Genomic DNA, 230,686 nt, shown 5'->3' with positions numbered 1-230,686 from the left:
CGGTCTGGTGATTCTGGTCAGCGTGTTATCCGATATTCTGGGTGCGGCGCTTAACCCGCTGAAACATAAGGAATGGTATGCCCTTAGATAATGTCTACGACGAGAAGCGGCTGCCCAGCACGCTGCGTCGCAGCTGGCAGCGCTTGTATCGCGATACCAGCGGCATGGTCGGCTTATACGGCTTTGGCCTGCTGCTGTTCCTGTGCCTGTTTGGCGGCCTGCTGGCGCCGTATGGCATCGATCAGCAATTCCTGGGTTATCAGCTGCTGCCGCCATCGTGGTCGCGCTACGGCGATGTCTCCTTCTTCCTCGGCACCGACGATTTAGGCCGTGATGTGCTGAGCCGCCTGCTGAGCGGCGTAGCGCCGACCGTGGGATCGGCGATTTTGGTGACGGTGCTGGCGGCAATTTGTGCGCTGGTGCTTGGCGTGTTTGCCGGTATCACGCACGGCATGCGCTCGGCGGTGATGAATCACGTGCTGGATACCTTACTGTCGATTCCCTCGCTGCTGCTGGCGATTATCGTGGTGGCATTTCTCGGCCCGCGCCTGGAACACGCGATGCTGGCGGTGTTTCTCGCGCTGATCCCACGTCTGGTGCGCGAGATCTATACTGCTGTGCATGATGAGATGGAAAAAGAGTATGTGGTGGCGCTGCGTCTTGATGGTGCGCGCAACCTGAATATCTTGTGGAATGCGGTGCTGCCTAACGTGCTGCCGCTGCTGGTGAGCGAATTTACCCGCTCGCTGTCGATGGCGATTCTGGACATCGCCGCACTCGGTTTCCTCGATCTTGGCGCGCAGCTGCCCTCACCCGAATGGGGTGCGATGCTGGGTGACGCGCTGGAGCTGATCTACGTTGCGCCGTGGACGGTCATGCTGCCGGGCGTGGCGCTGATGGTCAGCGTGTTGATCGTTAACCTGCTGGGCGACGGCATTCGTCGCGCTGTAGAAGCGGGAGTTGAATAATGCCGCTACTGGATATCCGTAACCTGACCATCGAATTTATGACCGCTGACGGTCCGGTCAAAGCGGTTGATCGCATCAACCTGACGCTAAGCGAAGGCGAAATCCGCGGTTTGGTGGGTGAATCGGGTTCAGGCAAAAGTCTGATCGCCAAAGCAATTTGCGGCGTCACCAAAGATAACTGGCGCGTCACCGCCGATCGCATGGTGTTTGATGATATTGATCTGCTGCGCCTGTCACCGCGCGAACGCCGTCGGATCGTCGGCCATAACGTGTCGATGATTTTTCAGGAGCCGCAATCCTGTCTTGATCCGTCAGAAAGTATTGGTCGCCAGCTGATGCAGGCGATTCCGCGTTGGACGCACAAAGGCCGCTGGTATAAACGGCTGTGGTTCTGGCGCAAAGTGCGCGCCATTGAGCTGCTGCATCGCGTCGGCATCAAAGATCATAAAGACATCATGCGCAGTTTCCCGTATGAACTCACCGACGGCGAATGCCAAAAGGTAATGATCGCCATCGCGCTGGCCAATCAGCCGCGTTTACTGATCGCCGATGAACCAACCAATGCGATGGAGCCGACCACGCAGGCGCAAATTTTCCGCCTGCTGAGCCGCCTCAATCAGAATAATAACACCACTATTTTGCTGATCAGCCACGATCTGCGCACCATGAGCCACTGGGCCGACCGCATTAATGTGATGTATTGCGGCCAGACGGTGGAGATCGCGCAAAGCGAAGAGTTAATGGAGTCACCGCATCATCCTTACACGCAGGCGCTGATCCGGGCGATGCCCGATTTCGGTAGCGCGCTGCCGCACAAAAGCCGCCTCAACACGCTTTCTGGCGCGATTCCTTCACTGGAACATCTGCCGATTGGCTGTCGTCTGGGGCCGCGCTGCCCGTATGCGCAGCGTAAGTGCATCGAAACACCGCGCCTGACCGGCAATAAAGCGCATCTCTTTGCTTGTCACTTCCCGCTGAATATGGAGAGCCAGTAAACATGGAAACGCTGCTGGAAGTGCGCAACCTGAGTAAAACCTACCGCTATCGCACCGGTTTGTTCCGTCGTCAGCACGTTGAGGCGGTGAAAGGCGTCAGTTTTACCCTGCGTGAAAAACAGACGCTGGCGGTGATTGGTGAAAACGGTTCGGGAAAATCGACGCTGGCAAAAATGCTCAGCGGCATGATCGAGCCGAGCGAGGGCGAGATGCTGATTGACGATCATCCGCTGGAGTACGGTGATTATGGTTATCGCAGCCAGCGCATTCGCATGATTTTTCAGGATCCCTCAACCTCGCTGAATCCGCGCCAGCGCATCAGCCAGATACTCGATTTCCCGCTGCGCCTGAATACCGAGCTGGATGATGACGCGCGTGAAAAACGCATTATCGCCACGCTGCGTCAGGTCGGTTTGCTGCGCGACCACGCCGGATACTATCCGCACATGCTGGCGCCGGGCCAGAAGCAGCGTCTGGCGCTGGCGCGAGCGCTGATTCTGCAGCCAAAAGTGATCGTCGCCGATGAAGCCCTCGCCTCGCTGGATATGACCATGCGTTCACAGCTGGTAAACCTGATGCTGGAACTGCAGGAGAAGCACGGCATCGCCTATATTTATGTCACGCAGCATCTCGGCATGATGAAGCACATCAGCGATCAGGTGCTGGTGATGCATCAGGGCGAAGTGGTCGAGCGCGGCGGCACCGCCGATGTATTGGCCTCGCCGCTGCACGATCTCACCAAACGCCTGATCACCAGCCACTTTGGTGAAGCCTTAACCGCTGAAGCCTGGCGCCGCGAGCGTTAAGGCGCCGAAAACGCGGTGCGATTTACCGCATTTATAGAGACGTGCTAGACTTCGCACGAGATTAACGTCGGTCGCCTGTTTTTCAACCATCGCGACCGCCAACAACAATGACCAAAAGGATTACAGCTATGGGTTTTCTTTCCGGTAAGCGCATTCTGATTACTGGCGTTGCCAGTAAACTCTCAATCGCCTACGGTATTGCGCAGGCGATGCACAAACAGGGCGCAGAACTGGCTTTCACCTACCAGAACGACAAACTGAAAAGTCGTGTGGAAGAGTTTGCTAAAGATCTGGGTTCAGACATTGTTCTGCCATGCGATGTGGCTGAAGACGAGAGCATCACTGCGCTGTTCACCGAACTGGCAAAAACCTGGCCGAAATTTGACGGTTTCGTTCACTCCATCGGTTTCGCACCTGGCGATCAGCTGGATGGCGACTACGTGAATGCTGTTACCCGTGAAGGCTTCAAGATCGCTCACGACATCAGCGCGTACAGCTTTGTTGCGATGGCGAAAGAGTGCCGTGCGATGCTGAACCCGAATTCCGCCCTGCTGACCCTGTCTTACCTGGGTGCAGAGCGCGCCATCCCGAACTACAACGTGATGGGTCTGGCGAAAGCGTCTCTGGAAGCTAACGTACGCTACATGGCGAACGCAATGGGTCCAGAAGGCACACGTGTTAACGCCGTTTCTGCCGGTCCAATCCGTACGCTGGCTGCATCAGGCATCAAAGATTTCCGTAAAATGCTGGCGCACTGCGAAGCGGTTACCCCGATTCGTCGTACCGTTACTATTGAAGACGTGGGTAACTCAGCTGCATTCCTGTGCTCTGATTTGGCGGGTGGTATCACCGGCGAAGTGGTACACGTTGATGGCGGCTTCAGCATTGCCGCAATGAACGAGCTGGAACTGAAATAAGATTTACCTAAGGTCGCCTTTCATGGCGACCTCCTCTTCAAATAACGCCCTCCTTATACTCGTAAGCTATTAATTATTCCCCAACATTCTTTTGCCGTGGACAGCCGTTCAGCGACGATAAGCTAGCCCTTTGTTGCATGCCTGCTTTTCAGATTCGCACGCTGTGCAGCAAGTCCGTTTTTAGCGCAAGGAATGACCATGGAACAACGCCGTTCTCCCGGCCATGACCACTGGTTTTATGAAAGCCAGACTCGCCCGAATAGCACCGCCACTGCGCCGCTGGTGCCCGAAGCCGCCTATATCGACGATCGTTTCTTACTCGGTTTGCAACAGGAAGCGACCGCGCTACAGCCGCTGCTGTCGCGTTTTCAGCCTGCGTTATTGGCCGCGCGCGATCTCAGCCAGATTCTGTTTCCCGATACGCTTGCCACCAGTTTGACCCACACCTTAACGCTGTACGATCGCCTCAGCACCGCGCTAACGGTGGCGCAGGTCGCCGGCGTGCAGCGCCTGTGCAATCACTACTCAGCCCGGCTCAATCCGTTGCCGGGTCCGGACTCATCACGTGAAAGCAATAATCGCCTGACGCAAATCACCCAATATGCGCGTCAGCTGGCGATGCAGCCGGAACTGATCACCGCCAACAGCATCAGCGCGCTGGACGCGGTGGGCTTAACCGAGCCCGATATCGTCACGCTGAATCAACTGGTGGGATATGTCAGCTATCAGTCACGCGTGGTGGCATCGCTGCAGGCGATGATGGGCTTGCCGGTGCGCTGGATTCCGGGCGTAACACCGCCGCCGGACGCCAGCGCAGCGCTGTTTACCGGCAACGACGGCTGGCAGCACGCGTTGAAACCGGTTGAACTGCGCTATGCCAGCGCCGATCAACTGGCGGCGGTTACTTTCTGTCAGGGTATTGAGGGATTGGATGATGCCATTTGGCTGCTGGTGCACGATGCGCAAGCGCTGTATGGCTTCGCCACGCTAAAACAGCGGCTGAGTGAACATTTTGCCGGGGATGAAGCGCTGGCGCAGGCGGTTAGCGCACGCGTGCTGGGTTGTCGACGTCAGTTTGATTTTGTTACCGATGAATGGCGTGACGCACTGCTGCAGGATGTCGAAAGCGCTGGCGCAGCATCGCCAGTGATTTCACTCAGCGCCCAGCTCACTCGCCTGCCCGACCGCTTCAGTGCTGCGCATTTGCAGCCGCTGCTGAACACGGGCTGGGGCAGCGAACGCATCTTCACGCTGTTGCAAGCGGTGGCTTTCGCCAGCTGGCAGGATCGCCTGCTGATGGCGCTCGGCGAACCCCGTTAATCGGGCAGATGTCGCCGCGCTTCATCAAAGAAATGCTGAGCCAGCGGCGATGCTCTGCCCGGCTCGGCAATCACTAATGCCGCCTGCCGGCCCATCGGCGCCATCTCAATCGGCCGCCGCGCCAGATTCTGCATCAGCTCCGGCAACAGATGCCCGCGTGGCGACACCATCACGCCCAAACCAACCTGCGCACTTTGCAGCAGTTGCATAATCGACGCGCTCTCAACGATCACACGTGGGATCAAGCCGGTTTCCCGCAGCTGCCCATCAAGATAGCGTCGAAAATAGCGCGTAGGTTCCGCCAGACAAAGCGGCTGGCAGGCAAGCGTGGCGAGCGAGATGTTCTCTTGCTCGAGCAGCGCCGGAAAGTGCGCCGGATTGAACAGCGCCTCGACACCCGGATCTTTCAACAGCGCAGTTTGAAAATGCAGCTCGCGCAGTGACGTCAGTTCAAAAAAGCCGATACCGCCATCCACGGTGTGGCTGTTGAGCGCTTCCAGCAGCTGATCGGCGCTCATCGCGGCCACGCGATAATCCAGCTGTGGATAACGCGCTTCAACCGCTTTCAACAACGCTGGCAGCGCCACGCTGCACTGCGGCATCACGCCAAGCCGCAAGGTGCCGTTGACGCCATGCTTGAGCGACTCCACTTCCAGCTTCAATCCCTGATACACCGAAACAATTTCCCGCGCCCAGGTCAGTACGCGCTCGCCTTCTGGCGTAAAGCCATCGAAATTATTACTGCGATTGATCAGCGACAGCCCTAATTCGCGTTCGAGGTTTTTCAGGCGCATCGATAGCGTCGGCTGGCTGACAAAGCTGACCTCTGCCGCGCGGCCAAAGTGGCGTTCGCGTTCAAGATTCGTCAGATAGATTAATTGTTTGATGTCCATGGAAAGCAGAATTGGCTGGAAAACAGCAGTGTATCATGGCGGTTGCCGCTGCGCTGCGCCCACGCGCAGCGGCTATTGTGTTACGCCACACCCAAGGCACTTTTTACGTCGTTGGCGATCTTCTCGACCTGCGGGCCATAAATCACCTGGATATCGTGTTCGCTGACGCGATTGATGCCGTTCGCGCCGGTGGTCAGTAACGTTTGATCCACCACCTCATTCATCTGTTTGACCCGCACGCGCAGCCGGGTGAAGCAGCAATCGACGTCCTCTATATTGGCTTCGCCACCCAGCCCGCTGATGATCACTTTGGTGCGCTCATCCGCCGCCACCTGTTCGGGTTTGTGCTCCTCATCGGATTCCCGTCCCGGCGTTTCAACCCGCATCCGCGTGATGACAAAACGGAAGCCGTAGTAGTAAATCGGCACATAAATTACGCCGAGCACAATCGTCCACCACCAATGCGTTTTGCTGCCACCGAGAATGCCGAACACCACCAGATCGATGGCGCCGCCCTGCACGTTGCCAATCATCAAATGCAGCATCGACATCAACATAAATGACAGGCCGGTTAATAGCGCATGCAGGATATAGAGCACCGGCGACACGAAGATGAAACAGAACTCCAGCGGCTCGGTGATGCCGGTGGTAAAGGAAGTCAGTGCACCGGCCAGCACCAGCGCTTTAACGCGCTGCTTATGCTCAGGGCGCGCAGTGTGGTAGATCGCCAGCGCGGCGGCTGGTAAGCCAAACATCATTACCGGAATTTTGCCCTGCGCGAGGAACTGCGTCGCGCCGCGCACCGTGTCGTCCGGGATGGCGCCGGGATGCGTTAGCGAGGTGTTGAAGATGTTCAGCGCGCCGACGATGCTTTGTCCATCAACCGTTGCCATGCCGCCAATCGGTGTGAAGCGCACGGTTTCGTTGAGGATATGGTGCAAACCGGTGGGAATCAGTAAGCGTTCGCTGGTGCCAAGCAGGAAGGCGCCGTATTGCCCGCTTTTACCAATCATCAAACCCACCCACGCGATGCCTTCGCCGATGGTCGGCCAAATCAACGCCAGCAGCACGCCCACCAGCGGCAGCACCACCACGGTCACGATCGGCACAAAGCGGCGTCCACCAAAGAAGCTGATCGCCGTCGGCAGTTGCTGAGTGTAAAAACGGTTATGCAGCAGCACGGTAATCAATCCAGCAATCACGCCGCCCAGCACGCTCATGTTGTAAGTAAAGATGCCGAGCATGTCGATGTATTCGGCCGACGTCATCATCGCTGCGGTTTGATCCATACCCGCTTTCTGCAGCGCTTCTGGCGTGGTGGTAGCGGCTGTCAAACCTTTCGACGCCAGCGTGGAGCTGATACCAACATTCATGGCGATATAGCCAATTACGGCGGCAAAGGCGGCGGTCGGTTTCTCCGCTTTCGCCAGCCCGATGGCGCTGGCCACCGCAAAGAACAGCGGCAAATTGGCGAACAGCGCGCCCGCCACCTTGCGGATAAACCCGATAATCAGCTGTGGCACCTGCAGACTGGCGAAGGCATCGCCGGTGATGGCCGGATTTTGCATTGCGGCGGCCAGGCCAAGAAAGATCCCTGCGGCAGCAATCACCGAGATGGGCATCATTAAGGCTTTACCGAAGGCGTGAATTTGGCTTGCCAGATTCTTCATGCTGCGTGCCCTTTTCAGAATGGAAAGAGCAATTATTAGTCAGTTATCTCAGCAGCACGTAACTGCCGCCCCTTAACAGCCGGGGAAGTTTGACTTAGGTCACGCTTTGCGTGCGTTTCACGATAAACGCCACCTATCGCACCATTAAACCAATCAATTAGACAACTTTTAAGGAGAGTCGCACACTTCCCGCTAACAGAAGACATATTCTGATAACAACTCATAAACAAATAAGCCTGCAACTATGAAATTTAAACGTAAGATTCAACCCTATCGCGCTGCTGCGGGCGGCTGGGGTTCATTGGAAGCCACCACCCGTTTCGTCCTTGATAGTAAAGCTGCCCTGAAGAACATGCGAAACCTGATGCGCATGAATAAAGCGCGCGGTTTCGACTGCCCAGGTTGCGCATGGGGCGATGACAACAAAAGCACCTTCAGCTTCTGTGAAAACGGGGCAAAAGCGGTGACGTGGGAAGCCACGCGTCGTGTGGTTGCGCCGGAATTTTTTGCCCAGCACAGCGTCAGCACTCTTTATCAGCAGAGCGATTACTTCCTTGAGTACCAGGGACGCTTAACCCATCCGATGCGCTACAACAGCGCGACCGACCACTACGAACCTATCAGTTGGGACGATGCGTTAGCCTTGATTGCTCGCCATTTGAAGGCGATGGATCATCCAAATCAAATGGAGCTTTACACCTCCGGCCGCGCCAGCAACGAAGCGTCCTGGCTCTATCAGCTGTTTGGCCGTGTGATGGGCACCAACAACTTCCCCGACTGCTCGAACATGTGCCACGAAGCCAGCGGCACCGGCCTGAAACGCAGCATCGGCGTGGGTAAAGGCACCATTCGTCTGGACGATTTTGATCATGCCGACGCGATTTTCGTGTTGGGTCAGAATCCGGGCACCAACCATCCGCGCATGCTGCACAGCCTGCGGCACGCGGCCGATCACGGCGCGAAAATTGTCACCTTTAACACGCTGCGCGAGCGCGGCCTCGAGCGTTTTGCCGATCCGCAAAAGCCGCTCGAGATTGTCACGTCGATGGCGGGCACCATCAGTTCCGCCTATTACCAACCTAATCTGGGCGGCGATATGGCAGCGGTGCGCGGCATGGTGAAAGCCCTGCTTGAGCTACAGCGTGCACGTTTAGCTGCCGGTGAAGAAGGCATTTTCGATCAGGCGTTTATCGATGCCAACACTCATGGCATTGACGCGTATCTTGCCGCCGTTGATAACACCCGCTGGGACGATATCGTGCGCCAATCCGGTCTGAGCGAAGTGCAGATTCGTGAAGCGGCGGCGATCTATCAAAGTGCTGAACGCGTGATTGTCACCTGGGCGATGGGCATTACTCAGCATAAACACTCGGTGGATACCGTTCGCGAGATCACCAACCTGCAGCTGCTGTTTGGTCAGTTGGGCAAGAAAGGCGCAGGCCTGTGTCCGGTGCGCGGCCACAGTAATGTGCAGGGCAACCGCACCATGGGCATCGATGAGAAGCCGGGCAAGCCGTTCCTCGATGCACTCGGCGCGCACTTTGATTTCGAACCCCCGCGCGAGCATGGTCACAACACCGTTGAAGCGCTGAACGCGATGCTGCGTGACGAAGTGAAAGTGCTGATTGCGCTGGGCGGCAACCTCGCGGCGGCCGCACCGGATTCACCGGTCACCGAAGAAGCGTTGCAGCATTGCGGTTTGACCGTGCACATCAGCACCAAACTCAATCGCAGCCATTTGGTGCCGGGCCACGAAGGGCTGATTCTGCCAACGCTGGGCCGTACCGAACGCGATCGTCAGGCAAGCGGTAATCAGTACATCACCGTGGAAGACTCGTTCAGCATGGTGCACGCCTCAGAAGGCGTCGGCATTCCCCTGGCAGAGACGCAGCGTTCTGAAACCGCGATTGTGGCTGGCATCGCCCATGCGACATTAGGCAGCGATAAAATCGACTGGCTGGCGATGGCAGGCAATTACGATCTGATTCGCGATCACATCGCCGCCACCATTCCCGGCTTTGCTGATTTCAATAACAAGTGCGACATTCCGGGCGGTTTCTACCTGGGTAGCGCTGCCGCCGAGCTGCGCTTCAATACGCCAAGCAAACGTGCTGAGTTCAGCGCCGCCGACCTGCCAACGTCGCTGTTCCCGCAGTTGGGCGATGTCGCGGTGCCGTTCACGCTGCAAACGCTGCGTTCACACGATCAGTACAACACCACGATTTACGGCCTCGATGACCGTTATCGTGGCGTGTACGGTCAGCGCGAAGTGGTGTTTATCCATCCGGATGATATGACGTCGTTGGGCTTCACTGAAGGCCAGTTGGTGGATATCGAGACGCTGTGGAATGACGGTTTAACCCGTCGCGTCAGCGGTTTCAAGCTGGTGCCCTATAACATTCCGCGCGGTAACCTCGCGGCGTATTATCCGGAAACCAACCCGCTGGTGCCGCTCTCGAGTTTTGGCGACGGCAGCGGTACGCCGACCTCAAAATCGGTGCCGGTGAAGCTGGCATTAAGCGCCGCCACACCGTCACAACGTATCGCCTGACCAAAGCGTTATCAGAAGGTAAAAAGCCGCGTAAAGCGGCTTTTTAGCCTGTTTTGGCCTTGCCGCGCGGACCCGATTCGCGTAAAACTGTCAGCCGCTCTTAGGCCACGAAACTATATAAATTATGTTCCAGGATAATCCGCTGCTCGCGCAGCTTAAAGAGAAGCTTCACGCGCAGACTCCGCGCGTCGAAGGTGTTGTTAAAGGTACGGAAAAAGGCTTTGGTTTCCTCGAAGTTGATGCCCAGAAAAGCTACTTCATTCCGCCACCGCAGATGAAGAAAGTGATGCACGGCGACCGTATTTCAGCCGTGATCCACACCGATAAAGACCGCGAGAGTGCCGAGCCGGAAACCCTGGTTGAGCCGTTCCTGACCCGCTTTGTCGGCCGCGTGCAGAAGAAAGACGATCGCCTGTCAATTGTGCCGGATCATCCGCTGCTGAAAGAGGCGATTCAGTGCCGCGCCGAACGTGGCGTGACCCACGATTTCCAGAACGGCGATTGGGCGGTAGCAGAGATGCGTCGTCACCCACTGAAAGGCGATCGCGGTTTCTATGCTGAACTGACCGAATTCATTGTCACTGCGGACGATCACCTCGCGCCGTGGTGGGTAACGTTGTCGCGCCATAACCTCGAACGTCAGGCTCCGGACGTCGGTTTTGGTGAGATGCTCGACGAAAATTTGCAGCGTGAAGATTTGACCGCACTGAACTTCGTCACCATCGACAGCGCCAGCACCCAGGATATGGATGATGCGCTGTACGTGGAAGAGGCTGCCGACGGCAATCTGATCCTGACCATCGCTATCGCCGATCCAACCGCTTACGTGGCAGAAGGCAGCGAGCTGGATAAGCTGGCGTCGAAACGCGCGTTCACCAACTATCTGCCGGGCTTCAACATTCCGATGCTGCCGCGCGAACTCTCTGACGACGTCTGTTCCCTGCGTCCGAACGAGCGTCGTCCCGCGCTGGCTTGTCGCGTTACCGTGCTGAAAGATGGCAGCCTGGCTGATGACGTGCATTTCTTTGCTGCGTGGGTCGAGTCGAAAGCCAAGCTGGTTTATGACGAAGTTTCCGATTGGCTGGAAAACAGCGGCAGCTGGCAGCCTGAAAACGACGCCATTGCTCAGCAGATTCGCCTACTGCATCAGGTTTGCCTGGCGCGCAGCGAATGGCGTCAAACCCACGCGCTGGTGTTTAAAGATCGTCCAGACTACCGCTTTGTGTTGGGCGAGAAAGGCGAAGTACTGGATATCATCTCTGAGCCACGTCGCATCGCGAACCGCATCGTGGAAGAGTCAATGATTCTGGCTAACGTCTGTGCCGCGAAAGTGCTGCAGGAGAAACTGGGCTTCGGTATCTATAACCTGCACACCGGTTTCGATCTGGCCAATGCTGAGCAGGCCGCTGGCGTGCTGGCGGGGCATGGCATCACCGTGGATCCGCAGGCGATTACCACGCTGGAAGGCTTCCGCCAGCTGCGTCGTCAACTCGATGCGCAGCCAACCCAGTATCTGGATAGCCGCATTCGTCGCTTCCAGTCGTTTGCAGAAGTCGGCACCGAGCCGGGCCCGCACTTTGGTCTTGGCCTCGAAGCCTACGCGACCTGGACTTCGCCGATTCGTAAGTTCGGCGACATGATCAACCATCGCTTGCTGAAGGCGATCGTGCGCGGTGAAAGCACTGGCCGTCCGCAGGATGAGCTGACCACCATCATGAGCGAACGTCGTCGCCTGAACCGCATGGCCGAGCGCGATGTTGGGGACTGGTTGTATGCCCGCTTCCTTGCACCGTTTGCCGCTACCGATCGCAAGTTCAGCGCCGAGATCATCGACGTGTCTCGCGGCGGCATGCGCGTTCGTCTGCTGGAGAATGGCGCGGTAGCCTTCATTCCTGCGCCGTTCATCCACGCGGTGCGTGATGAGCTGGTGTGCTCGCAGGAAAGCGGCACCGTGCAGATAAAAGGTGAAGTCGCTTACCGTGTCACTGACATCATCGACGTGACCATCGCCGAAGTGCGTATGGAAACCCGCAGCGTGGTCGCGCGTCCGGCCGCCTGAGCATGAAAACTCGCGGGATAACAGCCGTTATCCCGCATTTCTCTCCGCCCGCTTTAGCAAATTTTAAATTTGCTTTCCGCTTCACATTTCTAATGCCTTTGTCTGTCGTTAACAATTCATTACATTACTTTTAACTTGTTGTATTCGATCGTCTCTTTTCCCGGTCCCTACAAGGAGTTAACTCATGAACAACGTCAAAACCAGTCTCATCTGGTTAGCGGTGGCGTTAATTGGCGCGGGCGCATTTGCCATGCTGGCCCTCAGCCGTGGCGAACACGTCAACGCGGTGTGGCTGGTGATTGCCTCCGTCGCCTGCTACAGCATTGCCTATCGCTTTTACAGCCTGTTTATCGCTAAGCGTATTTTCGAACTGGACGATCGCCGTCGCACGCCGGCGGAGCGCTTAAGTGACGGCCTCGATTATGTGCCGACCAATAAATGGGTGCTGTTCGGCCACCATTTTGCGGCGATTGCCGGTGCGGGCCCGCTGGTTGGTCCGATCCTCGCGGCGCAGATGGGCTTCCTGCCGGGCACCATCTGGATTCTGGTTGGCGTAATGTTTGCCGGTGCGGTGCAGGATTTCCTGATCCTGTTTATCTCAACGCGTCGTGATGGCCGCTCATTGGGTGAGATGGCGCGTCAGGAGCTCGGCTCATTCGCTGGCGTGGTCACCATGCTCGGCGCGCTGGGTGTGATGATCATCATCCTCTCCGCGCTGGCGCTGGTGGTGGTGAAGGCGCTGGCCAACAGTCCATGGGGTTTGTTCACCATTGCCGCAACCATTCCGATTGCGCTGTTTATGGGCGTGTATATGCGCTTCCTGCGTCCGGGAAAAATCGCGGAAGTGTCGATCATTGGCTTCGTGCTGATGATGGCGGCGATTATTTACGGCGGCAATGTAGCAGCCGATCCCTATTGGGGCCCGCTGTTCACGCTGAAAGGCACGGAGCTGACGTGGGTGCTGGTGATCTACGGTTTTGTCGCCTCTTCGCTGCCGGTGTGGCTGCTGCTGGCACCACGCGATTATCTCTCCACCTTCCTGAAAATTGGCGTGATCATCGGTCTGGCCATCGGCATCGTGTTTGCCATGCCCGAGATGAAGATGCCCGCAGTGACCAAATTTATTGATGGCACCGGGCCGGTCTTCTCCGGTGCGCTGTTCCCGTTCCTGTTTATCACCATCGCCTGTGGCGCCATTTCAGGTTTCCATGCGCTGGTTTCGAGCGGCACCACGCCGAAATTGGTGGAGCGCGAAAGTCATATCCGCTTTATCGGCTACGGCGCGATGCTGATGGAATCCTTTGTGGCGATCATGGCGCTGATTTGCGCATCGGTGCTTGATCCGGGCGTCTACTTTGCCATGAACTCCCCTGCCGCGCTGATTGGCACCACGGTGGAAAATGCGTCGCAGGTGATTAATGGCTGGGGGTTCGTGGTGACGCCCGAGATGCTGAGCGGCATTGCGCGCGACGTCGGCGAAAGCACCATTCTTTCGCGTGCTGGTGGTGCACCAACCTTTGCGGTCGGCATGGCGCATATCATCACCGAAGTGTTTAACAGCCGCGCCATGATGGCGTTCTGGTATCACTTCGCCATCTTGTTTGAAGCGCTGTTTATCCTGACCGCTGTGGATGCCGGCACCCGCGCCTGTCGCTTTATGGTGCAGGATCTGGTGGGCACCGTGGTACCGTCGATGGCGAATAACCGTTCATGGTTGGGCAACATGGCGGGAACCACCGTCGCGGTGGCGGGCTGGGGCTTCTTTGTGTATCAGGGCGTGGTCGATCCGCTCGGCGGCATCAATACGCTGTGGCCGCTGTTTGGTATCGGCAACCAGATGCTGGCGTCAATGGCGTTGATTCTCGGCACCGTGGTGCTGTTCAAAATGAAGAAGCAGCGTTATGCGTGGGTGACGATTGTTCCAACCGCCTGGCTGTTCATTACCTCGATGACCGCAGGCTGGCAGAAGATTTTCCACGAAAAATCTTCGATTGGTTTCCTGGCGCAGGCCAACAAGTTCCGCAAAGGCATTGATGACGGCATCGTCATCGCCCCGGCGAAGAGTGTGGCTGACATGCAAACCATCGTCTTCAGCAATCAAATTAACGCGGCCCTGTGCGCCTTCTTCATGCTGGTGGCGGTGACCATGCTGGTGGCGGCCTTCTTCGTGATTCGTCGGGCGCTCAACAGCACGGTGCCAACCACCCATGAATCCGAGATCTCACTGCGTAAAGAGGTGCGAAATGTCTGAGTCCATTTATCACTGGAGAAAACCCAACGGGCCGTGGCACATTCAGCAGTGCTTACCAATCGCCCCCGCCACGGCTGGGCAAAATCTTACGCGCTGGCAGCGCATCTGGCAGGGATTGCAGCAAAGTTTTCGTTTAATGGTCGGCGTTCATGACTATCAAACTTATCTGAAGCATATGCGCGAACATCATCCAACGATCGCCCCCATGGATGAGCGCGCTTTTCACCGTCACTGCCTCGATGCCCGCTTTCCCAGCCAGGCCGGAAAACTCGGTAAGTGCCCTTGCTAACAGAGATTAGCCCCGCTTGTCGGGGCTTTTTCGTGCCATTCTTTAATAAAAACAAAAATATATTTGGATTGCATCTTGTGCTGACGCAGGAGGTTGAATACTGTTGCTAAAATAATGAGATACCGCCCGCTGAGCATTCCCCCGGAGGAAGTTTCCATGACCGATGAACAAGGGCAAACATTGCTATATACCTTGTTTGGCACCACCAGCCCTCATTGGCGTTTAACTTCAGATAGTGATGCTCTGCATTTTGCCGAAGATGAGAACGCAAACACCAATATGGCGGTGCCGCTGACTCCAGCACAAGCCAGTTTATTACGTGCGATGACGGTCATTACCTCAAGTATTAACCTCACGCTGTCGCTGCATGGCGAACCTGTTCCGATGCATTTTGTCGGCCGTAAAGTCAATCAATCTACCTGGGCAGGCACCTCGTCAGCCTGGGGCGATACGTCGTCTGTCGCGCGTGATTTGACGCTGGGTTTATCCTTCGCCGAGCAAGTGGTTTCTGAGGCGAATTCCGTCATCGTGATCCTCGATCAACGCGGCAATATCCAGCGTTTCAACCGTTTGAGTGAAGAGTACACCGGGCTGAAAGAGCAGGAAGTGATTGGCCGCAACGTATTCCAGCTGTTTATGACCAAGCAGGAAGCGCAGGCATCACGCCGTAATATCGCCGGTTTCTTCCGTGAAGGCAGTTCTTACGAAGTTGAACGCTGGATAAAAACCCGTAAAGGTCAGCGACTGTTTCTGTTTCGTAATAAGTTCGTTCACAGCGGTAGCGGAAAAAATGAAATTTTCCTCATCTGTTCCGGAACCGACATAACCGAAGAGCGCCGCGCTCAGGAACGTCTGCGCGTGCTGGCCAATACCGATACCGTCACCGGCTTGCCCAATCGCAACGCGATTCATCAGCAGATTAGTCTGGCACTGGAGCTGGCGAATGGCAGTCAAACCGGTGTGGTGTACCTCGATTTAGACAATTTTAAGAAGGTGAACGACGCTTACGGCCATATGTTTGGCGATCAGCTGCTGCAAGCCGTGTCGCTGGCCATTCTCAGCTGTCTTGGCAAAGACCAGACGCTGGCGCGCCTTGGCGGCGATGAGTTCGTGGTGCTGGCGGAACACACCAGCCAGGCAGCGCTGGAAGCGATGGCGTCGCGTATTCTTGAGCGGCTGCGTCAGCCATTCCGCATTGGCCTGATTGAGGTTTACAGCGGCTGCTCGCTGGGTATCGCCCTCGCCCCGCTGCATGGTGAAGATCGTGAAAGCCTGATTCGTAACGCCGATACCGCGATGTATCACGCCAAAGAAAACGGCCGCGGCAAATTTTGCGTGTTCGCTAATGAGATGAATCAGCGCGTGTTTGAGTATCTGTGGCTCGATACCAACCTGCGCAAAGCGCTCGAGCTGGATCATCTGGTGGTGCATTACCAGCCAAAACTCAATGCCGAAGGCGAAGTGCTGAGCGCCGAAGCGCTGGTGCGCTGGAATTCTCCAGAGCGTGGTCTGGTGCCGCCGGGCGATTTTATCTCCTACGCCGAAGAGTCCGGTTTGATTGTGCCATTGGGCCGCTGGGTGATGCTCAACGTGCTGCAGCAGATCATTAAGTGGCGCAGCGAAGGCATCTTTCTGCGCGTCGCGGTTAACGTCTCGGCTAAGCAGCTGATCGACCAGAGCATTTACACCGATCTGAAACAGGCATTGAATGAAGCCGGTTTGACCGATTGTCCGATTGATATCGAACTGACGGAAAGCTGTCTGATTGAGAATGAAGCCGGTGCGCTGATGCTGATGAAACAGTTCCAGGAGCTGGGTGCGCAAGTGCATCTCGATGACTTTGGTACCGGTTACTCCTCACTTTCTCAGTTGGCACGCGTCCCGATTGATGCCATTAAGCTGGATCAGAGCTTTGTACGTAATATCAACAAACAACCCGTGGCGCAGTCGCTGGTGCGTGCGATTGTCGCGGTGGCCAAAGCCCTGAAGCTGCAGGTGATTGCCGAGGGCATTGAAACCAAAGCCGAAGAGAAGTTTGTTATGGCCAACGGTGTTGATGGGCGTCAAGGTTATTATTATGCAAAACCAATGCCCGCAGAACAGCTCGGGCATTGGCTGGCTAAGCATCCTGCCCGCGTTTAACGCTGGTCTGCGAGATTAGCCGGCTTTGCGCAAGGATGCGCTATGACGGTTCTGCAGTTGTACCAGTCGTTCCATGTAAGCAATGTCTTTAGGTTCCAGTGTGAAGGCATAATCGACCCAGTCCTCCGTGATATCCATTAGCTCAGCGCGTGATAACTGCAATACGCGTTGACGCGCTTTCAGCATTGCCCGCACGCCGTTCAGTTTTGGACGTAACGTATCGATGAAGGTGCGTGTGGTGCGATAACCATCGCCCGGCTGGAACACCTTGTCGACCAGACCACGCGTTTCATACCATTCCGCGCTGTGTGACTCACCTTCCATAATCAGCTCTTCGGCCAGCTTCATGCCAGACCGACGCGCCACTAACGAGTAGCCGCCCATGCCGGGGAACAGGTTGAATGCGATCTCCGGGAAACCCATGCGCGCGCTGTTCTGCGCCAGAATGAAGTGATGTGCCAGCGCCGCTTCAAAGCCGCCGCCGAGCGCACTGCCCTCAATCATTGCCAGCGTAACCGCACCGGTATCGAAACCCCGCGCTGCGGAGTGGATGCAGTCGACACAGGCACGCGCATAAGCGCGCAGTGCTTCACGACGGTTGTTGCGAATGCATTCCACAAAGAAACGCAAATCGCCTCCGGCGTTAAACATCTGTGGCACTAACGAACCCGTCACCCAGAAATCAATCGGCAAACCGGAACGTTGAGCGGAATAGCTCAGGTTCATGATCTCCTCAATTAATTCGTGGTTAAAACTCGGACGGGGTTGCGCACGCAGCATCATCCACATGGTGCGGCGACCCTCTTCATAGTAGGCCGCGAGCTGTGTGGTTTGTCCAACTTCGGTGAACAGTCTGCATGTTGGTTGGTTAATTACTGTCATTGTCTCATCCTCTGTTTATGTTTATGTAGTGCGTTAAACGCCACATCAGCGTAATCCAGAGTGAGGCCAGACCAAATGAGAGATTGATTTATAAAGCAAAATCCAGAGATATCCCCGACCAGCGGCCGGGGAAGCATTAGCGGGCTTACTTGATGGCAGCGCGTTGCCCCACAGCAATATGAGAACGCTTAACGCGTCGTGAATAAACCGCGGTGATGATGGGGACAATGACGGAGGTGACAATGACCGAAGTAGCAACTAATGCCGTTGCGGCGGGTGCGACCGGTTTAAACTGTGGCAGCATCTCGGCGATCAACACTGGCGTGGCTACGGCAGCGCCTGCGGTGCTGGATGCCGCAATCCCCGCTGTCCCATCGCCACCGCCAATCAGTCGATCGGCAATAATCAGCGGAATGCCGGTGACAATGATCACTGCGACACCCAGCATAATGCCCAGCAGGCCAGTTTGCGCGATGACGGTCAAATCAATGGTATTACCCAACGCGAAAGCAAAGAACGGAATCAGCGTGTGTACCGCTTTGCCAAAGAACTCGCGCAGTTCGGGATCGAGATTACCCAACGCGAACCCGACGATAAACGGCAGTACTGCGCCAACGAAGACATGTGGCTCAAACGATGCGATGCCTGCGGTGCCGAGAATCACCATCGTCATCAGCGGCCCGGACTCCAGCGACATCAAGACAAACGCACCAGCCTCTTCTTTCGAACCGTATTGCTGCATGATGGATGCGTATAAACCGCCATTGGTCATATCCATCGCCGCCACTAACGCCAGCGTCGAGAGACCGGCAAACATACCCACTTCCACGCCATTTTCCGGCATCACACGTGAAGCAATCGCCGCGACCACCCACGCCACCGCAATCTTGGTGAGCACTAGCGTGCCCGATTTACGCAGTACTGTGCCGGTGGCGCTGAGTTTGATGGATGCGCCCATGCAGAAGAACCACACCGCAAGAATCGGCACGGTGCCGGTCATCAACCCATTGGTGAACGAACCAAAGTATTTACCTGCGCCCGGAGAGAACGTATGGCACAGCGCGCCCAAAAACAGCGGAATCAGCATCATGCCGCCAGGAATTTTATCGATTGCACGTTTGATATGCATAAAGGTGTCACCTTAACTGAGCCAGAGGGAGGTGTTTTTATGAATTGCCAGATGGCATGGCGAGCAAGATAACGATTGGCAGAAAGGAAAAAAGTGATCGCAAATGCATTTATGAAACGCTGTTTTATTTTTATTGATTGATCATTTTGTATTTATGACGTGAATCGCCATACCAGATGATTGGAAGTTAAAAGAGAGGAGCCGGGAGGCGTTTTTGCTCAAAAGATGGATTATCTTTGCGGGCGCTGACACATCTGCCCTTTTCAACAACTCGCACTGAAGCTTGTGAGCAGGCCGGTGACACTTTTGGGCCGGCAATCCGCAGCGCTGAACGAAGCAAGAAGGCCAGGAGAGCCCGCAGGACGCAGGCGAAAGGCGGAGCCGGGACAAGGATGTCCCGTCTCCGTCGGTCCGTCAGGCAGACGAGCGAAGTGAAGGTACCGCGCTAGCGGCGCGAGGACCGCCGGACCAAAAGTGCTCCCGGCCTGCGCGCTCACCATTAGCTTAATTAACTGGCATTACGCCAGCAGGCGTATATGTTTCAGAATTGACTTTAATTCTGCCCATACCAGGCATTTTTACCGTGCTTACGCAGGTAGTGCAGATCAAGCAAAGTTTGCGAAATCGGCGGTAACTCAGTGCGCAGCTGCTCGGTATGCAATGCCATATAGGCCACCTCTTCTAATACCACCGCGCTGTGTACTGCAGCATGCGCGTCTTTACCCCAGGCAAACGGGCCGTGGGAGTTCACCAGCACGGCGGGGATTGCCGTTGGTTCAATTCCGCGCTGCGCAAAAGTTTCAATGATCACCTGGCCGGTATTCCACTCGTATTCCTGCTCAATCTCTTCGCGGTTCATCTGCCGCGTGCAGGGAATGGTGCCGTAAAAATCATCGGCGTGCGTGGTGCCTAACGCGATGATTTCACGTCCAGCCTGAGCCCAAATGGTGGCATGGCGCGAGTGCGTATGCACGATGCCGCCGATCTCTGGCCAGGCGAGATAGAGCGCGCGGTGGGTGGCGGTATCCGAGGATGGGCGCATTTTCCCTTCTATCACCTCGCCGCTGGCGAGATCGACGACCACCATATCGTCGCGCTGCATCTGCTCGTACTTCACACCCGACGGCTTGATCACCAGTAAACCCCGATCGCGGTCCACCGCACTGACGTTGCCCCAGGTAAAGGTGACCAGGTTGTAACGGGGTAAATCGAGATTGGCTTCCAGCACCTGCTGCTTTAACGCTTCCAGCATCTTTTTTCTCCTGCGAACTGTGATAGCTGAATTGTGCGGAGCAGGGAGAAAAAGCGTTATGGATGGAACGGCTGTAAAAGCTGCGGAAAGTGGCTAAGGCGTTAAATGTGTGGCGCGGGTTGGTTTTGATGATTAAACAAGAAGTGGCTTGCAAACTCGCATTTTAGGACCGTTTTACCCTGCCGAGTGCGGTGTAACATCTATACTTATATGGTTACCACGGTGTTAACAATCAAGGAGAAGTTAATGACTACAACAATGAAACGTCTTACTGCTGCCGTATTGGCAACAACACTAGTTGTCGCGCTGAGCGGCTGTTCTAATTGGTCTAAACGCGACCGTAATACTGCAATCGGTGCGGGTGCAGGTGCCATTGGTGGTTCAGTGCTGACCAACGGTAGCGGACTTGGTACCGTTGGTGGCGCAGCTGTCGGCGGCATCATCGGCCACCAGATCAGCAAATAAATTATAATTATCAGGCTACGCAGCGCATCTACTTAACAACGGGCCACCTAAAAGTGGCCCGAACTGCTTCAACCGCCCGCCAGTTTGACTTTCATGCCTTTGGCTTCCAGCAGCGTTTTTATCAAATCGCGTTTATCGCCCTGAATCTCAATCACGCCCTCTTTCACTGCCCCACCGCAACCACACTTTTTCTTCAGTTCAGCAGCCAGTTTTTCGAGAGCGCTATCATCCAGATCGACACCGGTAATCAGACACACGCCCTTACCTTTACGTCCGCTGGTTTGGCGTTGAATACGCACGATGCCATCGCCTTTAGGTCGTGGCGCTTTCTCTTCTTCATGGATGATACGACCGCTATCGGTCGAATACACCAATCGATTGTCCTGAGCCATTAAGCCTCCTGTAAACTTTGCAGGATTTGCTGCAGCGTGGCGGCCGGATCGGCGGATTGGGTGATCGGACGCCCGATGACCATATAATCCACGCCCGCGAGTTTTGCCTGCTGCGGCGTCATGATACGGCGCTGATCGCCCGCATCGCTGCCAGCCGGACGAATGCCTGGCGTAACCAGCGCGAAATCCTGACCAATCACCTGCTTAAAATGCGCGGCTTCCTGCGCCGAACAAACCACGCCGTGCAGGCCGCAATCACGAGTCAAACGTGCCAGCCGCTCAGCCTGCGCGGCTGGAGATAAGGTGATGCCTAAACCTTTGAGGTCGTCTTCATCCATGCTGGTCAATACGGTGACAGCAATCAGCAGCGGCGCATCGTTGCCGAATGGCACCAGCGCTTCACGAGCCGCGTTCATCATGCGAGCGCCACCGCTGGCGTGCACGTTCACCATCCACACGCCAAGATCCGCCGCTGCCGCGACTGCATGTGCGGTGGTGTTTGGGATGTCATGAAACTTGAGATCGAGGAACACTTCAAAACCCCGTTCCTGCAGCGTTTTCACCAGCGATGGACCAAACAGTGTGAACATCTCTTTGCCCACTTTCAGGCGACACTGGCCTGGATCGATGCGGTCTACAAACTGCAGCGCACTGTTGAGATCATGATAGTCGAGTGCCACCAGAATAGGTGAAGTGGTTACAGGCATAACGTTTCCTCAGTAACTGGCACCCGCAGGCGCGATGGACAAACGGCAAGCATTCTACCTGCGCAGGCCGGTGCCGACAATCACGCTACCGCCAGAACTTGCCTGTTTAACTGCTAGCTGCACGATGCCAAGGCAGTTTCTTAATTAAACTCACAAGTATGTTGTAACTAAATAGATGTAACCAGACGCGTGATGCGGCCATTTATTGGCCGTCGAGTCCACGGATGGGTTTAATTGAAGACCAGGCGCGACAAGATGGGCAATGCCAGTACAAAGCATGGGCAGTGAAGCCACATTTCTGGCAGCGATATCGCGGCTTAGTGCGGATCTGCTCGCCGACCATATCGCGCAGCACCATCAAGCTCTCTTTCGCACGTCCGTCTTCCGCTTCGTGTAAGTGGAAATCCATCAAACGATGAAACACACGCATCGTCGGATGACGCTGAAGCTGACGATTGATATACAGCTGTGCCGCTTCCGGTCCCTGCTGTTGCTCAAGAATATCAGAGAGATAAAGCTCTGCTGCGGCGCCGGTATTCTCGTCGACACAACGCTGTAAAAATTGCGCCCAGTTTTCGGGTTGGTTCAGGCGCTGGTAGCAGGTTTCCAGCATGGGTAACGTTTCACTCACCAGCTCTTTGTCCTGCTCCAGCACGCGCTGCAGTCGGCTGGCGGCTTTAGCGTACTCGCCCTGCTCCATCAAAATGCGGCCCATCATGATTGAGACGCGCGCACTTTGATGATCGGCTGACTCGCCCTTCTTCAGCAAGCTCATCGCCCGATCAAGGTCGTCACTGCTTAATGCCTGCAACGCCAGCTCACAGTAGAAATGGGCAATTTCCCCTTTCTGCTTGTCTTTGCCGAGCTTAACCAGCTTTTCCGCCACGTCGATGGCTTTTTGCCAGTCGCTGGTTGCCTGATGAATCAACAACAATTGCTGCAACGCGCCAATACGGAAATCGGTCTCTTCCACCAGTTGCCCAAACATATCTTCGGCACGATCGTACAATCCGGCTGCCATGTAATCGCGGCCGAGTTGCTGGATCGCCAGTAAGCGCTGCTCGTAGCTGAGCGACGCACTTTCCATTAGGGATTGGTGAATGCGAATGGCGCGATCAACTTCACCACGCGAACGGAACAGATTGCCAAGCGTCAGATGCGCCTCAACCGTGCCGCTGTCCTCTTTCAACATGTCGAGAAAGAGATCAACCGCTTTATCCTGTTGATTGGAGAGCAGGAAGTTTACACCGGTCACATAATCGCGCGACAGGCGGTTCGCTTCCTGTTGCTTATCCTGGTGGGCACTGCGGCGGCCCATATACCAGCCATACGCCGCAGCAACAGGAAGAAGCAGAAACAGCAATTCAAGCATCGAAAATTAATCCCGACGACTGGCAGTTGGTGATGGGATCACTGCAGTTGATTGTTCATTCTGTGCCTGCATACGTTTAAGTTTACGCTGCGCATTTGCCAGAGAAACACGTAAGCGTAACCAGAACAGGCCGCAAATCGCCCATCCCAGCAGGAATCCAGCGCCAAACAAGCTGGCGAGCAGTGTTGAAATGCGGAATTCGCCCTGCGCTAGCAGATAGTTAAAGGTGATGATTTGGTCGTTATGCGCTCCGAGCGTGACGGAGATAATGAAAATGACCAATACCACGAGAAAAATAAGCAAATATTTCACAATGCGTCCTGTCGAGAGGTTATCCAATAGAAGTATGCCAAAAAACCGCCGTCGATGCTGCTTATCCCCACATCAGTTAGCGCTTTTTTCTGCAAGCACAATCAATCATATGGGGATGAATAGGCTGATTACAATCCATCATCACGTTGCGCGATCTCACGATGTTCCTCTGGTGGAATGGTGAGCGGGCCGCAGAAACGCTGGGCCAGCAGCGTAGCTACGGTCACCAATAACCAGGATATCAGCGTTGCCATCACTAAATCACGCGGCCAGTGCATACCCAGCACTAAACGGCTGCCCATCACCGCGGTCGCCCAAACGAATAATACGGCAACGGTGGCAAAATGACGGCGCGGCCATAACAGGCCGATGGCTAAAAGCGCCCAGCTGGCGGCAAACATGGTATGCCCGGAAGGAAACGCATAACCGGTTTCAAATGCCCAATGATTCTTCAGCCATTGCGGCAGCTGAGTGTCATTGGCCAGCAAAGTTGAGACCATTTCGCCGCGCTGCTGGCGATGAAGCTGATAAAACTCATCACCGTTAATGCCATGACTTTTTTCCAGCCAGATGACGTAGGGGCGCGGTTCCTGCACATGCTCTTTGATTGAGGATTTGGTGTACTGACCAGCAAGAATCGCACCATTCATGATGAGAATGAGCAGAATCGCGGGTTTGAGCCGAAAGCGTAAACACCACAACACCCAGGCGCTGAGGATAATACTGGTGAGGATACCCCACGGACTGGTAACGGTTTCCGTCATCCAAAACAGCACGCGAAGTAGATTGCCGCTTTCCCCGGGTTGCCATTGCCAGTTAGATATCCATACGCCCAACGGCATCAACAACAATAAAAACGCCCCTAAGGTGGTGCGCTGAATGATTTTTAACATTCGCTTCCTTTTAGATCCGGATTAACAGGTGCGTTAAGCATAACTTTAGCTGAAAAAAGAATAACATACCCATTGCGGCTTGGATAATTGTGCTTTATCACTACAATCACTCTGACCGATTAACGGCAGCCGTTCGGGTTGTGGCACAATAGCGTAAGTTTCATCGGGCCACATGGCCCGTGCGTTATCATGATGATAGCGCATCCTCTGAAGGTTCTGGAGAGTCACATGCAGCTTAAACGGGTAGCAGAAGCCAAACTGCCCACGCCATGGGGAGATTTCCTGATGGTTGGTTTTGAAGAACTGGCAACCGGCCACGACCATGTCGCGCTGGTTTATGGTGATATTAGCGATCACAATCCGGTGCTGGCGCGCGTCCATTCCGAATGTCTTACCGGCGATGCCCTGTTCAGCTTACGCTGTGACTGCGGTTTCCAGTTGGAAGCGGCGTTAACGGCGATTGCGGAAGAAGGTCGAGGCATTCTTATGTATCACCGTCAGGAAGGTCGTAACATCGGTTTGCTGAATAAAATTCGTGCTTATGCATTGCAGGATAAAGGCTACGACACGGTCGAAGCCAACCATCAGCTCGGTTTCGCCGCTGATGAGCGTGACTTCACGCTATGTGCAGATATGTTCAAACTGTTGGGCGTCAATGAAGTGCGCTTGCTGACAAACAATCCGCGCAAGGTTGAAATCCTGAGTGAAGCCGGTATCAATATCGTCGAACGCGTGCCGTTGGTTGTCGGGCGTAACCCGAAAAACGCGCACTATCTCGATACGAAAGCCGAAAAAATGGGTCATCTGTTGCCAAAGTCGTAAGCGGTCTTTGTAGCAGATAAAAAAAGCCGGGAAATCCCGGCTTTTTCTTTTAGTTCAGCATATTGCGTATCACATAATGCAAAATGCCGTCGTTCTGGTAATAGGTTAGCTCGTTACCCGTATCGATACGGCAGCGCGTTTCCAGCGTCTCCTGGCTGCCATCCGCGCGCGTCAGAATTACGGTTACCGTGCCACCCGGCTTAAGCTGCGACAGGTTTGCCACATCTATAAACTCTTCACCCGTAAGCTGCAGCGTTTTACGCGTCACGCCAGCCGGAAACTCGAGCGGCAGAATCCCCATACCAATCAGGTTAGAGCGGTGAATTCGCTCGAAGGATTCGGAGATAACCACGCGCACGCCCTGTAAGCGCGGCCCTTTTGCTGCCCAGTCACGACTTGAGCCTGAACCGTACTCTTTACCAGCAATCACCGCTAACGGCACACCTTCCTGCTGATACTTCATCGCCGCATCGTAAATCGCCAACTGCTCGTTAGTCGGGAAGTGTTTGGTATAACCGCCCTCTACACCCGGCACCATTTCGTTACGAATACGGATATTAGCGAAAGTGCCGCGCATCATCACTTCGTGGTTACCACGACGCGAACCGTAAGAGTTGAAATCGGTGCGCTCAACGCCATGCGACAGCAAATAGCGTCCGGCTGGACTTTCGGCTTTGATGCTTCCCGCAGGAGAAATGTGGTCGGTGGTGACGGAGTCACCCAGCATCGCCAGAATGCGCGCGCCTTTGATATCCTGCACCGGCTTCGGCGTTTTCTCCATGTCGTCAAAGAAGGGCGACAGACGAATGTAAGTAGAATCACCATCCCAATCGTAGGTTGCCGCTTCGCTGACTTTGATCTGCTGCCACTCTGGCGTGCCGTTAAACACCTCGGCATACTCTTTGTGGAACATATCGCTGGTGACTTTTTGCACCGCTTCCGCAATCTCTTCCGGCGAAGGCCAGATATCCTTGAGGAAAACATCGTTGCCCTGGCGATCCTGGCCGAGCGGATCGGATTGCAGATTGAGCTTCATATTACCCGCTAAGGCATAAGCAACCACCAGCGGCGGCGAAGCCAGCCAGTTGGTTTTAATTAACGGATGAATACGGCCTTCGAAGTTACGGTTACCCGAAAGCACCGCGGCAACCGTGAGATCACCCTCTTTAATCGCGCTTTCTATCGCGTCCGGTAACGGGCCGGAATTACCGATACAAGTAGTACAACCGTAACCGACCAGATTGAATCCTAATTCGTCCAGATATGGCGTAAGCTGGGCCACAGCAAGGTAGTCAGAAACCACTTTGGAACCGGGTGCCAGTGAGGCCTTAACCCAGGGCTTGCGCATCAGACCGCGTTCAACGGCTTTCTTCGCCAGTAAACCGGCAGCCATCAGCACGCTAGGGTTTGAGGTATTAGTACAAGAGGTAATCGCCGAGATCACGACCGCACCATCATCCAGCTGATAGCTTTCTCCAGTTTCGCTATCGCGGTAGCTCACGGTTTTATGCGGTTTTTGCGCCTGATTAACTTCCAGTTCGTTGCTGGCATCAAAGGCAGTAGGAACATCACCGAGTGATACGCGATCCTGCGGACGTTTTGGACCGGCCAGGCTGGACTCGACGTCGCCCATATCCAGTGCTAGAGAGCTGGTGAACACCGGCTCATCACCCGCGTTACGCCACATACCTTGTTGCTTAGCATAAGCCTCAACCAGTTCAACCTGCTCCGCATCGCGGCCGGTGAGCGTCATATAACTCAGGGTGACATCATCGACGGGGAAAAAGCCGCAGGTCGCACCATACTCAGGCGCCATGTTGGCGATGGTGGCGCGATCGGCAAGCGGCAGGTCGGCTAAGCCGTCGCCGTAAAATTCTACGAATTTACCCACAACACCATGTTTGCGCAGCATTTGCGTAACGGTTAACACCAGATCCGTTGCGGTGATGCCCGGACGCAATTTACCAGTGAGTTTGAAACCGACTACGTCAGGAATCAGCATTGAGACCGGCTGGCCAAGCATCGCCGCTTCAGCCTCAATCCCGCCAACGCCCCAACCCAATACGCCGAGCGCATTGATCATGGTGGTATGCGAATCGGTGCCCACCAGCGTATCGGGATAGGCGATCTCTTGCCCATTCAGCGTCTCATGCCAGACAGATTTACCGAGGTATTCCAGATTGACCTGGTGACAAATCCCGGTGCCTGGCGGAACTACGCGGAATCGATTGAAGGCTTTTTGCCCCCAGCGTAGGAAAACGTAGCGCTCGTGGTTGCGCTCCATTTCCAGGTGCACATTTTCATCAAAGGCTTTGTCATCACCGAAATGGTCCACGGTGACAGAGTGGTCGATAACCAAATCTACCGGGGATAAGGGATTGACTTTGGCGACGTCGCCGCCAAGGCGTTTCACCGCTTCGCGCATGGCAGCCAAATCTACCACCGCCGGTACACCGGTAAAATCTTGCATTAATACACGCGCGGGACGATAGGCAATCTCACGATCGGCGTGAGCATCTTTTTGCCAGGCGACCAGCGCTTCAATATCTTCAAGCGTGACAGAATCACCATCCTGCCAGCGTAAAAGGTTTTCCAGCAGGACTTTCATCGACTTGGGCAAGCGATCGATATTGCCCAGTTGCTGAGCTGCTTTGGGCAAGCTGTAGTAATGATATTTTTTTGCCCGAACATCCAGCGTGTCCTGACTCTGCTCGCGTAACGTTAACGACATAGCGCCTCCATGTAAGTGAATCTTTTTTAAACCTCAGTGACTGCAAGGTTTAACTTAAAGATAGACTACATTGCCGTTAACGTTTTGATAACAACACGAATAGACACATTAAAACACAATGAAAAATGCCCCGACGTTTGTCAGGGCATTTATAAAATTCAGTATAATTTGAGTTAGGGCTTAAATCATCGCCCAAAAGGCGGCGGCCCAAAAAGCCAGGGAAAAGGTATAAACGCTCACCCAGGATAATGTCGTTGTATTGATGTTCATCATTCACTCCCTCCCGGATTCCGGGCAAAAAAAGTCCACCGTCTTCAGCGTTGTACTGATGACACCGTTTTTTTAATGCTGAGTGTTAAAGGACGGGCTTTTAACTTGCCCACCGGATAATCCGGCAAAAAGAGGGACTAAACGACTAAATATAGTACGGAACGCATGCTGCGTTATTTCGACTTCATGTCCATGAAGGATTCAATAAAGTTGCGCTGATTCTCGCTGAGTTCCCACGAAGTCGGAATGGTGACCTGAGGTTCAGTGGATACAACGTCTTTAACTTTGCACGCAGGCGTTTGCGGCTGACGTGCAGAAACCGGATGCTTACGACTGAGTGTATTTGCCCACATGGCTTAACCCCACATACGCCAAATCATTAACGCCACCACTACCCAGAACAGTGCTGAAGCAGCGAAGACAGTCATCCAAGCTTTGCGACGGGTATTACCAGTACGCTCAACTTTGGTGCTTTTAGTCCGGAAGCCCGGCTGTACAGTTATTCTCGTGTTCATAGTTTTTGATAATCACTCTCAATAAAACGATTGATGACAACGATTAAGATTTAGGACGAATCCTAAACTTGTTAAGACCGAAAATCCAGTTATTTTTATTGAGCACAACGATTAACGCTATTTATCAAAACGCCAAAAATTGATGAGATAAATTTAATTACCAACACAACTATTAATTAAATCGTTACATTGTAAATTTGGGTTAACAGCAAATTAGATCCAATCTAAATTTGAGTTTAATTTACCAAGCCAGTTAAAAAGCCCTTCTTCATCAACTCTTAACTAGAGTATGGGAATATTCCTGGCGAGCTGCAAAGCAGCATCGTAAAAATTGTGTACTGATTCGCATTTAATAGATAACAATGAAAAAACATGTGACCTATGTTTCATTTACAAAAAAATAATGATTTTTTTTGAAGTACTCGTGGCGCTAAGCGCTAAGGGATTCCGAAGGTGCCCACTGGACACCTTGGCAAAAGAATGAGTTAGGAATTTACTTGAAGGGTAACTTGATGTCGCGGAACATAGCTTCGATGTCTTCATTGGAGCGCAATGCGACCGCCGCATCCACCACATCACGCGTCAGGTGTGGTGCGAAACGTTGAATGAAATCATACATATAGCTGCGGAGGAAGGTGCTACGTCTAAAGCCAATTTTGGTCGTACTATTCGTAAAGATTTCTGAAGCTTCAATACGCACCAAATCGGGGTCTGCAACCGGATCAACCGCCATACTGGCAATTACGCCAACGCCCAGGCCTAAACGCACGTACGTCTTGATGACGTCAGCATCCGTCGCGGTGAAGACGATGCGTGGCGTTAATCCGGCGCGATTAAACGCGGTGTCCAATTCTGAACGGCCTGTAAAGCCAAATGTGTAAGTCACTAACGGGAAATCCGCCAGCTCTTCTATCGTCACATTTGATTTACCCGCCAACGGATGATCTGGCGTTACCACAATGGCGCGGTTCCAGTGATAGCACGGCAGCATAATCAAATCGTCATACAGATGCAGCGCTTCTGTGGCAATGGCAAAGTCTGCATTGCCCTTTGAAACCGCCTCAGCTATTTGCGTCGGCGATCCCTGATGCATATGCAAAGAGACGCGAGGATAGCGCTCAATAAAGCCTTTAATCACGCCTGGCAGCGCATAACGTGCCTGCGTATGGGTAGTTGCTACATACAGCGAGCCTTTATCTGGCCAGGTGTGTTCACCAGCAACAGATTTAATCGCGTCAACTTTGGACAGCACTTCGCGCGCAATCCGGATAATCTCTTCACCTGCAGGCGTTACTTGCGTCAGATGCTTACCACTGCGCGCAAATATCTGCACGCCCAGCTCATCTTCTAACATACGGACTTGCTTACTGATGCCTGGCTGCGAGGTATATAAGCCTTCGGCGGTCGATGAGACATTAAGATTGTGATTAACCACTTCGACGATGTAACGCAACTGCTGCAATTTCATAGTTATATCTTCCTGGTAGCGACAGAGGTGCATTCCCGGCAGGCGTGTTTCCGCTTTAATTGCGGTGAGGGAGGGAAAGCGAGTCAGCGAAACGAAAAGAGTTCTATAACTACTATATCAGTTAAAGGAAGAATGTAGAACGATTAGCTATAAGGATAAGAGAAAGGCCAGCGAATGCTGGCCTTGCGGGGAATTACTTTTTCGCTTCCTGCCATTTGCCGTCAACATAGAACATTGACCAGCCAGTGGCTTTGCCATCCTTTTCGGAAGAGACGTATTGCTGTTTGGTCTTGCGACTGAAACGTACCATCGTCTTATTCCCTTCCGGATCGGCGGCTGGCGCTTCTGACAGATATTTCAGCTTTTCTGGCAGGCGGTCGGCAAAGCGTTGCAGCTCTTCCACCAGCGGCGCGCGCGTTTCACGTGATTTCGGGAAGGTATTAGCGGCAAGGAACACGCCCGCTGCACCATCACGCAACACAAAGTAAGCATCCGACTTTTCACACTGCAATTCTGGCAGCGGCACCGGATCTTCTTTTGGCGGCGCGACATCACCGTTACGCAGAATCTTACGGGTGTTTTTGCACTCGTCGTTGGTACACGCCATGTACTTACCGAAACGACCCATTTTCAGATGCATTTCAGAACCACACTTCTCGCACTCAACAATCGGACCGTCGTAGCCCTTGATGCGGAATTCGCCCTGCTCAATCTCGTAGCCGTCGCACTCTGGGTTATTACCGCAGACGTGTAACTTGCGCTGGTTATCGATCAGATAGCTGTCCATCGCGGTGCCACACTTCTGGCAACGACGACGAGCGCGCAGCGCATTGGTTTCAGCATCATCGCCTTCCAGCACGTTGAGCACTTCATTTTCCGGGATCAAGTTGATGGTCTGCTTGCAGCGCTCTTTTGGCGGCAAAGCATAACCCGAGCAACCCAGGAACACGCCGGTACTGGCGGTGCGAATCCCCATCGGGCGGCTACAGGTTGGACAATCAATTGACGTCAACACCATCTGGTTCGGCTGCATGCCGCCCTCTTCCGGATCTTTCTCAGCATCATCTAACTGTTGGCTGAAATCACTGAAGAAGGAGTCGAGTACCGCTTTCCATTCGGCTTCATTATTCGCCACCTGATCGAGGCTATTTTCCATGCGCGCGGTGAAGTCATAGTTCATCAGCTCGCGGAAATTAGACTCCAGACGGTCGGTAACAATTTCACCCATTTTTTCGGCGTAGAAACGGCGGTTCTCAACACGCACGTAACCACGGTCCTGAATGGTGGAGATAATCGAGGCGTACGTTGATGGACGACCAATGCCACGTTTTTCCAGCTCACGCACCAGCGATGCTTCACTGAAACGCGCCGGCGGTTTGGTGAAGTGCTGGCTTGGCATCAACTCTTTAAGATCCAGCATATCGCCAACATCTACCGGCGGCAGCGTCAGATCTTCATCATTTTTACGCAGCGCAGGCATCACGCGCGTCCAGCCATCGAAACGCAGCGTGCGGCCTTTGGCTTTCAATTTGAATTCAGCCGCGCCCACGGTCAGCGTGGTGGAGTCGTACTGAGCCGGAACCATCTGGCAGGCAACAAACTGGCGCCAAATCAGCTGATAGAGTTTCTGCGCATCAGCTTCCATATCTTTCAGCTGCTCAGCCACGATATTCACATCAGAAGGACGAATTGCTTCGTGCGCTTCCTGTGAGTTCTCTTTGCTGGCATAGGTATTCGGCGCTTCTGGCAGATACTTTTTACCGAAACTGCTCTCAACATAACCGCGTGCCATCGCCACGGCATCCTGGCTTAGGTTGGTGGAGTCGGTACGCATATAGGTGATGTGGCCCGCTTCATACAAACGCTGCGCCATCATCATGGTCTTCTTCACGCCGAAGCCCAAACGCGTACTCGCCGCCTGTTGCAGCGTTGAGGTAATAAAAGGTGCAGAAGGCTTGCTGCTGGTCGGCTTGTCTTCACGATCCAGCACTTCGTAACGCGCTTTCTGCAAAATCGCTACCGCCGCGTGAGTTTGCTCACGATTAACCGGACGGAACGCTTTGTCATTCTGATGCGTCACCTGCATGGCCAGATCGGCGCCTTTCGGCGTGGCGAAATCAGCATCGATTTCCCAATACTCTTCTGGCACGAAGGCTTTGATTTCGTGCTCGCGCTCAACAACCAGACGCACCGCAACCGACTGAACGCGACCGGCTGACAGGCCGCGGGCAATTTTCTTCCACAGCAGGGGCGACACCATGTAACCCACCACGCGATCCATAAAGCGGCGCGCTTGCTGTGCGTTGACACGTTCAATATTAAGCTCGCCAGGCTTGTCAAACGCCTGACGAATCGCATTCTTGGTAATTTCGTTAAATACTACGCGGCTAAAGCGCTTATCGTCCCCACCGATCACTTCCCGCAGGTGCCAGGCAATGGCTTCCCCTTCGCGGTCAAGGTCGGTTGCGAGATAGATGTGGTCTGCATCGGCAGCCAGGTTTTTCAGCTCAGCGACAACTTTTTCTTTGCCCGGCAGAATTTGATAATCCGCTTCCCAACCATGCCAGGGATCCACACCCATGCGGTTTACGAGTGCGGCTTTCTCATCCTTTTTAACCTTTTTTCCAGGTTTCGCTTTTTCCCCGTCGGCACTTTTACGGGCAGTTGAACCGCTGGTCGGCAAATCACGGATATGACCGACACTGGATTTCACCACGTAGTCATTACCGAGGTATTTATTGATTGTTTTGGCCTTTGCCGGGGACTCAACGATTACGAGTGATTTACCCATATGTACCTTTACCTAAATGAAACGTCCTGATAAACGGGAGAGAATTGGAGGTCCCAAAACCCAATGGGTTCAATATTGCTGCCGGCATTTCGCATTTCAAGGCAGCAGGGATAATCTCAGGTCAGATTGCGTCGACTTCTGCAACTTTATGATTAGGAGCGAGTTTTCCATCTGACAGAACCACACATCCGGGTGTGATCTCCCTGAAAGCTGAATCGCCCACACTCTACCTGATAAAATCCGTTACGCAACTTAATTAGCATTCTGCCTAATTTTGCGTCAGTTTTACGACGCCATGCTGATTTGCTGAACGCGATAGCTCGCAAGTAATATAGAAGGAGAAAAATGGCTGTCAAAAAAGAGGTGAAAAATGTCAGTGCCAACGGAAGCTATTTCACGCCACGCGTTACTGGAAATAGCCAATCAGATAATCACGCAGCACGACGATTATTTTGTCGGATTAGAAGCCAATGATGTGATTCAGCAAGGTGATGTTTTGGTGTTTCGCGGTCCCTATTTTCTCGATGATGAAGGCTTGCCCACCGCCAAAACCACCACGGTATTTAACGTGTTTAAACACCTCGCGGTCGAACTCTCCTCTCAATATCATCTGGCATAAAAAAGCCCGGCAATTGCCGGGCTCGGTTACAACAGCGGCTTCTCACCGCGCTGCCATATTTTCAGAATCAACTGCTCTGCCGCCAGACTGGCGCTGTTGGTGAAGAGATCTATCATTTTACGCTTACGTGCGTAATGGACGCCCAGCACGGTGAAGCGATCCATATGCTTGATAATCAACGCATCGCTGGTGCCGATTTCATCAATCAAACCCAAATCCAGCGCCTGACGGCCATACCAATGCTCGCCGGTCGCCACTTTGTTCAGATCAAGCGACGGACGCATCTGCTGTACAAAATCTTTAAACAGCTGATGCGTTTCATTGAGATCTTCCTGGAATTTCTCGCGCCCTTCTTCCGTATTTTCACCAAATAGCGTCAAAGTCCGTTTGTACTGACCGGCGGTATGCAGCTCGACGTCAATATCGTTACGCTTTAACAGGCGGTTGAAGTTGGGAATCTGCGCGACCACGCCAATTGAACCAATAATAGAAAACGGTGCGGCCACAATGCGATCCGCCACGCAAGCCATCATGTAACCGCCGCTGGCAGCGACTTTATCCACCACCGCCGTCAATTGCAGACCGGCATCGCGCAGGCGTTGCAGCTGCGAAGCCGCCAAACCGTAGCCGTGTACTACGCCGCCGGGGCTTTCCAGGCGCAGTAGCACTTCATCGCCCGGCACCGCAACTGCCAGCACCGCGGAGATCTCTTCACGCAATGAGGTGACTTCACTCGCGTCCATGCTGCCTTTGAACTCCAGCACATACAGCGTGGGCTTCAGCGTCTCGCTCACGCCGGCTTTAGCATTGCGTTTATCAGCTTTCGCCTTTTGCTTCTCTTCTTTCTTATGCTGCTTGAGCCACACTTTTTGCGCCTGTGGCTTCATTTTGGCGAGCTGCAGATCTTCCTTCATCTCACGATAATCATCATCGAGATGCGTCAAACGCAGCTGACCGCTGCTGTGACGTTTACGCAGCGCGGCATTTAGCACAATCAGAACAATAGCTGCGATCGCCACCACCACGGTGACGGCCTTAGCCAGAAATAATCCATAACTGGAGAAAAAATCCATTCTGCCGCCTTATTAAACAGTAAATTACAACAGCTGTAAGTTTACCCGCTTTACGCGCTGTCGTCGCCTGAAATGCCCGCAGGCGGCACAGAATGCGAGGCTCAAGCGTTGCACCGCGCGGCAAATTCAGGCATAAAGCCAAAAACCTTCTGACCCGAGCAAAGGACATCGCTGTGCATTATCAACCGAAAAGCGATCTGCTGGAAAATCGCATCATCCTCGTCACCGGCGCTTCCGATGGCATCGGCCGTGAAGCGGCGCTGACCTATGCGCGCTACGGCGCGCGCGTCATCCTGTTGGGCCGCAACGCCGACACCCTTCAGAAAACGGAGCAGGCCATTAACCAGTTAAATAAGCAGCCAGCCGCTTCTTTATTACTGGATCTGGCCAAAGCTACGCCAGAAAGCTGCCAGCAGTTAGCCGACCAGGTTACTGCGCTGGTGCCGCGTCTGGATGGCGTGCTGCACAACGCTGGCATTCTGGGCGAAATCGTACCGTTGGAGGAGCTCGATCCGCAGATCTGGCGTGACGTGATGCAGATTAACCTTGATGCCACCTTCTATTTAACTCAAGCATTACTGCCGCTGCTGCTGAAATCAGATGCCGGATCGCTGGTGTTTACCACGTCCAGCGTGGGCCGCACCGGCCGTGCAGGCTGGGGCGCGTATGCGGTTTCGAAGTTTGCCACCGAAGGTATGATGCAGGTGCTGGCCGACGAGTATAAAAACCGTCACTTGCGGGTGAACTGCATCAATCCTGGCGGTACGCGCACCAAAATGCGCGCCAGCGCTTTCCCGGATGAGGATGCCAATTTACTCAAAACCCCCGCGGATTTGATGCCGCTCTACCTCTATTTGATGGGTGATGACAGCCGACGTAAAACCGGCACCAGCTTTGATGCGCAGCCGGGACGCAAAGCGGGGCCGGCAACCGCATGAATGATCGCCATCAGCAACGCCAGCAGCGACTAAAAGAGCAGGTTGATGCCCGAATCGCCGCCGCCACCGAGACGCGCGGCATTTTGATGGTGTTCACCGGTAACGGCAAAGGGAAAACCACCGCGGCTTTTGGCACCGCGTTGCGCGCCTGCGGACACGGTAAAAAAGTGGCGGCGGTACAGTTCATTAAAGGCGAATGGCCCAACGGTGAACGTAACTTGCTGGAACAGCACGGCGTCGAATTTCAGGTGATGTCCACCGGTTTTACCTGGGATACGCAGAACCGCGAGACCGACACTGCCGCCTGTCAGTTGGTGTGGCAGCAGGCGCGTCGTATGTTGGCCGATAGCCGCGTCGATCTGGTGATCCTGGATGAAATCACGTACATGGTGAGCATGGATTATCTGGATTTAGCGGAGCTGGTCGATGTGCTGCAACAGCGCCCTGCTCAGCAAAGCGTAATCATTACCGGTCGAGGCTGTCATCGCACGTTGCTGGATTTGGCTGATACCGTAACGGAAATGCGTCCGGTGAAACATGCGTTTGATGCGGGAATTCAGGCACAGCAAGGAATAGATTGGTAACACGCTGACGCCGCAGAGCGCGGCGTCAGGCTTAGGATCAGGAACCGCGTTTGGTGTTATTCCGACGCGGATTGTTGCTCACCACACCGTGACGTTTTACCGCACGACGAATTTGGTTAGCTTTGGTGCGACGACGATCCTTTTCAACGGCCACTTTCGTTACCGTCTCTTCCGGCATACTGACTAACGTACGCAGATAGTTGACTGCCGGTAATTCCATCTCGATCCAGCCGCCGCGTGGCAAGCCTTTTGGCAACTGGATATCACCGTAACGCACACGCATCAGTCGGCTAACCTGCACGCCAACCGCTTCCCACAGACGGCGCACTTCGCGGTTACGACCTTCGGTCAGCGTCACGTTGTACCATTGGTTAATGCCTTCGCCGCCGGCAAACTTAATGGTTTTGAACGATGCCGGGCCATCTTCCAGCTGCACGCCTTTGCTCAGCTGACGGATTTTATCGTCATCCACTTCGCCAAACACGCGAACCGCATATTCACGCTCCACTTCACGGCTTGGGTGCATCAAACGGTTAGCCAGTTCACCATCGGTGGTGAACAGCATCAAACCGCAGGTATTCACATCCAGACGACCGACGGCAATCCAGCGTGAACCACGCAGACGCGGCAGACGATCAAATACGGTTGGACGCCCTTCCGGATCGTTACGCGTGCAGAGTTCACCTTCTGGTTTGTAGTACGCCAATACGCGACACACTTCGGTCGCCGACTCAGCGATGGAAACCAGATGGCCATCGATACGAATTTTCAGGGATTTATCACTTTCGATGCGATCGCCAAGCGTCGCCAGTTTGCCGTCAACGCTGACGCGTCCGGCTGAAATCATGGTTTCGATTTCGCGACGCGAACCGTGACCGGCGCGCGCTAATACTTTCTGTAATTTTTCGCTCATGGAGCCTCGTTGTCGCCTTCCCAGGCGTCGTGGTAAGAAGAGGTGCGATACAGGGATTACCAATTCCCATATCAGAATCTGTTACCGCTCTGCATCGCTGCTGCAATCTCAGACGGCCCGCGATTTTACACTAACGCAAGTTTCGTTAACACCTTTTCCTTTGCTGCCGATAACAGAGGGTCTGGTAAAAACATGGCCATTAAGACCATGACGATAAACATTCAGCTGGCTGATAGATCGATCTTATTTGCATCCGCAGCATCCACGCCAAGTGACTGAATTATTATTACTTGTCCCTAACCTTTCCCGCCTGAGCCTATTATCAACTTAAGACAACTGATACATTAGCACTTTGCAAGACTGCTTAACCGCTATTGCTCGCCACGCTTAAGGATAATCACAAACTTTAAATCTAAGTAAAAACAATAAAACAGCATAAAAAACTATTTAATAGCATTAAATAAGGTCTGTTACAGTAATAAATGCAAACTGATAGTTTATTGGCACTACAGGTTGGATTAAGTCTGTATTTTTGTATTATTTGATTAATATTAAATTTGATGAATTGTTCTGCAGAAAAAACTGTGTAAAATTTAAGCCTGAAATCTAGTGCGTCGTCATAATAACATAGCTTTCATTTACTATTTATATTCGTTCAACTTACAAATCATTAACGAACCACTGTGCAATTTCACTGATATTACAAACCGGCGCGCGCGGGACTAGACGCGTTTATTCATTTACGGAATGAATTTAATTTGCATGTCGAAAGTCTTCACCAGGGATTTTACGGACATGCTTTAAAGAAGATCACAGCCATGAAAACCTCTCTGCTTTGGCCTGCGCTCGCTGCGCTGGCTCTGAGCGGTTGTTCCGTGGGCCACACTGAGTACAGTCGTACTGCGATGCAACACGTTGATATGAGCGTGACAGGCATTCCGACCGTGCTGGGTTTGGGCATTCTCGGTACAACCATTCCTTTGACGCCAGAATACAGCCTGACGGCGGCGCACGTGGCAAAAACGGCCGTGCAGCGTGTCAAGGCCTATCATCCTTATTGCGACGTCGCGATTATTTATCACAAAAACAGTCCAGAAACGCTGGCGAAATTCCGCAACGGTGCTATTGGCGAACCGATTAAAATGTACGGTTACAGCTTTATTTCCGCTATGCCGGTGGAATCGAGCGGCGTTAATTTAGCGCGTACCGCCATTACCAATAATTGGAATAAAAAGCCCTGTATGGCGATGGCATCAAATGCTGGCGTGGTGCAAGGGATGTCGGGTGGCGCGGTATATAATGCGGACCAAACTATTGGCGGGGTGATTGTCGGTTACAGCCATGAAATATCTAACGTTCGCAGCAAGAAAATCATCTTAAAAGATGTCTCGCTGTATATTCCGTACGGGGATTTCAAAACCTGGCTGGAATCCAATATTGGTCAGACGCAGAAAGCCACGCCTGACCATGCATGATTACTGGAACGGGCTCGTGTCACCGACACCTTCGCGCACCACCACCGGCGCATCGCTGGTGAGATCGATCACCGTGGTCGGCTGCTGTCCCAGCGTGCCGCCATCGATGATCAGATCCACCAGCTTGCCAATGCTGTACTGAATCTCTTCCGGATCGGACTCGGTGAAATCATTGCCGGACAGCATCAGCGAAGTCGACATCATCGGCTCGTTGAGGCGCTCCAATAGCGCCAGCGCCACCGGGTTGGACGGCACGCGTAGCCCGATGGTTTTACGTTTGTCATTCATCAGACGACGCGGCACTTCTTTCGTCGCCTTCAAAATGAAGGTGTAGTTGCCCGGCGTGTTGTTTTTCAGGAGGCGAAACGCGGAGTTATCCACCTGCGCGTACGTCGACAGCTCCGACAGATCGCGGCACATCAGCGTAAAGTTGTGATTGCCATCCAACTGGCGAATGCGACAAATGCGTTCCATGGCATTTTTCTCTTCCAGACGACACCCCAGCGCATAGCCAGAGTCGGTTGGATAAACAATCACGCTGCCTTTATTGAGATAATCAACGGCCTGATTTACCAGGCGCGGCTGCGGATTGTCGGGATGAATGTGAAAATATTGACTCATAAAAACCTCATATCACCTGTCTGTAATAGCACTGCTGGGCGCCAATGCGGGGAAGCGTTCCCAAACCGGCTCCACGCCGCCCGGTAGCCATAACTTGCGTCCCAGTTCTATCCACGGACAAGGTTGGTGGAAATCTGATCCCTGCGACCCGGCTAACTGATGGTCATGCGCATAGGTTGCCAGCTGCGTGCGCTCGTTGGGCGCTTGCTGGCACTGCGCGACCTCCATGGCATCGCCACCCACGTCGGCAAAATGCGCAATCAGCCGCTTTAACCATTTAGCCGACAAACCATAACGACCGGGATGCGCCAAAACGGCATAGCCGCCAGAATGATGAATAGCATCAATGGCTTGTTTAATTGTACACCATTGCGGCGGCACGTAGCCGGTTTTCCCGCGCGCCAGATAATTCTTGAATACCTGCGCCATATTGTCGGCTTTGCCAATCTCCACCAGATAACGCGCAAAGTGGCCACGCGTGATCAAGCCGCCCTGCGCCAGTCGCTGCGCACCGGCTAGCGCATCAGGAATGCGAGCGCGCTCGAGGCGTTCGGCAATCTGCTGCGCACGATCAAGGCGTGTCTGATACTGCTGCGCAAGGAATTCAGTCAGCGCGGGATGCTGGCAATCGACATTCAGCCCCACAATGTGGATTTCGTGATTTTCCCATAAGGTTGATGCTTCTAAACCGGCTAGCACGCGGATCGGTAGATCCTGTTGCATCACTGCCGCCTGCGCTTCTGCCACGCCCGCCACCGTGTCGTGATCGGTAATCGCCAGCACACCGACTTTCATCTCAACCGCGCGCTGCACCAGCGCGGTCGGCGTCAATAAGCCGTCAGAAGCCAGCGTATGGCTGTGTAAATCGTAAAGGGGAAAACGAGCGATGTCCGACAAAATAACTCCAGCAACTGCATAAACCGGCAGGCATGATAACGATTTTGCCCCTGGCTGAAAAAGGGTATTGACATTTTTCGCCCGAACCAGTTAACTAGTACACAAGTTCACACGTAACGGGTATTTAATCATGACTATTTTTGGTACGCATCTAAATGGTTGGTGGCGCGAAGATCCCTTTATCGGGCGACGTCGTCGTGCACAATTTGCGTAACCGCAGTGCAGATTGATACCTAAGCCCGCCACCGAGCGGGCTTTTTTTTGAGCGAAATTCAGAGAATCCATTATGGCTATTGCGAAACCTACATTGAAGTTGATAACCGGTACCGCGCCCTACCGCGAAGATCCGGCCGCAGTGTTTCATCAGTTATGCGGCGCACGTCCAGCAACTCTGCTGCTTGAATCCGCAGATATCGACAGCAAACAAAACCTGAAAAGCCTGTTAATCGTGGATAGCGCGCTGCGCGTCAGTGCGCTGGGCAACATCGTCACCATCAAAGCGCTGTCGGAAAATGGTCGCGCCATCTTGCCGCTGCTGGACGAGGCGCTGCCCTCTGAGGTGCGTATCGAGGTGCGCCCTGATGGCCGCGAGCTGCATTTCACCCAGCCGCAAGGCATGCAGGACGAAGATTCCCGCCTGAAGGCCCTTTCCGTATTTGATGCGCTGCGCCTGATCCCGCAACTGGTGAACAGCCCGGAAGAGGAGCGTGAAGCGATGCTACTTGGCGGCTTGTTCGCTTATGACTTAGTGGCCGGTTTCGAAGATCTGCCGCAACTGCGCAACGAACAGCGTTGCCCGGATTACTGCTTCTATCTGGCCGAAACCTTACTGGTGATCGACCATCAGCAGCGCACTGCTCGCCTGCAGGCCAGCTTATTCAGCCCATCGACCAGCGAGTTCCAGCGTCTGCAAGGCCGCATCGAACAACTGCGCGGCCAGATGACGCAAGCAGCGCCCGCATTGCCGGTCCAGCGCGTCGAGCACATGACGCTGAGCACCAGTCAGAGCGATGAAGAGTACTGCAACGTGGTGCGTGAGATGCAGGAAGCGATTCGCATTGGCGAAATCTTCCAGGTTGTCCCTTCACGTCGCTTCTCGCTGCCGTGCCCTTCTCCACTGGCCGCTTACGACACGTTGAAAAACAGCAATCCAAGTCCTTACATGTTCTTTATGCAGGATCAGGATTTCGCGCTGTTTGGTGCCTCGCCAGAAAGCTCACTGAAATATGACGCGACGTCGCGTCAGATTGAGATCTACCCGATTGCCGGTACGCGTCCACGCGGCCGCCATGCCGATGGCTCGCTGGATCGCGATCTCGACAGCCGCATCGAACTGGAAATGCGCACCGACCATAAAGAGATGGCTGAGCACCTGATGCTGGTGGATTTAGCACGTAACGATTTGGCGCGTATCTGTGTGCCGGGCAGCCGTTACGTGGCAGACCTGACTAAAGTTGACCGCTACTCATTCGTGATGCATCTGGTGTCACGCGTGGTCGGCACGCTGCGCGCAGATCTCGACGTGCTGCACGCCTACCGCGCCTGCATGAACATGGGCACGCTGAGCGGCGCACCGAAAGTGCGTGCGATGCAACTGATTGCCGGGAAAGAAGGCACACGTCGCGGCAGCTACGGCGGCGCAGTCGGCTATTTCACCGCTAACGGCGACCTTGATACCTGCATCGTTATCCGTTCCGCGTGGGTTGAAGACGGTGTAGCCACCGTACAAGCCGGCGCCGGTGTGGTGCTGGATTCCCAGCCCCAGGCAGAAGCGGACGAGAGCCGCAATAAAGCGCGCGCGGTATTGCGTGCCATCGCAACAGCCCATCACTGCAAGGAGATTTTCTGATGGCCGATATCCTGCTGCTCGATAACATCGACTCCTTTACTTACAACCTCGTTGATCAGCTGCGTACCTTTGGCCATAACGTGGTGATTTACCGCAACAACGTGCCCGCTGAGGTGCTGATTGAACGCCTGCAGCAGATGGAAAACCCAATTCTGATGCTGTCGCCGGGTCCGGGCGCGCCGAAAGATGCCGGATGCATGCCAGATTTGCTGCAAGCGCTGCGCGGTCGTCTGCCGATTATCGGCATCTGTCTCGGTCATCAGGCGATTGTTGAAGCTTACGGCGGCCATGTCGGTCAGGCCGGCGAGATCCTGCACGGCAAAGCCTCTTCTATTACCCACGATGGCGAAGGCATGTTCGCTGGCCTGAGCAATCCGCTGCCGGTGGCGCGCTATCACTCGCTGGTCGGTAGCAATACGCCAGCCGAATTGACCGTTAACGCCAGCTACAACGGCATGGTGATGGCCGTGCGCCACGATGCCGACCGCGTCTGTGGCTTCCAGTTCCACCCCGAATCCATTCTCACCACTCAGGGCGCGCGCTTATTAGAACAGACGTTGGCCTGGGCGCTGGCGAAGTAATAGGGAGATTATGATGCAAACTATTCTGGAAAAACTTTATCAGTCTGAGACGCTGAGCCAGGGCGAAAGCCACCAGCTATTTAGCGCTATCATTACCGGTCAGCTGGAGCCGACGCAGTTAGCCGCCGCGCTGATTGCCATGAAAGTCCGTGGCGAGCGTCCGGAAGAGATCGCCGGTGCCGCTTCCGCGCTGCTGGCCGATGCAAAACCGTTCCCGCGCCCGGATTACACCTTTGCCGATATCGTCGGTACCGGCGGTGACGGCAGCAACAGCATCAATATCTCCACCGCCAGCGCCTTTGTTGCGGCAACCTGCGGCCTGAAAGTGGCAAAGCACGGTAATCGCAGCGTCTCCAGCAAATCGGGTTCTTCCGATCTGCTGGCGGCATTTGGCATCAATCTGGATATGCCTGCGGAACAAGCACGTGAGGCGCTGGACGATCTCAACGTCTGCTTCCTGTTTGCTCCGCAGTACCACAGCGGTTTTCGTCACGCGATGCCGGTACGTCAGCAGTTGAAAACCCGTACCATCTTTAACGTGTTGGGTCCGCTGATTAACCCTGCGCGTCCACCGCTAGCGGTGATTGGCGTGTATAGCCCGGAGCTGGTACTGCCAATCGCCCAAACGCTAAAAGTGCTCGGCTATCAACGTGCGGCTGTGGTTCACGGCGGCGGCATGGATGAAGTGGCGCTGCACAGCCCAACGCAGGTCGCCGAGCTGCGTGATGGCGAAATCACTGGCTATCAGCTGACGCCAGAAGACTTCGGTTTTGGCTTCCATGATAAAGACGCGTTGGCAGGCGGCACGCCGGAAGAAAACCGTGACATTCTGACCCGTTTACTCCAGGGTAAAGGCCAGCCCGCCCATGAGCAGGCGGTGGCGGTGAACGTCGCAATGTTACTGAAAGTGTTCGGAAATGAAGATTTGCGCGACAACGCACAGCGCGCCATCGCTGCCATTCGCAGCGGACAGGCCTACAAGCGCGTTGTCGCTCTGGCAGCGAGAGGATGAGATGAGTATTAAGGGCACTGTTTTAGAGAAAATCGTACAAGATAAAGCCGTCTGGGTTGAAGCGCGCAAAGCACAGCAGCCGCTGGCCACCTTCCAGAACGATTTGCAGCCTGCGGAACGTCATTTTTACGATGCACTGCGTGGCTCACGCACCGTATTCATCCTGGAATGCAAAAAAGCATCGCCCTCCAAAGGGCTGATTCGCGAGGATTTCGATCCCGCCACCATCGCTGGCGTATATCGTCATTACGCTTCAGCGGTGTCGGTGTTAACCGATGAAAAATACTTCCAGGGCGATTTTGCGTTCCTGCCGATTGTTAGCGCCGCCATCACGCAACCGGTGTTGTGCAAAGACTTCATCATCGATCCGTATCAAATCTATCTGGCACGTCATTATCAGGCCGACGCCATTCTGCTGATGTTGTCGGTGCTCGATGATGAGCAATATCGTCAGCTCGCCGCCGTGGCGCACAGCCTGAAAATGGGCGTGCTGACCGAAGTCAGTAATGAAGAAGAGATGGAACGCGCGATTGCGCTGGAAGCCAAAGTCGTCGGCATTAATAACCGCGACCTGCGCGACCTGTCCATCGACCTGAATCGCACGCGTCAGTTAGCGCCGCGCCTCGGACATGGCGTCACCGTCATCAGCGAATCTGGCATTCACAATTATGCGCAGGTTCGTGAGCTGAGCCACTTCGCTAACGGCTTCCTGATTGGCTCCGCGCTGATGGAAGAAGCCGATCTCACCGCTGGCGTGCGACGCGTATTGCTCGGTGATAATAAAGTCTGCGGCCTGACCCGCGCCGAAGATGCACGTGGAGCGCAGGAAGCCGGCGCCATTTACGGTGGCTTGATCTTCGCTGAAGGCTCACCGCGTAAAATCAGCCGCGAGCAGGCGCAGATTGTGCAGGCGGCTGCCCCGCTGAAGTATGTTGGCGTATTCCGCAACAATGCGGCAAGTGACATTGTCACGCTAGCGGAAAGTTTAAAACTTTATGCGGTGCAGCTGCACGGCGATGAAGATCAGGCGTTCGTCGCAGAATTGCGTCAGGCGCTGCCAGCAGACACCAAAATCTGGAAAGCGCTGAGCATTAAAGAGCAGTTACCTGCGCGCGACTGGCCGCACGTCGATCGTTACGTGTTTGATAATGGCCAGGGCGGCACCGGCCAGCGTTTCGATTGGTCACTGCTGCAAGGCCAGGATCTCAGCAATGTGCTGCTGGCCGGTGGCCTAAGCGCGGACAACTGCGTAGAGGCCGCGCAGCTGGGCTGTGCCGGCCTCGATTTCAACTCCGGCGTAGAATCTGCGCCAGGCATTAAAGATGCCAGCAAAGTCGCGGCGGTATTCCGCACGCTGCGCGCCTATTAATTTCGCTTGCCCGCCATGGCGCGGGCCGAATAAGGAAGATGAAAAAATGACCACGTTATTGAATCCCTATTTTGGCGAGTTTGGCGGCCAGTACGTACCACAAATCCTGATGCCAGCCTTGCGCCAGTTGGAAAATGCGTTTGTTGAAGCGCAGCGCGATCCCGAGTTTCAGGCCGAGTTTACTGACCTGCTGAAAAACTACGCTGGACGCCCAACGGCTTTGACGCTGTGCAGCAACCTGACTAAAGGCAGCAAAACCCGCCTTTATCTTAAGCGTGAAGATTTGCTGCACGGTGGTGCGCATAAAACTAACCAGGTGCTGGGTCAGGCGCTGCTGGCCAAGCGTATGGGCAAAAACGAGATTATCGCGGAAACCGGCGCCGGTCAGCACGGTGTCGCGTCAGCGTTAGCCTGTGCCCTGCTGGGTATGAAGTGCCGCATTTATATGGGTGCCAAGGATGTTGAGCGTCAGTCGCCAAACGTATTCCGTATGCGTCTGATGGGCGCGGAAGTGATTCCGGTGCATAGCGGCTCAGCCACGCTGAAAGATGCCTGTAACGAGGCGCTGCGCGACTGGTCTGGCAGCTATGAAACCGCGCACTACATGCTCGGCACCGCCGCTGGCCCGCATCCGTTCCCGACTATCGTGCGTGAATTCCAGCGCATGATTGGTGAAGAGACCAAAGCCCAGATTCTGGAGCGCGAAGGTCGCCTGCCGGATGCGGTGTTAGCCTGCGTGGGCGGTGGTTCGAACGCTATCGGCATGTTCGCTGATTTTATCGAAGAAGAAAGTGTTGGCCTGATCGGCGTAGAGCCGGCCGGTCACGGGATCGAAACCGGAGAACACGGTGCGCCGCTCAAGCACGGTCGCGTGGGTATCTATTTCGGTATGAAAGCGCCGATGATGCAGACCGAAGAGGGGCAGATTGAAGAATCCTACTCAATCTCTGCAGGTCTGGACTTCCCGTCAGTGGGTCCTCAGCATGCGCATCTGAACAGTATCGGCCGCGCGGAATATGTTTCGATCACCGATGACGAAGCGCTCAGCGCCTTTAAAGAGCTGTGCCGTGCTGAAGGGATTATTCCTGCGCTCGAATCCTCACACGCGCTGGCACATGCACTGAAAATGATCCGCGAAAATCCGGAAAAAGAGCAGCTGCTGGTGGTTAACCTTTCTGGTCGCGGCGATAAAGACATCTTCACCGTTCACGATATTTTGAAAGCCAAGGGAGAGATCTGATGGAACGTTACAATCAGCTGTTTCAACGTCTGTCGGCGCAGCAAGAAGGCGCGTTTGTCCCCTTCGTTACTCTCGGCGATCCGTCACCTGAACTGTCGCTAAAAATTATCGATACCCTGGTGGAAGGCGGTGCGGATGCGCTAGAGCTCGGTATTCCGTTCTCGGATCCGCTGGCCGACGGCCCAACCATACAGGGCGCGACGCTGCGTGCCTTTGCTTCCGGCACCACCGTGGCGCAGTGCTTTGAAATTCTGGCGACCGTGCGCCAGAAATATCCCGAGCTGCCGATTGGCTTGCTGATGTACGCCAATCTGGTGTTCAGCAAAGGTATCGATAACTTTTATGCACAGTGTGAAGCGGTGGGCGTCGATTCCGTGCTGGTTGCGGATGTGCCGCTGGAAGAGTCTGCGCCCTTCCGTCAGGCTGCGCTGCGCCACAATGTGGCACCGATCTTTATCTGTCCACCAAATGCTGACGATGAACTGCTGCGTGAGATCGCTGCGCACGGTCGCGGTTATACCTATTTGCTGTCACGCGCAGGCGTCACCGGTTCGGAAAATCGTGCCAGCCTGCCGCTGCATCACCTGATCGAAAAGCTGCGTGAGTTTAACGCTGCGCCGCCGCTGCAGGGCTTTGGTATCTCTGAACCCGGCCAGGTGAAAGAAGCCATCGCCGCCGGTGCGGCGGGTGCCATTTCCGGGTCGGCAATTGTGAAAATTATTGAGCGTAACCAGAACGATCCGGCAACGCTGCTCAGCGAACTGAAAGCCTTTGTGAGCAGTCTGAAAGCAGCCACCCGCTAAAATCTTCAGGGCCTCATTCGCTGGTGCGGATAAGGCCTTTTTATTGCCACAATTATCCCCAAACTCAAATTCCCGTCTACTCTCAGATTTTCTCGCCCAGCTAAAACTGCGATTGGATCATTAAGTGGTAAAAACGCCCTTTTTCTGACTTTTTCGCGCGCGCCGATTTGCTGATTTCGCATCTCCAGACCACAATTAACTGCGCCGCCCCATTGCGGCGAAACATCATCTAAGACAGGGAGATAACCAATGAAATTTTTCAAAGTCGTTGCAGGATTTATGATGGCTGCGGTAATGGCGCTGGCACTTAGCGCGTGTGCACCCACAGCAACCAAAGAAGGCACTGGCGGTTACATCGACGATACCGTGGTAACCACCAAAGTTAAGGCTCAGCTATTGAATGACGAGTCGCTGAAATCGACCGAAATTAACGTTGAAACCTTCAAGGGTAAAGTTCAGCTGAGCGGTTTTGTCAGCTCCCCGCAGATGGCAAATCGCGCGGTGGCCGTAACGCGTAGCGTGGCGGGTGTGAAATCTGTGGTTAACAATATGCAGATCAAATAATACAACGGGCGACCTTCTGGTCGCCCGCTTCATTTCTGGTTGCCGATTAGAATCGATATCCCGCACCAAAGAAGAACACCCACGGATCGATACGCGTGTTGATGTTTTGCTGCTCACCGCCAGCTTTAAATTTCACTTCGGTATCAATATCCATGTACCACAGCGATGCGTTCAGCATCCAGTCGCGGTTGATTTGATAATCCAGACCAACCTGGCCCGCCATGCCCCACGAGTCTTTGACGCTCAGGTCGCTTAAACCGGCATCCTCACCCGTTTGGTTGAATTTGGCATCGTAAAAGGTGGTGTAGTTGATACCGACGCCAACGTACGGGCGGACTTTACTTTTGCTATCAAAGAAATAGTACTGCGCCATTAAGGTTGGCGGCAGCTGACGAACGGTGGCCAGATTACCGGTGGCGCCCAGTCCAACCTTATGACGGAACGGGGTTGCAGCCAGCAGCTCAACGCCGATGTTATCCGTTGCCATATAGGTGAAGGTCAAGCCCAGCTGCGTATCGTTGCTAACGTTAAAGCCGCCCATACCCAGCACATTGTCAGAGCCTTCGGTCGGACGAACGGTGGCGCTACCTGCACGCATAAAGAAATCACCGGCTTCATGAGCCAGAGCCAGTTGCGGAATTGCCAGCGCCATCAGCAGTGCGCATTTTGCCAGTTTCATAATCACTCCTTTGCCAAATAAAGATGGGTCACAATGTTGAATGCGGCACAACATTTACCCCTTTTTTGGTAAAAGATCATCTGCATCAATCTAAATTAATCACTTAAAAAACAATGAATTGATTCAGATCAATTTTGGCTTTACAGCGCGTAATAAAAGTCCGCTTGCGAAAATTTTTCGCCGTGACTATTTTAACTTTCCCCTGTGTGATTTTGGTTCGATACCTTAAAGGTGGCGGGCGATCAGATGAGCGATTCACTAAATCCTTGCGTGACCTGTGGCGCATGCTGCGCGCACTTCCGTGTCTCTTTTTACTGGGCCGAAGCCGATGATGGCGCCGGTGCTGTTCCCGTTGAATTAACCGAACCGTTAACCCCGTTTATGCGCAATATGCGCGGCACCAACCAACGCCAGCCGCGCTGTATTGCGCTGCAGGGCGACGTCGGCGGCTGCGTATCCTGCGGCATTTATCAGCAGCGTCCTTCGCCCTGTCGGGAGTTTTCGATGTCCGGCGAGAACGGTGAACAGAACGAAGCCTGCGATCGCGCCCGTGCTCGCTACGGTCTTCCTGCGCTTTTTCACCCTTCTTTACCTGTTATGACAGAAAGTTATCCCAATGCGGGTGCCAGCACGCCAGTAGAACATGTACAATCGCCGGGTTAATTAATCCGGTTCTTTCAAGGAGTTTACATGTCTATCACGGCAAGCTCGTTATACCGTGACACAGGAAATTTTTTGCGCCATCAGCTGGTTACTATTTTACTGCTGGCGCTGCTGACCTCGTTCATTACTGTGATCGTCGGCCACGCGTTAACGCCAGGTGAAGACCAGCTCTCGTTGTTGAGCCAGTCCGATGACAGCGCATCGTCGCTGTTTGAGCTGGTACAAAATATGTCTCCGGATCAGCAGCGCATTTTGCTGCGCGCTTCCGCTGCAGGCACGTTCGCTGCGTTGATTGGCAACACGCTGCTGCTGGGTGGCATGCTGCTTCTGATCCCTATGGTATCGGGCGGACAACGCGTCAGCGCGCTGCGCGCTATTGGTGCATCTGCGCCCATCCTGCCAAAGCTGCTGCTGCAGACCTTCCTGATTACCCTGCTGGTTCAATTGGGCTTTATGGTGCTGATGGTACCGGGCGTGATTCTGGCGATCCTGTTTTCACTGGCACCGGTGATTCTCGCCAATGAGAAGCTCGGCGTGATTGGCGCGATGCGTGCCAGCATGCGTCTCGCCTGGAAGAATATTAAGGTTATCGCACCGGCTATTGTGCTGTGGCTGCTGGCCAAAATTGTGCTGATGTTCTTCTTCTCATCGCTGACCGTGCTGCCCGCCAATATCGCCTCCGTGGTGTTGAACGCGCTGGGTAACCTGGTCTCCGCAGTGCTGATTATCTACCTGTACCGGCTGTATATGCTGTTACGTTAATCGTTATGGCGCTCACCCGGGCGCCATAACTGTACGCTCCTGCCTACTTGGAAACGCTATGAAGCAGTTACTCGATTTTCTTCCCCTGGTGGTTTTCTTCATCTTCTACAAGCTGTACGACATCTTTGTTGCTTCTGGCGCACTGATCGTTGCCACCGGTCTGGCGCTGGTCGTCAGTTGGGTGCTCTACCGCAAGCTGGAAAAGATGACCATTTTTACCTTTGTGCTGGTCGCGGTATTCGGCACGCTGACGCTGGTATTCCATAACGATGAATTCATCAAATGGAAAGTCACGGTGATCTATTCGCTGTTTGCCGTCGCGCTGCTCTACAGCCAGTGGTTTATGAAGCAACCGCTGATCCAAACCATGCTGGGTAAAGAGTTACAACTGCCTTCAGGCGTGTGGCGCAATCTCAACATTGCCTGGGCAATCTTCTTCCTCGCCTGCGGCTTAGCGAATATTTATGTTGCGTTTTGGTTATCGCAGGAATTTTGGGTTAACTTTAAGGTGTTCGGTCTGACCGGCCTGACCCTACTCTTTACCCTGTTAAGCGGCGTGTATATCTGGCGACAGATGCCGCAACAAGAACAAAAATAATGCCACTCCGCCCGACAGCGTCGGGCTTCTCTTCACCTGCAGAAGAACTGAGCAATGGACGAAAAACATAAGTCGCCGCAAGGCGAGATGGTGTTGCGTACCCTGGCCATGCCAGCGGATACCAATGCTAACGGAGATATCTTTGGTGGCTGGTTGATGTCGCAGATGGATATGGGCGGCGCAATTAAGGCGAAAGAGATTGCCGAAGGACGTGTCGTCACCGTGCGCGTGGACGGAATGACGTTCCTTAAACCGGTGGCGGTTGGCGATGTGGTGAGCTGCTACGCACGCTGCATCCGCACCGGCAACAGTTCCATGACCATAAACGTCGAAGTGTGGATAAAGAAAGTGTCGTCCGAACCGATTGGACAGACCTACTGCGCAACCGAAGCGGTGTTTGTCTACGTCGCTGTCGACAATACCGGTCAATCTCGCCCGTTGCCGCCCGGCAGAAGCAATTTAAGCGATCTGTAACATTAAAAAAGCGGTCATCTGACCGCTTTTTTATTGCCTCTCAGCCACGAGTGCTTATTCGATATTGGCGCCACCATTGATGCGGAATACGATGTTCATGGTGAGATTCTTGCCCGGACGACCTGGCTGATAACGCCACTTCTTCATCGCCTGCTTCACTTCGCGCTCGAACATGTTGCGCGGTTCTGCCGACAAAATCTGGACGTTATCCACACGACCGTCGCTATCAACGTCAAACTGCACCCGCACACGTCCCTCAACACGCAGCGCGAACGCACGTGCCGGATAGGCAGGCTTGCTGACGCTCATCGCTTTCGGACCATCTGAAATGCTCGGCGTTGCGGTCGGATTGGCTTTCGGCGCGGTTGTTGGACGCGTCTGCGTGGTTGGCGCTTCCTGCTTAAACGGATTTTCCTGCGGCTTCACTTGCTGACGCGGTTTCGGCTCAACCTTCTTTTCAACCTTTGGCTTCGGTTTAGGTTTTGGCTTCGGCTTAGGTTCCGGTTTAGGAATCGGTACCGGCTCAACCTTCGGCGGCTCTGGCGCCACTTCAGGCTCCGGCTCAGGTTCAGGTGGCGGCGGCGTGACCTGAGCAGGCGCAGGTTCGGGTTGCACTTCCGGAGCCACCAGCGAAACGCTGATAGGCTGGGACGCTTTTGGAACTTCAATCACCTGATGAAAAGATGCATAGAGAATGCCAGCGATCAACGAACCGTGAAGTACCACGGATAAAATTACAGCAATGGGGGTACGTGAAGGTAAAGGCGTAGTCAACGTGGTCATATCATTCATGTTCATTGAGTGAAGCGCAGATTTTAAATGCAAATAGCAATCAGTTTCAATAAGCGATGTGCAAGCGCCCCGCAGAAAGGTCTTTTTTAACCCTGATTGCGCTGAATGACAGCGTATTTATCTTTCGTTTGCACTCTGATTAACGATCACTTAACGTGTCACGCAATTTCGGCAAGTCTAACGGGAGTATCCCATCGTGCTTTACGTCATTTATGCGGAAGATACCGCTGATTCACTGGAAAAACGCAACTCGGTACGTCCCGCGCATCTTGCTCGTTTGAAGCTGTTGCAAGATGAAGGTCGACTGATTGCTGCGGGTCCGCTACCAGCAGTTGACAGCAACGATCCAGGCCCGGCCGGTTTCAGCGGTTCCGTGATCATCGCCGAATTCTCTTCGCTGGAAGTCGCGGAATCATGGGCCAAGGATGATCCCTACATTGCCGCAGGCGTGTATGAGAAAGTCGCGGTCAAACCGTTCAAACGCGTTTTCTAATCTATGTGGTTGTCAGTTTTACTGCTGGTGATAGCATTCGCTCTCATCGGCAGAGCACTTTGGCTATGGCGTCAGCAAGGCTGGCGCAACGCTCGTCAGCACGTTGTAATGTTAATTGTGCTGGCAGCGGCAGTAGAGATGGTCAATGTCATCCGGGTGCTACGCGGCGCATGATGGCCGCGTAAACCCATCAGTCCATTTGCGAGATAAACAGGATGGAGCGGCGATGTTGCTGCGCCACCTGATGACGAATGGTATGGATGCGCTTATAACGACGCGACTGCCCTTCCAGCCAGCGAGAACGACGACGGTGTACCTGACGTAACATTCTCCAGCGCGCCACTTCATTTTTGCTGCGTCTCATAACATCCTCTCAGACAGGCTAAACTCGGCAGGCATTATAAAGATCTGCCAGGAAATGCCAAATCGAAAGCTTCATCGAAACGTCATTCACGATTAAAGGTTTCACTCCCTGTGATCAGCACGTAAACTTTGCACAACAAAGCGCGAACAGGACGTCCACTTAATGACCACATTTTATACCCTAATCAGTTGGTTGCTGCTGTTTGGTTACTGGCTGCTGATTGCGGGTGTCACGCTACGTATTCTGATGAAACGCCGCGCAGTCACCTCAGCAATGGCCTGGCTGCTGATCATCTACATTCTACCGCTGGTGGGTATAATCGCTTATCTCTCTTTTGGTGAGCTGCATTTAGGTAAAAGGCGTGCTGAACGCGCGCGCACCATGTGGCCCTCCACCGCCAAATGGCTCAACGATCTCAAACAGTGCCGGCATATCTTCGCCACTGAACACAGCGACGTGGCGCGGTCCCTGTTTGATTTGTGCCGCCATCGTCAGGGCATCGCCGGCGTGAAAGGTAATCAGCTGCAGTTGCTGACCAACTCCGATGACGTGATGCACGCACTGATCCGTGATATCCAGCTGGCACGGCATAATATCGAGATGGTGTTCTATATCTGGCATCCCGGCGGGCTGGCCGATGAAGTGGCGGAATCGCTGATGGCTGCATCGCGTCGCGGTGTACATTGCCGTTTGATGCTGGATTCAGCGGGCAGCGTCACCTTCTTCCGCAGTCCGTGGGTCAATATGATGCGCAATGCCGGCATCGACGTGGTTGAAGCATTGCAGGTAAGCCTGCTGCGCGTGTTCCTGCGCCGCATGGACCTACGTCAGCATCGCAAAGTGGTGCTGATCGATAACTACATCGCTTATACCGGCAGCATGAATCTGGTCGATCCACGCTTCTTTAAGCAGGAAGCCGGCGTGGGCCAATGGATTGACCTGATGGCGCGCATGGAAGGCCCGGTGGCCACCACCATGGGCATTGTGTATGCCTGCGACTGGGAGATTGAAACCGGTAAACGCATTCTGCCGCCCGCGCCGGATGGCAACGTGATGCCCTTCGAACAGGAGAGCGGGCATACCATTCAGGTGATCGCTTCTGGGCCCGGCTTTCCGGAAGATATGATCCACCAGGCGTTACTCACAGCGGTCTACTCCGCGCGTCAGCAGCTGATTATGACCACGCCCTACTTTGTGCCGAGCGATGACCTGCTGCACGCCATCTGTACCGCAGCGTTACGCGGTGTGGAAGTGAGCATCATTGTGCCGCGCCATAATGATTCGCTGCTGGTAGGCTGGGCGAGTCGTGCCTTCTTCACCGAACTGCTGGAAGCCGGCGTGAAGATTTACCAGTTTGAAGATGGCCTGTTGCATACCAAAAGTGTGCTGGTTGACGGGCAGCTGAGTCTGGTCGGCACGGTAAATCTGGATATGCGCAGCCTGTGGCTCAACTTTGAGATCACTCTGGTGGTTGATGATGACGGCTTTGGCAGCGATCTCGCTACCGTGCAGGATGATTACATCGCCCGCTCACGCTTACTGGATGGTGCTCGCTGGGCTAAACGTGCCTGGTGGCAACGCATCGTTGAACGACTGTTTTACTTCTTTAGTCCTTTACTGTAAAACGAGCGAAAATATTACCGCCTCAGGGCAAGCAGGAATGACCATGGATTTAAATAATCGCCTTACTGAAGATGAAACGCTGGAGCAGGCTTACGATATTTTTCTTGAGCTGGCTGGCGACAATCTCGATCCCGCTGACATTATTCTGTTCAATCTGCAGTTTGAAGAGCGCGGTGGCGCGGAACTGTTCGATCCTGCGGAAGACTGGCAGGAACATGTTGATTTCGATCTCAACCCAGACTTCTTCGCAGAAGTGGTGATTGGATTAGGTGAAGCCGACGGAGAGCCGATCACTGATGTGTTCGCACGCGTCCTGCTTTGCCGCGAGAAAGATAACAAACTCTGCCACATCCTGTGGCGCGAGTAAGCGACAGACAAAAAAACGCCGGGCAATCGCCCGGCGTTTTCATTTACAGCGGATCGACTTTTAAACAAGAGACCGCATGACGGAAGCTGCCTTCCAGCAGCGGCCGGGTTTTCGCGCACTCTGGTCCGGCAATCGGGCAACGGGTGCGGAACACGCATCCCGATGGCGGATTGATCGGCGATGGCAGCTCTCCTTCCAGCAGCTGGATTTGCTTGTTCTTCTCCAGGTCCGGATCGGGAATCGGCACCGCTGACATCAGCGCGCGGGTGTAAGGATGCTGCGGATTGTTATACACCGCATCGTAAGTACCCAGCTCAACCGCATGCCCGAGATACATCACCAGCACGCGATCGGAGATGTGTTTTACCACCGCCAAATCGTGCGCGATAAAGATCAGTGACAGCCCCATTTCTCGCTGCAATTGCTGCAACAGGTTAACGACCTGCGCCTGAATCGACACGTCCAGCGCCGATACCGGCTCATCGCAGATGATCAGCTTTGGCTCGAGAATCAGCGCACGCGCGATGCCAATACGCTGACACTGGCCGCCCGAGAACTCGTGCGGATAGCGGTTGATGAGGTTAGGTAACAACCCGACCTTCATCATCATGGTTTTCACCTTATCCTTCACTTGCTGGCCCGGCATCTTTGGGTAATAGGTGCGCAGCGGTTCCGCAATGATATCGCCAATGGTCATACGCGGATTGAGCGATGCCAGCGGATCCTGGAAGATCATCTGGATATCGCTGCGCGCCTGACGCCATTGCTCCTGGCTTTGCCCGAGCAGATCGCGTCCTAACCAGGCGACGCGCCCTTCTGTGGCTTTTACCAGGCCAATGATGGCACGGGCCAGCGTTGATTTACCGCAGCCTGACTCGCCTACCACGCCCAATGTTTCACCTTCGTACAAACGCAGACTGACGCCGTCGACCGCTTTCAGGGTATGCGGTGGCTGCCAGAACCACTGTTTGCCATCCTTAATCTCGAAGTGCACCTTAAGGTCGGCGATCTCCAGCAGGACTTTTTTCTCTTCGACTACGGTGCTCATACTAACTCCTCCACCGGCTTGAAGCAGGCACGTAAGCGCCCTTCAGCGAAAGGCTCCAGCGGCGGTGCCTTGGCACAAATGTCCATGGCGTAGGCGCAGCGAGGCTGGAACGGACAGCCTTGCGGCAGGCGCAGCAAATTTGGCGGGTTGCCTGGAATGGTGGTCAGCGACTCGCCCTCCTCAGCATCCAGACGCGGCACCGCACTCAGCAAGCCAATCGAGTATGGATGGGCAGGATGATAGAACACATCGCGTGCGCGTCCATATTCCATGGTACGACCGGCGTACATCACCAGCACTTTGTCACAGATACCCGCTACCACGCCGAGATCGTGGGTAATCATCACAATCGCGGTATTGAATTCGCGCTTCAGCTCATTCAGCAGCGTCATGATCTGCGCCTGTACGGTCACGTCGAGCGCCGTAGTCGGCTCATCGGCAATCAGCAGCTTCGGCCGACACAGCAGCGCCATCGCAATCATCACACGCTGACGCATACCGCCCGAGAACTCATGCGGAAACATCTTCATACGCTTACGCGCTTCCGGCATTTTCACCGCATCCAGCATGCGCACCGACTCTTCGAACGCCTGCGCGCTGTTCATGCCTTTATGCAGCTTCAGCACTTCCATTAACTGCTCGCCGACGCGCATGTAAGGGTTAAGCGACGTCATTGGATCCTGGAAGATCATCGCAATCTGCTCTGCGCGCAGTTTGTTGAGCTTGCTTTCCGGCAGATTGAGGATCTCTGCGCCGTTAAATTTCGCTGAACCGCCAATGCGCCCATTTTTTGCCAGCAGCCCCATCAAGGCAAACGCGGTTTGCGATTTCCCCGAGCCGGATTCGCCAACAATGCCCAGAGTTTCACCCGCATGCAGTGAAAAGTTGAGGTCGTTCACAGCGGTGACATCGCCATCGTGGGTGCTGAAGGTGACGCGCAGGTCTTTTACATCAAGCAGCAGGTTATTGTTTCCCGCACGTGCAGCCAGGGCTGGCTGAAATTCATGAATGGTCATCGGGAAACTCCTTAACGATCTTTCGGGTCGAGGGCATCACGCAAGCCATCGCCGATAAAGTTAAAACAGAACAGCGTGACCACGAGGAAACCTGCCGGGAACATCAGTAACCACGGCGACACTTCCATCGAGTTGGCGCCATCGCTTAGCAATGCGCCCCAACTGCTCAGCGGTTCCTGAGTTCCGAGGCCAAGGAAGCTGAGGAAAGATTCGAACAGTATCATGCTCGGCACCAGCAGCGAGGCATACACCACCACCACGCCTAATACGTTTGGCACAATGTGACGCAGCACGATTTTGAAGGTGCTCACACCGCCGACCTGCGCCGCTTCGATGAACTCTTTGCGCTTCAGGCCCAGCGTCTGCCCACGTACGATACGCGCCATATCCAGCCACGACACCATGCCGATCGCCACAAAGATCAGCAGAATGTTGCGACCAAAGAAGGTTACCAGCAGGATAACGAAGAACATGAACGGGAAGGAGTTGAGGATCTCCAGAATACGCATCATCACTGAGTCGGTTTTACCGCCCAGATAACCCGCCAGTGAGCCATACAGCGTGCCCACCAGCACCGCGATCAGCGCGGAGGCAATGCCCACCATCAGCGAGATACGGCCACCAATCGCAACGCGCACCAGCAGATCGCGACCCGATGAATCGGTGCCAAACCAGTGGCCGGAGACGGTATCCGGCGCGGCAGACATCATCGCCCAGTCGGTATCGTCATATTTGAACTGCGACAACATCGGGGCGAACACCACGAACAAAGTGATCACCAGCAGCACCAGCAGGCTGATGAAGGCTGCACGGTTGTGAATAAAGCGGCGACGCGCATCCTGCCAGAGGCTGCGCCCTTCGACTTCCAGTTTTTCACTGAAGGCATCCAGAGCTTCGCTGTTTTTCTTACTTAACATCATGGGCGAGCTCCACAATCAGTAACGGATTTTCGGATCGATCACGGCGTACAGCACATCAACGATCGCGTTAAACAGAATGGTCAGCACGCCAACCAGAATGGTCAGACTCATCACCAGCGAGTAGTCACGGTTCAACGCCCCGTTAACGAACAGCTGGCCGATGCCCGGCAAACCATAGATGGATTCAATCACCATGGAACCGGTGATGATGCCGACAAACGCCGGTCCCATATAGGAAAGCACCGGCAACATGGCAGGCTTCAGCGCGTGACGCAGCACGATACGACGCAGTGGCAGTCCTTTAGCGCGCGCGGTACGGATGAAGTTTGAATGCATCACTTCAATCATCGAACCACGGGTAATACGCGCGATGCTGGCGATGTAGGCCAGCGACAGCGCCACCATTGGCAGCAACATGTAATTCCATTGGCCGCCGTTCCAGCCGCCGCCTGGTAGCCAGCGTAAAGTAATCGCAAACACCAGCACCAGTAACGGTGCCACGACAAAGCTGGGGATCACCACGCCGGTCATCGCGACCCCCATCACGGCATAATCCCACAAACTGTTTTGCTTCAGGGCGGCGATCACGCCAGCCGTTACGCCCAGCACCACGGCGAGGAAGAAGGCAGCCAGACCAAGTTTGGCTGACACCGGGAAGGCGTGGCCGACCAGATAATTGACCGAGTAATCTTTGTATTTAAACGAAGGGCCAAAGTCGCCATGTGCCAACTGCACCAGGTAGCTCAGGTACTGCTTGCCAATTGGATCGTTGAGATGGTACTTCGCTTCGATATTCGCCATCACTTCCGGCGAGAGGACACGTTCGCCGGTAAATGGACTGCCGGGTGCCAGTCGCATCATAAAGAAAGAGATGGTGATGAGGATAAACAGCGTCGGGATGGCTTCAAGGAGCCGACGCAGGATGAATTTTAACATTGCCGTACCTACCAGGCTGTTGCTTCACAAAGTAAAAAGGCGGTGCCGCAGCACCGCCACTGTCGATAGCCTGAGTGCTATTAATGCTTAATGATATACAGGTTTTTATCGACGGTTTTATCCAGCGGATCGTTGCCGGTGTAACCGCCCACGTAAGGTTTCACCAAACGCGCATTGACGTAGTAGTAAACCGGTACGATGGTGCTGTCTTTATCCAGAATCTGCTCAGCTTTCTGATAATCCGCTACGCGCGCTTTATCGTCTGTGGCTTTCACCGCATCGTGAATAACTTTATCGAAGTCAGCGCTTTTGTAATGCGAGGTGTTACTGCTGCTGTCAGACAGCATGATGTTCAGGAATGAAGTCGGTTCGTTGTAATCCGCACACCATGCCGCACGAGAGACATCAAAGTTGCCCTGATGACGCGTGTCGAGGAAGGTTTTCCACTCCTGGTTTTCCAACTTGATGTTCACGCCGATGTTTTTCTTCCAGATAGAAGAGGCCGCGATCGCCAGTTTCTTGTGCAGATCGGAGGTGTTGTACAGCAGGTTGAAGGTCAGCGGTTTATCCGCGGTGTAACCCGCTTCAGCCAGCAGCTTTTTCGCTTCTTCGTTACGCTTGTTCTGATCCCACTTGAACCAATCCGGCGGCAGCAGTTCCATGCCATCGGTGGCTGGCGGGGTGAAGCTGTAAGCCGGTTGCTGACCTTGTGCCAGAACCTTGTTCACCATGATGTCGCGATCCAGACCGAGTTTCAGCGCGGTACGCACGCGTGGATCGGTGAATGGCGCTTTCTGGTTATTGATTTCGTAGTAATAGGTGCACAGGTATGGCTTGACCATCAACTCTTTGCCGTTGTCCCGCTGCAGTTTTTTGAACAGCTCGATAGGCATGTTGTTGTAAGTGATATCGCTGCCGTTCTCAGAGAAGTAACGGTTAACGTCGCTGACTTCGGAGTTAATTGGCAGGAAGGTGACTTTGTTCAGCACGGTGTGCTCGTTATCCCAATACTGCGGGTTACGCACCAGCGTTACGCGTTCGTTGATCACGTGCGATTCAAGTTTAAAGGCGCCGTTACCGACCCAGTTTTGCGGTTGAGTCCACTGATCGCCAAATTTGTCGATCGCCGGCTTATACACCGGAGACATCACGGAGTTGATCAGCAGTTTATAGAAGTACGGCACGGGCTCGCTCAGCGTCACTTCCAGCGTGTGATCGTCGATGGCTTTTACGCCCAGCTCGGAAGTTGGCTTTTTACCGGCGATGATGTCGTCAACATTGACGATGTGGCCGTATTGCGGATAGCTGGCATAAGGCGATGCGGTTTTCGGATCGACCAGGCGCTGCCAGCTATATACGAAATCTTGTGCAGTAACCGGCTCACCGTTGGACCATTTTGCGTTCTTGCGCAGGTGGAAAGTCCAGACTTTGAAATCTTTGTTTTCCCAGCTTTCTGCCACGCCCGGTACCGGTTTGCCATCGCTGTCGCTGGTGATTAAACCTTCATACAGGTCACGCGCGATGTTGTCTTCGGGTACACCTTCAATCTTGTGGGGATCCAGCGACTGTACTTCATCGCCGTTACCGCGAACCAGTTCCTGTTTTGCTGCCAATTCAACGCCTGCTGGCACTGTTGCTGCCAGCGCGGCATTCCCTGCCAGCGCGCCGATTGCGGCTGATACGCCCGCGGCAATCAGGCTTTTTTTTGTGATGTTGTTCATTATTACGCTCCAGTTTTATTATCTTTACCGGGTCGATTTAACGCCCGGCGTACCCCGTTTCCAGGTGATCTTCGCGTGTCTGAACGAAGACCCTAATCACCCTTCAGGGTTTACCACGGTAAAGTGTCGCCCGACTGTAGCGCCGGATCGGCCCATTACTCAATGTTTCTTTATGTAATAGTATTTCAACGCCAGCATGTCCTGCGGATCCTTGCCGGTAAAACCGCCCACCCAGGGTTTTACCAACCGCACGCTAACGCGGTAATAGACAGGTACGATTGGCGAGTCTTTATCGAGTTGCGCTTCCGCCTGCTGATAAAGCGAGGCGCGCTTTGCTTCGTCTGCGCTGGTTAATGTTTGCTTCATCAACTGGTCAAACGCCGGGCTGTGGTAAAACGCGGTGTTATTGGATGAACTGCTCAACAGCATATTCAGGAAGGTAGAAGGTTCGTTGTAATCTGCGCACCATGTGGCGCGCACCACGTCATACTGCGCCTGATGGCGCGTCTCCAGCAGCGTTTTCCACTCCTGGTTCTGCAATGTAACCACCGCCCCCAAATTTTTTTGCCACATCGAGGCCGCAGCAATCGCCTGTCGCTTGTTTTGTTCGGAGGTGTTGTACAGCAGCGTAAAACGCAGCGGGTTTTGCTGATTAAAGCCGGCATCGGCTAATAACTGTTTGGCGCTGGCATTACGCTCGGACTGCGTTTGTTGCGCCCAGGCCGGTGGGGAAAGCGTGATACCGTGGGTAAACGGCGGCGTCAATCCGTAGGCAGGAATCTGGCCCTGGCCCATGATCTTCTGCGCAATGATGTCGCGATCGAGGGTTAACTTTAGCGCGGCGCGTACGCGCGCGTCATCGAATGGCGCTTTTTTGTTATTAATTTCGTAATAGAAGGTGCACAGCAGTGGGCTAATTTTGACCTCATCGCCGAGATCCTGCTGTAACTTTTTGAACATTTCCGGCGGCACCACGCTGTTGGTCATATCGGTGCCACCGCTGCGATAGCGGTTGATATCGCTGTTCTCTGAGGAGAGCGGTAAAAATACGCCCTCTTCTATCACCGTGTGGGCATTATCCCAATACTGTGGATTGCGTTTCACCACGATTTTTTCATTTACCACCCACTCCGCGAGTGTAAAAGCGCCATTGCCAACATAGTGTTGCGGCTGTGTCCACTGCTCGCCCCACTGCTCTATCGCCGGACGATAGACCGGTTTCATCGCGCTGTGAGCCAGCATGGCAACAAAGTAGGGAACGGGTTCAGAAAGGGTGACTTGCAGATGACGATCGTCGAGGGCTTTAACGCCGAGTTCAGAGGGTGCGGCTTTGCCAGACAGAACGGCGTCAACGTTCGCCACATGCGCAGCCTGTAAGTAGCTGGCGTAAGGCGAAGCTGTTTTAGGATCGGCCAGGCGCTGCCAGCTGTAGACGAAATCCTGAGCAGTAACAGGCTGGCCGTTACTCCAGCGCGCATCGTCACGCAGCGTGAAAATCCAGATGCGCCCTTCTTCGCTTTGCCATTGCTTAGCGACACCGGGGACGAGTTGACCGTTATTATCGGTTTCAACCAGGCCTTCCAGTAAATTACGCATGACATTGGATTCCGGCACGCCTTCTGCTTTCTGCGGATCAAGCGTTGCCACCTCACTGCCATTATTAATCACGATACGCTGTAATTCAGATAATTGCGTGCCCGCGGGAATTTGGGCTGCCTGGCTTGCTGCCAGTGCGCCTGTAAGGCAGAGGGCAAGCACTGAACGTACTGCCGTTTTCGCTACCATGCATTTCATCAACAAATATCAACCTTAATCATAAGCCTGATAGCCTGTAAGCAAGAAGCGTACACATTTGTCACTATCATATAAAAAATTTGTGATGTGCCGAAAATTATCAGAACAGATGCCCGCACGCCAAAGCTAAACTGCAAAAATGTTAGCAGATTCTCTTTTATCACGTTCGGGTGAGTAGGAAAAGTGTTAATTCTTTTATTGAATTATCGATTAACCAAGTGATTTTAAAGTTATTTGTAGGATAACTGCATGTAATTTACTCGTTATTGTTCTTTCAATATGATTTTTACGAATTCGACTATAAAATTAGCCATTATCCGCATAAAGAGTCATCGATTAACTTATCAACTTTTCTCAAATGCTAATTTCAAAGATATGTGCAGAACAATTATCTGTGACGATTATCACAGTTTAGTGTGAGGTTTTACTCGGATGGGATGAGGATAGTAGTAAAAGTGATGCTGGACGTTTGCAGTTAAGGCTAATGAATAAATTAACCAAAATGGTGCAATAAAATGAAGATATGCACCATTTTGGATCGTGAAATCTCTTAAAAGAAAAAAATAACTTCGTTTAATTCAGCAAACCAGGAAAAATAGATTTCATACCTGTAACAATAAACTCGATGCCCAACGCCATTAACAACAAGCCCATAATACGGGTAATCACGTTAATCCCGGTTTGTCCAAGCACCCGCACCATCAACGGTGCTGCGCGGAACAGCAGCCAACAGCAAAAGGCGAAAATGGCAATCGCGATACTAAAACCAATTAAGTTCTGCCAGCTGTGATAACGCGTACTCCAGACAATGGTTGAACTAATTGCACCGGGACCAGCCATTAACGGTAACGCTAGCGGTACCACGCCAATGCTTTCGCGAATAGCGCTCTCTGACTTCTCCTGCTTGTTCTGCTTATCCTCACCCAGTTTTCCGCTGATCATCGACATCGCGATAGTGACCACCAGAATACCGCCAGCAATACGGAATGAATCTATCGAAATGCCAAACAGATGCAGGATGCCATCGCCAAGAAACAGTGACGTCCAGAGGATGATGGCCACGGCCAGGTTGGCGGTAAGATTGGTTTTATTACGTTCAACCACCGCCTGATAGCTGGTCATGCTGATAAAGACCGGGATGATACCTACCGGATTTACCAGGGCAAACAAACCGACAAAAAACTTAATGTAGCCGGAAAGATCGAGTAGCACGGGATTCAAAGTAGGCTCCGGTAAAGTCTGAGTAGAAAAGCGCGCTTAATGTAGTGCATAAGCCGGGCGAAAAACCAGAGGTGGCGGCAGAAATTTATGCTATCCGTCTGGCTTTGAGCCAGTTTTTTCAACTGCTGTTAACCGTTGGTTATTGCGATGCAGCCGATGCGTGCAGAATATGTGGCACATCGCGCTAACTTTACTTGCGAAAGTTAGTGCTGAAAGGTGTCAGCTTAGATCCGGATTGATCTGCATCAAAATTTACCTACCTCATCAGGGGTAATCTTACCCCGTCGAAACAACTTCCTGACGCTTAAGTATCTTGACCAGGAAACCCTTTTAGTAAGCAACGGCAAAACAGACGCCAACCTGCCCAATATATAAGCATAGCGTGACTATACTTCTGGATTCAGGCTTGTTTACTAAAAGAGTTTAACTTCCTTCAGGAGAGCACTATGGCCGTTACTAATGTTGCCGAACTTAATGCACTGGTTGAACGTGTAAAAAAGGCACAGCGTGAGTACGCTAATTTTAGTCAGGAACAAGTTGATGCAATCTTCCGCGCTGCCGCCCTCGCCGCTGCAGACGCACGAATTCCACTGGCCAAGCTGGCCGTTGCCGAATCAGGTATGGGTATTGTTGAAGATAAAGTCATCAAGAACCACTTTGCTTCTGAATACATCTATAACGCTTATAAAGATGAAAAAACCTGCGGTATTCTCGCCACTGATGACACCTTCGGCACGATTACTATTGCTGAACCGATTGGCCTGATCTGCGGCATCGTTCCTACCACCAACCCAACTTCTACGGCGATTTTCAAAGCACTGATCAGCCTGAAAACCCGTAACGGCATTATCTTCTCTCCGCATCCACGTGCGAAAGATGCCACTAACAAAGCCGCTGACATTGTGCTGCAGGCAGCGATTGCGGCGGGTGCGCCAAAAGATATCATCGGCTGGATCGACACCCCATCCGTCGAACTTTCTAATCAGTTAATGCATCACCCTGATATCAACCTGATCCTTGCAACCGGCGGTCCGGGCATGGTCAAAGCCGCTTACAGTTCCGGTAAGCCCGCAATTGGTGTTGGTGCCGGTAACACGCCAGTCGTAATTGATGAAACAGCGGATATCAAACGCGCTGTCGCATCCATCCTGATGTCGAAGACCTTCGATAACGGTGTGATTTGTGCGTCTGAGCAATCCGTAATTGTGGTTGATTCGGCTTATGATGCGGTACGTGAGCGTTTTGCCAGCCACGGCGGCTATCTGCTGCAAGGTAAAGAGCTTAAAGCGATTCAGGATATCATTCTGAAGAATGGCGCGCTGAATGCGGCGATTGTCGGCCAGCCGGCGACTAAGATTGCCGAATTGGCGGGAATTAGCGTGCCGGCAACCACCAAGATTCTGATTGGTGAAGTGAAACTGGTTGATGAATCAGAGCCTTTCGCGCATGAAAAACTCTCGCCAACCTTAGCGATGTACCGGGCGAAGGATTACCACGACGCGGTCGATAAAGCTGAAAAACTGGTAACCATGGGCGGTATCGGCCACACCTCATGTCTGTATACCGATCAGGATAATCAGATTGAGCGTGTGCACTACTTCGGCGACAAAATGAAGACCGCGCGTATTCTGATTAACACGCCGGCGTCACAAGGCGGTATCGGTGACCTGTACAACTTCAAGTTGGCTCCATCACTGACGTTGGGCTGTGGTTCGTGGGGCGGTAACTCTATTTCTGAAAACGTAGGACCAAAACATCTCATCAACAAGAAAACCGTGGCCAAGCGAGCTGAGAATATGTTGTGGCATAAACTTCCGAAGTCTATTTACTTCCGTCGCGGCTCACTGCCGATTGCTCTGGAAGAAGTGGCAACTGATGGTGCCAAACGCGCCTTTATCGTTACCGACCGCTTCCTGTTCAATAATGGCTATGCCGATCAGGTGACTCGCGTACTGAAATCTCACGGTATTGAAACCGAAGTCTTCTTCGAAGTAGAAGCTGACCCAACGCTGAGCATCGTCCGTAAAGGTGCAGAGCAGATGAACAGCTTTAAACCTGATGTAATTATCGCACTCGGTGGTGGTTCACCGATGGATGCAGCAAAAATCATGTGGGTGATGTACGAACATCCTGAGACGCATTTCGAAGAGCTGGCACTGCGCTTTATGGACATCCGTAAACGCATCTATAAGTTCCCGAAAATGGGTGTTAAAGCGCGTATGGTTGCCATCACTACCACTTCCGGTACGGGTTCTGAGGTAACGCCGTTTGCCGTGGTAACGGACGATGCGACCGGCCAGAAATATCCATTAGCGGATTATGCGCTGACGCCAGATATGGCCATAGTTGATGCCAACCTGGTGATGGATATGCCGCGTTCACTTTGCGCCTTCGGTGGCCTCGATGCGGTAACGCACTCACTCGAAGCCTATGTCTCCGTATTAGCGAATGAGTATTCTGATGGCCAGGCCTTGCAAGCACTGAAACTGCTGAAAGAGAACCTGCCAGCCAGTTATCGCGATGGCGCAAAAAATCCGGTAGCACGTGAACGCGTTCACAATGCGGCAACTATCGCGGGGATTGCGTTCGCAAACGCCTTCCTGGGTGTGTGTCACTCAATGGCGCATAAACTGGGCTCGGAGTTCCACATTCCACACGGTCTGGCAAACGCCCTGCTGATTTCAAACGTCATTCGCTATAACGCCAATGACAACCCGACTAAGCAAACGGCTTTCAGCCAGTACGACCGCCCACAAGCACGTCGTCGTTATGCTGAGATTGCTGACCATCTGGGACTCTCCGCCGCTGGCGACCGCACCGCGCAGAAAATTGAAAAACTGCTCGCCTGGCTTGAAGAGATGAAAACGCAGTTGGGCATCCCAACCTCAATCCGCGAAGCGGGCGTGCAGGAAGCTGATTTCCTCGCGAAAGTGGACAAACTGGCTGAGGATGCATTCGATGACCAATGTACCGGTGCGAACCCACGCTATCCGCTGATTGCTGAGTTAAAACAAATCATGCTGGATACCTTCTACGGTCGTGAATTCTCTGAGTCATTGAGTGAGAATGCTCAAGAAGTTAAAGCCGAAGTGAAAATTGACAAGAAAACCAAAAAAGCCTAAACCGCTTTAAACAAAAAACCCGCTACGGCGGGTTTTTTTATGGCTTGCTGATGAGTTAAACCTGCGGCGATTGTGAGCCATATATCGCCTGAAGTGAACCCTCATCGATTGCCTGCTTATAGTGTTTACGGCAGACCGATATATAACGCTCATTGCCACCAATCACCACCTGCTCACCTTCGCTGAAAGGTTTACCCTTAGCATCAAGACGAAGCACCATGCTGGCTTTTCTGCCACAGTGGCAGATGGTTTTAAGCTCAACCAGCTTATCCGCCCATGCCAGTAAATATTGGCTGCCAACAAACAGCTCTCCACGGAAATCGGTGCGCAGGCCATAGCAAAGCACCGGAATATCCAGATTGTCGACAACATCAGATAATGCTTTGACCTGTTCGCGCGTAAGGAACTGGCTTTCATCGACTAACACGCAATGCACGGGTTGCTTCGCATGTTCTGCAGCTATTTCCTCATCGAGCTTTGTCTCATCGTTATATAAAAATGCAGGAGACGAAAGCCCGATACGTGAACTGACTTTGCCTGCACCAAAGCGGTTGTCGATCTCGGCGGTATAAACCAACGATCGCATACCACGTTCATGATAATTATAAGAAGACTGTAGCAAAGCCGTTGATTTACCCGCATTCATCGCAGAGTAATAAAAATAAAGTTGAGCCATTAGAAAATCTCATCGCAGCCTATATCTGTTGCGGCGCAGTTTACCATAAACCTGTATAGCTGTAGCGATGCATTATTTTTATCATCTGCTCAAAATAACATCACCATTAAGATGGATATCACAGTCACTATAGAAAGAAAGCACGTTTTGACAAAATAACGATTACGCCGATATTTTATTCATTTAAATTAAAGCCGAAGCGTCAGGTTCAGCGTTCAGTCTGGTCAGCAAGTTAGAAAAGATTACCAAATAAGTAAATATATTCTGAAGAGCGTTATCAATTTGCCCTTCTTTTTTATTTTTACGTTTTGCTTTTAAATCTGGCTATTGCAGTTATTTTTTTGCACCATTATTATGAGTCGGCAGAACAACTCCCATTTATTATATTTTGAGATTAGGACAATGAGCGAAGCACTTAAAATTCTTAATAATATCCGTACATTGCGCGCACAAGCTCGGGAATGCTCTCTGGAAACATTGGAAGAGATGCTAGAAAAACTCGAAGTTGTGGTCAATGAGCGTCGTGAAGATGATACTCATGCACAAGCGGAAAATGCAGAACGCACACGCAAACTCGAACAATACCGCGAGATGCTAATTGCCGATGGTATTGACCCAAATGATCTGTTACAGGCATTATCTGAAACGAAAGTTCCGGGCAAAGCTAAGCGCGCTGCGCGTCCAGCTAAATATTCTTACGTTGATGAAAACGGTGAAAACCGTACCTGGACTGGCCAGGGCCGCACTCCTGCTGTGATTAAAAAAGCAATTGAAGAACAAGGTAAACAACTGGACGATTTCCTACTGTAATCATTCCAGCGCTCAGCATTGTAATTAGTTCATCGCTAATTCACTTTGACCAGGTAAGAAAAAGGAAGCCAATGGCTTCCTTTTTTCATGCTTAATTATTGTTGATAGAAGCGGCGATACCAATCAACAAAATGCTGCACACCTTGCTCTACGCTAGTTTGAGGACGGAAATTGATCGCGTCGTACAAAGGTTGCGTGTCAGCGCTGGTGCCCAGTACGTCGCCAGGTTGCATGGGCAGCATATTTTTCTTCGCTTCAATGCCCAATGCTTTTTCCAGCGACTCAATATACGTCATTAAGCTGGTCGGCTGGCTATTACCAATGTTGTAAACGCGATAAGGAGCCGAGCTGCTGGCGGGAGAACCTGCTTCCACCGTCCACTTTTCATCCGGTTGAGGAATCACATCCTGCAAGCGCACGATGGCTTCAGCAATATCATCGATATACGTAAAGTCACGCGTCATTTGTCCGTTGTTATAGACGTCAATTTGCTCACCCGCTAACATCGCGCGTGTAAATTTGAACAATGCCATATCCGGACGGCCCCATGGGCCATACACGGTGAAGAAACGTAATCCCGTAGTGGGCAATTGATAAAGGTGTGAATAAGTATGCGACATCAATTCGTTGGCTTTTTTTGTGGCCGCGTAAAGTGAAACCGGATGGTCAACGGAATCGTCCGTTGAAAAAGGCATTTTGCGATTCAGGCCATAAACTGAACTGGATGAGGCATACAAAAGGTGGCCAATTTTATGATGACGGCAACCTTCAAGAATATTGAGGTGGCCGATCAAATTTGCTTCGGCATAAGCATGGGGATTTTCGATTGAATAACGCACGCCGGCTTGAGCGCCCAAATGAATAACGCGTTCAAACGCATGCTCAGCGAATAAAGAGGAAATGGCCTGGCGATCCGCCAGGTCCATTTTTACGAAAATAAAATCAGGATGTTGGGTGTTCTGGTCTAAACGAGCCTGTTTCAGGCTGACATCATAATAGTCATTCAGGTTATCGATACCGACAACCTGGTGACCAGCGGCCAGCAAACGCTGACTGACGTGAAATCCAATAAAACCTGCCGCGCCGGTGACCAGAAACTTCATACATCCCTCATTATTCTACAATTTTAATTGACGCTCCGCGGCCGATAGCATAGTACTTGAAACCGCGCTTGCTGATACGCTCAGGATCATACAGGTTACGACCATCAAAAATCACGGGTTCTTTTAACGCACTTTTGATGACGTCAAAGTCTGGCGCACGGAAGTTTTGCCACTCAGTACAGATCACTAAGCCATCCGCACCCTGCAGCGCGGCTTCCTTAGTACCCATCAACTTCAGATCGTTACGATGTCCGTAAATGCGTTGCGCTTCGTCCATCGCTTCTGGGTCGAACGCCTGAACCGTTGCCCCTGCTTCCCACAGCGTCTCCATCAGCACGCGGCTGGAGGCTTCACGCATATCGTCAGTGTTCGGTTTGAACGCCAGTCCCCACAGAGCAAAGGTTTTGCCGCGCAGATCGTCGCCAAAATGGCGTTTAATAAAGGTTGGCAGCTTGTTCTTCTGCGAATCGTTGACGTCTTCAACCGCCTGCAGTAGACGCGGAGTGTAACCAATTGACTCAGCAGTGCGAATCAGCGCCTGCACGTCTTTCGGGAAACAAGAGCCGCCATAGCCGCAGCCTGGATAGATGAAGTGATAACCAATACGTGAATCTGAACCAATACCCTGGCGAACTTTCTCAACGTCGGCTCCCAGACGTTCTGCCAGGTTAGAGATCTCGTTCATGAAGCTAATTTTGGTTGCCAGCATGCAGTTAGCCGCATATTTGGTCAGCTCTGCACTGCGGATATCCATCAAAATCATACGATCATGATTACGGTTGAACGGCTCGTACAGCTCGCGTAACAGCTCAACCACTTCATCATTATCGGTACCGACAACGATACGTTCAGGACGCATGCAGTCATTGACTGCCGCACCTTCTTTGAGGAATTCCGGGTTTGAAACCACGTCAAAGGCGATGTTTGCATCACGCTTTTGCAGGGTTTCCGTCATTACCGCTCGCACACGATCTGCGGTACCCACTGGTACAGTAGATTTGTCGATAACAACTTTGTGATCGTTCATGTGCTGCGCAATCGTGCGCGCAACGGCAGTCACATACTTCAGATCGGCAGAACCGTCTTCATCCGGTGGCGTACCCACGGCGATAAATTGCATCACGCCATGATTAACGCCTTCTTCCGCATTCGTACTGAACTTCAGGCGACCCGACTCGTAATTAGACATAACAAGCGGCGTCAGGCCTGGTTCAAAGATCGGAATATTGCCTTTCTTTAAGTTCTCGACTTTCTTTTCGTCGACATCAATGCAGAGAACGTCATGTCCGACTTCGGCCAACACCGCAGCCTGAACCAGACCGACATAGCCGATACCAAATACAGTGACTTTCATTGAATTATCCTGTGTTTATTGAGTTACTTTTTGTTGCCTACCGCGCCTTCAAGCCACTGGGTGAAATCTTTACCCAGCACTGGATGGCGAACGCCGTACTCAACAAACGCTTGCATGTAACCCAGTTTGTTACCGCAGTCATGGCTGACACCGTTCAGGTGATAAGCTTCAACGGTCTCTTTTTCCATCAGCATCGCAATGGAGTCAGTCAGCTGAACTTCGCCACCTGCGCCTGGAGGCGTTTTCGCCAGCAGCGGCCAGATTTCAGCAGACAACACGTAACGTCCTACAACGGCCAGGTTTGATGGGGCTTCTGAAGCTTTAGGCTTCTCAACCACGCCAACCATTGGCGCGCTCTGACCTGCAGAGAGTTCAGCACCCTGGCAATCAACTACACCGTAAGCGGTTACATCAGCAACCGGCTCGACCATGATCTGGCTGCGGCCGCTCTCTTCGTAACGAGCCAGCATCTCTGCCAGGTTGTCTTTGGTTGGATCAGATTCGTATTCGTCGATGATTACGTCTGGCAGGATTACAGCGAACGGCTCATCACCAATCAGCGGATGTGCGCACATTACTGCGTGGCCCAGACCTTTCGCGATACCCTGACGAACCTGCATGATGGTGACGTGTGGAGGGCAGATTGACTGGATTTCGTCCAGCAGCTGACGCTTAACACGTTTTTCCAGCATAGATTCCAGCTCAAAACTGGTATCAAAGTGGTTTTCGATGGCGTTTTTAGAAGAGTGCGTAACCAGCACAATCTCGTTAATGCCTGCTGCAATGCACTCATTTACGACATACTGGATCAACGGCTTATCGACCAACGGTAACATCTCTTTTGGAATAGCTTTGGTCGCAGGCAGCATACGCGTGCCGAGGCCTGCAACTGGGATTACCGCTTTTTTAACTTTAGTCTTATAGGCAGACATCAAAAATACCTCTCTTAATAGGCCGTTCAAGTTAATACTTGATATGTCGGTTTAAAAACGAAATGAGTATATCAGTTACTATCAGGTGGAATTATCCTGGAAGAAGTTAATCCACGGAATTTAGGACTATTACCCAAGTGTAAAGCTTGCTCCTGGTCCTGTCTTTAACCCACGGAAAAATTAAATCTAACCGGTTATTCTTCGGCTGAAAGCATCAAACGTAACCTGCCTCCGGCGCCCCAAATATGACACTGCCAGGCGTCGGCACGTTGGCTGATTTGATTAAGATGAGTGCTGCCCATAGTACCAAGCGGCACACCATTACTGAGTTGGATTTGATGAGTATTGACATGCAACGTCGCGTTGAGCCCTGCTGAAACCAGGATTAGGTTTTTTAACTGGCGATGATAATAGCCCACCAGCAACGGGAACTGCCCGCTGAGATTCGCCTGCCTTAACAGCATGTTGACCTGACGCAGCAGCCCATTCAACTCAGGCAGTCGCTGCTTCTGGCCGGAGAGCTGCTCCTGCAGCAAACCATTAAACAGTGCGCGCAGTAACAGCGCGGCTAACACGCCATTATCGCCAGCGCGCGTTACATCAAGGCAATAGAATGCCAAATCGTTATCTGATAGCGCCGCGATATCCAGTACTAAGCCCGGCTGTTCCGCCATGGTGAGCTGACGGTAATTGATACGGCAATTGGCAATGGTTTGCTGCACCGGCGGCTGGAGCTGTTTGAGTAATTTAGATGCCGCCAGCGGATCGCTCACCAGCGCATCCCAATCCTGAAACAGTTGTTCATCCTCCTCGACTTTGGAGGTAAACATTGATGGATAGAGACACTCAAACACCGCTTCACGGAAACGTTCCATATTTTTGAGCGGTTTTAGCAATACGTCCTGCACGCCCAAACGCAACACATGCGCGATGTCCGCCATATTTTGTGTGGCGGAGATAATCAGAATGGGCACATTGTTGCCGCGCGTGCGAAGACGCTCAACGAACGGGATACCGCCCATACGCGGCATTTCAAGGTCGCAAATAACCAGATCCACTGATTGCGCCGACAACAAGGTTAAGCCATCAACACCATCACCTGCCTCAAGCGTTGTTGCACCTAAGCTGGTTAATAAATTGTCTATCAATGAACGGAAAACGACCTCATCTTCGACAATGAGTATCTTTTTGCCGATTAGCGGTTTTTCCATTCTCTCCCCCTGCGTACCAGATAATTCAATAGTGGTTCATAAAATGCCGTTGCGCCTTTCAGAATTGGCTGAAGTCGCAACACCTGTGAATGAACAACCTGACTATCTGCCACGGACCAGCGGTAATAGTTCATCCATTTTTTTCTCAACGGCGGCCTTGCCAGCCGCAATGGCTTCTTCTGCACGATGGAAGTCCAGTGTGGAAATTTGTGGACAAAACGGCTGAATCAGCACATCCGGCGGATCGCCCGCCATGCGGTTACGTTTCAGGCGATTTTCCAGAACCTGGATAGATGTCGACATAATCTCCATCGCACCCGGCGTTTGATTAGCACGGCGATGCGTCAGGCCAATCAGGCGTTGACGCAGTTTCTTTCCCCAGCTCAGCGCTTCTACTGCCGCCGCTTCTTCACCGCTCTGCGGCGTAACTGACAATAAATCCTGTTGCATCAGATGTGCGTCATGCTGTAAATCCACGGCGATAACGATGTCAGCACCCAATGCGCGGGTTAATGAGATCGGCACGGGATTCACCACCGCGCCATCCACCAACCAGTATCCATTGTAAGCAATGGGTGGCAATAAGCCTGGCATACTACAGGACGCACGCACAGCTTGATGCAAATCGCCTTCGGTCAACCACACTTCTCGTCCGGTACTGAGATTGGTCGCGACGACGCCAAATGGCTTATCGCACTCATCGATGAGGTCGTTGGGAATCAGCTGGCGGATGTGGCTAAACACCCGGTCGCCGCGCAATAAACCACCGCGCTGCCACGACAGGTCCATTAATCGAATGACATCCCAATAACGGAATGCACTCACCCACTTCTCCATCACGCCCAGCCGTCCATTCACGTAAGCCGAACCGACCAACGCGCCAACAGAACATCCGGCCACCACATCGATTTCAATCCCTGCGCGTTCCAGCGCATTGATCACGCCGATGTGGGACCAACCTTTGGCAGCACCTGAACCCAGTGCCAGCCCAATCCTGACCTTTCTCATCTCACCTCATGATTGGCATGGTACGTAGCATCACGCCTGACAGTCGGCTACCATAGCGCACGCTTAAATTTACTTTAATCACTTCCAGGAGATGACGTGTCTGAAAAGTGCCCTTGCTGCAGCGGAAAGGAGTATAGCGTATGTTGCCAACCCTTTCTGAATGGCCAAGCGAACCCGTCCAGCGCGGAACAATTAATGCGCTCACGCTACACCGCCTACGTCGTGAAAGATGCCGCGTGGCTGGCGAAAACCTGGCACTCCAGTAAACGCGTGGCCGACCTTGAGACGTTATTATCCGAAAGTTTTGCCGGTACTGAATGGCTGGGCTTGAATGTAACTCGTTGTAATCATGGAAGCCATGAGAATGAAGCCTTCGTGACGTTTTTTGCGCGTTACCTCGAAAAAGGCCGCACTTCAGCCATCTATGAATGTTCGCGCTTTCTTCGCGAGGATCAACGCTGGTACTATGTCGACGGAACAACGCCTGAGTTGGGACGTAACGATCGCTGTCCTTGTGGCGCCGATAAAAAATACAAAAAATGTTGTGGGTAATCTGGACAGATACACAACGGCTTTACCATTCATCGCTTTGACAGGACTCTGATCGAGATGCAAGCGCAAACCATCCAACGAAAAGTTTTACGAACCATTTGCCCTGATGCGAAAGGTTTGATCGCCAAGATCACCAACATTTGCTACAAGCACGAACTCAACATTGTGCAGAACAATGAGTTTGTCGATCACCGCACCGGACGCTTTTTCATGCGCACCGAGCTGGAAGGCATTTTCAACGACAACACCTTGCTGGCCGATCTCGATAGCGCGCTGCCCGTCGGTTCAGTGCGTGAACTGCAAAGTGCCGGTCGTCGCCGTGTCGTGATTCTGGTGACCAAAGAGGCGCATTGCCTGGGCGATCTGCTAATGAAAAGCGCGTTTGGCGGTCTGGATATGGAGATTGCTGCAGTCATCGGTAACCACGAAACGCTGCGCTCACTGGTTGAACGTTTCGATATTCCGTTTGTGATGGTGAGCCACGAAGGCCACACGCGTGAAGAGCACGACAACCGCATGGCGGATGAAATTGACCGTTATCAGCCTGATTACGTGGTGCTGGCAAAATATATGCGCGTGTTGACGCCCGCCTTTGTGCAACGTTATCCAAACCAGATCATCAATATTCACCACTCCTTCTTGCCGGCGTTCATTGGCGCGCGTCCGTATCATCAGGCTTATGAGCGCGGCGTGAAAATCATCGGCGCCACCGCGCACTACGTGAACGATAACCTCGATGAAGGTCCAATTATCATGCAGGACGTGATCAACGTCGATCATAGCTACACCGCAGAAGAGATGATGCGTGCAGGACGAGACGTTGAGAAGAATGTGCTGAGCCGCGCGCTGTATAAAGTGTTAGGCCAGCGCGTGTTCGTTTACGGCAACCGCACGATCATTCTTTAACCACTTCGGCGCTGAACTGCACAACTCTTCAGCGCCACGCATAAAAAGTGGGCAAACAGTTTTTATTTTCAGTGACGGCGCTTTACAGGCTGAGCGCATTTGTTATGATGCGCCCCGCTTTAAGACGCAATGATTCAGGCCAGTGGTGGGATTCCCGAGCGGCCAAAGGGAGCAGACTGTAAATCTGCCGTCACAGACTTCGAAGGTTCGAATCCTTCTCCCACCACCATCTGAATCGTCTCTGCCTGAAGCCACAATATGTCATATCCCCGGTGGGATTCCCGAGCGGCCAAAGGGAGCAGACTGTAAATCTGCCGTCACAGACTTCGAAGGTTCGAATCCTTCTCCCACCACCATCAATACCATTCTCCTGTTTTTCCCACTTGTTTTAATCGTTGTAACCTCCTGATTCACACCATGACTTTTGCCCAAAAACTCGTTACCATCGCGCCATACTTTTGCGGATAAAAATGGCAGCGAAATGAAATTTGTCTCTTTCAACATCAACGGCTTGCGTGCGCGTCCTCATCAATTAGCCGCGCTGGTTGAACAGCATCAACCCGATGTCATCGGCTTGCAGGAAACCAAAGTGCATGACGATATGTTCCCGCTCGAAGACGTCAGCAAACTGGGTTATCACGTGTTTTATCATGGACAGAAAGGTCATTACGGCGTCGCGCTGCTGACCAAAGCTGAGCCTGTCAACGTCTACCGTGGTTTCCCTGGCGATGAGGAAGATGCACAGCGTCGTTTGATCATGGCGGTAATCCCGAGTCCGATTGGTGATATCACGGTGATCAACGGTTATTTTCCGCAGGGTGAAAGCCGCGACCATCCCACCAAGTTCCCGGCGAAAGAGAAGTTTTATCGCGATCTGCAAAGCTATCTTGAGCAACAGCTAGCCGTGGATAAACCGGTATTGATCATGGGCGACATGAACATCAGCAGCACCGATTTTGACATCGGCATTGGTGAAGACAATCGTAAACGCTGGCTGCGTACCGGAAAATGCTCGTTCCTGCCTGAGGAGCGCGAGTGGATGGATCGCTTGCTAAAGTGGGGTTTAGTTGATACCTGGCGCGCTAAGTTCCCGGAAACCAACGATCGTTTCTCATGGTTTGACTACCGTTCGAAAGGCTTTGACGACAACCGTGGTCTGCGCATTGATCTGCTGCTGGCAAGCCAACCGCTTGCCTCGCGCTGCATTGAGAGTGGCATCGATTACGATATCCGCAGCATGGAAAAACCGTCGGATCACGCCCCGGTTTGGTCGACATTTAAGCTGTGATGAAGCAGCGTGGCGTCTGGCGCCACGCGCTTTTATTTGATGATTCTCCAGATAAGCGGATTAGTGCCTAATACCTTCTCATCCCTGCCGCACTGCAATAACACGCCTTCTGCTTTGACCACCGCACCTTCAGAATAACTGCGGTTCTCATAGGTACAGCACTGCATGCAATTGCTCTGACGATTGTTTTGCCCTTGTGTCCAAGCTTCTGGCGGCAGATCCACCACCACATCGGTATTGCCCATACGATTGTTTTCCGGCTGGCGGTTGGCCAGCGCCGAGGTGCTGCATAACAGCAATCCGCCCAGCAACATCATTGCATAACGCATCACTCTGTCTCCTTGGTTTTGCGACGAGCCGTTTTCGGTTTGGCTTTCTTTTTGGCCCCAGGCGCTGTCAATCCGCGAAAGGCCTGTAACGACGGTCGCTGGCGTGCTTCACCAATCAGCCCAATCAAGGTGCTGACCAGCGGCTGCATAAACTCATCATAGCGACAAGACTTCTCGCTAATCCGGGTAAGCGTCGATTCCCATTGCGCCGTCATATCGGGCCGGGCGGCCATTTCTGGCAGTGCATGGATCAACGCCCTGCCTGCATCCGTTGAATGAATATAACGGCCTTTTTTCACCAGGAAAGTGCGGCGGAACAGCAATTCGATAATGCCCGCACGCGTCGCTTCCGTACCTAAACCATCGGTTGCACGCAGCACTTTCTTTAATTCTTTATCCTGCACAAAGCGGGCGATGCCGGTCATCGCAGACAACAGCGTCGCATCGGTAAACGGACGCGGCGGTTGCGTCTGCTTCGCCAGCACTTCGCCGCGCTCGCACAGCAGCTCATCACCTTTAGCGACGACCGGCAGCGGCGTGCCATCGTTCTCCTCGTCACGCTCTTTGCTGCCGAGCAGCGCACGCCAGCCGGCTTCGGCCAGAAAACGCGCTTTGGCGATAAATTTTCCGCCGCCGATATCAAGATCAATAACGCATTTGCGGAACACCGCATCCGGGCAAAACTGCATTAAATACTGGCGGGCGATCAGGCCGTAAATATTGGCCTCATTTTCGGTCAGATTAACCTTACTGGCACGCGCAGTGGGAATGATGGCATGGTGCGCATCGACCTTTTTGTCGTCCCAGCAGCGGTTCTTCTGATCGGGATTAAAATCCGTTGGCGGTGTCAGATTGGGCTGATGCGCCTGAATGGCGTTCAGCACCGCATGGCGTCCGGCAAAGTGCTCATCGGGTAGATAGCGGCTATCGGAACGCGGGTAGGTGATCAGCTTATGGGTTTCATAAAGCCGCTGACAGCAATCCAGTACGTTCTGCGCGCTGAGGCCAAAGCGCTTACCGGCTTCGATCTGCAGGCCAGAAAGCGAAAATGGTAGCGGTGCGGTATCGGATTCACGTTTGTCGTTATATCCGGTGACCAGCGCCGGCTTACCATTAATGCGCTCAAGCACGTGATCCGCCAGCGGACGATGCAGCAAACGCCCCTCTTCATCCTGCCACGGCTCGCAAGCATCGCTTGGCACCCATGTCGCGACAAAACGCTCGTCTTTGGGCGTGACGATGTGCGCTTTAACTTCGAAATAGTCCTTAGGGATAAAGTTTTCGATCTCTTCATCGCGGCGCACCACTAAACCCAGCACCGGCGTCTGCACGCGGCCAACCGACAGCACGCCGTCGTAACCGGCGTTACGGCCCAGCAAGGTAAAGGCGCGCGTCATGTTGATGCCGTACAGCCAGTCGGCGCGCGCACGCGCTAACGCAGACACACACAGCGGAATGAATTCGCGGTTCTCACGTAAGCGCCCAACCGCACGTTCAACCGCCGAAGGATTAAGATCGTTAATCAGGCAGCGCTGCACCGCTTTACGTTTCTCTGGTGCGAGCTGCAGATAATCCAGCACTTCATCCACCAGCAGTTGACCTTCACGATTACTGTTACAAGATTTTTTTGTGAAAATATTTATTATTATGATTTTTATGGAGAAATATTGATTTCATGGTTTTGGGGATTTTCATACAAACACCTTTCCATAAGGTAAGTCAGCCATGCAGGTTTTACTAACTTCCAGCACTAATTAGTTATCCAATAAAGCCCTACAAGAAGAGGCTTTATTGGATTATTTTTATTAATTTAAGAAGTCTCGCCCGTACGAACCAGCTGCGGCATCTTTCCCCCTAATAATTTCATAACCTATTCCAGCTGAAACCCCCATAAGTTCAGCGGCTTCCTGTTTGTCCTTTACATTCTGAGAGTCAATCATATGTTCGCCCTTAACTTCAATCATCACGTAAGAACCATCCTGTTTCTTGATCAGAAAATCAGGATAGTAACTACGGACTCGCTGAGTATCGGAATCTACATAGTGAATAACAAAATCACTTTGCCCATGTGTTAGCATGCCAGTGAACCAGATTTTTTCTACCTTATCGTTATGCAGCATATCCCAGAAAAACTGTCTTTCTGGATTAGAATCAAAGCAGTAATTATCTAAGTGGAAACTGCGCTCCGCTATCTTAGATACCTCAGAATCTAATTTACGAATAATCTTATCTTTAGCCGCTGTCACAGTGTAATAACCAGGATCTATCGGCGGTTCTGTAACCAATTCGACTTCGAACTCTTCTTCGATACTCTCAGAATTGATGTCATACATCGCCTTAAATAGACGAGGAATCACTTGGTCATAAAGTACTTCGTTAAACTGATTTACTAAGGCTAATATTCCATCAAAGCTTTCTTCTGTTAAAGAGATAATTTTATCGATCTCAATACACGGTTTATTGAGGTAACGTGCAATATCAGCGACCAGAGAAATACGTGAGAATTTTCTCTGAACTTTTAGATAAGAAAGATCATCTCTTATCGCTTTTTTCGTATTACCAAGGTCATCAGGCATTCTCATGCCTTCACGAACCTCATGGATTAAACGATAATCATTGAGTTCTATTATGTCTAAGCCTATCTTATAGCCCTGTACAATTTCATCCTTTTCCACCAATTTGTAACTACGTCTGACACGCTTAATTGGGATCTTAACTGGTGGTTGTAGTACACGAATATGAACAGTTTCTTTGTTCGGATCAGGCTCTTTAATATCATCCACTGATACTCGGAAGTTAGCTTCTAACTCTTTATCGAGCAATTTCAGATTGTCCTGAGTGAGATAAACATGACCTGTGTATTGTACTTTGCCAATAGCACGTAAGCAGCGCATAGTAGCCTGAAGCACAAATATTTTTGATTTTGGCTCACGGTACAGAGCTACAGAGAATAGAGAGCGACAGTTCCAACCTTCACGCCCTTTATTAACCAACAGGATAAATTGTTTTTCTGATTGAGGTGTGTCAAGACGGTTAAACTCACGGATATCGTCATCGGTTGTAACTTTAGCGTCACCTACGTTTACCAGAATTCTGTCTGATGAAATCCCACGTTTGGCTAGAACATTCTCTACTGCAGGGCGAATTTCTGTCGTAATCTCTTCGATCGTAGTACCAAAGATAGCCATTTTCGGGAGCATATTTCCCGGTCTAAAAGGCTTGGTAATCTCTTGGCCATTTATATCCAATGATGTTTCACTTAAATGGTGCATTTCGTCGAGAAAGTTATTAATCGTAATCTCGAGGAAATCTTCGTGCCTTGTATTACTGTAGCCATTTAGACGAACTTGTTTCAAATAATTGTTATCGATAGCTTTGCGCAAACCATAAGCGTACACCACCTCAGGAAGAACACTTTTACCAACATAAGGTGTTCCCGTATAGTTATAACAACCTACAACTCGAGTACCAGCATGTTTTAAGTTAATAGCCAGCTCATCAATAGTTTTACGCAGAGAATTAGCGGCTTTTTTCACCCCCATATCTTTGGCTAATTGATCTCCAAAAGCATGGTGGGCTTCGTCAACAAAGATCCCTAACTGTGGCAGTCTTTTTAATTTTTCAAAACGCTGGTTTGTAACCAGATCACCTTCGGTTTCAGGTGCTACCGCAAGTGAATCTGGATCGATATCCAAGATACCAGCAACTGCATCACCAATATCGCCTAAGCCTTGGTAAATATCTTTGCCTGAGCTATACAATCTATCAACGCTTGATTTACTTTTACTATCGCGTTTTAGGATTATTTTCTGGCTATTAGATACAATAATATTAAACTTTGAACCATCAAGCGTATTGAGTGATACACCTGCATCTTCAAGATAGTGAAACTTAAATTCCGCTACGATTGGCATATATTCTGGTGGCACAACCTTGGCGTGACTGAACGATTCAATTTCTCTTAGTGACTGTAAAACGGTTTTATCTGGGGCAAAGATAAGCGCATTTTGAATAAAGCGTTCATCGTTACCTTTTTTATTACCTGCGAGGAAATCGTAAAAGATACAAGTTGCCATCAGGATGGTTTTACCCGTTCCCATGGTCAGGGCAAAAATATAGTTTGGATACAAACGACCAGCATTGCTGGCCTTCATATTTTTAAAGATACCTTTGTAATCTTGTTGGGACATCTCCCAAAACATATCACCTTGTACTATTTGACCTTCAACTGCCTCAATACCTGTTACACGTCCTTCAAACTTACCTTGGCTGGTATACCAATCTTCAAACAACTGATAAACAGGCTTATTATCTAAAAATTCTTTAATAAACACATAGATTTCAAGCGCTTCAAATTGAGGGATTCGGAGAAAACTCCCTGGTCGTGAAGGATCATTATAATCGAGGAACGCCTTACTCAGTCGAGTATAATTCTTACGCACGAAACCACGTTTCTGCTTGTAAAACTCATGTAGGTGGATATAAAACGAGTTATTAAGTTCGAAGTTGTCTTGAGCACCTTTAGCCATGTGCGATCACCTCTTCGTAAGACTCAGAGAGCAAATCCGTGATCTTAATTTTAATGTTGCTTGCACCCTCAGGGATCTTATATTCGCCTACAACAAACTCGTTTTTATCTGGGATATCGATAACAACTGGCTCCATAACGGCACCATCGTAATTCCAGTCGATCATGATAGACTCCACCATCTCTCGCCACTCGTTAATATCTTCTTTTTGCTGGCTAAGTTTTTGCAGCAAGTTACGGGGATAAAATTCATCTATGACCAATTTACCGTCTTTAATTTTAATGATTGCTTCTGAATCATATTTAAAGATTAAATCTGACTTATCACGTAAAATATCAACCACTTCGATTTTTAGTTTATAACCGCATTCATTTTCAAGTGCAGCACCCAAGCCTGGCTCATGCCCCATACAAATCAGCATAATATTTTCGACAGGTTTATTTGCGTTAGCAGCCTTACGCTCCTCAAATTTTTTATATGGAAAATTTGCGACTAATTCGTTGAGGTCTTCTTTCGTTGCAATACGGTTAACTGGCATAATCTTGACTTTGTAGCCTTCTTTTTCGCCATCATAGATTATGTTGCCATCAATTAATTGAACCTCCAATGCTTCAATCAGTAAGCTTTTTGCTTCTAGTGGATTCCTAAAAATCTCATAGTTATTTACGTTATAAACTTCAAAGTCAGCTTCACGTAAGGCCAATCTCTTGGTAGTTGTTTGTACCGCTCCAAGATTAATATCACTCCCTATAAATTTTCTTTTCAAACGACTTGATACAGCCTGAGTTGTTCCCGACCCCATAAATACATCAAGAACCAAATCTCCTTCATCAGTTGCTGTTTTTATAATCCGTTCTATCAATGCTTCTGGTTTTTGAGTCGGATAATGTAATCTTTCTTTTGCCGTTGGCGATAAAATAGGAATTTCCGACCACAATGTTGATGCAGCAACACCAGGCCTTTCATCTAGAAAATATTTTATATATGGTTGTCCTGTGCTACTAAAATATAGTTTACCTTCTTCTTCAAATTTCCTCATGGTTTCTTTTTTATAAGCCCAGAAACGTCCAGGAGGAGGTGTAACTCCTCTATATTCATAAGATGTATCACCTCCAGGTTTAGATGCTGTTGGTGTTACAAGGCGGTATTTTCTCCCATTCTCGTCTTCTTTATTATATTGTTGAGCTATCTGGTCGTCCGAAAACGGGACAAACTGGGTATTCCATTTAAAGCTTGATGTTTTGGAATATAACAAAATATTATCGTGAACGATGTCATATCTTTTTGCCCCTTGTTTTGAATCCCCATGAGCAGTAGTTCTTTTCCAAATACACTCATTGATGAAATTTTCCTGACCGAAAACCTCATCTAAAATACATCGCAAATGATGAGATTTATGATAGTCACAATGTAAATAAATCAAACCGGTATCAGATAGTAATTCTTTTAACAAAATTAATCTTTCATACATAAATTGAAGATATTCATCATTACTCCATAAATCTGTATATTGTTTTTCTTCGAAAGAATTTTGGTCGCCGTTAATACCACTTTTATTCTTTAATTTAATTTTCTTCCCATAATTGGCTTTTGAATCAAAAGGGGGATCGATATAAATAAGATCTACTCTCCCACGAAAATTTTTGAGCAGATGGCTCATGACTTGAAGGTTATCCCCCCAAAAAATTTTATTTATCCAGCCATTTTCATCTTCATGCCCATACACTTCTTTTAACTGCGCAGGAAAATATTGTGTAGAACGAAACGGGCGCTTTCCTTTCCAGTTCAGCATCGGATAGCCTTTAATTGGCTCAAATTCATACTTTTCGATGTTAGTTTGTTCTTCGTTGGCCATATTTACCTCTAATCTCTTCATTTTTACCTCATTTCGCTCAACCACAGAAATTCCAATTCTTTCGGTCACAGTAGGCTCTTGCACTACAGTCAACACAGGTCTTATCTGGTCGTGACTTGAGCGAAAAATCCTTGCTCTCAATCCTGCCAACGATTCTATCAAATTCCGCTACCGTTTTGTCGATCGTACCACTTGTTTTGTTAAAAGATATGTTCGGTAATCCATTGGTTTCACCGGTAAAATATAGGTGCATTTTGCTCACTTGATAACCATAGCGCTCTTCTACCAAATGAGCATAGATCTCAAGCTGTCTTTTATGATGCTGGATACGTTCTTTATCACGCTCCATATCAGGTTTTCGTTCTGACTTAAAGTCCACCAATTCGACTGTTCCATCAGCACCTTTAATTAAATCGACGCTGCCTGTTAGTATATAGTGACTTTTAACTAAAGAAATATCGACTTCCGTTTCTTTGATATCAGACCAATCGTCATTCTTTCGCTCGACATAGCGCATCACATGGTTCAACGCCGCACCTAATGTGGATTCTCCCAAATACATTCGTTCACGATTTGCTAGGTTTTGATAATTATCCATCAACCAAATCTTGACATTATCTTTGGTAATTTTGAATCCTTCATCTCTAAGAGCTATTTTATGAATATCTTCAAGGGTTTCATGAATTAACGTACCAAATAGCATGGGGCTTGCTTTGACCGGCTGGAATTCTAACTCTTTAAATAACCGGTATTGCTCTGCGCAGGTTTCAAATAATGTAATATGAGATGTAAAGGCATACTCATTTTTTATATTCACATCTTTTACTGACTCAATATCTAACGCAGCAAGTTGAAATTTAGCCTCGCGCCAATACGTTAAACTTGCAGTGCAATCGACAAAATGCCGAGACGGTGTTCTTCCATGCCCCGATTTTCCCTGACCTGTGAGTATAAGTAAATTTTGCGACCGTGAAAATGCAGTATAATAGAGCCGCCAGAAATCAAAATATTTCGTGTCATCTAATGGTTCAAATGGTTTTTTCCCCATATATTGGGTTTCGATAATTTCGTCAAGATCCGTATATTGCTTACGAGGAGTTGCTTCAAGAGAACCAACAAAAACAATAGGGAACTCTAATCCTTTTGACTGGTGTATGGTTAAGAAGGAGATACAACCTGAAGGAGCATACTCGGACATATCTTCGTACTCATCAATCCCTCCGTCATGTAAAAATCTTAGAAAGTTATCAAAAAGATCTCTCAAATTCCGTTCTATATATTTAGGATTTAACACACTGATATGATGTAGATACTCAAACTTGCCAAGCATTCGGCTAAACTGTGCTAAATTTCTTTGCGCACGTGCATTGCCATTCTTTTGATCCAAATATTTAGAGAACAGCGGAAATTGCAATATCTCGTAAAATATCCCTAAGAAGGAATTATCAGCACTTTTAGTTAATTTAATGTGTTCATGTGCTTTTTTCTTACACCAAGAGACTAAATCTAAGTGTTCTATTTTACTAAGTTCAGAGATAAGCGGTGACAGACATTGTTGCTCATAATAGGTCCAAATAGGTAAAGTCTTACCTTCCTGAATACGCTTTTTTCGATCAGGTAGAACCATCGGAAAAACGAGATGTAGTACTCCGAGCATTAAACGAATTTCTTCTCGCTCAAAAAACAGGTTTGCGCGTGGGGAATAAACTGGAATCCCTTTATCTTCAAGAAATTTCGCCAGTAACTTCACTTTATCGTTTTTCACTGACCGAAATAAGAAAGCAACCTGATTCCAATCTTTCAGTTTACCATTGTCTCTCAGATGAATTAATAGCTGATAAACATCATCATGCCAATCATCTCCTTCAGGAGTAATGGCACTAACTACCGTCGGACCATTCGGAAAAATACCATCTCGAGCAACAATATTCTTAGAATAACGATAATTGATTCCTTTTCTCAGCCAAGGCTTCTCTTGCATATATGTATCGTAAAACCTAACAATTTCAGGATGAGAACGATAGTTGATGGATAATTTAACCTGCTGACACCGACCTAGTGGAAATTTTTGAGGAAATTCAAGAATATTGCGTACACTTGCACCACGGAAACGATACAGAGCTTGATCATCATCGCCAACAACACAGAGGTTTTGTTTTTCTCCCATTAAGAGGTAGAGTAATTTTTCTTGAATTGTATTCGTATCCTGATACTCATCGACCATAAGGTATTCAAGTTTCTCTTGAAGTTTCTTAAGTAGATGTGGATTCTCACGAAGGAGATAGTAGGTTTCGAGCTGGATACAGGAGAAATCTAAAGCATTATTTTTAGCTAGCAGTGTTTGATACACTTTATAGCTGTTACCTAAGGCATTAATTGCTACATCTGAAGAACGACATAACTCTTCAACATCCAATACCTCTTCAGAAACTTTATTTAACCATCCGATTAAATTTTCTGATTTTATCCACGCTGGAAGTTTTTGTTCCCCCTGAATATATTCGATACCCTCGATATTATTGAATTCTCGCAGCTTCTGATAAATAAAATATTGTTGATCAAACTGGTCCATCAATACGAAGGAGCGCTTCAAACGAGTATATTCGCGATATTCCTCTAATATCCTCAGGCAGATTGAGTGGAAGGTTCCTAAGTACATCTCATTGATATTGAAATCTATACCTAACTCAATAACCCTGTTTGATAGTCGTGTTTTAAGCTCTTGTGCTGCCTTTTCCGTAAAGGTGACAACCAGTAGCTGATCAGGAGCCGCTGCGTGAACAATAACGAGATTGATAATGCGTTCAACGAGTGTATAAGTTTTTCCTGAACCCGGACCGGCAATGATCAGTAATGGGCCACTATGATGATGTATCGCAATTTGTTGATTTTTATTAGAAGATGACATAGATAGCCTTATAATATTTACGAGAATGATCTTCAAAATTAGTGTTGATTGATACCAATGACGATAAGGTTAGTTCAGATTCTATTCCATACGTAAAATTATTCTAACTTACTACTTTTTTTCATCTAGAAGAGATTCATTTTTTATTATTTATCATTTTGCCAGAGTTACTCTGCACTGAACCTCTATAATCTTGATAACGATGAAACTCCGCTATGTACTGACTATCACGGCAAATTAGCACAATGTTTCAATATTGGGTAACTACATATATCATCTAATTTTAACGGAGATCATGAGTAGAATCAGGTTTTGTTGTTTAGTCTCTCATTAGCAACAAAAAAATAGGCCATGAGTTCAACCACAGCCTACTTTTCAGTATTACTCACGAAAATATTGATACCGACGTCGTGAGTTATGTTTCCAGCTCTTAGCCACTTTCATTGTATAAGCGGGCAAGTCATCCCAAGGATCTGCTAAGCATGAACCTCGTGCTGCTCTCAACTTCAATGAATAATCTCGGTACTCAATACAATGAAGAGCATAGAAACTTTTCTCTTGATATGTACTAAAATATTTATGGTAATGGCTACGGAGATTCGGATACCAACGCCAAGATCTTAGCCCATAAGTATGGGTAGATACTTTTTTATACTGTGATTTAAGTTTTTTCATGTCACTTCCTAGTTAATTTAATTACCTAGAAGTGATCCTCTGCATAGTAGTTCATGGTTAATTTTTCTCAAAAATCATAGGCTTTGACGCAGTTTACTAATCAGATTCAACTTTGACTGTTCATCCAGATTATTAAACAGACAAACGAGTTCCGCACTCAGCTCATCTTCACAAAAAAAGTAACTCAGCGGAACGCCAAGTTCACTGGTCAGCCTCTTTAGCATATCCATATCAGGGATATGCCGCCCCTTTTCATAATGATTCATACGTCCGCTAGCCGAGCCTTCATCCATACCGGCTTTGATCCCCAGATCCTTTTGGGACAAACCGGCTTTTTTTCTGGCCTGCTTGAGTCGTTCGGGGAAGGGATTATTCTGCAAAATTTTTTCATCATCTAGCGTCTCGGATGCTTAGATTGTCTAAGTTTCTCTCACTCCTGTATACTTAGTAATCCTAAGTTTTTGGCCTATGAGTTTTTACCGATATGAACCAGAGGATCTTATTTAGCGGCAGTAAAAAATTTCGTCGTATTTTAAACCAATTAACATGTCATAAAGTATTACGTAGTGAATTGATTAATATCGCTATTACCGAATTTCAACTCTCTGAAAAACAGGCTTCGGAGCTGATTGATCGTGGTGTTTATCAGCTAAAGCAACAGAGGCTGGTGAGATCGGATGGGAGGATAAAAAATATCAGCTACCTGTTTTCATTTGGTGTGATAAACCTTCAACCACTTCATACGGTTAATGCTGAAGAGCTTGTGCTCTGTTCTGAAAGAGAAAGACTAGAAAAAGAGCTGACGCTGATCCACTACGAACAGGAGGCCTATCAAGAGCTTCTGGAAAAAATACCGAAACAGAAGCTTAAAATAATGAAATTACAACATGATACCGCTGAAAAGTTAAACCAGTTAAATGGCAAGCTACGAGCAATTAATCAGCTCTTATCTATGTAAATCAGGAAGGCTGCTAAACAAATGGCAACCTTCTTTGCTACAGGAGGTCGTGTCAAGCTTGCTACTACTTACAATCAGTCCTTACTCTGCCGTTTTGCAGACTTTTTTGCTGATGGCTTTTTATAGGAAGCCTTGCCTAAGCCCCTCAATCCTTCAAAACGAATATTGTCGACCTGATGAATAAACACATGCAGACCATCAACCATCGGTTGCATAAACTGACCATACTTAATCTTTTTCTCAGAAATCGCTTCTAGCTGAGATTCCCAATGTGCCGTCATATCGGGCTTTGTCATGGCTTCTGGCAGAGATAGGATCAGTCTGCGGCCAATATCCGTGGCGTGAATCTCTTTGCCTTTTTTGGTCAGATAGTCACGCCTAAACAGTAACTCAATGATGCCTGCTCGGGTTGCTTCTGTTCCCAGGCCATCGGTCTCTCTAAGTACCTTTTTAATAGCCCTGTCGGTCACGTATCTGGCAATGCCCGTCATAGCTGATAGCAAAGAAGCATCGGTAAAGTGGCGTGGCGGCGAGGTATTTTTTTCATCCAGCTTGCCATCAATACAGACGACGCTTTCGCCTTTGATAACTTCTGGCAATCTTACTGCTGAAAACTCGGGATCTTCAGATGATGATTTCCGCTCCGGTAATAATACCTTCCAGCCTTTATCAACCACCTCTTTTTGCCTGCTGATAAACAAGCCACCACCGACTTCAGTATCAATCTGCTTTTCCTGATATTGAAAAGGCGGATAGAACTGCATCAGATACTGTCTGGCGACCAGTTCATAGATGTTCTGCTCATCAAGCGACAGACGACTCGTATCAACCCCACGACTGGTCGGGATAATGGCATGGTGCGCACTGACCTTATCATCATTCCACGCCTTAGATTTGACTGACAGATCGGCAATTTCAACAGCTGTCGCCAGTCCTGGGACAGTTTTAACGATCGCTTGAGTGATTCTATGTGTATCGCCAAAGTGTCCGCTGGGTAGATAGCGACAATCTGAACGAGGATAGGTAATCAACTTATGCTTCTCATAGAGCTGCTGACAAACATCCAGCGTCTTCTGGGCATTGAGATTAAAACGTCTGGAAGCATCGATTTGCAGTGCGGACAAGTTATAGGGTAATGGTGGAGCTTGTTTCGCCCGTTCTTCAGTTACCGCAACCACAGTTCCTGGCTGGCCTGTTACCTTCTTCAATACGGTTTCAGCCAGCTTTTTCAGCACCAGTCGCCCCTCTTCATCCATATAGGGTTCACAGGCGGCACTCGGTTTCCATTTTGCCGTATAAATTTGGTCTTTATCGGTTTTAAGATCGATAAACACGTCATAGAAGGGTTTAGAGACAAAATTCTCGATTTCTAAATCACGATTAACGACCAAACCTAATACCGGCGTCTGTACCCGTCCTACAGACAGCACACCGTTATAACCCGATGACTGCCCTCGTAAGGTACATAAACGGGTCATATTGATACCATAGAGCCAGTCAGCGCGTGCACGCGCTAATGCTGAAGTAGCCAGAGGGATAAAGTCGATATTGCGGCGTAGGTCATTTAACGCACGTTGGATAGCATCAGCGTTCATATCGTTAATTAAACAGCGCTTGGCTGCTTCACGCTTCTCTTTTGGGACACCGCAATAATTGATAATCTCATCAACCAGAATTTGCCCAACCCTATCGGGGTCGCCCATATTGACTAACACATCGGCTTCATTAATCAGTTTTTTTATAACGTTAAATTGCTTCTGAGTGGCGGGCTTTACCGAGTGTTTCCACTCCACAGGCACAATAGGTAAGTGTTCCCTACGCCACTTTTTAAAGTCAGGGTTATAGGCATCAGGCTCAGCCTGTTCGAGTAAATGGCCAATACACCAAGTCACCACATCACCGTTTGCGGTTTTAATAAACCCGTCCCCTTTTTGATGTGGTTTCGGCAGCACATCTGCGACAGCTCTGCCAACACTCGGTTTTTCAGCTATGTACAAAATCACTGACTTCTCCTGCTGCTTATATCAACAACCTTGAGTGCTGATACTTCCCTTTCCAGATCCTCGATCTTATCTAATGCTTCGAACAAAGAGAATTCTAACTGGGCATTTTTAGCAATAATCTTATCGCAGAAGGCTTTGATATCGTCTCGTTGAGACCTGTAACGCTCTTTTAACTCGCGTTCTTTATCCCTTTGTACGCGCATTTTATCCACCGAGGCTTTACCTGACTCGATAGTAGATACTGCATTATCGAGCTTTCTTTCGTGAATAGCTCTTTTAGCTTTCTGGACAAACTCATCGTAATAGTAGATACCCCCCGAACTCAGACCCGCTTCCTGATTGATACGGCTCAGACTGACTCGCCCATCGTGGGGAGTCCGTTCAGGAACGCCGTTTAATAAACGCTCAAGAGCCTGTTCAAGCCTGATTATCGTTAGTTTACCTCGCTCAGAGAGTGTTTCTTCATCAATCACAAATAAGCGTCCTTTTTATTAAAAGCAACATACTCAAGATGATGCTCGGATAAAACCTGTTCAATCGACCTGATTTCGTAAAATAATTTCGAGGTAACATTCGGCATATCCAGCCCAAGAGATTCAATATCATTATATTTTATAATTAATTTTTCTCTGATATTAACGAGTTTTTTTGCCTTGTCTTTTGTGACGATTTTATACTGGCAAGTCGTCATATCACAAATTCTGTCACAATCTGGGTTAGTGCAGTATCCTCCAGGGTGTTCCACGATCGAAAGACGACCATCCTGAACTTGCTTACGAATTTCTTCGCGATTTAAGTAGATACGCGTGTCACCCTCAGCCCTAAGGTTTTTAATTCTTCTCCCTTCATGACCAGCTAATGTTTCAGCTTCATTATAAATATGGTAAAAAACATCTGTCATATAGTTCTGGTTTTCACCCGCAATTTCATCCTGGAGATCTTGATCAATCATCATATCAACATAAGAAGCGATATTGGCCTGATTGGCATACCAGGATGTCATGGCTATATTCATATGCTTAAACTGATACTTAATATCTAGCAGAGAGGCCAACTTATTACGCACCAGATAAACAGCAAAAGTCCGACGAAATGCATGGGGATGAACCTTCAACATTTGTCCAATTTTAAGCTCACCTTTTCTTGAGGGATTTAATAAGTCGAACTCTTGAACATCATCCTTTGTAGCTCGATATCCAATGGATTTAACGAAGGTGTTAAGAGAATGAGCTAATGATTGTTTTCCAGCCTCAGGTCGATGTCCTCGCATATAGGGAAGCGTAACAAATAAGCTATCTACCTTTTCAAGAAAAGCATTTCTTTCATCAGGATGTACTATTGAATCCGCTTTTTCTCGCCACTTTTCACGCGCAAAGCTAAATGCATCCCAAAGCAGTAAGATAGCTTTTTTAACACTCGGTATCGTCACCCATGAGGTGTGCCGTGCTACCCCTCCTGCATTAGGTTTGGTATCAAGACCATGCAAAACAGGAACAGTCATACCTGCATATTTCTTCTCTTGATAGGAATCAATATCAAAAGACTTTATCTCACCATCCCGACAGCCAGTAAATGCTGCAATCACGGTATAACAGGCTCCACGGAGCCAGGATAACCATGAGCCGCTATAGTCAAATTGAATATCAATGTTTTTTGGTAGCCGTTTAACATTCTTAAGTGCGTATCTTCTTGCAGAAATATTAGACTTATAGCGTTTTGATGATTCTAAATACTCAGACACATAATCATCATAGCATGAAGATATTTCATTTCTATAAGAATAATAAGTTTCAATAACGCTCAGTGCCTCACCATAATATTTAGACGCAATAGATTCTGGAATGCATACTGCTTGTGAGACTGATGCACCACTCACAGATAAATATAATGCTAGTTCTTCGTAGTTCTTTATCTCTCTGGTTATTACTTCTGCGTTATGTAAATGAGATAAAAAAACAAGATTATTCTTCCATGTTTTAAATTTTAAGCTTCTACTTTTGGCTTCAACTAATAACCGCCTAAAATCCTCATCATCATCAATAAAGTCATATGATACTCCATTACATCCAGTGATGCATTTTTCAAAAATAACAGCCCCCTCAATGATATTTTTAATAACACTTTTTTTTGACTTCAAGCTATCATTAGATATCACCTTGTGAACTAGGTATTTTACTGTCGACTTGAACGTACCAGATAATCTGGAGAAAGAAACATTAAAGCTTAATGACCATAAGTACCACTTATCAGAACCATAGTAGCTATATGGATTGCCTTCAGTGTCAAAAGAAACGATCAGATCATCATAAATATTATTGCTATCAATAAATTTCAGAACTTCTTTCATCAGTAAATACCCTGCATTAATTCCAGGTCATTCGTATCCTGCCAAAGAGGATGCATTCCATCCAAGTATTTATCATAGGCTTCGTTGTATACCGCAGTGTGCTCCCTTTTCATTCGCTCTATAATGACCTGAATAGTATTATTCACTTTGTTCAGTAAGTTTGACGGGCGGGAGTTAATCGCTGGCCTTGTGACAGACTCCAGAATCACATCGTTGAATGAGAGTAAAAGCCATATATCATCAACCTCTGCGACAATAGCGTGATGCTTGCATCCAAAACACTCAAGAAATTTATGACAAGCCACCGCATCATTGTGTTCAGCCAAGCCATTTTTAACCAGTACCTCTTTTACTTTTATCGCCTTATCTTTAAATGCTCCACCGCATCTTAAGCCATTGGTCAGTTTTTTAAATTCTTTACCGGCTTCGCTCTCTTTAAGCGGGTCGTGGTACAGGAATGCACTCTCAGTGATGGCCTTATCTAACGGTTTTCCCAAGGCAGTCTGCTCTCGGATATACAGTGCGGAAGCCAGTGAGAACTCAGTGGTAACAGCGTTACCATCTGCATAATGTTTTGCTACTGTTTCAACGGAATTATTCAGCCCCTGAGAAACAAAGAAAACACTCTCTGTAGCTCTCATAATTAATGAAGCTTTTGTCTTTCTAAATCGTTGACTACTCAATGCAGGTAAACCAAGATCAACAAACGTTTTATTCAAGATACTCATACTGCTATCCGTCATATATGATCTATTATTAACTGAGGGATTAGGATACAAGAAACCATCTTTATTATTATTTATTTTTTTGCTAACGCTAATCCAGCTCTCAAAAAAAACTCTTGCTTCCTTAGTAAAACCCACATCAATTTCATTGGTTCTACCTGACTGTCTTCCTTTTTTTGTGCTTAATTTATATGTTTTTCTATTAAGAGCTTTAAATAGCTCTTCGCTGAAGTCCGACAATCTTAACTTTAATAGCGATGATGCATTTGCACCTGTATAGAAACATGTCATAAAATAGGCCACCCTAACTAAGTCAGATAACCATACAGTATCACTATTTTTATATGAGACTGTTCTCTCTGTCGATGTCTTATTTTTATATTTATGATTACCTGCTAGATCTTTTAGTTCATAAAGAGGAAAAGCTTTAGGCTTAGTACCATTTTCGAGATGCGCAGCATAACAAATATATATAGCTTGCAATGCAGAAAAAAGCTCTTTAACTTCACCATCAGTATAAGGAGAAACACTCTGCGTATCTGCCGGAAAAGAAATAAACATGCTTTCACATTTTTTATATAGTTCATAGTCCATAGCTTTCAATAAAGCTTTAATGGAATTTTGACGACCGGATAATGTTTTCCCTTTACTTCCTTTATTATATGAGCTAACAAGATTTTTTATATACATTGATATCGTGTCAATGCAGAAAGCATTCTTGATTTTTTGTTCATCTGCCATTTTTAAGAAACGTACAGTTTCATTAAAAACATTTACTTTAGTCCGATCGGTTGCATCTAAACTGTGTATTGCATTACAAATACGTACTACAAGTGATTGTCGATTAGCATAAACAAAACCAGGTTTATCAATTTTAATATTTATATAGTTGTCAGTAATAGGAATAGCAGGGCAATTTTCGTAGAGTAAACGCTCAAAATTTGCAGAGCGATCTTGATCTTTTATAAATTTGTCGCGTAAGCTAATATTAATTACTGTGTCAGTATTAATGTTCGATGTCGTTACTGTTTTGCGTTTATTCTCTTTTAAAAATGCCATAACTATTTATCACTCTTGAGAATAATATTTAATGCTTTCTCATGCACTTCATTAGCCGTCATTGTTTCTTCCTCACAGAATTTTAGGTAACCCAGTAAGGTCGCTCTACTTTTATGTCCCATCACCGATTGTAGGTAATCAAGCGCCTTTCCCTCTTTTAGCCCAGCATTCAGTAATTCCTTCAATCTTTCCACAGCATATGTTGAACGTAAATTATGAAACTTATGATTAAAGTTAGGTAACTCTTTTCTTACCGCATTTCTGATTTCGCCCCAACGTGCATCCAGTGTTTTAGCGGCATAAGGCTTACCATTTTGATTTAACAACAATGGCGGGTTATCTTTGTTTTCCGGATAAATCTCTTCATATTTCTTTCTACGCTTAATATATCTGGATGAATTAATATAATCATACAGGGTCTGCATTAATTCAGAGTGGATCTCAGCAGTGCGTATTGTTCCATTCTTGGTTTCAACACCTTGTCGGGGATCAAGCAATAATCCATCAGTATTGATAAGATATTTTTTCTTGAGCTGTTCAGCATCTGGTTTATAAATTTGCTTTGCTCTTAACGATATTATTTCAGTTCTTCTAAGACCAGAGTATCGGCTAAGATCAATAGCTAACTTACATTCCTCAGATAGTGGAACCTCATTACCCTCACCTGCACTGGTTGAAATACCTATACCACGGATTTTATATACAGACTCGACGACTTGCCATTCGTTATTGCTCAATGGAACAAGTTTTCGTGATAATCCAAAGTGTCGGGTATCACTGGGCAGTTTTAATCTTAAATCCGTGGTATCGACATGGATAAAATGATTTCTCATATATTCATGGGATGAATTTCTATGTAACCGTACTACTTCATATTTAAAGGGAGGATAGGCAAAAAAGTGATCGCGAGCCAGATAGAATTTATAAAAATTAATCACCGATCCCATATAACTGTTAGCGGTACTGCGCGCCAATTCACCCTGTTTGAACATCTCTCGCAAATGCTTACGAAAGGCATAGGTGGGACGTAGCCTGATAGAGATTGGCATCTCATCCCAAGACATGCCAATCTCATTAAGAAAGGTAAAGTAATGCAGTAAAGCTTGAGCCTGGGTATTAACCTCTTTTTTACGCAAATTAGCTTTTAAATGAATCAGCCAATTATTGGCGACTCTGATACTGCCGCCATCTTCCATAAATAATAATGGGAGCTTGCCTAAATGCTGACCAGTACCTTCAAAGCGTATCGATAATTCGCCGGTGCCAGTATCAATTTCCCTTCTGATTTCCTGATCAAGTACTAAGTCAGGAAGTTCCCAAAGCACGATCCCCATAAAACTACCTGCCGGATGATTTCACGAATTCACAGATTATCTACGTAACAATCCAATTCAATGAAAACATTGTAACAGTACACGATCGGGGTCACCCGCATGCACCACCATGCTGGCTTGTTGCAGCAGGCCTTCAATCACTTTCAACTGCTTCGCTACGGATGGACGTGGCTGCAGGCGCCATTTTTCCGGAATAATCGGTAAATCAGCCAGATTCCAGCGCGCATAGCGGCTGTCATAACTGTCGGGCTGCGCCTGCTCCAGCAGGTGCCCAACACACCAGGTCACAACCTGGTCATTCCCGCAGGCAATATAGCCGTCTCCGCGTCGATGCGGTTTTGGCAACACGTCGGCAATCGCACGCGCTAAGCTGGGTTTTTCGGCAATAAACAAACGCATGGATGGCGTCGTTCCTTAACGTCAGGTAACTACGGTAATCAGTGGACGATCGGCTCTCGCGGCAAACAGTTCGCCAATCGACGTTGCTTGCACGCCTGCTGCAGAGGCGCAGCGCTGGAATGCCTCAATGGCGCCGGGTTGAACCGCCACCAGCAGACCACCGGAGGTTTGTGGATCGCACAGCAACGCGCGGGTGGCATCATCTAAGGGTGAAACCTGCTCGCCATAGCTGGCGAAGTTGCGGCTGGTGCCACCGGGCACCGCTCCCGCAGCGATATAGTCATCGACGCCCGCCAGGCGCGGTACCTGCGCTGCAATCACTTCGGCACGCAATCCTGAACCCTGGCAGATTTCACTTAAATGGCCGAGCAAGCCAAAACCGGTGACATCGGTCATCGCGCTGATGCCCGCCAGTTTGGCGAACTCCGCTCCGGCTTTATTCAGCTGGCACATTACGTCGGCGGCCAGCGACTGGTGTTCAGGCCGCAGCAGGCCTTTTTTCTCCGCGGTAGTGAGAATGCCAATGCCTAATGGTTTGGTGAGGAAAAGCTGACAACCGGCCTGCGCCGCGCTGTTCTTTTTCACCCGTGCCACATCGACGATACCGGTTACGGCCAGGCCGAAGATCGGCTCTGGTGCATCAATCGAATGACCGCCCGCCAGGGCGATTCCCGCCGCCTGACAAGCGGCACGCCCGCCCTCGACCACCTGCTGCGCCACTTCCGGACTCAGTAGATTCACCGGCCAGCCTAATATAGCGATCGCCATGATTGGTTTCCCGCCCATGGCGTAGATATCGCTGATGGCGTTAGTGGCGGCGATACGACCAAAGGTAAAAGGATCGTCGACGATCGGCATAAAGAAGTCGGTGGTGCTTACCACCGCAGTACCGTTGCCGAGATCGTAGACTGCAGCATCATCACGCGTTTCATTGCCAACCAGCAGTTGCGGATCGTTAAACGGACTGAGCTCACTGCGCAGAATGGTTTCCAACACCTGCGGCGAAATCTTGCACCCACAACCCGCACCGTGGCTGTATTGCGTTAAACGAACAGGTTCACTCATGGCGACTTCCTTATGCGATGAACAGAAGGCGCTATGTTAGCCTGGCTGTCAGTTGGGAGTAAGTGTTGCACGACCTAACCTCGATCTTTCGCACAGGCTTTGTGCAATCTTTGCAACGGCGCCTAACCTGCCGCAAAAGTCCAGCATTGTCTGTCAGAAATAACTGACAAACTGCGCGGTGTCCGGCGCAACCACGGTGGTGTTGGCTTTCAACTGTGGCGTGCCGAGATAGAGGAAACCAACAATCGCATCTTGCTCGCGGCAGCCAAAGGCTTCGCGCACGGACGGATGATCGGTCCACGGACCGCTGCGCCAGATGCCATTAAAACCTTGCGCCACGGCGGCCATCTGCATCGCCATCACCGCACAGCTGGCAGACGCCAGCTGCTCCCATTGCGGCACTTTGGCGTGCTCTTCACAATGCGCCACCACGGTGATGATCATCGGCGCGCGAAAAGGCGCGGAGGCTGCTTTGTCGATCGCCTTCTGCTCAAGGTTGCTGTCACGCGCGGCCTGTTCCAGCAAGTTAGCAAAGCGCTCGCGCCCCTCATTTTCGACAATAATGAAACGCCATGGCTGCAATGTGCCGTGATCGGGGGCGCGCATCGCGGCGTGCAGAATATTTTGCAACGCTTCACCTGCCGGAGCCGGTTCTGCCAGACGAGACGCCGAGCGGCGATTAACCAATAAATCCAATGCATCCATTATTCTTCTCCCGTGAATAAAAAGCGTGGGCTAATCCTGGCACAGCACGATCTTTTGTAACAGTCTGGCGCGATTTCCTGCTGACTTTTCGCACGCCGCTCTTTAGGATGAACCCGACATCGGGGCAGACCGCGTGCTGGCTGCCCTGCTACGTGAATATGGAGAGTTTATGCGCACTTTGTGGCGAATTATTTCCGGTCTGTTCCGCTGGACCTGGCGGGTACTGAATTTTATTCGGGAATTTATTCTTAATTTATTTCTTATTGTTTTGATCCTGGCGGGCGTCGGGATTTGGCTGCAGGTTTCCAGTTCCAACAACAGTGAGCCTGTACAGCAAGGCGCATTGAAAATCGATCTGAGTGGAGTGCTGGTCGATAAACCTTCCGTCAGCAATCGTCTAAGTCGTATCAGCCGTCAACTGTTAGGCGCAAATAGCGATCGCCTGCAGGAGAATTCCCTGTTCGATGTCGTCGATGCGATCCGCCAGGCAAAAACCGATAAAAACATCACTGGCATCGTGCTGGAGCTGCGTGACTTTGCCGGTGGCGATCAACCTTCGCTGCAATATGTGGGTAAAGCACTGCGCGAATTCCGTGACGCCGGCAAACCTATTTATGCAGTCGGCGACAGTTACAGCCAGGCGCAATACTACATCGCCAGTTACGCCAACAAGGTGTATCTCTCACCTCAGGGCACGGTTGATCTACACGGTTTCGCCACCAACGGCCTGTACTACAAGACTTTGCTGGAAAAGCTGAAAGTTAATTCGCATGTATTCCGTGTAGGCACTTATAAGTCTGCGGTTGAGCCGTTCCTGCGTGACGATATGTCACCGGAAGCGCGCGACGCTGATGGGCGCTGGATTGGCCAGCTGTGGCAGAATTACCTGAATACTGTGGCAGCCAATCGTCAAATTACACCAGAACAGCTGTTCCCAGGTGCAGCCGGCATCATTAGCGGCTTGCAAGCGGTGCAAGGTGATACCGCGAAATATGCGCTGAATAATAAATTGGTGGATGTACTGGATACGCGTGCAGCCGCCGATCAGGAACTGGTGAAAACCTTCGGCTGGGATAAGGCGAATAACGATTACCGTAGCGTGAGTATCTACGATTACACCGTTAAACAGCCGCCGCAGAGCCAGGATGGCAATATCGCCGTGATCCTCGCCAGCGGTGCGATTATGGACGGTGAAGAGAGTGCCGGAAACGTCGGCGGTGATACCACGGCGTCGCAAATCCGCGATGCGCGCCTGGATGCTAAAATCAAAGCCATTGTGTTGCGTGTCAACAGCCCTGGCGGCAGCGTCACGGCATCGGAAGCGATTCGTGAAGAGCTGGCGGCAGCCCACGATGCGGGTAAACCGGTGGTCGTCTCAATGGGTGGCATGGCGGCTTCCGGCGGTTACTGGATTTCAACGCCTGCCGATTACATCGTGGCGGCACCCAGCACGCTGACCGGTTCCATCGGTATCTTTGGCGTGATTAACACCGTTGAAAACAGCCTGAGTTCGGTGGGTGTGCATACTGACGGCGTTGCCACATCACCGCTGGCGGACGTCGCCACCACCAAAGCACTGCCAACTGAAGTGCAGCAGCTGATGCAGCTGACCATTGAGAACGGCTATCGTAATTTCGTTGGCCTGGTGGCGGCCTCGCGTCACAAAACGCCTGAGGAGATCAATGCGATTGCGCAGGGTCACGTCTGGACCGGTAGCGATGCGAAAGCCAATGGTTTGGTCGATGCGTTGGGAGACTTTGATGATGCCGTGGCGAAAGCTGCTGAGCTGGCGAAAGTCGCTAAGCCGGAGTTGAGCTGGTATCAGGACGATCCGGGCATGATCGATCTGCTGCTGAATCAGATGAACGCGTCGGTTCAGTCGGTGTTGCCGGCTGCGCTGAAAGTCTGGCTGCCTGCGCCAATGCTGGACGTAATGAGCGCAATGAAACAGCAACCTGGCTTACTGAATAACCTCAACGATCCGCAAAATCGCTACGCTTTCTGCCTGAACTGCGGCAACGTACGCTAATCTTTACAGCCCGGCCGCTGGTCGGGCTGCTTTTCGTTCGCAATCCCCTTATACTGCGCGTTTTACGGCAAGTCTGAGTTCCTTCATGCAAAAGAAAAATATCTACGTAGCCTACACCGGCGGCACCATCGGGATGCAGCGCTCTGCGCAGGGCTACATTCCGGTATCGGGTCATCTGCAACAGCAGCTGGCAAACATGCCCGAATTCCATCGGCCTGAAATGCCGGATTTCACCATCCATGAATATCAGCCGCTGATGGACTCCTCGGACATGACGCCGCAGGATTGGCAATCGATTGCGAACGATATTAAGCAAAACTACGATCGCTACGATGGCTTTGTGATTTTGCATGGTACCGACACCATGGCTTTCACCGCTTCGGCGCTCTCCTTTATGCTGGAGAACCTCGCTAAGCCGGTGATTGTCACCGGCTCGCAAATTCCCCTGGCAGAATTGCGTTCTGATGGGCAGCAAAACCTGCTGAACTCGCTGTATGTGGCGGCCAATTATCCGATCAGTGAAGTTGCCCTGTTTTTCAACAACACGCTATTCCGCGGCAACCGTACCACTAAGGCACATGCTGACGGCTTTAATGCCTTCGCATCGCCAAACCTTGCGCCTTTGCTGGAAGCGGGTATTCATATCCGCCGGTTAAATACCCCGCCCGCACCGCAAGGTCATGGCGAGCTGATTGTGCATCCGATTACGCCACAGCCGATTGGCGTGGTGACGATTTATCCGGGTATTTCTGCCGACGTGGTGGGTAATTTCCTGCGTCAGCCGGTGAAAGCCTTGATCCTGCGCTCTTACGGCGTTGGCAACGCGCCGCAAAATGCCGAGTTCCTTTCGGAACTGCAACAGGCCAGCGATCGCGGCATCGTGGTGGTGAATCTGACACAGTGTATGTCCGGCAAAGTGAATATGGGCGGCTATGCCACCGGCAATGCGCTTGAGCATGCGGGCGTGATCAGCGGCTTTGATCTCACCGTTGAGGCCACATTAACCAAACTGCATTTTTTATTGAGTCAGAACCTTACCAGCGCGGAAATTCGTGCCAAAATGCAGCAGAATTTACGCGGCGAACTGACCGAAGATTGATACGGAGCGAAACCAATGAAGCGGGCATTGATAATCATCGATATTCAGAACGATTTTTGCCCCGGCGGCCCAATGGCGGTGCGTGAGGGTGACCAAACGGTTGCCGTCGCCAATCGATTTGCGCGTGAGTTTCACGATCGGGGTGAATGTGTGGTGGCATTGCAAGACTGGCATCCAGCCAATCACGGCAGCTTCGCCTCGATCTCCGGCGAGCCGGTCTACACGCTCGGCGAATTAAACGGTTTAGCGCAGATCTGGTGGCCCGATCACGGTATTGAGAATTCTGTCGGGGCGGATTTTCATCCCGATCTCGATCGCTCTCTGATTGATGCCGTGTTTCATAAAGGGGGCGATGTTGAGGTGGATAGCTACAGCGCCTTCTTCGATAACGGCCATCGACGCAAGACAGAACTCGACAGTTGGCTGCGCGAGCGCGGCATTAGCGATTTAGTGATGCTGGGTATTGCGACCGATTACTGCGTCAAATACAGCGTGCTGGATGCGCTGGAGTTAGGTTACAACGTGGAGGTGGTTAAAGAGGGCTGCCGCGGTGTGAACCTGAATCCGGATGACAGTGAAATTGCTTTCGCTCAGATGGAAGCACAAGGTGCGGTATTAATCTGAAAATAAGGGGCTGGTGAGAACCAGCCCTTTTGATTTTTAGTGCAGGTTGATGCGCGTGACGTCGGGCTCAATGCCAAACTCTTCTTTCAGCTGTTTCTTCGATTTCATCACCATATCCCCACCTTTGCTAATGGTCATATGTTGCGGATCGTCATTGTGGCGAGCCTGCCACAACATCACCAGCTGCAGACAATTCTCTTTCTGCTCTGGCGTCAGCGCGACGCCATCTGGCCATTTGCCGATTTCAACCGCCGTGGAGAGCCGCTCGTACACTTCCGGCGTCATCGCCTCCAGCATCGCTTCCAGTTCCTGTTTCATGCTTAGCCCTCTTGCTGATTGCCCTGCTCATCAGTGAAGTTTAGCGAGGCGGAGTTCACGCAGTAGCGCTCGCCGCTCGGTTGTGGGCCATCCGGGAACACATGTCCCAAATGCGCATCACAGTTGCCACAGCGAATCTCAACCCGTTGCATGCCGTGTGAATCATCTTCCAGATAGCGGATAGCGTCGTCACTGAAGGGCTGATAGAAACTTGGCCAGCCACAGCCTGAATCGTATTTGGTTTCGGAGAGAAACAGCGGCGAATTACAAACTAAGCAGTGGTAAATCCCTTCCTGCTTGTTGTGCAGCAAGGCGCCCGAGAAAGGGGGCTCCGTTCCACGATGCTGAGTGACATAGCGCTGCATTTCGGAAAGCTGCGCAATTTTTGCGTCGGGTGCGGTGTCTTTAGCCATTTTGAGTTCCGGAGTGTCATTCTGAAAAAATCGACTAGTATTCTAACAAACGTACAACATCTATCGGGTCTTTTTTCGTGCTAACGCCTCCGACATCTGTTCCACAGCACGATTTTGTGATGGCGATCACCCTTTGCAAAAGTCATCCCTTTTCAGCCCGCATTCGGCGTAACATAGGCGCGCAATAAGGGTGCTGCGTAAGCGATTGCGCAACGAATTATTCCTGGTGTTGGAATTGACCTGTCGCAACAATTGACACGATTCCGCTTGACGCCTGGTAAGGTTTTTGTAATTTTACAGCCAACCTTTTATTCACTAACAAATAGCTGGTGGAATATATGACTATCAAAGTAGGTATTAACGGTTTTGGCCGTATCGGTCGCATCGTTTTCCGTGCTGCGCAGCAGCGTTCTGACATCGAAATCGTCGCGATCAACGATCTGCTCGACGCCGATTACATGGCATACATGCTGAAGTATGACTCTACTCACGGTCGTTTTGACGGCACTGTAGAAGTGAAAGACGGTGCACTGATTGTTAACGGTAAGAAAATCCGTGTTACCGCTGAGAAAGACCCGGCTAACCTGAAGTGGGACGAAGTGGGTGTTGACGTTGTTGCTGAAGCGACCGGTATCTTCCTGACCGACGAAACTGCACGTAAACACATCACTGCTGGCGCGAAGAAAGTGGTTCTGACTGGTCCATCTAAAGACAGCACCCCGATGTTCGTACGTGGCGCTAACTTTGACAAATATGCTGGCCAGGACATCGTTTCTAACGCGTCTTGCACCACTAACTGCCTGGCTCCACTGGCTAAAGTTATCAACGACAACTTCGGTATCGTTGAAGGTCTGATGACCACCGTTCACGCAACCACCGCGACGCAGAAAACCGTTGATGGCCCGTCTCACAAAGACTGGCGCGGCGGCCGTGGCGCAGCGCAGAACATCATCCCATCTTCTACCGGTGCAGCTAAAGCAGTTGGCGTTGTTCTGCCAGAGCTGAACGGCAAACTGACCGGTATGGCGTTCCGCGTTCCTACTCCAAACGTGTCTGTTGTTGACCTGACTGTTCGCCTGGAAAAACCAGCGACCTACAAAGAAATTTGTGCAGTGATTAAAGCTGAGTCAGAAGGCAAAATGAAAGGCGTTCTGGGCTACATTGAAGACGACGTGGTTTCTACCGACTTCAACGGCGAAACCCTGACTTCAGTATTCGATGCTAAAGCAGGTATCGCTCTGAATGACAACTTCGTGAAACTGGTTTCCTGGTACGATAACGAAACTGGCTACTCACATAAAGTTCTCGATCTGATTGCACTGGTTGCTTCTAAGTAAGCTAACCGGCTAAACGGACAAGGGGTGACTTCGGTCGCCCCTTTTTTTCGACTGGATAAAAGAGAAGGTCTGACCATGCAAGATACGCTTTATACCCTTCCGGTAGTGAATCAAATCACCCCTTATCTGTCACAGCGTCAGCAGAGTGATTTGCCGATTGTGGTAATCAGCCATCCTAAAGTGCGTGCGGCGATTGCCCTGCAAGGTGCGCATCTGCTTTCGTGGCAGCCTAGCGGCCAAAAACCGGTGATTTGGCTCAGTGAAAAGACCCCATTTACTACAGGTAAAGCAATCCGCGGGGGCGTACCTATTTGCTGGCCGTGGTTTGGTCCGGCAGGTGAACCGGCGCACGGTTTTGCACGCAATATGCCGTGGACGCTGACCGCCCATGACGAAAACGAAGATGCGGTAATGCTGACTTTTACGCTGGAAAGCAACGCACAAACCAAAAAGCTCTGGCCGCACGATTTCACCCTGCTTGCTCGCTTCCGGATTGCTGAGCATTGTGAAATTGAGCTGGAAGCTTACGGCGACTATGAAGCCACCGCAGCGCTGCACAGCTACTTCCAGATTGCGGATATCTCTCAGGTCGAAGTGAGCGGATTAGGTAACAGTTTTATCGATAAGGTTAACGATAATGCTGTTGGCGCATCCGACGGCAAGCAGACCTATCCCAACCGCGTGGATCGTATTCACACCGCAGCGGATGACTGCAGCGTGATTCACGATAAAGCGGGCAAACGCCAGATTGAAGTCTATCACCACTATCAGAGTGACGTTGTCACGTGGAATCCAGGTCCGGAGTTATCATGCAGTATGGGGGACATGCCAAATGAAGGCTATAAAACTATGGTGTGCGTGGAAACGGCGCGCATTAGCAAGCCGTTAAAAAGCGCGGGTGAATCCCCTGCGCGTTTGGGCACCACGATTCGTATCGTTAATAAGTAATAAGATGCGGCGCCGTTGCGCCGCTAAACCACATCTAACGCAGTTTTAGATTGAGGCGCAGGAAACGCCCGATCAATGATGCTCAGCTCTTCATTAGTCAGATTGATGCTTAGCGCGGCCGCGTTTTGCTGCACATGTGAAACGCTGCTGGCTTTAGGAATGGCCAAAACGCCTTGCTGACGGATCACCCAGGCCAATAGCACTTGCGCCACGCTGATGCCCTTCTGTTGTGCAATCTGTTTAAGATGCGCATCGTTAAACAGCGCCTGTCGCAGTCGTCCAGCCTGCGCTAACGGGCAATAGGCCATAATCGGCATCTCGCGCTGCTGACACTGTGGCAACAAATCGTACTCGATCCCGCGGGACGCTAAGTGGTACAGCACCTGATTGGTTAAACAGGATTTGCCGCCGGGCTCTTGCCACAGTTCCAGCATATCGTCATGGTCAAAGTTCGAGACGCCCCAATAGCGGATTTTGCCTTGCTGCTGCAAGGATCCCATCGCACGAATGGTTTCTTCTAAAGGGACATTGCCGCGCCAATGCAGCAGGTAGAGATCGAGGTAATCGGTTTGCAGACGGCGCAGACTGCGCTCGCAGGCCTCGATAGCATCGACTTCACCGGCATTCCAGGGATACACCTTCGATACCAGCCAGGCTTGATCGCGACGGCCGCGTAACGCTTCGCCGACCACCTCTTCGGCAGCGCCTTCCGCATACATTTCCGCCGTGTCGATAACCTTAAGTCCAAGATCTAAACCCGCCTGCAGTGCGCCCACTTCCTGGCTGCGCAGCGCTGCATTCTCACCCATATACCAGGTTCCCTGGCCAATAGCGGGTAAAGCTGATTCACCGTGAAATTGGATAGTCTTCATCACTCCTCCTGTTGCGCTGATATGGGGCTCTGAATTGGTGCAATGTAAGAAAAACGCCTCATTACGAGGCGTTTATTTAATCGTTAGAAGCTGTAACTGATGCCGGTCCAGAGTGTGAACTGGCCACTCTTATCGACCATCGGGCTGTCTTTAATTTCGCTGTCGAAGCGCGTGTAGCGACCTGACAAGCTGGCGTTCCAGCTTTCGCTGATTTGGTAGCTGGCATTCATCTCGACATACGGCGACCAGCTGTCGTCTGGATGATACTCAGCGATGCCGGTTCGCGCACTTTCATGGGATGAAACACCGTAGTAATAACGGTTTTGATTGGCGCTGTTCCACATGGCACCAATGCCCGGCGTCAGGCTGAATGCGCCGAAATCAAAGCGATATAGATAGGTGAGATCCCAGATTAACCCATTGCTGTTATTGAGCACATCACCCAGCAGAGCGGTGCGCACGATACCCCAATCGGCAACGTGGCGATAGTTGGCGCCAGCCATCAGCGTCATACGGCGCTTATCCAGCGCTTTCATGTCACCCAAATCGTTGTCTTTCGGATCGTACTGCTGCGGCGATCCCAGCACCGTCAGCGACAGCTGATTCTGCGGGTCTTTCCACAGGTAATAGCCGCCTTGCAGGCTACGGAACCAGAAGTTTTCACCTTCATAATTAATCACCGGAATCGGCAGATAGCGGTCTTGTCCGCCCCGATAAGGTGACTGCGCATAAATCACCGAAGCGCCAAGAGATAAGGGTTCTGCATGAGTGCCGAACGCCGCAAAATAACAAGGAATAGCCAGAGTAAGCGCTTTAAGTTTGAATTGGTTCACAATTTATTCAGTCCATTAATATAACAATCACACGCAGAGTCTAACCAAAATTTTGCTATCGGTTAACGTTTAATGATGCTCTCTAACCAGCATAGCGAAATATTCTCAGTGGCTTCATCGCTCTCACGGCTTAGGTTGATTGCCTCAGTGCTTATGAGACTTTGTTATTGATATATCGCCGAATAAGGAGAAAAGTGGCTGCAGGTTTTCTGAATGCCTTCTACAGTTAAATGTAAGACGAGACTTTTTTGTACGAGCAGAGTAACCATAAGAATTGTGTATCCCGATAAAAAAACGTCAGGTTGGCATAAGGGTTGCTGTACTCAATAAAGAATATCTTCCGGGAGCTGCTACAAACTTTTATTACGCTCCTTTACCTGTGCTAAAAACGAAAGGACGGGCATCGCTATGAATATATTCGATCACTATCGTCAGCGTTATGAAGCTGCCAAGGACGAAGAGTTCTCATTGCAGGAATTCCTCGCCATCTGTAAACAGGATCGCAGTGCATACGCCAACGCTGCCGAGCGACTATTAATGGCCATCGGTGAGCCGGTGATGGTTGACACTGCGCAAGAGCCTCGCCTTTCCCGAATCTTTTCCAACCGCGTCATGGGACGCTACCCGGCCTTCGAAGAGTTTTACGGTATGGAGGAAGCGATTGAGCAAATCGTCTCTTATCTGAAACACGCCGCGCAGGGTTTGGAAGAGAAGAAACAGATCCTTTACTTACTGGGCCCGGTGGGTGGCGGTAAATCCTCATTGGCCGAGCGCCTGAAAGCGCTGATGCAGCGTGTGCCGATCTATGTGCTGAGCGCCGACGGCGAGCGCAGCCCGGTAAACGATCATCCGCTCTGCCTGTTTAACCCGCAGGAAGACGCCAATATTCTGGAAAAAGAGTATGGCGTGCCACGGCGTTATCTGGGCACCATCATGTCGCCCTGGGCGGCGAAACGCCTGCATGAGTTTGGCGGCGATATCACCCGCTTCAAAGTGGTGAAAGTGTGGCCGTCAATTCTGGAGCAGGTAGCAATTGCCAAAACAGAGCCAGGCGATGAGAACAACCAGGATATCTCTGCGTTGGTTGGTAAAGTGGATATCCGCAAACTGGAAAATCACGCGCAAAACGATCCTGACGCATACGGCTATTCAGGTGCCCTTTGCCGCGCGAATCAGGGCGTGATGGAATTCGTTGAGATGTTTAAAGCACCGATTAAAGTGCTGCATCCGCTGCTGACCGCCACGCAGGAAGGTAACTACAACGGTACCGAAGGGATTTCTGCCCTGCCGTTCAACGGCATCATTCTGGCGCACTCCAACGAATCAGAATGGGTCACCTTCCGTAATAACAAAAACAATGAGGCGTTCCTTGACCGTGTTTACATTGTCAAAGTGCCTTATTGCCTACGCGTTTCCGAAGAGATCAAGATCTACAACAAACTGTTGGATCACAGTGAGTTGACCACTGCGCCATGCGCGCCGGGCACGCTGGAAACCCTGGCCCGCTTCTCGATTCTGTCGCGTTTGAAAGAGCCGGAAAACTCCAGCATCTACTCCAAAATGCGCGTCTATGATGGCGAAAGCCTGAAAGATACCGATCCAAAAGCCAAATCCTGGCAGGAGTATCACGATTACGCGGGCGTTGATGAGGGCATGAACGGTCTTTCAACCCGCTTCGCGTTTAAAATCCTGTCGCGCGTGTTCAACTTTGACCATGCTGAAGTGGCGGCCAACCCGGTGCATCTGTTCTACGTGCTGGAGCAGCAAATTGAGCGCGAGCAGTTCCCTCAGGATCAAGCCGAGAAGTATCTGGAGCACCTGAAAGGCTACCTGATTCCAAAATACGCCGAGTTTATCGGTAAAGAGATTCAGACCGCGTATCTGGAGTCCTACTCTGAATACGGTCAAAACATCTTTGATCGCTACGTCACCTACGCTGATTTCTGGATTCAGGATCAAGAGTACCGCGATCCTGACACCGGACAGCTGTTTGACCGCGAATCGCTGAACGCCGAGTTGGAAAAGATCGAGAAACCTGCCGGGATCAGTAACCCGAAAGATTTCCGTAACGAGATTGTCAACTTTGTGCTGCGTGCCCGTGCGCAGAATAGCGGACGCAATCCGAACTGGACAAGTTACGAAAAACTGCGCACGGTCATCGAGAAGAAAATGTTCTCGAACACCGAAGAGTTGCTGCCGGTGATTTCGTTCAATACCAAAACCTCAACGGACGAGCAGAAAAAACACGATGATTTTGTCGATCGCATGATGGAAAAAGGCTATACCCGCAAGCAAGTACGCCTGCTGTGCGAATGGTATCTGCGCGTGCGTAAATCTTCATAATCGTTATCTGTAAGCGTCGCGGCGCTTCGGTGCTGCAACAGGAGGCCGGGTTTTCCCGGCCTAAGCTTGCAATGCAGTTTGGGGGATTTTTATGGCCTATTTTATCGATCGGCGTCTCAACGGTAAAAACAAAAGCGCCGTCAATCGGCAGCGCTTTCTGCGCCGTTATAAGTCGCAAATCAAGCAATCGATCTCCGAGGCCATCAACAAGCGTTCGGTGACCGATGTCGAGAGCGGCGAATCGGTCTCGATTCCAATTGACGATATTAATGAACCGAGCTTCCATCAGGGCCGCGGCGGCAGTCGCCATCGCGTGCATCCTGGGAATGACCATTTCGTGCAAAACGATCGCATTGAACGTCCGCAAGGTGGCGGCGGCAGCGGCGGTAGCGGCCAGGGCAACGCCAGTCAGGATGGTGAAGGCCAGGACGAATTCAGCTTCCAGATATCTAAAGATGAATATCTCGATCTTCTGTTCGAAGATTTGGCGTTGCCGAACCTGCGCAAGAATCAGCATCGGCAGTTAAACGAGTACAAAACCCATCGCGCGGGCTACACCTCAAACGGTACGCCGGCTAACATCAGCGTGGTGCGCTCGCTGCAGAACTCGCTAGCACGTCGTACGGCGATGACGGCGGGTAAACGCCGCATGTTAAACGAACTGGAAGCTACGCTAGCCGAAGTGGAAACCAGCGAACCGGCGCAGTTACTGGAAGAGGAGCGTTTACGTAAAGAGATCGCTGAGTTGCGCGCGCGCATCGACCGCGTGCCGTTTATCGATACCTTTGACCTGCGCTACAAAAACTTCGAGAAGCGACCAGAACCTTCCAGCCAGGCCGTGATGTTCTGCCTGATGGACGTGTCAGGTTCGATGGATCAAGCCACCAAAGATATGGCGAAGCGTTTCTACATTCTGCTGTATCTGTTCCTGAGCCGTACCTATAAGAACGTCGACGTGGTGTACATTCGCCATCACACTCAGGCGAAAGAGGTCGACGAACAGGAGTTCTTCTACTCGCAGGAAACGGGCGGCACCATTGTTTCCAGTGCACTGAAGTTGATGGATGAGGTGGTTAAAGAGCGTTATGACCCGTCACAGTGGAACATCTATGCGGCGCAAGCGTCGGATGGTGATAACTGGGCCGATGATTCACCGCTCTGCCACGAGATCTTAGCCAAACATATTCTGCCGGTTGTGCGTTATTACAGCTACATCGAGATTACGCGTCGCGCGCACCAGACCTTGTGGCGCGAGTATGAACATCTGCAGGCGATGTTTGATAACTTCGCAATCCAACATATTCGCGAGCCAGAAGACATCTATCCGGTATTTAGAGAACTTTTCCACAAACAGGCTGCAGAAGCCTGAGTCCATAAGCCGGTCACTGACCGGCTTTTTCTTTGCAGCAGCCCCACTCACTTCGCGCCATTTCCTGTTGTTTTTTCATACAAATTTAGCTGTGTATGGGATGCGGCCCCACAGAATGAAAAAATGTGCAATTAAGCGCTGACAAGCTATTGATAAGGCATTATCTTTCCACCTTGTCTGTGTGAATCGCCCGCAGTTTGTCTTTTTTGCCCCACCGCAGGAGAACGCCGTTGAATACCAGCATGATTTACAGTTTGTTCATTATTGGGTCCGTGCTGGTAGCAGCAAGTATTTTGCTCAGTTCCTTTTCATCACGCCTTGGCATTCCGATTCTGGTGATCTTCCTCGCTCTCGGCATGTTGGCCGGGATTGATGGTATCGGTGGCATCGCCTTTGACAACTATCCCGTCGCCTATCTGGTCTCCAACCTCGCTTTAGCCATCATCTTGCTTGATGGCGGGATGCGCACCAAAGCGTCTTCGCTAAAGGTGGCGCTCGGCCCGGCATTATCGCTGGCGACGGTTGGCGTGATGATCACCGCAGGGTTAACCGGCGTTGCCGCTGCCTGGCTGTTTAAGCTCGATCTGATGCAGGGCTTTCTGATTGGCGCGATTATCGGTTCTACCGATGCCGCCGCCGTATTTTCGCTGCTGGGTGATAAAGGCCTCAATGAACGTGTCAGCTCCACGCTGGAGATTGAATCCGGCAGCAACGATCCGATGGCGGTGTTTCTCACCATCACGCTGATCGACATGATTCAGCAAGGCCAGTCCGGCCTGAGCTGGATGTTTGTGGTGCATCTGGTGCAGCAGTTTGGTCTTGGCATCGTATTGGGCCTGGGCGGCGGCTGGGCGCTGCAGCAGTTGATTAACCGTATCAATCTGGCGCAGGGTTTATATCCGCTGCTGGCGGTGAGTGGCGGCATCATCGTGTTTGCGCTCACCACCGTGATGGAAGGCAGCGGCATTCTGGCGGTTTATCTTTGCGGCTTCCTGCTGGGCAACAGCCCGATTCGCAACCGCCACGGTATTTTGCAAACTTTTGATGGTATGGCATGGCTGAGCCAAATCGGCATGTTCATTGTGCTGGGCTTGCTGGTGACACCCTCCGATTTGTGGCACATCGCGGTGCCGGCGATGATTCTGTCGCTGTGGTTGATTCTGGTAGCGCGCCCGCTGTCGATTCTGGTTGGTCTGTTACCGTTCAAAGGCTTCACCGGACGCGAACGTATCTTCATCAGTTGGGTGGGCTTACGTGGCGCAGTGCCAATCATCCTCGCCGTATTTCCGATGATGGCCGGGCTGGAGAACGCCAAGCTCTACTTCAACATCGCTTTCTTTGTAGTGTTGGTGTCGTTGATGCTGCAAGGTACCTCGCTGGGCTATGCCGCCAAACGCGCCAAAGTGGTGGTGCCACCAACCGCCTCGCCGATTAGCCGGGTTGGGCTGGATATCCATCCGGAGAATCCGTGGGAACAATTTATTTACCAGCTGAGCGCCGACAAATGGTGCGTCGGCGCAGCGCTGCGTGATTTGCAGATGCCGCGCGAAACCCGCATCGCCGCCCTGTTCCGTGATAACGCGTTAATGCATCCCAACGGCAATACGCGCCTGAAAGAAGGCGATGTGCTGTGTGTGATTGGCCGTGAGCGCGATCTTCCCGCACTGGGTAAAATGTTCAGCCAATCGCCGCCGGTATCGCTGGATCAACGCTTCTTCGGCGACTTTATTCTGGATGCCGAAGCGCGCCTGCGCGACGTGGCGCAAATTTACGGCCTGGAGTTAGATGAACAGACCAACGATCAGCAGTCGCTAGGACAGCTGGTAATGAGTTTGCTCGGCAGCACGCCAGTGGTTGGCGATCAGGTGGAATGGAAGCAGTTAACCTGGACGGTAGCAGAGAAAGAAGATAACCAGATTGTGAAGGTCGGCGTGCGCGTCAGCGAAGACAAGGATTAATCCGAGGCTTTATCGCTCGTAAACTGCGTGTGAACGACTATGCTCACTATTCAACCCAGCAAATACGGGAGAATGTAATGGGACGCGTGGTGAAGATTGGTCAATATGAAATCGTTGATGCAGAGTTCAATAGTGACAATGGCGACACTGTCAGTATTCCCTGCCATACCAATCCCGGCCTGAGTGACCAACTCGACGGCTGGGATGTGGATACCAGTGTACCGGCATGGATTGATGAAGAGGCTGTCGATCTGCAAATCGGACACTATGACAAGCAGCAGGACCTGTGGGTATTAAAAAAACCCACCTGATTGGCTGGCGCCGCCATTGATGTGAATGGCGGTCATTCCGAAAAGCTGTCTTAAAATGAAGTGTAATATTCGCGATTAATTAACTTTTAACCATACATTTCAATTAAATAGCCAATTATTTCTTTAGTCATTTATTTCCTTTTCAGACTATTTCCATATTAACTCTGTCAAATAACTCCTGCATACTCTTAAACGTTGCTGCAGCTTTTCGTGACGTGCATCACGTCTCAAACGGTCCTTTCCTTGCAGCGCTTATGGCAGCACTGACTTATATCTCGCTGAAAGAATTATTCTTTCCATTTTTCAGCGGACCACTCCTGAGCGCGTACTTGATTCTGGTCAGGCCATCTTTTACTTAAGAAAAGAGAGCAGGTTTTATGGCAAGTACTTTGATAATGAATGATGCAACCCGCTCGTGGAGCGGACTACGCAAAAACCTCATCGCAAAAGTCGCACTTAGTTTCTCGGATTTAATTGCATTAAATCTGGCATTGTTTTTATCTGCCGCCACCGTTCAAGGTATTTGGGGCGAACTGGATACCTTTATTCCGCCCCAGCAGATTGAATACCGGTTTATTGCCCAATTTAGCCTTTCTATTCTTTGCACCGCCTGGTTCTGGGTGCGTATGCGTCACTACACTTATCGCAAGCCGTTTTGGTTTGAACTGAAAGAAGTGTTTAAAACCCTGTTCGTCTTCTCTCTGCTTGATCTGGCGTTGATTGCCTTTTCAAAATGGGACTTCTCGCGCATGGTTTGGGTATTTAGCTGGACTTACGCTCTGCTGTTGCTGCCGCTGATGCGTGCCGTGGTAAAACGCGCCATCAACCGCGCAGGTCAGTGGCAGAAGGAAACCATCATCATTGGTTCCGGTAAAAATGCCATGGAAGCTTATGCGGCGCTGCAGAGCGAGGAGATCCTCGGTTATAACGTGCAGGCGTTTATCTCGCTGGATGATGACCAACAGCATGAGAAGGTTAATGGCGTTCCGGTGATCACCTGGAAAGACATCAACTGGCAAACCATGGACCGTGACAACACGCAATTTATCGTCGCCACCGAATTTGAGCAGCAAGTGGTGCGCGATAAATGGCTGAAGTTCCTGTCCAAAATGAAGTGCCGTTCAATCTCCGTGATCCCAACGCTGCGCGGCGTGCCGCTGTATGGCACCGATATGTCATTCATCTTCAGCCATGAAGTGATGATTTTGCGCGTCAGCAACAACCTGGCGAAACGCTCTTCGCGCTTCCTGAAACGCACCTTCGATATCGTGGTGGCATCCATGCTGCTGCTGTTCCTCGGACCGGTATTTGGACTGCTGTGTGCGATGGTGAAACGTGACGGCGGCAATGCGATTTATGGTCATGAACGCGTTGGGCAAGATGGCGTGAAGTTTAAGTGCCTGAAGTTCCGCTCAATGGTGACCAACTCGCAGGAAGTGCTGCAAAACCTGCTGGCGACCAGCGAGGAAGCGCGTGCCGAATGGGACCGTGATTTCAAACTGAAAAACGATCCGCGTGTGACCAAAATTGGTAACTTCCTGCGCAAAACCAGCCTTGATGAGCTGCCACAACTGTGGAACGTGATTCGTGGCGAAATGAGTCTGGTCGGTCCGCGTCCGGTGATTGAAGCAGAACTGGAGCGTTATGCCGGTGATGTGGATTACTACCTGATGGCGAAACCGGGCATGACCGGCTTGTGGCAGGTCAGCGGACGTAACGACATTGACTACGATACGCGCGTCTACTTCGATTCCTGGTACGTGAAAAACTGGGCGTTATGGACTGACATTGCGATTCTGTTCAAAACCGCTGGCGTAGTGGTTCGTCGCGACGGCGCTTACTAATACCCTCGAGGCGATGTCTGTGCACTTCGGCAGGCATCGCTTTTATTATCCCTTTCTTTTTCCCCTAAGAGTCATTACCCTTCCGGATTGTTTAACAGGTCGTCCGGTTCGTAATGCAAAAATTCACCTTAATACTTCTTAGCCTGGTGCTGCTGGCGCCGCTTGGCATTGATCTTTACCTCCCGACATTGCCGCAAATCGCCGAAGGTCTTAACAGCCCGGTGAGCCTCATCCAAATCACGATTCCTCTGTTTTTATTGGTGATGGGCATTGGCCAATTGATTACCGGTCCGCTGGTGGATAATTTTGGTCGTAAGCCGCTCGCGTTAATCGGCCTCGCGCTCTACATCATTGGCAGCGCGATTGCCGCTACGAGCACGCTGTGGCCGGTGTTCTTCCTCGCCCGCATCATTCAGGGTTGCGCGGTGTGCTGCACGGCGGTGGTGGCCTTCAGCGGCGTGCGTGACCGTCTTAGTGGCGAGGATGCCGCACGCGCTTACGGCTTTCTCAATGGTGCGCTGAATATCGTTCCCGCGCTGGCGCCACTGCTGGGTGGGATCCTCGCCGAAGCCTACGGCTGGCGGATGCCGTTCTGGTTCCTGTGCGGCTATGCGGTGGTGATCGGCTTGATCGTCCTGCTGTGGCTGCCCGAAACGCGCCCGGCGGACACCTTACGCGTTAAAGGTTTACCGCTGGCGCAGTATGCTGCCATCGCCCGTGAACCGCGCTTTCTCGCCTTTGCCTTTGCCAATGCCGGCGCGCTGGGCATGGTGCTGACCTATGTGTCTCTGGCGCCACACGTGCTGATGACCGAAGGCGGCCTGACGCCGTTGCAATTCTCTTTCGCCTTTGGCGCCAACGGATTTTGGATCATGCTGGTTAGCGCGTTCGTAAACAAAACCATTCGCAAAGCGGGACGCCCGTTCTGCCTGGCGATGGGTTTCGCCACCATGTTGATCGGCGCAATTCTTCTGATGATGGGCACCACGCTGTTACCGGCGGCGTGGCAAAACCATTGGGCGCTGTACATGATTCCCGTGGCGGTTTCCGTTGCTGGCCTGGCGTTCACGGTCGGTCCCGCCACCAGCTACGCGCTGGAGCCGTATCAGCAGCAAGCGGGCGTGGCCTCAGCACTGCAGGGATTTATTCAGATGGCGTGTGGTGCGGGCGGCAGCATGGCAATCGTAGCATTGCCCGTTGCTGAGAAGTCGTCACTGGCATTGATGATGCTGCTGGGTGCAGCGCTGGCACTGACCGCCTGGCGCTGCAGTAAGAAAATGCACGGTCGCGTGACCGCGCTTAAATAACTTCAACCGGAACGCGTGGCGCGAGCGCACACATCAGCTCGTAGCCCACCGTTCCGGCGGCTTTTGCCACCTCATCGATCTTCACCTGATTGCCCCACAGCTCCACCTTTGAACCGATGCCGGCCTGCGGGTAAGGTTCTAAATCGATCATCATCATGTCCATGGAGATGGCGCCCAGCGTTTGCGTGCGTATGCCATCCACGCTGACTGGCGTGCCGGTGGGCGCATGACGCGGATAACCGTCGGCGTAGCCACAGGCGACGATGCCGATACGCTGGGTGCCGCTAGCGTGATAGCGATAACCGTAACCCACGCCGTCACCGGCATTCAGCTGCTGCACGCCAATGATTTCGCTGGTGAGCGTCATCACCGGCTGCAATCCGGTGCTGGCGATATCCTGCCAGTCGCCGCTCGGTGACGCGCCATAGAGAATAATGCCGGGACGCACCCAGTCAAAATGCGCTTCAGGATGCCACAGCGTAGCCGCAGAGTTAGACAGGGAACGCGGACAATCGAGCCCTTCCGCCGCCAGTTCGACGCGCTTCATTGGCTCAACGACTCCTTGCGGATTCTCCGCATCAGCGAAGTGCGCCATCAACGTCATTGCACCGACGTTCGGCAGAGCGCGCAGTTTTTGCCACGCCGCATGAGCCTGCTCAGGACGGAAACCAAGCCGGTTCATGCCGCTGTTGATTTTGAGGTACACATCGACCGGTGCCGACAGCTGCGCTTTTGCCAGCGCCTGAATCTGCCAGTTGCTGTGCACGCTGGTGGTGAGGCGGTAACGATCGATTAGCGCTAAATCCTCGGCATGAAAGAAACCTTCCAGCAGCAGGATCGGTTTTTTCCAGCCCTGCTCACGCAGCAGGATCGCCTCTTCCATATTCAGCAGCGCGAAACCATCGGTTTCTGCCAGGCTTTGCCACACGCGAGCCACACCGTGACCATACGCATTGGCTTTTACCACCGACCAGACGCGTGATTGCGGGGCCGCCCGGCGAACAACGGCCAGATTATGACGCAGTGCCTGTTGATTGATGGTGGCACCGGTTGGACGTGACATGCTTTTACTCTCCCTGAGGTCTCAGCGCGCCGCGCTGGCGTTACGCAGTGGCGAAGAATGTGGCTCAAAACCTGGCAGGTAGCGCAGCACTGACAAATCATCTGCGGCAATCGCCGGTTTCTGACCGGAAATTAAATCAGCCAGAAGCTGACCGGAACCACAAGCCATCGTCCATCCCAGCGTACCGTGACCGGTATTGAGATAGAGATTGGAGAGCGGCGTGCGCCCGACAATCGGCGTACCGTCTGGCGTCATTGGACGCAGTCCGGTCCAGAACGTGGCCTGTTCGACAAATCCGCCTTCAGGATAGAGATCGCGGACCACCATCTCCAGCGTTTCACGTCGTGCTGGCAACAGTTTGGTGTTAAAACCAACAATTTCTGCCATACCGCCCACGCGAATGCGATCGTCAAAGCGCGTCACCGCCACTTTGTAAGTTTCATCGAGGATGGTGGAAACCGGTGCGGCGTCGGCATTCTTGATTGGAATCGTCAGCGAATAGCCTTTCAACGGGTAAACCGGGATGGCGAGAATGTCTTTCAGCAGCGCGGTTGAATAGGAACCGAATGCCACCACGTAAGCATCGGCTTTGATCACTTCATCGCCACACTTCACGCCATAAATGCGATTGCCCTCACGCAACAATTGATCAACCGAGGTGTTGTAGCGGAAGGTTACGCCCGCCGCCGCTGCCATCGCAGCCAGACGTTGGGTGAACAGTTGGCAGTCGCCGGTTTCGTCGTTAGGGAGACGCAAACCGCCGGTGAGTTTATGCGCCGTGGCCGCCAGCGCAGGTTCGACATTTTTGAGCTGATGCGCTTCCAGCAACTCATAGGGCACGCCCGCATCGCGCAGCACGGCGATATCTTTGCTGGCACTTTCGAACTGTTGCTGAGTGCGGAACAGCTGCAGCGTGCCGCCCTGCCGACCTTCATAGGCAATGCCGGTGCTGGCGCGCAGCGTTTTCAGGCAGTCGCGGCTGTACTCCGCAATGCGCACCATGCGGCTCTTATTCTCTTGATAGTGCTGCATGTCGCAGTTTCGCAGCATATTCCACATCCATTCCAGCTGGAATTTGCTGCCATCAAGACGTACCGCCAGCGGCGCGTGACGCTGGAACATCCATTTGACCGCTTTCAGCGGAACGCCCGGCGCCGCCCAGGGCGCAGCATAGCCCGGTGAAATCTGTCCCGCATTACCGGCGCTGGTTTCCAGCGCGGCGGCAGGTTGACGATCGATAACCGTGACCTCATGTCCGGCCTGCGCCAGATACCATGCGCTCGCTACCCCAACCACACCACTACCAAGAATCACTACGCGCATAAGCCCCTCGTCGCAGCAAAAGAATAATTAACTATTAACCCAGCCCAACACAGCATAACCCGACCGCTATTGAAATCTTACATTCGACCGACTTATTTCACATGTTTTTTACCTGACTGCACACTGAAATCATGCAACAGCGGCAAAATCAGGATTTTTTATGCCTTAAATCCCTTAATCAGCAATTTATTATGCGGAGGGCAGCGGTTTTGACTTTTTTCAGGAGAAAGCGCCGCAGTCATACAATCCACTTATAAACAGAGCATTATTCTGCTAAATGAATAATAGCCAACATTTGCCATCAGTATTGGCTTAACTAACGCTTTTTGAATGATTTTCTGCCAAAAGAATTCGATTGAGATTCAGTTTCGGATAGGCGACAGTGGACTATCATTGAAGTGTTCGCTCAGTTTTTTGGGCCATCTTTACTCAGGATGAGGCCTTAAACGATCGTGACAGGTAACTCCTGCCGCTTGCAAAACAGAGGTGCGCTATGACGACAATCTTTGACGAGCCAACCCGCAACAGTAAACGACTCAGTGATGGTCCCGACTGGACCTTCGAACTGCTGGATGATTATCTGGCGGAAATTGACCGCGTAGCCAAAAGTTACGGACTGGAAACCTATCCGCACCAAATTGAAGTGATCACCTCCGAGCAGATGATGGATGCCTACTCCAGCGTGGGTATGCCGATCAACTATGCGCACTGGTCGTTCGGCAAGAAATTCATCGAAACGGAACAGCGCTACAAGCATGGTCAGCAAGGCCTGGCGTATGAGATCGTCATCAACTCCAATCCGTGTATCGCCTATTTGATGGAAGAGAACACCATGACCATGCAGGCGCTGGTAATGGCGCACGCCTGTTACGGTCACAACTCTTTCTTTAAAAATAACTATCTGTTCCGCAGCTGGACCGATGCCAGTTCGATTGTGGATTACCTGCTGTTTGCGCGAAATTACATTACCGACTGCGAAGAGCGCTATGGCGTGGAGGAAGTTGAGCGGCTGCTCGATTCCTGCCATGCGTTGATGAACTACGGTGTGGATCGCTATAAGCGTCCGCAGAAAATTTCGCTGCAGGAAGAGAAGGCGCGCCAGCAGAGCCGCGAAGAGTATTTGCAGAGTCAGGTGAATACGCTGTGGCGCACCCTGCCGCGTAAAGAGAAAGAGTCGGTGCACGTTGAGGCATCGCGCTACCCTTCTGAACCGCAGGAAAACCTGCTCTATTTTATGGAAAAAAATGCGCCGCTGCTGGAATCCTGGCAACGTGAAGTGCTGCGCATTGTTCGCAAAGTTAGCCAGTATTTTTATCCGCAGAAACAGACGCAGGTGATGAACGAAGGCTGGGCCACTTTCTGGCACTACACCATCCTTAATCATCTGTATGACGAAGGCAAAGTGTCGGAACGCTTTATGATGGAGTTCCTGCACAGCCATACCAACGTGGTGTATCAGCCACCGTATAACAGCCAGTGGTATAACGGCATCAACCCGTATGCGCTGGGCTTCGCGATGTTCCAGGACATTAAACGCATCTGTCAGACACCGACCGAAGAAGATCGCTACTGGTTCCCGGACATTGCCGGTTCCGACTGGCTGAAAACCCTGCATTTCGCCATGCGTGAATTCAAGGACGAAAGCTTTATCAGCCAATTCTTGTCACCAAAAGTGATGCGTGATTTCCGCTTGTTCACGGTGATGGATGATGACCGCAACAATTTCCTCGAAATTGCGGCGATCCATGATGAAGCGGGTTACCGCGCCATTCGTCAGCAGCTGTCGGCGCAGTACAATCTGAGCAATCTGGAACCTAACATTCAGGTCTACAACGTGGATTTGCGTGGCGATCGCTCACTGACGCTGCGTTATGTGCCGCAACAGCGTGCGCCGCTCGATAAGAGCCGCAAAGAAGTGTTGAAGCATGTCCACCGTTTATGGGGCTTTGATGTGATTCTGGAACAGCAGAATGAAGACGGCAGCGTCGAGTTGCTGGATCGTTCGCCCACGCGCGGCCCAACGTTATAAGGCAAAAAAAACCGGACTGTCGAAGTCCGGTTTTTCATTTATCGCTTGCTGGCTAAATCGTCCGGCATGCTTTTCTGCATCTTGTGCCAAATCTCACCGCTGCGGCGTCCGTATTCACGCACGCTATCGACAATCTGCTCCTGCGAAGGATTGGCCACGCACAGGTCAGCCAGCTGGCGATAGAAGTTACGCGCCAGTTCACGCGCTTCCAGACTGGAGAAGTAGTGACGACCCACGCGGGTATACAACCCTTTCAGGCCATTTAAAATCAGACCATAAATCGGGTTACCTGATGCAAACGCCAGGCCGCGGAACACGCGATAATCCAGCTCGGTATAGGCTTCGGCTTTGTCTTCCTCGATCAGCGCATTTTCCAGCACTTCGCGCGCTTTATCTGGATGATGACGCAGCGCACGGCTGATAAAAATCGAGGAGATGTTAGTCCGCACCGACAGCAGATTATCAATCAACTGTGGGACACTATCGTGATCGAGTCGGGCCAGGGTTTCGAGGATGTTTAAACCGGAGGTTTCCCAAAAATCGTTAACGCGCGTCGGTTTACCATGTTGAATGGTCAACCAGCCATCGCGCGCCAGACGCTGCAATACTTCACGCAACGTGGTGCGGGTCACGCCAATCAGTTCAGAAAGCTCACGTTCGGCAGGTAGAATGGATCCCGGCGGAAAACGACTGTTCCAGATGCTTTCAATAATATACTCTTCCGCAAATCCCGCGGGGCTCTGCGCCTTAATCACCATAGCATTTATTTCTCGTTGCTTTCTTTATCGTAATGCGACTCATCATACCAGAGCGGCTATAGCGGAAATAGCCTGCCAACCGATTAAAAGCGCGCGCTGGCGCAAAATTCAGCCGTGGATTCAGATGAAACAACGCAGGCAAGCACACGATTGCGCTGCGCCCGTGGCTTGCACTTATCGGATGAAGCGCATGGCCGGATCTTTTTTGGCCTCAACGCGACTTAAGTCATTTTTGTACATGATTTTTTCCCTTTACCTGGCTGGCACGGCTGCGCTTTTGGTTTACACTGCGAAACAATAACGGTTACAGGAAAAGCAATATGTTGCGATATTTGAATCAATGCTCGCGTGGACGCGGTGCCTGGCTTCTGCTGGCCCTGACGGCGCTAGCGTTTGAATTGACGGCGTTGTATTTTCAGCACGTCATGGGGCTGCAACCCTGCGTAATGTGTATTTATGAGCGTTGCGCGCTGTTTGGCGTGATGGGCGCGGGCATCGTGGGTGCGATTGCACCGAAAACCCCGCTGCGCTGGGCGGCGATCCTCATCTGGATTTATAGCGCGATTGAAGGCACTCGTCTCTCTTACGATCACACCATGATTCAGCTGCATCCCAATCCGTTTGTCACCTGCGACTTTGCCGCACGTTTCCCAGCCTGGTTGCCACTGGATAAATGGTTGCCCTCGGTGTTTGTGGCCAGCGGTGACTGCGCCGAGCGCGGCTGGACTTTCCTGACCTGGAGCATGCCGCAGTGGATGATCGTGATTTTCGGCGCTTATCTGCTGGTGGCGCTGCTGGTGTTGATTGCACAACCGTTCAAACCGAAACGCCGCGATCTGTTCGGACGTTAAACACAAAAAAACAGGCAGCCTTGGCTGCCTGTTTTATCTTTAACCGTTGCGATCCGGTCGATCGATTATATGCTCTTCCCAATCCCGCACTTCACTCTCACGCACCGCAATAAAACGCACTGAAATGCGCTGCGCATGCATCGCCTTTTTAGAACCGGCGATCAGCGGATGCCAGGCCGGCAAGGTTTTGCCTTCCCCTAACACGCGATAGGCGCAGGTACGCGGCAGCCATTCAAAACTGGTGAGGTTTTCACGCGTCAACTTGATGCAATTCTCTTCTAACTCAAAACGATGCTCGTAGTTACGGCATTGGCAGGTTTTGATATTCAGCTGATTGCAAGCCACATTAGTGAAGTAGATTTCGTCGGTATCCGCATCCTGCAACTTATTCAAGCAACATTGGCCGCAGCCGTCGCACAGGGATTCCCACTCTGCGTCGTTCATTTGGTCAAGGCGTTTAGTCTGCCAGAAAGGTTGTTCAGTCATGATGGCGGTCCGGGTTAGCTAAGAGACCGCACCTTATAAAGGTTCAGGTGCGGTGATGCAAGTTTTACAGAACGCGCGTCGAAATACCGTGACCCGCCAGCGATACTTCCAGCTTGTCGCCAGAACGCATCGGGCCAACGCCTTCAGGCGTACCGGTCAGCACCACATCGCCCGCACGCAGGGTGAAATACTGGCTCATGTAGGCAATTAACGGCAGAATTTTGTGAATCATATCGGCGGTCGTCCCGTGCTGACGCACTTCGCCGTTAACCATGAGCTTCAGTTCGGTGTTCTGGGGATCGCCGCTGAACTCAGCAACCGGAATAAAACCTGACAGCGGACACGAATTATCGAAACCTTTGGACTTTTCCCACGGTTGGCCCGCTTTCTTCAACCCGGCCTGCACGTCACGTAAGGTCAAATCCAGCGCGACGCCATAACCGGCAATCGCCTTCGCCACATGCTCTTCGCTCGCCTGCTTCAGCGTCGAGCCAATCAGCACAGCCAGCTCCACCTCATGATGCACTTCACCAAAATTTGCCGGGATTGACAGCGGCTGGCGCAGATCACATACCGCGGTTTCCGGTTTGATAAACACTACCGGTTCGGTTGGCGTGGCACTTCCCATTTCCTTTATGTGCTTCGCATAGTTGCTGCCGACGCAAACCACTTTGCTGACCGGATAATCCAACAGAGCGCCCTGCCAGTTACGATGCTGATACATGCTATTCCCCTGCTTTGGTTGTGTTTGCCGCCAGTGCATCTGGCGATGAAGTCTGGCTCAGAGCCGGAACGCGGCACGCTGAGGTGGAATATATTAGCGGGTTTATGGCGGCAGGCGTGGCGGAAATTGTCAAAAGTCATTAATCGTGTACAACAAAATCAGCTAAACGCCCGGATAATTGCCCGCAATAAAAGGTTAAAGCGGGCAGTTAATTAACGCAAATAGCACTGATTATTTCTACAGGATATATTTACAGAGGAATCTGAATTAATCTTTTTTACCCTGACCGAGATGAATGTTGAGCAGACTTTCAACCGGCGGTGGAATTTGCAAATAAAAGCCGTGGTCGCTTAAACCTTGCTTAACTTTATTGATATCCGCGTTAGCCAGCTTGTCACGCTTATCCAGTGACAGCACCATGGCCAGCTGGGGTTTGCCGAAGCCACGCAGCAGTTCTTCCGGCACCCGTGAGAAATCGTCTTTTTTTTCAACATACAGATAAGTCTGTTCACGTTGCGGGCTTCTGTAGATCACACAAAACATATTTTTTACTCGAATTAACCGATGGCGTCACTTGCCTGAATATAGCAGTAACTATAACATGCTTGCAGAACTTCGAATATTGACCGTTTGATGTTATTGCCGATTTTATCGGCGAACATTTAAGGGTCGTAAAACAGGACTGAGTCAGCACAGATGTCGCAAACGCCAATCGAATTCAAGGGAAGCAGTTTTACCCTGTCAGTCGTTCATCTGCATCATTCGCAACCCGAGGTGATTCGTCAGGCGCTACAGGACAAAATCGATCAGGCACCGGCCTTTTTGCTGAATGCGCCGGTGGTGCTGAATGTATCAGCGTTAACCGGCGACATTGACTGGAAACAGATGCAACAAGCGGTGATGGCGACCGGTCTGCGTATCGTTGGTGTCAGCGGATGCAAAGATGAAGCCCTGAAAAAAATGATTGCCCGCGCGGGCTTGCCGGTGCTCTCTGAAGGTAAAGAGAGCCGCAAACAAGTCGCGGCGCCGGTCGCTGAAGCCGCGCCAGTTGTTCCGGCGGTGGTGGCGGATGCCGCCAGTAAAACCCGCATCATTAATACGCCGGTGCGTTCGGGCCAGCAAATTTATGCGCGCAATGCCGATCTCATCGTCACCAGTAGCGTCAGCGCCGGGGCCGAACTGGTCGCCGACGGTAACATCCATATTTACGGCATGATGCGCGGTCGCGCGTTAGCTGGCGTCGGCGGACAACGCGACAGCCAGATTTTTTGCACCAACCTCGCCGCAGAGTTGGTCTCTATTGCCGGAGAATATTGGATGATCGATCAAATCCCGGCGGAATTCTTTGGTAAAGCGGCGCGCCTCAGCCTGATAGAGGGCGCGCTTACCATTCAGACACTTAATTAAGCCCCTTTTCTTTCGTTAAGGAAATCAACATTTATGGCACGCATTATTGTAGTTACATCGGGTAAAGGGGGCGTTGGCAAGACCACGTCAAGCGCGGCCATCGCTACCGGGTTAGCGCAGAAAGGCAAAAAAACCGTCGTCATCGATTTCGATATCGGTCTGCGTAACCTGGATTTGATCATGGGCTGTGAACGCCGCGTGGTGTATGACTTTGTAAACGTCATTCAGGGCGATGCAACGCTGAATCAAGCGCTGATTCGCGACAAGCGCACAGAGCAACTCTACATTTTGCCGGCTTCACAGACGCGCGATAAAGATGCACTGACGCGTGAAGGCGTTGAAAAAGTGCTGAACGATCTGGCGGCGATGGAGTTCGACTTTATCGTCTGTGACTCACCAGCAGGTATTGAAACCGGCGCGCTGATGGCATTGTACTTCGCCGATGAAGCCATCATCACCACCAACCCGGAAGTCTCTTCAGTACGTGACTCCGACCGTATTCTCGGCATCATCTCTTCGAAATCCCGTCGTGCAGAGAACAGCCAGGATCCGGTGAAAGAGCATCTGCTGCTGACCCGTTACAATCCTGGCCGCGTAACCCGTGGCGATATGCTGAGCATGGAAGATGTGCTGGAAATTCTGCGCATTCCTCTGGTTGGCGTCATCCCGGAAGATCAATCTGTCCTGCGCGCCTCTAACCAGGGTGAGCCGGTGATCCTCGACGCAAACGCTGACGCCGGTAAAGCCTATGCTGATACCGTAGATCGCCTGCTTGGCGAAGAACGCCCCTTCCGCTTTATCGAAGAAGAGAAGAAGGGTTTCCTTAAACGCCTGTTCGGGGGATAACCAATGGCATTACTTGATTTCTTTTTATCCCGTAAGAAGAACACAGCCAATATAGCCAAGGAAAGGCTGCAGATTATCGTAGCCGAACGCAGAAGGGGCGACAGTGAGCCCCACTATCTGCCGCAGCTGAAGCGCGATATTTTGGAAGTGATCTGTAAATACGTAAAAATTGACCCGGATATGGTGACCGTTCAGCTGGATCAGAAAGGGGATGATATCTCGATCCTCGAGCTCAACGTGACACTGCCGGAGCCGGAAGACGTTCCTAAATGATTAAAGCGGTTTCCTGATTTTCCCCTGCGGTGTTGCGCAGGGGAAAATGCTCGCATTAAAGTGCCTGCAGAATCTCGTTGATACCCGCTTTCAGCAAGTCGCCCCGCCAGCCTGTCTGTAACTCAGGTGTGCGCGACGCGTTTTTCAATCCCCAATGCACACTCAGCACCTGATTAATCTGCCGACGTGATGCCAGCAGTTCCTGGCTGAAACCACTCTCTTCACTCACCTGTTGCACCAGCGCTTTAATGGCTTTGAACGCCTGTTTGTAGTGCGGATGATCGATCAGATTGGGCAGCGGCTGTGGCAAAGTCGCTTCATCCTGCGCCTGCGCTTCAGCCACCAGCGCCACCATCGCTTTACCGTGGAAGCGGATTTCGTGGCCGTTCAGCCCTAAATGATCCAGCTCGCCAAGGCTGCCCGGCATAAAGCGCGCCACTTTCCACAGATTCTCTTCGCGCACCACGAAGTTCACCGCCATATCTTTCTGACGCGCGAGGTTTAAACGCCACGCGGCCAGACGTTGCAACGCCGCAAGCTGACGCGGACGCAGTTGCCACGCATTGGTGATGTCGCGCCAGGCTTCTTCCGGTTGCAGCACATCCAGGCGGCGCTGGCACAGCATCTTGCATTCGCTTAGCGCCGCCGCCATGTTGCCAGCTTCTTCAGTTTGCGCCACCAGCTGATGGGCAATCGGCAGCAGATAGGCGACATCGGCGGCGGCATATTCACATTGACGTTCGGTCAACGGACGCGCCAGCCAATCGGTACGCGATTCGCTTTTATCCAGCTCGATTTGGTTGAAATGCATCACCATCGAGGCAAAGCCCCACGACAACGCCTGGCCGGTAAATGCCGCCAGAATTTGCGTATCAATCATGGGATCGGGCAGGCATTTAAAGCGATGCAGGAACACTTCCAGATCTTCGCCGCCGGCGTGCAGGAATTTGGTGACCTGCTTGTCCTGCAACAGCGCCACAAACGGCGTCCAGTCACTGATATTAAGCGGATCGATCAGGATCAGCTGGTCGCCATCAAACAGCTGAATCAGGCCGAGCTGCGGATAGTAAGTGCGGGTGCGCACGAATTCAGTATCCAGCGCCACGGCGGCGTGCTGGCGTGCTTTCTCGCACACGGCGGCCAGTTGGTCATTTTGGTCGATCAGGGTGTAATTCACGTTGTCTTTCTCGCTGCGGCAAACTACGCGCAGCGCTCCATGTTAAAAGCAATAAAAACGCCGGACTGTGCCGGCGTTAACCTGAGGAGAATGGCGCGTTACTGCCCTTCTCGCTTCGCCTCATCACGCAATTCGCGACGCAATATTTTGCCGACGTTGGTCTTCGGCAACTCGTCACGAAACTCGATAATCTTCGGCACTTTGTAGCCGGTGAGCTGGCGACGGCAATGATCCAGCACTTCTTCTTTCGTCAGTGAAGGATCTTTCTTCACGATGCACACTTTTACCGCTTCGCCCGACAGATCGCTGGGAACGCCAATCGCCGCGGCTTCACGCACTTTCTCATGCTGCATCAGCACATCTTCGATCTCGTTAGGATACACGTTAAAGCCTGACACCAGAATCATGTCTTTCTTACGATCGACGATGCGAATAAAGCCTTCGCTATCAACGGTAACAATATCACCAGTATGCAGCCAGCCATTTTTCAGCACTTCATCGGTAGCGTCGGCGCGCTGCCAGTAGCCGGTCATCACCTGCGGACCGCGAATACACAGCTCGCCCGGTTCACCTGGCGCCACATCCTTGTCTTCATCATCGACGATGCGCACATCGGTGGACGGCACCGGCAAACCGATGCTGCCGGTATGACAGGTAATGTCATACGGATTCACTGACACCAGCGGCGAACACTCGGTCAGGCCGTAACCTTCCAGCAGATAGTGTCCGGTGAGTTTTTCCCAGCGCTCGGCAACCGCTTTTTGCACCGCCATGCCGCCGCCGGCTGACAGGCGCAGCGTAGAGAAATCGAGCTTATTGAAATTGGCATCATTCAGCAGCGCATTGAACAAGGTGTTCACGCCGGTAATGGCGGTAAACGGGAACTTGCTGAGCTCTTTAACAAAGCCGGGAATATCGCGCGGATTAGTGATCAGCAGGTTGGTGCCGCCAAGGTCAAGGAACAACAGCCCGTTCACCGTCAGCGCGAAGATGTGATAGAGCGGCAGCGCGGTCACCACTTGCTCTTTGCCCGGACGCAGCAGCTTGCCGTAAGTAGCTTTAGTCTGTTCCAGATTAGCCTGCATATTGCGGTGCGTCAGCATCGCGCCTTTGGCCACGCCGGTGGTACCGCCGGTATATTGCAGGAAAGCGAGATCGTCATTGGTCACGGTTGGGCGTTGATAGGTCATCTGTTCGCCCTGCGACAAGGCGCTGCGGAACGGGACCGCGCCCGGCAGATGGTATTTTGGCACCAGCTTTTTCACGTATTTAACGACGAAGTTCACCAGCGTGGCTTTCACCGGCGCCAGCTGATCGCCCATACGCGTTAACATCACATGTTTGATCGGCGTTTCGGCCACCACTTTTTCCAGCGTGTGGGCAAAGTTCGAGACGATCACTATGGCGCTGGCGCCGCTATCAACGAGCTGATGCTTGAGTTCACGCGGCGTATAGAGCGGATTGACGTTGACCACCACCATGCCAGCGCGCAGTACGCCAAACAGCGCGACGGGATATTGCAGCAGATTGGGCATCATTAGCGCCACGCGATCGCCCTGCTTCAACCCTAAACCTTGCTGCAGCCAGGCGGCAAAGGCGCGGCTTTGCTTTTCCAGCTGCCGATAGGTCATCGGCTGGCCCATATTGATGAAAGCCACCTGATCGGCGTATTGCTCTGTTGCGTGCTCGAAAAGATCGACCAGAGAAGCGTAACGATCCGCATTAATTTCCGCAGGGACATCTGCCGGATAGCGTTTGAGCCAAACCTTATTCAAAGAATCACCCCGATAATCCTGTTGCGTAGCCATCGCCGCCTCGACAATCAATGTTGTTAACAATATTTTAACTGATTGTACCAGTTTGCCTGTTTCGGCATTTTCAGGTTGCGAAGCGCATCACTAAATTTCGCGCATCGGTTGCGCGCCCAATAAAAAGGCCCGTTCGCACGCACCGCGACCGGGCCGTAAATAACACCATTAATAGCTTATTCGGTGAGGATAGTTTGTACCTGCGCCGGTTGGCCGAGGTTCATACCCCAATACGGATTGGGTCCCCAATATCCCGGACGATGGCGCGTTGGGCCATACCAGATGTAGGGATCAATCGGCTGCGGCGGCGTCATCACCTGTTGCGTCAGATGCCAGCGCTGATAGCCGCGCACATCGATCACCACAAAGTTGTAGCTGGCCTTACCGATATCGCCTTTCTCGGTGCCTTTGATGTTGCCCAGCACCGTGATGTATTGGTTATTCAAATCGACCGGATCGACAAAGCCGCGGATGTCAGCAAAGATGCGGCCAACCGAAGCTGCGCCTAAACGCGGACGCGCGCTCTCATCCAGCGGCTGGGTCGCAATTTCCACGCGCGTTAAGCCGTTGAGATTGGTGACCTTCACCACTTTCCCGCCGAAGCGTGATTCCTGACCGACAAACAGTTGCGGCGCGTTCATCACGCGCAGTAAATCTTGCTGTGGAAGCTCAGAACTTCCTTTAATTGAATCTGGCACCGAAACACAGCCGCTGAGCAGCATTGCGCAGGCTAACAGAGCGCCAGACATCCCTTTACGACTTATTGGCATAGCACTTCTCCTGTTATTTCTCTGATTAGACTGAGCACGCGAAGATAAGTTGCGCGCGGCCTAGCGTCCCGGCAACTTTTTCCATGCCACTTCATTGCGCAGATAAACCGGCTCGGCATTCTCCACCGCAACCGCTTCATCACGCTGCCAGGCGCTGAGCGCCAGCGGCAGCATATCTTCCGCCGCCGGTAACAATACCTCTGAGGCAATAAGCTGCGCGCCTGGCGAGGTGAGCAGATGCGGATAGGCTTGCCAGCCGGTGCCAACAGCCGTCCATTCGCCACCTAATGCGGCAATACGTTGCTGCGCCACGTCGGGTTTGATCACCGCTTCGGTTTCCGCGCCCTGCCATTCACCGTTTTCGTCGCGCTGATATTCAGCCCAATAGAGTTCGCCCATGCGCGCGTCGATTGCGGCCAGCACGCGCGTCGCGCCGGTCAAACGCCACGCGCCCTGCGCCATGGTCGCTAACGAGGAGACGCCAATCATCGGCAGATTCGCGCCAAGCGCCAGCCCTTGAGCAATGCCAATGCCGATACGCACACCGGTAAAACTGCCCGGTCCACGGCCAAACGCCAGCACGTCAAGCGCGGTCAGCTCCAGCTGCTGCGCCTGCAACAGCTCCTGCACCAGCGGCAGAATACGTTGGGTATGATCGCGCGGGGCGATTTCAAAGCGGGCATCAATCTGCTGCAGATTTTGCAGCGCGGCAGAACAGGCTTCTGTCGCCGTGTCCAGGGCTAAAATTCGGGCGGACATAACAACCTCAGAGAGTCAAAATGGCGCGCATCTTATCACAGCCTGGCACAATTAGTGATCCACTGGCTGACGGACAAATTCGATGGCGCGCGCAATATCGCGGGTGCGCGGCGTGGGCGGCAAACTGTTCAGGAACAGGCCGCCGTAGGGGCGAGAAACCAGGCGCTGATCGCAAATCACCAGTACGCCGCGATCTTCGGTATCACGAATCAAACGCCCCACGCCCTGTTTCAGGGTGATTACCGCATCGGGCAGCTGCACATCATTAAAGGGATCGCCGCCGCGCAGGCGACAATCTACCATGCGGGCTTTGAGCAGCGGATCTTCCGGCGAGGTAAATGGCAGCTTGTCGATGATCACCAGCGACAGCGCATCGCCGCGTACGTCAACACCCTCCCAGAAGCTGCTGGTGGCGACCAACAGTGCGTTACCGGCTTCCAGGAACTGCTTTAGCAGCTGTCCTTTACTGGTTTCACCTTGCAGCAATACCGGCAACGTCATGGAAGCACGAAACTCAATGGCTAACTCGCGCATCATCTTGTGCGAGGTGCAGAGGAAGAAGCAGCGGCCTTTGTTGGCATCAATCAGCGGCTTCATCATGCGCGCCAGCTGGCGCGCGCCGCCGGGATGATTGGGTTCCGGCATGTTGCGTGGCACACACAGCAGCGCTTGCTGGGTGTAATCGAACGGGCTGTCGAGGATCATCGTAGTAGCGTTATCCACCCCGAGGCGGCTGGAGAAATGGCTCATCTGCTCATTCACCGCCAGCGTGGCTGACGTGAAAATCCACGCAGCTTTGCGGTTATCCATCACTTCACGGAAGCGTTCCGCCACCGACAGCGGCGTCAGCGCCAGCGTGAAATGGCGGCTATTGCACTCATACCAATAGCTGAAGCCGGGCTCGTCAATGGCGCGCAGCCGTTTCAGGCGCGTGCGATACAACGCCGCGCGCTCAAAGGCGGCGTCCAGCAGCGCGGAGCGCCCCAGCGACAGTTTGATCACGTCGTAACAGAGTTCGAGCGCATCATCCAGCAAGGTAAACATGCGCATGATGTTGTTATCGCTCAGCAGATCGCGCAGATTGCCGCGAAAACCCGGTTCGCCGAGCGTCAAACGAAAATCCTGCGCGCACTGCGCCAGACGATCGGCAGATTTCTGTAGCTGCTGCACATCACGCACTTCGGTGCGATAGGCGATGATGATGTCTTTGGCGAGGTCCTGCAGTTGACGGCTCGACAGCTGCTGACCGAAATACTGGCTGGCGATATCGGGGAGCTGATGCGCTTCATCGAAGATCATCACATCGGCCTCCGGGATCAGTTCGCCAAAGCCGCCCTCTTTCACCACCAGATCGGCAAGAAAAAGATGATGGTTCACCACCACCACATCGGCGTCCATGGCTTTTTTGCGCGCTTTGACCACGAAGCAATCTTTATACAGCGGGCAATCGCTGCCGAGGCAGTTATCGTTGGTGCTGGTGACGAACGGCCAGATCGGGCTGTCTTCGGCCACGCCGTTGCAGTTGCTGACATCGCCATCGGTGGTTTCTGACGACCAGCCGCGCACGCTGATCAAATCGCCCAGCGCCTGAACGCTGAGATCGCCGCCGGTTTGATTCTGCTGCTCAAGACGTTCGAGGCATAAATAGTTGGAGCGCCCTTTCAGCAGCGCGGTTTTGCCGCTGAACTTCAGGGCACGCGCGATGGTTGGCAGATCGCGATTATAGAGCTGATCCTGCAACGCTTTGGATCCGGTGGAGACAATGACTTTTTTCTTTGCCCGCAATGCCGGCGCCAGATAGGCATAGGTTTTACCGGTTCCGGTGCCCGCTTCGACTACCAACTCGCCGCCTGTTTTCACCGCCTCGGTTACCGCTTTGGCCATTTGGCGCTGTGCTTCACGCGGTTTAAAGCCCGGAATTGCCTGCGCCAGTGCGCCATCAGCTGCAAAATCGTCTGCCACACTTCCTCACATCAAAAATTAAAACCACTGTAATTATGTCAGGATTCCCGGCGGGCAACCACAACAGATGACATGCGCCCCTGGGATATGGCAGGCTAGCGCAGCAAAATTAAAGGAGAACAGCATGACCATTACGCGTATTGATCCAGAGCACCGTATGTCGGAAGCCGTGGTGCATAACCAAACCGTCTATTACACCAGCGTACCGGAAAACCTGGATGAAGATGCGGAAGCGCAAACCGCCAATGCGTTGGCGGTGATTGACGCCCTTCTGACGCGCGTGGGATCGGATAAGAGCAAGATCCTCGACGCCACCATTTTTCTGGTGGAGAAAAGCGATTTTCCGGCGATGAATCGCGCCTGGGATGCGTGGGTTTCGCCAGGCAATGCGCCGGTGCGTTGCACCGTGCAGGCCGGTTTGATGAACCCGAAGTATAAAGTCGAAATTAAAATCATCGCCGCGCTGTAAAATCCGTTCGGGCGTTATTCGTTGTCGTCTTCTTCATCCTCGTCGTCTTCGAACATCGCCCGAATGGCTTCACCTTTATAGGTTTGACGAATCTCCTGCGCCACCTGCGCAATCGCCTGTCCGCTCGACATACCGCCCGCCATTAATTCCTGGATGCGTTCAACCGCTTGCTGCTGTTGCTCATGGGATAACGCTGGAAGACCTGTAAACATAATTCACTCCTGGTGCATGAGGGACGCATTATTACCACGTGGAACAAACGGGTGCCAGCAACAAAAAAATATGTCAGGCTAGCGACCTGCTTGCTGAAGTGATTTGTCCCATGATGGTAAAAAGCCTCGTTCTGAAGTATACGCCCGAAACGCTGTTACACCTTTTTGCTCCGCTAGCCCACCAACGCTGGGCGATGTTGCTGACCTCCGGCCAGGCCGATCATGCGGATAATCGCTTTGATATCCTCACCGCCGATCCGCGCGCGACGCTGACTACACGCGGTGCCAGCACCGAAATTATCTGCGGTGATGACGTCATTCACTCCGCCGCCGATCCGCTGCTGCTGGTGCAACAGCAATGTGCCGCGCTAGGTGTCACGCCGGCTTTTGATGCCGGATTACCGTTTCAGGGCGGCGCCCTCGGTCTGTTCGGTTACGATTTAGGACGACGCTTTGAAAACCTGCCGCAGCGCGCGCTGCAGGATCTCACCACGCCGGATATGGCGGTAGGCATTTATGACTGGGCGCTGATCGCCGATCACCATCTGCAAAAACTGACGCTGGTTTCGCTCAGCGATGCCAGGCAGCGCTGGAACTGGCTGCAGGCACAAACCGCGCCGCCTGCCGAGCCTTTCGCCTTGACCAGCGAGTGGCAATCCAACCTCAGTTATGACCAGTATGCGCAGCGCTTCCACGCGGTGCAGGCCTATATTCAAGCCGGTGATTGCTATCAGGTGAATCTGGCACAACGTTTTCAGGCGGGCTATCGCGGTGATGAGTGGCAGGCATTTTTGCGTCTGACGCAGGCGAATCGCGCGCCGTTTAGCGCCTTCCTGCGTTTGCCGGACAGCGTGCTGCTGAGTTTATCGCCAGAGCGCTTCCTCGCTTTACAGCAGCAGGAGATTGAAACGCGTCCGATTAAAGGCACTTTGCCGCGTCTTGCTGATGCCGAGGCCGACCGTTTGCAGGCAGAGAAGCTCGCCAACTCGCAGAAAGATCGCGCGGAGAACCTGATGATTGTCGATCTGCTGCGCAATGATATTGGCCGCGTGGCCGTGCCCGGCAGCGTCAGCGTACCGGAACTGTTCGTGGTTGAACCTTTCCCGGCGGTACATCATCTGGTCAGCACCGTGCGTGCACGTTTGCCTGAGACGCTGAGCGCAACCGATTTGCTGCGTGCTTGCTTCCCCGGTGGTTCCATCACCGGCGCACCGAAGATCCGCGCGATGGAGATCATCGAAGAGTTAGAGCCGCATCGCCGCAATGCGTGGTGTGGCAGCATCGGCTACATCAGCCTGTGTGGCCGTATGGATACCAGCATCACCATTCGCACGCTGATTGCGGAAAACCACCAGCTTTACTGCGCCGCCGGTGGTGGATTAGTGGCAGATAGCGACCTTGATGCCGAATATCAGGAAACCTTCCATAAGGTGAACCGTATTTTGCCCAGCCTGCGTGATGGGACCTGAAATGAATTTAACCCTTGAGCAGTTCCTCAGCCGCTTTGTCCTGCAACCGCCGCTGCATGCGCCGAAAAGTGCCATCAGTGGACGCCGTGCGGCGGTACTGGTGCCGGTGATCGACGGCGCAGAACCTGGCTTGCTGCTCACGCGTCGCTCATCACACCTGCGTAAACACGCCGGGCAAGTCGCCTTTCCCGGCGGCATGCAGGATGCCACTGACACCTCGCTGATCCACACCGCACTGCGTGAAGCGCAGGAAGAAGTGGGAATTCAGCCGGAACAGGTGCAGATCATCGGTGTTCTGCCGCCGGTGACCAGCAGCACCGGTTTCGCTGTGACGCCGGTAGTGGGCATTATTCCGGCTGATTTTGCTTTGCAGCTCAATCCGGACGAAGTGGAAAGCGCCTTTGCCATGCCGCTGTCGGAAGCATTGCGTTTGAGCCGCTACAGCGATCTCACCTTGCGCCGTGGTCATCGCCAACATCAGGTTTGGTTATCCTGGTACGAGGATTATTTTATCTGGGGCATGACCGCAGGGATTATTCGTGCGCTCGGTCAACAAATCGCCCTACCGTAAATCACCTAATGCTTGCCAGTTAAAATATCTTTTTGCTTTAGATCTGGTGCGGGCTCTGGCAAAGGTGCCCTTTTCAGCAGCACACACTGAAGCTTCGGAGCAGGCCGGGGCCACTTTTGGGCCGGCAATCCGCAGCGCTGAACGTTAGCCTTTCGCCGGGAAAACCGATCCGCTTCACAACTGTACAAACGGATAACTATTTCTGGGGTTTATAATTAGTTTATTTCATGCGAAAAGCTGCTCGTTATACGGCATGGGCGATTACTATTAGCCGCATAAACGGCTTATGCCGTGCAGAATAAGATTTGTGAGGAGTGTCACCGGTGATTAGTGTTTTTGACATGTTTAAAGTGGGCATCGGCCCATCCAGTTCACATACCGTCGGCCCGATGAAAGCGGGCAAGCAGTTTGTTGATCTGCTGGCCGAACAAGGCAAATTGCAGGACGTGACGCGCGTGGCGGTTGACGTCTATGGTTCGCTGTCGCTCACGGGCAAAGGTCACCACACTGATATCGCGATTATCATGGGCCTGGCGGGCTTCGAACCGGCCACCGTCGATATCGATGGCATTCCCGCGTTCATCAAAGATGTGGAGCAGCGCGAACGCTTGCTGTTAGCCAACGGCGCGCGCGAAGTGGATTTCCCGCGTGAAGGCGGCATGGTGTTCCGCAGCGAAAACCTGTCGCTGCATGAAAACGGCATGACGGTATTTGCCTTCGCGGGCGATCTGCTGATTCTGAGTAAAACCTACTACTCCATCGGCGGCGGTTTCATCGTCGATGAAGAGCATTTCGGCCAACCGGTGTTGAACGAAGTTTCCGTGCCGTGGCCTTTCCACTCTGCTAAAGAGCTGCTCAGCCACTGTCGGGAGAGTGGGCTGTCGCTGTCCGGTTTGGTAATGAAAAACGAACTGGCGCTGCATACTCGCGACGAGATTTACGCCTATTTTGGCAACGTGTGGCAAACCATGCAGGCCTGTATCGATCGTGGTCTGAATACCGAAGGCGTGCTGCCGGGTCCGTTGCGCGTACCTCGTCGTGCGGCTTCACTGCGCCGTCTGCTGGTGTCATCCTCAAAGCACTCGAAAGATCCGATGGATGTGATCGACTGGGTGAATATGTTTGCGCTGGCAGTGAATGAAGAGAACGCGGCCGGCGGTCGTGTGGTGACGGCACCTACTAACGGTGCCTGCGGCATCGTGCCAGCGGTGCTGGCCTATTACGATCACTTTATCGAACCCGTTACGCCCGATATCTTCATCCGCTACTTCCTCTCATCTGGTGCGATTGGCGTGCTGTATAAAATGAACGCCTCAATCTCGGGTGCCGAAGTGGGCTGTCAGGGCGAGGTAGGCGTGGCGTGTTCCATGGCAGCCGCCGGTCTGGCGGAACTGCTGGGCGGCAGCCCGGAACAGGTGTGCGTGGCGGCGGAAATCGGCATGGAACACAATCTGGGATTAACCTGCGATCCAGTCGCCGGCCAGGTTCAGGTGCCGTGCATTGAGCGTAACGCCATCGCTTCCGTAAAAGCCATTAACTCCGCGCGCATGGCGCTGCGCCGTACCAGCGAACCACGCGTGTCGCTGGATAAAGTGATTGAGACCATGTACGAAACCGGTAAGGACATGAACGCTAAATACCGTGAAACCTCTCGCGGCGGATTAGCGATAAAGGTCCAGTGCGATTAACGCTTCGCTGGTGATTTAAACAACAGTTGGCTATTTTTATTCATCTGTAGCTACCTCCAACTGAGTAAAACAGATACATTGATTTCGAGCGCGGCCCTTTGTGGCCGCGCTTTTTTTAGTGCCGTATTTTTTATTCAGCCGCGCTAAACCTGGCCGCCTCAATGCCGATAACCTACACGTTAATTTGGCTTCAATCTTTGTTTTGCAAGGTGGTTACTGATGCTCATTCCCCAGCAATTTGTGGGTCAATTTCGCCGTAAGCGACTGCTTATTGCGTTAGTGATCGCCTCGCTGGTTCTGGTCCTGACGCTAACTTTTCGTTATATCGAAGAGAAATCGCGCATTGAGCAGCAGTCGCTGAATTTCGCCACCCGCGCGATTGAACGCTTTGATCGTATGTTCTCGCCGCTGGATGTTTCCGCCAACAACACACTCGGTCTGGTTGGCGTACCTTGTGCGCAAGTGCGTTATCCGCTGATTGAGAAAATTGCCGCGCTGCAAACCGTGCGCACCGTGCTGCTGGTTAAGGACGACGCGCTCTACTGCTCCAGCATTTTCGGCCCGCAAAACCTCTCCTTCAGCCAAACCTATCCTGAATTAGCTATCAATAATCAGCGCATGATGTTGGCCACGGACAGTGATCTGTTGAAAGGATCGCCGGTGCTGCTGCTGTGGACGCCAAAATCGCTGGATAATCGCGAAGGTCTGCTGCAAGTCATTAATATTGAATTGATGACCAATTATCTGCTGGAGCCGCAGTTGCCGTGGGTTGAGCGCGCCATTTTCAACGTGGGTGGTCAGAGCCTTGAATACGGTAATCCGCTGATTGAACAAACTGAACCGTCTGAAGATGAAGTGGCTTACGATCAGGCATCACTGCGCTATCCGTTTAGCATCACCTTGTACGGCCCTTCTCCCGCCCGGCTGGCGCTTAACACGCTGCCTTCACAGCTGCCGCTGGCGCTAATGCTCAGCCTGCTAATGGGGTACATCGTCTGGCTGGCGACCGCCAATCGCATGAGCCTCAGTTGGCAGATCAGTTATGGCATCACCGCTAACGAATTTATGGTTTATTGCCAGCCGCTGATTAACGCCAAAAGCGGCGAGTGTGACGGCATGGAGCTGCTGCTGCGCTGGCATAACCAGCGTCAGGGCTGGATTGCGCCGGACGTGTTTATTCCGTTGGCCGAGCGGCAAAACCTGATCGCGCCGTTGACCCGCTTCGTGCTGACGAAAGTCGTGGCTGAGCTGCCCAATCTGCCGCAATGTCCGTCGTTCCACATTGCGATTAACGTTGCCGCCAGCCATTTTCGCGATCGCGCCATTGTGGAAGATCTGCAAAATATCTGGTGGCCGGCCAATCCCATGCCAAAACTGGTGGTTGAGCTGACGGAGCGTGACGCTTTGCCCATCATCGATCAATCGGTGGTGTCGCAACTGCATGAAATTGGTGTGCGTCTGGCGATTGATGATTTCGGTACCGGCCACAGTTCGCTGGCTTATCTGAAAGACCTCCAACCGGATGTGCTTAAAATCGACAAGATTTTCACCGCCGCCATTGGCACCGATGCGATTAACGCGACCGTTACCGATATGGTGATCTCGCTGGCGCAGCGCCTGAATATTTCACTGGTGGCGGAAGGTGTGGAAACTGCCGAGCAGGCACACTATCTACGTGAGCGCGGCGTCGACCATCTGCAAGGCTATTTCTACGCGCGCCCGATGCCGATTGAGGATTTCCCGCAATGGCTGGAGCAGCATCAGGCGCAGCTAAGCGCATAAAAAAACGGCCACTCCTTTTGGCGTGGCCGTTATTGTTTACTTCAGTCCGATGACTTACCCGGCGTGTTCTTCGTGATCGAATGGCTTATCTTTGGTGACGCGCACCAGGTCGATACGGTAATCGGTCGCCTCAATCACCTGGAAGTGCAGCGGCGGCAAATCAATCACTTCGCCGGGCAGCGGCAACTGGCCTTTCTGTGCAATCAACAAACCGGCTAGCGAGGCGTGATCTTCATCGGCTTTCACCAACTCGTGATGATCCAGCAGCTGTTGCAGCGAGTGTAAATCGGTCCCGCCCTTCACTAACCAACCGTCACCATCGGCAATGATGTCTGGCGTTTCGTCTTCATCCGGGAACTCACCGGCAATCGCTTCCAGCACGTCCAGCGGCGTGATTAAGCCCTGCACCACACCAAATTCGTTGGTGACAATTACAAAGCTACCTTTAGCACGCCGCAGCACGCCCAGCAGATTGATTGGGTCCAGGGTTTCCGGAACCACTATCGCCGGCGTGTTAGCCGCAAAGGTCGCCACATCCATGCCGTGTTCCAGCGCCACCAGCAGCTCTTTGGCACGCACCACGCCGATGATTTCATCCAGCTCACCGCGACATACCGGGAACAAGCTGTGTGGCGTATCCAGCAGCTGAATACGAATTTCATCCAGCGGACGCGAAACATCCACCCACGAAATGTTACCGCGCGGCGTCATGATGCTACGGATTGAACGCTGCGATAACGTCAATACGCCGTTGATCATGTAGCGCTCTTCGTCCTTAAACGCTTCCTGCGGCATCGCTTCGGTCAATGAGGTTTCTTCAGTTGTCGTCGCTTGCTTACGCTGGCGTCCACCCATCAAACGCAGAATCGCTTCGGCGGTGCGTTCACGCATCGGGCGATGTTCCTGATGCTTAATAAAGTTACGGCGCGCAATCTGGTTAAACAGCTCGATGATGATCGAGAAGCCGATCGCGGCGTACAGGTAACCTTTGGGAATGTGGAAACCAAAACCTTCGGCCACCAGCGACAAACCAATCATCAGCAGGAAGCTCAGACACAGCACCACCACCGTTGGGTGTTCATTCACAAAACGCGTCAGCGGTTTCGAGGCCAGCAGCATGACGCCCATGGCGATCACCACGGCGGTCATCATCACCGGCAGATGGTTCACCATACCGACCGCGGTAATCACCGCGTCGAGTGAGAACACCGCATCCAGCACCACAATCTGAATCACCACCGCCCAGAAACTGGCGTAGCTCTTATTGCCCTGATGTTCGAGCCCGCGGTTCTCGAGCCGCTCATGCAGTTCCATGGTTCCCTTGAATAACAGGAACAAACCACCAAACAACAGAATTAAATCTCGTCCGGAAAAGCTGAAATCGCCTACGCTGAATAGGGGCCGCGTCAGCGTCACGATCCAGGAGATCAGCGACAGCAAGCCAAGACGCATCACCAGGGCGAGCGACAAACCAATTAGACGGGCTTTATCGCGCTGCTTCGGCGGCAATTTGTCCGCGAGGATGGCGATAAACACCAGGTTATCAATGCCGAGAACAATTTCCAGCACGATCAGCGTGAGCAAACCCGCCCAAATTGAGGGGTCGAAGAGAAATTCCATCAATGACTCCTTACCGGACGTGAAGGCGCACGAAATTGAGTCTGCACCAGAGGGCGAGACGAGAGATCGTTACAGGCGGTGATAACGCTGAAGAGCGTGGAAGCGGGCGCGACAAAGCGCTGAGAACATGTTGAGCGACGTCGGTGACGGTCCATAAAGGTGAGCTGAAGCCCGGTACTCCTGAATAAAAAACAGAACGCTAATGTATCAGTTACATCAACGACGTCAAAAAAATTTATTACATTTACAAATATCTACGTTAACGCAGGAATATCGAACAAAAGTGCACATTAGCACCGTTACGCGCGAAATAGCTGACAAACATCACATAATTTATTTTTTCGATCACTAAAATAAATCGCGACCTTATCGCTGTGCAGCGGATTGTTGCGTTTTATTTATTGATGCTTTTTCTCTATCACATCATTAACGATCCACCTGAAACACTAACGGTAATTTTCAATGATTCCCGGCAATGCCAGAGAATCTCTCACGCGAACGGAGGTAGCAAGTGACCATTGCTATTGTAATTGGTACACATGGCTGGGCGGCAGAACAGTTGCTTAAAACAGCAGAGATGCTGTTGGGTGAGCAGGAAAATGTCGGATGGATTGATTTCGTTCCCGGCGAAAATGCAGAAACGCTAATCGAAAAGTATCAGGCGCGGCTGGCCGATCTCGACACGTCAAAGGGCGTGTTGTTCCTGGTCGATACCTGGGGTGGCAGTCCATTTAATGCGGCCAGCCGCATTGTGGTGGATAAGGATGGCTATGATGTCATCGCTGGCGTCAACATCCCGATGCTGGTGGAAACCTTGATGGGACGTGATGACAACCCATCGCTGGAAGAACTGATTCACATCGCGGTAGAGGCCGGTCGTGAAGGCGTTAAAGCCCTCAAAACTGAAACGCCAGCGCAAGCCGCAGCTGCGCCTGCTCCGGTTGCAGCGAAAGCGCCTGCTCAGCCGCAAAAACCAATGGCTGCAGGCGATCACATGAAAATCGGCCTGGCGCGTATTGATGACCGCTTGATTCACGGCCAAGTGGCCACGCGCTGGACCAAAGAGACCAACGTTACCCGCATCATCGTGGTGTCTGATGAAGTGGCGAACGATCATGTGCGCAAAACGCTGCTGACGCAGGTGGCCCCGCCGGGCGTTACCGCGCACGTGGTGGATGTCGATAAGATGGTTCGCGTGTGGAACAACCCGAAATATGGCAATGACAAGGTGATGCTGCTGTTCACCAATCCCACCGATGTGGTGAGGATTGTCGAGCAAGGCGTGGACATTAAGTCGGTCAATATTGGCGGCATGGCGTTCCGTCAGGGCAAAACGCAGGTGAACAACGCGGTATCGGTGGATGAAAAAGATATCACGGCGTTTCGCAAACTTAATGAGCGCGGTATCGAACTGGAAGTACGTAAAGTGTCCAGCGATCAGCGACTGAAAATGATGGACCTGATCGCCAAGGTCAATCCGTAGTTCGCCCTTTGCCTGCATACGTGGGCGAATTTTAGAGACCTTGCAGAGGAGAAATGCAATGGAGATAACCACGCTACAAATCATTTTGATATTTATTGTGGCCTGTATTGCCGGGATGGGATCGATTCTTGATGAGTTCCAGTTCCACCGTCCGCTGGTGGCTTGTACCTTAATTGGTGCGGTCCTCGGTGATATGAAAACCGGTATCATCATCGGCGGTACGCTGGAGATGATTGCACTGGGCTGGATGAACATCGGTGCGGCCGTTGCACCGGATGCGGCGCTGGCTTCGATTATCTCAACCATTCTGGTTATTGCCGGTGGTCAAAGCGTGGGCGCCGGTATCGCGCTGGCGATTCCGCTGGCTGCGGCCGGTCAGGTTCTGACCATCATCGTGCGTACCATCACCGTGGCCTTCCAGCATGCCGCCGATAAGGCAGCCGAGAAAGGCAACCTGACGGCGATCAGCTGGATCCACGTATCCGCGCTGGTATTGCAGGCGATGCGTATTGCCATCCCAGCACTGATCGTGGCGATTTCTGTCGGTACTCACGTGGTTCAGGAACTGCTGAACTCAATTCCAGACGTGGTCACCAACGGCCTGAACATCGCCGGCGGCATGATCGTGGTGGTGGGTTACGCGATGGTCATCAACATGATGCGCGCGGGCTACCTGATGCCGTTCTTCTACCTTGGCTTCGTTACTGCAGCCTTCACCAACTTTAACCTGGTTGCGCTTGGCGTGATTGGCGTGGTGATGGCGGTGCTGTATATCCAGCTGGCACCGAAATATAACCGCGTTGCAGGTGCTGCAACCAGCGGTCCTGCAAACAATGACCTCGATAACGAACTCGACTAGGAACAGGTGAAATCATGGTTGATACAACTAACACTCCAAAGAAACTCACCCCCGGCGATGTCCGCGGTGTGTTCCTGCGCTCTAACCTGTTTCAGGGTTCGTGGAACTTTGAACGTATGCAGGCGCTGGGTTTTTGCTACTCAATGGTACCGGTGATTCGTCGCCTCTATCCAGAAAATAACGACGAACGTAAACAGGCGATTAAACGTCACCTCGAGTTCTTCAACACCCATCCTTACGTAGCGGCGCCGGTGCTGGGCGTCACCATGGCGATGGAAGAGCAGCGTGCCAACGGTGCGCCGATTGATGATGCGGCGATTAACGGCATCAAAGTGGGTCTGATGGGTCCGCTGGCGGGTGTGGGTGACCCGATCTTCTGGGGTACCGTGCGTCCGGTGTTTGCTGCGCTGGGTGCCGGTATCGCGATGAGCGGTAGCCTGCTGGGTCCATTGCTGTTCTTCATCCTGTTTAACGCCGTGCGTCTGTTGACGCGTTATTACGGTGTGGCGTACGGCTACCGTAAAGGCGTTGATATCGTCAGCGATATGGGCGGCGGTTTCCTGCAGAAACTGACGGAGGGCGCGTCGATTCTCGGCCTCTTTGTCATGGGGGCCTTGGTTAACAAGTGGACGCATGTGAATGTGCCGCTGGTGGTGTCACGCATCACCGACCAGACCGGTAAAACCACGGTTACTACGGTGCAATCTATCCTCGATCAGCTGATGCCAGGCCTGATTCCACTGCTGCTAACCTTTGGCTGTATGTGGCTGCTGCGTCGTAAGGTGAATGCGTTGTGGATTATCGTCGGCTTCTTCGCCCTCGGTATCTTCGGTTACTGGATCGGCCTGCTCGGTCTGTAATCACCCCGCCGGGAGCCCTGCTCCCGGCTATTATTGAGCGGCATTATCTGAGCGCCCACGTTGAGATAATTTCGCTTGAGGAAGAACATCTTATGTCACTGACTGACGCCCTGATCGCCCTGCTGATTGCAGGCTTCGTTCTGTTCGCCATTTATGATGAAGCGATCCTGCCGCGCCGCAATGGCCCTACAAAACTGCGCGTCGCACTGCGCCGTCGCCATAAAATCGATAGCGCCATTTTCGTGGTGCTGCTGCTGATTCTGCTGTGGAACAACATTGATAAACATGGCACACAACTCACCACCAATTTGCTGATGGTGCTGTGCTTTATGGCGATTTGGTTATTCTGGGTGCGCAGCCCGAAGCTGTTGATGAAGGAAAATGGACTGTTTTTTGGCAGCGTGTGGATCGACTACGGTCGCATTCAGAGTATGAATCTGTCAGAGGATGGCATTCTGGTGATGCAACTGGAGCAGCGCCGCCTGCTGATTGCAGTCAAACAGCTTGATGACCTGGAACGGATCTACAATACGCTGGTGGAAGCGCGTTAATCGCGCTGCCATAACGTCAGCACAAAGTCGGCATCACAGTTAAACTCGCTGGATGCCGCCAGGTTCTGCCACACTTCTTCACGTGCACGCCAGGCAAATGGCGTCATCTGCAATAAGCTCACCGCCTCACTTCCGCTCAACGTCATGCTGTAATTCAGGTTTTGTTGATCGACCTGCCTGAAGCCGGCATACACCTTCTCTTCCGCCGCGTGCAGCTGCACTTCGCGATAAATCAGCGCCTTGAATTGCTGTAAGTGATGCGGTCCCGGCGTAACCGTTAGCAGGTAACCCCCCGCTTTGATCGCGCGGCTCAGCTCATCTTCATTACAGGGCGCATAGATGCGCACCACGCCATCCAGAGAAGCATCGGCAAAAGGTAAACGCTGGCTGGACGCCACGCAGAATTTCACCGCACGATAGCGTTTAGCTGCCATGCGAATCGCTGCTTTCGCCACATCCAGACCAAAGAGTTGCGCCTGCGGTAACGCATCGGCCATCGCCGCAGTGTAATAACCTTCCCCGCATCCGAGATCTAACAGCTGTGTACCTTGCTCACCCAGATGCTGCGCGAGGATCCCGGCGACAGCCGCGCGCAACGGCTGATAGTGTCCGGCATCGAGGAAGGCGCGTCGTGCCTGCAGCATCTCGGCGCTATCGCCCGGTTCGCGCGAACCTTTGTGCTGCACCGGCAGTAAATTGACGTACCCTTCTTTCGCCTGATCAAACTGATGACCTGCATCACAGCGGAAGCTATTAGCCTGCTGCAATAAAGGCTGATGACAAAGTGGGCAAATCAAAGACATAGACAACTCCGGGTTAGCAATTCGCGGCGCAGTTTACCCTGATCATCTGGCTACAGAAAGAATAAAAGAAAAAGCCCCGTTCAGTGAACGGGGCTTTAGGATTCGTTTCAGTGGTGCATGGCACCGAGCCTGAGGGCGAAATCAGATTGGGGTAACGTTGACCGCAGCAGGACCTTTCTGGCCATCCTGGATTTCGAACTCAACGCTTTGGCCTTCGGCCAGAGTTTTAAAACCATTGCCCTGGATTGCAGAGAAGTGTACGAATACATCTTTGCTACCATCAGCAGGAGTAATAAAACCAAAACCTTTAGACTCGTTGAACCACTTAACCTGACCTTTAATCTTTGCCATTTCGCAAATTTCCTTTCAATGATTATATTGCCCGCAGGCAGACTTACAGATAAACCAGAGACATTACTGAATGAGGCACTAATTTAAGGTTCGGCAAGGAAGCGGTATTCAACGTCAACGTCTTTACTCGTAACTTCTTTACTGAAGATGCCATACATAAACAGAACTGTACCTCGTTTGACCTACGATTTGTTATCACATATCCGTAAATTAATGGCAAGCCATTTTTAAACGGTGATCGACGTGACGCACATAATTAGTTAATTGGCGCGGCACTTCATCAATCAACATATTGACACCCAGCGCGGAAGGTGCGCAAAAAAAGGTTATCAGTCAGTATAGTTAGCGCTTGATTGCCGCTTAGTCAAGCGCAGCGGTAATGTCTATATTGGTACAATTTTAGGGTTAACAGTACGACAAAAATATTGCACTAATATGGCATCAATAAGATATTCCACTGAAATTTCGCTCGCCACACAACAACTGCGCGCCGTTCAAATCTTGTACAAATAGTTTTCTCAGGTATAAGTTATTAATTGCTTTGCACCAAAATCAGGAGAAACCAATAATATGCGCCCCATATAAACGCATTAACATTAGGTGGCATTTATCTCAATTTTAACTATCTACCCAACAATTAAATGTTAAAAAGAACATTGAAGAGCTTGATTTAACAAAAACTCCTTAGGATAAATCTTAGTTGATATTCATTCGGGCAGGGATTGTTGCTATTCATACCTGGCTTAGAAGGGAATTTACTAAAAGTCATTATCCCGCCACGCACCATTTCAGTGCGCAGCGGTTGCCATAATGGCGATTATTTCACCCCTTTTAACGGCTTAACGTTCCGGGATCATCCGAATAAAATCGCGTTTTTCATCCGCGTCTTCATCCGCTGGTGGTTTTGCTGTGGATGGCTGTGCGTCAACCAGACGGCGCAGGAGCGCATTCTGTTTCTTTTGCTCTTCGATAACGGCTTCCAGCAAACGGATCTGCTCACTGGCGCGCACGCTAGCCCGGTTGACAAAGAACCAGACAATAAAGGCCACAAGAATGATGATGGCCAGAACGCCATAGTTAAATAGCGGGCTGGTGTTTGCGGCTAATTCGTTCATAACTGCCTCTATAGTCAAAAATCAAACATCTACTCCGCCGCTGATTCTACTCGCTGCCGACGCAAAAGATAATGGGTAGCGACGGAAAGCAGATTATCCCGCCTGCCCTCTCTTTCAGTTATCTCTGATCGATTAGATGGCTAAAGCGCGGCATGCTGCTACAGTAGATTCGCAGCAACGTTGGATGCGCTGCGTTGTGTATCACAAGGAGATAAGATGAAACTACTTATTCGGACGATTATGCTGGTGGCATTAATTTGGTTAGCGATGCTGCTGACCGGCTATGGCGTACTCACCGGCAGCAATAAGAATGCGGCGGGACTTGGGCTGCAATGCAGCTATCTGACCGCACGCGGTATGATTACGGCACAGTATCTGCACACAGACAGCGGTATCGTTGGCGTAACGGATTGTCCACTGCTGAAGAAAAGTGGCGAAGTGGTCGACAATTAAGCGTTGAAACGGGCTGGCAACAGCCCGTTTTTCATTTCAGAAAGGATAGTTGTGGTAGCCCATTTGTTCAGACAGATTGCGCGCCGCACGATGCAGCATCGCCACATATTCATTTTTGGCTTCTTCGGAAAAACGAATGGTGGGGAACGAGATGCTTAGCCCCGCAATCACCACGCCAAAACGGTCAAATACCGGCACCGCGATGCAACGTAAGCCCTCTTCCTGCTCTTCATTATCTTCGCCAAATCCCTGTACTTTTACCTGATCCAACACCGCTAGCAACGCTTCTGCAGTGACAATGGTTTTCGCGGTACTGCGGCGGAATTCCACTTCGCTGAGGATCTCCTGCACTTCAGCGCGATCGCGCCATGCCAGCAGCACTTTACCAATCGCGGTGGTGTGCAATGGATTGCGGCGGCCGATGCGTGAATACATACGTAGGTTATAAAGAGAATCGATTTTATGGATGTAGACGATGCTGTCTTCTTCCAGCGCGCCGAGGTGAATGGTTTCTTTAGTCAGACGCGACAGCTCACGCATCTCAATATCGGCGCTACGAATCAGATCAACGTTCTGCAACGCTTTGGCGCCGAGTTCGAACAGCTTGAGCGTCAGCGAGTATTTCTCACTTTCTCCTTCCTGCGCCACATAGCCAAGCGATTTCATGGTCTGTAAAAAGCGATAAACGGTACTTTTTGACATCATCACGCGTTGGGACAATTCGGTGATGCCGTGATCGCGCTCTTCGCCCAGCGCCTGCAGAATGCCAAACACTTTCATCACTGATGAAACCGAGTCTGGCTGTTTATCATTATCACTGCTCGCCATGGCGCGTATCCTTTTTGACAGTGTTTCAAAAAAAACGGAACAGAAGCGCCAGTATATGCGTTTCAGCCTGATGGCGGCAACGACTGACGCTAAGTGACACATCCACACGTAATTTTATGTCAATGAATGCGGTGCTTTTCGGCAGCGAATTGATTAGCATGATGATATTCACTCTCTTTACTTACTTTACTTATGCCTTCTACTGTTGCCCAGGATGGATTACCCTTTCCACATCGCTATGGCGCGATCATCACCATTGCGCTCGGTATTATGATGGCAGTGCTGGATGGAGCTATCGCCAACGTGGCCTTACCAACCATTGCGCGTGAATTGAATGCCAGCCCAGCCGAATCGATCTGGATTGTTAACGCCTATCAAATCGCCATCGTTATTTCGCTGCTGTCGCTGTCGTTTCTCGGCGATATGCTCGGCTACCGCCGCGTCTATCAGGTTGGACTCGCGCTGTTTATCGCTACCTCACTGTTTTGCGCCCTCTCCTCAACGTTGAATACGCTGACCTTGGCGCGTGTGCTGCAAGGCTTTGGTGGTGCCGCATTGATGAGCGTGAACACGGCGCTGATCCGCATCATCTATCCGCAGCGCTTCCTCGGGCGCGGTATGGCAATCAATTCGCTGATTGTTGCGGTCTCCAGCGCGGCCGGTCCAACCGTAGCGGCGGCGATCCTGTCTGTTGCCAGCTGGAAATGGCTGTTCCTGATCAACATTCCACTCGGCATCGTTGCGCTGTGGCTGGCGTTGCGTTTCCTGCCAGATAACACCCAGAAAGCCAAACAACAGAAATTCGACGTGCCAAGCGCCGTGATGAATGCGCTGTTCTTTGGCCTGCTCATATCGGCACTGAGCGGTTTCTCGCAGGGGCAAAACGGCTGGCTGATTGTGGCCGAATTGGTGGCATTGGTGCTGGTGGGCATTGTTTTCGTTCGTCGCCAGTTAGCGATGCCGGTGCCATTGCTGCCGGTGGACTTGCTGCGCATTCCGATCTTTTCGCTGTCGATCGGCACCTCAATTTGCTCGTTCTGCGCGCAGATGCTGGCGATGGTGGCGTTGCCGTTCTTCCTGCAAAATGTGCTGGGCCGGGATGAAGTGGCAACCGGCTTGCTGCTCACGCCGTGGCCGCTGGCAACCATGGTGATGGCACCCATTGCAGGTCGCCTGATCGAGAAGTTCCATGCCGGATTATTAGGCGGATTGGGATTAGCGATGTTCGCTGCCGGTCTGTTCCTGCTGGCGCTTTTACCGACGCAGCCAACTGACGTTGATATCATCTGGCGCATGATGCTGTGCGGTGCCGGTTTCGGCCTGTTCCAGTCGCCTAACAATCACACCATCATCACCGCAGCACCGCGTAACCGCAGCGGTGGTGCCAGCGGAATGCTGGGTACCGCGCGTCTGGTGGGACAAAGCAGCGGCGCGGCGCTAGTGGCGCTAATGTTTAATCTGTTCAACGACAGCGGTACACACGCCTCACTGCTGCTAGCGGGTAGCTTTGCCAGCGTCGCTGCCGTAGTGAGCCTGGCGCGCATGACGCAGTCGAGGCAGGCTGCTGAGTCATAGAAACAGCAAGGGCGCCATCTGGCGCCCTTTTTTCTGTCTATTAACGACTACTTCAGGTATTCACCGCTACGCAGCGCTTCGATACGTTTATCGAGCGGCGGATGCGACATGAACAGCTCGCTCAACGATTTATTTTTACCGTTGATGCAGAATGCCATCATGCTGCTTGGCTCCTGCGGCTCGTAGCTGGTTTTCAGACGCTGCAGTGCGGCAATCATCTTCTCGCGTCCAACCAGTTTGGCAGAACCCGCATCGGCGTGGAATTCACGGTGACGTGAGAACCACATGGTGATGATGCTGGCGAGGAAGCCAAACAGCAGTTCCAACACCATCGAGACCGCGAAATACACCATCGGATTTCCGTTGCTGCTCTCTTCACCGTCGCGGTTACCCGACAGGAAGCCGGAAGCGATCTGCGCCAAAATGCGCGAGATGAAGATCACAAAGGTGTTCACCACACCCTGAATCAGCGTCATGGTGATCATGTCACCGTTGGCGATATGGGCGATTTCGTGCGCCAGCACCGCTTCAGCTTCATCACGGCTCATGTTTTGCAACAGACCGGTGGAAACAGCGACCAGCGACGCGTCACGGCGCGCGCCTGTCGCAAAGGCGTTAATGTCGGGCGCGTGATAAATCGCCACCTGCGGCATCGCAATGCCAGCCTGTTGTGCCTGGCGGCCGACGGTATCCATCAGCCAGCGCTCCGTCTCATTACGCGGTTGTTCAATGACTTCACCGCCAACGGATCGTAACGCCATCCATTTAGACATCAGCAGTGAAACAAACGCACCGCCGAAGCCAAACAGACCTGCCATAATCATCAGACCCATAACACTGCTTGACTGGATTCCTGTCAGACTCAAAATCAGTCCGAATACCAACATCACCGCCAGGTTGGTGAGCAGGAAAAGAGCAATACGCATCATAAACGTTAATCTTCCTCAGTTGTGCACGCGCATATGCGCGGATATCTATCCTATGGTCATCGCCGCGCATTTCAAGCAACCTTAATCTTTAAGTGTCTAAAAAGACATAACTTTACATTAGGCAGTGAAGTGCGCAAATCGCTGCATCAGCGGCGCTTAACAACGATTTTAGCGTAAAAAAAAGCACCGCCGAAGCGGTGCTATTTCACAAGCCAGACGGTTACTTCGCGGTTGCGGCAGCAGGCTGAGATTTCTCCAGCTGCGCCATATCGTTAGCGATTTTCACCGTTTCATCCAGATACGGATCCGGCTCTTTATAGTCTTTCGGCAGATCTTCGATGCTCTTCAGCGGCGCTTTACCTTCCGCCTGATAGCGCGCGTTAATGCGCTCCAGACGCAGTGCATCATCTTCGCGGTTCTCTTTCTCACGCTGGGCAAGATTGAGCGACACGATATTACGCTTGTCTTTCATCGCATCGAAACGCGCAATATCTTTCATGATGTACTGGAACTCGCGATCTTTAGCGATGCGATCGGCGTGCTCTTTGGTCAGCTGCGGTACCAGCGGCGCGATATCGCCGGTTTTGGTGTAGCTTGCCGCATTCACACTGTCCCAAGGCAGCGCGTTGTCCTCGAACTTCTCGCCGGTTTCTGCCGCTTCAACGCCGGTTGGCATCAGCAGATCTGGCGTTACGCCTTTACGCTGCGTGCTGCCACCGTTAATGCGGTAGAACTTCTGAATGGTGTACTGTACAGAACCCAGCGCTGGCCACTCTGGACGCAGCATCTGATCGTAGATACGGTTCAGCGAACGATACTGTTGCACGGTGCCTTTACCGAAGGTCGGCTCACCGACAATCAGCGCACGGCCGTAATCCTGCATCGCCGCAGCGAAGATCTCAGAAGCCGAAGCACTGAAGCGATCGACCAGCACCACCAGCGGACCTTTGTAATAGACGATGCCGTCGTTATCGCTGTCTTCACGCACGCGGCCATTGTTATCACGCACCTGCACCACCGGACCGCTTGGAATAAACAGGCCCGAAAGTGAAACGGCTTCGGTCAACGCGCCACCGCCGTTGGTACGCAGATCGATCACCACGCTGTCGACGTTTTGCTTCTGCAGTTTCTGCAGCTGCACCTTCACATCGTCAGTCAGGCCAACGTAGAAGCCAGGAATGTCGAGCACGCCAACTTTCTGTTTGCCGACGTTATGCACGGTGCCTTTTACCGCGCGATCTTCCAGACGGATTTTTTCACGCGTCAGCGTCACGGTGCGGGTTTTGGTGCCCTTGCCAGCAGGCAGGATTTCCAGGCGTACTTTGCTGCCTTTCGGTCCTTTGATTTTTGAAACCACATCATCCAGACGCCAGCCAATCACATCTTCCATCGGTTTGCCCGGCTGAGCGACACCGACAATGCGGTCGCCCACGCTGATCGCTTTACTCTTCGCCGCCGGACCGCCTGCGACCATCGAGTTGATCACCGTGTAATCGTCATCCATCTGCAGCACTGCGCCGATACCTTCCAGCGACAGGCTCATTTCGGTGTTGAATTGCTCGGTATTGCGCGGCGAAAGATAGTTGGTGTGCGGGTCGATTTCATGCGCGAATGCGGTCATCGCCAGCTGGAACACATCTTCACTGTTGCTTTGCGCCAGACGACGGATGGCAAAGTTGTAACGCTTGGTCAGCGTTTCGCGGATCTCTTTCTCATCTTTACCGGCCAGTTTCAGGCTCAGTTCGTCATATTTAACTTTGGCATCCCACAGCGCGTTGAGCTCATCGACGCTCTTTGGCCATGGCGATTTTGCCCGGTCAATGTCAATGGTGTCATTGCCGGTGAAATTCATTGGGCGATTCAGCACGCTCAGCGCATATTGATAGCGCTCAAAGCGGCGTTTCTGCGCCAGATTGTAGAGATCGTAAAACACATCCAGCTTACCGCTGCGGAACTCATCACCCACGGTAGTTTTCTTATCGGCGAACTGCGCGATATCCGATGCCAGCAACACGTTATGGCTGTAGTCGAGTAAATTCAGGTAGCGATCAAAAATTTTCGCGGAGAAGTCCTGATTCAAATCGAACTGACGATAGTGAGAGCGGGTGAAACGCGAGGTAACGCGTTCGCTGACGGTGGGATGCTGTGGCTCTTCGTGTAGCTGGGGGATCTGGTCGGCGCGGGTAATATTATCTGCACCAAAGGTGGGGCCTGCTAAAAGCAGGCCCGCGATCATACCGATCTTTAAAATGTTGTTCATGCCAGGGTCAGCCTCCGTTTCAGAACTGCAAATGTTCTGCGCGCACAATCATAGCCATGCCGGAAGCGAGCTGAACCCGAACGCCATCTTTAGTAATTTCAAGAATGGTAGCGTCCATTGCACCTTTGCCTGCAGTCACTTTGATGTTCTGGCCGGGCTGCAACGTTGAGGTATCAGTGACAGGTTTGGCCCGCGGTGGCTGCGGTGCGGCTGCACGTTCAGTCGCGGCCCCACGCGGCGCCTGAGGACGTGGCTTACGCGCTGCATCACCTTCGGCAGCTTTACGCGGAGCAGGCTTGCGCGGACGACGTTCAGCGGTCTCTTCACCGGCTTCACGCTTCTTCGCTTTCTGCTGATCGCGCTGCGCCTGAACGCGGGCTTTCGCTTCTTCCAGTTGCTTGCGCGCATGTTCTACGTGTTGCTCATCCAGCACGCCACAGGCGTTGCCATCGAGATCGACACGAATGGCACCCGCTTTGATGCCATAAAGATAACGCCAGCTAGAGGTATAAAGACGTAAGGCAGAACGCAGTTGCGTCTTGCTCAGGCTCAGTTCGCCTTGAACACGCTCGACCAGATCTTGAAAAATGCCGATTTTGAGCGGACGCGCCTCGCCTTCGGCGCTAAAGCATTGCGGAAAACGTTCCGCCAAAAAGGCGATGACTTCTTTACTGCTATTCAACTTAGGTTGATTTTCCATGAAATTTCCTGATTACAACGGATTTGCCGACCAGAGCAGGCATGAACAGGCGACATTATAATGACAACATCGCCAAATGCTATGTGATCCAGTCGATTAGCTGTGCGTCAGCTGAATAAATTTTACGATGTCGCTGCCCGCCAGCACTTCACAAAGCCCGTCGGTAAGGGCCATCAGCCCCGCTTCGTCCTCGCTATCGAAGCGAGAATAAACCGTACTATCAATGTCTAAAACACCCACGAGGGTGCCATTTACTTTCAGAGGAATCACGATTTCGGCATTACTGGCGGCGTCACACGCGATATGGCCAGGGAACGCGTGCACGTCTTCCACCAATTGCACTTTGTCCTCGGCTACCGCGGTTCCACACACGCCTTTGCCAACCGGAATACGTACGCAGGCGATTTTGCCCTGGAACGGGCCCAGCACCAGCGTGTTCGGTTCCGTCAGTAAATAGAATCCAGCCCAGTTCACGCCTTCCAGACGTTCAAAAAGCAGTGCACTGCAATTGCCGAGCGCGGCCAGGAACGAGGTTTCACCCGCCAACAGAGCGCGGACATCGCGATTCAAATCCTCGTAAAAAGCTTTTTTGTTCATTGTTCAACCATAACTCGTCACTGGGGTGACCTTGTTGTCACTCAGTTGTTAAAATAAGCACTAATAATCCAGGCGCAGAAGGTGAATCATTCTGTTAGTTACTATACCCTTAGCAGTCGGTGGATAAGCGTATTCTGGTACCACCGAATATTGCAGGCAACTTTGCGCTACTCAGCATGCCGGTAACCGTAACGAACGATGGGCACTTGCGTCACCTATGAAAATTCACGCTATCAGCCAGACGTTGCCCCACGCACGTTATCAGCGTTGTCCGCAATGCGATACCCTTTTTTCCTTACCGGATGTGAAATCGCATCAGACAGCCTATTGCCCGCGCTGCCATGCACAAATTCAGAGCGGTCGTGACTGGTCGATGACGCGACTCACCGCCATGGCGGTGGTCATGATCGTATTGATGCCGTTCGCCTTTAGCTTGCCGTTGGTTGATATTCGCCTGCTGGGCATGCGTATTAACGCCAGCCTGCTGGAGGGCGTAATCCAAATGACGCAGCAAGGCAACAACCTCACCGCTTCAATGGTGGCGTTTTGCACCATTGGCGCGCCGGTTACGCTGGTCATCGGCATTCTCTATCTGTGGGTGGGCAACGCGCTCGGAATGAACCTGCGCCCGGTCCTGCTGATGATGGACAAGCTCAAAGAGTGGGTGATGCTGGATATCTATCTGGTCGGCGTGGCGGTGGCATCGATCAAAGTGCAGGATTACGCCTCACTGGAAGTGGGCTACGGTTTAGTGGCCTATATTGCGCTGACGGTGCTGAGCCTGCTGACGCTGATCCACCTGAACGTCGAGCAACTGTGGGAACACTATTATCCGCAAGCGATGCCCACCTCCCCGCCTGAAGAGTGGCAAGTGTGCCTGAATTGCCATCAAACCGGTGTAGCCGATGAGCGTGGGCGCTGCACGCGTTGCCACACGCCGCTTGACTACCGCCGACGCCACAGTTTGCAGAAATCCTGGGCGGCGCTCATCGCCTCGATTGTGCTGCTGATCCCCGCCAATTTGCTGCCGATTTCGGTGGTCTATGTTAATGGCGCACGCCGTGAAGACACCATCTTCTCCGGCATTCTGGGACTGGCATCGGGCAATATACCGGTGGCCGCGGTGGTGTTTATCGCCAGCATTCTGGTGCCCTTTACCAAAGTGTTAGTGATGTTGACTCTGTTACTCAGCATTCACTTTAAATGCGAACAGGGCTTAAAAACCCGCATTCGCCTGCTGCGCGCCGTCACCTGGGTGGGCCGCTGGTCGATGCTGGATCTGTTCGTCATTGCTGTAACCATGTCGCTGGTCAATCGTGATCAGCTGCTGGCTTTCACCATGGGACCGGCCGCCTTCTATTTTGGTGCCGCCGTTGTCCTGACCATTATGGCTGTAGAGTGGCTTGATAGCCGCCTGATCTGGGATGCACATGCAACAGGAAACGCCGACTACACCGACTAGCGCCAATCTGCGCAACAAGCGCAAGATTTCGCCATTCTGGTTATTGCCCATCATCGCCCTGCTGATTGCTGGCTGGCTGCTATGGACCAACTATCAGGAGCGCGGTACGACGATCACCATTAACTTCCAGACTGCCGACGGGATTGTGCCAGGCCGTACGCCGATTCGTTATCAGGGCGTGGAAGTGGGTACGGTGCAAGGCATTGTGCTGAGTGATGACTATCGCAGCATCCAGATTAAAGCCAGCATCAAAAGCGACATGCGCGATGCACTGCGTGAAGACACTCAGTTCTGGCTGGTGACGCCGAAAGCGTCATTGGCGGGCGTCTCCGGGCTTGATGCGCTGGTCGGCGGTAACTACATCGGCATGATGCCGGGTAAAGGTAAAGAGAGCGATCACTTCACCGCACTCGATACCCAACCGAAGTATCGCGTTAATACCGGCGAACTGCTTATCCACCTGCGCGCGCCCGACCTCGGCTCGCTCAACACCGGTTCGCTGGTTTATTACCGCAAAATTCCGGTGGGTCGCGTTTACGATTACAGCCTCAACAACAGCACCGACGGCGTCACCATTGATGTGCTGATTGAGCGCCGCTTTATCAATCTGGTGAAAAAGCAGAGCCGCTTCTGGAATGTTTCCGGCGTTGATGCGGATGTCAGCCTGAGCGGTGCCAAAGTGAAGCTGGAAAGCCTGGCCGCGTTAGTGAATGGCGCGATTGCCTTCGATTCACCCAATGACGGCGAGCAAGCTCAGGTGGATGCCAACTACCAGCTCTATCCGGATTTGGCGCGCAGTCAGCGCGGCGTGCAAGTGAAACTGAACCTGCCGAGCGGCGATAACCTGAAAGCCGATAGCACACCGCTGATGTATCAGGGACTGGAAGTCGGCACCTTAACCAAACTCAACCTGCTGGATGGCGGCAAAGTCACCGGCGAGCTGACGATTGATCCTTCAGTAACCGGTTTGATGCGCAGCGGGACGCGCATTGAAATGCGCACGCCAAAGATCAGCCTGACCGACACCAATCTCAGCAGCCTGTTAACCGGTAATACTTTTGAACTGGTGCCAGGCGAAGGCGAACCGCAGGATCACTTTACCGTGTTGCCAGCCAGCGAAACACTGCTGCAGAAACCTGACGTGCTGACGGTAAAACTCAGCGCGCCGGAAACCTACGGTATCGATGCCGGCCAGCCGGTGATGTTGTATGGCATGAAAATCGGTCAGGTGATTTCACGCACGCTGGATGAAAATGGCATCAGCTTTGTGGCGGCCATCGATCCGGAGCACCGTAATCTGGTGCACGCTGACAGCAAGTTTGTGGTGAATAGCCGCCTTGATGTGAAGTTTGGACTTGACGGGATGAAAGTGCTGGGCGCCAGCGCGCGCGAGTGGGTAGATGGCGGCATTCGCCTGATTCCTGGCGAGAAAGGCAATCCTTCCAGTCGTTATCCTTTATATGCGGATGCGGAACGTGCCGAAGAAGGCATCGTGGGTGAACAGCCGCCAACTACGCTGAAACTTACCGCCAAAAGCTTGCCGGATGTACAGGCCGGTTCAGTGCTGCTGTACCGCAAATTCCAGGTCGGTGAAGTGGTGGATGTAGTGCCGCGCGCGGATGCGTTTGAAATCTCGATTCATATCCAGCCGCAGTATCGCAAGTTGCTGACCAGCGAGAGCGTGTTCTGGGCCGAAGGTGGCGCGAAAGTGCAGCTCAACGGCAGCGGTTTGACGGTACAAGCGTCCCCGCTCAACCGCGCGCTCAAAGGCGCGATCAGTTTCGATAATCTCACCGGCGCGCAGGCAGCGAAAGGCGTGAAACGCGTGCTTTACTCGTCTGAAACCGCGGCGCGTGCAGTTGGCAGCCAGATTACGCTGCACACCTTCGATGCCAGCAAACTGGCGGCGGGCATGCCGATTCGCTATCTCGGCATCAATATTGGTCAGGTTGAATCACTGGCGCTGAGTTCTGATAACAATCAGGTTGTCGCCAAAGCGGTGCTTTATCCGGAATACGTGCAGGACTTCGCGCGCATCGGCAGCCGCTTCTCGGTGGTGTCGCCGGAGATTTCTGCGGCGGGCGTTAACCATATCGAAACGCTGCTGCAGCCTTATCTCAACGTCGATCCGGGCAAAGGTTCGCCGGCGCGCACCTTTGAACTGCAGGAAAGCACCATCACCGATTCACGCTACCTGAACGGCTTGACGATATATGTCGATGCCGCTGACGCGGGATCGCTGTCGGTGGGCACGCCAGTGCTGTTCCGGGGCGTTGAAGTGGGCACCGTCACCGGAACGTCGCTGGGCAATATGGCGGATCGCGTGCAGATCGCGCTGCGTATCAGCAAAAAGTACCAGCATCTGGTGCGCAACAATTCGGTGTTCTGGCTGGCTTCCGGCTATAACTTCGATTTCGGTCTGATAGGCGGCGTGTTGAAAACCGGCACCTTCCAGCAGTTCATTCGCGGCGGCGTACAGTTTGCCACGCCGCCGACGGTGCCATTAGCGCCGCAGGCCGGCGCCAACAAACACTTCCTGCTACAGGATGAAGCGCCGAAAGCGTGGCGCGACTGGGGCACGGCGATTCCGGACCCTCATTAACCTTAAGCAAATCGGGCAGCCTGGCTGCCCGATTCTTTTTCGCGTGTTACACTTCGCGCTCATTTCGTTTCCCGGTAGATGCCCGTGTCCGATCGCTTTCCCGAAGATTTCCTCGCGCTGATGCGCGCCAGCCTTGCTGACGACGCCGAACTGCAGCGCTTTCTCGCCATTAGCCAGCAACCGCTGCGTCGCAGCTTACGCGTCAACACCTTAAAAATTAGCGTGGATGATTTCCTCGCCCGCACCGCCGACTATGGCTGGCGCTTATCGCCCATTCCGTGGTGCGCCGAAGGGTTTTGGATCGAGCGTGACGACGAATCGCTGCCGCTGGGTAGCGTGGCGGAGCATCTGAGCGGACTGTTCTACATTCAGGAAGCCAGCTCGATGCTGCCGGTTACCGCGCTGTTTGACGCCGCACCCGATGCGCGTCAGGTGATGGATGTGGCTGCTGCGCCCGGTTCTAAAACCACCCAGATGGCCGCGCTGATGCGCAATGAAGGCGCCATTCTGGCGAACGAATACTCGGCCAGCCGCGTTAAAGTGCTGCACGCTAACATCAGCCGCTGTGGCGTCAGCAATGTTGCGCTGACCCATTTTGATGGCCGTGTATTTGGCGCCGCGCTGCCGGAGCGTTTCGATGCCATTCTGCTCGATGCGCCCTGCTCTGGCGAAGGCGTGGTGCGCAAAGATGCTGATGCGTTGCGTAACTGGACGCTGGCCAGCACTGAAGCGATTGCGGAAACCCAACGCGATCTGCTCGACAGCGCTTTCCATGCCTTACAGCCAGGCGGCACGCTGATTTACTCTACCTGCACACTGAATCAAATCGAGAATCAGCAGGTGATTCATTGGTTGCAGCAGCGTTATCCCGACGCGGTTGAAATCGTGCCGCTGAACGGTTTATTCGACGGAGCCGATCAGGCGTTAACCGCCGAAGGTTTCCTGCACGTATTCCCGCAGATTTTCGATAGTGAAGGTTTCTTCGTTGCGCGTCTGCGTAAAACCGCCAGCATTCCCGCGCTGCCAACGCCAACCTACAAAGTCGGCAAACTGCCCTTCTCTCCGGCCAGCCGCAAGCTGAGCGCCGAAGTGCAACAGGCCGCGGCCAAAGTCGGCTTGCAGTGGGATGACAACCACACGCTGTGGCAGCGCGATAAAGAGCTGTGGCTGTTCCCGGCGGCGCTGGAGGGTTGGCTGGGTAAAGTGCGCTTCTCGCGCATCGGCCTCAAGTTGGCCGAAACCTTCCCGAAAGGCTATCGCTGGCAGCATGAAGCGGTCGTGGCGTTGACGCAACCAGGCAGCGCGCTGGATTTCGAACTCACCGATGCAGAAGCGGAAACCTGGTATCGCGGTCAGGATATTCATCCGGACACGTTGCCCAGCCGGGATGAGGTGATCGTCACTTACCAGCAGCAGCCGCTGGGATTGGCGAAGAAAGTGGGTAATCGGATTAAAAACAGCTATCCGCGTGAACTGGTGCGCGACGGACGTCTGTTCCGCTAAGCGTTACTGCAACTGCACCAGGGTGAGGCGATTGCCGAAGACCGCGCCGGTATCGATATAATGCTGATTCGCCACATTGAGCGGTTGTTCTAACGGCGTGTGGCCGAAGTAGAAATCACTGGCGCCATCGATGTGGGCTGAACTGCCGCGTTGATGGCGTCCCAGTCGATCGCGACTCCACACCACTTGCTGCCAGTCAACCTCTTTCCCTAACGCATAATGACTGGCGGGATAATCGGCGTGGGCAATCACCACCACGCGATCGCCGAAATCCAGATGCAGGATCAACGGTAACTCAGCACAGCGCTTCAACGCATGGCGCGCAGCAATCAACGCTGCGCCTTTGAGTTGCCAGAACCACTCGCCGCCGTTCATCATCCACAAGGTTTGGTCGCGCCCATCCAGCGCAGCGAGCGCCATCTGCTCATGATTGCCGCGCACGCAGCGAAACCAGGGCTCCTGCATCAGCGCTAAGCAGCCGGGGCTGTCCGGGCCACGATCGATTAAATCGCCCACAGACAGCAGTAGATCCTGCTGCTTATCGAAATCCCGCTTGAGCAGTTGCGCATCGAGTTGGGCGCGGCAACCGTGCAGATCGCCAACCACCCAAATATTTCGCCACATTTGCGCGTTCACCTTTTGGTAAAGCATGTAATCTTTCCCGGTTGACTGGAAGTTTAGTGAGCCCGGCTTAAAGTATAGTCCGGCAAGGTTAGCCAGCGGAGGGAACAGCATGAGCGGACGGAAGCAATTCATTGGTGTATTAATCGTTATTTTCATCGGTAGCTTGCTGCTGCTGGAATCACTCGCTCGTCTGGTACATCTGTTATTTGTGGGATAATTACGCGACTTTACATTCCGCGCTAAACGCCTAAACTCCTTTGCGCATCATATAAAGGAGCCTGTATGAGCCAGAATATTTACGACAACCCCACTTTTTTTGCCGGTTACGCCACCTTGCCACGTTCCGTTAAGGGATTAGACGGCGCGCCAGAGTGGCCCGCACTGCGTGCGCTACTACCCGACCTGCATGATAAACGTATTCTGGATCTCGGCTGCGGTTACGGCTGGTTTTGCCGCTACGCGCAGCAGCAAGGCGCGCGTGAGGTGCTGGGTCTGGACGTTTCCGAGAAGATGTTAGCGCAAGCCGCGACCATGACGCAGGGAACCGGGATTCGCTATCAGCGCGCCGATTTAGAATCGCTGCAACTGAACGAATCCTATGATCTCGCCTACAGTTCGCTGGCGCTGCACTACCTCAGCAATATTGACGCACTCTTCGCAACCGTGTTTGAGGCGCTAACGCCGGGCGGCGCGCTGGTGTTTTCCTGTGAGCATCCGATTTACACTGCACCTACTCAACAGCAGTGGATTGTGGATGAACAGCAGCAGCGCAGCTGGCCAGTTAATCATTACCAGCAGGAAGGGGAACGCATCAGCAACTGGTTTGCCGATGGCGTGAAGAAGCAACATCGCAAGCTGGCAACCTGGATCAATGCGTTAATTGGCGCAGGATTTGAGATCGTGCATCTTGATGAATGGGGCCCGAGCGAAGAGATGGTTGCACTCAATCCCGCGCTGGCGGAAGAACGCGATCGCCCGATGATGTTCTTGCTAGCCGCGCGTAAACCGCTCTGAATATTCTCGTGGCGGCAGGATGCTGCCACGTCGTTATTCCATCTATCGCCATTCTTAATTATCAGACAAATTGGTCGCCTGTCTTGGGCGAATTCCTTCTCTGAGCCGCTGACCGTGACTGATTGCATTTTTAATTTTCGCCCTCATCTCGATATACACTATCGCTATAAACCGGCTTCAGTAGACAATCAGCATTTATTGATTGTGATGTCAGGGTTTAACCTTCCTGATCCCACCATCTACGATTTCACCCTTTTGGAGCATACTCAATCGGCGGTGTTGTGGATTAAGGATGATTTCAACGGCTTGCCCGCTTACTATCTGTGCAACAATATGAATTTTGAAATTGAGCATGGGGTAAGCCAGCTTATTCGCTCGGTAATTGAGCTGACAACACCCTCAAACGTTTCCATAGTTGGCGCCTCAAAAGGTGGCAGCGCGGCGCTCTATTTCGGTGTTAGGCATAATATTAAAAATATCATTACTGCCGTACCACAGTTTTATCTCGGGGATTATGCAGCCACAATGTGGCCGAATGTGGGTGACGCAATGATGGGATCGACAACGCCCGCAGCCATCTCGCTATTAAATAAGCTTTTGCCGAACGCTATTCGACGCGATCGCCAAACGGACAAGAATATTTACCTATTTACTGCTCTCGCTGATTATCAGCGTGAACAGGAGATTCTGCCTCACCTGGAGTTGCTTGAAAAATATCAAAACTTCAATTTGATCGAATCAGCATCGCCTTGCATCACTCATCATAATGAAGTCACGCGATATAATCTTAATCTCATCCTTGCTCTGATTTATCAGTTAGAACAGGAGATTATCCCACGCTGGGGGCACATCCGTAATGGTAGTCGCTGGGACACTGTACAGAAATGATCCCAGCAAATATTGCTCGTTACAGCGTTCAATGCTTTAGCGAGTAATTAAAAATATCGCCACTAAGAAGAAGGCTAATAAACCCGCGAAAGTCATTGTTCCAATACGCGGCGTTTTTGCCCGCCCAACGACCACACCAATAAAGATACAAAGCAGAGTTAACGTGCCAATCATTACCCAAAGAAGATATTGTGTGTTTGCCATGAAGGATCCTTATTAACCGGCAATAAAACAGATGCGCCAACTTTATACCATTTTTCATGCATGCTGGCTGCAGCTATTTGACCGCAAAATTGTCGGGGTAGATGCTCAGAAGGCTAATTATTAAGTTGCACCGTGCGCGCAACGCACTGATTGCAGTTTCTGCAACTGCTCCAGGCGCGCCTTCACTTTGCTGTTAGCGCTGACCTTTGCAATGCCGTTACCGATACCAAAATCCCCGACGAATCCTAATACCGTTAGCGCATCAAACTCACCGGTTTTATCAATCTGCTGCTGAACGCTTTGGCTTTTAGCGATCTCCTGATTCAGTGCTGCACAGTCATAGGTTTGCGCTTCGGCATCGCTCACTTTGGCGGACTGCGGATACTGTTTCAGTGCGCAACCACTCAGCAGCAAGGCGATCAGGATAACGGGCTTGTGCATCTCGCAAGATTCTCTCTACGACGGTAATTTATTTCGGAATAAGAGAAAAAGTAGCATGTGGGTAAGAGGGTAAACGTGGGAATAAGTGAAGATGTGCGGGGGTATTTAAAATAAAAAAGCACTGCCTGAGCAGTGCTAATGATTCTGATATCAGGCAATTGCCTGATAAGCCCTGATAATTATCAGGGCAGAATATCCGCTATTACGCAGTTTTCAACACAATCATTGATGATTTGCAGAAAATACATTTAGCGCCATGTGGGTTCATTTTCGTAATATCGAACGCGGAGGTGCGATATTGTGAACTCTGGCAATGCGGACATCTTAAACGATTATAAATGCGAATAATTACAGACCTAATACATTTGTTGCAGACGGACCTTTTGGACCATCTTCAACTGAAAACTCAACACGCTGACCTTCATCAAGTGAGCGATAATCAGTGCCCTGAATGGCTGAGAAGTGGACGAAAACGTCCTTGCTGCCATTTTCAGGAGAAATAAAGCCGAAGCCTTTTTCTGAGTTGAACCATTTTACCGTTCCAAGAATTTTATTAGACATAATTTTTACCTTTTAAATGAGCCTATTGGCGTAAGGGCCGAGTTGCAGATACGAATCAGAACTTAGGATAAGACTCAAAGAGAAAGGGCTTGAAGCGGCACTAACCGGGATGAGAAATACAATGGGAACTAACCTTCTAACTGTCTGCTATTCAGACCGACGACGCATTAACGCATTTATCTTACCAGGTAGCAAGGTAAAAAAATTTTTATTTCATATAAAAAAGAAAAACAGAAAATAGAAAAACCCACCGAAGTGGGTTTAATCATCAATCAGGCTGCTTGTCGCCTGACTCCGGTGCCAGACTCTCATCGTCTTTTTCATGCTCATCCGGCTTCACCTTAGTATCTTCTTCAAGCTCATCCGCTTCGATCGGTCTATCAGACATAAATCCTCCTGAGTTGCTTAGAGAATTAAGTGTAGATGCCAGCATAAAGGTAAGCCTAACGCGTGCAGACAATTCATTATTATGCAGATAAAAAAAGACCCAATACGATTCCTGTATCGGGTCCAGGGAAATGGCTCTTTGGGAGCCGTGCGCTAAAAGTTGGCATTTTTGCAGGCGAGGACGCCTTGCCATTTAAAGGTAGACCAGGATTGCTGGTTTTCCAGCCAATCATGCGGTTTGGTTGCGAAAGGTGACAACTCTGTGATCGTGGTGACAGAACGAGGAAGCAAGCGTAGTGGCAGAATTGTGCGCTACGCCTGAGAATATGGGATTACTTACCGCAGAGTTGCTGCGCGCGGTCGATGATCGGTTGCAGACTCATTTTCTGGCCTGGATGGGCTTTATCAACGGCGACAATGGTGTCGATCGATTGCAGCGTGCCCTGCCCGGCCGTTTTGCGCGCAAAGGCTTTATCGTTGAGCGGATACTGCAACAAAGTGCCCGGGTTAATCGCAAACAGCGCGCCGTCTTTCTCGCAGGTCAACATCACCTCTTCGCGGGTAAAAGGCCATTTGTCTTTTCCAATCTCAAAACGGCTGACGGTAATAATCTGTGCCGCCATCGCCTGGCTGCACAGCGCCATCAATACGCAAGCTGGAATCAGTTTCTTCAGCAAAATATCGACCTCATTTCATCTTCTTGAATGTTACATTCAGGCCGGTGACAGCGTGGCAAACACGCTCACCAACCCAATTACAATAATGGCCAGCAGCAGCTCAAGCTGCGTCAGGCGAATAAACAGATGCGCTGCGCTACTGGCCGCCAGGCGAAAGCGCGGCACCAGCAGATAGCGATTGGTCAGCGCAATAGCGATCATCAGCATGACCAGCAGCACTTTCACCACCAGCAGTTCGCTCCACAGCGTGGCTTGCCAATGCAACGGCGATCCGGCAATCAGCACGCTATTAATGGTGCCCGTCAGCAGCGCGAGCGCCACCGCCAGGTGACCGTAACGTGAGAAGCGCATCATGCAGCGAATCGCATCGGTGCGATAAGCGATCTGCCGCGCTTCACGCATCAATAATAACAGCGGCATTAACCCGCCCGCCCAGAATGCAGCCGCAATCAAATGCAGCGCGTGATTGCCTTGTTGCAGCAATCCGGGCCAGCCATCGCGCATCGCGGCGTGGCCAACACCGGCTAACGCCACCAACTGCAACAGGCCGCTGCACAGCAGCAGATTTTGCCGCAGTGTGCCACGCAGCAGTAGCGCTAACGTGCTCAGCAGTGCGAAAGCGATTTCCAAACGCCAAACCCGGCCGAAGCGCGTGCTGAGCACCGCCTGCCAGGTTGCGCTGTCACTGACATTACGCCAGTCGCCGCTCATCAAGCCGGTTTGCGTTGCCAGCATCAACAGGGCGCTGAATAAACTCAGCAGCGCGCTGGTACGGAGAAGTAAAGCTAAACGCTGTGATAGCAGCGGACGATAGCGGCGCGGCGCCAGTAGAGCGGTATAAAAGGCGCTACCGGCGAGCAGCAGCACCGACATAAAATGCAGCGCTCGCAGTCCAATCCACAGCGTGCTCAAACTCATCAATCACTTCACGCTGAAGGTGTAGCTGCCTTTAGTTTTATGTCCATCAACGGACAGCACATGCCAGTTCACCTGGTAGTTGCCCGACGGCAGCGGCTGGCTGATCGGTACAATCAGCTGATCGTGTTGTTTATCGTTGAGTTTGGCTTTTCCAACCGCCACCGGTTGATGTTGTGCATTGAGCACATCCACGCCACTGAATGCCGCTTCAACATCCTCGGTAAAGGTCAACGTTAAATTCTGCGGGGAGGTTTCCACCACCGCTTTGTCGGCTGGGACCGGGGTTTTCAGGTGAGCGTGTGCCATAGCAACCTGGCTGAAGGCCAGCGTTGATGACGCCAGAAGTAGCGCGACGACAGCGTTGAACGCAGTTTTCTTCATGACTTCTTCCCTATTAAATGCGGCAAACCACCGCAAACGTGGCAGCAGGATACGCCGCCGATCCGCAGGTGTCGAGACTTGCGGTGCGATCCAATCCGCTTGATCCCAGGGTCCGAAACCATTACTTTTGCCCCTGTTTATCAGGAGAAAAGCATGAGCCAAAACCTTGCCCTGCTCTCGCAGGAAGAGAAAGACAAAGTCAATGTCGATCTGGCCGCCGCGGGCGTTGCATTCAAAGAGCGCTACAATATGCCGGTGATTGCCGAAATGGTGGAACGCGAGCAGCCCGAAGCGCTGCGTGACTGGTTTCGTCAGCGCTTAATGAACTATCGCCAGGCTTCGCTTAGCCTGTCGCGCCTGCCCTACGAACCGAAGCAGAAGTAATTTATGTTACGTGTAATTGATACCGAAACCTGCGGCCTGCAGGGTGGCGTGGTGGAAGTGGCGTCGGTGGATGTCATTGATGGTCAGATCGTCAATCCGATGAGCGACTTAATCTGCCCGGATCGCCCCATCAGTCGTCAGGCGATGGCGGTACATCGCATTACGGAAGCGATGGTGATGGGAAAACCCACTATCGAAGAAGCGATTGGCCGCTATCACGGCAGTCCGCATTACGTGGCGCACAACGCCAGTTTTGATCGCCGCATGTTGCCCACTATGCCGGGCGAATGGATTTGCACCATGACGCTGGCGCGTCAGCTGTGGCCAGGCATCAAATATGGCAATCAGGCGCTGCGCCACAGCCTGAAGCTGGATGTCACGCCACCGGCCGAACTGCATGCGCACCGCGCATTGTATGACTGCTACGTCACCGCTGCGCTGCTGATCCGCATTATGGAGACCTCCGGCTGGAACGCCGAGCAGATGGCGAATTTGTGCCAGCCCGCGCCCGTGAGCGGCGATGTGTTCCCGTTCGGCAAATATCGCGGTCAGAGTATTGGCAGTATCGCGCGTAAAGATCCCGGCTATCTGCGCTGGGTGCTGGAAAATGTGCGTGATTTGCGCCCACCGTTACGGCAGGCGCTGCGCAAGTATGTGAAGAGCGATCAGTAATCGACGCGGTCTGGCAAGCTGCCCTGCGCCAGGCCAATCAGGAAAGTGAACTCCTGCGCCACCCCTTCATACGCTTTGAAGCGGCCCGATTTACCGCCGTGGCCAGAATCCATCTCGGTGCAAAGTAACAGCAGCGAATCATTGGTTTTCAGCTCACGCAGTTTCGCCACCCACTTAGCCGGTTCCCAATACTGCACCTGTGAATCGTGCAGACCGGTGGTGACCAGCAAATGCGGATAGGCTTTGGCCTCGATGTTGTCATACGGACTGTATTGGCGAATGGTGTGATAGAACTCCGCCTGTTCGGGATTGCCCCACTCATCGTACTCGCCGGTGGTCAGCGGAATTGTCGGATCGAGCATCGTCGTCACCACATCGACAAATGGCACCTGCGCCACCACGCCGTGGAACAGCTCCGGCGCCATGTTCACCACGCCGCCCATCAGTAATCCGCCAGCGCTGCCGCCCATCGCGTAGAGCTGCTGGCGATGACCATAACCCTTCGCCACCAGCGCTTCGGTGACATCAATAAAGTCGGTGAAGCTGTTGATTTTATTCTTCAGGCGGCCACCGTCGTACCATTGCTGGCCGAGCTCGCCGCCGCCGCGCACGTGAATTATCGCGTAGACGAAGCCGCGCTCCAGCAAGCTGATGCGGCTGGTGCCAAAGCTGGCATCCATGCTGCTGCCGTAAGCGCCATAACCGTACACCAGCAACGGATTGTTGCCGCGCTGGAAATGCTTGCGGTGATAGACCAGCGAAACCGGAACCTCTGTGCCATCACGCACCGTGATCCACAGGTGCTCACTTTTGTAATCCTCCGATTTGAAGCCCGGCACCGGCGTGCGCTTTAGCACGCGACGATCGCCGGTTTCCATGTTCAGTTCAAACAAGGTGGTCGGCGTGGTCATGGAAGAGTAGCCGTAGCGCAAGGTGTCGCTTTCCGGCGAAGGATTGTAGGCAAGCCAGGTGACATAGGCGGGATCGTCGAAGGCGATACCAAAGCTTTCGCCGCTCTCCCAGTTTATCTGCCGCAAGGTGTTTACGCCGTGCTGGCGTTCTTCGACTACCAGCCAATGACGAAACAGCTGGAAATCTTCCAGCACCACGTTGTCACGCGCCGGGATCAGCGATTGCCAGCGTGCTTCCGCCAGCCACGCGCTGCGATAGAGCCCGAAATTTTTGCCATCGCGATTTGAGCGGATATAGAACTGATGATTGTAGTGATCGATGCTGTATTCGTGGTCACGGCGACGTGGACAAAAGGTTTGCGGCTGCGCATCCGGATATTCGGCGTCGATCAGCAGAATCTCGCTGGTGTTGGTGCTGTACAACGCAATCAAAATGAAGTGCTCGGAGGTGGTTTTATGCACGCTGAGGTGAAAAGAGTCATCCTTCTCTTCATACACCAGCTGATCGTCAGATTGCGGATGGCCCAGCTCATGGCGCCACACCTGATACGCCAGCAGCGTTTTCGGATGCTTACGCACGTAATAGAGCGTGCGGGAATCGTTGGCCCAGGCAACGCTGGATGACGCATTGGTCAGCACTTCCGGATACCAGCTACCGCTCTGCAAATTACGGAAGCGAATGCCGTATTGGCGGCGCGACAGGAAGTCTTCCGCTAAGGCCATCACCTGATTGTCCGGTGTAATCGCCAGCGCGCCCATGGTGTAAAAATCACTGTGCGCAGCCCGCTGGTTTCCATCCAGCAACAGCTGCCAGGGCTCATCAGCTGGCGCGTCAACGGGCTGCCGGAAATAAGCCGGATACTCGTTGCCCACTTCATAGCGGCTTTGATAGCGATAACCGTTTTTCACATAGGGCACCGAGTGATCCTGCGGTGGAATGCGGTCAACGATCTCTTTCAGTACCCGTTCCTGCAGCGGATTCTGCGACGCCATCATCGCATGGCCGTAATCATTTTCGGCGTGCAGATGGGCCAGCACCTCTGGATTCTCGCGGTCGTCATCACGTAACCAGTGATAATTATCGATGCGCGTTTCACCGTGCAGCTTCATGACATGGGGAATTTTTTTCGCGTGTGGCTGATTCATTAGGCTCTTCTCCCTGAAGGACAACATTCAGCAAGCGTGGCACTAATCACGCACGATGCCAAGCTACACGCAGCATCACTTTATGCAGGGTAAGCCAAAGATGAAAAGCGAAGGCTGCGGATGCAACCTTCGCACGGAATTAAGCAGCTTTTTCCGCGTCGATATCGCGCTGGATACCGTCGCGCACATCCTGGGGAATTTTCAGCGCATCGCCGAGCGCGGAGAGATAGCTACGCTCCATAAAGTGGTCGACATCAATGGCTGCACAGCTGAGGAAATAGAGTTCCAGCGCCTCTTCTTCATTTTTTACGTCAGCGGCCAGCCAGTTGGGATCGAGCGGGCGATTCATCGCCTGCTCGATCAGCGCTTCGGCTTGTGCGCCGTAGCCGGCCTGCTGGATATTTTGCTCAATTGCGGCACGCTCTTGGTCGTCAATGTGACCATCACTTTTCGCCGCGAACACCAGCGCCGTGACCAGACGCTCTGCGCGTTGATCCATCGGCGTTTGCAGCTGGCCGAAGCCCGCATCGTCCTGATGGGTTTCACGTATGCGCTGTTTGTATTTGTTCCATAACAGCGCGCCCGCCGCCGCGCCACCGCCCAACAGCAAGGCTTTGCCGCCATATTTGGTCAGCAGCTTACGCGTGGATTTGCTGCCTACCAGCAATCCCGCCAGCCCGCCCAATGCGCCGGGGGCCAGCATGTCACTTAAACCGCCCGATTTTCCGTCTCCACCCTTTTTCGCTAGCACCGATTGAATTTGCTGCAGCCAATTGCTCATCGTTTAACTCCTGTTTACTTTTCCGTTCTCCATGCTGCCGCAGGCTGTGTCAGTTAACGTCAGAGCGGGAAAAGTATGGCAAACCTGATCGCGGCGAAAGCGTGAGTACGCAAACGTTTTCGTTTATACTGCGCGCGCATTTTGACTGCTAAGGTGAAATTATGACGACTCTCGGAACCGCGCTGCGCCCTGCCGCTACGCGTGTTATGCTGTTAGGTTCAGGCGAATTAGGCAAAGAAGTGGCACTTGAGTGCCAGCGTCTTGGGGTGGAAGTGATCGCGGTGGATCGTTACGCCGATGCTCCGGCGATGCACGTTGCGCATCGCAGCTATGTGATCAACATGCTGGACGGCGACGCGCTGGCCGCGCTGATTGCCGAGGAAAAGCCGCACTTCGTGGTACCAGAAATTGAAGCCATCGCCACCGAAAAACTGCTGGAGCTGGAAGCGCAAGGTCAGAAAGTGGTGCCGACCGCACGCGCTGCACGTCTGACCATGAACCGCGAAGGCATTCGCCGTCTGGCGGCGGAAGAGTTGTCCTTACCAACCTCGACTTACCAGTTTGCTGACAGCAAAGAGAATTTTGTGGCCGCGGCTGAGGCGATTGGATTCCCGTGCATCGTTAAGCCGGTGATGAGCTCATCCGGTAAAGGCCAGAGCTTTATTCACGAAGCCAGCCAGTTGGACAAAGCCTGGGATTATGCGCAGCAAGGCGGACGTGCCGGTGCGGGCCGCGTGATCGTTGAAGGCGTGGTGAAGTTTGATTTTGAAATCACCCTGCTGACCATCAGCGCAGTAGATGGCATTCACTTCTGCGCGCCGATTGGTCATCGTCAGGAAGATGGCGATTATCGTGAATCATGGCAGCCGCAGCAGATGAGTGAACTGGCGCTGCAACGCGCGCAGGATATCGCCGCTAACGTGGTAAAAGCGCTCGGTGGATACGGCCTGTTTGGCGTGGAGCTGTTCGTGTGCGGTGATGAAGTGGTGTTCAGCGAAGTGTCACCGCGTCCGCATGATACCGGCATGGTCACGCTGATTTCGCAGGATCTGTCTGAGTTCGCGCTGCATGTGCGCGCTTTCCTCGGCCTGCCGATTGGCGGCATTCGTCAATACGGTCCCGCTGCGTCGGCAGTGATTTTGCCTGAGCTGCACAGCCAGAACGTCGTGTTCGGAAATATCGAAGCCGCGCTGGGTGCCGGATTGCAGCTGCGCCTGTTTGGTAAGCCGGAAATCGCCGGTCAGCGCCGATTAGGCGTGGCTTTGGCAACCGGTGAAAACACCGATGACGCTATCGCGCGCGCCGTGGCGAGTGCGGCAGCGGTAAAAGTGGTAGGTTAAGTAAGACTAAGTGGTCGCCATCAATGGCGACCGATTCATGAACTTATGCGCGAGCGCCTTCAACCGCTTCACGCGCCAGACGCGTAATACGATCCCAGTCACCGCTTTCCAACGCATCATTCGGTACCAGCCACGAACCGCCAATGCACAGCACGCTTTTCAGCGCCAGATAATCCTGATAGTTGGCTGGCGAGATGCCGCCGGTTGGACAGAAACGCACCTGCGGGAACGGACCGCCAATCGCGGATAATGCTTTCACGCCACCATTGGCTTCCGCCGGGAAGAATTTGAACTCACGCAGGCCGTAATCCATGCCGGTCATCAGTTCTGAAACCGTGCTGATACCTGGAATCAATGGCACCGGACCTTCAACCGCGGCTTTCAGCAGCGATTCCGTCAATCCTGGGCTGATGACAAACTGCGCACCGGCGTCAGTGACTTCTTTCAGTTGCTGGGTGTTGATCACCGTGCCCGCACCGACAATCGCTTCCGGTACTTCTTTAATCATTGCACGCAGCGCGTCCATCGCCACCGGGGTACGCAGCGTCACTTCCAGCACTCGCACACCGCCAGCCACCAGCGCTTTCGCCATCGGCACCGCGTGTTCCAGCTTGTTCACCACAATGACCGGCACGACCGGGCCAGTTTTCAGGATCTGTTCAGCACTTGTTTTCCAGTTCTTCATCACGTTTCCTTAGTTGCATCAGCCCGGCGTTTAGCCACGCTGTCAATAATTGGGCTCTACCATACAAGATCGTCTGGAGCGGCGTCCATCGGATATCAGAATTTTTTGAAACTCTGGTTCACTTTTCAGAAAAATGAATTCTGGACGTAAAAAAGCCCGCACATTTGGCGGGCTCAACACGAGGTTTCTATTCGAACTCGTTCCAGGAACGGCCATCGCGAGTTATCATCGCGACAGAGGCAACCGGTCCCCATGTTCCCGCCTGATACGGCTTCGGCGCTTCGGCATCGGCGCTCCAGGCATCAATGATCGAATCCACCCAGCCCCACGCTGCTTCAACTTCATCACGACGCACAAACAGCGCCTGAATACCGCGCATGGTTTCCAGCAGCAGACGCTCGTAAGCATCGGCCAGATGCGACTGGTTGAAGGTTTCGGAATAGCTCAGATCCAGCTTGGTGGTCTGCAGTTTATGCTTGTGGTCGAGTCCGGGCACTTTGTTCAGGATTTCGATATCCACGCCTTCGTCCGGCTGCAGACGAATGGTCAGCTTGTTCTGCGGCAGTTCAGCGTACGAATCCTTAAACAGGTTCATCTCAGGATTCTTGAAGTACACCACCACTTCAGAGCATTTGGTTGGCAAGCGCTTGCCGGTACGCAGATAGAACGGCACGCCAGCCCAACGCCAGTTATCGATATCCACGCGAATAGCAACAAAGCTTTCCGTGGCGCTCTGCTTGTTAGCGCCCTCTTCTTCCAGATAACCAGGCACTTTCTTGCCCTGCACAAAGCCGGCGGTGTACTGACCGCGTACGGTTTTCTCGCGCACGTTGGTTTGATCAATACGACGCAGTGAGCGCAGCACTTTCACTTTTTCATCACGAATCGCATCCGCGCTCAGATCGGACGGCGGCGACATGGCAATCATGGTGAGGATCTGCAACAGGTGGTTCTGAATCATGTCACGCATCTGGCCGGCTTTGTCGAAGTAACCCCAACGGCCTTCGATGCCCACCTCTTCTGCCACGGTGATCTGCACGTGATCGATAGTGCGATTATCCCAGTTGTTGACGAAGATGGAGTTGGCAAAACGCAGCGCCAGCAGGTTGAGCACCGTCTCTTTACCGAGATAGTGGTCAATACGGAAAACCTGGCCTTCTTCGAAGTATTTGCCGACGCTGTCATTGATCTCTTGTGAGGTTTCCAATGAGGTGCCGAGCGGCTTTTCCATTACTACGCGTGCCGGTTTGGCGTTCAGCTTGGCGGCGCCCAGACCGTCGCAAATCGCGCCAAAGGTGCTTGGCGGCATGGCGAAGTAGTTAATGGTGACGCGGTTTTTCTGGTCAAGCATTTTGCCCAGTTTGGTGAAATGCGAGGTGTCATTTACGTCGAGGTTACAGAAGTCGAGACGGCTGCTGAGGGTATCCCACAGCGCTTCATCGATCTTCTCTTTCATGAAGGTTTCCAGCGCTTCACGTACCACTTTGGTATACGCGGCTTTATCCCAATCCGCGCGACCCACGCCAATAATGCGAGTGGTTTCATGAATCTGACCGGCTTTTTCCAGCTGATACAGTGATGGCAACAGTTTACGGCGCGCGAGATCGCCTTTGGCACCGAAAATTACCAGATCGCATGCCTGGGCTGTTTGTGTAACCGCCATTTTCCTCTCCTCGTTGCAGGATATACCCGGCTTGAGCGTTCTCATCACGCCAGGTCCTTATTGTAATTTTCTTACAGCACAATGTACGTTTTTAGCGGGTTTAGGACAACCCGAACGCAGTGTTTTGCTGGCGTTAACTGTGAACGTAATAAAGGTGTTAAGTGTGTTGTAGCGTGCCATTTGAGCACATTTTCTGTTTCGATATTTGTCGTGGCAAAACACGTCAGCGATCAAAGTATCGCAAAAAATTCGCGTTTACATTTGTCCTCCGCTGCGTGCGAGGGGCTATTACACGGTATATTCTTGTGAATTGGCAGCGATTTCATTGATTGATGAACGCGGAAAAGTGATTGACGCTCATTAGGTTAAACCATGCTGGAACAGATTCAGGCGCAACTCGATGCGTTAAGCAAATCAGAACGTAAAGTCGCAGAGCAGATTCTTGCCGCGCCGCAACAGGCGATGCACTCCAGCATCGCCACGCTGGCACGCGCCGCTGACGTCAGCGAACCGACGGTGAATCGCTTCTGCCATCGTATGGGCACGCGCGGCTTCCCTGACTTCAAATTGCAGCTCGCGCAGAGCCTGGTCAAAAGCCCGAACTGGGTGAGTCGCGATGTGGAAGAAAATGACAGTGTGGAAAGCTATAGCCACAAAATTTTTGATTCCGCGTTAGCGGGCCTCAGCCGCGTCCGCCAGCAACTCGATTCTCAGGTGATTCGTCAGGCGGTTCAGGCGCTGTCAAAGGCGCATAAAATTGCCTTTTTCGGCCTTGGTGCCTCCGCCGTGGTGGCACATGACGCCACCAATAAATTTTTGCGATTTAATCTGCCGGTCATCTGGTCAGAGGATATTGTGATCCAGCGCATGAGTTGCATAAATAGTGGTCCAAACGATGTGTTTGTTCTCATCTCACATACTGGTCGCACCAAAAATATGGTAGAACTGGCTCGCCTGGCGCGTGTAAACGCTTCCACTGTGCTGGCTATCACTTCTCCGGGTTCCCCGCTGGCGGCGGAAGCCACGCTGGCTTTGACGCTCGACGTACCCGAAGATACCGATATCTACCTGCCAATGGTTTCCCGCCTCGCACAATTAACCGTGATTGATGTTCTGGCGACAGGGTTTACCCTTGAGCGCGGCGCTGCTTTCCGTGAAAATTTGAAACGGGTGAAAGAAGCGCTGAAAGATTCACGCCTGGAGAAACAGGCGCAGGAAAATAATTAACATCACATTCACAATGTGAGTCGAATCACAGCCCATCGATCATATAGAATAGATGAACACTACGTGTCACTTGAGAGCGACACGATACTTTGCTAACGGAGTCCTTCATGTCCAGACGTCTCAGAAGAACCAAGATCGTTACAACCCTCGGTCCAGCCACCGATCGCGACAACAACCTCGAAAAAATCATCGCGGCGGGTGCTAACGTTGTACGACTCAACTTCTCCCACGGCACACCGGAAGATCATCAGCAGCGCGCCAATAAAGTCCGTGAAATCGCGGCGAAACTGGGTCGTCACGTAGCGATCCTGGGCGACCTGCAAGGCCCAAAAATTCGCGTATCGACCTTCAAAGAAGGCAAAGTGTTCCTCAACGTCGGCGATCGTTTCCTGCTGGATGCTGATTTAACCAAAGGCGAAGGCGATAAAGAAAAAGTCGGTATCGACTATAAAGGCCTGCCAGAAGATGTGGTGCCCGGCGATATCCTGCTGCTGGACGACGGTCGCGTGCAGCTGAAAGTGCTGGAAGTTCAGGGCGTAAAAGTATTCACCGAAGTCACCGTCGGCGGCCCGCTCTCCAACAATAAAGGCATCAACAAACTCGGCGGCGGTCTCTCTGCCGATGCGCTGACCGAGAAAGACAAAGTTGATATCGTTACCGCCGCGAAAATCGGCGTGGATTATCTGGCGGTCTCCTTCCCGCGTAACGGCGAAGATATGAATTATGCCCGCCGTCTGGCGCGCGACGCTGGCTGCGACGCCAAACTGGTGGCGAAAGTGGAACGTGCTGAAGCCGTTGCCTCACAGGAAGCGATGGATGACATCATCCTTGCCTCTGATGTAGTGATGGTTGCGCGTGGCGATTTGGGTGTGGAGATTGGCGATCCTGAGCTGGTGGGTATTCAGAAAGCGTTGATCCGTCGTGCGCGCCAGCTGAACCGCACCATCATCACCGCCACGCAGATGATGGAGTCGATGATTACCAATCCAATGCCAACGCGTGCCGAAGTCATGGACGTGGCGAACGCCGTGCTGGATGGTACCGATGCGGTGATGCTGTCGGCGGAAACCGCTGCTGGCCAGTATCCGGCTGAAACCGTCTCAGCGATGGCGAAAGTGTGCCTCGGCGCAGAGAAAATCCCGAGCGTTAACGTTTCTAAGCACCGCCTGGAAGTACAGTTCGATAACGTCGAAGAAGCGATTGCCATGTCGGCGATGTATGCTGCCAACCATCTGCAAGGGGTTTCAGCGATCATCACCATGACCGAATCGGGCCGTACCGCGCTGATGACCTCACGTATCACGTCCGGTTTGCCGATCTTCGCCATGTCACGTCACGAACGTACGCTGAACCTGACGGCGCTGTACCGTGGTGTTACGCCAGTGTTCTTCGACAGCAACAACGATGGTGTTGCTGCCGCGCACGATGCAGTGAATTTGCTGCGCGAAAAAGGTTTCCTGGTTTCAGGCGACCTGGTGATTGTCACCCAAGGCGACGTGATGTCGACCACCGGCACCACCAATACCAGCCGTGTACTGCGCGTAGACTAATACGCACCACCCACAGCGGCTGTAACAACATGGACAAACGCGACTGCCTGGCAGTCGCGTTTTTATTTTTTTGACAAGGAGGCCAGATGGCCCGCTATCAACCTATTACTCAACTCACCGGGCGCGTGCTGCTGTTCCCGCTCGCGCTGGTACTGTTTGAGTTCGCCACCTATATCGCGCATGACATGATTCAGCCCGGCATGCTGCTGGTGACGTCTGAATTTAGCGTCGGCCCGGAATGGGTTTCGACCTCGCTGACCGCGTATCTGATGGGCGGCGTAGTGCTGCAATGGCTGCTCGGTCCGCTCTCTGACAAATATGGCCGCCGGCCGGTGCTGCTGTTTGGCATCCTGTTCTTTGCCGCCGCCTGTATTCTGACAACGTGGGTGAGCAGCATTGAGGAGTTTGTCGCGCTGCGCTTTGTGCAAGGTATTAGCCTGTGCTTTATTGGCGCCGTCAGCTACGCAGCGGTGCAGGAAGCCTTTGACGAAGCGCTGGCAGTACGCATGATGGCGCTGATGGCCAACGTCGCGCTGTTGGCACCGCTCGCTGGTCCGCTGGCCGGAGCCGCGTGGCTCACCGTTGGCGAGTGGCGCAGCATGTTCTGGCTGTTTGCCATCTGCAGCGTGATTGCGTTTGCCCTGCTGTGGCGCGTCATGCCGGAAACCGCTGGCGATCGCAGTCACTCTATCGCCCTGCCAACGCTGGCGCGCGGCTATGCGCGTTTGGCGCGCGATCGTCAGGTGATGTACGGATCTTTTGCCATTGGTTTGGTGTTTATTCCGATCCTGACGTGGGTAGCGCTGTCGCCAGTGATTCTGATGCACGATGAAGGATTGTCACGCATGCAGTATGCGCTGCTGCAGTTGCCGGTGTTTCTGGCGATGATTGCCGGCAACATCACGCTCGGCAAACTGGCTGGACGCGTGCCGATTGAGCAGCCGGTGAAATTTGCCGCCTGGCCGATTCTGATTGGTTTGAGTATTTCGCTGCTGGCTAATTTGCTCGATAGTCACACCTATCTGCTGCTGACCGCCGGGTTAAGCTTGTACGCTTTCGGCGCAGGCATGGTGAATGCCGGTCTTTACCGTTTGACGCTTTACTCCAGCAACGAAGGTAAAGGCAGCGTGGCGGCGATGCTCGGGATGATCAGTATTCTGACCTTAGCGGTAGGCATTGAGCTGGCGAAAAGTGGCTACTTCAGCGGCGGCACACCGTGGTTTAGCGGGATTAACTTCGCCGCTGGCGTGCTGTGGTTTGGTCTTGTGACCCTGTTCCTGCGCGAACGTAAACGTCGCAGTCACGTGGCGGCAATAGAATGATAAAGGGGCCAGACGGCCCCATGTTTATTTCCTACGAGGATAAAGATCTTTGCGCGCATAAGGTTCGATATCCCCTTCCTTACGCGTTTTCAGCAGCTTCAGAATCCAGGTGTACTGTTCTGGATGCGGTCGCACGAACACTTCAACTTCTTCATTCATGCGACGAGCAAGCGTATTGTCATCGGCATCCAGCAGGTCATCCATTGGCGGACGCACATAGATTTCCAGACGATGGGTTTCACTGTTGTACACCGGGAACAGCGGCACAACGCGTGCGCGGCATACTTTCATCAGGCGGCCCACTGCAGGCAATGTGGCTTTGTAAGTAGCAAAGAAATCCACAAATTCGCTGTGTTCCGGACCGTGATCCTGGTCCGGCAGATAATAGCCGTAATAACCCTGACGCACCGACGCGATAAACGGCTTAATGCCGTCATTTCGCGCATGCATACGGCCACCAAAACGGCGTCGCACGGTATTCCACAGATAATCCATTAACGGATCGCTTTGATTGTGGAACATCGCCGCCATCATCTGGCCTTCAGACGCCAGCAGCATCGCTGGAATATCCACGCCCCAGCCATGCGGCACCAGGAAAATGACGTTTTCTTTATTGGCCTGCAGTTGCTCAATGATTTCCCGGCCGTGCCAGTCAACACGCTTGCGCACATGCTCAGGATTACGCATGCCTAATTCGGCCATCATCGCCATCGCCTGCGGTGCGGTGGCAAACATACGATCAGCAATCTCTTCGCGCTGCGCTTCACTCAATTCCGGCAGGCAATAATAGAGATTGATCAGCGCACGGCGGCGCGCACTTTTCGCCAGCTTACCGGCGAACTTGCCCAACCCGCCCAGAATCGGATCGCGCACTTTAGCGGGAAGCAATGCCATGCCGGCCAGCGCGCCAACCGCCAACCAACTTCCCCAGTATTTCGGCTTTAAAAAAGAACGTTGAAAAACGGGAATAAACTCGCTGTTATTTTTCTTTCGGGTTTCCATGCACTCGCCTCTGACAATGACCGGTCAATAATAGTGACGGTGGTTAATTTTGCAATCTTCATGCGCCAGATAGCAAAAAACCGACGAAGAATCCGTCGGTTTTAAAGTGTTACGCGCAATTATGCGCTATTTCAGCGTCAACTGCGGCAACCAGGTTTTGACTTGCGCCATGTAAGTGCTGCGATCTTTACCCGTCAGACCCTCCATGCGCGGCAGTTTTGCCGTCAATGGATTCACCGCCTGATTGTTGATCCATACTTCATAATGCAGATGCGGACCGGTTGAACGTCCGGTGTTACCCGACAACGCAATACGATCGCCGCGTTTCACTTTTTGCCCCGGTTTCACCAACGCTTTACTCAGGTGCATATAACGCGTCATGTACTGACGACCATGACGAATTGCCACGTAATTCCCGGCAGCACCACCGTTTTTCGCCATCACCACTTCACCATCGCCCACGGCTAACACAGGCGTACCAATAGGCAGCGCGAAATCGACACCTTTATGCGGTGCAATGCGGCCGGTTACCGGATTAAGGCGACGCGGATTGAAGTTGGAAGAGACACGATACTGCTTAACCGTAGGGAAACGCATAAAGCCACGCGCTAAACCAGACGCGTTGCGATCGTAGAACTTGCCGTCTTCCGCACGGAACGCGTAATAGTCTTTACCGCCGGTGCGCAAACGCACGCCAAGCAATTGGCTTTGGGCACTTTTGCCATCGAGCATTTCACGTGACATTAGCACACTGAAGTCATCACCGGCGCGTAGTTTGCGGAAATCCATCTGCCACTGCATCGCTTTGATGACGTTACTGGTTTCTGCGCTGGTCAAGCCTGCACGCTGGGCACTGGCAGCAAAACTGCCGCGCACTTCACCTTTCAGTACGTTGTTTTGCCACTCACCCTTTTGCAGCTCCTGCTGCATCTTAAAGCTGCCGTTGTCGGCGCGCTGATAAGTACGGGTTTCACGACGATCGATTTCCCAGCTGAAGGTTTGCAGTTGTCCATCAGCATCCAGCGTCCAGCTCAGTTGCTGACCAACGCGCATGTTACGCAGATCTTTATCGCTACTGACTAATGCGTTGATATCGCCCATCTCAATACCGTACTGATTTAACGCGCTGCTCAGCGTATCACCTGAAGAGACGGTGTACTCATGTACGTTGGGATTGTCCGGAACGTCATTATCAATGTCGTCAGCAGGAATATCGTCGGACGGTTCTTCCGTTGTCTGGTCAATCGGCTCGCTGGCTTCGGGCAACAGCGTGCGCAGTTCATCTTTATCCAACGCAATGGTTTTCACGATGGGGGCAACATCACGCGGATGGTAAACGTAAGGCCGCCATACTGCGACGGCCAACGTGACAACGGTTAATGAACCCAGCATAACGCGGTGGGGGCGCGGCAAATTGTTAAATGCGAGGGCGACAGAGCGGGCTATCTGCTGCACTTTTACCTATTCCTCATGCTCCATTCAGGCAGCTCGCATACTGGCTTGACAGCTGTGAAAGAAATTTCACGTAGCTGTCTTTGGATAAGCTGATGTCCATACCCAACGGATCTAACGTGCCTTTACGTACGGAAGTTCCACGGGACACGGCATCGATGACGGCCGGTCTGAATTGTGGTTCAGCGAAAACGCAAACGGCTTTCTGCTCAACCAACTGTGTTCGTATTTGATGTAAACGCTGGGCGCCCGGCTGGATTTCAGGATTGACGGTAAAATGACCTAAAGGTGACAAACCGTAATGTTTTTCAAAGTAGCTGTAAGCATCGTGAAAAACGAAATAACCCTTGTTCCGCACAGGCGCGAGTTGCGCGCCGATGTGTTTGTCTGCATCGGCTAATTCTGCCTTAAATTCCTGCAGATTAGCGTCAAGTTTGGCTTTGCTTTGCGGCATAAGTTCCAATAATTTTCCATGGATTGCAACCGCAGATTGTAAGGCCATGTCAGGGGACATCCACAGGTGCATATTAAACTGTCCGTGGTGGTGATGCGCATGAGACCCGTCCTGGTCTTCGGAATTTTCTGAGTCATGATCGTGATCGTGACCATGCTCATGTTCCTCATCTTCATCATCGCCGCTAATCAATAGCGGTTTTATGCCCGGCAATGCGGCAATTTCGAGGTTTTTATTGGCGGGTAATTCGGCCGCTGACTTAGTAAGAAAGGCTTCCATCTCTGGGCCTGTCCATACTACTAAGTCTGCGTTTTTAATACGTTTTACATCAGAGGGACGCAAGGCATAATCATGCTCTGAGGCGCCATCAGGCAGCAATACTTCAACCGGCGTAATACCCTCTGCGATAGCCGCTGCGATAAATCCGATAGGTTTGATTGAAGCGACAACTGCGGAGTGCGCGGGTAATGCGCTTGCCGCGCCAATTGCCGCAGCAGTAAGGGTGAAAATCAGGCGCTTTTTATTGTGTAACATAATACGTCATTCCATCGTGAACCGTTGATGGAATGTGATATTATAACATTCGAAATTCTATGCAACCCGTAAATAACATGTCGCCACTTGTTACCCTTGAAAACATTTCTGTGAAGTTCTCCCAGCGTCCGGTGCTTGCAGGTATTAGCCTCGCACTTGAGCCGGGGAAAATTCTCACCCTGCTCGGCCCGAACGGCGCCGGTAAATCCACGCTGGTTCGCGCAGTGTTGGGGCTACTGAAACCCACCAGCGGCAGCGTCAAGCGCGCCGCTGATTTGCGTATCGGCTACGTGCCGCAAAAACTGCACATCGACCCAACGTTGCCGATCACCGTGGAACGCTTTATGCGCCTGTCGCGCGGCACCAAACGCGATGCCATTTTGCCGGCGCTCAAGCGCGTACAGGCCGGGCATCTGCTGCATGCAACGCTGCAAAAACTTTCCGGCGGTGAGACACAACGTGTTTTGCTGGCGCGTGCATTACTCAATGAACCGCAGCTTTTGGTATTGGATGAGCCGACACAAGGCGTTGATGTCAATGGCCAGGTCGCGCTGTACGATTTAATCGATCAGCTGCGCCGCGAACTGAACTGCGGTGTGCTGATGGTTTCACACGACCTGCATCTGGTGATGGCGAAAACCGACGAAGTGCTGTGTCTCAACCATCACATCTGCTGTTCCGGCACGCCGGAAGCGGTGTCACAACATCCCGAGTTTATTGCGATGTTTGGCCCACGCGGCGCGCAGCAGCTAGCGATTTATCGTCATCATCATAATCACCGTCACGATTTACAGGGACGCATTGTTCTGCGCAAAGGAAATGGCCCGTCATGATTGAACTGTTATTACCTGGCTGGCTGGGCGGCGTGTTGCTGGCGCTGGCGGCCGGTCCACTTGGCTCGTTTGTGGTTTGGCGCCGCATGTCTTACTTCGGCGATACGCTCGCGCATGCGTCCTTACTGGGCGTGGCGTTTGGTTTGCTGCTCAACGTGAATCCTTACTATGCGGTGATTTTGGTGACCGTGTGTCTGGCGTTGGGATTGGTGTGGCTGGAGCGACGCCCGCATCTGGCTATTGATACGCTGCTCGGCATTATGGCGCACAGTGCGCTGTCGCTGGGTTTAGTGGTCGTCAGTCTGATGCAAGGCGTGCGTGTCGATCTGATGGCTTACCTGTTTGGCGATCTGCTGGCGGTGACGCCCGATGATTTGTGGATGATGGGCGGCGGCGTGGCGATTGTACTGGCGGTGATGGCGTGGCAGTGGAATTCGCTGTTGTCGATGACCATCAGCCCGGAGCTGGCGCAGGTGGATGGCGTTAACATTCAGCGCACGCGTTTGATGTTGATGCTGGTCACCGCGTTAACCATCGGCGTAGCGATGAAGTTTGTCGGTGCTTTGATTATTACGTCGTTGCTGATTATCCCGGCGGCGACGGCACGTCGCTTCTCGCGCTCGCCGGAACAGATGGCCGGTTTTGCGGTAATTGCCGGTATTATCGCAGTGACCGGTGGACTGACCTTCTCCGCCAGCTACGATACGCCAGCCGGTCCTTCAGTGGTGTTATGCGCGGCAGTATTGTTCATCATTAGCATGGCAAAAAAACCGGCGGCATAACGCCGGTTTACTCTTCGCGACTAATACCAAAGTGTTTGTAAGCATGCTGCGTGGCCATCCGGCCACGCGGCGTGCGTTGAATGAATCCTTGCTGGATCAGGAAGGGTTCAATCACATCCTCAATAGTTTCCCGCTCTTCGCCAATCGCCGCTGCCAGGTTATCTAAGCCTACCGGACCACCCGAGAACTTATCGATAATCGCCAGCAGCAGTTTGCGGTCCATATAATCAAAACCCTGACTGTCGACGTTAAGCATATCCAGCGCGCTGGCTGATACTTCGCCGCTCAGATTGCCGTTGGCGCGCACTTCCGCAAAGTCACGCACGCGGCGCAGCAGGCGGTTAGCGATACGCGGCGTTCCGCGTGCACGACGCGCTATCTCCAGCGCGCCCTCTTCACTCAGCGCCAGGCCAAGACAGGCCGCGCTTCGACCCACGATATGCTGCAGATCGGGTACATTATAGAACTCAAGGCGCTGCACGATGCCGAAACGGTCGCGCAGCGGCGAAGTTAAAGAACCGGCACGCGTCGTGGCACCAATCAGGGTAAACGGCGGCAGATCGAGCTTAATCGAACGCGCTGCCGGACCTTCACCAATCATGATATCCAGCTGATAATCTTCCATCGCCGGATACAGCACTTCTTCCACCACCGGCGACAGCCGATGGATCTCATCAATAAACAGCACGTCATGCGGTTCGAGGTTAGTGAGCATCGCCGCCAGATCGCCGGCTTTTTCCAGCACCGGGCCGGACGTGGTGCGCAGATTGACGCCCATTTCGTTAGCGACGATGTTAGCCAGCGTAGTTTTACCCAACCCCGGCGGGCCGAAAATCAGCAGATGATCGAGTGCATCGCCACGCAGTTTCGCAGCCTGGATGAAAATCTCCATTTGCTCGCGCACCTGCGGCTGGCCAACATATTCCGTGAGCAGCTTGGGACGAATGGCACGGTCGAGCGTTTCTTCTTCATTAAAGGAACTGCCCGAGACCAGACGATCGGCTTCAATCATGCTTTACCTCAAATAGCTGCGCGCAGGGCTTCACGAATCAGGGTTTCGCAATCCGCATCCGGTTTCCCGACTTTGCTGATCATACGGCTGGCTTCCTGCGGTTTATAGCCCAGAGCCACCAGCGCTGAAACCGCTTCGGCTTCAGCATCGTTATTGTCTTGTGCAGCGGATGGCGTGGTCAACGTAAAGGTTGAATCACCACCAAACAGATCGCCGTGCATGCCGATAAAGCGGTCTTTCATCTCCACAATCAAACGCTCGGCGGTTTTTTTACCCACGCCCGGCAGTTTGATCAGCGAGGCAATCTCTTGTCGCTCAACGGCGGTCACGAACTGCTGGGCCGACATGCCAGACAGAATTGCCAGCGCCAGTTTTGGCCCAACGCCATTCACCTTCACCAGCTCGCGGAACAGCGTGCGTTCCTGCTTGTTATTGAAACCGAATAGCAGTTGCGCATCTTCGCGTACCACAAACTGCGTAAAGATAATCGCTTCCTGATTGATCTCCGGCAGCTCGTAAAAGCAGGTCATTGGCATGTGCACTTCATAACCGACACCGTGCGCCTCAATCAACACCAGCGGCGGCTGTTTTTCCAGAATGTTGCCTCGTAAACGACCAATCACCTGAGCAATTCCTTAATCTGATAAGTAAGCCTGTTTATATACCATAAAAAAGGCTGGATGAATATCCAGCCTCATACTGCGTTTCGTTTCCGCTAACCCGATCGCATACGTCCGCGCGTCATCACCAGTTTCGTATCGCTGATACGCGCCGCGTTTTGGCTCATATGGCAATGCGTAATGGCGATGGCCAGCGCATCGGCGGCATCCGCCTGCGGATTGGCCGGCAGTTTTAGCAAGGTTCGTACCATATGCTGCACCTGACTTTTCTCTGCACCGCCGGTACCGGTAACGGTTTGCTTCACCTGGCGCGCCGCATATTCAAACACCGGCAAATCATGATTCACCGCCGCGACAATCGCCGCACCGCGCGCCTGGCCCAGTTTCAGCGCTGAGTCCGCATTCTTGGCCATAAACACCTGCTCGATGGCGAAATAGTCGGGTGAGAACTGGGTGATAATTTCGCTGACGCCCGCGTAGATCAGTTTGAGGCGCGTCGGCAGATCGGTGACGCTGGTGCGGATACAGCCGCTGCCCAGATAGGTAAGCTGGCGGCCGGTTTGGCGAATAACACCGTAACCGGTGACGCGCGAGCCGGGATCGATCCCGAGAATTATCGCCACGGCGCGTCTCCGGTGAGTAGGGTTTTAAGCAACGCCATTACAGCGTTTCTGCGATCTCATCAGAGATTTCACCGTTATGGTAAACTTCCTGCACGTCGTCACAGTCTTCCAGCATGTCGATGAGGCGCAGCAGTTTCGGCGCGGTTTCGGCATCCATTTCGGCTTTAGTGGAAGGGATCATCGAGACTTCAGCCGAGTCGGCTTTCAGACCGCCCGCTTCCAGCGCATCACGCACTGCACCCATCTCTTCCCACGCGGTGAAGACATCAATCGCGCCGTCGTCATAGGCCACAACGTCTTCTGCACCTGCTTCCAGCGCCGCTTCCATCACCGCATCTTCGTCCTGACCTGGCGCGAAGGAGATTACGCCCTTCTTGCTGAACAGGTAAGAAACCGAGCCGTCGGTACCGAGGTTGCCGCCGGTTTTGGTGAAGGCATGACGCACTTCGCCCACGGTACGGTTGCGGTTGTCGCTCAGGCACTCAATCATCACTGCTGAGCCGCCCGGACCGTAACCTTCATAAATGATGGTTTCCATGTTGGAATCATCTTCACCGCCCACGCCGCGTGCGATGGCACGGTTCATGGTGTCGCGCGTCATGTTGTTAGACAGCGCTTTATCCATCGCTGCGCGCAGACGTGGGTTGGAACCCGCATCGCCACCGCCCAGTTTCGCGGCGGTGACCAGCTCACGAATGATTTTGGTGAAGATTTTACCGCGCTTAGCGTCCTGAGCAGCTTTACGATGCTTAGTATTCGCCCATTTACTGTGTCCAGCCATCTTACTTTATCTCCGATCTTTTACTGGGTGCAGGCTATCTTACTTGCGATCTTGTCCCCCGGCAGTGCTCGCAATCCTCACGTACATAAGTACGCTCCGGTTGCTGTGCGCTGGCGGTGAACAACCTCGCGGCGCCGATTACGCCTGACTGTTCGATATTGTTCGGTGCGTTCGTTGAAAACTCACCAGATTCATAAAACTTAATGCATTCGCCACCGGAAAAACGCGCGGCGGCGAGCATTCAGATAAATTCTTCAATCGCCTGGCGGTTACTCCAGGACTTGGTGAGGGCAGCAGCAGCGGCGGGTTCGAGCCAGCGCGCGGCGAGATGCTCGGTGAGCAGCAGGTCGCGTTCTGCGGGTATAGCCAACCTGAACCAGTGTTCGCGATTGTGCGTGGTGCCCGGTGCGTAACGATGGCGATAGTGCGGGAAGATCTCAAACTCGATTTGCTTGTGGCAATCGTCCAGCACTAGCTTTTCGTGCGCAATATCAATGGCAAGTTCTTCTAACACTTCGCGCTGAGCTGCCTGGCGCGGGGTTTCGCCCGCTTCCAGGCTGCCAGTGACCGATTGCCAGAAGCTGTCGTCATCACGTCGCTGCAGCATTAACACCCGGCCGGTATCGCGGGCAAAAATCACCACCAGCACCGAAACCGGATGTTTAAAGCCCATTATTTGTTCTCTGTTTTTTCTTTTTTCGGCGCCACCAGAATGCCGAGGTCCAGCAACGCAGCGGGATTGGCTTCGCTTGGGGCTTCGGTCATCATGCACGCGGCGGCAGTCGTTTTCGGGAACGCGATCACATCACGGATGTTATCGGTGCCGGTCAACAGCATGGTCAGACGATCCAGGCCGAACGCCAGGCCGGCGTGCGGCGGCGTACCGTATTTCAGTGCGTCGAGCAGGAAGCCAAACTTCTCACGCTGCTCTTCTTCAGTAATGCCGAGGATGCTGAATACCGTCTGCTGCATTTTACCATTATGAATACGTACGGAACCGCCACCCACTTCGTAGCCGTTAATCACCATATCGTAGGCATTCGCTACCGCTTGTACCGGATCGGTTGCCAGCTGTTCTGCGCTCAGGTCTTTCGGCGACGTGAACGGATGGTGCATCGCTGCCAGGCCGCCCTCATCATCTTCCTCAAACATTGGGAAGTCGATCACCCACAGCGGCGCCCAGGCTTTGTCATCAGTAATCTGCAGATCGCGGCCCACTTTCAGACGCAGCGCACCCAGCGCATCCGCCACCACTTTGGCGCGGTCCGCACCGAAGAAGATCAGGTCGCCATCTTGGGCGCCAGTACGGTTGAGAATGTCTTCAACGATTTCTGCGCTGAGGAACTTGGCAACCGGGCTCTGTACGCCTTCGAAGCCTTTCGCGCGTTCGTTGATCTTCATCCACGCCAAACCTTTGGCGCCATAAATTTTGACAAATTCACCGTACTCATCGATTTGCTTACGCGTCAGCGCTGCACCGCCCGGTACGCGCAGAGCCGCCACGCGGCCTTTGGCATCATTGGCTGGGCCAGCAAACACCTGGAATTCTACGTTTTTCAGCAGATCGGCAACGTCGACCAGCTCCATTGGGTTACGCAGGTCTGGCTTATCTGAGCCGTAACGGTTCATCGCTTCCGCAAAAGTCATCTGCGGGAAGTCACCGAGATCCACGCCTTTGATATCGATCCACAATTCACGAATCAGACGTTCCATCTTTTCACGCACCTGCTCTGCGGTCATGAAAGAGGTCTCCACGTCGATCTGGGTAAATTCTGGCTGACGATCTGCACGCAGATCTTCGTCACGGAAACACTTAACGATCTGATAGTAGCGGTCAAAACCCGACATCATCAGCAGCTGTTTGAACAGCTGTGGCGACTGCGGCAGCGCGTAGAACTTGCCTTTATGCACGCGGCTTGGCACCAGATAGTCACGCGCGCCTTCAGGCGTGGCTTTGGTCAGCATCGGCGTTTCGATATCGAGGAAACCCTGGTCGTCCATAAAGCGACGCACGAAGCTGGTAATTTTAGCGCGGGTTTTCAAACGCTGCGCCATTTCCGGACGACGCAGGTCCAGGTAACGATAGGTCAGGCGCGCTTCTTCGCTGTTGACCTGGTTAGAGTCCAGCGGCAGCGGTTCAGCGCGGTTGATGATATTCAGCTCGTGGGCAAACACTTCCACTTCGCCGGTCGCCATATCGCTGTTTTTGTTCTTTTCGTCACGTGCACGCACGGTGCCGGTGATCTGGATACAGAATTCGTTACGCAGCTCAGATGCCAGCTGGAAAGCGTCCTGACGATCGGCATCAAAGAACACCTGCGCGATACCTTCACGGTCACGCATATCGATAAAAATCAGGCTACCCAGATCGCGACGGCGATTTACCCAGCCGCAGAGAGTGACTTGCTGACCCACGTGAGACAGATTGAGCTGTCCGCAATATTCTGTACGCATAACGTATCCTTTTAACTTCGCCGCTGCTGCCAGACAGCATCAGGCCGCGTAACCTTCTGAGATGCTGTCGCAAAAAAGGCGGCTATTATAATGGAAAAACCCAGGCAGGATAAGTGGAGCCCGATCAAAGCGGACAAAACATTATGCTTTATCGCGCTGTTTTTCCTGCCGACATCAAAACAGGTTACATTAAGCCGCCCTTTCCCGCCCTAAAGGATTCAGGAGTTCGCGTTGACACTTCGTATTGGATTACCGCAATGGCAGCACGCGCAATGGAAACAGTTCGGTATTGAGACCTTAGCCGATTACGCGCAGCTGTTTGGTTGTGTGGAAGGTAATACCACGTTGTATGCGCTGCCAAAGCCGGAAGTGGTGCTGCGCTGGCGCGACATGACGCACGACGATTTCCGTTTCTGCTTCAAGTTTCCCGAAAGCATCAGCCATAAAGCGGCTCTACGCGACTGTGATGAGTTGCTGAATGAGTTTTTCCGTCTGCTCGATCCGCTCAGCACGCGCATCGGTCAATACTGGCTGCAGCTGCCGGCGGCGTTTTCACCGGCTCAGCTCGGCGATTTGTGGTCTTTTCTCGATAGTTTGCCGCGCAATTTCCGCTATGGCGTCGAGGTGCGGCATCAGGCATTTTTCGCCAAAGGAGATGCTGAACGCGCGCTGAATCGCGGTTTGCTGGAGCGTCAAATTAATCGGGTGATGCTGGATAGTCGTCCGGTGCATGCCTCCACCTCACAGTCGGCCGCAGCGGTGCACGCTCGATCGCAAAAGCCGCGCGTGCCGCTGCATGTGGTGCGTACCGGTGCGCAACCGATGGTGCGTTTCATTGGCAGTGATAGCGTGGCGGAGAGCGTGCCGCTGTTTCAGCCATGGCACAGCAAGCTGCAAGCGTGGCAGCGGGATAGCGATCCGCTGCTGTTTATCCATATGCCGGATATGGGCGAGGTGTTTCCGCTGCTTCAGGCGTTGTGGCCACAGTTGCAGCAACTGGAACCAACCTTACGCGATCTGCCCGACTGGCCGCAGCAATCGAGCCTGTTCTAGACGCAACGCAAAGGGTGCAGCCTGCCCGCGTTTCTGCCAAAATAGCGCCCTTTCCGTTTTCTCTCCGGACCTTTTCATTATGTCTGATCGCGATACGCTATTTTCCGCGCCCATCGATAAGCTGGGCGACTGGACCTTTGACGAGCGCGTAGCTGAAGTTTTTCCCGATATGATTCAGCGCTCGGTGCCGGGTTATTCCAACATCATTTCGATGATTGGCATGCTGGCGGAACGCTTCGTTCAGCCGAATACCCAGGTTTACGATCTCGGCTGTTCACTCGGTGCCGCCACGCTGTCGGTGCGCCGCAATATTCATGTGCCGGGCTGCCAGATTATTGCCGTGGATAATTCACCGGCGATGGTGGAGCGCTGTCGTCGCCATATCGACGCCTTCCGCGCGGATACGCCGGTGCAGGTGATCGAAGCAGATATTCAGGACATCCATATTGAGAACGCCTCGTTGGTGGTGCTGAACTTTACCCTGCAATTCCTTGAGCCACCAGCACGTCTCGAGCTGCTGAAGAAGATTGTTAACGGATTGAATCCGGGCGGCGCGCTGGTGTTGTCGGAGAAATTCAGTTTTGAAGATGCCGATGTCGGCGAGTTGCTGTTTAACATGCATCACGATTTCAAACGCGCTAACGGTTACAGCGAGCTGGAGATCAGCCAGAAACGCAGCATGCTGGAAAACGTGATGCTGACCGATAGCGTTGAAGCGCACAAAGCGCGCCTGAAAAACGCCGGGTTCAAACATGCGGAGTTGTGGTTCCAGTGCTTTAACTTTGGTTCGTTGGTGGCGTTGAAATGATTGAGTTTGGCCGTTTTTATCAGCAGATTGCCACCGGCCCGCTCGCCAGTTGGCTGGAAGTGTTACCGGCGCAAGTCGCCGCATGGCAGCGTGAAAATTTGCACGGTAAATTCCGCGACTGGGAGAATTCAGTTGATTATCTGCCGCTGCTGACGCCGCAGAAGCTGGATTTGTTGCATAGCGTGAGCGCCGATGTTGAGGATCTGACCGATCGTCAGCGTCTGGGCATTGAGAATCTGTTACGCAATTTGATGCCGTGGCGCAAAGGTCCTTATTCGCTGTACGGTACCGAGATCGATACCGAATGGCGTTCCGACTGGAAATGGGATCGCGTGTTGCCGCACATTTCGCCGTTGCAGCACCGTACGGTGTTGGATGTTGGCTGCGGTAGCGGCTATCACATGTGGCGCATGATTGGCGCGGGCGCCAAACTGGTGGTCGGCATCGATCCAATGCAGCTGTTTTTGTGTCAGTTCGAAGCGGTGCGTAAGCTGTTGGGTGACGATCGTCGTGCGCATTTGCTGCCGCTGGGCATTGAGCAACTGCCGGCGTTACAAGCGTTTGATACCGTGTTTTCCATGGGCGTGCTTTATCACCGCCGTTCGCCGCTCGACCACTTGATGCAGCTGAAAAATCAGTTAGTCAGTGATGGCGAGCTGGTGCTGGAGACGCTGGTGATTGAAGGCGATGAGAACGCGGTGTTGGTGCCGGGTGAGCGTTATGCGCAGATGCGTAACGTCTACTTTATCCCTTCTGCGGCGGCGCTGAAGAGCTGGCTGGAGAAGTGCGGATTTGTCGATGTGCGCATCGCGGATTACGCGGTGACGTCCGTGGAAGAGCAGCGTCGCACCAGTTGGATGACCAGCGAGTCGCTGGCCGAGTTTCTTGATCCGCATGACAGCAGCAAAACCGTGGAAGGTTATCCCGCCCCGCTGCGCGCCGTGCTAGTCGCGCGCAAGCCGTAATGTTTAACGCCGCGATAGCGCCAGCTTCGCGGCGAAGCCAATAAACACGCTGCCCGTCAGGCGATCCATCACTTTCAGCACCGCTGGGCGACGCAGATGCGCCGCAAAATACTGGCTGCTGCCAATTAGCACCGCATTCCATACCAAACCTATCACCATGTGCGTGAGCGCCATCAGCGTACACCACAGCGGCACCGACGCGCCCGCCGGAATAAACTGCGGCAGAAAGGTTACGTAGAATACGCCGACTTTAGGATTTAACAGGTTACCAAAGAGTCCGCGCGTGAAGCAGGCAACATAACTTTGCTCTTTACTCTGCGCGTGCTGCCCTTCTTCCGCTTGGGTGCGTGGGTTGATGAGTAATTTGACACCGAGATAGAGGAGATAGGCCGCACCGATCCATTTCAGCAGGTTATACGCCATTTCCGAGGCCAGCAGCAGCGCGCCCAAGCCTAAACCCACCGCAACGCCCCACACCAGACAACCCAGCGTAACGCCAAATGCCGTAGCCCAGGCACGTTTCCAGCCTTGCGCGGCGGCGGAACGCAGCACTAATGCAGTATCAAAACCGGGCGTGAGTGTGAGGATGGTGATGGCGAAAAGGAAAGATAAAATTAGTGTCATGCGATGTTCTCAATTGCTCCGGTGCGTTTCAGGCTGAAAACAAGGGCCGCTGCGTAAAGGCGTCGTGGACACATCCCTGTGGACTCTGCCGCCGCATCCATGCGGCGGAAGCTTTACTTCGCGGCCCTTGTTTCCAGCCTTTATGTGGGTTTTGTGGGTTTTGTTCGTTTTGCTTTAATCTTGTGCGGCGGTTTCGTTGGGTGCGTTCCAGTATTGGTATTTATAAGCGGAGCTGAGATGGCGTTCAATGGTGCCTTTGGCGAACACTTCGGTTTCATGCAGATAACTGAGCGTGCAGTTGCCCACTTCATCCCACAGCTGACACTCATCCACCGAGCGCAGCGTGCTGACTGGCGTGGTCGCGGTGCTGTTCAAACGCAGTTCTCGCCACTGGTTATCATAGCTATAAATATCTTTGCTGCGCGCGCTGGTGGATGAGGTTACCAATCCTTGTGGATTCCAGCGCCAGCTGCTTTCGCCGTTGGTCATATTATCGCTGCCGCGCGCCACGCTTTTTTCCACTCTGAACTGTTTGTCATAGCGATAAGTGGTATCGGTAAAGCCATCTTTGCCCATGCTGGTGAATTTATCGGATGAGCTGACAATGTTGCCATGCTGGCCGATTTGCCAGCTGATGGTGCCCTGACGGTTGTCGACCACTTCCTCTTGCCCTGCTTTAATCACCTTAACCATGTAGGCATATTCCGCCACCCAGCCGCGTTGAACGCGGGCGATATGCTGTTCCATCGTCAATAGAACATTGCCTTCATTTTTGTCGTAGGAGATATCGGCCACCATCAAATCGCCGCACTGATCAAACTGGCCGAGTACGCGCTTTTGCGAGTTCACATCTTTACCAAATTCACCTGCCACCACCTGACGCACCGCGCCTTTGGCATCGCCGCCCAGCATGATCCAGTTGTTGCTGCTGGTGATGTTTTTGCTCATCGGCGGACACGCGGTGCTGACCGCCAGCGCGACGCCGCAGTACGGGAATAGCAGCATTAAAAAGGTATAAGGGATGGATTTCATAAAGGTTATCCGTACGAAGCCATAGAGTAATCAAAGCATTATTTACGCGATCACGCTATCTCCGCGGGAATTGCAGATAAAAAGAACCCCAGTTAGAAGAACTGGGGTTGGTACTTGCAAACATCACGTCATTTGAGCTGGCGTGCTGCGCGGCAAAATCGGGGGGAATTCAGGCTACCCGGACGGCGCTCAACTGCGTCATGCTTTTCATGGCTTCAACCACATCACCATCAACGCAATAGCGACTGAATTCATCGGTTTCCGCTTCGGAGCACATGGAAACACCGGCTTTACGGTAGCGCATCGGCGAAGCGACTAAACGGCTGGCGGAGCTGTGGACTTCCTGCAATCCACTGTCGATGAACTTCTGGATATTGCTCAAACGTACGCCCGCACCGGCCATAATAATCGGACCTGTGCTGTGTTCATTTAGTTCCCTTAATAATGCAATTCCTGCTTCGGCACTCTGTTGCTGACCAGACGTCAGGATCCGCGCGATGCCTAAATCAGCCAGCACCTCAAGTGAGCGTTTCGGGCTGTGGCATAAATCAAAGGCGCGATGGAAGGTGACGTCCATGCCATCACACAGCTTCATAATCTGCTGCATACGAGCAATATCGACATGCGCATCTTCATCCAGCATGCCAATCACTAAGCCGGGAAAACCGAGTTCACGCATTAGCGCAACGTCCGATTTCATCGACTCAAACTCAAAGTGGGTGTAGCAAAAATCGCCGCCGCGCGGACGGACGATAGGATGTACCGGGATCGAAATTTCACGTCGTGCCGCTTCCAGCACGCCGGCTGAAGGCGTCAACCCACCTTCGCGCGGTGCACTGCACAGCTCCACGCGATCGGCACCGGACAGCTGCGCAGTCATTGCGCAGTCGATGCCGTAGCAACAAATTTCCAGTTTCGTCATACCATGCTCCTTCTCATGACTTCTGGCTCGGGATGAATGCTTCAGTTAGTCTACTTAATTGGACAGTTTACGTGGAACTCGCACTATGGCATTCGATTTTAATCAATGGATAGACCGTCGTCACAGCGATAGTTTGAAATGGCACAAATATGGTGATCGCGATGTGCTGCCGCTCTGGGTCGCAGACAGCGATTTTCGTTCGCCGCCGAGTGTGATTGAGGCCATTAAACAGCGCGCTGAGCACGGTGTATTTGGCTATGGCGCAACGCCAACCGGATTGATTGATATCACCCTTTCGCGTTTAGCGCAGCGCTACAACTGGCAGATTGAACCGGACTGGATTGTGTTATTGCCCGGCGTGGTGTGCGGTTTGAATCTTTCGGTCCGCGCATTCACGGAGTTTGGCGAATCCACCGTTTCCCCGACGCCGATCTATCCGCCGTTTCGCGGTGCAGCAAAGCTGGCCAACCGCGCACAGGTAAATTTACCGCTGCGTTTACAAGACGATCGCTGGGTGATGAATCTGGATAATAGCGCGATGCAGGGCAATGAACGCCTGCTGATGCTGTGTAATCCGCAGAATCCGGGCGGCACGGTTTATCGTCGTGACGAGCTGGAAGCGCAGCTGGCGTTTGCGCAGCAGCATGATTTGATCGTCTGCTCCGATGAAATCCACTGCGATTTATTGCTGTCACCCGGCGCACAGCACATTCCCTTTGCTACGTTAAGTGAAGATGCCGCACAGCGCAGCATCACGCTGCTGTCGCCATCGAAAACCTTCAATATTGCCGGATTGGGCGCGTCGCTGGCGATCATTCCCAATCCGGAGTTGCGTGCGCGGTTCAAACGCGTACGTGAAGGCATCGTGCCTGGCGTGGATATTCTGGCGTTGGTAGCTGCCGAAGCGGCGTGGCGCGATGGCGATACATGGCTGGCAGCGCAGCTGGATTATCTACGCGCCAATCGCGACTGGCTGGTGGCGCAGGTGAATGCACTGCCAGAATTGCAGATGGCCGCGCCGGAAGCGACCTATTTGGGATGGATCGACGCCAGCAAACTGGATGTCGCCAATCCGATGGCGTATTTCGAGCAGCACGGCCTCGGTTTTTCGCCGGGCCACGATTTTGGCGATGATAATTTCGTGCGCTTCAACTTTGGCTGTACGCGCGCCACGCTGGAACAGGCGGTCACGCGTTTGCAAAAAGCGGTCGCGGCGCGGCGTTAAGCCTGCTCACTGGCGACAATCTCTTCCAGTCGCCATGGATGAAACTTAATGGTGGTTTGCCCGTCCGTCACCGCCAGCGTCGGATTGGGCAACCGCTCGTTCTCGCCTTTGGGCGCGCTGGTTTTAAACGAGATGCCCGGCTGTGTCAGCGCATCATCAGAAAGCAGCGCCATCGCCCGCATGCCCAGCGTTTCCGGTTCTCCACGCAGTACAATCTCTACATGTTCCCACCCTTCGTGGCGATACAGCTTTTCGCCTGGCCACGGCAATTCAATCACATCAATTTGCCAGCCCGCCAGGTTCAGTGGCTGAAGCAGTTTGAACAGACAAATCGGGCGACCATTGATCATTGCCTCGGAAAACTGTGTGCCCATCTGCAATAAGCCAGATTTCCAGCGTTCTGCTGTTGCAAACTGGTGGCAGCGCACCGCGACGTGATCGGCTTCATGTTCAGCCAGGTTAATGCCTAAACGCTCAGAAAAATTCATCAGCGACTGCTCAAAACGCGCCATGTCTTGTTTTAAATCATCCAATTCCACAGGAAAGTGGGTCTGCATCATGCCTTACCTCTAATTCAGTTCAGGTTTACTAATCAATATGAAATTTGCTAACCGTTGATTCCGCTTGACAAAATTGTCGGATTCATCCGATTTAGGCGCTAAAAAGGCTAAAAACCGCATAAATAGACCATTCATTTCAGATTTATCACCTAATCAGGTCCAGCAGTTACTTTATGAAAGTAGGCTAAATATATGTTTTTAATCATAATAGTTAATACAATGAGATAAATCTTATTTAAATTGCAAACAATTGCAGCTTGAAACCCTTTCTTATAAATTTGGGTTTCACAACTACAAGGAACGGCCTTATGTCTATGCTCATTGTTGTCGCAGTCCTGATTGCATTAATGGGATTTGCAATTTCCCGCCATTGGAAGGTGCGTGAAGACAAAAGCGTTAAAAATCCTCGTCGTCACCCGCGGCGCCGTTAATCGGCGCTGGGGGCCCGATGTTGCCTGTCATCAGATACCGAATAGCTGACTCACTTTAACATTTCACGTATACTTCCCCTCTTATTTTTCCGTCCCGCCGCGCAGTTGCGGGATGACGACATCGGCTCGCCGCCTACAGGCGGGCCTTTTCAGCATATGAAGGTAACGCGGTGAATATTCAGGCTCTTCTTTCCGACAAAGTCAGTCAGGCAATGATTGCGGCGGGTGCGCCTGCCGATTGCGAACCTCAGGTTCGCCAGTCTGCGAAGGTACAGTTCGGTGATTATCAGGCAAACGGCATGATGGCCGTAGCGAAAAAGCTCGGTCAGGCACCGCGACAACTGGCTGAGCAGGTGATTCAGCATCTGGATCTTAACGGCATCGCCAGCAAAGTCGAAATCGCCGGTCCCGGCTTTATCAATATCTTCCTCGATCGTGCATGGCTGGCGGCGCAAACCGCGCAGGCGCTGCAGCTGCCGCGTCTTGGCGTGAGTGCGGTTGCGCCACAAACTGTCGTGGTGGATTACTCCGCGCCTAACGTAGCGAAGCAGATGCACGTCGGTCACGTCCGTTCCACCATCATTGGTGATGCCGCAGTGCGTACGCTGGAGTTCCTTGGCCATAACGTGATCCGCGCCAACCACGTCGGCGACTGGGGCACGCAGTTCGGTATGCTGATTGCCTATCTGGAAAAGCAGCAGAACGAACATCACGAAGAGATCGCACTGGCTGACCTGGAAGCTTTCTACCGCGAAGCCAAAGTGACCTACGATGCCGACGAAGCCTTCGCCGAGCGCGCGCGTAATTACGTGGTGAAGCTACAGGGTGGCGACGAATATTGCCGCAGCATGTGGAAGAAGCTGGTTGATATCACCATGAGCCAGAACCAGCAGGTGTATGACCGCCTGAACGTGACGCTGACGCGCAAAGATGTGATGGGTGAAAGCCTGTACAACGACATGCTGCCAGGCATCGTTGCCGATCTGCGCGAAAAAGGCCTGGCGGTGACCAGCGAAGGCGCCACGGTGGTTTTCCTTGATGAGTTCAAAAACAAGGAAGGCGAACCGATGGGCGTGATCATTCAGAAGAAAGATGGCGGCTATCTCTACACCACTACCGACATCGCCTGCGCCAAATACCGTTTCGAAACCCTGCATGCCGATCGCGTGCTCTATTACATCGATTCCCGTCAGCACCAGCATCTGCAGCAGGCGTGGACCATCGTGCGTAAAGCCGGTTATGTGCCGGAATCGGTACCGCTTGAGCATCACGCCTTCGGCATGATGCTGGGTAAAGATGGTCGTCCATTTAAAACCCGCAGCGGCGGCACTATTCGTCTCGCCGATTTGCTGGATGAAGCGGTTGAACGCGCGCATGCGTTGGTCAGCGAAAAGAATCCAGAGATGTCCGCGCAAGAGCTGAAGGATCTGTCGGAAGTGGTCGGCATCGGCGCAGTGAAATACGCTGACCTGTCAAAAAGCCGCACCACCGATTACATCTTCGACTGGGACAACATGCTGGCCTTCGAAGGCAACACGGCGCCTTACATGCAATATGCCTACACGCGCGTGCTGTCGGTGTTCCGCAAAGCCGGCATCGATGCCGATAGCCTGAGCGGTGACATCGTGCTGACTGAAGAGCGTGAAGCGCAGTTGGCTACGCGTCTGCTGCAGTTCGAAGAAGTGATAACGCAGGTCGCGCGCGACGGTACGCCACATGTGATGTGTGCTTATCTGTACGATCTGGCCGGCCAGTTCTCCGGCTTCTACGAACATTGCCCTATTCTCTCCGCCGAGGACGAGAACATCCGTCAGAGCCGCCTGCAGCTGGCCGCGTTAACCGCGAAAACGCTGAAGCAAGGTCTGGATACGCTGGGCATTAAAACCGTCGAACGCATGTAATACCTCTGGCGGAGAGCGCCGCAAACGGCTCTCCGCTTGCTTTCCCCCCTTTTCCCCCTCTGACAAAATTCTGCTCTTCAGCCCGCTCTGAATAGCGCTTCTGCCGTGCCCAATACCCGCCATTCCTCAGCCTCGATACGCTTTCTCATTTTTCCGACACAGCTCACCAAATAAACAAAACTCATACCTTCATAACCATTTTATGGCAGACAAACTCGCACGCCATCCCTAATTTGGTTATGGAAGCAAGAACACAAAAACATGCAACAAGCTGTTTTAAAAGCTAAAAACTATAAAACTTACCCCCTGCAATCGGGTTAAAGTGATGCCCCCGGCCAATGTCAGGGCAGAATAAAATCTCAACCCGATAACGTTATTAATAAAAAAATCAGAGCGTATCCTATGAGCAATCACGACATTATCGATGTAAAAGGCTGGATCGACGCCCGCCCGATCACCGGATACCAGTGGCTGACCCTCAGCCTGTGTTTCATCATCATCATGTTTGATGGCTACGATGCGGCAGCGATGGGTTTCATTGCGCCCGCGTTGATTGAAGACTGGGGCATCAGCCATGCAGAAATGGGGCCGATTCTCGGTGCCGCGATGTTTGGCGTGGCGATTGGCGCGCTAATTGCCGGTCCGTGGTCCGACAAATTTGGCCGCAAACGCGTGCTGCTGCTGTCGATTGCCGTCTTCGCCTGCTTCAGCCTGATGAGCGCCTTCGCGCGCACGCCGCTGGAAATGGGTGTGTTACGTTTTCTCACCGGTCTCGGTCTCGGTGCGGTGATGCCCAACTGCGTCACGCTGGTGTCGGAATATATGCCGGAACGCCGTCGCAGCCTGATGATCACCGTGATGTACAGCGGGTTTAATATCGGTTCCGGATTGGGCGGATTCATTGCCGCCGGCATGCTGCCACACTTTGGCTGGCAAGCGGTGCTGGGTTTAGGGGGCTTGCTGCCGTTGCTGATGTTGCCGCTGCTGCTGTGGCTGCTGCCGGAATCGGCGATGTATATGGTGGTGCGCAAAGTCAGTCGCGACAAGATTGCCGCCGTGCTCAAATGTCTGGGCGGCGAATTCTCTGCTGGCGCCGCCTTTGTGCTCAATGCGCCAATCATCCCGAAAAAAGCGCAGGTGCTGCAGTTGTTCAGCCGCGGCTATGCAGGCGGCACGGTGGTGTTATGGCTCACCTACTTCATGGGGCTATTCGTCATCTATCTGCTTAACGGCTGGCTGCCAACCATCCTGCGTTCTGGCGGCGTGACGCTGGAGCGTGCGGCGATTGTGGCGGGCTTATTCCAGCTGGGCGGCACCTTTGGCGGCTTAATGGTTGGTGGGCTGATGGACCGTTTCAAAGCGAAATATGTTATCGCCCTGTTCTATCTGCTGGGCAGCTTCTGCCTGGTGTCGCAGGGCATCTGGAGCTTTGGCCCGAATGTACTGGCGCTGCTGGTGTTCTTCGCCGGCGTCTGCATCAACGGTGCACAAACCGGATTGCAGGCCTTCTCCCCGGCCTTTTATCCCACCGAAATGCGCGCCACCGGCGTGTGCTGGATGCACGGCATTGGTCGCAGCGGCGCCATTATCAGCTCGTCGCTGGGCGGCGTGCTGCTCGGCGTGTTCCCTGGGCAAACAGCCATTTTTATCGTTTTGTCGCTCCCGGCAGTTTTGGCGGCACTTTCCATCACCCGACATCACCCTGCACAGGTGGCCCGTCAGGTTAAAGGCATCGACCTTAACGACCTGCCGTCCCTGTCGCGTACCCTCAATAATCGATGAAGTAGAGGTCAAAAAATTATGGCTAAAATCATAGGCGGTTTAGCGGTTTCGCATACTCCCACCATTGGCTTTGCGGTTGATCACAACAAGCAGCAGGAAGGCGCATGGGCCCCGATTTTCGATGGCTTTGCCCCGATGCAGCGCTGGCTGGAGGAGAAAAAACCGGATGTGCTGCTGTATGTGTTTAACGATCACGTCACCTCCTTCTTTTTTGATCACTACTCGGCGTTTGTGCTGGGCATTGATGACGAATATGCCGTTGCGGATGAAGGCGGCGGCCCGCGCGATCTGCCGCCGGTAAAAGGCCATGCGGCGCTGTCACAGCATATTGGTGCCAGCCTGATGGCGGATGAGTTCGATATGTCATTCTTCCAGGACAAAGCGCTGGATCACGGCCTGTTTTCGCCGCTGTCGGCGCTGGCACCGTGGCAAGGCGGCTGGCCGATGCAGGTGGTTCCGCTGGCGGTCGGCGTGTTGCAGTTCCCGATCCCGACGGCGCGTCGCTGCTATAAACTTGGCCAGGCACTGAAGCGTGCGGTAGAGAGTTTCCCGGAGGATCTGAACGTTGCGGTGGTCGCGACCGGCGGCGTTTCACATCAGGTACACGGCGAGCGCTGCGGCTTCAACAATCCCGAATGGGATGCGCAGTTTATCGATCTGTTGATTAACGATCCCGAACGTCTGACCGAAATAACGCTGGCTGAATACGCCACGCTCGGCGGCCTGGAAGGTGCGGAAGTGATTATGTGGCTGATCATGCGCGGTGCGCTGTCGGCCAACGTCGAGAAACTACATCAGGATTACTATCTGCCTTCGATGACCGGGATCGCCACGCTGATCCTCGAAAATCAGTCACGCGAAGCGCCGGTCGATGTGCACCAGCGTCAGCGCGATAAGATCAATCTGCAACTCAGCGGCGTGGAAAAACTGCCCGGCACCTATCCGTTCACCCAGGCGCGCAGCCTGAAAGCGCTGCGCATCAACCGCTTCCTGCACCGCATGATTCAGCCAGAGTGGCGCAAGCGATTCCGCGAAGCTCCGCAGGCGCTGTATCAGGAAGCCGGGCTGAGCGCTGAAGAGCAAACGCTGATTACCCAGCTCGACTGGCGCGGCATGATCCATTACGGCATCAGCTTCTTCCTGCTGGAAAAACTGGGTGCGGTGGTAGGCGTCTCTAACCTGCATATCTACTCAGCGATGCGTGGTGAAACGCTGGAACAGTTCCAGCAGATGCGCAATCAGCAGGTACTTTACTCGGTGGCGGGGAAAGCAGACTGATGTTTACGCAACCGGTCATCGACTGCCATCACCACGTTTTTGATCCAGTACACTTTCCCTGGGCGCCCGAGAGCGCCTATAACCCGGACGGACACGAGCTGGCGACGCCGGATTACTATCGTGCTGTGATGCAGGCCTACAACATTCGCCACTCGCTGATTGTTGGCCCGACGTCGGGCTATAACACCGATAACCGCTGCCTGCTGGATACCATCAAGCGCGGTGAGGGCCGTTTCAAGGGCATTGCCGTCACGCCGCGTGACGTGGAGAGCGACACGCTCGCCAGCCTGAAAGATCAAGGCATCGTCGGCATTGCGCTTAATGTGGCGATGCTGGGCACCGAGCCATTTATTCAGCTTGATGCCCTGATGGGCAGGCTGGCGGAGTTGGATCTCTTTGCCCAGATTCAGGTGCAAAACGATCAGCTACTGGCGCTGATGCCGCTGCTGTCACGCACCCGCACGCGTTTGCTGATCGATCACTCCGGTCGGCCTGACGTCAGCGCGGGCGTAGCACAACCAGCCTTTCAGGCGCTGCTGTCGCTGGCCGGCCAGCAGCGCACCAGCGTCAAGCTCTCCGGGCTGGCGAAATTCTCCCGGCAGCCCTATCCCTTCAGCGATGGACATCCTTATTTGCTGGCATTGCTGGACGCTTTCGGCGCGGAAAACTGCATGTGGGGATCGGACTGGCCTTTCCTGCGCGCCAGTGAACGCATGGATATGGGCACGCAGCTGCTGCTGATCGAACAGCTGATCCCCGATGAAAAGAGCCGCCGTCAGGTGCTTTGGCACACGCCACAGCGGCTGTTTGGTTTTACTGAATTACAGGAGTCACGATGAGAACCATCTATGTACTGAACGGCCCGAACCTCAATCTACTGGGCACCCGCGAGCCAGAAACCTACGGTTCCGACACGCTGCAAAGCGTCGAAGCGCTGTGCCGCGCAACGGCGGAAGAGCTGGGCGTGACGATTGAGTTTCGCCAGACCAACCACGAAGGGGAAATGATTGAGTGGATTCAGCAGGCGCGTCTCGAAGCGCAGGCGCTGGTGATCAACCCGGCGGCGTGGACGCACACCTCGGTGGCGATCCGCGATGCGGTCACCGGCGTGGGGTTGCCGCTGTGGGAAGTGCACATCACCAACGTGCACAAGCGTGAGCCGTTCCGTCATCACTCCTATCTTTCCGACGTCGCACAAGGCGTGATCTGCGGCTACGGCATTCGCGGTTACCGCTATGCGTTGATGGAAGCGGCGCGCGCAGGTTGATTATTGGTCCTGTCCGCACACTTCACGCAGGCAGCGGATCAACGCATCCGCTGCCGGTGAGTGCAGACAGCCCGCCCGCACCGTCAGCCCGATAGCGCGATCGGTATCCGGCAAAGGCACCGGCAACGCCACCAGCGCGCCGGACGCCAGTTCCACTTCCAGCTGGTGCGCGGAGACCGCCGCCAGCATATCCGACTGCATCAGCAAGCCGCGCACCAACGCCAGATCGCCGGTTTCCACCACCGGATCGGGTGCCGGAATGCCCATCGCCTGAAAACTGTTATTCAACAGATAACGCGCTGGCGTGGCCGAACGCGGCAGCACCCAACGCGCCGCGCGCAGATCATCGGTAGAGAGCTCACGTCCTACCAGCGGATGATCGTGACGCGCCAGCAGGACCATACGTTCGGAGAACAGCGTCTCGCGCGTGACGTCAAGCGCATCTTCATCGCGGCGCAGCGCGCCAAAGATAAAATCGATATCCCCCGAGCGCATCTCTGAAGCCAGCACGCCAAAGGCGCTTTCACTGGTGACCACGCGTACGCCCGGATAACGCGCCGTCAGCATCACGATCGCCTGCGGCAGGATACGCGTGCGTCCCAGCGGCAATGCGCCCACGCGCACCGTTCCCTCGAGTATCCCGCTGCGGGCAGCGATATCGGCCGGAATGTGCCGCAATTCATTCAGCGCACGCCGCACGTTGGCTTCAATTTCACTTCCGGCCAGCGAAGGCATCATGCCGTGCGGCGTGCGCTCCAGCAGCGCGATGCCCGCGCCGTTTTCCAGCACGCGTAGCGCGGCGCTCACCGCCGGCTGGCTCAGTCCGAGACGCGCTGCCACCGTCTGCATATGCCGCGTCTGACACAGGGTGATAAAAATTTGCAGCCGACGCACGTTAAACAGCCACAGCGGTTCCGCATCGCTACGCTGCGCACCGCGTCCCTGCAATTTAGCCAGCCGCTGCGGCACCTGATGCAGCTCCTCAATCGCCCGCAGCGCACGCGGCAGCACACATTTACCGAAGTCAGTCAGCATCATGCCGCCGGCGTGACGTTCAAATAGCGTCACACCTAAGGTGAGTTCCAGGTCGCGAATAGCGCGGGTAATGGCCGACTGGGTGCGAAATAATTCATCTGCTGCCCGTGAGACACTGCCTTGTGCTACCACCTGACTAAATGCCCTGATTTGCATCAGATTTGTCAGCTCCTGCGTGCCCTTTTCCGCCATTTTTCCCTGCCTGTTTTCACTACCGATCGATGTCGCAATATAAATAAAACGCATACCCGCTGCAATGAAATGAATTATCGCCGCCAGGTGGGCAGTGACAGCATGGAAAAAAACAGCGGAGGAGTATGCCATGACTAACAACACCCCAAAAAAAACCGCGCTGGTGGTCAGCGCTCACTCAGCGGATTTTGTCTGGCGCGCCGGCGGTGCCATCGCGCTGCACCATGCTCAGGGCTATGACGTTCACGTTGTCTGCCTCTCATTTGGTGAGCGCGGCGAATCGGCCAAGCTGTGGCGCAAGGGGGAGATGAGCGAGGCGAAAGTCAAAGCCGCCCGCCGCAGCGAGGCGCAGGCCGCCGCAGACATCCTCGGTGCTAGCATTGAATTTTTTGATCTCGGTGATTATCCGCTGCGTGCCGATAAAGAAACCCTGTTCCGCCTCGCGGACGTCTATCGCCGGGTGCAACCGCACTTTGTTCTGACCCATTCCTTGCAGGATCCCTACAACTACGATCACCCGATGGCCACGCATCTGGCGCAGGAGGCGCGCATTATCGCCCAGGCCGAAGGCTACCGTCCGGGCGAAAAAATTGTCGGTGCACCACCGGTGTACTGCTTCGAGCCGCACCAGCCTGAGCAGTGCAACTGGAAGCCGGATGTGCTGCTGGATATCACCTCGGTGTGGGACAAAAAATATCAGGCGATTCAGTGCATGGCCGGGCAGGAACATCTGTGGGAATACTACACGCGCGTAGCGCAGCAGCGCGGTGTGCAGGCCAAGCGTAACGTCGGCATTACCACCAGCCGCGACATCATTTATGGCGAAGGTTATCAGAGCATCTTCCCGCGCGTCACGGAGGATCTGGCATGAGCATCATCGCGAAAAAAGGCGTCGCGGTGCGCCACATCCCGCGTGCGGCAGCCACCGATATCGACGCGCTGGCGCGCTTTGGCGTCGCCACTGTGCATGAAGCGCAGGGGCGTAAAGGTTTGCTCGATCCTGCCATTCGCCCGATTCAGCAGGATTGTGCTATTGCGGGCAGCGCGGTCACCGTGCTGGTCGCACCCGGCGATAACTGGATGTTTCACGTCGCGGTGGAGCTCTGCCAGCCGGGCGATGTGCTGGTGGTTGCGCCAACCTCGCCGTGCAGCGACGGCTTCTTCGGCGATCTGCTGGCGACCTCGCTGCAGGCGCGCGGCGTGCGCGGGCTGGTGGCGGATGTCGGTGTGCGCGATAGCCGCACGTTGCGTGAGATGGGCTTTGCCGTCTGGTCGCGTGCGGTATATGCGCAGGGCACGGTGAAAGAGACGCTCGGCTCGGTGAATGTGCCGTTGGTGTGTGCCGGGCAGCTGATCTGGCCGGGTGACGTTATCGTCGCCGATGACGACGGCGTGGTGGTGGTGGCACGCGATGAAGCTGCCAGCGTGGCGGCCAAAGCGCGTCAGCGTGAAGAGCTGGAAGAGAGCAAACGCCTGCGTTTAGCGGCCGGTGAGCTGGGCCTTGATATCTATCAGATGCGCCCGCGCCTGGCGGAAAAAGGACTGCGCTATCTCGACACGCTCGATCAACTGGAGGAGTAAACCATGCGCCAGCGTCGCATTCCCTGCTTACTGATGCGCGGCGGCACCTCCAAAGCCGCCTGCTTTCTGGCACAGGATCTGCCAGCCGAACCGGCGGCCCGCGATCGGGTACTGCTGGCGGTGATGGGTTCGCCCGATATCCGTCAAATTGACGGCCTCGGCGGGGCCGATCCGCTCACCAGCAAAGTGGCGATCGTCAGCGCTTCACACCGTGACGATGCCGATGTCGATTACCTGTTTGCCCAGGTCAACGTCGATCAAGCCCGCGTCGATTACGGGCAAAACTGCGGCAATATCCTCGCCGCCGTCGGCCCTTTCGCCGTCGAACGCGGGCTGGTCAAGGCAGGCAGCGAACGCACCCGTGTGCGCATTTTTATGCAGAACACCGGGCAGATTGCCGAGGCGGTGTTCGCCACGCCCGACGGTGAAGTCGACTATGACGGCGACTTACGCATTGATGGCGTACCGGGCAGCGCAGGCGAAATCGCCCTCACCTTCAAAGACATTGCCGGTTCGAGCTGTGGCGCGCTACTGCCAACCGGTCAGCCGCGCGATCGTTTTGATGGCATCGATGTCACCTGCATCGACAACGGCATGCCGGTGATCCTGGTGCGTGCAGCGGATGTCAATCGCAGCGGCTATGAAAGCCGCGACGCGTTAGATAACGACAGCGAGCTCAAGCAGCGGCTGGAGTCGATCCGCCAGCAGGCCGGGCCGCGGATGAATTTAGGGGATGTCAGCCAGCGTACGGTGCCCAAAGTCACGCTGCTGGCCGAAGCGCGTCACGGTGGCGCCATCAGCTCACGCACCTTTATTCCGCACCGCTGCCATGCCTCGATTGGCGTGCTTGGCGCGGTGAGTGTCGCCAGCGCCTGCCTGATCCCCGGCAGCGTCGCCGACGGACTGGCACGCACCAGCCAGCAACCTCAACAGCGCCTGAGCGTGGAACATCCCAGCGGTGAATTTAGCGTGCTGCTGCAGCGCGAAGGCGATAACCCGCTGGCGGGCTGCGGTCTGTTGCGCACCGCGCGTGCCATTTTCGCCGGTGAAGTCATGATTCCGGCGGCAGTCTGGCCCTTCAGCAAGGAGTAATTGATGAACATCACCTTTATCGGTTTTGGCGAAGCGGGCGGCATTCTCGCCCATGATTTACAGGCACAGGGCAATGCGGTGACGGTATGGGATCGCAAAGCCCTCGCGGCAGAAACCCTGCCCGCGCTGCAGCAAAAAGCGCAGCAGAGCGGCGTGCGGCTGGCCGCTTCGCTGGCGGATGCATTACAGGACGCCGCGCTGGTGTTCTCCACCGTTACCGCGTCGCAGACCCTCAACGTGGCGCAGCAGGCGGCAGCGCTGTTACAGGCCGGGCAGCACTTTCTCGATCTCAACTCGGTGGCACCGCACACCAAACGCGCCGCGGCTGAAGTGATTCACGCTGCGGGTGCCAGCTATATCGACGTGGCGGTGATGGCGCCGGTGCCGCCAAAGCGGCTGGCCACGCCGCTGCTGATTGGTGGCGCTCAGGCTGCACAGGTGCAGCCGCTGCTGCAACAGCTGGGCCTCAACAGCCGCCTGCTGGGTGGCGAAGTGGGTGAAGCTTCAGCGATTAAGATGTGCCGCAGCGTGATGATCAAAGGCCTCGAGGCGCTGACCACCGAATGCCTGAGCGCGGCGCGCCAGTATGGCGTAGAGCAAGCGGTGCTCGACTCGCTGCACGCCAGTTTCCCGTCGCTGGGCTGGAACGATCAGCTGCCGCACTACCTGATTAGCCGCGTGGCGGAGCACGGCCAACGACGCGCCGAAGAGATGCAGGAAGTGGTGAAAACGCTGCAGGACGTCAAGGTACCGGCCGCCATGAGCGCAGCGATTGTTGCCACGCAGCAAGGGCTGATTGATGCGTTAAACGCCCGCTCCCTGCGCTATCAACAACTCACGCCGTTCGTCTGGCAACAGACGCTGGATAAGATCTATCCACCTCAATGAGTTATACGCATAGAGGTATGCGTTTTGTTTATCGGCAATTGTTTACATTTTTGCTACAGCGTAGCGTAAGCGAGACGAGAAGCAGGTTTTAAAACAATAACTATCGGAAGCAAAACATGAAGATTAGAGCATCTGTCGCCCTTTCCCTGCTGCTGGCAGCGGGTATTGGCCAGGCCAGCGCCGCCGCGCTGGACGCCAGCCACACCAACCAGGTAATGACCAGCGTCAAAAACAGCATCAGCGCGCAGCACAGCACCGGCTGTGTAGCGGTGGTTGATGCCAGCGGTACGCTGCTGGCCTTCCAGCGCCTTGACGGCGCATCGCCGGGCTGCGTCGATGCCGCCATTGGTAAAGCGCGTACCTCGGCGCTGTATCACGCCCCTTCCCTGAAATTTATGCAGCGTCTGCAGAGCGGCGAAACCACGGTTCTCGCCATCCCGCACGCGGTGGCGCTCGGCGGCGGTTTCCCGCTCACGCTGCAGAATGAAGTGGTCGGCGCGGTTGGCGTCAGCACCCCCAAACAGGATCTGGATAATCAGGCTTCAGAGGCTGCCGCTCAGGCGCTGAAATAACTTTCGGGGATTTCCATGATGACTCTTTCACGCCGCCGGTTGCTGACCGGCACGGCGGGCCTGTTGGTGGCTGGCGTCCTGACGCAGGCGCTCCCCGGCAGCCTGGCTTTCGCCTCGCCACCGCTGGCCGCCGCAGTGGCTCCGTCCGCCAGTTTTACTGCGATTTCCGTCCGATTAACCGGACTGGACCAGCCGGATGCCTTGCTGGCGCAGCGCCTCTACAGCTGGCTGCACGCGCATTTCCCGCAGCTGGACAGCCTGCTTGATACGCTCAGCGCGCTACTGCAGCAGCAACCTGCCGCCAACGGCAGCAGCCTGCTGACGCTGCTGAGTACCCAACCCAAAGCCCTCGGCGATCTTTATCAGGCGCTGGTTTCCGGCTGGTATCTCGGCGTTGTCGGCCCGCTGCCGCGCCCGCAATGTATCGCTTTTGAGAATATCGTCAGCTATCAGCTGGTGCGTGATTCCCTGTTACCACCGAGCTACGCGCCGGGGCAACCTAACTTCTGGACGCAGCCGCCTGCAAGGAGAGCACATGTCTGATTCATTAAGCGCCGATGTGGTGGTGATTGGCGCCGGCATTGCCGGTTCACTGGCGGCGCTGAAGATGGCCAAAGCAGGCGCTTCGGTATTGATGCTGGAGTCCGGCCCGGAGATTAAGCGCGATCAGGCGGTGGAGTATTTCCGCAACTCGCCGTTTAAGGGCGACTTCACCGAACCGTATCCGCCGCAGCCGTGGGCACCGCAGCCTAAATTCATTCCCAGCGATAACAATTACCTGATTCAAAAAGGCCCGGATCCCTATCGCGCCCAATATCTGCGCGGCACCGGCGGCACCACATGGCACTGGGCTGGACAAGCGTTCCGCCTGTTGCCGAACGATATGCGCATTCAGTCGCTGTACGGCATTGGCCGCGACTGGCCGATCAGCTATGACGAGCTGGAACCCTATTACTGCGACGCCGAATACCAGATGGGCGTGTCCGGTGACAGCGATCTGGCTTCGCCGCGTTCGCGCCCTTATCCGCTGCCGGGCATTCCGCTGCCGTATGGCTTCGATCGTCTGAAGCAGCGACTCGGTCCGCTGGGTTATGAGGTGGGCATTGGTCCGCAGGCGCGTAACAGTATCGCCTATGACGGTCGCCCGGCCTGCTGCGGCAACAACAACTGCATGCCGGTTTGCCCGATCGATGCGCAGTACCACGGCGGCATCGCCGCGCGTAAGGCGCTGGATGCCGGTGTCAAAATCGTCACCAATGCGGTGGTGTTCCGCATTGAGGCTGACGACAAAGGCACCATTCAGGCGGTGCACTATCTCGATCAGAACAAAGCGCGCCATCGCGTCACTGGCAAACAGTTTGTCCTGACCGCCAACGGCATCGAAAGCCCGAAAATCCTGCTGCTCTCCACCAGCGAACGCTACCCGGACGGCATTGCCAACAGTTCCGGCATGGTGGGCCGCAACCTGATGGACCATCCGGGATCGTCAGTGGAGTTCTACGCCGATGAGCCGGTGTGGTTTGGCCGTGGGCCAATGCGACCCGGCAGCATCAACAACATGCGCGACGGCGATTTCCGTGGTGAGCGCTCGGCGCTGCGTATCGACCTCGCCAACACCTCGCCGGTGCGTTATCTCACCGAACGTCTGGTGCGTCAGGGCTATTACGGCAAGGCGCTCAACGACAAGCTGGCCTTCCAGGCCGAGCGTTTTGTTCAGTTGAAGTGTCTGCTGGAGATGCTGCCGGAGCCGCAGAACCGCGTCACGCTGAGCAAAACCGAGAAGGATGCCTGGGGCATTCCCCGCCTCGAGGTTTACTACCGCTTCCCGGAATATGTGCATCGCGGCTATGACCAGTCGATGATCGACTTCCAGCGCATGGTGAAAGAGATGGGCGGCACCGAGGCGGTCTACAGCAAACGCGGCGTCTACGACAACAACCAACATATCACCGGTACCATGATCATGGGCAGCAATCCGCAGGATTCGGTGGTGGATGGTCACTGTCGCACCCACGATCACCCGAACCTGTTTATCGCCGGTACCGGTATTATGCCGTCGGCCTCGACGGTCAACTCAACGCTGACCGGAACCGCGCTGGCGCTGCGTATGGCCGATAGCGTTCTGGCAAGCTTGTAAGGAGCACCCGATGAAACCTGTATTGATTCAGGCCGCTATCGCGGTGGTCCTGATGCAGTGCGCCGTGGCGCAGGCGGCAGACAATGCCGCTCAAATTAAGCGCGGCGAATATCTGGCGCGCGCCGGTGACTGTACCGCCTGTCATACCGCCACCAACGGCCCGCTGTTTGGCGGCGGCTTTGCGGTCAGTACGCCTTTCGGCCAGATCTGGGGCAGCAATATCTCTTCTGATAAGCAGTACGGTATCGGCAGCTGGAGTGACGATCAGTTCGTTGCTGCGGTGCGCGACGGCATTGGCAAAAATGGCGAGCAGCTCTATCCGGCGATGCCGTATGACTCCTTTACCAAAATGAAGCGCGACGATGTGCTGGCAATCAAAGCCTATCTCATGTCGATGCCGCCGGTGCATCAGGCTTCACCGCAAACCGACCTGCCGTTCCCATTCAACCAACGCTGGGGCATGCGCTTCTGGAAGTGGTTTAACTTCGATAAAGGCGAATTGCAGAACGATACGCAGCAGAGCGCGCAGTGGAATAACGGCCGCTATCTGGTTGAAGCGCTGGCGCACTGCGGCACCTGCCATACGCCGCGTAATCTGACCATGGGCATGGACAACGATAAAGCATTGGCTGGCGGCGATCTCGGCGGCTGGATGGCGTACAACATCACACCCGATAAGCAGGCAGGCATCGGTGACTGGAGCCATCAGCAGCTGGTGACCTACCTGAAAACCGGCTTTGTCGCCAACAAAGCCAGCGCCTCCGGACCGATGGCCGAAGCGATTGAGCACAGCCTGCAATATCTGCCCGAGAGTGATCTGCAGGACATCGCCACCTATCTGCGCAGCGTTAAGCCGCAGCCGGACGCGCAGCAAACCCGCGCGCGCGACAGCTGGGGACAACCTTCCACCGCGCTGATTGCACTGCGCGGCGCCGATGATGCGACCCGCCATGCTCAGCCCGGCGCGGTGGTGTTTGCCGGTAACTGTGCCAGCTGTCACGGCGCGGAAGGTGCGGGATCGGGCAGCGGTTTCCATGCCTATCCATCGCTGTTCCACCACACCAGCACCGGCGCGGCAGATGCGCTGAACGTGGTATCGGTGGTCCTCAACGGTGTGCATCGCCATATGCGCGAAGGCGAAGTCTTTATGCCGCCTTTTGCGCCTGAGCTGAGTGACCAGCAGGTGGCGGATGTCAGTAACTTTGTTACCCAGCAGTTTGGTAATCCGGCGGCGGCCAAAGTGGATGCGAAGCAGGTAAAAGGGTTAAGAGAGGATGCAAAACTGGCTTCACCCCCAATTTACGGTCAGGGAGATAAGCCTTAATTACTGCACTCGGCGGCGCAGGGCGCGTCGCCGAGGTAACACGCGTTACTGATAATTCACTGTCACTTCACTGCTCACCACGCGTAAGCCGGGCGGCAATGCGCCCTTCCCCTGAAAGCCAAATGCCAGATGCAGCGTCTCTTCCGCCGCCACGTTGGCTAAGCCGCGCGTACTGCCGCTGGCGCCTTCAATCTCGACACAACGATCGCCCGCACACAAGCGCACCACCAAACCCGAGGGCGCAGGACGGCTCAGCTGATAACGCCAGTACACCAGCGAAATGTTGCCCGGCGCGCTGGAGGGCGCACGCAGCGCAGGCGTCAACAGCCAGTTACCGCGCACGCCAAGGCTTGGGCCGCTGGCGTTGGCTGTCCAGGCACCGCTGGACGCATCAACAGCCAGCGGCAGCGCCATCAACGGCATCAGCATTACTGCCCAGCACCAGCGACGCATTACTTGCCTCCAATGGTGGCGGTCATGCGGATTTGACGGTTGTCGGTCAGCTCCATATTCGACAGCACAATCAGCTGCGGCAGATTGCGCCGCAGGAAGCGTGCCAGCAACGCACGCAGCGGATGATTGACCAGCAGCACCGGCGGCGCGCCTGCCATCTCTTGCTGCTGCAGTGCGCCTTGCGCCTGCACCAGTAAGCGATCTGCCAGACCTGGCTCGAGTCCACCGCCACCTTGCAGCGCCTGCAGCAACAGGCGTTCCAGCGTGGCATCCAGGCCGATCACCTGCACTTCGCCGTTGCCCGGGAACCACTGTTGGGTAATCGCCCGTCCCAGCGCCACACGCACAACGCTGGTGAGCTCTTGCGGATCGTTCTGCACCGGCGCATGTTCCGCCAGTGTTTCAATAATGGTGCGCATATCGCGAATCGAGACGCGCTCGGTCAGCAGGTTTTGCAGCACTTTGTGCAGCGTCGTCAGCGTGATGACACCCGGCACCAGATCTTCGGTCAGCTTCGGCATCTCTTGCGTGACGCGATCCAACAGCTGCTGCGCTTCCTGACGGCCAAACAGCTCGCTGGCGTATTGGCCAATCAGGTGATTGAGGTGCGTCGCCACCACGGTGCTGGCTTCCACCACGGTAAAGCCCTGAATCTGCGCCTGCTCTTTCAGGGCGCTGTCGATCCAGATCGCCGCCAGACCAAAGGCCGGATCGACGGTTGGCTCGCCCGGCAGCGAACCAGCAGCCGTGCCAGGGTTGATCGCCATCCAGCGGCCCGGATAAGCATCGCCACTGCCAATTTCTACGCCTTTCATCAGGATGCGGTAACGCGCGGGTGGCAGCTCCATGTTGTCACGGATATGCACCACCGGCGGCAGGAAGCCCACCTCTTGTGCCACCTTCTTACGAATACTGCGGATACGCCCCAAAAGTTCGCCGTTTTGCAGGTGATCGACCATCGGAATCAGGCGATAACCCACTTCCATACCGAGCGAATCTTCCAGCTGCACATCGGTCCACGACGCTTCCACCGTGGCCGGCGTTTCCTGGGTTTTCACCAGACTGGAAGCTTCCGCCGGTTTCTTCGGCTGCATTTCGCGACCGCGTAACCACCAGGCAAGTCCTAATAGCGCAGCGGTAAACAGCAGGAACACCAGGTTTGGCATGCCCGGCACCAGGCCGAGCAAACCAATCACGCCGCCGCTCAGCATCAGCACGCGCGGGTTCTTGAATAGCTGCGTTACCATCTGCTCGCCGACGTCCTGATCGGTGCCCACGCGCGTTACGATGACACCGGCGGCGGTGGAGATCACCAGCGCTGGAATCTGTGCTACCAGGCCGTCACCGATGGTCAACAGCGTGTAGGTTTCACCGGCGTGACCGAGATCCATGCCGTGCTGCACCACGCCGACCAACAGGCCGCCGATGATGTTGATCACCATGATCAGGATGCCGGCGATGGCGTCACCACGAACGAACTTACTCGCACCGTCCATTGAGCCGTAGAAATCGGCTTCCTGCGTCACTTCGGTACGGCGTTGCTTGGCTTCCTGTTCGCCAATCAAGCCGGCGTTGAGGTCAGCATCAATCGCCATCTGCTTACCGGGCATCCCATCCAGCACAAAACGCGCGCCGACTTCGGCGATACGTCCCGCACCCTTGGTGATAACCATGAAGTTGATGATAACGAGGATGATGAACACCACGATACCGATGGCGAAGTTACCGCCAACGAGGAAGTGACCGAAGGCTTCCACCACGCGTCCGGCCGCATCGGCGCCAGTGTGGCCCTCCAGCAGAATGATACGGGTTGACGCAACGTTCAGCGCCAGACGCAGCAGCGTCGAGAACAGCAGAATGGTCGGGAAGGCGGCGAACTCTAGCGTGCGCTGGGTGAACATCGCCACCAGCAGCACCATGATCGACAGCGCAATGTTAAAGGTGAACAGCAGGTCAAGAATGAATGCGGGTAACGGCAGCACCATCATCGACAAGATCAACATGATCAGTACCGGGCCCGCCAGCACCTGCCATTGCGTGTCTTTAAAGTTGCCCGGTAAACGCAGCTTCTCGGCTAAATTAGCCATCGTTAGTGTTCTCTCCTGCAAAGTCCATGTCTGCCGGAACCGGCAGGTTTTTTGGTTTGTTTGGAATCAGGCCGCCTTCGCGCTTCCAGCGTCGCAGCTGCCAAACCCAGGCCAGCACTTCCGCTACCGCGCCATACAGCGCGCCGGGGATGAACTGACCAATTTCGGTGTGTCGATACAACGCACGCGCCAGCGGCGGTGCTTCAAGAATCGGGATGCGGTGCTCTTTGGCGAGCTCACGAATCTTCAGGGCGATATCGCCCGCGCCTTTGGCCACCACTTTGGGCGCGCTCATCTTGCCTTCCTGATACTTCAGCGCCACCGAGTAGTGCGTCGGGTTAGTGACGATAACGTCGGCTTTCGGTACATCGGCCATCATGCGACGGCGTGCCGCCGCGCGCATCGCCTGGCGAATACGCCCTTTAACGTGCGGGTCGCCTTCGTTTTGTTTATGTTCGTCGCGGATCTCCTGGCGCGTCATCTTCAGCTTTTTGAAGTAGCTGTAGAGCTGCCAGAACACATCAAAGCCCACCATCGGGAACAGGCCCAGCATGATCAGCCCACAGCAGGCGGCGATCATCGACAAACCATGATGTAGCGCGTTGATCGGCGATTCGCTCATCAAACGCAGCATCTCTTCCCAATGGCTCCAGATGTACCAGCCAGCCACCAGCCCAACCAGCACCGCTTTCATGATCGATTTCACCAGCTCTGCAGCGGTTTGGCCGGAGAACATGCGGCCAATACCGGTGAGCGGGTTGAGCTTTTTGAGATCGAACTTAATGGATTTGCCGCTGAAGTTAAGGCCGCCCAGCGCCATCGGCCCGGCAATCGCCACCACCACTAAGCCGCCCATCAGCGGCAGCAGCGCGATCACAGCCTGCTTAATCAGGCTGCCGATATGACCAATGATCACTTTGTCATCGTTCACCATGCCGTGATCAAAACGAAATCCGGTGGCGACCATGCTGGCCAGACGCTCCGCCATGCTGTTGCCGCCGACCCACAGGATCAGCAATCCAATCAACAGCATCATCACTGAAGTCAGCTCGCGCGAACGCGGAATCTGCCCCTCCTCACGCGCTTTTTCAAGTCGGTGGGGCGTGGGCGATTCTGTTTTGTCCTCGTTACTCTCTTCAGCCACGACTTACCTCAGCTGGCAGGAATTCTGAGCATAGAATGCCAAAACCCTGACAGGCTAAAGCGCGGATTAAAGGGGGGAAATGTGAGCTTATTTAGCCATAAGTGAAATTGCGGGCTGATTGGTCGCCATAAATGGCGCCGCTACATTGCTCGAATGTGCATTAATCCTGACCGGTTGGCGATAAAAGTGCACCACGTCACCCACCAACAATAACGCCGGCGATTGGGCTTGTTGCACCTCAACAGTGTGTGCCAGCTCAGCCAGCGTAGTGATCATCACCCGCTGATCGGCACGCGTGCCATTCTCAATGATTGCCACCGGCGTCTGCGCGTTGCGGCCCTGCGCCTGCAGCTGTGCGCTGATGCTGGCGCTCCACTTCAGCCCCATATAAAACACCAGCGTCTGGTTATTGGCGGCGAGGCTGGCATCATCCAGCTGCGGTTCACCGCTTTTGCCGTGACCGGTAATTAACCGCAGCGACTGTGCGCAATCACGGTGCGTTAGCGGAATGCCGCTGGCTGCCGCGCATCCGGCGGCGGCGGTAATACCCGGCACGATCTGGCAGGCTATTCCCGCCTGTTGCAGATAGAGCATCTCTTCACCGCCGCGCCCGAAAATAAAGGGATCGCCGCCTTTGAGCCGCACCACTTGCCGCCCGCTGCGGGCTAAATCCACCAGCAGCTGATTAGTTTGCACCTGCTTTAACCCGTGGCTGCCGGGCTTCTTGCCGACATCAATCGCCAGCGTCTCCGGCGGCACTTCCGCCATGATCGCCTCGCTCACCAACCGGTCATACACCACAACGTCGGCGCTGTTGATCAGCCTCCATGCTTTTAAGGTGAGCAGTTCTACGTCTCCCGGCCCAGCCCCAACCAGCCAGACGCCACCTTGCGCGTGTTCGCCGTCACGCGGATTAAACAGCTTGTCGAGGGATTCACTGGCTTGCGTCATGATGTTTTCCGTTACTGCGCCACGCGCAGAGATGAGAGCAGTTGTTTGAGCTCCGGGATACAGGAGCCACAGTTGGTGCCGCATTTCAACACCGCGCCGAGCGCTGCCGGGGAATCACAGCCCTCAGCGATGGCCCGGCGAATCGCCACTTCACCGACGCCAAAGCAGCTGCAAAGGGTACGTCCGTGGCTGCCGCCCTGCGCCGGTCGCCCGCCCAACAGCGCATGTCGCTGCTGCGGCAAATCGGGCGGCTGGCTGAAGGCCCGCGCGATAAATGGGTGATCGATGTCTGGTAGCCAGGGCGCGGCATAAAAGGCGCATGCCAACTTGCCCTCGCGCCAGCCAAGCCAGTGCAATTGCTGTCCCGCCTGCGCCTGCTGCCATTGCAATGCGGACATGCCCGGCAGTTGCATCAGCCATTCGCCAGCATGAGCGCTGCCCGCCAGCACATAGCGCTGCACGCCGGGCTGTGGGGCTCGCGACCAGTAGAGTAGTGCAGGCGGCGTGATGATGTCCGGCAGCCACAGCCAGCCTTGCCACGCTGGACGCAGTAGTTGCAAGCGCACCGCCGTTTGTTTTAACGCTGGCTGAGCGGAATCGGGACAACAGCTGGCCGCGACTAATCCATCGACGTTGGCCTGCCCGCTGAACTGTCTTGTCCAGTGCATCGGCACAAAGATTTGCCCACGCTGCAGGCCGCTGTCGAGGGTGACGCGTCCGCTGCACCAGCCCAGCGCCGACTGCACGCGCGTCACATCGCCGTGGCTCAAGCCGTACGCCGCCGCATCCAGCGGATTTAGCGCGACAAAGGGTTCATCGTAATGCTGCATCAGTCGCGGCACGTTGCCGGTGCGCGTCATGGTGTGCCACTGATCGCGGATGCGGCCGGTATTCATCAGCAGCGGATAATCAGTGGTCATGAGGGTTTTAACCGGTATCGCGGGCGGCAGCAGACGCGCTTTTCCATCGGCATGGTAAAAGCGGCGATCGGCAAACAGCCGCGCGGTGCCGTTGGGTGACGCGGCAGTGATCGGCCACTGCACCGGGGCTAACTGGTCATATTGCTCACGCGTGATGGTTGCCAGCGCGCTGATATCAAAGGCGCGCGTGCCGCGATTCTCAAAACCAGACAGCGCGGCATGCTCGGCGAAAATCTCGCCTGGATGCTGCCAGGCAAAGGCCGCGCCAAAACCGAGTCGCTGCGCCACCTGCGCCAGCAGCCACCAATCCGCTTTGGCCTCACCGGCTGGCGCAATAAAACTGCGCTGGCGTGAGATACGCCGCTCCGAATTGGTCACGGTGCCGTTTTTCTCGCCCCATGCCTGCGCCGGCAGTAGCACATCAGCAAATTGTGCCGTGTCGCTGTGGGCGCTGACTTCCGACACCACCACCAGCTCGCATTTCGCCAGCGCGTGCGCCACGCGGTTACCTTCCGGCATCGAAACGGCAGGATTGGTACCCATGATCCACACTGCCTTGACGTCGCCGCGTTCGATGGCATTGAACAGATAAACTGCCGTCAGTCCCGGCTGCTGCGCAACACGATCGCTCCCCCAAAAGCGCGCAACACGATCAACCTCTGCTGCGCTAAAGCCCATGTGCGCCGCCAGCTGATTGGCTAAGCCGCCCACTTCACGGCCGCCCATGGCGTTGGGCTGTCCGGTCAGCGAAAACGGTCCGCAGCCCGCACGGCCGATTTTGCCGCTGAGCAGATGCGCATTGAGGATGGCGTTGTTGTTATCGCTGCCGGTTTGTGACTGATTGATGCCCATGCACCACAGCGTCAGCACGCGCGGCTGCGCTGCGAACAGCTGCCAAAATGCCACAATGTCATGCTCACTCAGCTGGCAGGCAGCGGCGACCGTCGCCACATCCCACGCCTCACAGGCGGCTAAGGTCGCTTCCACATTGGCCAGATGCGGCAACATACTGGCATCGATACCCGCATGGTGCGCCAGCCAGTTCAGCAGCCCGGCAAACAGCGCGCTATCAGATCCCGGTTGCAGCGCCAGATGAACATCAGCAAGGTCACAGCTGGCAGTACGACGCGGATCGATCACCACCAGCTGCATCTCAGGGCGTTCGGCTTTGGCCTGCACCAGCCGCTGCCACGCCACTGGATGCGCCCATGCCGCGTTGGAGCCGACTAACACCACAACATCGGCTTGTTCAAGATCGTCATAGCAGCACGGCACCGCATCGGCACCGAAAGCGCGTTTGTAACCCACCACCGCCGAAGCCATACACAGCCGTGAATTGGTATCGATGTTGGCAGAGCCAATAAAGCCCTTCATCAGCTTATTGGCGGTGTAATAATCCTCCGTTAGCAGTTGACCGGAGCCGTAAAAGGCCACCGCCTGCGGGCCATGTTGATCGATGATGCGCCGGAAACCCGCCGCCACATGGTCCAGTGCGGCATCGATACTGACGCGCTGACCATCAATCTGCGGCCAGAGCAAACGACCGTCATGCATCAGGGTCTCGCCCAGCGCTGAACCTTTGACGCACAGCCGACCGAAATTAGCCGGATGCTGGCGGTCGCCGCTCACCGGCGCATCGAGGGCTTTCACCTCCACGCCACAGCCCACACCGCAGTACGGACAGGTGGTTTTCATGAGGCCGCCGCCAGCGCAATAATCGGCTGATGCCCGAGCCACACTTTGCCGCCCTCCACGCGCACCGGCCAGCAGCGCAGCTGATGCTCGGCGTTATCGAGACTTTGTCCGTCGCGCAGCCGCACGCGCTGCTTGTAGAGCGGTGATATCACCACCGGCTCGCCCGCTACGTCGCCGAGAATGCCACGCGACAGCACGCTGGCTTGCGTGCCGGGCTCAATATCTTCCAGCGCATAAATCGCCTCGCCCAAGCGGAACAAGGCCACACGCTGACCGCCTAACCGCGCACCCATGCCCGCAGACGGCGGGATAGCGTCGACAAGGCAAATGGCACTCCAGGGTTCTGCCGGCAACGTGGTAACGGGAATGCTGTCCGCCGTCGCGGGCTGACGCTGACCGCGCACCTGCACATAGTTGAGCGTCTCGTCAGGCTGCTCGCTGTTGACGGTGGCGGTAAACAAGGCGCGACGCGAAGGATCCTGCAGCGTGCTGTGCCATTCGCACTGATAGCGCTCCACCACGCGCTGCATCTCCTGCTCCAGTTGCACGGCTATACCGAGTGAATCTTCGATCACCACCTGACGCAGGTAGTCGAGTCCGCCTTCCATGTTATCCATCCACACGCTGGTGCGCTGCAGACGATCGGCGGTGCGCACATAGAACATCAAGATGCGGTCAACGTAGCGCAGCAGCGTTTCATCATCGAGATCGCTGGCGAACAAATCGGCATGACGCGGTTTCATCCCGCCGTTGCCGCAGACATACAGGTTCCAGCCTTTTTCCGTGGCGATTACGCCAATGTCCTTGCTCTGCGCTTCAGCGCATTCACGCGTGCAGCCGGAAACCGCCATTTTAATTTTGTGCGGGGCGCGCAGCCCTTTGTAGCGATTCTCTAATGCGATGGCGAAGGCGGTAGAATCCTGCACGCCGTAACGGCACCAGGTTGACCCCACGCAGGATTTTACCGTGCGCAGCGATTTGCCATAAGCGTGACCGGTTTCAAAACCCGCCGCGATTAAGTGTTCCCAGATATCCGGTAACTGATCGAGCCGCGCACCGAACAGATCGATGCGCTGACCGCCGGTGATTTTGGTGTAGAGATCGTAACGAGCGGCTATTTCACCAATCGCAATTAGCCCTTGCGGCGTAATTTCACCGGCTGGCACACGCGGTACCACCGAATAGGTGCCATCTTTCTGGATGTTGGCGAAGTAGCGATCGTTGGTATCCTGCAGCGGCAGATGTTCGGGCTTCAGTAAGTAGTCATTCCAGCATGATGCCAGCAATGATCCCACCAGCGGCTTGCACACTTCACAGCCCTGTCCGCGTCCGTTGAGCTGCAATAGCTGCTCAAAGGTGGTGATGTTGCCGACGCGGATCAGGTGATACAGCTCTTGACGCGAGTAGGCAAAGTGTTCACAGATATCCTTCTTCACTTCCACGCCCTGACTGGCGAGCTGGAACTCCATCACCTGTTTGACTAATGCGCTACACCCACCGCAGCCGGTTGCCGCTTTGGTGCAGCTTTTGATCGCCGCCATGTCACCGCAGCCGCCCTGCACTGCCCCGCAAATGTCCGCCTTGCTGACGTTATGGCACGAGCAGATTTGCGCGCTGTCTGGCAACGCCGCGACACCCAGCGCTTTAGCCGGCGCACCCGCTAACTGGGGCAAAATCAGGCTTTCCGGCTCTTCTGGTAACGGTAACTGATTCAGCATCATCTGCAGCAGGCTGGCGTAATCTGCGCTGTCGCCCACCAGCACGCCGCCAAGCAGCGTTTTGCGATCTTTGCACACCACCAGTTTTTTGTAGATGCCCTTTGGATTATCGATCCACTGATAACTTTGGCTGTCAGCGGTGCGCCCGTGCGCATCGCCAAATGACGCCACTTCCACGCCGAGCAGTTTCAGTTTCGTGCTCATGTCGGCACCGCTGAACGCCAGTTCTTCCTGCGCCAGCTGCGCCGCCAGTACGCGCGCCATTTGATATCCCGGCGCAACCAAACCGAAAATTTGCCCTTGCCACAGCGCGCATTCACCAATCGCATAGACATCTGCGGCGCTGGTGGCGCAAGCGTCGTTGATCAGAATGCCGCCGCGTTCACCCAGTTGCAGACCGGCGGCGCGCGCCAGTGCATCACGCGGACGAATACCCGCTGAAAATACCAGCAGGTCCGTTGCCAGCAGGCTGCCATCGGCAAAACGCAGCTGCAGGCTGCCATCCGGCAGACTCTCAATCGCTTCAGTTTGCTTGCTGGTATGAACTTGAACGCCCAGCGCGCTGATTTTGCCGCGCAGCATCTGCGCGCCGCCGTCATCCAATTGCACCGCCATCAGACGCGGCGCGAACTCCACCACATGGGTTTCCAGACCGAGCTGTTTCAATGCGTTGGCGGCTTCCAGTCCGAGCAGCCCGCCTCCAATCACCACCCCGCGCGTCGCATTACGGGCACAGTCAGCAATCGCATCCAGATCGGCCAGTGTGCGGTATACAAAACAACGCGCGTGATCGTGGCCGGGAACCGGCGGTACAAACGGCACCGAGCCGGTCGCCAGCACCAGTTTATCCCAGGTCAATTCCGCGCCGCTGGCATCACGCAGGCTGCGTTTTGCACTGTCAATTGCCACCACTTCACAACCGCTGCGCAGTTCGATGCCGTGTTGCTGAAAGAAGTTATCGCAGACCAGTGACAAATCGTCCGCGCTTTTACCGTTGAAGTATTCGGTAAGATGCACGCGATCGTAGGCCATCTGCGGCTCATCGCCGTATACCACGATGTGATAGTGCTGATGCAGTTCACGACTCACCAGCTGTTCGAGAAAATGGTGGCTGACCATGCCATGTCCAACCACGGCGAGAAGAGGTTTGCTCATCATCTGGCTTCCTGCAGCGCTTGGCTGCGTTGTGTTGTCGTCAAGACCGAACAGTGCGTTAATGCCCACCTGCGCGGCCTGTTGAAGTTGTGGTAGCAGCGTGCCTGCCGCCTGGCTGTCGCCAAACAGCAGCACGCCGCGCAGTGCGCCATTGCGCAAAAACAGTCGGCGATAGTGCTGGTGCAGCGGGTCAAAGCTGCTGATGGCGTCGCCTTCGCTGATATCGCCCGCACTGAACATCTCAATGCCGCTGACTTTCAGCCGCGTACCGTTTTCCTGATAGTGAAAGTCGGCCACGGGTTCACCCGCCAGTTGTGCTGCCAGCACGGCGGCCTGCGTCAGACAAGGCGCAATCAAGCCAAAGGTTTCGCCGCTGATTTCGCAGCACTCACCCAGCGCATACACATGCGGAAGCGCGGTTTGCAGTTGACGGTTAACCAGAATGCCGCGCTGGCAAGGCACGCCCGCCGCCTGCGCCAGCGCGATCTCCGGCAGCACGCCGATGGCGATCACCACCTGTTCCGCTGCGATAACCGCCCCATCGCCGAGCGTGACGCTTTCGGCGTCAATGGCCTGCAAAGTGACGCCGAGCCGACAGCGAATACCGCGCTGTGCCAGATGCTGCTGCAACAGCGCACCCGCTTTGGCATCCAGCTGGCGATCAAGCAGCCACGGACGATGATGCAGCAGCGTGACGTCACGTCCACGCTGACGCAGCGCCGCTGCGGCTTCCACGCCAATCAATCCGCCGCCCAGCACCACCACCGGACCTTGCTGCGCGAGCATGGCCTCCACGTCTCGCACCGTGCGGAAACCCTGCACCTGTGGGCGATGGATGCCGGGCAGATCCGGCATGCGCGGCCTCGAACCGCAGGCGAACACCAGCTTGTCCCAGTGCAGGGTGCGCTGGTCGGTTAGTACTGTGCGCGTAGGGATATCCACCTGCAGCGCCTCTTCCCCCATCAGCAACTGCACCTGATGTGCCGCATACCATGCGGGTTCGTGGATCACCGTGTCAGCGAAGGCTTTTTCGCCCGCCAGCACCGGCGACAGCAGCACCCGGTTGTAATTGCCGTGAGGCTCACGGCCAATCACCGTGATGGCGTAGCGACCCGGCGCACGTTGCAGCAAGGTTTCCACCATGCGCATCGCCGCCATGCCGTTTCCGATCACTACCAGTCGCTGCACCATGGTTGTCCCCTTACGCCACAGCCGTTTGCTTTTCATACAGGAAATGCAGAATCCGCTGACGCAGCTGGTGATAGCGCGGCTCGTCGGCTAACGCTACCCGTGAACGTGGACGCGGCAGGTCGATGTTGAGAATGTCACCGACCTGCGCGGCGGGGCCGTTGGTCATCATCAACACGCGATCTGACAGCAACACCGCCTCATCGACATCGTGCGTAATCAGCACAATGGTGGTATTGAGCTCCTGCTGGATGCGCATCACGCTGTCTTGCAGATGAGCGCGCGTTAGCGCATCCAGCGCACCGAACGGTTCATCCAGCAGCAGCACACGCGGCTGCATGGCCAGCGCACGCGCAATCCCGACACGCTGCTTCATGCCGCCGGAGATCTCCGACGGACGCTTATGCAGCGCGTGACTCATCTGCACGCGATTGAGGTTGTGTTCGATCCACTCGCTCATCTCTCTTTTGCTCATTTTTCCTTTGAACACTTGCTGCACCGCCAGCTCCACGTTTTGGTAGGCGGTCAGCCACGGCAGCAACGAATGGTTCTGGAACACCACCGCACGCTCCGGACCGGGACCGCTGATTTCGCGGTTGTCACACAGCAACACGCCGCTACTCGGCTGCGTCAGCCCGGCTATCAAATTGAGAAGCGTGGACTTTCCGCAGCCGGAGTGACCAATCAGGCTGAGGGTTTCACCTTCGTGGATATCAAAACTGACGTTATCGAGGGCGAGGAACTCGCCGCCTGCGGTATTGAAGCGCTGGCTGACCTGCTGTACGCGAATAATTGGATTCATCATCGGCTCCTTATTTTTCCCAGCTAAAGCGGCGTGCCAGTAACATCAGCGCCTGTTCGAGCAGTAACCCGACCACGCCAATCACCACGATGGCAATCAGGATGTTTTCCACATTGAGGTTGTTCCACTCGTTCCAAATCCAGAAACCGATACCGAGCCCACCGGTTAGCATTTCCGCAGCGACAATCACCAGCCATGCGATGCCCATCGATAAACGCATACCGGTTAACACTGCAGGCAGCACCGCCGGGAACAGAATGCGGCGCATCACTGTCCACTCATTGAGCCGCAGCACGCGCGCCACATTGAGATAATCCTGCGGAATTCGCTGTACGCCTTCGGCGGTGTTGATCACCATCGGCCAGATGGAGCAGATGAAAATGGTCCAGCTTGATGCCGGTTCAGCGCGCTGGAACAGCAGCAGGCCAATCGGCAACCAGGCAAGTGGACTGACCGGACGCAGCAACGCGATGATCGGGTTGAGCATGTGCGCGATAAAGGTAAAACGGCCAATCAGGAATCCGGCGGGAACGCCCACCAGCGCCGCCAGACCAAAGCCGATTGCCACCCGCTGCAGCGAGGCGACCACGTTCCAGCCGATGCCCTGATCGTTGGGCCCGTTGTTGTAAAACGGATCGGCAAACAGCGTGACGGCGGCTTGCCAGGTGGCATATGGCGTGGGGAAGCCTTTACTGGACATTGAAGCCAGTTGCCAGACAAACAGCAGCAGAATCAGGCCGCAACTGGCGGGGATTAGCCGCTGCAGCAGGGGACGGAGCCAGCGTTGACCCCGACGCGGTGCGGGCGTTACCTTGAGTGCAATCACCTGCGCCGGTGGCGCGGCGATCGGCGCGGTATTGAGCGAGCGTGCTTCAGATTTCATCATGACCTCACTTAACGGCGTTTAAGGGCAAAACTGTCGGCATAAGCGGCGGGATTGCTGCCGTCCCATACTTTGCCGTCGAACAGTGTGCTGCTGCGCATCTCGCCGGCTGGGACGCTAATGCCGCCCACCGCGCTGGCGGCCTGTTTGTAGATATCAATACGGTTGATCTGACGCGCCACTGCTGCATAATCAGGCGCGGTTTGCACCATGCCCCAGCGCTTCATCTGCGTCAGGAACCACATGCCGTCGGAAATCCACGGGAAGCTCACTTCACCGTCGCGGAAGAAGCGCATACCGTGCGCGTCCTGCCAGCGCTGACCGAGGCCATTTTCGTACTGACCGAGCATGCGCCCTTCCAGCGTTTCCACTTTGGTGTTGATCCACGCGCGTCCGGCCAGCACCTGCGCGGTCTCTTTGCGGTTAGCGTCGGAGGCATCGATCCAGCGCGCGGCTTCCAGCACTGCGGCGGTCAGCGCACGGGCGGTATTGGGGTTCTCTTGCACCCAGGCGGCGCGCGTGGCGAGAATTTTTTCCGGATGATCCGGCCAAATTTGCTGTGTGGTGGTGGCGGTAAAACCGATGTTGTCGCTGATAGCACGCTGGTTCCACGGCTCGCCAACGCAGAAGCCACTCATGTTGCCCATCTTCATGTTCATCACCATTTGCGGTGGCGGGACCACCACGGTGCGCACATCCTCAAACGGGTCGATACCGGCGTTGGCCAGCCAGTAATAGAGCCACATGGCGTGTGTACTGGTTGGGAAGGTATGCGCGAAGGTAAAGCTGCCTTTGGCTTGGCTGGCGATTAATTTTTGCAGGCTGGCCGCATTAGTAACTTTCTGATCTTTAAGCTGATTCGCCAGGGTGATGGCCTGCCCGTTGTTGTTGAGCGTCATCAGGTTAGCCATCTCATGCTGAGGCCCGGCAATGCCCAACTGCAGACCATAAATCATGCCGTACAACGCGTGCGCGGCATCCAATTCGCCAGCGGTGAGCTTGTCGCGCACCGCCGCCCAGCTGGCTTCTTTACTCGGTTGCAGCGTCAGACCGTATTTTTTATCGAAGCCTTTTACTGACGCCATCACCACCGGCGCGCAGTCGGTGAGCGGAATAAAGCCGACGCGAATGTTGCTCTTTTCGGGCGCATCGGAACCGGCAGCCCATACCGCATTGCGTAATCCCGGCAGTAGATAGCTGCCACCGACCGCCGCGCTACCCAGGAGAAATTGACGTCGTGACAATGTGAACCGCGTTTTGCTCATCATGCGCATCCTGAAAAAAAGAATAAAAAAAGGCGTCCTCCCGCATGTCGCAAAAACATGGGGCCGGACGCCTTTATCCAAAGCACTCGCTTCACCGCCGTTGGCGAAACAAATGCGCAATGTCTGTAAGGTATTGCAAAACCTGTGCCAAAAATATCAGGCCGTTTTATCAAGGCTGGCGCTATAAATGCGCTGATGATGCGTCGTTTTTGCACTGCGCTGACGCACTCTACGCACAGGGTTTGTGCAGCTACCTCCTTCGAGTTATGCCTTGAGCGTGGCGGCAACCGCCAGCACCGCCAGGGCTATTTCCAGCACCCGTTTGTTCTGGTTCATGGCGCTCTTACGCAGCGCCTGCCACGCATCCTGCTCGCTGAAACCGTGCTGCTGCATCAACCAGCTTTTCGCCTGATCGATAATTTTGCGTTCATCCAGTGACGCGCGCATCGAGGCGAGTTCATCGGCCTGCGTCTGCAGACGCTGCGACTGCTCACGGATCAACGCCAGCACCGAACGCCCGAGCTGGGGCGCGAGGCCATTGCTGTCCAGCGTGGTTTCAACGCCTGACAGCCAGCTGGCACCCGCGATATAAAGCGAGAAACTGGCCTCTTCTCCGATGGCTATCGGCGGAGATTCACTGTGCTGGGCAGCCGCAATCGCACACTGACAGCGATTCATCAGCGTGGCGCACAGCGTATCTTCAATCTGTTTCATCTGATCGAGACGCGAACTGAGCAGACTAAACCACTGCAACACGCCATTTTCACCGCACTGTGCGCCGGTGCAGGCGATGCGTCTTAGCCGCTCAATTTGGCTGCCGGCATCGGCTATCGCCTGCCAGCGTTGTAGATTTTCCGCATCAGAAAATTGGCTGAAAGTCGCAAAGCTTTGCTCCTGCGCAGCGATCAACACCTGAATGCGCTGCCGTTGCGTCTCGGTAAATTCACCGGCAGCGAATCCCGCCGAACCGGTGGCGCGCTCCTGTCCGGCCAGCTCTTTGCCTTGCATAAAGCTAAATAGCGCGATTAACGCACGCGAGATGTCCGGCTCACTGGCGGTATCCGCCGCTTCAAATACCAGATTGAGTAAGGTGCAGATGATGTGATTAAACGCATCCATCGCCTGCGCCTGCGTCACGGTGCGGCTGTGTACTTGCTGACGCAGCGCCGGCAGACTGTCCAGCGCCTGAAGCGCAGTCGCGATCAGCATGCAAAATCGGCTATAGCCGGGCTGCGCCTCTGCTTCCGGCAGCACCGCCATTGCACGCTGTTCGCGCAGTTCTACCTCCGCAGCGCGCTGTGCTAGCTCTTCACCAAACAGTCGACCAGCCGAGCACAGCCAGATATTGCTGGCTCCACGTTCACGCTGCAGCACATGGATCAATTCACTGATGGCGGTAATCTGTTCGCCGGTCCGCAGCAACCGTTGCAGGCTCGCAATCTCGCTGGCGCGGCTAGCACGTAGATAGTTCAAAGCCCGATTCATTGCTTTCTCCAGCGGTTTAGCGGTGTAAACAGAGGGTCAAGCAAAAGCCATGCCGTGCTGCGTTTAAACGTGGCAGAATTGGGCCCGGAAATTCCGAAATTGAGAAAATTGTTTCGCAAGGCAATCTTTTTTGCTTCATACAAATAGATTAATCTTATTTACCATTTTCGTTTGGTACTAACAGCGACCAAATGCCGTTGCGCTGCCTCGCATCGTTAACTGCAGCGAATAAATTAACTCAGCTTATCTATCACCGTGACTATGTGTTTTATATCATCGGCCTGCGCTGCTTTTTCGCCCGCTAGCACGGGATTTCTCATGGTGCAATGGTTTGAATTCTCAAAAGTCTTAGGTAGACTTAGTTCAGCACTATCTTTCTGTAATCTGTCTGTTTTTTTGATGGCTTTCTCGCTGCTTAATCTGCCTGCCTTAACGGCCCGTGCCGCAGATTACTCTGCAGCTAATCTGATGGAATTTGAGGATCATGGTGAATAAGAGTCTCGTGCTTGTGTTGCTGGCGGTATTAAGTCTGGCTGCTTGCAAAGCGCCACCGCCACCCGTTACAGATGACACGCTGGTAACCAGTGAAGTGAATGGCGTCCAACTGGTCCATCGTCATGCGGTGGCAGCACCTGGCGAATTCACGCCGGTCAATGAGAGTTATCGCGCGCTGTATGCTGCCTCGGTAATGACCACGCCTGATTATGGTGGCAAAGTAGTGCGCTATCTTGATAACGCCAAACCGTTTGAAGTGCTCGGCCGTGTTGAACACAGCTGGCTGGCAGTGGCTGATGAGCCTAACGGCCAGTTAATTGGCTATATTCCGCCGAAAGCGGGCGTGGAGAGCAGCCGTTACGACGCGACCATTCGAAGCGATCGTCCGCGCCCCCGCCGCAACAGCAAACAGGTTTGTGTGGCCGTTGGCGGCGCCAGCAAGGCTTGTCGCACTAACGATACCGCGACCTGGATTTTAGACTGATAATGCAATCCGGCGCACAATGCCCGCAGAAGCGTTTGCTCTGCGGGCTGTGATTTTCGCCCTTGCCTGGATAACCAAGATTTAATGACTCAGGATTCCCTTGCTCGCGATGGCATTGTCGCGGGCAATGATAACCTTTTGCTTAATGCCGCAGCACCCATCCTGAATGCCGTGGTACGTATACGGCAGGCCGCGACACATGACGATCCTGCCGGATTGCGCCAGTTACTGATCGAAGAGATCCGCCAATTCGAACAACGCTGTAAACAAGCGGGCTTACCTTTTGAGATGATTATCGGCGCGCGCTACTGCCTGTGCAGCGTACTGGATGAAGCCGCAGCGCAAACGCCGTGGGGCACGCGCGGCGTGTGGTCCGGCAACGGCATGCTGGTCACCTTTCACAATGAAAGCTGGGGCGGAGAGAAAGTTTTCCAGCTGTTGTCGCGCGTATCGCAAAGCCCGCAGCAGCATCTGTGGCTGCTGGAACTGATCCACTATTGCCTGCTGCTTGGTTATGAAGGCCGTTATCGCGGCAGTGACAGCGGCCGCGCGCAGTGTGAAGCCATCCGCAAACGCCTGGCACAACTCATTACGGAACATCGCCCGGCAAGCGCCAATCCGGCGGTGCCGCTGGTGGAAGTGCATCCGCTGGTCAGCACCCTGACGCGTCCGATGGTGCCGCTTTGGGCCTGCGTTACCCTGGCCACTCTGGTGGCGAGCCTGATTTACAGCGGGCTGAACTGGCGACTCGGCAACGCCGCCGAACCGCTGCTGCGCACCATCTATCAAACCCCGCTGCCACAAATCACGCCAGGACGTCGCCCTACTTCCCCTCAAGCGCTGCTCGATCTGCATCAACGTCTGAATGATGTGATTGCCGCCGGACAGCTGGAAGTGAGCGACGGCGCGTTCGGCAGCAAAGTGATCATCCCCGCTGACAAACTGTTCTCCAGCGACGGCACGGTGGTGAATCAGGTGGGACGGGCGCTGCTGGCGCATGTCGCCAGTGCAATGAAAACCGTTAAAGGCACGGTTTTGGTGTCGGTGTATACCGATAACAGCCCGGTCGATGGCCGTTTCGCCTCCAGCTACGAATTCTCCTCTGCGCGCGCACGCGCCATCATGCAGCTGCTTAATCCGCAGCTCGCGGAAGGTCACAGCGTGAAAGCGGAAGGTCGCGGCGACAGCAATCCGCTGCTGCCGAACGACAGTAATGAAAACCGCGCCCGCAATCGTCGGGTGGAAATCACCCTGTTTGTGACACCGGAAACCCTCGGCAATCATCAGGGAGGCCAATGATGCGCGCATCACTGCAACATCTGTTAACCCATCGCCTGCTGTGGAGCCTGATTGGCGTCACGGCATTGAGCTGCGTGCTGTGGATGCTCGGACCGCTGTGGAGCTGGGGCGATACGCGCCCGCTCGAGCCAGTATTGCCGCGCCAGTTAGCGGTGGGACTGCTGTATCTGCTCTGGCTGCTGTTCCAGTTTATTCCTGCACTGTGGCGCGGCTGGTTTAACAGCAAGTTGCTCAACCGGCTGCAGCAGATGAGCCAGGAAGAGTTATCCGATCGTCAGGCCACCGAAACCCTGCTGGCGCAGCGCTTCAGTGAAGCAGCGCTGCGTTTAAAGCGCACCCAGTTTGGTCGTCGTCATCAGCAGAGCTGGCTGGCACGTTTTCAAAGTCACTACCTTTATCAGCTGCCGTGGTACGTGATGATTGGCGCGCCGGGCGCCGGTAAAACTACCGCGCTACTTAACGCTGGCCTGCAATTCCCGCTCACCGACAGCCTCGGCAAAGCGGCAATTCGCGGCGTGGGCGGCACGCGCCACTGCGATTGGTGGTTCACCGACAGTGCAGTGCTGATCGATACCGCCGGACGTTACGCGCTGCAGGAGAGCCAACGCGCGCGCGATGGCGCGGAGTGGCACAGTTTTATCAATCTGCTAAAGCGCTATCGCACCCGTCAGCCGATCAACGGCGTGATCATGACCATCAGCGTCTCCGATCTGCTGACCGATTCAGCCGAAGCGCGCCATGCGCAGGCCAGCGCGCTACGTGAACGCATGGCGGAGCTGCATCAGCACACCGGCATTCACTTCCCGGTGTATGTGATGGTGACCAAAACCGACCTGCTGAAAGGGTTTATGAGTTTTTACGGCACGCTCAGCAAGCCGCAGCGCGATGCGATTTGGGGCTTCACTTTCCCGTGGGAACCGGGCAAACCGCATAAAGACGACTGGCACCGCAGCTTCAGCCAGCAATATCAGCACTTAGAGCAGCGTTTACAGCAGCAGTTGGCCGACGTCATGGCCGGCGAGCGCGATCTCACCCAGCGCGCCGACAGCTTCCTGTTCCCGCAAGAGTTCAGTTCGCTGCGTCCGCTGCTGAATGAGTATCTCGATGTGGTGTTTTCCAGCCATCAGGAGCCGATCGCCTGGTCGGCGCGCGGCCTGTTCTTCACCAGCGGCACGCAGGAAGGTTTACCGTTTGACCGCATCATGGGCGAGCTGAACCGCAAACTGCAGCTGCCGCACACCGGTGAAAGCAGCCTCGCGGCGTGGAATAGCGTCGATCGCAGCAGTCCGATCCCCGGCAACAAAGGACAGAGTTTCTTTATCCGCGATTTGCTGAGCGATTTAGTGTTCCGCGAGAGCGGCCTGGCGGGCAGCAATCGCCATTGGGAATACCGCAACCGCCTGTTCCACTGGATCGGTTATGGCGTGCTGACCGGCGCACTGCTGCTGCTCTCCTGTTTGTGGCTCACCAGCTATATTCAGAATCAGCGTTATCTGGACCAGGTTGCCGAACGCCTCGCGCCGATCACCACGCAGAGTCAGCAGGTGATCCATCAGCCCGCCGATAATATTTTTGATCTGCTACCCTTCTTAAATAACCTGGTGAAACTGCCGCTCTCCGAGCGTTTTTCCCTCGACAATCCACCGCTTACCATGCGCGTTGGTCTGTATCGCGGCAACCAGGTCAGCGATGCGGCGTGGGCGCTTTATCAAAATGCGCTTAAGTCTTTACTGCTGCCGCGCGTGGCGCAGCAGATCACCAATTTGCTGCGTGACGATCCGGGCACCGATAACGAGTACAGTCGCAATGCGCTGCGGGCCTATCAGATGCTCTATCAGCCGCGCAATTATGACGGCGAGTTTCTGCGTGGCTGGCTGATGCAAAACCTGCAGCGCACGCTGCCGGATGATGTCAGCGCGCGCGATTTGCAGCAGCTCGACTGGCATCTGAGCCAGCTGCTGGATCAGCAAATTCAGTCTTCGCCGTATGCGCGTGACAATGCGTTGATGATGCGCAAGCTTGCGGAGAATCTGAAAAATGCCGGTGACAGCAGCAACACGCTGGCGATTGCACCGCACGTTGTTTCGCAGCGATTGACCAGACACAGTGAGTAATGGTGAGGTAATCATGCCGACACACACTGCGCCGGGCTGGTACGGCAAGTTACCGGCCACCGGCGATTTTTTGCGCCAGCGTCTGAGCGAAAATGCCGTGACGCCGTGGAGCCACTGGTTTCAGCAAGGATTACTGCACTGGCATCAGCAAGCCGATGCCAGCACCGCACAGTTTTTACGTGCGCCGGTGTGGAATTTTGTGTTACCGCTTTCGCCGCTGCGTCAGCAGGTGCAGATGGGCTGCCTGCTGCCGTCTTGCGATCGCGTGGGCCGCAGCTGGCCGCTCCTGGCGCTGCGCAGCTTCCCGCTGAGCCACTGGCACAGCGCGCAGCTGGCGATGTCCGGTGACTGGTTCCAGGAACTGGGCGCGCTGCTGCTGCACGCGGTGCGCGATCGACTCAATCCCGATGCGCTGGAGCAGCAGATGCAGCGCCTGTCACCGCTGCTGGTGCCGGATACGCAGCGCAGCGACATCATGGATGTGATTGGTTTTGATGATTTACCCTGCACGCTGAGCTGGCGTGAAGTGGCTGACAGATTCGATCCGCAGCAGCACATGAGCTACTGGTGGAGTAATCGCAGTGACGGTTTTAGCCATGCCACCCATAAACACAGTGGCCCGCTGACTGCGCAACTTTTTTCATTATTGTTTAACCCGGCGTCTGGTGCACAGCCGGGCCGCAACGGCCTCTATCCACCGATGTTTGAATAGGCCGTGGCGTTTGCCTTGTTAACGGGATGACTCATGCAATTTACCATTGTGCAGTGCAATACGGATGTGCCCGCCAAGACGGTAGCCTTTAAACCGCCCGGCGGCACCATCGGCCGCAGTCAGGATAACGATCTGGTGCTGCCTGACGAATCGCGCGCCATATCGCGTCTGCAGGCGCTGGTGCATCTTTCGCCGGAGGGCGAGTGCCGCCTGACCAATCAGGGCAGCGTCACGTCGGTGGTATTGAACGGCGTCGCGTTGCAACGCGGCTCGCAAGTGGCGTTGCAGGATGGCGACACGCTGCAAATCGGTGAGTATGGGCTCGAAGTCCGCGATCCTAACAACCTGAAAGCCCGTCAGGACGATCCGCTGGCGTTCTTTGCCGACAGCAGCGACGACCCGCTCGGTATGATGCAGGAGTCCGAGGTGATTCCCGAGCCGGTTGCGCGTCAGGAGCGCCGCAACGATCCGCGTCTGGCTATTGATCCGCAAAGCGATGCGCCGACGCTGCCAGCCATGTTGCCGGGCGTCTCTCAGGACAAACTGATTGCCGCGCTGCTGGAAGGGATGGGGCTGAACAACGGCCATCAAACCAACATCACCGAAGAGCAGATGCGTGTAACCGGTCGCATGCTGAGCCTGTTTTCGCAAGGCACCGTCGCCCTGCTCTCCTCGCGCTCGATCCTCAAGCGCGGCGTGAAAGCCGACATGACGATGATTCTCAATGAGGCGAATAACCCGTTCAAAATTCTGCCGTCCGGTAAAACCGTATTGATGCAGATGTATCAAAGCCAGATGCCGGGCTTTATGCCGCCGGAACCGGCGGTGCGCGATGCGCTGGTGGATTTGCAGGCGCATCAGCTTGGCATGATTGCCGGTATCCGCGCCATTATTGCCGCCATGCTGCAATCGTTTAACCCGCAGCGCTTAGAAGAAGAAGCACGCAAAGATGGCGTGCTGCCCAAAATGGCGTTCAGTACCGGACGCAAAGCGGCGCTGTGGGATTACTTCTCACGCCACTATCAACGTACCGCTGGCGAAATTGAGGATGACTTCCATACGCTGTTCGGCGAAGCCTTCCTGCATGCCTATGATATGGAAGTGAATCAATACAAAGATTCTCAAACGCGGACCGAAGACGCATGAAGATGATGTTTGCCAGCCGCTGCCAGCAAGGCATGCGCGACGAAAATCAGGATCGTACCGGCGCCGAGCTGGACGATCATAAAGCCTGTTTTCTGGTGTGTGACGGCGTCGCCGGTTTGCCTGGCGGTGATATCGCCGCGCAGCTGGTGCGCGATACGCTGCTAACGCAGCTGCAGCAGAATGCGACGTTCACCCCTGAAAGCACGCGCACCGCCATCGAACACTGCCAGCAGGTGCTGATTGAGGCACAGGGAAACAATCCGAATTTTTCACGTATGAGCACCACGCTCGCCGCGCTGTTTATCGACCGCGAAAAACAGCGCGCATGGTGGGCGCACGCTGGCGACAGCCGGGTTTATCACTTCCGTCATGGGGTGCTAAATCAGGTGAC

208 protein-coding genes, 2 tRNA genes, 3 pseudogenes and 1 other annotated feature (2 of these 214 only partly in view) are annotated in these 230,686 nt (G+C 53.5%); of the genes and pseudogenes, 102 read left to right on the top strand and 111 right to left on the bottom strand.

All coding sequences use genetic code 11. The features are described 5' to 3' along the window. From sapB to PZBJ_RS22040, 6 genes are all read left to right on the top strand, one after another. Positions 1 to 91 carry the 3' end of a putrescine export ABC transporter permease SapB gene (gene sapB, locus PZBJ_RS22065; RefSeq protein WP_101764290.1) on the top strand. It extends 875 nt beyond the left edge of the window, so 91 of the gene's 966 nt are visible here — the last part of the coding sequence; the start codon falls outside the window, past its left edge; its stop codon occupies positions 89 to 91. Further along, positions 78 to 968 (top strand): putrescine export ABC transporter permease SapC, encoded by an 891-nt coding sequence (gene sapC, locus PZBJ_RS22060; protein WP_101764289.1) that lies wholly within the window; start codon positions 78 to 80, stop codon positions 966 to 968. Before sapB ends, sapC begins: the two co-directional genes overlap by 14 nt. Further along, on the top strand, positions 968 to 1,963 hold the full coding sequence (gene sapD / locus PZBJ_RS22055; RefSeq protein ID WP_101764288.1) for a putrescine export ABC transporter ATP-binding protein SapD: 996 nt from the start codon (positions 968 to 970) through the stop codon (positions 1,961 to 1,963). Before sapC ends, sapD begins: the two co-directional genes overlap by 1 nt. Positions 1,964 to 1,965: 2 nt before the next feature. Then, the gene (gene sapF, locus PZBJ_RS22050) at positions 1,966 to 2,769 is read left to right on the top strand and encodes a putrescine export ABC transporter ATP-binding protein SapF (protein ID WP_101764287.1); all 804 of its coding nucleotides are present in this window, start codon (positions 1,966 to 1,968) and stop codon (positions 2,767 to 2,769) included. A gap of 128 nt (positions 2,770 to 2,897) precedes the next feature. Further along, complete coding sequence (gene fabI, locus PZBJ_RS22045) at positions 2,898 to 3,686, top strand: enoyl-ACP reductase FabI (RefSeq protein ID WP_007892455.1); 789 nt, start codon at positions 2,898 to 2,900, stop codon at positions 3,684 to 3,686. A 198-nt stretch (positions 3,687 to 3,884) separates the two neighbouring features. Beyond that, on the top strand, positions 3,885 to 5,006 hold the full coding sequence (locus PZBJ_RS22040; protein WP_101764286.1) for a CMD domain-containing protein: 1,122 nt from the start codon (positions 3,885 to 3,887) through the stop codon (positions 5,004 to 5,006). Here the strand turns inward: PZBJ_RS22040 and PZBJ_RS22035 are convergent. Then, positions 5,003 to 5,899, bottom strand: a complete 897-nt coding sequence (locus tag PZBJ_RS22035; RefSeq protein ID WP_101764285.1) for a LysR family transcriptional regulator — start codon at positions 5,897 to 5,899, stop codon at positions 5,003 to 5,005. The two genes, PZBJ_RS22040 and PZBJ_RS22035, sit on opposite strands and share 4 nt — an antisense overlap. A gap of 80 nt (positions 5,900 to 5,979) precedes the next feature. Then, the gene (locus tag PZBJ_RS22030) at positions 5,980 to 7,569 is read right to left on the bottom strand and encodes a PTS transporter subunit EIIC (RefSeq protein WP_101764284.1); all 1,590 of its coding nucleotides are present in this window, start codon (positions 7,567 to 7,569) and stop codon (positions 5,980 to 5,982) included. Between the two features lie 244 nt (positions 7,570 to 7,813). Between PZBJ_RS22030 and PZBJ_RS22025 the strand changes: the two genes are divergently transcribed. From PZBJ_RS22025 to pdeR, 5 genes are all read left to right on the top strand, one after another. After that, on the top strand, positions 7,814 to 10,120 hold the full coding sequence (locus PZBJ_RS22025) for an FdhF/YdeP family oxidoreductase (protein ID WP_101764283.1): 2,307 nt from the start codon (positions 7,814 to 7,816) through the stop codon (positions 10,118 to 10,120). 124 nt (positions 10,121 to 10,244) lie between these two features. Beyond that, positions 10,245 to 12,179 (top strand): exoribonuclease II, encoded by a 1,935-nt coding sequence (locus tag PZBJ_RS22020; protein WP_101764282.1) that lies wholly within the window; start codon positions 10,245 to 10,247, stop codon positions 12,177 to 12,179. 184 nt (positions 12,180 to 12,363) lie between these two features. Next, positions 12,364 to 14,430 carry a carbon starvation CstA family protein gene (locus tag PZBJ_RS22015; RefSeq protein WP_101764281.1) on the top strand — a complete coding sequence of 689 codons (2,067 nt, stop codon included), beginning with the start codon at positions 12,364 to 12,366 and terminating at the stop codon, positions 14,428 to 14,430. Further along, a complete protein-coding gene (locus PZBJ_RS22010; protein ID WP_101764280.1) occupies positions 14,423 to 14,719 on the top strand; it encodes a YbdD/YjiX family protein in 297 nt (98 codons plus the stop codon). The genes PZBJ_RS22015 and PZBJ_RS22010 overlap by 8 nt, the downstream gene beginning before the upstream one ends. 156 nt (positions 14,720 to 14,875) lie before the next feature. Next, positions 14,876 to 16,861, top strand: coding sequence for a cyclic di-GMP phosphodiesterase (gene pdeR, locus PZBJ_RS22005; RefSeq protein WP_101764279.1), 1,986 nt, complete (start codon positions 14,876 to 14,878; stop codon positions 16,859 to 16,861). A 15-nt stretch (positions 16,862 to 16,876) separates the two neighbouring features. Here the strand turns inward: pdeR and PZBJ_RS22000 are convergent, their stop codons facing one another. The 3 genes from PZBJ_RS22000 to araD form a co-directional block, all read right to left on the bottom strand. Further along, positions 16,877 to 17,743: a crotonase/enoyl-CoA hydratase family protein gene (locus PZBJ_RS22000; protein WP_007892438.1), complete on the bottom strand. Its 867-nt coding sequence runs from the start codon at positions 17,741 to 17,743 to the stop codon at positions 16,877 to 16,879. A gap of 145 nt (positions 17,744 to 17,888) precedes the next feature. After that, positions 17,889 to 18,872: a 2-keto-3-deoxygluconate transporter gene (gene kdgT, locus PZBJ_RS21995; protein ID WP_101764278.1), complete on the bottom strand. Its 984-nt coding sequence runs from the start codon at positions 18,870 to 18,872 to the stop codon at positions 17,889 to 17,891. Between the two features lie 553 nt (positions 18,873 to 19,425). Continuing rightward, on the bottom strand, positions 19,426 to 20,124 hold the full coding sequence (gene araD, locus PZBJ_RS21990) for an L-ribulose-5-phosphate 4-epimerase (RefSeq protein ID WP_101764277.1): 699 nt from the start codon (positions 20,122 to 20,124) through the stop codon (positions 19,426 to 19,428). Between the two features lie 246 nt (positions 20,125 to 20,370). Between araD and osmB the strand changes: the two genes are divergently transcribed. Further along, positions 20,371 to 20,589 carry an osmotically-inducible lipoprotein OsmB gene (gene osmB, locus PZBJ_RS21985; RefSeq protein WP_008106509.1) on the top strand — a complete coding sequence of 73 codons (219 nt, stop codon included), beginning with the start codon at positions 20,371 to 20,373 and terminating at the stop codon, positions 20,587 to 20,589. A 68-nt stretch (positions 20,590 to 20,657) separates the two neighbouring features. Here osmB and yciH read toward each other — a convergent pair whose 3' ends face one another. The 5 genes from yciH to pgpB all read right to left on the bottom strand — a co-directional run bounded on the left by yciH (position 20,658) and on the right by pgpB (position 24,265). Beyond that, positions 20,658 to 20,981: a stress response translation initiation inhibitor YciH gene (yciH, locus tag PZBJ_RS21980; RefSeq protein ID WP_101764276.1), complete on the bottom strand. Its 324-nt coding sequence runs from the start codon at positions 20,979 to 20,981 to the stop codon at positions 20,658 to 20,660. Then, positions 20,981 to 21,688 carry an orotidine-5'-phosphate decarboxylase gene (pyrF, locus tag PZBJ_RS21975; RefSeq protein ID WP_101764275.1) on the bottom strand — a complete coding sequence of 236 codons (708 nt, stop codon included), beginning with the start codon at positions 21,686 to 21,688 and terminating at the stop codon, positions 20,981 to 20,983. The genes yciH and pyrF overlap by 1 nt, the downstream gene beginning before the upstream one ends. A 202-nt stretch (positions 21,689 to 21,890) precedes the next feature. Continuing rightward, positions 21,891 to 23,060: a lipopolysaccharide assembly protein LapB gene (gene lapB / locus PZBJ_RS21970; RefSeq protein ID WP_101764274.1), complete on the bottom strand. Its 1,170-nt coding sequence runs from the start codon at positions 23,058 to 23,060 to the stop codon at positions 21,891 to 21,893. A gap of 6 nt (positions 23,061 to 23,066) precedes the next feature. Then, positions 23,067 to 23,372, bottom strand: a complete 306-nt coding sequence (locus tag PZBJ_RS21965) for a LapA family protein (protein ID WP_101764273.1) — start codon at positions 23,370 to 23,372, stop codon at positions 23,067 to 23,069. Between the two features lie 128 nt (positions 23,373 to 23,500). Beyond that, a complete protein-coding gene (gene pgpB, locus PZBJ_RS21960) occupies positions 23,501 to 24,265 on the bottom strand; it encodes a phosphatidylglycerophosphatase B (protein ID WP_101764272.1) in 765 nt (254 codons plus the stop codon). Between the two features lie 228 nt (positions 24,266 to 24,493). Here pgpB and ribA point away from each other — a divergent pair, with 228 nt between their 5' ends. Further along, complete coding sequence (gene ribA, locus PZBJ_RS21955; RefSeq protein WP_097097212.1) at positions 24,494 to 25,087, top strand: GTP cyclohydrolase II; 594 nt, start codon at positions 24,494 to 24,496, stop codon at positions 25,085 to 25,087. Between the two features lie 49 nt (positions 25,088 to 25,136). On the opposite strand, the gene acnA is transcribed toward ribA, so the two are convergent. The 5 genes from acnA to topA form a co-directional block, all read right to left on the bottom strand. Next, on the bottom strand, positions 25,137 to 27,818 hold the full coding sequence (gene acnA, locus PZBJ_RS21950) for an aconitate hydratase AcnA (RefSeq protein WP_101764271.1): 2,682 nt from the start codon (positions 27,816 to 27,818) through the stop codon (positions 25,137 to 25,139). A gap of 443 nt (positions 27,819 to 28,261) precedes the next feature. Continuing rightward, on the bottom strand, positions 28,262 to 28,441 hold the full coding sequence (locus tag PZBJ_RS21945; RefSeq protein WP_064738813.1) for a YciX family protein: 180 nt from the start codon (positions 28,439 to 28,441) through the stop codon (positions 28,262 to 28,264). Positions 28,442 to 28,444: 3 nt separating this feature from the next. Then, on the bottom strand, positions 28,445 to 28,603 hold the full coding sequence (locus PZBJ_RS21940; RefSeq protein WP_071531660.1) for a YmiA family putative membrane protein: 159 nt from the start codon (positions 28,601 to 28,603) through the stop codon (positions 28,445 to 28,447). 493 nt (positions 28,604 to 29,096) lie between these two features. After that, positions 29,097 to 30,071, bottom strand: coding sequence for an HTH-type transcriptional regulator CysB (gene cysB, locus PZBJ_RS21935; RefSeq protein ID WP_064738814.1), 975 nt, complete (start codon positions 30,069 to 30,071; stop codon positions 29,097 to 29,099). 193 nt (positions 30,072 to 30,264) lie between these two features. Then, complete coding sequence (gene topA / locus PZBJ_RS21930) at positions 30,265 to 32,862, bottom strand: type I DNA topoisomerase (RefSeq protein WP_101764270.1); 2,598 nt, start codon at positions 32,860 to 32,862, stop codon at positions 30,265 to 30,267. Positions 32,863 to 33,232: 370 nt separating this feature from the next. Between topA and PZBJ_RS21925 the strand changes: the two genes are divergently transcribed. Further along, entirely contained in the window at positions 33,233 to 33,481 is a 249-nt protein-coding gene (locus PZBJ_RS21925; protein WP_101764269.1) for a DUF2498 family protein, read from the top strand. A gap of 26 nt (positions 33,482 to 33,507) precedes the next feature. Here the strand turns inward: PZBJ_RS21925 and sohB are convergent, their stop codons facing one another. Further along, positions 33,508 to 34,554: a protease SohB gene (gene sohB / locus PZBJ_RS21920; RefSeq protein WP_101764268.1), complete on the bottom strand. Its 1,047-nt coding sequence runs from the start codon at positions 34,552 to 34,554 to the stop codon at positions 33,508 to 33,510. Positions 34,555 to 34,727: 173 nt separating this feature from the next. On the opposite strand from sohB, the gene PZBJ_RS21915 reads away from it, so the two are divergent. Next, the gene (locus PZBJ_RS21915) at positions 34,728 to 35,492 is read left to right on the top strand and encodes a YciK family oxidoreductase (protein ID WP_101764612.1); all 765 of its coding nucleotides are present in this window, start codon (positions 34,728 to 34,730) and stop codon (positions 35,490 to 35,492) included. Beyond that, positions 35,489 to 36,076 carry a cob(I)yrinic acid a,c-diamide adenosyltransferase gene (gene cobO, locus PZBJ_RS21910; protein ID WP_101764267.1) on the top strand — a complete coding sequence of 196 codons (588 nt, stop codon included), beginning with the start codon at positions 35,489 to 35,491 and terminating at the stop codon, positions 36,074 to 36,076. The genes PZBJ_RS21915 and cobO overlap by 4 nt, the downstream gene beginning before the upstream one ends. A gap of 37 nt (positions 36,077 to 36,113) precedes the next feature. On the opposite strand, the gene rluB is transcribed toward cobO, so the two are convergent. Continuing rightward, complete coding sequence (gene rluB / locus PZBJ_RS21905) at positions 36,114 to 36,989, bottom strand: 23S rRNA pseudouridine(2605) synthase RluB (protein ID WP_101764266.1); 876 nt, start codon at positions 36,987 to 36,989, stop codon at positions 36,114 to 36,116. An 818-nt stretch (positions 36,990 to 37,807) separates the two neighbouring features. Here rluB and PZBJ_RS21900 point away from each other — a divergent pair. After that, positions 37,808 to 38,464 carry a serine protease gene (locus tag PZBJ_RS21900; RefSeq protein ID WP_101764265.1) on the top strand — a complete coding sequence of 219 codons (657 nt, stop codon included), beginning with the start codon at positions 37,808 to 37,810 and terminating at the stop codon, positions 38,462 to 38,464. Here PZBJ_RS21900 and PZBJ_RS21895 read toward each other — a convergent pair whose 3' ends face one another. Together PZBJ_RS21895 and rnm are read right to left on the bottom strand one after the other, a co-directional pair. Next, positions 38,465 to 39,085: an L-threonylcarbamoyladenylate synthase gene (locus PZBJ_RS21895; RefSeq protein ID WP_101764264.1), complete on the bottom strand. Its 621-nt coding sequence runs from the start codon at positions 39,083 to 39,085 to the stop codon at positions 38,465 to 38,467. Positions 39,086 to 39,097: 12 nt separating this feature from the next. Further along, positions 39,098 to 39,982 (bottom strand): RNase RNM, encoded by an 885-nt coding sequence (rnm, locus tag PZBJ_RS21890; protein ID WP_101764263.1) that lies wholly within the window; start codon positions 39,980 to 39,982, stop codon positions 39,098 to 39,100. Positions 39,983 to 40,136: 154 nt separating this feature from the next. Further along, positions 40,137 to 40,245, top strand: a sequence feature (Trp leader region). A 23-nt stretch (positions 40,246 to 40,268) separates the two neighbouring features. On the opposite strand from rnm, the gene PZBJ_RS21885 reads away from it, so the two are divergent. The 6 genes and pseudogenes from PZBJ_RS21885 to PZBJ_RS21855 all read left to right on the top strand — a co-directional run bounded on the left by PZBJ_RS21885 (position 40,269) and on the right by PZBJ_RS21855 (position 47,400). Continuing rightward, entirely contained in the window at positions 40,269 to 41,831 is a 1,563-nt protein-coding gene (locus PZBJ_RS21885) for an anthranilate synthase component 1 (protein ID WP_101764262.1), read from the top strand. Beyond that, positions 41,831 to 43,424 (top strand): annotated as a pseudogene (trpD, locus tag PZBJ_RS24440) (bifunctional anthranilate synthase glutamate amidotransferase component TrpG/anthranilate phosphoribosyltransferase TrpD). The gene PZBJ_RS21885 and the pseudogene trpD overlap by 1 nt, the downstream one beginning before the upstream one ends. Before the next feature lie 7 nt (positions 43,425 to 43,431). Next, positions 43,432 to 44,793, top strand: a complete 1,362-nt coding sequence (trpCF, locus tag PZBJ_RS21870) for a bifunctional indole-3-glycerol-phosphate synthase TrpC/phosphoribosylanthranilate isomerase TrpF (RefSeq protein WP_476703810.1) — start codon at positions 43,432 to 43,434, stop codon at positions 44,791 to 44,793. 46 nt (positions 44,794 to 44,839) lie between these two features. Next, positions 44,840 to 46,033 (top strand): tryptophan synthase subunit beta, encoded by a 1,194-nt coding sequence (trpB, locus tag PZBJ_RS21865; protein ID WP_101764259.1) that lies wholly within the window; start codon positions 44,840 to 44,842, stop codon positions 46,031 to 46,033. Next, entirely contained in the window at positions 46,033 to 46,836 is an 804-nt protein-coding gene (trpA, locus tag PZBJ_RS21860; protein WP_101764258.1) for a tryptophan synthase subunit alpha, read from the top strand. Before trpB ends, trpA begins: the two co-directional genes overlap by 1 nt. A gap of 249 nt (positions 46,837 to 47,085) precedes the next feature. Continuing rightward, positions 47,086 to 47,400, top strand: coding sequence for a BON domain-containing protein (locus PZBJ_RS21855; protein ID WP_101764257.1), 315 nt, complete (start codon positions 47,086 to 47,088; stop codon positions 47,398 to 47,400). Between the two features lie 46 nt (positions 47,401 to 47,446). Here the strand turns inward: PZBJ_RS21855 and ompW are convergent, their stop codons facing one another. Further along, the gene (gene ompW / locus PZBJ_RS21850) at positions 47,447 to 48,079 is read right to left on the bottom strand and encodes an outer membrane protein OmpW (protein ID WP_064738828.1); all 633 of its coding nucleotides are present in this window, start codon (positions 48,077 to 48,079) and stop codon (positions 47,447 to 47,449) included. 246 nt (positions 48,080 to 48,325) lie between these two features. Between ompW and PZBJ_RS21845 the strand changes: the two genes are divergently transcribed. From PZBJ_RS21845 to yciA, 4 genes are read left to right on the top strand one after another with little or no spacing between them, the layout of a single operon-like run. Further along, positions 48,326 to 48,742 (top strand): YkgJ family cysteine cluster protein, encoded by a 417-nt coding sequence (locus tag PZBJ_RS21845; RefSeq protein ID WP_101764256.1) that lies wholly within the window; start codon positions 48,326 to 48,328, stop codon positions 48,740 to 48,742. A gap of 27 nt (positions 48,743 to 48,769) precedes the next feature. Then, positions 48,770 to 49,504 (top strand): YciC family protein, encoded by a 735-nt coding sequence (locus tag PZBJ_RS21840; RefSeq protein ID WP_101764255.1) that lies wholly within the window; start codon positions 48,770 to 48,772, stop codon positions 49,502 to 49,504. A 58-nt stretch (positions 49,505 to 49,562) separates the two neighbouring features. Next, a complete protein-coding gene (locus PZBJ_RS21835) occupies positions 49,563 to 50,102 on the top strand; it encodes a septation protein A (protein WP_008106564.1) in 540 nt (179 codons plus the stop codon). A 54-nt stretch (positions 50,103 to 50,156) separates the two neighbouring features. After that, positions 50,157 to 50,576 (top strand): acyl-CoA thioester hydrolase YciA, encoded by a 420-nt coding sequence (gene yciA / locus PZBJ_RS21830; protein ID WP_007892397.1) that lies wholly within the window; start codon positions 50,157 to 50,159, stop codon positions 50,574 to 50,576. 54 nt (positions 50,577 to 50,630) lie between these two features. Here yciA and tonB read toward each other — a convergent pair whose 3' ends face one another. Continuing rightward, positions 50,631 to 51,359: a TonB system transport protein TonB gene (gene tonB / locus PZBJ_RS21825; RefSeq protein WP_206098231.1), complete on the bottom strand. Its 729-nt coding sequence runs from the start codon at positions 51,357 to 51,359 to the stop codon at positions 50,631 to 50,633. 205 nt (positions 51,360 to 51,564) lie between these two features. Between tonB and PZBJ_RS21820 the strand changes: the two genes are divergently transcribed. Beyond that, the gene (locus PZBJ_RS21820; protein WP_101764253.1) at positions 51,565 to 51,861 is read left to right on the top strand and encodes a YciI family protein; all 297 of its coding nucleotides are present in this window, start codon (positions 51,565 to 51,567) and stop codon (positions 51,859 to 51,861) included. Positions 51,862 to 52,051: 190 nt separating this feature from the next. Here the strand turns inward: PZBJ_RS21820 and PZBJ_RS24085 are convergent, their stop codons facing one another. Beyond that, the gene (locus PZBJ_RS24085) at positions 52,052 to 52,225 is read right to left on the bottom strand and encodes a YciY family protein (protein ID WP_137385893.1); all 174 of its coding nucleotides are present in this window, start codon (positions 52,223 to 52,225) and stop codon (positions 52,052 to 52,054) included. 162 nt (positions 52,226 to 52,387) lie between these two features. Between PZBJ_RS24085 and cls the strand changes: the two genes are divergently transcribed. Continuing rightward, positions 52,388 to 53,848: a cardiolipin synthase gene (cls, locus tag PZBJ_RS21815; RefSeq protein ID WP_101764252.1), complete on the top strand. Its 1,461-nt coding sequence runs from the start codon at positions 52,388 to 52,390 to the stop codon at positions 53,846 to 53,848. Between the two features lie 37 nt (positions 53,849 to 53,885). Beyond that, the gene (locus PZBJ_RS21810) at positions 53,886 to 54,215 is read left to right on the top strand and encodes an HI1450 family dsDNA-mimic protein (RefSeq protein ID WP_206098230.1); all 330 of its coding nucleotides are present in this window, start codon (positions 53,886 to 53,888) and stop codon (positions 54,213 to 54,215) included. Between the two features lie 43 nt (positions 54,216 to 54,258). Here the strand turns inward: PZBJ_RS21810 and oppF are convergent, their stop codons facing one another. The 7 genes from oppF to PZBJ_RS21775 all read right to left on the bottom strand — a co-directional run bounded on the left by oppF (position 54,259) and on the right by PZBJ_RS21775 (position 62,871). Continuing rightward, positions 54,259 to 55,263: a murein tripeptide/oligopeptide ABC transporter ATP binding protein OppF gene (gene oppF, locus PZBJ_RS21805; protein ID WP_101764250.1), complete on the bottom strand. Its 1,005-nt coding sequence runs from the start codon at positions 55,261 to 55,263 to the stop codon at positions 54,259 to 54,261. Continuing rightward, entirely contained in the window at positions 55,260 to 56,279 is a 1,020-nt protein-coding gene (oppD, locus tag PZBJ_RS21800; RefSeq protein ID WP_101764249.1) for an ABC transporter ATP-binding protein, read from the bottom strand. Before oppD ends, oppF begins: the two co-directional genes overlap by 4 nt. 11 nt (positions 56,280 to 56,290) lie before the next feature. Next, a complete protein-coding gene (oppC, locus tag PZBJ_RS21795; protein ID WP_101764248.1) occupies positions 56,291 to 57,199 on the bottom strand; it encodes an oligopeptide ABC transporter permease OppC in 909 nt (302 codons plus the stop codon). Between the two features lie 15 nt (positions 57,200 to 57,214). Continuing rightward, positions 57,215 to 58,135 carry an oligopeptide ABC transporter permease OppB gene (oppB, locus tag PZBJ_RS21790; protein ID WP_007892378.1) on the bottom strand — a complete coding sequence of 307 codons (921 nt, stop codon included), beginning with the start codon at positions 58,133 to 58,135 and terminating at the stop codon, positions 57,215 to 57,217. Between the two features lie 80 nt (positions 58,136 to 58,215). Further along, positions 58,216 to 59,856: an oligopeptide ABC transporter substrate-binding protein OppA gene (oppA, locus tag PZBJ_RS21785; protein ID WP_101764247.1), complete on the bottom strand. Its 1,641-nt coding sequence runs from the start codon at positions 59,854 to 59,856 to the stop codon at positions 58,216 to 58,218. Positions 59,857 to 60,015: 159 nt separating this feature from the next. Further along, the gene (locus PZBJ_RS21780) at positions 60,016 to 61,650 is read right to left on the bottom strand and encodes an ABC transporter substrate-binding protein (RefSeq protein WP_101764246.1); all 1,635 of its coding nucleotides are present in this window, start codon (positions 61,648 to 61,650) and stop codon (positions 60,016 to 60,018) included. A 573-nt stretch (positions 61,651 to 62,223) separates the two neighbouring features. Next, a complete protein-coding gene (locus tag PZBJ_RS21775; protein ID WP_008106584.1) occupies positions 62,224 to 62,871 on the bottom strand; it encodes a YchE family NAAT transporter in 648 nt (215 codons plus the stop codon). A gap of 446 nt (positions 62,872 to 63,317) precedes the next feature. On the opposite strand from PZBJ_RS21775, the gene adhE reads away from it, so the two are divergent. Beyond that, the gene (gene adhE, locus PZBJ_RS21770) at positions 63,318 to 65,993 is read left to right on the top strand and encodes a bifunctional acetaldehyde-CoA/alcohol dehydrogenase (RefSeq protein WP_101764245.1); all 2,676 of its coding nucleotides are present in this window, start codon (positions 63,318 to 63,320) and stop codon (positions 65,991 to 65,993) included. A gap of 55 nt (positions 65,994 to 66,048) precedes the next feature. Here the strand turns inward: adhE and tdk are convergent, their stop codons facing one another. Then, positions 66,049 to 66,669, bottom strand: a complete 621-nt coding sequence (gene tdk / locus PZBJ_RS21765) for a thymidine kinase (RefSeq protein ID WP_101764244.1) — start codon at positions 66,667 to 66,669, stop codon at positions 66,049 to 66,051. Positions 66,670 to 67,071: 402 nt separating this feature from the next. On the opposite strand from tdk, the gene hns reads away from it, so the two are divergent. Beyond that, the gene (hns, locus tag PZBJ_RS21760; RefSeq protein ID WP_101764243.1) at positions 67,072 to 67,479 is read left to right on the top strand and encodes a histone-like nucleoid-structuring protein H-NS; all 408 of its coding nucleotides are present in this window, start codon (positions 67,072 to 67,074) and stop codon (positions 67,477 to 67,479) included. 95 nt (positions 67,480 to 67,574) lie between these two features. On the opposite strand, the gene PZBJ_RS21755 is transcribed toward hns, so the two are convergent. The 5 genes from PZBJ_RS21755 to rssA form a co-directional block, all read right to left on the bottom strand. After that, on the bottom strand, positions 67,575 to 68,582 hold the full coding sequence (locus PZBJ_RS21755; protein ID WP_101764242.1) for an NAD-dependent epimerase: 1,008 nt from the start codon (positions 68,580 to 68,582) through the stop codon (positions 67,575 to 67,577). A 10-nt stretch (positions 68,583 to 68,592) separates the two neighbouring features. After that, positions 68,593 to 69,936: a UDP-glucose dehydrogenase family protein gene (locus PZBJ_RS21750; RefSeq protein ID WP_101764241.1), complete on the bottom strand. Its 1,344-nt coding sequence runs from the start codon at positions 69,934 to 69,936 to the stop codon at positions 68,593 to 68,595. 23 nt (positions 69,937 to 69,959) lie between these two features. Further along, positions 69,960 to 70,868 (bottom strand): UTP--glucose-1-phosphate uridylyltransferase GalU, encoded by a 909-nt coding sequence (galU, locus tag PZBJ_RS21745; protein ID WP_101764240.1) that lies wholly within the window; start codon positions 70,866 to 70,868, stop codon positions 69,960 to 69,962. A gap of 194 nt (positions 70,869 to 71,062) precedes the next feature. Beyond that, on the bottom strand, positions 71,063 to 72,079 hold the full coding sequence (gene rssB, locus PZBJ_RS21740; protein ID WP_101764239.1) for a two-component system response regulator RssB: 1,017 nt from the start codon (positions 72,077 to 72,079) through the stop codon (positions 71,063 to 71,065). 102 nt (positions 72,080 to 72,181) lie between these two features. Then, positions 72,182 to 73,087 carry a patatin-like phospholipase RssA gene (gene rssA / locus PZBJ_RS21735; RefSeq protein ID WP_101764238.1) on the bottom strand — a complete coding sequence of 302 codons (906 nt, stop codon included), beginning with the start codon at positions 73,085 to 73,087 and terminating at the stop codon, positions 72,182 to 72,184. 96 nt (positions 73,088 to 73,183) lie between these two features. Here rssA and PZBJ_RS21730 point away from each other — a divergent pair, with 96 nt between their 5' ends. From PZBJ_RS21730 to xthA, 5 genes are all read left to right on the top strand, one after another. Next, complete coding sequence (locus PZBJ_RS21730) at positions 73,184 to 73,639, top strand: YchJ family metal-binding protein (protein WP_101764237.1); 456 nt, start codon at positions 73,184 to 73,186, stop codon at positions 73,637 to 73,639. A 57-nt stretch (positions 73,640 to 73,696) separates the two neighbouring features. Then, a complete protein-coding gene (gene purU / locus PZBJ_RS21725) occupies positions 73,697 to 74,545 on the top strand; it encodes a formyltetrahydrofolate deformylase (protein ID WP_101764236.1) in 849 nt (282 codons plus the stop codon). A gap of 144 nt (positions 74,546 to 74,689) precedes the next feature. Next, positions 74,690 to 74,774: transfer RNA gene (locus tag PZBJ_RS21720), tRNA-Tyr, on the top strand. 42 nt (positions 74,775 to 74,816) lie between these two features. After that, positions 74,817 to 74,901: transfer RNA gene (locus PZBJ_RS21715), tRNA-Tyr, on the top strand. A gap of 125 nt (positions 74,902 to 75,026) precedes the next feature. Beyond that, complete coding sequence (gene xthA / locus PZBJ_RS21710; protein WP_101764235.1) at positions 75,027 to 75,833, top strand: exodeoxyribonuclease III; 807 nt, start codon at positions 75,027 to 75,029, stop codon at positions 75,831 to 75,833. 32 nt (positions 75,834 to 75,865) lie between these two features. Here the strand turns inward: xthA and PZBJ_RS21705 are convergent, their stop codons facing one another. From PZBJ_RS21705 to PZBJ_RS21675, 6 genes and pseudogenes are all read right to left on the bottom strand, one after another. Then, positions 75,866 to 76,162, bottom strand: a complete 297-nt coding sequence (locus PZBJ_RS21705; protein WP_101764234.1) for a YnjH family protein — start codon at positions 76,160 to 76,162, stop codon at positions 75,866 to 75,868. Continuing rightward, a pseudogene (locus PZBJ_RS21700) lies at positions 76,162 to 77,772 on the bottom strand (DNA topoisomerase III); the annotation flags it as partial. The gene PZBJ_RS21705 and the pseudogene PZBJ_RS21700, both read right to left, overlap by 1 nt. Before the next feature lie 195 nt (positions 77,773 to 77,967). Beyond that, positions 77,968 to 80,691 (bottom strand): DEAD/DEAH box helicase family protein, encoded by a 2,724-nt coding sequence (locus PZBJ_RS21695; RefSeq protein ID WP_101764233.1) that lies wholly within the window; start codon positions 80,689 to 80,691, stop codon positions 77,968 to 77,970. Then, a complete protein-coding gene (locus PZBJ_RS21690; protein ID WP_206098229.1) occupies positions 80,684 to 82,615 on the bottom strand; it encodes a DNA methyltransferase in 1,932 nt (643 codons plus the stop codon). The genes PZBJ_RS21695 and PZBJ_RS21690 overlap by 8 nt, the downstream gene beginning before the upstream one ends. Continuing rightward, on the bottom strand, positions 82,584 to 85,454 hold the full coding sequence (locus PZBJ_RS21685; protein ID WP_101764231.1) for an ATP-dependent helicase: 2,871 nt from the start codon (positions 85,452 to 85,454) through the stop codon (positions 82,584 to 82,586). The genes PZBJ_RS21690 and PZBJ_RS21685 overlap by 32 nt, the downstream gene beginning before the upstream one ends. A gap of 749 nt (positions 85,455 to 86,203) precedes the next feature. Then, on the bottom strand, positions 86,204 to 86,509 hold the full coding sequence (locus PZBJ_RS21675; protein WP_338064772.1) for a helix-turn-helix domain-containing protein: 306 nt from the start codon (positions 86,507 to 86,509) through the stop codon (positions 86,204 to 86,206). A gap of 104 nt (positions 86,510 to 86,613) precedes the next feature. Between PZBJ_RS21675 and PZBJ_RS21670 the strand changes: the two genes are divergently transcribed. Then, entirely contained in the window at positions 86,614 to 87,087 is a 474-nt protein-coding gene (locus tag PZBJ_RS21670) for a VspR family transcription factor (protein WP_101764228.1), read from the top strand. A 74-nt stretch (positions 87,088 to 87,161) separates the two neighbouring features. Here PZBJ_RS21670 and PZBJ_RS21665 read toward each other — a convergent pair whose 3' ends face one another. The 8 genes and pseudogenes from PZBJ_RS21665 to PZBJ_RS21630 all read right to left on the bottom strand — a co-directional run bounded on the left by PZBJ_RS21665 (position 87,162) and on the right by PZBJ_RS21630 (position 96,724). Then, positions 87,162 to 89,090: a DNA topoisomerase III gene (locus PZBJ_RS21665; protein WP_101764227.1), complete on the bottom strand. Its 1,929-nt coding sequence runs from the start codon at positions 89,088 to 89,090 to the stop codon at positions 87,162 to 87,164. After that, positions 89,087 to 89,563: a hypothetical protein gene (locus PZBJ_RS21660; RefSeq protein ID WP_101764226.1), complete on the bottom strand. Its 477-nt coding sequence runs from the start codon at positions 89,561 to 89,563 to the stop codon at positions 89,087 to 89,089. The genes PZBJ_RS21665 and PZBJ_RS21660 overlap by 4 nt, the downstream gene beginning before the upstream one ends. After that, positions 89,560 to 91,437, bottom strand: a complete 1,878-nt coding sequence (locus PZBJ_RS21655) for a site-specific integrase (RefSeq protein WP_101764225.1) — start codon at positions 91,435 to 91,437, stop codon at positions 89,560 to 89,562. The genes PZBJ_RS21660 and PZBJ_RS21655 overlap by 4 nt, the downstream gene beginning before the upstream one ends. After that, the gene (locus PZBJ_RS21650) at positions 91,437 to 93,221 is read right to left on the bottom strand and encodes a site-specific integrase (protein ID WP_101764224.1); all 1,785 of its coding nucleotides are present in this window, start codon (positions 93,219 to 93,221) and stop codon (positions 91,437 to 91,439) included. The genes PZBJ_RS21655 and PZBJ_RS21650 overlap by 1 nt, the downstream gene beginning before the upstream one ends. Positions 93,222 to 93,223: 2 nt before the next feature. Then, entirely contained in the window at positions 93,224 to 94,555 is a 1,332-nt protein-coding gene (locus tag PZBJ_RS21645) for a tyrosine-type recombinase/integrase (RefSeq protein ID WP_101764223.1), read from the bottom strand. 81 nt (positions 94,556 to 94,636) lie between these two features. Beyond that, positions 94,637 to 94,954 (bottom strand): annotated as a pseudogene (locus PZBJ_RS21640) (toprim domain-containing protein); the annotation flags it as partial. A 21-nt stretch (positions 94,955 to 94,975) separates the two neighbouring features. Continuing rightward, positions 94,976 to 96,019, bottom strand: a complete 1,044-nt coding sequence (selD, locus tag PZBJ_RS21635) for a selenide, water dikinase SelD (RefSeq protein WP_101764222.1) — start codon at positions 96,017 to 96,019, stop codon at positions 94,976 to 94,978. Positions 96,020 to 96,172: 153 nt separating this feature from the next. Next, the gene (locus PZBJ_RS21630; protein WP_101764221.1) at positions 96,173 to 96,724 is read right to left on the bottom strand and encodes an NAD(P)H nitroreductase; all 552 of its coding nucleotides are present in this window, start codon (positions 96,722 to 96,724) and stop codon (positions 96,173 to 96,175) included. A 169-nt stretch (positions 96,725 to 96,893) separates the two neighbouring features. Between PZBJ_RS21630 and sppA the strand changes: the two genes are divergently transcribed. The 3 genes from sppA to pncA all read left to right on the top strand — a co-directional run bounded on the left by sppA (position 96,894) and on the right by pncA (position 100,476). Beyond that, positions 96,894 to 98,753: a signal peptide peptidase SppA gene (sppA, locus tag PZBJ_RS21625; RefSeq protein WP_101764220.1), complete on the top strand. Its 1,860-nt coding sequence runs from the start codon at positions 96,894 to 96,896 to the stop codon at positions 98,751 to 98,753. Between the two features lie 85 nt (positions 98,754 to 98,838). After that, positions 98,839 to 99,852, top strand: coding sequence for an asparaginase (gene ansA, locus PZBJ_RS21620; RefSeq protein WP_101764219.1), 1,014 nt, complete (start codon positions 98,839 to 98,841; stop codon positions 99,850 to 99,852). Positions 99,853 to 99,867: 15 nt separating this feature from the next. Next, positions 99,868 to 100,476 carry a bifunctional nicotinamidase/pyrazinamidase gene (gene pncA, locus PZBJ_RS21615; protein ID WP_101764218.1) on the top strand — a complete coding sequence of 203 codons (609 nt, stop codon included), beginning with the start codon at positions 99,868 to 99,870 and terminating at the stop codon, positions 100,474 to 100,476. Positions 100,477 to 100,512: 36 nt separating this feature from the next. On the opposite strand, the gene PZBJ_RS21610 is transcribed toward pncA, so the two are convergent. Then, entirely contained in the window at positions 100,513 to 100,794 is a 282-nt protein-coding gene (locus tag PZBJ_RS21610; protein WP_101764217.1) for a YeaC family protein, read from the bottom strand. 2 nt (positions 100,795 to 100,796) lie between these two features. Then, positions 100,797 to 101,207: a peptide-methionine (R)-S-oxide reductase MsrB gene (gene msrB, locus PZBJ_RS21605; protein WP_101764216.1), complete on the bottom strand. Its 411-nt coding sequence runs from the start codon at positions 101,205 to 101,207 to the stop codon at positions 100,797 to 100,799. A gap of 338 nt (positions 101,208 to 101,545) precedes the next feature. Here msrB and gapA point away from each other — a divergent pair, with 338 nt between their 5' ends. Together gapA and PZBJ_RS21595 are read left to right on the top strand one after the other, a co-directional pair. Then, positions 101,546 to 102,544, top strand: a complete 999-nt coding sequence (gene gapA, locus PZBJ_RS21600) for a glyceraldehyde-3-phosphate dehydrogenase (RefSeq protein WP_007889697.1) — start codon at positions 101,546 to 101,548, stop codon at positions 102,542 to 102,544. A gap of 75 nt (positions 102,545 to 102,619) precedes the next feature. Continuing rightward, positions 102,620 to 103,492, top strand: a complete 873-nt coding sequence (locus PZBJ_RS21595; RefSeq protein WP_101764215.1) for a D-hexose-6-phosphate mutarotase — start codon at positions 102,620 to 102,622, stop codon at positions 103,490 to 103,492. Positions 103,493 to 103,515: 23 nt separating this feature from the next. On the opposite strand, the gene PZBJ_RS21590 is transcribed toward PZBJ_RS21595, so the two are convergent. Continuing rightward, on the bottom strand, positions 103,516 to 104,364 hold the full coding sequence (locus PZBJ_RS21590) for an aldo/keto reductase (RefSeq protein ID WP_101764214.1): 849 nt from the start codon (positions 104,362 to 104,364) through the stop codon (positions 103,516 to 103,518). A gap of 83 nt (positions 104,365 to 104,447) precedes the next feature. Next, positions 104,448 to 105,197: a MipA/OmpV family protein gene (locus PZBJ_RS21585; protein ID WP_101764213.1), complete on the bottom strand. Its 750-nt coding sequence runs from the start codon at positions 105,195 to 105,197 to the stop codon at positions 104,448 to 104,450. A gap of 408 nt (positions 105,198 to 105,605) precedes the next feature. Here PZBJ_RS21585 and yeaG point away from each other — a divergent pair, with 408 nt between their 5' ends. The 6 genes from yeaG to PZBJ_RS21555 all read left to right on the top strand — a co-directional run bounded on the left by yeaG (position 105,606) and on the right by PZBJ_RS21555 (position 114,329). Then, on the top strand, positions 105,606 to 107,540 hold the full coding sequence (gene yeaG, locus PZBJ_RS21580) for a protein kinase YeaG (RefSeq protein WP_008110364.1): 1,935 nt from the start codon (positions 105,606 to 105,608) through the stop codon (positions 107,538 to 107,540). A 91-nt stretch (positions 107,541 to 107,631) separates the two neighbouring features. After that, positions 107,632 to 108,909: a YeaH/YhbH family protein gene (locus tag PZBJ_RS21575; RefSeq protein WP_101764212.1), complete on the top strand. Its 1,278-nt coding sequence runs from the start codon at positions 107,632 to 107,634 to the stop codon at positions 108,907 to 108,909. A gap of 230 nt (positions 108,910 to 109,139) precedes the next feature. Continuing rightward, positions 109,140 to 110,867, top strand: a complete 1,728-nt coding sequence (locus PZBJ_RS21570; RefSeq protein ID WP_101764211.1) for a potassium/proton antiporter — start codon at positions 109,140 to 109,142, stop codon at positions 110,865 to 110,867. Positions 110,868 to 110,944: 77 nt separating this feature from the next. After that, positions 110,945 to 111,178 carry a DUF1480 family protein gene (locus PZBJ_RS21565; RefSeq protein WP_101764210.1) on the top strand — a complete coding sequence of 78 codons (234 nt, stop codon included), beginning with the start codon at positions 110,945 to 110,947 and terminating at the stop codon, positions 111,176 to 111,178. Between the two features lie 377 nt (positions 111,179 to 111,555). After that, positions 111,556 to 113,022 (top strand): undecaprenyl-phosphate galactose phosphotransferase WbaP, encoded by a 1,467-nt coding sequence (wbaP, locus tag PZBJ_RS21560; RefSeq protein WP_101764209.1) that lies wholly within the window; start codon positions 111,556 to 111,558, stop codon positions 113,020 to 113,022. A gap of 113 nt (positions 113,023 to 113,135) precedes the next feature. Then, positions 113,136 to 114,329 carry a multidrug effflux MFS transporter gene (locus tag PZBJ_RS21555; RefSeq protein ID WP_101764208.1) on the top strand — a complete coding sequence of 398 codons (1,194 nt, stop codon included), beginning with the start codon at positions 113,136 to 113,138 and terminating at the stop codon, positions 114,327 to 114,329. Here PZBJ_RS21555 and dadX read toward each other — a convergent pair. Both dadX and PZBJ_RS21545 read right to left on the bottom strand, forming a co-directional pair. Continuing rightward, positions 114,322 to 115,392: a catabolic alanine racemase DadX gene (gene dadX / locus PZBJ_RS21550; RefSeq protein ID WP_101764207.1), complete on the bottom strand. Its 1,071-nt coding sequence runs from the start codon at positions 115,390 to 115,392 to the stop codon at positions 114,322 to 114,324. The two genes, PZBJ_RS21555 and dadX, sit on opposite strands and share 8 nt — an antisense overlap. A 21-nt stretch (positions 115,393 to 115,413) precedes the next feature. Then, entirely contained in the window at positions 115,414 to 116,715 is a 1,302-nt protein-coding gene (locus tag PZBJ_RS21545) for a D-amino acid dehydrogenase (protein ID WP_101764206.1), read from the bottom strand. A gap of 493 nt (positions 116,716 to 117,208) precedes the next feature. Between PZBJ_RS21545 and PZBJ_RS21540 the strand changes: the two genes are divergently transcribed. Next, a complete protein-coding gene (locus tag PZBJ_RS21540; RefSeq protein WP_101764205.1) occupies positions 117,209 to 118,744 on the top strand; it encodes a SpoVR family protein in 1,536 nt (511 codons plus the stop codon). A gap of 38 nt (positions 118,745 to 118,782) precedes the next feature. Here PZBJ_RS21540 and fadR read toward each other — a convergent pair whose 3' ends face one another. Next, on the bottom strand, positions 118,783 to 119,502 hold the full coding sequence (fadR, locus tag PZBJ_RS21535; RefSeq protein ID WP_101764204.1) for a fatty acid metabolism transcriptional regulator FadR: 720 nt from the start codon (positions 119,500 to 119,502) through the stop codon (positions 118,783 to 118,785). 320 nt (positions 119,503 to 119,822) lie between these two features. Between fadR and dsbB the strand changes: the two genes are divergently transcribed. Beyond that, a complete protein-coding gene (dsbB, locus tag PZBJ_RS21530; protein WP_101764203.1) occupies positions 119,823 to 120,353 on the top strand; it encodes a disulfide bond formation protein DsbB in 531 nt (176 codons plus the stop codon). Between the two features lie 39 nt (positions 120,354 to 120,392). On the opposite strand, the gene PZBJ_RS21525 is transcribed toward dsbB, so the two are convergent. The 3 genes from PZBJ_RS21525 to PZBJ_RS21515 form a co-directional block, all read right to left on the bottom strand. Then, positions 120,393 to 120,839: a cysteine cluster protein YcgN gene (locus tag PZBJ_RS21525; protein ID WP_008110381.1), complete on the bottom strand. Its 447-nt coding sequence runs from the start codon at positions 120,837 to 120,839 to the stop codon at positions 120,393 to 120,395. A 64-nt stretch (positions 120,840 to 120,903) separates the two neighbouring features. Further along, the gene (locus tag PZBJ_RS21520) at positions 120,904 to 121,563 is read right to left on the bottom strand and encodes a fumarylacetoacetate hydrolase family protein (RefSeq protein WP_101764202.1); all 660 of its coding nucleotides are present in this window, start codon (positions 121,561 to 121,563) and stop codon (positions 120,904 to 120,906) included. A gap of 267 nt (positions 121,564 to 121,830) precedes the next feature. Continuing rightward, a complete protein-coding gene (locus PZBJ_RS21515; protein ID WP_101764201.1) occupies positions 121,831 to 122,106 on the bottom strand; it encodes a YcgL domain-containing protein in 276 nt (91 codons plus the stop codon). A 153-nt stretch (positions 122,107 to 122,259) separates the two neighbouring features. Between PZBJ_RS21515 and minC the strand changes: the two genes are divergently transcribed. From minC to minE, 3 genes are read left to right on the top strand one after another with little or no spacing between them, the layout of a single operon-like run. After that, positions 122,260 to 122,970, top strand: coding sequence for a septum site-determining protein MinC (minC, locus tag PZBJ_RS21510; protein WP_101764200.1), 711 nt, complete (start codon positions 122,260 to 122,262; stop codon positions 122,968 to 122,970). A gap of 33 nt (positions 122,971 to 123,003) precedes the next feature. Continuing rightward, positions 123,004 to 123,816 (top strand): septum site-determining protein MinD, encoded by an 813-nt coding sequence (gene minD / locus PZBJ_RS21505; protein WP_007889662.1) that lies wholly within the window; start codon positions 123,004 to 123,006, stop codon positions 123,814 to 123,816. Positions 123,817 to 123,819: 3 nt separating this feature from the next. Beyond that, positions 123,820 to 124,089: a cell division topological specificity factor MinE gene (minE, locus tag PZBJ_RS21500; RefSeq protein WP_007889661.1), complete on the top strand. Its 270-nt coding sequence runs from the start codon at positions 123,820 to 123,822 to the stop codon at positions 124,087 to 124,089. 55 nt (positions 124,090 to 124,144) lie between these two features. On the opposite strand, the gene rnd is transcribed toward minE, so the two are convergent. From rnd to PZBJ_RS21475, 5 genes are all read right to left on the bottom strand, one after another. Continuing rightward, positions 124,145 to 125,266 (bottom strand): ribonuclease D, encoded by a 1,122-nt coding sequence (rnd, locus tag PZBJ_RS21495; protein WP_101764199.1) that lies wholly within the window; start codon positions 125,264 to 125,266, stop codon positions 124,145 to 124,147. Between the two features lie 98 nt (positions 125,267 to 125,364). Next, positions 125,365 to 127,041, bottom strand: a complete 1,677-nt coding sequence (gene fadD / locus PZBJ_RS21490; RefSeq protein ID WP_146001316.1) for a long-chain-fatty-acid--CoA ligase FadD — start codon at positions 127,039 to 127,041, stop codon at positions 125,365 to 125,367. Between the two features lie 209 nt (positions 127,042 to 127,250). Beyond that, positions 127,251 to 127,844: a Slp family lipoprotein gene (locus tag PZBJ_RS21485; RefSeq protein ID WP_101764197.1), complete on the bottom strand. Its 594-nt coding sequence runs from the start codon at positions 127,842 to 127,844 to the stop codon at positions 127,251 to 127,253. A gap of 60 nt (positions 127,845 to 127,904) precedes the next feature. Continuing rightward, positions 127,905 to 128,603: a tRNA (adenosine(37)-N6)-threonylcarbamoyltransferase complex dimerization subunit type 1 TsaB gene (tsaB, locus tag PZBJ_RS21480; RefSeq protein ID WP_101764196.1), complete on the bottom strand. Its 699-nt coding sequence runs from the start codon at positions 128,601 to 128,603 to the stop codon at positions 127,905 to 127,907. A 51-nt stretch (positions 128,604 to 128,654) separates the two neighbouring features. Beyond that, positions 128,655 to 130,565: a DNA repair helicase YoaA gene (locus PZBJ_RS21475; protein ID WP_101764195.1), complete on the bottom strand. Its 1,911-nt coding sequence runs from the start codon at positions 130,563 to 130,565 to the stop codon at positions 128,655 to 128,657. A 124-nt stretch (positions 130,566 to 130,689) separates the two neighbouring features. On the opposite strand from PZBJ_RS21475, the gene PZBJ_RS21470 reads away from it, so the two are divergent. Further along, entirely contained in the window at positions 130,690 to 131,034 is a 345-nt protein-coding gene (locus PZBJ_RS21470; protein WP_101764194.1) for a RidA family protein, read from the top strand. A 14-nt stretch (positions 131,035 to 131,048) separates the two neighbouring features. Here PZBJ_RS21470 and PZBJ_RS21465 read toward each other — a convergent pair whose 3' ends face one another. After that, a complete protein-coding gene (locus PZBJ_RS21465) occupies positions 131,049 to 131,246 on the bottom strand; it encodes a YoaH family protein (RefSeq protein WP_008110398.1) in 198 nt (65 codons plus the stop codon). 110 nt (positions 131,247 to 131,356) lie between these two features. Here PZBJ_RS21465 and pabB point away from each other — a divergent pair, with 110 nt between their 5' ends. From pabB to PZBJ_RS21445, 4 genes are all read left to right on the top strand, one after another. Further along, complete coding sequence (gene pabB / locus PZBJ_RS21460; protein WP_101764193.1) at positions 131,357 to 132,715, top strand: aminodeoxychorismate synthase component 1; 1,359 nt, start codon at positions 131,357 to 131,359, stop codon at positions 132,713 to 132,715. Position 132,716: 1 nt separating this feature from the next. After that, the gene (locus PZBJ_RS21455) at positions 132,717 to 133,286 is read left to right on the top strand and encodes a CoA pyrophosphatase (RefSeq protein ID WP_101764192.1); all 570 of its coding nucleotides are present in this window, start codon (positions 132,717 to 132,719) and stop codon (positions 133,284 to 133,286) included. A 323-nt stretch (positions 133,287 to 133,609) separates the two neighbouring features. Continuing rightward, positions 133,610 to 134,974: an L-serine ammonia-lyase gene (locus PZBJ_RS21450; RefSeq protein WP_101764191.1), complete on the top strand. Its 1,365-nt coding sequence runs from the start codon at positions 133,610 to 133,612 to the stop codon at positions 134,972 to 134,974. Positions 134,975 to 135,193: 219 nt separating this feature from the next. Beyond that, positions 135,194 to 136,756 (top strand): cyclic di-3',5'-guanosine monophosphate phosphodiesterase PdeD, encoded by a 1,563-nt coding sequence (locus PZBJ_RS21445; protein WP_101764190.1) that lies wholly within the window; start codon positions 135,194 to 135,196, stop codon positions 136,754 to 136,756. A 54-nt stretch (positions 136,757 to 136,810) separates the two neighbouring features. Here PZBJ_RS21445 and PZBJ_RS21440 read toward each other — a convergent pair whose 3' ends face one another. Next, positions 136,811 to 138,376, bottom strand: a complete 1,566-nt coding sequence (locus PZBJ_RS21440) for a TerC family protein (protein WP_101764189.1) — start codon at positions 138,374 to 138,376, stop codon at positions 136,811 to 136,813. Between the two features lie 511 nt (positions 138,377 to 138,887). Here PZBJ_RS21440 and manX point away from each other — a divergent pair. The 4 genes from manX (at position 138,888) to PZBJ_RS21420 (ending at position 142,129) form a co-directional block, all read left to right on the top strand. Continuing rightward, positions 138,888 to 139,859: a PTS mannose transporter subunit IIAB gene (gene manX, locus PZBJ_RS21435; protein WP_101764188.1), complete on the top strand. Its 972-nt coding sequence runs from the start codon at positions 138,888 to 138,890 to the stop codon at positions 139,857 to 139,859. A 58-nt stretch (positions 139,860 to 139,917) separates the two neighbouring features. Beyond that, positions 139,918 to 140,718: a PTS mannose/fructose/sorbose transporter subunit IIC gene (locus tag PZBJ_RS21430; protein WP_064738889.1), complete on the top strand. Its 801-nt coding sequence runs from the start codon at positions 139,918 to 139,920 to the stop codon at positions 140,716 to 140,718. 14 nt (positions 140,719 to 140,732) lie between these two features. After that, positions 140,733 to 141,578, top strand: a complete 846-nt coding sequence (locus PZBJ_RS21425; protein ID WP_008110411.1) for a PTS mannose transporter subunit IID — start codon at positions 140,733 to 140,735, stop codon at positions 141,576 to 141,578. Between the two features lie 92 nt (positions 141,579 to 141,670). Continuing rightward, on the top strand, positions 141,671 to 142,129 hold the full coding sequence (locus tag PZBJ_RS21420; protein WP_101764187.1) for a DUF986 family protein: 459 nt from the start codon (positions 141,671 to 141,673) through the stop codon (positions 142,127 to 142,129). On the opposite strand, the gene rlmA is transcribed toward PZBJ_RS21420, so the two are convergent. From rlmA to PZBJ_RS21405, 4 genes are all read right to left on the bottom strand, one after another. Then, positions 142,126 to 142,932 carry a 23S rRNA (guanine(745)-N(1))-methyltransferase gene (gene rlmA / locus PZBJ_RS21415; RefSeq protein WP_101764186.1) on the bottom strand — a complete coding sequence of 269 codons (807 nt, stop codon included), beginning with the start codon at positions 142,930 to 142,932 and terminating at the stop codon, positions 142,126 to 142,128. The genes PZBJ_RS21420 and rlmA overlap by 4 nt on opposite strands. Positions 142,933 to 143,073: 141 nt before the next feature. Further along, the gene (gene cspE, locus PZBJ_RS21410) at positions 143,074 to 143,283 is read right to left on the bottom strand and encodes a transcription antiterminator/RNA stability regulator CspE (protein WP_008110414.1); all 210 of its coding nucleotides are present in this window, start codon (positions 143,281 to 143,283) and stop codon (positions 143,074 to 143,076) included. Positions 143,284 to 143,366: 83 nt separating this feature from the next. Then, a complete protein-coding gene (locus PZBJ_RS24080) occupies positions 143,367 to 143,441 on the bottom strand; it encodes a DUF2627 domain-containing protein (RefSeq protein WP_110866451.1) in 75 nt (24 codons plus the stop codon). Positions 143,442 to 144,122: 681 nt separating this feature from the next. Next, the gene (locus PZBJ_RS21405) at positions 144,123 to 144,398 is read right to left on the bottom strand and encodes a YebO family protein (RefSeq protein ID WP_008110415.1); all 276 of its coding nucleotides are present in this window, start codon (positions 144,396 to 144,398) and stop codon (positions 144,123 to 144,125) included. Positions 144,399 to 144,614: 216 nt separating this feature from the next. On the opposite strand from PZBJ_RS21405, the gene PZBJ_RS21400 reads away from it, so the two are divergent. Continuing rightward, entirely contained in the window at positions 144,615 to 144,851 is a 237-nt protein-coding gene (locus PZBJ_RS21400) for a YobH family protein (protein WP_008110416.1), read from the top strand. Positions 144,852 to 144,887: 36 nt separating this feature from the next. Here the strand turns inward: PZBJ_RS21400 and kdgR are convergent, their stop codons facing one another. Further along, positions 144,888 to 145,679 carry a DNA-binding transcriptional regulator KdgR gene (kdgR, locus tag PZBJ_RS21395; protein WP_101764185.1) on the bottom strand — a complete coding sequence of 264 codons (792 nt, stop codon included), beginning with the start codon at positions 145,677 to 145,679 and terminating at the stop codon, positions 144,888 to 144,890. A gap of 192 nt (positions 145,680 to 145,871) precedes the next feature. Between kdgR and PZBJ_RS21390 the strand changes: the two genes are divergently transcribed. After that, positions 145,872 to 147,254, top strand: coding sequence for an MFS transporter (locus PZBJ_RS21390; RefSeq protein ID WP_101764184.1), 1,383 nt, complete (start codon positions 145,872 to 145,874; stop codon positions 147,252 to 147,254). Between the two features lie 47 nt (positions 147,255 to 147,301). On the opposite strand, the gene htpX is transcribed toward PZBJ_RS21390, so the two are convergent. From htpX to PZBJ_RS21370, 4 genes are all read right to left on the bottom strand, one after another. Continuing rightward, a complete protein-coding gene (htpX, locus tag PZBJ_RS21385) occupies positions 147,302 to 148,183 on the bottom strand; it encodes a protease HtpX (protein ID WP_101764183.1) in 882 nt (293 codons plus the stop codon). Positions 148,184 to 148,403: 220 nt separating this feature from the next. Next, positions 148,404 to 150,443 (bottom strand): carboxy terminal-processing peptidase, encoded by a 2,040-nt coding sequence (prc, locus tag PZBJ_RS21380; RefSeq protein WP_101764182.1) that lies wholly within the window; start codon positions 150,441 to 150,443, stop codon positions 148,404 to 148,406. A gap of 19 nt (positions 150,444 to 150,462) precedes the next feature. Continuing rightward, a complete protein-coding gene (gene proQ, locus PZBJ_RS21375) occupies positions 150,463 to 151,143 on the bottom strand; it encodes an RNA chaperone ProQ (RefSeq protein WP_101764181.1) in 681 nt (226 codons plus the stop codon). Positions 151,144 to 151,239: 96 nt separating this feature from the next. Next, the gene (locus PZBJ_RS21370) at positions 151,240 to 151,740 is read right to left on the bottom strand and encodes a GAF domain-containing protein (protein ID WP_101764180.1); all 501 of its coding nucleotides are present in this window, start codon (positions 151,738 to 151,740) and stop codon (positions 151,240 to 151,242) included. Positions 151,741 to 151,957: 217 nt separating this feature from the next. On the opposite strand from PZBJ_RS21370, the gene yebS reads away from it, so the two are divergent. The 3 genes from yebS to rsmF all read left to right on the top strand — a co-directional run bounded on the left by yebS (position 151,958) and on the right by rsmF (position 157,307). Further along, the gene (gene yebS / locus PZBJ_RS21365) at positions 151,958 to 153,202 is read left to right on the top strand and encodes a membrane integrity lipid transport subunit YebS (RefSeq protein WP_101764179.1); all 1,245 of its coding nucleotides are present in this window, start codon (positions 151,958 to 151,960) and stop codon (positions 153,200 to 153,202) included. Then, positions 153,171 to 155,804 (top strand): PqiB family protein, encoded by a 2,634-nt coding sequence (locus PZBJ_RS21360; RefSeq protein ID WP_101764611.1) that lies wholly within the window; start codon positions 153,171 to 153,173, stop codon positions 155,802 to 155,804. The genes yebS and PZBJ_RS21360 overlap by 32 nt, the downstream gene beginning before the upstream one ends. 78 nt (positions 155,805 to 155,882) lie before the next feature. Next, positions 155,883 to 157,307, top strand: coding sequence for a 16S rRNA (cytosine(1407)-C(5))-methyltransferase RsmF (rsmF, locus tag PZBJ_RS21355; RefSeq protein WP_101764178.1), 1,425 nt, complete (start codon positions 155,883 to 155,885; stop codon positions 157,305 to 157,307). A gap of 3 nt (positions 157,308 to 157,310) precedes the next feature. Here the strand turns inward: rsmF and PZBJ_RS21350 are convergent, their stop codons facing one another. Further along, complete coding sequence (locus tag PZBJ_RS21350) at positions 157,311 to 157,958, bottom strand: metallophosphoesterase (RefSeq protein WP_101764177.1); 648 nt, start codon at positions 157,956 to 157,958, stop codon at positions 157,311 to 157,313. 255 nt (positions 157,959 to 158,213) lie between these two features. Here PZBJ_RS21350 and PZBJ_RS21345 point away from each other — a divergent pair, with 255 nt between their 5' ends. Further along, the gene (locus tag PZBJ_RS21345; RefSeq protein ID WP_101764176.1) at positions 158,214 to 158,945 is read left to right on the top strand and encodes a class I SAM-dependent methyltransferase; all 732 of its coding nucleotides are present in this window, start codon (positions 158,214 to 158,216) and stop codon (positions 158,943 to 158,945) included. Between the two features lie 114 nt (positions 158,946 to 159,059). Beyond that, positions 159,060 to 159,833, top strand: a complete 774-nt coding sequence (locus PZBJ_RS21340; RefSeq protein WP_101764175.1) for a hypothetical protein — start codon at positions 159,060 to 159,062, stop codon at positions 159,831 to 159,833. Positions 159,834 to 159,869: 36 nt separating this feature from the next. Here the strand turns inward: PZBJ_RS21340 and PZBJ_RS24255 are convergent, their stop codons facing one another. From PZBJ_RS24255 to copC, 7 genes are all read right to left on the bottom strand, one after another. Continuing rightward, positions 159,870 to 160,037, bottom strand: coding sequence for a hypothetical protein (locus PZBJ_RS24255; protein ID WP_167391209.1), 168 nt, complete (start codon positions 160,035 to 160,037; stop codon positions 159,870 to 159,872). A gap of 120 nt (positions 160,038 to 160,157) precedes the next feature. Then, positions 160,158 to 160,478 carry a hypothetical protein gene (locus PZBJ_RS21335; protein WP_101764174.1) on the bottom strand — a complete coding sequence of 107 codons (321 nt, stop codon included), beginning with the start codon at positions 160,476 to 160,478 and terminating at the stop codon, positions 160,158 to 160,160. A 202-nt stretch (positions 160,479 to 160,680) separates the two neighbouring features. Beyond that, a complete protein-coding gene (ymcF, locus tag PZBJ_RS24435; protein ID WP_101764610.1) occupies positions 160,681 to 160,824 on the bottom strand; it encodes a cold shock small protein YmcF in 144 nt (47 codons plus the stop codon). Between the two features lie 2 nt (positions 160,825 to 160,826). Continuing rightward, complete coding sequence (gene cspE, locus PZBJ_RS21325; RefSeq protein ID WP_007889586.1) at positions 160,827 to 161,039, bottom strand: transcription antiterminator/RNA stability regulator CspE; 213 nt, start codon at positions 161,037 to 161,039, stop codon at positions 160,827 to 160,829. Positions 161,040 to 161,758: 719 nt separating this feature from the next. Further along, positions 161,759 to 162,106 carry a YebY family protein gene (locus tag PZBJ_RS21315; protein WP_061718597.1) on the bottom strand — a complete coding sequence of 116 codons (348 nt, stop codon included), beginning with the start codon at positions 162,104 to 162,106 and terminating at the stop codon, positions 161,759 to 161,761. 33 nt (positions 162,107 to 162,139) lie between these two features. Then, complete coding sequence (copD, locus tag PZBJ_RS21310; protein ID WP_101764171.1) at positions 162,140 to 163,021, bottom strand: copper homeostasis membrane protein CopD; 882 nt, start codon at positions 163,019 to 163,021, stop codon at positions 162,140 to 162,142. Positions 163,022 to 163,024: 3 nt separating this feature from the next. Then, positions 163,025 to 163,402: a copper homeostasis periplasmic binding protein CopC gene (gene copC / locus PZBJ_RS21305; RefSeq protein WP_101764170.1), complete on the bottom strand. Its 378-nt coding sequence runs from the start codon at positions 163,400 to 163,402 to the stop codon at positions 163,025 to 163,027. 153 nt (positions 163,403 to 163,555) lie between these two features. Between copC and PZBJ_RS21300 the strand changes: the two genes are divergently transcribed. After that, positions 163,556 to 163,786 carry a DNA polymerase III subunit theta gene (locus PZBJ_RS21300; RefSeq protein WP_008110458.1) on the top strand — a complete coding sequence of 77 codons (231 nt, stop codon included), beginning with the start codon at positions 163,556 to 163,558 and terminating at the stop codon, positions 163,784 to 163,786. A 3-nt stretch (positions 163,787 to 163,789) separates the two neighbouring features. Further along, complete coding sequence (gene exoX, locus PZBJ_RS21295) at positions 163,790 to 164,458, top strand: exodeoxyribonuclease X (RefSeq protein WP_101764169.1); 669 nt, start codon at positions 163,790 to 163,792, stop codon at positions 164,456 to 164,458. Here the strand turns inward: exoX and PZBJ_RS21290 are convergent. Next, positions 164,452 to 166,515, bottom strand: a complete 2,064-nt coding sequence (locus PZBJ_RS21290; protein WP_101764168.1) for a prolyl oligopeptidase family serine peptidase — start codon at positions 166,513 to 166,515, stop codon at positions 164,452 to 164,454. The two genes, exoX and PZBJ_RS21290, sit on opposite strands and share 7 nt — an antisense overlap. Before the next feature lie 139 nt (positions 166,516 to 166,654). Beyond that, complete coding sequence (locus tag PZBJ_RS21285) at positions 166,655 to 167,296, bottom strand: tellurite resistance TerB family protein (RefSeq protein ID WP_101764167.1); 642 nt, start codon at positions 167,294 to 167,296, stop codon at positions 166,655 to 166,657. Between the two features lie 161 nt (positions 167,297 to 167,457). Here PZBJ_RS21285 and purT point away from each other — a divergent pair, with 161 nt between their 5' ends. Then, positions 167,458 to 168,636, top strand: a complete 1,179-nt coding sequence (gene purT, locus PZBJ_RS21280; protein ID WP_101764166.1) for a formate-dependent phosphoribosylglycinamide formyltransferase — start codon at positions 167,458 to 167,460, stop codon at positions 168,634 to 168,636. 43 nt (positions 168,637 to 168,679) lie between these two features. Here the strand turns inward: purT and PZBJ_RS21275 are convergent, their stop codons facing one another. Both PZBJ_RS21275 and zwf read right to left on the bottom strand, forming a co-directional pair. Beyond that, complete coding sequence (locus PZBJ_RS21275; RefSeq protein WP_101764165.1) at positions 168,680 to 169,321, bottom strand: bifunctional 4-hydroxy-2-oxoglutarate aldolase/2-dehydro-3-deoxy-phosphogluconate aldolase; 642 nt, start codon at positions 169,319 to 169,321, stop codon at positions 168,680 to 168,682. Positions 169,322 to 169,508: 187 nt separating this feature from the next. After that, positions 169,509 to 170,984 carry a glucose-6-phosphate dehydrogenase gene (gene zwf, locus PZBJ_RS21270; RefSeq protein WP_064738913.1) on the bottom strand — a complete coding sequence of 492 codons (1,476 nt, stop codon included), beginning with the start codon at positions 170,982 to 170,984 and terminating at the stop codon, positions 169,509 to 169,511. A 372-nt stretch (positions 170,985 to 171,356) separates the two neighbouring features. Between zwf and PZBJ_RS21265 the strand changes: the two genes are divergently transcribed. From PZBJ_RS21265 to PZBJ_RS21255, 3 genes are all read left to right on the top strand, one after another. Then, on the top strand, positions 171,357 to 172,211 hold the full coding sequence (locus tag PZBJ_RS21265; protein WP_101764164.1) for a MurR/RpiR family transcriptional regulator: 855 nt from the start codon (positions 171,357 to 171,359) through the stop codon (positions 172,209 to 172,211). 107 nt (positions 172,212 to 172,318) lie between these two features. Continuing rightward, on the top strand, positions 172,319 to 173,761 hold the full coding sequence (pyk, locus tag PZBJ_RS21260; protein WP_101764163.1) for a pyruvate kinase: 1,443 nt from the start codon (positions 172,319 to 172,321) through the stop codon (positions 173,759 to 173,761). 86 nt (positions 173,762 to 173,847) lie between these two features. Next, the gene (locus PZBJ_RS21255) at positions 173,848 to 175,083 is read left to right on the top strand and encodes an MFS transporter (protein ID WP_101764162.1); all 1,236 of its coding nucleotides are present in this window, start codon (positions 173,848 to 173,850) and stop codon (positions 175,081 to 175,083) included. Between the two features lie 24 nt (positions 175,084 to 175,107). Here the strand turns inward: PZBJ_RS21255 and lpxM are convergent, their stop codons facing one another. The 3 genes from lpxM to znuA all read right to left on the bottom strand — a co-directional run bounded on the left by lpxM (position 175,108) and on the right by znuA (position 178,525). Continuing rightward, positions 175,108 to 176,085: a lauroyl-Kdo(2)-lipid IV(A) myristoyltransferase gene (gene lpxM, locus PZBJ_RS21250; RefSeq protein ID WP_101764161.1), complete on the bottom strand. Its 978-nt coding sequence runs from the start codon at positions 176,083 to 176,085 to the stop codon at positions 175,108 to 175,110. A 126-nt stretch (positions 176,086 to 176,211) separates the two neighbouring features. Further along, positions 176,212 to 177,540, bottom strand: coding sequence for a murein DD-endopeptidase MepM (gene mepM, locus PZBJ_RS21245; protein WP_101764160.1), 1,329 nt, complete (start codon positions 177,538 to 177,540; stop codon positions 176,212 to 176,214). 13 nt (positions 177,541 to 177,553) lie between these two features. Then, positions 177,554 to 178,525 carry a zinc ABC transporter substrate-binding protein ZnuA gene (znuA, locus tag PZBJ_RS21240; protein ID WP_101764159.1) on the bottom strand — a complete coding sequence of 324 codons (972 nt, stop codon included), beginning with the start codon at positions 178,523 to 178,525 and terminating at the stop codon, positions 177,554 to 177,556. A 77-nt stretch (positions 178,526 to 178,602) separates the two neighbouring features. Here znuA and znuC point away from each other — a divergent pair, with 77 nt between their 5' ends. Together znuC and znuB are read left to right on the top strand one after the other, a co-directional pair. Beyond that, positions 178,603 to 179,358 (top strand): zinc ABC transporter ATP-binding protein ZnuC, encoded by a 756-nt coding sequence (gene znuC, locus PZBJ_RS21235; RefSeq protein WP_101764609.1) that lies wholly within the window; start codon positions 178,603 to 178,605, stop codon positions 179,356 to 179,358. After that, positions 179,355 to 180,140 carry a zinc ABC transporter permease subunit ZnuB gene (gene znuB / locus PZBJ_RS21230; protein ID WP_101764158.1) on the top strand — a complete coding sequence of 262 codons (786 nt, stop codon included), beginning with the start codon at positions 179,355 to 179,357 and terminating at the stop codon, positions 180,138 to 180,140. Before znuC ends, znuB begins: the two co-directional genes overlap by 4 nt. 7 nt (positions 180,141 to 180,147) lie before the next feature. Here the strand turns inward: znuB and ruvB are convergent, their stop codons facing one another. The 6 genes from ruvB to aspS all read right to left on the bottom strand — a co-directional run bounded on the left by ruvB (position 180,148) and on the right by aspS (position 185,630). Then, positions 180,148 to 181,152, bottom strand: a complete 1,005-nt coding sequence (gene ruvB / locus PZBJ_RS21225) for a Holliday junction branch migration DNA helicase RuvB (protein ID WP_007889560.1) — start codon at positions 181,150 to 181,152, stop codon at positions 180,148 to 180,150. An 8-nt stretch (positions 181,153 to 181,160) separates the two neighbouring features. Further along, on the bottom strand, positions 181,161 to 181,775 hold the full coding sequence (gene ruvA, locus PZBJ_RS21220) for a Holliday junction branch migration protein RuvA (RefSeq protein WP_007889559.1): 615 nt from the start codon (positions 181,773 to 181,775) through the stop codon (positions 181,161 to 181,163). Positions 181,776 to 181,867: 92 nt separating this feature from the next. Then, entirely contained in the window at positions 181,868 to 182,395 is a 528-nt protein-coding gene (gene ruvC, locus PZBJ_RS21215; RefSeq protein ID WP_008110486.1) for a crossover junction endodeoxyribonuclease RuvC, read from the bottom strand. Positions 182,396 to 182,432: 37 nt separating this feature from the next. Then, positions 182,433 to 183,176, bottom strand: a complete 744-nt coding sequence (locus PZBJ_RS21210) for a YebC/PmpR family DNA-binding transcriptional regulator (protein ID WP_007889557.1) — start codon at positions 183,174 to 183,176, stop codon at positions 182,433 to 182,435. A 241-nt stretch (positions 183,177 to 183,417) separates the two neighbouring features. Further along, positions 183,418 to 183,849 (bottom strand): dihydroneopterin triphosphate diphosphatase, encoded by a 432-nt coding sequence (gene nudB / locus PZBJ_RS21200; RefSeq protein ID WP_008110490.1) that lies wholly within the window; start codon positions 183,847 to 183,849, stop codon positions 183,418 to 183,420. Further along, the gene (gene aspS, locus PZBJ_RS21195; protein WP_101764156.1) at positions 183,849 to 185,630 is read right to left on the bottom strand and encodes an aspartate--tRNA ligase; all 1,782 of its coding nucleotides are present in this window, start codon (positions 185,628 to 185,630) and stop codon (positions 183,849 to 183,851) included. Before aspS ends, nudB begins: the two co-directional genes overlap by 1 nt. Positions 185,631 to 185,861: 231 nt before the next feature. Here aspS and PZBJ_RS21190 point away from each other — a divergent pair, with 231 nt between their 5' ends. The 3 genes from PZBJ_RS21190 to cmoB all read left to right on the top strand — a co-directional run bounded on the left by PZBJ_RS21190 (position 185,862) and on the right by cmoB (position 188,456). Further along, complete coding sequence (locus PZBJ_RS21190; protein WP_101764155.1) at positions 185,862 to 186,683, top strand: DUF72 domain-containing protein; 822 nt, start codon at positions 185,862 to 185,864, stop codon at positions 186,681 to 186,683. 79 nt (positions 186,684 to 186,762) lie between these two features. Further along, positions 186,763 to 187,491, top strand: coding sequence for a carboxy-S-adenosyl-L-methionine synthase CmoA (gene cmoA / locus PZBJ_RS21185; RefSeq protein ID WP_101764154.1), 729 nt, complete (start codon positions 186,763 to 186,765; stop codon positions 187,489 to 187,491). Then, positions 187,488 to 188,456: a tRNA 5-methoxyuridine(34)/uridine 5-oxyacetic acid(34) synthase CmoB gene (gene cmoB, locus PZBJ_RS21180; protein WP_101764153.1), complete on the top strand. Its 969-nt coding sequence runs from the start codon at positions 187,488 to 187,490 to the stop codon at positions 188,454 to 188,456. The genes cmoA and cmoB overlap by 4 nt, the downstream gene beginning before the upstream one ends. A gap of 3 nt (positions 188,457 to 188,459) precedes the next feature. Here the strand turns inward: cmoB and PZBJ_RS21175 are convergent, their stop codons facing one another. The 3 genes from PZBJ_RS21175 to cutC all read right to left on the bottom strand — a co-directional run bounded on the left by PZBJ_RS21175 (position 188,460) and on the right by cutC (position 191,034). After that, complete coding sequence (locus PZBJ_RS21175) at positions 188,460 to 189,080, bottom strand: LysE family translocator (protein WP_101764152.1); 621 nt, start codon at positions 189,078 to 189,080, stop codon at positions 188,460 to 188,462. A gap of 174 nt (positions 189,081 to 189,254) precedes the next feature. Then, positions 189,255 to 190,085: a hypothetical protein gene (locus PZBJ_RS21170; RefSeq protein WP_420818500.1), complete on the bottom strand. Its 831-nt coding sequence runs from the start codon at positions 190,083 to 190,085 to the stop codon at positions 189,255 to 189,257. Positions 190,086 to 190,281: 196 nt separating this feature from the next. Further along, the gene (gene cutC, locus PZBJ_RS21165) at positions 190,282 to 191,034 is read right to left on the bottom strand and encodes a copper homeostasis protein CutC (protein WP_101764150.1); all 753 of its coding nucleotides are present in this window, start codon (positions 191,032 to 191,034) and stop codon (positions 190,282 to 190,284) included. Positions 191,035 to 191,119: 85 nt separating this feature from the next. On the opposite strand from cutC, the gene PZBJ_RS21160 reads away from it, so the two are divergent. Continuing rightward, positions 191,120 to 192,259 carry a MalY/PatB family protein gene (locus PZBJ_RS21160; RefSeq protein ID WP_101764149.1) on the top strand — a complete coding sequence of 380 codons (1,140 nt, stop codon included), beginning with the start codon at positions 191,120 to 191,122 and terminating at the stop codon, positions 192,257 to 192,259. Here PZBJ_RS21160 and PZBJ_RS21155 read toward each other — a convergent pair. Next, positions 192,256 to 192,816 carry a VOC family protein gene (locus PZBJ_RS21155; RefSeq protein WP_101764608.1) on the bottom strand — a complete coding sequence of 187 codons (561 nt, stop codon included), beginning with the start codon at positions 192,814 to 192,816 and terminating at the stop codon, positions 192,256 to 192,258. The two genes, PZBJ_RS21160 and PZBJ_RS21155, sit on opposite strands and share 4 nt — an antisense overlap. Before the next feature lie 311 nt (positions 192,817 to 193,127). Here PZBJ_RS21155 and PZBJ_RS24475 point away from each other — a divergent pair, with 311 nt between their 5' ends. The 6 genes from PZBJ_RS24475 (at position 193,128) to aroQ (ending at position 199,478) form a co-directional block, all read left to right on the top strand. Further along, positions 193,128 to 193,250, top strand: a complete 123-nt coding sequence (locus PZBJ_RS24475; RefSeq protein WP_007889544.1) for a hypothetical protein — start codon at positions 193,128 to 193,130, stop codon at positions 193,248 to 193,250. A 170-nt stretch (positions 193,251 to 193,420) separates the two neighbouring features. Next, positions 193,421 to 195,151, top strand: a complete 1,731-nt coding sequence (gene argS, locus PZBJ_RS21150; RefSeq protein WP_101764148.1) for an arginine--tRNA ligase — start codon at positions 193,421 to 193,423, stop codon at positions 195,149 to 195,151. 402 nt (positions 195,152 to 195,553) lie between these two features. Beyond that, entirely contained in the window at positions 195,554 to 196,933 is a 1,380-nt protein-coding gene (locus tag PZBJ_RS21145; RefSeq protein ID WP_101764147.1) for an MFS transporter, read from the top strand. 18 nt (positions 196,934 to 196,951) lie between these two features. Next, positions 196,952 to 198,211: a gallate dioxygenase gene (locus tag PZBJ_RS21140; RefSeq protein ID WP_101764146.1), complete on the top strand. Its 1,260-nt coding sequence runs from the start codon at positions 196,952 to 196,954 to the stop codon at positions 198,209 to 198,211. Beyond that, entirely contained in the window at positions 198,211 to 199,050 is an 840-nt protein-coding gene (locus tag PZBJ_RS21135) for an amidohydrolase family protein (RefSeq protein WP_101764145.1), read from the top strand. The genes PZBJ_RS21140 and PZBJ_RS21135 overlap by 1 nt, the downstream gene beginning before the upstream one ends. After that, a complete protein-coding gene (gene aroQ / locus PZBJ_RS21130) occupies positions 199,047 to 199,478 on the top strand; it encodes a type II 3-dehydroquinate dehydratase (protein ID WP_101764144.1) in 432 nt (143 codons plus the stop codon). The genes PZBJ_RS21135 and aroQ overlap by 4 nt, the downstream gene beginning before the upstream one ends. On the opposite strand, the gene PZBJ_RS21125 is transcribed toward aroQ, so the two are convergent. Then, positions 199,479 to 200,705 (bottom strand): LysR family transcriptional regulator, encoded by a 1,227-nt coding sequence (locus PZBJ_RS21125; RefSeq protein ID WP_101764143.1) that lies wholly within the window; start codon positions 200,703 to 200,705, stop codon positions 199,479 to 199,481. It abuts the gene before it with no gap. Between the two features lie 130 nt (positions 200,706 to 200,835). Between PZBJ_RS21125 and galB the strand changes: the two genes are divergently transcribed. The 8 genes from galB (at position 200,836) to PZBJ_RS21085 (ending at position 208,299) form a co-directional block, all read left to right on the top strand. Next, the gene (gene galB, locus PZBJ_RS21120) at positions 200,836 to 201,576 is read left to right on the top strand and encodes a 4-oxalmesaconate hydratase (RefSeq protein ID WP_101764142.1); all 741 of its coding nucleotides are present in this window, start codon (positions 200,836 to 200,838) and stop codon (positions 201,574 to 201,576) included. After that, positions 201,573 to 202,286 carry a 4-carboxy-4-hydroxy-2-oxoadipate aldolase/oxaloacetate decarboxylase gene (locus PZBJ_RS21115; protein ID WP_101764141.1) on the top strand — a complete coding sequence of 238 codons (714 nt, stop codon included), beginning with the start codon at positions 201,573 to 201,575 and terminating at the stop codon, positions 202,284 to 202,286. Before galB ends, PZBJ_RS21115 begins: the two co-directional genes overlap by 4 nt. A 3-nt stretch (positions 202,287 to 202,289) precedes the next feature. Then, the gene (locus tag PZBJ_RS21110; RefSeq protein WP_101764140.1) at positions 202,290 to 203,378 is read left to right on the top strand and encodes a 4-oxalomesaconate tautomerase; all 1,089 of its coding nucleotides are present in this window, start codon (positions 202,290 to 202,292) and stop codon (positions 203,376 to 203,378) included. Positions 203,379 to 203,381: 3 nt separating this feature from the next. Further along, on the top strand, positions 203,382 to 204,266 hold the full coding sequence (locus tag PZBJ_RS21105; RefSeq protein WP_101764139.1) for an NAD(P)-dependent oxidoreductase: 885 nt from the start codon (positions 203,382 to 203,384) through the stop codon (positions 204,264 to 204,266). Positions 204,267 to 204,382: 116 nt separating this feature from the next. Continuing rightward, entirely contained in the window at positions 204,383 to 204,838 is a 456-nt protein-coding gene (locus PZBJ_RS21100) for a GlcG/HbpS family heme-binding protein (RefSeq protein ID WP_101764138.1), read from the top strand. 15 nt (positions 204,839 to 204,853) lie between these two features. Beyond that, positions 204,854 to 205,381 (top strand): sugar dehydrogenase complex small subunit, encoded by a 528-nt coding sequence (locus PZBJ_RS21095; RefSeq protein WP_101764137.1) that lies wholly within the window; start codon positions 204,854 to 204,856, stop codon positions 205,379 to 205,381. Continuing rightward, positions 205,374 to 206,975, top strand: a complete 1,602-nt coding sequence (locus PZBJ_RS21090; RefSeq protein WP_101764136.1) for a GMC family oxidoreductase — start codon at positions 205,374 to 205,376, stop codon at positions 206,973 to 206,975. Before PZBJ_RS21095 ends, PZBJ_RS21090 begins: the two co-directional genes overlap by 8 nt. Before the next feature lie 10 nt (positions 206,976 to 206,985). Continuing rightward, on the top strand, positions 206,986 to 208,299 hold the full coding sequence (locus PZBJ_RS21085; protein ID WP_101764135.1) for a c-type cytochrome: 1,314 nt from the start codon (positions 206,986 to 206,988) through the stop codon (positions 208,297 to 208,299). A gap of 45 nt (positions 208,300 to 208,344) precedes the next feature. On the opposite strand, the gene flhE is transcribed toward PZBJ_RS21085, so the two are convergent. From flhE to PZBJ_RS21035, 10 genes are all read right to left on the bottom strand, one after another. Next, entirely contained in the window at positions 208,345 to 208,752 is a 408-nt protein-coding gene (gene flhE, locus PZBJ_RS21080) for a flagellar protein FlhE (protein WP_101764134.1), read from the bottom strand. Further along, a complete protein-coding gene (gene flhA / locus PZBJ_RS21075) occupies positions 208,752 to 210,839 on the bottom strand; it encodes a flagellar biosynthesis protein FlhA (protein WP_101764133.1) in 2,088 nt (695 codons plus the stop codon). Before flhA ends, flhE begins: the two co-directional genes overlap by 1 nt. After that, positions 210,832 to 211,983: a flagellar biosynthesis protein FlhB gene (gene flhB, locus PZBJ_RS21070; protein ID WP_101764132.1), complete on the bottom strand. Its 1,152-nt coding sequence runs from the start codon at positions 211,981 to 211,983 to the stop codon at positions 210,832 to 210,834. The genes flhA and flhB overlap by 8 nt, the downstream gene beginning before the upstream one ends. Positions 211,984 to 212,070: 87 nt before the next feature. Continuing rightward, positions 212,071 to 212,934: a uroporphyrinogen-III C-methyltransferase gene (gene cobA / locus PZBJ_RS21065; protein ID WP_101764131.1), complete on the bottom strand. Its 864-nt coding sequence runs from the start codon at positions 212,932 to 212,934 to the stop codon at positions 212,071 to 212,073. Positions 212,935 to 212,945: 11 nt separating this feature from the next. Continuing rightward, positions 212,946 to 215,549 carry a nitrate reductase gene (locus PZBJ_RS21060; RefSeq protein ID WP_101764130.1) on the bottom strand — a complete coding sequence of 868 codons (2,604 nt, stop codon included), beginning with the start codon at positions 215,547 to 215,549 and terminating at the stop codon, positions 212,946 to 212,948. Next, a complete protein-coding gene (gene nirB, locus PZBJ_RS21055) occupies positions 215,546 to 219,613 on the bottom strand; it encodes a nitrite reductase large subunit NirB (RefSeq protein ID WP_101764129.1) in 4,068 nt (1,355 codons plus the stop codon). The genes PZBJ_RS21060 and nirB overlap by 4 nt, the downstream gene beginning before the upstream one ends. 10 nt (positions 219,614 to 219,623) lie before the next feature. After that, positions 219,624 to 220,412: an ABC transporter ATP-binding protein gene (locus tag PZBJ_RS21050; protein ID WP_101764128.1), complete on the bottom strand. Its 789-nt coding sequence runs from the start codon at positions 220,410 to 220,412 to the stop codon at positions 219,624 to 219,626. Positions 220,413 to 220,422: 10 nt separating this feature from the next. Next, positions 220,423 to 221,295, bottom strand: a complete 873-nt coding sequence (gene ntrB / locus PZBJ_RS21045) for a nitrate ABC transporter permease (RefSeq protein ID WP_101764127.1) — start codon at positions 221,293 to 221,295, stop codon at positions 220,423 to 220,425. Positions 221,296 to 221,306: 11 nt separating this feature from the next. Next, positions 221,307 to 222,560: a CmpA/NrtA family ABC transporter substrate-binding protein gene (locus PZBJ_RS21040; RefSeq protein ID WP_101764126.1), complete on the bottom strand. Its 1,254-nt coding sequence runs from the start codon at positions 222,558 to 222,560 to the stop codon at positions 221,307 to 221,309. Between the two features lie 264 nt (positions 222,561 to 222,824). Continuing rightward, entirely contained in the window at positions 222,825 to 224,045 is a 1,221-nt protein-coding gene (locus PZBJ_RS21035; RefSeq protein WP_101764125.1) for a nitrate regulatory protein, read from the bottom strand. Positions 224,046 to 224,529: 484 nt separating this feature from the next. Here PZBJ_RS21035 and PZBJ_RS21030 point away from each other — a divergent pair, with 484 nt between their 5' ends. From PZBJ_RS21030 to PZBJ_RS21005, 6 genes are all read left to right on the top strand, one after another. Then, a complete protein-coding gene (locus tag PZBJ_RS21030) occupies positions 224,530 to 225,024 on the top strand; it encodes an SH3 domain-containing protein (protein WP_192234148.1) in 495 nt (164 codons plus the stop codon). An 84-nt stretch (positions 225,025 to 225,108) separates the two neighbouring features. Continuing rightward, positions 225,109 to 226,323: a type IVB secretion system protein IcmH/DotU gene (gene icmH, locus PZBJ_RS21025; RefSeq protein WP_101764124.1), complete on the top strand. Its 1,215-nt coding sequence runs from the start codon at positions 225,109 to 225,111 to the stop codon at positions 226,321 to 226,323. Next, a complete protein-coding gene (tssM, locus tag PZBJ_RS21020) occupies positions 226,323 to 228,437 on the top strand; it encodes a type VI secretion system membrane subunit TssM (protein WP_101764123.1) in 2,115 nt (704 codons plus the stop codon). The genes icmH and tssM overlap by 1 nt, the downstream gene beginning before the upstream one ends. A gap of 13 nt (positions 228,438 to 228,450) precedes the next feature. After that, complete coding sequence (tagF, locus tag PZBJ_RS21015) at positions 228,451 to 229,149, top strand: type VI secretion system-associated protein TagF (protein ID WP_101764122.1); 699 nt, start codon at positions 228,451 to 228,453, stop codon at positions 229,147 to 229,149. Between the two features lie 33 nt (positions 229,150 to 229,182). Further along, entirely contained in the window at positions 229,183 to 230,295 is a 1,113-nt protein-coding gene (gene tagH / locus PZBJ_RS21010; RefSeq protein WP_101764121.1) for a type VI secretion system-associated FHA domain protein TagH, read from the top strand. Beyond that, on the top strand, positions 230,292 to 230,686 hold the 5' portion of the coding sequence (locus PZBJ_RS21005; RefSeq protein ID WP_101764120.1) for a PP2C family protein-serine/threonine phosphatase. Its footprint extends 382 nt past the window's final position; only the first 395 of its 777 coding nucleotides appear in the window; it begins with the start codon at positions 230,292 to 230,294; its stop codon lies beyond the right edge, outside the window. Before tagH ends, PZBJ_RS21005 begins: the two co-directional genes overlap by 4 nt.

Source organism: Pantoea endophytica (assembly GCF_002858935.1).
GTDB classification, from domain to species: Bacteria; Pseudomonadota; Gammaproteobacteria; order Enterobacterales; family Enterobacteriaceae; genus Pantoea; species Pantoea leporis.
The sequence above is the reverse complement of the archived record's forward strand: the minus strand, read 5'-3'. Positions and strand labels throughout refer to the sequence as shown.

Coding starts and splice junctions, on each gene's coding strand:
- cutC (WP_101764150.1), bottom strand. CDS start 191,034: ATGACGAAACTGGAAATTTGTTGCTACGGCATCGACTGCGCAATGACT.
- PZBJ_RS21630 (WP_101764221.1), bottom strand. CDS start 96,724: ATGGATGCATTGGATTTATTGGTTAATCGCCGCTCGGCGTCTCGTCTG.
- copD (WP_101764171.1), bottom strand. CDS start 163,021: ATGAGTTTGAGCACGCTGTGGATTGGACTGCGAGCGCTGCATTTTATG.
- PZBJ_RS21430 (WP_064738889.1), top strand. CDS start 139,918: ATGGAGATAACCACGCTACAAATCATTTTGATATTTATTGTGGCCTGT.
- PZBJ_RS21335 (WP_101764174.1), bottom strand. CDS start 160,478: ATGCACAAGCCCGTTATCCTGATCGCCTTGCTGCTGAGTGGTTGCGCA.
- zwf (WP_064738913.1), bottom strand. CDS start 170,984: ATGGCGGTTACACAAACAGCCCAGGCATGCGATCTGGTAATTTTCGGT.
- znuA (WP_101764159.1), bottom strand. CDS start 178,525: ATGTTACACAATAAAAAGCGCCTGATTTTCACCCTTACTGCTGCGGCA.
- PZBJ_RS21705 (WP_101764234.1), bottom strand. CDS start 76,162: ATGCGTTATGCAATGATGTTGCTGGGCGGATTGCTGTTATGCAGCACC.
- PZBJ_RS21170 (WP_420818500.1), bottom strand. CDS start 190,085: ATGCTGCTATTCCCGTACTGCGGCGTCGCGCTGGCGGTCAGCACCGCG.
- osmB (WP_008106509.1), top strand. CDS start 20,371: ATGACTACAACAATGAAACGTCTTACTGCTGCCGTATTGGCAACAACA.
- PZBJ_RS21685 (WP_101764231.1), bottom strand. CDS start 85,454: ATGTCATCTTCTAATAAAAATCAACAAATTGCGATACATCATCATAGT.
- PZBJ_RS22035 (WP_101764285.1), bottom strand. CDS start 5,899: ATGGACATCAAACAATTAATCTATCTGACGAATCTTGAACGCGAACGC.
- sppA (WP_101764220.1), top strand. CDS start 96,894: ATGCGCACTTTGTGGCGAATTATTTCCGGTCTGTTCCGCTGGACCTGG.
- PZBJ_RS21145 (WP_101764147.1), top strand. CDS start 195,554: ATGAGCAATCACGACATTATCGATGTAAAAGGCTGGATCGACGCCCGC.
- rsmF (WP_101764178.1), top strand. CDS start 155,883: ATGCCCGTGTCCGATCGCTTTCCCGAAGATTTCCTCGCGCTGATGCGC.
- cmoA (WP_101764154.1), top strand. CDS start 186,763: ATGTCTGATCGCGATACGCTATTTTCCGCGCCCATCGATAAGCTGGGC.
- PZBJ_RS21925 (WP_101764269.1), top strand. CDS start 33,233: ATGTCAGTGCCAACGGAAGCTATTTCACGCCACGCGTTACTGGAAATA.
- PZBJ_RS21265 (WP_101764164.1), top strand. CDS start 171,357: ATGCTGGAACAGATTCAGGCGCAACTCGATGCGTTAAGCAAATCAGAA.
- PZBJ_RS21440 (WP_101764189.1), bottom strand. CDS start 138,376: ATGGAATTTCTCTTCGACCCCTCAATTTGGGCGGGTTTGCTCACGCTG.
- dsbB (WP_101764203.1), top strand. CDS start 119,823: ATGTTGCGATATTTGAATCAATGCTCGCGTGGACGCGGTGCCTGGCTT.
- PZBJ_RS21650 (WP_101764224.1), bottom strand. CDS start 93,221: ATGGCATTTTTAAAAGAGAATAAACGCAAAACAGTAACGACATCGAAC.
- cobO (WP_101764267.1), top strand. CDS start 35,489: ATGAATGATCGCCATCAGCAACGCCAGCAGCGACTAAAAGAGCAGGTT.
- PZBJ_RS21445 (WP_101764190.1), top strand. CDS start 135,194: ATGCTCATTCCCCAGCAATTTGTGGGTCAATTTCGCCGTAAGCGACTG.
- PZBJ_RS21050 (WP_101764128.1), bottom strand. CDS start 220,412: ATGAATCCAATTATTCGCGTACAGCAGGTCAGCCAGCGCTTCAATACC.
- pgpB (WP_101764272.1), bottom strand. CDS start 24,265: ATGTTAAAAATCATTCAGCGCACCACCTTAGGGGCGTTTTTATTGTTG.
- yciA (WP_007892397.1), top strand. CDS start 50,157: ATGGACGAAAAACATAAGTCGCCGCAAGGCGAGATGGTGTTGCGTACC.
- znuB (WP_101764158.1), top strand. CDS start 179,355: ATGATTGAACTGTTATTACCTGGCTGGCTGGGCGGCGTGTTGCTGGCG.
- PZBJ_RS21810 (WP_206098230.1), top strand. CDS start 53,886: ATGACCATGGATTTAAATAATCGCCTTACTGAAGATGAAACGCTGGAG.
- oppA (WP_101764247.1), bottom strand. CDS start 59,856: ATGAACAACATCACAAAAAAAAGCCTGATTGCCGCGGGCGTATCAGCC.
- kdgT (WP_101764278.1), bottom strand. CDS start 18,872: ATGCATATCAAACGTGCAATCGATAAAATTCCTGGCGGCATGATGCTG.
- PZBJ_RS21885 (WP_101764262.1), top strand. CDS start 40,269: ATGGCTATTGCGAAACCTACATTGAAGTTGATAACCGGTACCGCGCCC.
- PZBJ_RS21125 (WP_101764143.1), bottom strand. CDS start 200,705: ATGGCGGAAAAGGGCACGCAGGAGCTGACAAATCTGATGCAAATCAGG.
- ribA (WP_097097212.1), top strand. CDS start 24,494: ATGCAGCTTAAACGGGTAGCAGAAGCCAAACTGCCCACGCCATGGGGA.
- acnA (WP_101764271.1), bottom strand. CDS start 27,818: ATGTCGTTAACGTTACGCGAGCAGAGTCAGGACACGCTGGATGTTCGG.
- exoX (WP_101764169.1), top strand. CDS start 163,790: ATGTTACGTGTAATTGATACCGAAACCTGCGGCCTGCAGGGTGGCGTG.
- lpxM (WP_101764161.1), bottom strand. CDS start 176,085: ATGGAAACCCGAAAGAAAAATAACAGCGAGTTTATTCCCGTTTTTCAA.
- PZBJ_RS21090 (WP_101764136.1), top strand. CDS start 205,374: ATGTCTGATTCATTAAGCGCCGATGTGGTGGTGATTGGCGCCGGCATT.
- PZBJ_RS21060 (WP_101764130.1), bottom strand. CDS start 215,549: ATGAAAACCACCTGTCCGTACTGCGGTGTGGGCTGTGGCGTGGAGGTG.
- PZBJ_RS22010 (WP_101764280.1), top strand. CDS start 14,423: ATGTCTGAGTCCATTTATCACTGGAGAAAACCCAACGGGCCGTGGCAC.
- proQ (WP_101764181.1), bottom strand. CDS start 151,143: ATGGAAAATCAACCTAAGTTGAATAGCAGTAAAGAAGTCATCGCCTTT.
- PZBJ_RS22020 (WP_101764282.1), top strand. CDS start 10,245: ATGTTCCAGGATAATCCGCTGCTCGCGCAGCTTAAAGAGAAGCTTCAC.
- PZBJ_RS21155 (WP_101764608.1), bottom strand. CDS start 192,816: ATGCAGACCCACTTTCCTGTGGAATTGGATGATTTAAAACAAGACATG.
- trpA (WP_101764258.1), top strand. CDS start 46,033: ATGGAACGTTACAATCAGCTGTTTCAACGTCTGTCGGCGCAGCAAGAA.
- PZBJ_RS21105 (WP_101764139.1), top strand. CDS start 203,382: ATGAACATCACCTTTATCGGTTTTGGCGAAGCGGGCGGCATTCTCGCC.
- cobA (WP_101764131.1), bottom strand. CDS start 212,934: ATGACGCAAGCCAGTGAATCCCTCGACAAGCTGTTTAATCCGCGTGAC.
- fabI (WP_007892455.1), top strand. CDS start 2,898: ATGGGTTTTCTTTCCGGTAAGCGCATTCTGATTACTGGCGTTGCCAGT.
- aroQ (WP_101764144.1), top strand. CDS start 199,047: ATGAGAACCATCTATGTACTGAACGGCCCGAACCTCAATCTACTGGGC.
- PZBJ_RS21400 (WP_008110416.1), top strand. CDS start 144,615: ATGAAACTACTTATTCGGACGATTATGCTGGTGGCATTAATTTGGTTA.
- ruvB (WP_007889560.1), bottom strand. CDS start 181,152: ATGATTGAAGCCGATCGTCTGGTCTCGGGCAGTTCCTTTAATGAAGAA.
- PZBJ_RS21575 (WP_101764212.1), top strand. CDS start 107,632: ATGGCCTATTTTATCGATCGGCGTCTCAACGGTAAAAACAAAAGCGCC.
- tssM (WP_101764123.1), top strand. CDS start 226,323: ATGCGCGCATCACTGCAACATCTGTTAACCCATCGCCTGCTGTGGAGC.
- xthA (WP_101764235.1), top strand. CDS start 75,027: ATGAAATTTGTCTCTTTCAACATCAACGGCTTGCGTGCGCGTCCTCAT.
- kdgR (WP_101764185.1), bottom strand. CDS start 145,679: ATGGCGAGCAGTGATAATGATAAACAGCCAGACTCGGTTTCATCAGTG.
- oppD (WP_101764249.1), bottom strand. CDS start 56,279: ATGACCATTCATGAATTTCAGCCAGCCCTGGCTGCACGTGCGGGAAAC.
- yciH (WP_101764276.1), bottom strand. CDS start 20,981: ATGGCTCAGGACAATCGATTGGTGTATTCGACCGATAGCGGTCGTATC.
- PZBJ_RS21300 (WP_008110458.1), top strand. CDS start 163,556: ATGAGCCAAAACCTTGCCCTGCTCTCGCAGGAAGAGAAAGACAAAGTC.
- cmoB (WP_101764153.1), top strand. CDS start 187,488: ATGATTGAGTTTGGCCGTTTTTATCAGCAGATTGCCACCGGCCCGCTC.
- msrB (WP_101764216.1), bottom strand. CDS start 101,207: ATGGCTAAAGACACCGCACCCGACGCAAAAATTGCGCAGCTTTCCGAA.
- PZBJ_RS21555 (WP_101764208.1), top strand. CDS start 113,136: ATGCAAAAATTCACCTTAATACTTCTTAGCCTGGTGCTGCTGGCGCCG.
- PZBJ_RS21360 (WP_101764611.1), top strand. CDS start 153,171: ATGCAACAGGAAACGCCGACTACACCGACTAGCGCCAATCTGCGCAAC.
- PZBJ_RS21945 (WP_064738813.1), bottom strand. CDS start 28,441: ATGTGGGCAAATACACTCAGTCGTAAGCATCCGGTTTCTGCACGTCAG.
- oppB (WP_007892378.1), bottom strand. CDS start 58,135: ATGTTAAAATTCATCCTGCGTCGGCTCCTTGAAGCCATCCCGACGCTG.
- wbaP (WP_101764209.1), top strand. CDS start 111,556: ATGGCAAGTACTTTGATAATGAATGATGCAACCCGCTCGTGGAGCGGA.
- nudB (WP_008110490.1), bottom strand. CDS start 183,849: ATGGGCTTTAAACATCCGGTTTCGGTGCTGGTGGTGATTTTTGCCCGC.
- araD (WP_101764277.1), bottom strand. CDS start 20,124: ATGCTGGAAGCGTTAAAGCAGCAGGTGCTGGAAGCCAATCTCGATTTA.
- ansA (WP_101764219.1), top strand. CDS start 98,839: ATGCAAAAGAAAAATATCTACGTAGCCTACACCGGCGGCACCATCGGG.
- PZBJ_RS21175 (WP_101764152.1), bottom strand. CDS start 189,080: ATGACACTAATTTTATCTTTCCTTTTCGCCATCACCATCCTCACACTC.
- PZBJ_RS21900 (WP_101764265.1), top strand. CDS start 37,808: ATGAAAACCTCTCTGCTTTGGCCTGCGCTCGCTGCGCTGGCTCTGAGC.
- purT (WP_101764166.1), top strand. CDS start 167,458: ATGACGACTCTCGGAACCGCGCTGCGCCCTGCCGCTACGCGTGTTATG.
- PZBJ_RS21485 (WP_101764197.1), bottom strand. CDS start 127,844: ATGCCAATAAGTCGTAAAGGGATGTCTGGCGCTCTGTTAGCCTGCGCA.
- rssB (WP_101764239.1), bottom strand. CDS start 72,079: ATGGAAAAACCGCTAATCGGCAAAAAGATACTCATTGTCGAAGATGAG.
- flhE (WP_101764134.1), bottom strand. CDS start 208,752: ATGCGTCGCTGGTGCTGGGCAGTAATGCTGATGCCGTTGATGGCGCTG.
- PZBJ_RS21895 (WP_101764264.1), bottom strand. CDS start 39,085: ATGAGTCAATATTTTCACATTCATCCCGACAATCCGCAGCCGCGCCTG.
- PZBJ_RS21940 (WP_071531660.1), bottom strand. CDS start 28,603: ATGAACACGAGAATAACTGTACAGCCGGGCTTCCGGACTAAAAGCACC.
- PZBJ_RS21520 (WP_101764202.1), bottom strand. CDS start 121,563: ATGTATCAGCATCGTAACTGGCAGGGCGCTCTGTTGGATTATCCGGTC.
- hns (WP_101764243.1), top strand. CDS start 67,072: ATGAGCGAAGCACTTAAAATTCTTAATAATATCCGTACATTGCGCGCA.
- PZBJ_RS21255 (WP_101764162.1), top strand. CDS start 173,848: ATGGCCCGCTATCAACCTATTACTCAACTCACCGGGCGCGTGCTGCTG.
- pabB (WP_101764193.1), top strand. CDS start 131,357: ATGATGGTAAAAAGCCTCGTTCTGAAGTATACGCCCGAAACGCTGTTA.
- ntrB (WP_101764127.1), bottom strand. CDS start 221,295: ATGAAATCTGAAGCACGCTCGCTCAATACCGCGCCGATCGCCGCGCCA.
- PZBJ_RS21110 (WP_101764140.1), top strand. CDS start 202,290: ATGCGCCAGCGTCGCATTCCCTGCTTACTGATGCGCGGCGGCACCTCC.
- PZBJ_RS21100 (WP_101764138.1), top strand. CDS start 204,383: ATGAAGATTAGAGCATCTGTCGCCCTTTCCCTGCTGCTGGCAGCGGGT.
- PZBJ_RS21425 (WP_008110411.1), top strand. CDS start 140,733: ATGGTTGATACAACTAACACTCCAAAGAAACTCACCCCCGGCGATGTC.
- minC (WP_101764200.1), top strand. CDS start 122,260: ATGTCGCAAACGCCAATCGAATTCAAGGGAAGCAGTTTTACCCTGTCA.
- PZBJ_RS22030 (WP_101764284.1), bottom strand. CDS start 7,569: ATGAAGAATCTGGCAAGCCAAATTCACGCCTTCGGTAAAGCCTTAATG.
- ompW (WP_064738828.1), bottom strand. CDS start 48,079: ATGAAACTGGCAAAATGCGCACTGCTGATGGCGCTGGCAATTCCGCAA.
- PZBJ_RS22015 (WP_101764281.1), top strand. CDS start 12,364: ATGAACAACGTCAAAACCAGTCTCATCTGGTTAGCGGTGGCGTTAATT.
- flhA (WP_101764133.1), bottom strand. CDS start 210,839: ATGGCTAATTTAGCCGAGAAGCTGCGTTTACCGGGCAACTTTAAAGAC.
- PZBJ_RS21590 (WP_101764214.1), bottom strand. CDS start 104,364: ATGAAGACTATCCAATTTCACGGTGAATCAGCTTTACCCGCTATTGGC.
- copC (WP_101764170.1), bottom strand. CDS start 163,402: ATGAAGAAAACTGCGTTCAACGCTGTCGTCGCGCTACTTCTGGCGTCA.
- PZBJ_RS21285 (WP_101764167.1), bottom strand. CDS start 167,296: ATGAGCAATTGGCTGCAGCAAATTCAATCGGTGCTAGCGAAAAAGGGT.
- sapD (WP_101764288.1), top strand. CDS start 968: ATGCCGCTACTGGATATCCGTAACCTGACCATCGAATTTATGACCGCT.
- PZBJ_RS21085 (WP_101764135.1), top strand. CDS start 206,986: ATGAAACCTGTATTGATTCAGGCCGCTATCGCGGTGGTCCTGATGCAG.
- fadR (WP_101764204.1), bottom strand. CDS start 119,502: ATGGTGATTAAGGCGCAGAGCCCCGCGGGATTTGCGGAAGAGTATATT.
- PZBJ_RS21835 (WP_008106564.1), top strand. CDS start 49,563: ATGAAGCAGTTACTCGATTTTCTTCCCCTGGTGGTTTTCTTCATCTTC.
- PZBJ_RS21275 (WP_101764165.1), bottom strand. CDS start 169,321: ATGAAGAACTGGAAAACAAGTGCTGAACAGATCCTGAAAACTGGCCCG.
- minD (WP_007889662.1), top strand. CDS start 123,004: ATGGCACGCATTATTGTAGTTACATCGGGTAAAGGGGGCGTTGGCAAG.
- cspE (WP_007889586.1), bottom strand. CDS start 161,039: ATGTCTAATAAAATTCTTGGAACGGTAAAATGGTTCAACTCAGAAAAA.
- tsaB (WP_101764196.1), bottom strand. CDS start 128,603: ATGTCCGCCCGAATTTTAGCCCTGGACACGGCGACAGAAGCCTGTTCT.
- PZBJ_RS21695 (WP_101764233.1), bottom strand. CDS start 80,691: ATGGCTAAAGGTGCTCAAGACAACTTCGAACTTAATAACTCGTTTTAT.
- PZBJ_RS21465 (WP_008110398.1), bottom strand. CDS start 131,246: ATGTTTACAGGTCTTCCAGCGTTATCCCATGAGCAACAGCAGCAAGCG.
- cspE (WP_008110414.1), bottom strand. CDS start 143,283: ATGGCAAAGATTAAAGGTCAGGTTAAGTGGTTCAACGAGTCTAAAGGT.
- PZBJ_RS21455 (WP_101764192.1), top strand. CDS start 132,717: ATGAATTTAACCCTTGAGCAGTTCCTCAGCCGCTTTGTCCTGCAACCG.
- PZBJ_RS21370 (WP_101764180.1), bottom strand. CDS start 151,740: ATGAACAAAAAAGCTTTTTACGAGGATTTGAATCGCGATGTCCGCGCT.
- PZBJ_RS21545 (WP_101764206.1), bottom strand. CDS start 116,715: ATGCGCGTAGTGATTCTTGGTAGTGGTGTGGTTGGGGTAGCGAGCGCA.
- yeaG (WP_008110364.1), top strand. CDS start 105,606: ATGAATATATTCGATCACTATCGTCAGCGTTATGAAGCTGCCAAGGAC.
- PZBJ_RS21035 (WP_101764125.1), bottom strand. CDS start 224,045: ATGAATCGGGCTTTGAACTATCTACGTGCTAGCCGCGCCAGCGAGATT.
- rlmA (WP_101764186.1), bottom strand. CDS start 142,932: ATGTCTTTGATTTGCCCACTTTGTCATCAGCCTTTATTGCAGCAGGCT.
- PZBJ_RS21525 (WP_008110381.1), bottom strand. CDS start 120,839: ATGACTGAACAACCTTTCTGGCAGACTAAACGCCTTGACCAAATGAAC.
- PZBJ_RS24085 (WP_137385893.1), bottom strand. CDS start 52,225: ATGAGACGCAGCAAAAATGAAGTGGCGCGCTGGAGAATGTTACGTCAG.
- cls (WP_101764252.1), top strand. CDS start 52,388: ATGACCACATTTTATACCCTAATCAGTTGGTTGCTGCTGTTTGGTTAC.
- PZBJ_RS21350 (WP_101764177.1), bottom strand. CDS start 157,958: ATGCTTTACCAAAAGGTGAACGCGCAAATGTGGCGAAATATTTGGGTG.
- PZBJ_RS21780 (WP_101764246.1), bottom strand. CDS start 61,650: ATGAAATGCATGGTAGCGAAAACGGCAGTACGTTCAGTGCTTGCCCTC.
- PZBJ_RS24475 (WP_007889544.1), top strand. CDS start 193,128: ATGTCTATGCTCATTGTTGTCGCAGTCCTGATTGCATTAATGGGATTT.
- PZBJ_RS21655 (WP_101764225.1), bottom strand. CDS start 91,437: ATGAAAGAAGTTCTGAAATTTATTGATAGCAATAATATTTATGATGAT.
- PZBJ_RS21420 (WP_101764187.1), top strand. CDS start 141,671: ATGTCACTGACTGACGCCCTGATCGCCCTGCTGATTGCAGGCTTCGTT.
- icmH (WP_101764124.1), top strand. CDS start 225,109: ATGACTCAGGATTCCCTTGCTCGCGATGGCATTGTCGCGGGCAATGAT.
- PZBJ_RS21095 (WP_101764137.1), top strand. CDS start 204,854: ATGATGACTCTTTCACGCCGCCGGTTGCTGACCGGCACGGCGGGCCTG.
- PZBJ_RS21160 (WP_101764149.1), top strand. CDS start 191,120: ATGGCATTCGATTTTAATCAATGGATAGACCGTCGTCACAGCGATAGT.
- PZBJ_RS21845 (WP_101764256.1), top strand. CDS start 48,326: ATGAGCGATTCACTAAATCCTTGCGTGACCTGTGGCGCATGCTGCGCG.
- PZBJ_RS21565 (WP_101764210.1), top strand. CDS start 110,945: ATGGGACGCGTGGTGAAGATTGGTCAATATGAAATCGTTGATGCAGAG.
- PZBJ_RS21345 (WP_101764176.1), top strand. CDS start 158,214: ATGAGCCAGAATATTTACGACAACCCCACTTTTTTTGCCGGTTACGCC.
- prc (WP_101764182.1), bottom strand. CDS start 150,443: ATGAACAACATTTTAAAGATCGGTATGATCGCGGGCCTGCTTTTAGCA.
- PZBJ_RS22040 (WP_101764286.1), top strand. CDS start 3,885: ATGGAACAACGCCGTTCTCCCGGCCATGACCACTGGTTTTATGAAAGC.
- lapB (WP_101764274.1), bottom strand. CDS start 23,060: ATGCTTGAATTGCTGTTTCTGCTTCTTCCTGTTGCTGCGGCGTATGGC.
- sohB (WP_101764268.1), bottom strand. CDS start 34,554: ATGGATTTTTTCTCCAGTTATGGATTATTTCTGGCTAAGGCCGTCACC.
- PZBJ_RS21750 (WP_101764241.1), bottom strand. CDS start 69,936: ATGAAAGTCACTGTATTTGGTATCGGCTATGTCGGTCTGGTTCAGGCT.
- PZBJ_RS21135 (WP_101764145.1), top strand. CDS start 198,211: ATGTTTACGCAACCGGTCATCGACTGCCATCACCACGTTTTTGATCCA.
- topA (WP_101764270.1), bottom strand. CDS start 32,862: ATGGGTAAATCACTCGTAATCGTTGAGTCCCCGGCAAAGGCCAAAACA.
- sapC (WP_101764289.1), top strand. CDS start 78: ATGCCCTTAGATAATGTCTACGACGAGAAGCGGCTGCCCAGCACGCTG.
- htpX (WP_101764183.1), bottom strand. CDS start 148,183: ATGATGCGTATTGCTCTTTTCCTGCTCACCAACCTGGCGGTGATGTTG.
- PZBJ_RS21140 (WP_101764146.1), top strand. CDS start 196,952: ATGGCTAAAATCATAGGCGGTTTAGCGGTTTCGCATACTCCCACCATT.
- aspS (WP_101764156.1), bottom strand. CDS start 185,630: ATGCGTACAGAATATTGCGGACAGCTCAATCTGTCTCACGTGGGTCAG.
- galB (WP_101764142.1), top strand. CDS start 200,836: ATGACTAACAACACCCCAAAAAAAACCGCGCTGGTGGTCAGCGCTCAC.
- znuC (WP_101764609.1), top strand. CDS start 178,603: ATGTCGCCACTTGTTACCCTTGAAAACATTTCTGTGAAGTTCTCCCAG.
- pyk (WP_101764163.1), top strand. CDS start 172,319: ATGTCCAGACGTCTCAGAAGAACCAAGATCGTTACAACCCTCGGTCCA.
- PZBJ_RS21855 (WP_101764257.1), top strand. CDS start 47,086: ATGAAATTTTTCAAAGTCGTTGCAGGATTTATGATGGCTGCGGTAATG.
- selD (WP_101764222.1), bottom strand. CDS start 96,019: ATGAGTGAACCTGTTCGTTTAACGCAATACAGCCACGGTGCGGGTTGT.
- minE (WP_007889661.1), top strand. CDS start 123,820: ATGGCATTACTTGATTTCTTTTTATCCCGTAAGAAGAACACAGCCAAT.
- PZBJ_RS21540 (WP_101764205.1), top strand. CDS start 117,209: ATGACGACAATCTTTGACGAGCCAACCCGCAACAGTAAACGACTCAGT.
- PZBJ_RS21470 (WP_101764194.1), top strand. CDS start 130,690: ATGACCATTACGCGTATTGATCCAGAGCACCGTATGTCGGAAGCCGTG.
- PZBJ_RS22025 (WP_101764283.1), top strand. CDS start 7,814: ATGAAATTTAAACGTAAGATTCAACCCTATCGCGCTGCTGCGGGCGGC.
- PZBJ_RS21115 (WP_101764141.1), top strand. CDS start 201,573: ATGAGCATCATCGCGAAAAAAGGCGTCGCGGTGCGCCACATCCCGCGT.
- pdeR (WP_101764279.1), top strand. CDS start 14,876: ATGACCGATGAACAAGGGCAAACATTGCTATATACCTTGTTTGGCACC.
- PZBJ_RS22000 (WP_007892438.1), bottom strand. CDS start 17,743: ATGACAGTAATTAACCAACCAACATGCAGACTGTTCACCGAAGTTGGA.
- PZBJ_RS21755 (WP_101764242.1), bottom strand. CDS start 68,582: ATGAAGTTTCTGGTCACCGGCGCGGCAGGTTTTATTGGATTTCACGTC.
- PZBJ_RS21515 (WP_101764201.1), bottom strand. CDS start 122,106: ATGTTTTGTGTGATCTACAGAAGCCCGCAACGTGAACAGACTTATCTG.
- sapF (WP_101764287.1), top strand. CDS start 1,966: ATGGAAACGCTGCTGGAAGTGCGCAACCTGAGTAAAACCTACCGCTAT.
- galU (WP_101764240.1), bottom strand. CDS start 70,868: ATGTCTGCCTATAAGACTAAAGTTAAAAAAGCGGTAATCCCAGTTGCA.
- gapA (WP_007889697.1), top strand. CDS start 101,546: ATGACTATCAAAGTAGGTATTAACGGTTTTGGCCGTATCGGTCGCATC.
- pyrF (WP_101764275.1), bottom strand. CDS start 21,688: ATGCCTGTAACCACTTCACCTATTCTGGTGGCACTCGACTATCATGAT.
- pncA (WP_101764218.1), top strand. CDS start 99,868: ATGAAGCGGGCATTGATAATCATCGATATTCAGAACGATTTTTGCCCC.
- PZBJ_RS21645 (WP_101764223.1), bottom strand. CDS start 94,555: ATGGGGATCGTGCTTTGGGAACTTCCTGACTTAGTACTTGATCAGGAA.
- tagF (WP_101764122.1), top strand. CDS start 228,451: ATGCCGACACACACTGCGCCGGGCTGGTACGGCAAGTTACCGGCCACC.
- adhE (WP_101764245.1), top strand. CDS start 63,318: ATGGCCGTTACTAATGTTGCCGAACTTAATGCACTGGTTGAACGTGTA.
- oppC (WP_101764248.1), bottom strand. CDS start 57,199: ATGATGTTAAGTAAGAAAAACAGCGAAGCTCTGGATGCCTTCAGTGAA.
- PZBJ_RS21595 (WP_101764215.1), top strand. CDS start 102,620: ATGCAAGATACGCTTTATACCCTTCCGGTAGTGAATCAAATCACCCCT.
- tonB (WP_206098231.1), bottom strand. CDS start 51,359: ATGACCACGTTGACTACGCCTTTACCTTCACGTACCCCCATTGCTGTA.
- tdk (WP_101764244.1), bottom strand. CDS start 66,669: ATGGCTCAACTTTATTTTTATTACTCTGCGATGAATGCGGGTAAATCA.
- PZBJ_RS21670 (WP_101764228.1), top strand. CDS start 86,614: ATGAACCAGAGGATCTTATTTAGCGGCAGTAAAAAATTTCGTCGTATT.
- rluB (WP_101764266.1), bottom strand. CDS start 36,989: ATGAGCGAAAAATTACAGAAAGTATTAGCGCGCGCCGGTCACGGTTCG.
- PZBJ_RS21210 (WP_007889557.1), bottom strand. CDS start 183,176: ATGGCTGGACACAGTAAATGGGCGAATACTAAGCATCGTAAAGCTGCT.
- purU (WP_101764236.1), top strand. CDS start 73,697: ATGCAAGCGCAAACCATCCAACGAAAAGTTTTACGAACCATTTGCCCT.
- PZBJ_RS21840 (WP_101764255.1), top strand. CDS start 48,770: ATGTCTATCACGGCAAGCTCGTTATACCGTGACACAGGAAATTTTTTG.
- PZBJ_RS24255 (WP_167391209.1), bottom strand. CDS start 160,037: ATGGCAAACACACAATATCTTCTTTGGGTAATGATTGGCACGTTAACT.
- PZBJ_RS21405 (WP_008110415.1), bottom strand. CDS start 144,398: ATGAACGAATTAGCCGCAAACACCAGCCCGCTATTTAACTATGGCGTT.
- yebS (WP_101764179.1), top strand. CDS start 151,958: ATGAAAATTCACGCTATCAGCCAGACGTTGCCCCACGCACGTTATCAG.
- nirB (WP_101764129.1), bottom strand. CDS start 219,613: ATGGTGCAGCGACTGGTAGTGATCGGAAACGGCATGGCGGCGATGCGC.
- cysB (WP_064738814.1), bottom strand. CDS start 30,071: ATGAAATTGCAGCAGTTGCGTTACATCGTCGAAGTGGTTAATCACAAT.
- oppF (WP_101764250.1), bottom strand. CDS start 55,263: ATGAGCACCGTAGTCGAAGAGAAAAAAGTCCTGCTGGAGATCGCCGAC.
- rssA (WP_101764238.1), bottom strand. CDS start 73,087: ATGAGAAAGGTCAGGATTGGGCTGGCACTGGGTTCAGGTGCTGCCAAA.
- dadX (WP_101764207.1), bottom strand. CDS start 115,392: ATGTCACGTCCAACCGGTGCCACCATCAATCAACAGGCACTGCGTCAT.
- PZBJ_RS21040 (WP_101764126.1), bottom strand. CDS start 222,560: ATGAGCAAAACGCGGTTCACATTGTCACGACGTCAATTTCTCCTGGGT.
- PZBJ_RS21030 (WP_192234148.1), top strand. CDS start 224,530: ATGGTGAATAAGAGTCTCGTGCTTGTGTTGCTGGCGGTATTAAGTCTG.
- trpB (WP_101764259.1), top strand. CDS start 44,840: ATGACCACGTTATTGAATCCCTATTTTGGCGAGTTTGGCGGCCAGTAC.
- tagH (WP_101764121.1), top strand. CDS start 229,183: ATGCAATTTACCATTGTGCAGTGCAATACGGATGTGCCCGCCAAGACG.
- PZBJ_RS21290 (WP_101764168.1), bottom strand. CDS start 166,515: ATGAATCAGCCACACGCGAAAAAAATTCCCCATGTCATGAAGCTGCAC.
- PZBJ_RS21390 (WP_101764184.1), top strand. CDS start 145,872: ATGCCTTCTACTGTTGCCCAGGATGGATTACCCTTTCCACATCGCTAT.
- PZBJ_RS21610 (WP_101764217.1), bottom strand. CDS start 100,794: ATGAAACAGGAACTGGAAGCGATGCTGGAGGCGATGACGCCGGAAGTG.